The 229,745-nt window shown below is 72.1% G+C and carries 192 protein-coding genes, 1 tRNA gene, 9 pseudogenes and 2 riboswitches (2 of these 204 running past the window's edge); of the genes and pseudogenes, 130 read left to right on the forward strand and 72 right to left on the reverse strand.

The window, feature by feature from the left end:
- The 11 genes from nuoE to ACN28C_RS07595 all read left to right on the forward strand — a co-directional run.
- Positions 1-973, forward strand: the 3' portion of a protein-coding gene (nuoE, locus tag ACN28C_RS07545; RefSeq protein ID WP_422772834.1) for an NADH-quinone oxidoreductase subunit NuoE. Its footprint begins 140 nt before the window's first position; only the last 973 of its 1,113 coding nucleotides appear in the window; its start codon lies beyond the left edge, outside the window; its stop codon occupies positions 971-973.
- Entirely contained in the window at positions 970-2,289 is a 1,320-nt protein-coding gene (nuoF, locus tag ACN28C_RS07550; RefSeq protein WP_422772835.1) for an NADH-quinone oxidoreductase subunit NuoF, read from the forward strand. Before nuoE ends, nuoF begins: the two co-directional genes overlap by 4 nt.
- Before the next feature lies 1 nt (position 2,290).
- Positions 2,291-4,786: an NADH-quinone oxidoreductase subunit G gene (locus ACN28C_RS07555; RefSeq protein ID WP_422772836.1), complete on the forward strand. Its 2,496-nt coding sequence runs from the start codon at positions 2,291-2,293 to the stop codon at positions 4,784-4,786.
- Complete coding sequence (nuoH, locus tag ACN28C_RS07560; protein WP_422772837.1) at positions 4,783-6,186, forward strand: NADH-quinone oxidoreductase subunit NuoH; 1,404 nt, start codon at positions 4,783-4,785, stop codon at positions 6,184-6,186. Before ACN28C_RS07555 ends, nuoH begins: the two co-directional genes overlap by 4 nt.
- Before the next feature lies 1 nt (position 6,187).
- Positions 6,188-6,781, forward strand: coding sequence for an NADH-quinone oxidoreductase subunit NuoI (nuoI, locus tag ACN28C_RS07565; protein ID WP_421495698.1), 594 nt, complete (start codon positions 6,188-6,190; stop codon positions 6,779-6,781).
- Positions 6,778-7,548, forward strand: a complete 771-nt coding sequence (locus ACN28C_RS07570) for an NADH-quinone oxidoreductase subunit J (RefSeq protein ID WP_422772838.1) — start codon at positions 6,778-6,780, stop codon at positions 7,546-7,548. Before nuoI ends, ACN28C_RS07570 begins: the two co-directional genes overlap by 4 nt.
- A gap of 2 nt (positions 7,549-7,550) precedes the next feature.
- Positions 7,551-7,868: an NADH-quinone oxidoreductase subunit NuoK gene (gene nuoK / locus ACN28C_RS07575; RefSeq protein ID WP_203869377.1), complete on the forward strand. Its 318-nt coding sequence runs from the start codon at positions 7,551-7,553 to the stop codon at positions 7,866-7,868.
- A 13-nt stretch (positions 7,869-7,881) separates the two neighbouring features.
- Entirely contained in the window at positions 7,882-9,807 is a 1,926-nt protein-coding gene (nuoL, locus tag ACN28C_RS07580) for an NADH-quinone oxidoreductase subunit L (protein ID WP_422772839.1), read from the forward strand.
- 46 nt (positions 9,808-9,853) lie between these two features.
- On the forward strand, positions 9,854-11,389 hold the full coding sequence (locus ACN28C_RS07585) for an NADH-quinone oxidoreductase subunit M (RefSeq protein ID WP_422772840.1): 1,536 nt from the start codon (positions 9,854-9,856) through the stop codon (positions 11,387-11,389).
- Positions 11,390-11,423: 34 nt separating this feature from the next.
- Positions 11,424-12,983 carry an NADH-quinone oxidoreductase subunit NuoN gene (gene nuoN, locus ACN28C_RS07590; protein WP_422774566.1) on the forward strand — a complete coding sequence of 520 codons (1,560 nt, stop codon included), beginning with the start codon at positions 11,424-11,426 and terminating at the stop codon, positions 12,981-12,983.
- 78 nt (positions 12,984-13,061) lie between these two features.
- A complete protein-coding gene (locus tag ACN28C_RS07595; protein WP_422772841.1) occupies positions 13,062-14,093 on the forward strand; it encodes a polyprenyl synthetase family protein in 1,032 nt (343 codons plus the stop codon).
- Between the two features lie 216 nt (positions 14,094-14,309).
- Here the strand turns inward: ACN28C_RS07595 and ACN28C_RS07600 are convergent, their stop codons facing one another.
- The 3 genes from ACN28C_RS07600 to ACN28C_RS07610 are packed head-to-tail and all read right to left on the reverse strand — an operon-like array spanning position 14,310 to position 15,926.
- A complete protein-coding gene (locus ACN28C_RS07600; RefSeq protein ID WP_422772842.1) occupies positions 14,310-15,173 on the reverse strand; it encodes a hypothetical protein in 864 nt (287 codons plus the stop codon).
- Positions 15,166-15,666 (reverse strand): SigE family RNA polymerase sigma factor, encoded by a 501-nt coding sequence (locus ACN28C_RS07605; protein ID WP_422772843.1) that lies wholly within the window; start codon positions 15,664-15,666, stop codon positions 15,166-15,168. The genes ACN28C_RS07600 and ACN28C_RS07605 overlap by 8 nt, the downstream gene beginning before the upstream one ends.
- Positions 15,667-15,686: 20 nt before the next feature.
- Positions 15,687-15,926, reverse strand: coding sequence for an alpha/beta hydrolase (locus ACN28C_RS07610; protein ID WP_422774567.1), 240 nt, complete (start codon positions 15,924-15,926; stop codon positions 15,687-15,689).
- Positions 15,927-16,060: 134 nt separating this feature from the next.
- Here ACN28C_RS07610 and ACN28C_RS07615 point away from each other — a divergent pair.
- A pseudogene (locus ACN28C_RS07615) lies at positions 16,061-16,594 on the forward strand (flavin reductase family protein); the annotation flags it as partial.
- On the opposite strand, the gene ACN28C_RS07620 reads toward ACN28C_RS07615, so the two are convergent.
- Positions 16,573-17,967: an MFS transporter gene (locus ACN28C_RS07620; RefSeq protein WP_422772844.1), complete on the reverse strand. Its 1,395-nt coding sequence runs from the start codon at positions 17,965-17,967 to the stop codon at positions 16,573-16,575. The pseudogene ACN28C_RS07615 and the gene ACN28C_RS07620 overlap by 22 nt on opposite strands.
- A 151-nt stretch (positions 17,968-18,118) precedes the next feature.
- Between ACN28C_RS07620 and ACN28C_RS07625 the strand changes: the two genes are divergently transcribed.
- Entirely contained in the window at positions 18,119-18,901 is a 783-nt protein-coding gene (locus tag ACN28C_RS07625) for an IclR family transcriptional regulator (RefSeq protein WP_422772845.1), read from the forward strand.
- 105 nt (positions 18,902-19,006) lie between these two features.
- Here ACN28C_RS07625 and ACN28C_RS07630 read toward each other — a convergent pair.
- Positions 19,007-20,803 (reverse strand): annotated as a pseudogene (locus ACN28C_RS07630) (PhoX family protein); the annotation flags it as partial.
- Positions 20,804-20,871: 68 nt separating this feature from the next.
- Positions 20,872-21,139 (reverse strand): annotated as a pseudogene (locus ACN28C_RS07635) (phosphatase); the annotation flags it as partial.
- 372 nt (positions 21,140-21,511) lie between these two features.
- On the opposite strand from ACN28C_RS07635, the gene ACN28C_RS07640 reads away from it, so the two are divergent.
- The 3 genes from ACN28C_RS07640 (at position 21,512) to ACN28C_RS07650 (ending at position 23,463) form a co-directional block, all read left to right on the forward strand.
- Positions 21,512-22,027 (forward strand): sigma-70 family RNA polymerase sigma factor, encoded by a 516-nt coding sequence (locus ACN28C_RS07640; RefSeq protein WP_422774568.1) that lies wholly within the window; start codon positions 21,512-21,514, stop codon positions 22,025-22,027.
- Positions 22,024-22,719: an anti-sigma factor family protein gene (locus ACN28C_RS07645; RefSeq protein ID WP_422772846.1), complete on the forward strand. Its 696-nt coding sequence runs from the start codon at positions 22,024-22,026 to the stop codon at positions 22,717-22,719. The genes ACN28C_RS07640 and ACN28C_RS07645 overlap by 4 nt, the downstream gene beginning before the upstream one ends.
- Positions 22,720-22,872: 153 nt before the next feature.
- On the forward strand, positions 22,873-23,463 hold the full coding sequence (locus ACN28C_RS07650; protein WP_422772847.1) for a hypothetical protein: 591 nt from the start codon (positions 22,873-22,875) through the stop codon (positions 23,461-23,463).
- Positions 23,464-23,721: 258 nt separating this feature from the next.
- Here ACN28C_RS07650 and ACN28C_RS07655 read toward each other — a convergent pair whose 3' ends face one another.
- Entirely contained in the window at positions 23,722-25,320 is a 1,599-nt protein-coding gene (locus tag ACN28C_RS07655) for a glycosyltransferase family 2 protein (RefSeq protein ID WP_422772848.1), read from the reverse strand.
- Between the two features lie 234 nt (positions 25,321-25,554).
- Here ACN28C_RS07655 and ACN28C_RS07660 point away from each other — a divergent pair, with 234 nt between their 5' ends.
- Positions 25,555-26,607, forward strand: a complete 1,053-nt coding sequence (locus tag ACN28C_RS07660; protein WP_422772849.1) for a glycosyltransferase family 2 protein — start codon at positions 25,555-25,557, stop codon at positions 26,605-26,607.
- A complete protein-coding gene (locus ACN28C_RS07665) occupies positions 26,604-27,794 on the forward strand; it encodes a glycosyltransferase (protein ID WP_422772850.1) in 1,191 nt (396 codons plus the stop codon). Before ACN28C_RS07660 ends, ACN28C_RS07665 begins: the two co-directional genes overlap by 4 nt.
- A gap of 169 nt (positions 27,795-27,963) precedes the next feature.
- Here the strand turns inward: ACN28C_RS07665 and rarD are convergent, their stop codons facing one another.
- The 4 genes from rarD to eccE form a co-directional block, all read right to left on the reverse strand.
- Entirely contained in the window at positions 27,964-28,899 is a 936-nt protein-coding gene (gene rarD / locus ACN28C_RS07670) for an EamA family transporter RarD (protein WP_422774569.1), read from the reverse strand.
- 36 nt (positions 28,900-28,935) lie between these two features.
- Positions 28,936-29,445: a GNAT family N-acetyltransferase gene (locus tag ACN28C_RS07675; RefSeq protein WP_422772851.1), complete on the reverse strand. Its 510-nt coding sequence runs from the start codon at positions 29,443-29,445 to the stop codon at positions 28,936-28,938.
- A 141-nt stretch (positions 29,446-29,586) separates the two neighbouring features.
- Entirely contained in the window at positions 29,587-29,973 is a 387-nt protein-coding gene (locus ACN28C_RS07680) for a phage holin family protein (RefSeq protein ID WP_421495680.1), read from the reverse strand.
- 63 nt (positions 29,974-30,036) lie between these two features.
- Positions 30,037-31,911 (reverse strand): type VII secretion protein EccE, encoded by a 1,875-nt coding sequence (gene eccE, locus ACN28C_RS07685; protein ID WP_422772852.1) that lies wholly within the window; start codon positions 31,909-31,911, stop codon positions 30,037-30,039.
- A 99-nt stretch (positions 31,912-32,010) separates the two neighbouring features.
- Between eccE and eccB the strand changes: the two genes are divergently transcribed.
- The 3 genes from eccB to ACN28C_RS07700 all read left to right on the forward strand — a co-directional run bounded on the left by eccB (position 32,011) and on the right by ACN28C_RS07700 (position 34,316).
- A complete protein-coding gene (eccB, locus tag ACN28C_RS07690) occupies positions 32,011-33,417 on the forward strand; it encodes a type VII secretion protein EccB (RefSeq protein WP_422772853.1) in 1,407 nt (468 codons plus the stop codon).
- 260 nt (positions 33,418-33,677) lie between these two features.
- Positions 33,678-33,998 carry a WXG100 family type VII secretion target gene (locus ACN28C_RS07695; RefSeq protein ID WP_421495677.1) on the forward strand — a complete coding sequence of 107 codons (321 nt, stop codon included), beginning with the start codon at positions 33,678-33,680 and terminating at the stop codon, positions 33,996-33,998.
- 24 nt (positions 33,999-34,022) lie between these two features.
- Positions 34,023-34,316 (forward strand): WXG100 family type VII secretion target, encoded by a 294-nt coding sequence (locus ACN28C_RS07700; protein WP_421495676.1) that lies wholly within the window; start codon positions 34,023-34,025, stop codon positions 34,314-34,316.
- Between the two features lie 148 nt (positions 34,317-34,464).
- Here ACN28C_RS07700 and mycP read toward each other — a convergent pair whose 3' ends face one another.
- Positions 34,465-35,724, reverse strand: coding sequence for a type VII secretion-associated serine protease mycosin (gene mycP, locus ACN28C_RS07705; RefSeq protein ID WP_422772854.1), 1,260 nt, complete (start codon positions 35,722-35,724; stop codon positions 34,465-34,467).
- Positions 35,725-35,922: 198 nt separating this feature from the next.
- Here mycP and ACN28C_RS07710 point away from each other — a divergent pair, with 198 nt between their 5' ends.
- Both ACN28C_RS07710 and ACN28C_RS07715 read left to right on the forward strand, forming a co-directional pair.
- Complete coding sequence (locus ACN28C_RS07710) at positions 35,923-38,736, forward strand: SseB family protein (RefSeq protein ID WP_422772855.1); 2,814 nt, start codon at positions 35,923-35,925, stop codon at positions 38,734-38,736.
- Entirely contained in the window at positions 38,733-39,098 is a 366-nt protein-coding gene (locus ACN28C_RS07715) for a hypothetical protein (protein WP_422774570.1), read from the forward strand. The genes ACN28C_RS07710 and ACN28C_RS07715 overlap by 4 nt, the downstream gene beginning before the upstream one ends.
- 39 nt (positions 39,099-39,137) lie before the next feature.
- Here the strand turns inward: ACN28C_RS07715 and ACN28C_RS07720 are convergent, their stop codons facing one another.
- A complete protein-coding gene (locus ACN28C_RS07720; RefSeq protein WP_422772856.1) occupies positions 39,138-40,079 on the reverse strand; it encodes an alpha/beta fold hydrolase in 942 nt (313 codons plus the stop codon).
- Positions 40,080-40,375: 296 nt separating this feature from the next.
- Between ACN28C_RS07720 and ACN28C_RS07725 the strand changes: the two genes are divergently transcribed.
- A complete protein-coding gene (locus tag ACN28C_RS07725; RefSeq protein WP_422772857.1) occupies positions 40,376-41,608 on the forward strand; it encodes a C45 family autoproteolytic acyltransferase/hydolase in 1,233 nt (410 codons plus the stop codon).
- Between the two features lie 90 nt (positions 41,609-41,698).
- On the opposite strand, the gene ACN28C_RS07730 is transcribed toward ACN28C_RS07725, so the two are convergent.
- Positions 41,699-44,011, reverse strand: a complete 2,313-nt coding sequence (locus ACN28C_RS07730) for an immune inhibitor A domain-containing protein (RefSeq protein ID WP_422772858.1) — start codon at positions 44,009-44,011, stop codon at positions 41,699-41,701.
- Between the two features lie 337 nt (positions 44,012-44,348).
- A complete protein-coding gene (acs, locus tag ACN28C_RS07735) occupies positions 44,349-46,316 on the reverse strand; it encodes an acetate--CoA ligase (RefSeq protein ID WP_422772859.1) in 1,968 nt (655 codons plus the stop codon).
- A gap of 236 nt (positions 46,317-46,552) precedes the next feature.
- Here acs and ACN28C_RS07740 point away from each other — a divergent pair, with 236 nt between their 5' ends.
- Positions 46,553-47,371, forward strand: a complete 819-nt coding sequence (locus ACN28C_RS07740; protein ID WP_422774571.1) for an oxidoreductase — start codon at positions 46,553-46,555, stop codon at positions 47,369-47,371.
- Between the two features lie 115 nt (positions 47,372-47,486).
- On the opposite strand, the gene ACN28C_RS07745 is transcribed toward ACN28C_RS07740, so the two are convergent.
- On the reverse strand, positions 47,487-48,293 hold the full coding sequence (locus tag ACN28C_RS07745; RefSeq protein WP_422772860.1) for an HAD family hydrolase: 807 nt from the start codon (positions 48,291-48,293) through the stop codon (positions 47,487-47,489).
- 590 nt (positions 48,294-48,883) lie between these two features.
- Here ACN28C_RS07745 and ACN28C_RS07750 point away from each other — a divergent pair.
- From ACN28C_RS07750 to ACN28C_RS07785, 8 genes are all read left to right on the forward strand, one after another.
- Complete coding sequence (locus tag ACN28C_RS07750) at positions 48,884-49,882, forward strand: hypothetical protein (protein ID WP_422772861.1); 999 nt, start codon at positions 48,884-48,886, stop codon at positions 49,880-49,882.
- A 625-nt stretch (positions 49,883-50,507) separates the two neighbouring features.
- Entirely contained in the window at positions 50,508-51,620 is a 1,113-nt protein-coding gene (ssd, locus tag ACN28C_RS07755; protein ID WP_422772862.1) for a septum site-determining protein Ssd, read from the forward strand.
- Positions 51,621-51,666: 46 nt separating this feature from the next.
- Positions 51,667-52,896, forward strand: coding sequence for a TadA family conjugal transfer-associated ATPase (locus tag ACN28C_RS07760; protein WP_422772863.1), 1,230 nt, complete (start codon positions 51,667-51,669; stop codon positions 52,894-52,896).
- Positions 52,893-53,822, forward strand: coding sequence for a type II secretion system F family protein (locus tag ACN28C_RS07765; protein ID WP_422772864.1), 930 nt, complete (start codon positions 52,893-52,895; stop codon positions 53,820-53,822). Before ACN28C_RS07760 ends, ACN28C_RS07765 begins: the two co-directional genes overlap by 4 nt.
- A gap of 203 nt (positions 53,823-54,025) precedes the next feature.
- Positions 54,026-54,649 (forward strand): type II secretion system F family protein, encoded by a 624-nt coding sequence (locus tag ACN28C_RS07770; protein ID WP_422774572.1) that lies wholly within the window; start codon positions 54,026-54,028, stop codon positions 54,647-54,649.
- Between the two features lie 21 nt (positions 54,650-54,670).
- Positions 54,671-54,841 (forward strand): DUF4244 domain-containing protein, encoded by a 171-nt coding sequence (locus ACN28C_RS07775; protein WP_422772865.1) that lies wholly within the window; start codon positions 54,671-54,673, stop codon positions 54,839-54,841.
- On the forward strand, positions 54,838-55,206 hold the full coding sequence (locus ACN28C_RS07780; protein WP_422772866.1) for a TadE family type IV pilus minor pilin: 369 nt from the start codon (positions 54,838-54,840) through the stop codon (positions 55,204-55,206). Before ACN28C_RS07775 ends, ACN28C_RS07780 begins: the two co-directional genes overlap by 4 nt.
- A 347-nt stretch (positions 55,207-55,553) precedes the next feature.
- Positions 55,554-55,892, forward strand: a complete 339-nt coding sequence (locus ACN28C_RS07785; protein WP_422774573.1) for an Rv3654c family TadE-like protein — start codon at positions 55,554-55,556, stop codon at positions 55,890-55,892.
- Positions 55,893-56,047: 155 nt separating this feature from the next.
- Here ACN28C_RS07785 and ACN28C_RS07790 read toward each other — a convergent pair whose 3' ends face one another.
- On the reverse strand, positions 56,048-56,257 hold the full coding sequence (locus tag ACN28C_RS07790; protein ID WP_101368442.1) for a hypothetical protein: 210 nt from the start codon (positions 56,255-56,257) through the stop codon (positions 56,048-56,050).
- An 80-nt stretch (positions 56,258-56,337) separates the two neighbouring features.
- Entirely contained in the window at positions 56,338-58,824 is a 2,487-nt protein-coding gene (locus ACN28C_RS07795; RefSeq protein ID WP_422774574.1) for a DEAD/DEAH box helicase, read from the reverse strand.
- A 239-nt stretch (positions 58,825-59,063) separates the two neighbouring features.
- On the opposite strand from ACN28C_RS07795, the gene ACN28C_RS07800 reads away from it, so the two are divergent.
- The 6 genes from ACN28C_RS07800 to topA all read left to right on the forward strand — a co-directional run bounded on the left by ACN28C_RS07800 (position 59,064) and on the right by topA (position 67,341).
- Positions 59,064-59,420 (forward strand): STAS domain-containing protein, encoded by a 357-nt coding sequence (locus ACN28C_RS07800; protein WP_422772867.1) that lies wholly within the window; start codon positions 59,064-59,066, stop codon positions 59,418-59,420.
- Between the two features lie 37 nt (positions 59,421-59,457).
- Complete coding sequence (locus ACN28C_RS07805; protein ID WP_422772868.1) at positions 59,458-59,895, forward strand: ATP-binding protein; 438 nt, start codon at positions 59,458-59,460, stop codon at positions 59,893-59,895.
- A 344-nt stretch (positions 59,896-60,239) separates the two neighbouring features.
- A complete protein-coding gene (locus ACN28C_RS07810; RefSeq protein WP_422772869.1) occupies positions 60,240-62,624 on the forward strand; it encodes a sodium-translocating pyrophosphatase in 2,385 nt (794 codons plus the stop codon).
- A gap of 107 nt (positions 62,625-62,731) precedes the next feature.
- On the forward strand, positions 62,732-63,274 hold the full coding sequence (locus ACN28C_RS07815; RefSeq protein ID WP_422772870.1) for a hypothetical protein: 543 nt from the start codon (positions 62,732-62,734) through the stop codon (positions 63,272-63,274).
- 59 nt (positions 63,275-63,333) lie between these two features.
- Positions 63,334-64,083 carry a hypothetical protein gene (locus ACN28C_RS07820; RefSeq protein ID WP_422774575.1) on the forward strand — a complete coding sequence of 250 codons (750 nt, stop codon included), beginning with the start codon at positions 63,334-63,336 and terminating at the stop codon, positions 64,081-64,083.
- Between the two features lie 354 nt (positions 64,084-64,437).
- Entirely contained in the window at positions 64,438-67,341 is a 2,904-nt protein-coding gene (topA, locus tag ACN28C_RS07825; protein WP_422774576.1) for a type I DNA topoisomerase, read from the forward strand.
- A gap of 85 nt (positions 67,342-67,426) precedes the next feature.
- On the opposite strand, the gene ACN28C_RS07830 is transcribed toward topA, so the two are convergent.
- Together ACN28C_RS07830 and ACN28C_RS07835 are read right to left on the reverse strand one after the other, a co-directional pair.
- Positions 67,427-68,359, reverse strand: a complete 933-nt coding sequence (locus ACN28C_RS07830) for a GNAT family N-acetyltransferase (RefSeq protein ID WP_422772871.1) — start codon at positions 68,357-68,359, stop codon at positions 67,427-67,429.
- Positions 68,360-68,457: 98 nt separating this feature from the next.
- Positions 68,458-69,780, reverse strand: coding sequence for a D-arabinono-1,4-lactone oxidase (locus ACN28C_RS07835; RefSeq protein ID WP_422772872.1), 1,323 nt, complete (start codon positions 69,778-69,780; stop codon positions 68,458-68,460).
- Between the two features lie 274 nt (positions 69,781-70,054).
- On the opposite strand from ACN28C_RS07835, the gene ACN28C_RS07840 reads away from it, so the two are divergent.
- On the forward strand, positions 70,055-70,621 hold the full coding sequence (locus tag ACN28C_RS07840; RefSeq protein ID WP_422774577.1) for a TetR/AcrR family transcriptional regulator: 567 nt from the start codon (positions 70,055-70,057) through the stop codon (positions 70,619-70,621).
- Positions 70,622-70,711: 90 nt separating this feature from the next.
- On the opposite strand, the gene ACN28C_RS07845 is transcribed toward ACN28C_RS07840, so the two are convergent.
- Positions 70,712-71,935, reverse strand: coding sequence for an amino acid deaminase/aldolase (locus tag ACN28C_RS07845; RefSeq protein WP_422772873.1), 1,224 nt, complete (start codon positions 71,933-71,935; stop codon positions 70,712-70,714).
- A gap of 325 nt (positions 71,936-72,260) precedes the next feature.
- On the opposite strand from ACN28C_RS07845, the gene tmk reads away from it, so the two are divergent.
- The 6 genes and pseudogenes from tmk (at position 72,261) to ACN28C_RS07875 (ending at position 78,114) form a co-directional block, all read left to right on the forward strand.
- Complete coding sequence (gene tmk, locus ACN28C_RS07850; protein WP_422774578.1) at positions 72,261-74,519, forward strand: dTMP kinase; 2,259 nt, start codon at positions 72,261-72,263, stop codon at positions 74,517-74,519.
- A 65-nt stretch (positions 74,520-74,584) separates the two neighbouring features.
- Positions 74,585-75,763: pseudogene (locus tag ACN28C_RS07855) on the forward strand (DNA polymerase III subunit delta'); the annotation flags it as partial.
- Between the two features lie 201 nt (positions 75,764-75,964).
- Positions 75,965-76,291 carry a YbaB/EbfC family nucleoid-associated protein gene (locus ACN28C_RS07860; protein ID WP_422772874.1) on the forward strand — a complete coding sequence of 109 codons (327 nt, stop codon included), beginning with the start codon at positions 75,965-75,967 and terminating at the stop codon, positions 76,289-76,291.
- The gene (locus ACN28C_RS07865; RefSeq protein ID WP_422772875.1) at positions 76,292-76,597 is read left to right on the forward strand and encodes a hypothetical protein; all 306 of its coding nucleotides are present in this window, start codon (positions 76,292-76,294) and stop codon (positions 76,595-76,597) included. It begins immediately after the preceding gene.
- A complete protein-coding gene (locus ACN28C_RS07870) occupies positions 76,597-77,250 on the forward strand; it encodes a hypothetical protein (RefSeq protein WP_422772876.1) in 654 nt (217 codons plus the stop codon). The genes ACN28C_RS07865 and ACN28C_RS07870 overlap by 1 nt, the downstream gene beginning before the upstream one ends.
- A 27-nt stretch (positions 77,251-77,277) precedes the next feature.
- Positions 77,278-78,114 carry a PSP1 domain-containing protein gene (locus ACN28C_RS07875; RefSeq protein WP_422772877.1) on the forward strand — a complete coding sequence of 279 codons (837 nt, stop codon included), beginning with the start codon at positions 77,278-77,280 and terminating at the stop codon, positions 78,112-78,114.
- A gap of 67 nt (positions 78,115-78,181) precedes the next feature.
- Here ACN28C_RS07875 and ACN28C_RS07880 read toward each other — a convergent pair whose 3' ends face one another.
- The gene (locus tag ACN28C_RS07880; protein ID WP_422772878.1) at positions 78,182-79,906 is read right to left on the reverse strand and encodes a metallophosphoesterase family protein; all 1,725 of its coding nucleotides are present in this window, start codon (positions 79,904-79,906) and stop codon (positions 78,182-78,184) included.
- A 170-nt stretch (positions 79,907-80,076) separates the two neighbouring features.
- Here ACN28C_RS07880 and ACN28C_RS07885 point away from each other — a divergent pair.
- Positions 80,077-80,150: transfer RNA gene (locus ACN28C_RS07885), tRNA-Thr, on the forward strand.
- Between the two features lie 283 nt (positions 80,151-80,433).
- Positions 80,434-81,927: a fibronectin type III domain-containing protein gene (locus tag ACN28C_RS07890; RefSeq protein WP_422772879.1), complete on the forward strand. Its 1,494-nt coding sequence runs from the start codon at positions 80,434-80,436 to the stop codon at positions 81,925-81,927.
- A 463-nt stretch (positions 81,928-82,390) separates the two neighbouring features.
- Here ACN28C_RS07890 and ACN28C_RS07895 read toward each other — a convergent pair whose 3' ends face one another.
- From ACN28C_RS07895 to ACN28C_RS07905, 3 genes are read right to left on the reverse strand one after another with little or no spacing between them, the layout of a single operon-like run.
- Positions 82,391-83,470 (reverse strand): LLM class flavin-dependent oxidoreductase, encoded by a 1,080-nt coding sequence (locus ACN28C_RS07895; protein ID WP_422772880.1) that lies wholly within the window; start codon positions 83,468-83,470, stop codon positions 82,391-82,393.
- A 45-nt stretch (positions 83,471-83,515) separates the two neighbouring features.
- Positions 83,516-84,415, reverse strand: a complete 900-nt coding sequence (locus ACN28C_RS07900) for an LLM class flavin-dependent oxidoreductase (protein WP_422772881.1) — start codon at positions 84,413-84,415, stop codon at positions 83,516-83,518.
- A complete protein-coding gene (locus tag ACN28C_RS07905) occupies positions 84,412-86,271 on the reverse strand; it encodes an FAD-binding oxidoreductase (RefSeq protein WP_422772882.1) in 1,860 nt (619 codons plus the stop codon). Before ACN28C_RS07905 ends, ACN28C_RS07900 begins: the two co-directional genes overlap by 4 nt.
- A 79-nt stretch (positions 86,272-86,350) precedes the next feature.
- On the opposite strand from ACN28C_RS07905, the gene ACN28C_RS07910 reads away from it, so the two are divergent.
- From ACN28C_RS07910 to ACN28C_RS07940, 7 genes are all read left to right on the forward strand, one after another.
- Positions 86,351-87,028 (forward strand): NADPH-dependent F420 reductase, encoded by a 678-nt coding sequence (locus ACN28C_RS07910; RefSeq protein WP_422772883.1) that lies wholly within the window; start codon positions 86,351-86,353, stop codon positions 87,026-87,028.
- A gap of 91 nt (positions 87,029-87,119) precedes the next feature.
- Entirely contained in the window at positions 87,120-87,662 is a 543-nt protein-coding gene (locus ACN28C_RS07915; protein WP_422772884.1) for a MarR family winged helix-turn-helix transcriptional regulator, read from the forward strand.
- 560 nt (positions 87,663-88,222) lie between these two features.
- Entirely contained in the window at positions 88,223-91,138 is a 2,916-nt protein-coding gene (locus tag ACN28C_RS07920) for an AfsR/SARP family transcriptional regulator (RefSeq protein WP_422772885.1), read from the forward strand.
- 193 nt (positions 91,139-91,331) lie between these two features.
- Complete coding sequence (locus ACN28C_RS07925) at positions 91,332-92,063, forward strand: DUF2625 family protein (protein ID WP_422772886.1); 732 nt, start codon at positions 91,332-91,334, stop codon at positions 92,061-92,063.
- A gap of 162 nt (positions 92,064-92,225) precedes the next feature.
- Entirely contained in the window at positions 92,226-92,933 is a 708-nt protein-coding gene (locus ACN28C_RS07930) for an alpha/beta fold hydrolase (protein WP_422772887.1), read from the forward strand.
- A 41-nt stretch (positions 92,934-92,974) separates the two neighbouring features.
- A complete protein-coding gene (locus ACN28C_RS07935; protein WP_422772888.1) occupies positions 92,975-93,130 on the forward strand; it encodes a hypothetical protein in 156 nt (51 codons plus the stop codon).
- A 38-nt stretch (positions 93,131-93,168) separates the two neighbouring features.
- Positions 93,169-94,389, forward strand: coding sequence for a M20 metallopeptidase family protein (locus tag ACN28C_RS07940; RefSeq protein WP_422772889.1), 1,221 nt, complete (start codon positions 93,169-93,171; stop codon positions 94,387-94,389).
- Between the two features lie 159 nt (positions 94,390-94,548).
- Here the strand turns inward: ACN28C_RS07940 and ACN28C_RS07945 are convergent, their stop codons facing one another.
- A complete protein-coding gene (locus ACN28C_RS07945; RefSeq protein WP_422772890.1) occupies positions 94,549-95,034 on the reverse strand; it encodes a sigma-70 family RNA polymerase sigma factor in 486 nt (161 codons plus the stop codon).
- A 335-nt stretch (positions 95,035-95,369) separates the two neighbouring features.
- Between ACN28C_RS07945 and ACN28C_RS07950 the strand changes: the two genes are divergently transcribed.
- From ACN28C_RS07950 to ACN28C_RS07965, 4 genes are all read left to right on the forward strand, one after another.
- Positions 95,370-97,595: an AAA family ATPase gene (locus ACN28C_RS07950; protein ID WP_422772891.1), complete on the forward strand. Its 2,226-nt coding sequence runs from the start codon at positions 95,370-95,372 to the stop codon at positions 97,593-97,595.
- Between the two features lie 47 nt (positions 97,596-97,642).
- Positions 97,643-98,383, forward strand: coding sequence for an alpha/beta fold hydrolase (locus tag ACN28C_RS07955; protein WP_422772892.1), 741 nt, complete (start codon positions 97,643-97,645; stop codon positions 98,381-98,383).
- A gap of 228 nt (positions 98,384-98,611) precedes the next feature.
- On the forward strand, positions 98,612-99,619 hold the full coding sequence (locus ACN28C_RS07960) for a 1-aminocyclopropane-1-carboxylate deaminase (RefSeq protein ID WP_422772893.1): 1,008 nt from the start codon (positions 98,612-98,614) through the stop codon (positions 99,617-99,619).
- A 126-nt stretch (positions 99,620-99,745) separates the two neighbouring features.
- Complete coding sequence (locus ACN28C_RS07965) at positions 99,746-100,762, forward strand: DUF1996 domain-containing protein (RefSeq protein ID WP_422772894.1); 1,017 nt, start codon at positions 99,746-99,748, stop codon at positions 100,760-100,762.
- 26 nt (positions 100,763-100,788) lie between these two features.
- On the opposite strand, the gene ACN28C_RS07970 is transcribed toward ACN28C_RS07965, so the two are convergent.
- Together ACN28C_RS07970 and ACN28C_RS07975 are read right to left on the reverse strand one after the other, a co-directional pair.
- Entirely contained in the window at positions 100,789-101,229 is a 441-nt protein-coding gene (locus ACN28C_RS07970; RefSeq protein ID WP_422772895.1) for a DUF4333 domain-containing protein, read from the reverse strand.
- Positions 101,230-101,245: 16 nt separating this feature from the next.
- Entirely contained in the window at positions 101,246-101,944 is a 699-nt protein-coding gene (locus ACN28C_RS07975; protein ID WP_422772896.1) for a hypothetical protein, read from the reverse strand.
- A 234-nt stretch (positions 101,945-102,178) separates the two neighbouring features.
- Here ACN28C_RS07975 and ACN28C_RS07980 point away from each other — a divergent pair, with 234 nt between their 5' ends.
- A complete protein-coding gene (locus tag ACN28C_RS07980; protein WP_281580755.1) occupies positions 102,179-102,475 on the forward strand; it encodes a WXG100 family type VII secretion target in 297 nt (98 codons plus the stop codon).
- 91 nt (positions 102,476-102,566) lie between these two features.
- On the forward strand, positions 102,567-107,009 hold the full coding sequence (locus ACN28C_RS07985; RefSeq protein ID WP_422772897.1) for an FtsK/SpoIIIE domain-containing protein: 4,443 nt from the start codon (positions 102,567-102,569) through the stop codon (positions 107,007-107,009).
- Here the strand turns inward: ACN28C_RS07985 and ACN28C_RS07990 are convergent.
- The gene (locus tag ACN28C_RS07990) at positions 107,006-107,644 is read right to left on the reverse strand and encodes a hypothetical protein (protein ID WP_422772898.1); all 639 of its coding nucleotides are present in this window, start codon (positions 107,642-107,644) and stop codon (positions 107,006-107,008) included. The genes ACN28C_RS07985 and ACN28C_RS07990 overlap by 4 nt on opposite strands.
- 20 nt (positions 107,645-107,664) lie before the next feature.
- Positions 107,665-107,964, reverse strand: a complete 300-nt coding sequence (locus ACN28C_RS07995; RefSeq protein WP_422772899.1) for a hypothetical protein — start codon at positions 107,962-107,964, stop codon at positions 107,665-107,667.
- 200 nt (positions 107,965-108,164) lie between these two features.
- Between ACN28C_RS07995 and ACN28C_RS08000 the strand changes: the two genes are divergently transcribed.
- The 6 genes from ACN28C_RS08000 to ACN28C_RS08025 all read left to right on the forward strand — a co-directional run bounded on the left by ACN28C_RS08000 (position 108,165) and on the right by ACN28C_RS08025 (position 113,943).
- On the forward strand, positions 108,165-110,030 hold the full coding sequence (locus ACN28C_RS08000) for a hypothetical protein (protein WP_422772900.1): 1,866 nt from the start codon (positions 108,165-108,167) through the stop codon (positions 110,028-110,030).
- On the forward strand, positions 110,030-110,566 hold the full coding sequence (locus ACN28C_RS08005) for a type VII secretion system-associated protein (RefSeq protein WP_422772901.1): 537 nt from the start codon (positions 110,030-110,032) through the stop codon (positions 110,564-110,566). The genes ACN28C_RS08000 and ACN28C_RS08005 overlap by 1 nt, the downstream gene beginning before the upstream one ends.
- 1 nt (position 110,567) lies before the next feature.
- On the forward strand, positions 110,568-111,923 hold the full coding sequence (locus ACN28C_RS08010) for a hypothetical protein (RefSeq protein WP_422772902.1): 1,356 nt from the start codon (positions 110,568-110,570) through the stop codon (positions 111,921-111,923).
- 38 nt (positions 111,924-111,961) lie between these two features.
- On the forward strand, positions 111,962-112,558 hold the full coding sequence (locus ACN28C_RS08015; protein ID WP_422772903.1) for a hypothetical protein: 597 nt from the start codon (positions 111,962-111,964) through the stop codon (positions 112,556-112,558).
- Between the two features lie 114 nt (positions 112,559-112,672).
- Positions 112,673-113,194 (forward strand): sigma-70 family RNA polymerase sigma factor, encoded by a 522-nt coding sequence (locus tag ACN28C_RS08020; RefSeq protein ID WP_422772904.1) that lies wholly within the window; start codon positions 112,673-112,675, stop codon positions 113,192-113,194.
- A 23-nt stretch (positions 113,195-113,217) separates the two neighbouring features.
- Entirely contained in the window at positions 113,218-113,943 is a 726-nt protein-coding gene (locus ACN28C_RS08025) for an anti-sigma factor family protein (protein WP_422772905.1), read from the forward strand.
- A 60-nt stretch (positions 113,944-114,003) separates the two neighbouring features.
- Here the strand turns inward: ACN28C_RS08025 and ACN28C_RS08030 are convergent, their stop codons facing one another.
- Positions 114,004-115,470, reverse strand: a complete 1,467-nt coding sequence (locus tag ACN28C_RS08030) for a neutral zinc metallopeptidase (RefSeq protein WP_422772906.1) — start codon at positions 115,468-115,470, stop codon at positions 114,004-114,006.
- A gap of 141 nt (positions 115,471-115,611) precedes the next feature.
- Positions 115,612-116,535: a hypothetical protein gene (locus tag ACN28C_RS08035; protein WP_422772907.1), complete on the reverse strand. Its 924-nt coding sequence runs from the start codon at positions 116,533-116,535 to the stop codon at positions 115,612-115,614.
- Between the two features lie 201 nt (positions 116,536-116,736).
- Between ACN28C_RS08035 and ACN28C_RS08040 the strand changes: the two genes are divergently transcribed.
- From ACN28C_RS08040 to ACN28C_RS08055, 4 genes are all read left to right on the forward strand, one after another.
- Positions 116,737-117,207 carry a MarR family winged helix-turn-helix transcriptional regulator gene (locus tag ACN28C_RS08040; protein ID WP_422772908.1) on the forward strand — a complete coding sequence of 157 codons (471 nt, stop codon included), beginning with the start codon at positions 116,737-116,739 and terminating at the stop codon, positions 117,205-117,207.
- A 278-nt stretch (positions 117,208-117,485) separates the two neighbouring features.
- A complete protein-coding gene (wrbA, locus tag ACN28C_RS08045) occupies positions 117,486-118,109 on the forward strand; it encodes an NAD(P)H:quinone oxidoreductase (protein ID WP_422772909.1) in 624 nt (207 codons plus the stop codon).
- Between the two features lie 66 nt (positions 118,110-118,175).
- On the forward strand, positions 118,176-119,006 hold the full coding sequence (locus tag ACN28C_RS08050) for an SDR family NAD(P)-dependent oxidoreductase (protein ID WP_422772910.1): 831 nt from the start codon (positions 118,176-118,178) through the stop codon (positions 119,004-119,006).
- 38 nt (positions 119,007-119,044) lie between these two features.
- A complete protein-coding gene (locus ACN28C_RS08055; protein WP_422772911.1) occupies positions 119,045-119,794 on the forward strand; it encodes an SDR family NAD(P)-dependent oxidoreductase in 750 nt (249 codons plus the stop codon).
- Positions 119,795-119,931: 137 nt separating this feature from the next.
- Here ACN28C_RS08055 and ACN28C_RS08060 read toward each other — a convergent pair whose 3' ends face one another.
- The 3 genes from ACN28C_RS08060 to ACN28C_RS08070 all read right to left on the reverse strand — a co-directional run bounded on the left by ACN28C_RS08060 (position 119,932) and on the right by ACN28C_RS08070 (position 122,858).
- Positions 119,932-120,534 carry a response regulator gene (locus ACN28C_RS08060; RefSeq protein ID WP_422772912.1) on the reverse strand — a complete coding sequence of 201 codons (603 nt, stop codon included), beginning with the start codon at positions 120,532-120,534 and terminating at the stop codon, positions 119,932-119,934.
- On the reverse strand, positions 120,531-121,679 hold the full coding sequence (locus ACN28C_RS08065; RefSeq protein WP_422772913.1) for a sensor histidine kinase: 1,149 nt from the start codon (positions 121,677-121,679) through the stop codon (positions 120,531-120,533). The genes ACN28C_RS08060 and ACN28C_RS08065 overlap by 4 nt, the downstream gene beginning before the upstream one ends.
- Positions 121,680-121,847: 168 nt before the next feature.
- Positions 121,848-122,858: a sigma-70 family RNA polymerase sigma factor gene (locus tag ACN28C_RS08070; RefSeq protein ID WP_422774579.1), complete on the reverse strand. Its 1,011-nt coding sequence runs from the start codon at positions 122,856-122,858 to the stop codon at positions 121,848-121,850.
- 241 nt (positions 122,859-123,099) lie between these two features.
- Between ACN28C_RS08070 and ACN28C_RS08075 the strand changes: the two genes are divergently transcribed.
- The 4 genes from ACN28C_RS08075 (at position 123,100) to ACN28C_RS08090 (ending at position 126,315) form a co-directional block, all read left to right on the forward strand.
- Positions 123,100-123,759, forward strand: a complete 660-nt coding sequence (locus ACN28C_RS08075) for a maleylpyruvate isomerase family mycothiol-dependent enzyme (protein WP_422772914.1) — start codon at positions 123,100-123,102, stop codon at positions 123,757-123,759.
- A gap of 192 nt (positions 123,760-123,951) precedes the next feature.
- Positions 123,952-124,467, forward strand: coding sequence for a DUF2231 domain-containing protein (locus ACN28C_RS08080; protein ID WP_422774580.1), 516 nt, complete (start codon positions 123,952-123,954; stop codon positions 124,465-124,467).
- Between the two features lie 74 nt (positions 124,468-124,541).
- The gene (locus tag ACN28C_RS08085; protein WP_422772915.1) at positions 124,542-125,189 is read left to right on the forward strand and encodes an Hsp20/alpha crystallin family protein; all 648 of its coding nucleotides are present in this window, start codon (positions 124,542-124,544) and stop codon (positions 125,187-125,189) included.
- Between the two features lie 25 nt (positions 125,190-125,214).
- A complete protein-coding gene (locus tag ACN28C_RS08090) occupies positions 125,215-126,315 on the forward strand; it encodes a glycosyltransferase family 9 protein (RefSeq protein ID WP_422772916.1) in 1,101 nt (366 codons plus the stop codon).
- On the opposite strand, the gene ACN28C_RS08095 is transcribed toward ACN28C_RS08090, so the two are convergent.
- The 3 genes and pseudogenes from ACN28C_RS08095 to ACN28C_RS08105 all read right to left on the reverse strand — a co-directional run.
- The gene (locus tag ACN28C_RS08095; protein WP_422772917.1) at positions 126,257-127,258 is read right to left on the reverse strand and encodes a glycosyltransferase family 2 protein; all 1,002 of its coding nucleotides are present in this window, start codon (positions 127,256-127,258) and stop codon (positions 126,257-126,259) included. The genes ACN28C_RS08090 and ACN28C_RS08095 overlap by 59 nt on opposite strands.
- Before the next feature lie 131 nt (positions 127,259-127,389).
- Positions 127,390-127,809: pseudogene (gene rfaE2, locus ACN28C_RS08100) on the reverse strand (D-glycero-beta-D-manno-heptose 1-phosphate adenylyltransferase); the annotation flags it as partial.
- A 68-nt stretch (positions 127,810-127,877) separates the two neighbouring features.
- A pseudogene (locus ACN28C_RS08105) lies at positions 127,878-129,240 on the reverse strand (PfkB family carbohydrate kinase); the annotation flags it as partial.
- Positions 129,241-129,426: 186 nt separating this feature from the next.
- On the opposite strand from ACN28C_RS08105, the gene ACN28C_RS08110 reads away from it, so the two are divergent.
- On the forward strand, positions 129,427-129,975 hold the full coding sequence (locus tag ACN28C_RS08110) for a type 1 glutamine amidotransferase domain-containing protein (RefSeq protein WP_422772918.1): 549 nt from the start codon (positions 129,427-129,429) through the stop codon (positions 129,973-129,975).
- 159 nt (positions 129,976-130,134) lie between these two features.
- Positions 130,135-131,763: an MDR family MFS transporter gene (locus ACN28C_RS08115; protein WP_422772919.1), complete on the forward strand. Its 1,629-nt coding sequence runs from the start codon at positions 130,135-130,137 to the stop codon at positions 131,761-131,763.
- A 75-nt stretch (positions 131,764-131,838) separates the two neighbouring features.
- On the opposite strand, the gene ACN28C_RS08120 is transcribed toward ACN28C_RS08115, so the two are convergent.
- From ACN28C_RS08120 to ACN28C_RS08130, 3 genes are all read right to left on the reverse strand, one after another.
- On the reverse strand, positions 131,839-132,018 hold the full coding sequence (locus tag ACN28C_RS08120; RefSeq protein WP_421495577.1) for a DUF397 domain-containing protein: 180 nt from the start codon (positions 132,016-132,018) through the stop codon (positions 131,839-131,841).
- Entirely contained in the window at positions 132,015-132,800 is a 786-nt protein-coding gene (locus ACN28C_RS08125) for a helix-turn-helix domain-containing protein (protein ID WP_421495576.1), read from the reverse strand. Before ACN28C_RS08125 ends, ACN28C_RS08120 begins: the two co-directional genes overlap by 4 nt.
- 138 nt (positions 132,801-132,938) lie before the next feature.
- The gene (locus tag ACN28C_RS08130) at positions 132,939-133,433 is read right to left on the reverse strand and encodes an NUDIX domain-containing protein (RefSeq protein ID WP_422772920.1); all 495 of its coding nucleotides are present in this window, start codon (positions 133,431-133,433) and stop codon (positions 132,939-132,941) included.
- Positions 133,434-133,486: 53 nt separating this feature from the next.
- Between ACN28C_RS08130 and ACN28C_RS08135 the strand changes: the two genes are divergently transcribed.
- Together ACN28C_RS08135 and ACN28C_RS08140 are read left to right on the forward strand one after the other, a co-directional pair.
- Positions 133,487-135,133: a long-chain fatty acid--CoA ligase gene (locus ACN28C_RS08135; RefSeq protein ID WP_422772921.1), complete on the forward strand. Its 1,647-nt coding sequence runs from the start codon at positions 133,487-133,489 to the stop codon at positions 135,131-135,133.
- A gap of 81 nt (positions 135,134-135,214) precedes the next feature.
- A complete protein-coding gene (locus ACN28C_RS08140; RefSeq protein ID WP_422772922.1) occupies positions 135,215-136,129 on the forward strand; it encodes an NADP-dependent oxidoreductase in 915 nt (304 codons plus the stop codon).
- A 61-nt stretch (positions 136,130-136,190) separates the two neighbouring features.
- On the opposite strand, the gene ACN28C_RS08145 is transcribed toward ACN28C_RS08140, so the two are convergent.
- Entirely contained in the window at positions 136,191-137,216 is a 1,026-nt protein-coding gene (locus ACN28C_RS08145; RefSeq protein ID WP_422774581.1) for an NADPH:quinone reductase, read from the reverse strand.
- Between the two features lie 355 nt (positions 137,217-137,571).
- Between ACN28C_RS08145 and ACN28C_RS08150 the strand changes: the two genes are divergently transcribed.
- A complete protein-coding gene (locus ACN28C_RS08150; protein WP_422772923.1) occupies positions 137,572-139,371 on the forward strand; it encodes an acyltransferase family protein in 1,800 nt (599 codons plus the stop codon).
- Positions 139,372-139,514: 143 nt separating this feature from the next.
- On the opposite strand, the gene ACN28C_RS08155 is transcribed toward ACN28C_RS08150, so the two are convergent.
- Positions 139,515-140,342, reverse strand: a complete 828-nt coding sequence (locus ACN28C_RS08155) for an FkbM family methyltransferase (RefSeq protein ID WP_422772924.1) — start codon at positions 140,340-140,342, stop codon at positions 139,515-139,517.
- 407 nt (positions 140,343-140,749) lie between these two features.
- Here ACN28C_RS08155 and ACN28C_RS08160 point away from each other — a divergent pair, with 407 nt between their 5' ends.
- Positions 140,750-141,529, forward strand: coding sequence for a methylenetetrahydrofolate reductase (locus ACN28C_RS08160; RefSeq protein ID WP_422772925.1), 780 nt, complete (start codon positions 140,750-140,752; stop codon positions 141,527-141,529).
- A 7-nt stretch (positions 141,530-141,536) separates the two neighbouring features.
- On the opposite strand, the gene ACN28C_RS08165 is transcribed toward ACN28C_RS08160, so the two are convergent.
- Together ACN28C_RS08165 and ACN28C_RS08170 are read right to left on the reverse strand one after the other, a co-directional pair.
- Complete coding sequence (locus ACN28C_RS08165) at positions 141,537-141,908, reverse strand: Mth938-like domain-containing protein (protein WP_422774582.1); 372 nt, start codon at positions 141,906-141,908, stop codon at positions 141,537-141,539.
- Positions 141,885-142,541: pseudogene (locus ACN28C_RS08170) on the reverse strand (HAD family hydrolase); the annotation flags it as partial. The gene ACN28C_RS08165 and the pseudogene ACN28C_RS08170, both read right to left, overlap by 24 nt.
- Before the next feature lie 146 nt (positions 142,542-142,687).
- Here ACN28C_RS08170 and ACN28C_RS08175 point away from each other — a divergent pair.
- Positions 142,688-144,931 (forward strand): discoidin domain-containing protein, encoded by a 2,244-nt coding sequence (locus ACN28C_RS08175; RefSeq protein ID WP_422772926.1) that lies wholly within the window; start codon positions 142,688-142,690, stop codon positions 144,929-144,931.
- On the opposite strand, the gene ACN28C_RS08180 is transcribed toward ACN28C_RS08175, so the two are convergent.
- On the reverse strand, positions 144,861-145,163 hold the full coding sequence (locus tag ACN28C_RS08180) for a hypothetical protein (RefSeq protein ID WP_422772927.1): 303 nt from the start codon (positions 145,161-145,163) through the stop codon (positions 144,861-144,863). The two genes, ACN28C_RS08175 and ACN28C_RS08180, sit on opposite strands and share 71 nt — an antisense overlap.
- 212 nt (positions 145,164-145,375) lie before the next feature.
- On the opposite strand from ACN28C_RS08180, the gene ACN28C_RS08185 reads away from it, so the two are divergent.
- A complete protein-coding gene (locus ACN28C_RS08185; RefSeq protein ID WP_422772928.1) occupies positions 145,376-146,293 on the forward strand; it encodes a DUF5995 family protein in 918 nt (305 codons plus the stop codon).
- A 63-nt stretch (positions 146,294-146,356) separates the two neighbouring features.
- Here the strand turns inward: ACN28C_RS08185 and ACN28C_RS08190 are convergent, their stop codons facing one another.
- A complete protein-coding gene (locus ACN28C_RS08190) occupies positions 146,357-147,358 on the reverse strand; it encodes a Ku protein (RefSeq protein ID WP_422772929.1) in 1,002 nt (333 codons plus the stop codon).
- A gap of 167 nt (positions 147,359-147,525) precedes the next feature.
- On the opposite strand from ACN28C_RS08190, the gene ligD (ACN28C_RS08195) reads away from it, so the two are divergent.
- The 5 genes from ligD (ACN28C_RS08195) (at position 147,526) to ACN28C_RS08215 (ending at position 151,131) form a co-directional block, all read left to right on the forward strand.
- The gene (gene ligD, locus ACN28C_RS08195) at positions 147,526-148,494 is read left to right on the forward strand and encodes a non-homologous end-joining DNA ligase (protein ID WP_422772930.1); all 969 of its coding nucleotides are present in this window, start codon (positions 147,526-147,528) and stop codon (positions 148,492-148,494) included.
- Between the two features lie 72 nt (positions 148,495-148,566).
- The gene (gene ligD / locus ACN28C_RS08200) at positions 148,567-149,484 is read left to right on the forward strand and encodes a non-homologous end-joining DNA ligase (protein WP_422772931.1); all 918 of its coding nucleotides are present in this window, start codon (positions 148,567-148,569) and stop codon (positions 149,482-149,484) included.
- A 95-nt stretch (positions 149,485-149,579) separates the two neighbouring features.
- Positions 149,580-149,882 carry a type VII secretion target gene (locus tag ACN28C_RS08205; RefSeq protein ID WP_422772932.1) on the forward strand — a complete coding sequence of 101 codons (303 nt, stop codon included), beginning with the start codon at positions 149,580-149,582 and terminating at the stop codon, positions 149,880-149,882.
- 22 nt (positions 149,883-149,904) lie between these two features.
- The gene (locus ACN28C_RS08210; protein ID WP_422772933.1) at positions 149,905-150,660 is read left to right on the forward strand and encodes a WXG100 family type VII secretion target; all 756 of its coding nucleotides are present in this window, start codon (positions 149,905-149,907) and stop codon (positions 150,658-150,660) included.
- 18 nt (positions 150,661-150,678) lie between these two features.
- Positions 150,679-151,131, forward strand: coding sequence for a hypothetical protein (locus tag ACN28C_RS08215; protein WP_422772934.1), 453 nt, complete (start codon positions 150,679-150,681; stop codon positions 151,129-151,131).
- 227 nt (positions 151,132-151,358) lie between these two features.
- On the opposite strand, the gene ACN28C_RS08220 is transcribed toward ACN28C_RS08215, so the two are convergent.
- The 3 genes from ACN28C_RS08220 to ACN28C_RS08230 form a co-directional block, all read right to left on the reverse strand.
- Positions 151,359-153,476, reverse strand: a complete 2,118-nt coding sequence (locus ACN28C_RS08220; protein WP_422774583.1) for an endo-1,4-beta-xylanase — start codon at positions 153,474-153,476, stop codon at positions 151,359-151,361.
- 407 nt (positions 153,477-153,883) lie between these two features.
- On the reverse strand, positions 153,884-154,195 hold the full coding sequence (locus ACN28C_RS08225) for an ATP-binding protein (RefSeq protein ID WP_422772935.1): 312 nt from the start codon (positions 154,193-154,195) through the stop codon (positions 153,884-153,886).
- Between the two features lie 384 nt (positions 154,196-154,579).
- Positions 154,580-155,206 (reverse strand): TetR/AcrR family transcriptional regulator, encoded by a 627-nt coding sequence (locus ACN28C_RS08230; protein WP_422772936.1) that lies wholly within the window; start codon positions 155,204-155,206, stop codon positions 154,580-154,582.
- 177 nt (positions 155,207-155,383) lie between these two features.
- Here ACN28C_RS08230 and ACN28C_RS08235 point away from each other — a divergent pair, with 177 nt between their 5' ends.
- Entirely contained in the window at positions 155,384-155,854 is a 471-nt protein-coding gene (locus tag ACN28C_RS08235; protein WP_422772937.1) for an ester cyclase, read from the forward strand.
- Between the two features lie 23 nt (positions 155,855-155,877).
- On the opposite strand, the gene ACN28C_RS08240 is transcribed toward ACN28C_RS08235, so the two are convergent.
- Both ACN28C_RS08240 and ACN28C_RS08245 read right to left on the reverse strand, forming a co-directional pair.
- Complete coding sequence (locus ACN28C_RS08240; RefSeq protein ID WP_422772938.1) at positions 155,878-156,198, reverse strand: hypothetical protein; 321 nt, start codon at positions 156,196-156,198, stop codon at positions 155,878-155,880.
- A gap of 73 nt (positions 156,199-156,271) precedes the next feature.
- Positions 156,272-157,951 (reverse strand): DNA repair helicase XPB, encoded by a 1,680-nt coding sequence (locus ACN28C_RS08245; RefSeq protein WP_422772939.1) that lies wholly within the window; start codon positions 157,949-157,951, stop codon positions 156,272-156,274.
- Positions 157,952-158,107: 156 nt separating this feature from the next.
- Here ACN28C_RS08245 and ACN28C_RS08250 point away from each other — a divergent pair, with 156 nt between their 5' ends.
- Both ACN28C_RS08250 and ACN28C_RS08255 read left to right on the forward strand, forming a co-directional pair.
- On the forward strand, positions 158,108-159,001 hold the full coding sequence (locus ACN28C_RS08250; protein WP_422772940.1) for a L,D-transpeptidase family protein: 894 nt from the start codon (positions 158,108-158,110) through the stop codon (positions 158,999-159,001).
- A gap of 121 nt (positions 159,002-159,122) precedes the next feature.
- Positions 159,123-159,389: a hypothetical protein gene (locus ACN28C_RS08255; protein WP_422772941.1), complete on the forward strand. Its 267-nt coding sequence runs from the start codon at positions 159,123-159,125 to the stop codon at positions 159,387-159,389.
- Between the two features lie 20 nt (positions 159,390-159,409).
- Here ACN28C_RS08255 and ACN28C_RS08260 read toward each other — a convergent pair whose 3' ends face one another.
- Positions 159,410-161,947 carry a helicase-associated domain-containing protein gene (locus tag ACN28C_RS08260; RefSeq protein WP_422772942.1) on the reverse strand — a complete coding sequence of 846 codons (2,538 nt, stop codon included), beginning with the start codon at positions 161,945-161,947 and terminating at the stop codon, positions 159,410-159,412.
- 134 nt (positions 161,948-162,081) lie between these two features.
- On the opposite strand from ACN28C_RS08260, the gene ACN28C_RS08265 reads away from it, so the two are divergent.
- Both ACN28C_RS08265 and ACN28C_RS08270 read left to right on the forward strand, forming a co-directional pair.
- Entirely contained in the window at positions 162,082-162,699 is a 618-nt protein-coding gene (locus ACN28C_RS08265) for an HAD family hydrolase (protein ID WP_422772943.1), read from the forward strand.
- A 34-nt stretch (positions 162,700-162,733) separates the two neighbouring features.
- Positions 162,734-163,120, forward strand: coding sequence for a cold-shock protein (locus ACN28C_RS08270; RefSeq protein WP_101368382.1), 387 nt, complete (start codon positions 162,734-162,736; stop codon positions 163,118-163,120).
- Here the strand turns inward: ACN28C_RS08270 and ACN28C_RS08275 are convergent.
- The 3 genes from ACN28C_RS08275 to ACN28C_RS08285 all read right to left on the reverse strand — a co-directional run bounded on the left by ACN28C_RS08275 (position 163,081) and on the right by ACN28C_RS08285 (position 166,337).
- Positions 163,081-163,920 (reverse strand): 1,4-dihydroxy-6-naphthoate synthase, encoded by an 840-nt coding sequence (locus tag ACN28C_RS08275; protein ID WP_422772944.1) that lies wholly within the window; start codon positions 163,918-163,920, stop codon positions 163,081-163,083. The two genes, ACN28C_RS08270 and ACN28C_RS08275, sit on opposite strands and share 40 nt — an antisense overlap.
- Positions 163,921-164,031: 111 nt before the next feature.
- Positions 164,032-164,676 carry a futalosine hydrolase gene (locus ACN28C_RS08280; RefSeq protein ID WP_422772945.1) on the reverse strand — a complete coding sequence of 215 codons (645 nt, stop codon included), beginning with the start codon at positions 164,674-164,676 and terminating at the stop codon, positions 164,032-164,034.
- Complete coding sequence (locus ACN28C_RS08285; protein WP_422772946.1) at positions 164,676-166,337, reverse strand: MFS transporter; 1,662 nt, start codon at positions 166,335-166,337, stop codon at positions 164,676-164,678. The genes ACN28C_RS08280 and ACN28C_RS08285 overlap by 1 nt, the downstream gene beginning before the upstream one ends.
- 100 nt (positions 166,338-166,437) lie before the next feature.
- Between ACN28C_RS08285 and ACN28C_RS08290 the strand changes: the two genes are divergently transcribed.
- Positions 166,438-167,277: a DUF3027 domain-containing protein gene (locus ACN28C_RS08290; protein ID WP_422774584.1), complete on the forward strand. Its 840-nt coding sequence runs from the start codon at positions 166,438-166,440 to the stop codon at positions 167,275-167,277.
- A 13-nt stretch (positions 167,278-167,290) separates the two neighbouring features.
- On the opposite strand, the gene ACN28C_RS08295 is transcribed toward ACN28C_RS08290, so the two are convergent.
- Positions 167,291-167,494 carry a DUF2530 domain-containing protein gene (locus ACN28C_RS08295; protein ID WP_422774585.1) on the reverse strand — a complete coding sequence of 68 codons (204 nt, stop codon included), beginning with the start codon at positions 167,492-167,494 and terminating at the stop codon, positions 167,291-167,293.
- Between the two features lie 114 nt (positions 167,495-167,608).
- On the opposite strand from ACN28C_RS08295, the gene ACN28C_RS08300 reads away from it, so the two are divergent.
- The 6 genes from ACN28C_RS08300 to ACN28C_RS08325 all read left to right on the forward strand — a co-directional run bounded on the left by ACN28C_RS08300 (position 167,609) and on the right by ACN28C_RS08325 (position 173,236).
- Entirely contained in the window at positions 167,609-169,078 is a 1,470-nt protein-coding gene (locus tag ACN28C_RS08300; protein WP_422772947.1) for an NCS2 family permease, read from the forward strand.
- A 114-nt stretch (positions 169,079-169,192) separates the two neighbouring features.
- Positions 169,193-169,642, forward strand: coding sequence for a MarR family winged helix-turn-helix transcriptional regulator (locus ACN28C_RS08305; protein WP_421495537.1), 450 nt, complete (start codon positions 169,193-169,195; stop codon positions 169,640-169,642).
- 105 nt (positions 169,643-169,747) lie between these two features.
- Complete coding sequence (locus ACN28C_RS08310) at positions 169,748-171,034, forward strand: MFS transporter (protein WP_422772948.1); 1,287 nt, start codon at positions 169,748-169,750, stop codon at positions 171,032-171,034.
- Between the two features lie 104 nt (positions 171,035-171,138).
- Complete coding sequence (locus tag ACN28C_RS08315) at positions 171,139-171,972, forward strand: maleylpyruvate isomerase N-terminal domain-containing protein (RefSeq protein WP_422772949.1); 834 nt, start codon at positions 171,139-171,141, stop codon at positions 171,970-171,972.
- A gap of 60 nt (positions 171,973-172,032) precedes the next feature.
- A complete protein-coding gene (locus ACN28C_RS08320; RefSeq protein ID WP_422772950.1) occupies positions 172,033-172,542 on the forward strand; it encodes a hypothetical protein in 510 nt (169 codons plus the stop codon).
- 91 nt (positions 172,543-172,633) lie between these two features.
- Entirely contained in the window at positions 172,634-173,236 is a 603-nt protein-coding gene (locus tag ACN28C_RS08325; protein ID WP_422774586.1) for a 2'-5' RNA ligase family protein, read from the forward strand.
- A gap of 267 nt (positions 173,237-173,503) precedes the next feature.
- Here the strand turns inward: ACN28C_RS08325 and sepH are convergent, their stop codons facing one another.
- The 3 genes from sepH to ACN28C_RS08340 form a co-directional block, all read right to left on the reverse strand.
- Positions 173,504-174,574 carry a septation protein SepH gene (gene sepH, locus ACN28C_RS08330; protein WP_422772951.1) on the reverse strand — a complete coding sequence of 357 codons (1,071 nt, stop codon included), beginning with the start codon at positions 174,572-174,574 and terminating at the stop codon, positions 173,504-173,506.
- A gap of 188 nt (positions 174,575-174,762) precedes the next feature.
- Positions 174,763-175,890: a phosphoserine transaminase gene (gene serC / locus ACN28C_RS08335; protein ID WP_422772952.1), complete on the reverse strand. Its 1,128-nt coding sequence runs from the start codon at positions 175,888-175,890 to the stop codon at positions 174,763-174,765.
- 211 nt (positions 175,891-176,101) lie between these two features.
- Positions 176,102-177,208 (reverse strand): citrate synthase 2, encoded by a 1,107-nt coding sequence (locus tag ACN28C_RS08340; RefSeq protein WP_422772953.1) that lies wholly within the window; start codon positions 177,206-177,208, stop codon positions 176,102-176,104.
- A gap of 263 nt (positions 177,209-177,471) precedes the next feature.
- Here ACN28C_RS08340 and pdxH point away from each other — a divergent pair, with 263 nt between their 5' ends.
- The 6 genes and pseudogenes from pdxH to ACN28C_RS08370 all read left to right on the forward strand — a co-directional run bounded on the left by pdxH (position 177,472) and on the right by ACN28C_RS08370 (position 183,113).
- A complete protein-coding gene (gene pdxH / locus ACN28C_RS08345; protein ID WP_422772954.1) occupies positions 177,472-178,125 on the forward strand; it encodes a pyridoxamine 5'-phosphate oxidase in 654 nt (217 codons plus the stop codon).
- Positions 178,126-178,220: 95 nt separating this feature from the next.
- A pseudogene (locus ACN28C_RS08350) lies at positions 178,221-179,453 on the forward strand (MFS transporter); the annotation flags it as partial.
- Positions 179,454-179,775: 322 nt separating this feature from the next.
- Positions 179,776-180,717 (forward strand): aldose 1-epimerase family protein, encoded by a 942-nt coding sequence (locus ACN28C_RS08355; protein ID WP_422772955.1) that lies wholly within the window; start codon positions 179,776-179,778, stop codon positions 180,715-180,717.
- A 17-nt stretch (positions 180,718-180,734) separates the two neighbouring features.
- On the forward strand, positions 180,735-181,388 hold the full coding sequence (locus ACN28C_RS08360; protein ID WP_422772956.1) for a nitroreductase family protein: 654 nt from the start codon (positions 180,735-180,737) through the stop codon (positions 181,386-181,388).
- 194 nt (positions 181,389-181,582) lie between these two features.
- Positions 181,583-181,882 (forward strand): type II toxin-antitoxin system VapB family antitoxin, encoded by a 300-nt coding sequence (locus ACN28C_RS08365; protein WP_130461735.1) that lies wholly within the window; start codon positions 181,583-181,585, stop codon positions 181,880-181,882.
- Between the two features lie 40 nt (positions 181,883-181,922).
- Positions 181,923-183,113 carry an acyl-CoA dehydrogenase family protein gene (locus ACN28C_RS08370; RefSeq protein WP_422772957.1) on the forward strand — a complete coding sequence of 397 codons (1,191 nt, stop codon included), beginning with the start codon at positions 181,923-181,925 and terminating at the stop codon, positions 183,111-183,113.
- Positions 183,114-183,119: 6 nt separating this feature from the next.
- Here ACN28C_RS08370 and ACN28C_RS08375 read toward each other — a convergent pair whose 3' ends face one another.
- Complete coding sequence (locus tag ACN28C_RS08375) at positions 183,120-184,145, reverse strand: ABC transporter substrate-binding protein (RefSeq protein ID WP_422772958.1); 1,026 nt, start codon at positions 184,143-184,145, stop codon at positions 183,120-183,122.
- Positions 184,146-184,304: 159 nt separating this feature from the next.
- On the opposite strand from ACN28C_RS08375, the gene ACN28C_RS08380 reads away from it, so the two are divergent.
- The 3 genes from ACN28C_RS08380 to ACN28C_RS08390 are packed head-to-tail and all read left to right on the forward strand — an operon-like array spanning position 184,305 to position 187,695.
- A complete protein-coding gene (locus ACN28C_RS08380) occupies positions 184,305-186,107 on the forward strand; it encodes a glycoside hydrolase family 15 protein (protein ID WP_422772959.1) in 1,803 nt (600 codons plus the stop codon).
- Positions 186,107-186,886: a glucose 1-dehydrogenase gene (locus ACN28C_RS08385; protein WP_422772960.1), complete on the forward strand. Its 780-nt coding sequence runs from the start codon at positions 186,107-186,109 to the stop codon at positions 186,884-186,886. Before ACN28C_RS08380 ends, ACN28C_RS08385 begins: the two co-directional genes overlap by 1 nt.
- A 2-nt stretch (positions 186,887-186,888) precedes the next feature.
- The gene (locus ACN28C_RS08390) at positions 186,889-187,695 is read left to right on the forward strand and encodes a DUF427 domain-containing protein (RefSeq protein ID WP_422772961.1); all 807 of its coding nucleotides are present in this window, start codon (positions 186,889-186,891) and stop codon (positions 187,693-187,695) included.
- Positions 187,696-187,839: 144 nt separating this feature from the next.
- Here the strand turns inward: ACN28C_RS08390 and ACN28C_RS08395 are convergent, their stop codons facing one another.
- The 4 genes from ACN28C_RS08395 to ACN28C_RS08410 all read right to left on the reverse strand — a co-directional run bounded on the left by ACN28C_RS08395 (position 187,840) and on the right by ACN28C_RS08410 (position 192,200).
- Positions 187,840-189,006: an endo-1,4-beta-xylanase gene (locus ACN28C_RS08395; RefSeq protein WP_422772962.1), complete on the reverse strand. Its 1,167-nt coding sequence runs from the start codon at positions 189,004-189,006 to the stop codon at positions 187,840-187,842.
- Between the two features lie 204 nt (positions 189,007-189,210).
- Complete coding sequence (locus ACN28C_RS08400; protein ID WP_422772963.1) at positions 189,211-190,668, reverse strand: ABC transporter substrate-binding protein; 1,458 nt, start codon at positions 190,666-190,668, stop codon at positions 189,211-189,213.
- Positions 190,661-191,170, reverse strand: coding sequence for an RNA polymerase sigma factor (locus ACN28C_RS08405; protein WP_421495518.1), 510 nt, complete (start codon positions 191,168-191,170; stop codon positions 190,661-190,663). Before ACN28C_RS08405 ends, ACN28C_RS08400 begins: the two co-directional genes overlap by 8 nt.
- Before the next feature lie 97 nt (positions 191,171-191,267).
- The gene (locus ACN28C_RS08410) at positions 191,268-192,200 is read right to left on the reverse strand and encodes a bifunctional 5,10-methylenetetrahydrofolate dehydrogenase/5,10-methenyltetrahydrofolate cyclohydrolase (protein WP_422772964.1); all 933 of its coding nucleotides are present in this window, start codon (positions 192,198-192,200) and stop codon (positions 191,268-191,270) included.
- Positions 192,201-192,227: 27 nt separating this feature from the next.
- A riboswitch (ZMP/ZTP riboswitch) is annotated at positions 192,228-192,315 on the reverse strand.
- A 95-nt stretch (positions 192,316-192,410) separates the two neighbouring features.
- Here ACN28C_RS08410 and ACN28C_RS08415 point away from each other — a divergent pair.
- On the forward strand, positions 192,411-193,247 hold the full coding sequence (locus ACN28C_RS08415; protein ID WP_422772965.1) for a DUF4230 domain-containing protein: 837 nt from the start codon (positions 192,411-192,413) through the stop codon (positions 193,245-193,247).
- A 97-nt stretch (positions 193,248-193,344) separates the two neighbouring features.
- Here the strand turns inward: ACN28C_RS08415 and ACN28C_RS08420 are convergent, their stop codons facing one another.
- On the reverse strand, positions 193,345-193,551 hold the full coding sequence (locus ACN28C_RS08420; protein ID WP_422772966.1) for a PspC domain-containing protein: 207 nt from the start codon (positions 193,549-193,551) through the stop codon (positions 193,345-193,347).
- A gap of 300 nt (positions 193,552-193,851) precedes the next feature.
- On the opposite strand from ACN28C_RS08420, the gene ACN28C_RS08425 reads away from it, so the two are divergent.
- From ACN28C_RS08425 to ACN28C_RS08445, 5 genes and pseudogenes are all read left to right on the forward strand, one after another.
- The gene (locus ACN28C_RS08425; RefSeq protein ID WP_422772967.1) at positions 193,852-195,222 is read left to right on the forward strand and encodes an L-serine ammonia-lyase; all 1,371 of its coding nucleotides are present in this window, start codon (positions 193,852-193,854) and stop codon (positions 195,220-195,222) included.
- Positions 195,223-195,436: 214 nt separating this feature from the next.
- A complete protein-coding gene (locus ACN28C_RS08430; protein WP_422772968.1) occupies positions 195,437-196,264 on the forward strand; it encodes an ABC transporter permease in 828 nt (275 codons plus the stop codon).
- Positions 196,265-196,344: 80 nt separating this feature from the next.
- A complete protein-coding gene (locus ACN28C_RS08435) occupies positions 196,345-197,010 on the forward strand; it encodes an ABC transporter ATP-binding protein (protein ID WP_422774587.1) in 666 nt (221 codons plus the stop codon).
- Positions 197,010-199,202, forward strand: a pseudogene (locus tag ACN28C_RS08440) (DUF5941 domain-containing protein); the annotation flags it as partial. The gene ACN28C_RS08435 and the pseudogene ACN28C_RS08440, both read left to right, overlap by 1 nt.
- 161 nt (positions 199,203-199,363) lie before the next feature.
- A complete protein-coding gene (locus ACN28C_RS08445; RefSeq protein ID WP_422772969.1) occupies positions 199,364-201,691 on the forward strand; it encodes a bifunctional glycosyltransferase/CDP-glycerol:glycerophosphate glycerophosphotransferase in 2,328 nt (775 codons plus the stop codon).
- A 232-nt stretch (positions 201,692-201,923) separates the two neighbouring features.
- Here the strand turns inward: ACN28C_RS08445 and ACN28C_RS08450 are convergent, their stop codons facing one another.
- From ACN28C_RS08450 to ACN28C_RS08460, 3 genes are all read right to left on the reverse strand, one after another.
- Entirely contained in the window at positions 201,924-202,412 is a 489-nt protein-coding gene (locus ACN28C_RS08450) for a MarR family transcriptional regulator (protein WP_422772970.1), read from the reverse strand.
- Between the two features lie 8 nt (positions 202,413-202,420).
- Positions 202,421-203,668 (reverse strand): FAD-dependent oxidoreductase, encoded by a 1,248-nt coding sequence (locus tag ACN28C_RS08455; RefSeq protein WP_422772971.1) that lies wholly within the window; start codon positions 203,666-203,668, stop codon positions 202,421-202,423.
- 164 nt (positions 203,669-203,832) lie between these two features.
- The gene (locus ACN28C_RS08460; RefSeq protein ID WP_422772972.1) at positions 203,833-205,488 is read right to left on the reverse strand and encodes a glycosyltransferase; all 1,656 of its coding nucleotides are present in this window, start codon (positions 205,486-205,488) and stop codon (positions 203,833-203,835) included.
- Positions 205,489-205,874: 386 nt separating this feature from the next.
- On the opposite strand from ACN28C_RS08460, the gene ACN28C_RS08465 reads away from it, so the two are divergent.
- From ACN28C_RS08465 to ACN28C_RS08490, 6 genes are all read left to right on the forward strand, one after another.
- Positions 205,875-207,731, forward strand: a complete 1,857-nt coding sequence (locus ACN28C_RS08465) for a glycosyltransferase (protein WP_422772973.1) — start codon at positions 205,875-205,877, stop codon at positions 207,729-207,731.
- Positions 207,732-207,836: 105 nt separating this feature from the next.
- Positions 207,837-209,144, forward strand: coding sequence for an ABC transporter ATP-binding protein (locus ACN28C_RS08470; RefSeq protein ID WP_422774588.1), 1,308 nt, complete (start codon positions 207,837-207,839; stop codon positions 209,142-209,144).
- A gap of 60 nt (positions 209,145-209,204) precedes the next feature.
- Positions 209,205-209,669, forward strand: a complete 465-nt coding sequence (locus ACN28C_RS08475) for a DUF4442 domain-containing protein (RefSeq protein ID WP_422772974.1) — start codon at positions 209,205-209,207, stop codon at positions 209,667-209,669.
- Positions 209,670-209,894: 225 nt separating this feature from the next.
- Complete coding sequence (locus tag ACN28C_RS08480) at positions 209,895-211,442, forward strand: multicopper oxidase family protein (RefSeq protein ID WP_422772975.1); 1,548 nt, start codon at positions 209,895-209,897, stop codon at positions 211,440-211,442.
- 90 nt (positions 211,443-211,532) lie between these two features.
- Positions 211,533-212,300: an HAD family hydrolase gene (locus ACN28C_RS08485; RefSeq protein ID WP_422772976.1), complete on the forward strand. Its 768-nt coding sequence runs from the start codon at positions 211,533-211,535 to the stop codon at positions 212,298-212,300.
- An 88-nt stretch (positions 212,301-212,388) separates the two neighbouring features.
- A complete protein-coding gene (locus ACN28C_RS08490; protein WP_422772977.1) occupies positions 212,389-214,764 on the forward strand; it encodes a glycoside hydrolase family 65 protein in 2,376 nt (791 codons plus the stop codon).
- 76 nt (positions 214,765-214,840) lie between these two features.
- On the opposite strand, the gene ACN28C_RS08495 is transcribed toward ACN28C_RS08490, so the two are convergent.
- Entirely contained in the window at positions 214,841-215,869 is a 1,029-nt protein-coding gene (locus ACN28C_RS08495; RefSeq protein WP_422772978.1) for a coiled-coil domain-containing protein, read from the reverse strand.
- A gap of 3 nt (positions 215,870-215,872) precedes the next feature.
- Positions 215,873-216,007, reverse strand: a riboswitch (cyclic di-AMP (ydaO/yuaA leader).
- 342 nt (positions 216,008-216,349) lie between these two features.
- Here ACN28C_RS08495 and ACN28C_RS08500 point away from each other — a divergent pair.
- The 8 genes from ACN28C_RS08500 to ACN28C_RS08535 all read left to right on the forward strand — a co-directional run bounded on the left by ACN28C_RS08500 (position 216,350) and on the right by ACN28C_RS08535 (position 226,598).
- Positions 216,350-216,568, forward strand: a complete 219-nt coding sequence (locus ACN28C_RS08500) for a hypothetical protein (protein WP_422772979.1) — start codon at positions 216,350-216,352, stop codon at positions 216,566-216,568.
- Between the two features lie 72 nt (positions 216,569-216,640).
- On the forward strand, positions 216,641-217,600 hold the full coding sequence (locus ACN28C_RS08505; protein WP_422772980.1) for a hypothetical protein: 960 nt from the start codon (positions 216,641-216,643) through the stop codon (positions 217,598-217,600).
- Positions 217,597-220,329 carry a thiopeptide-type bacteriocin biosynthesis protein gene (locus tag ACN28C_RS08510; RefSeq protein WP_422772981.1) on the forward strand — a complete coding sequence of 911 codons (2,733 nt, stop codon included), beginning with the start codon at positions 217,597-217,599 and terminating at the stop codon, positions 220,327-220,329. The genes ACN28C_RS08505 and ACN28C_RS08510 overlap by 4 nt, the downstream gene beginning before the upstream one ends.
- Entirely contained in the window at positions 220,322-221,389 is a 1,068-nt protein-coding gene (locus ACN28C_RS08515; RefSeq protein WP_422772982.1) for a hypothetical protein, read from the forward strand. Before ACN28C_RS08510 ends, ACN28C_RS08515 begins: the two co-directional genes overlap by 8 nt.
- On the forward strand, positions 221,386-223,473 hold the full coding sequence (locus tag ACN28C_RS08520; protein WP_422772983.1) for an ATP-binding cassette domain-containing protein: 2,088 nt from the start codon (positions 221,386-221,388) through the stop codon (positions 223,471-223,473). The genes ACN28C_RS08515 and ACN28C_RS08520 overlap by 4 nt, the downstream gene beginning before the upstream one ends.
- Before the next feature lie 13 nt (positions 223,474-223,486).
- Positions 223,487-224,305: a hypothetical protein gene (locus tag ACN28C_RS08525; RefSeq protein WP_422772984.1), complete on the forward strand. Its 819-nt coding sequence runs from the start codon at positions 223,487-223,489 to the stop codon at positions 224,303-224,305.
- Positions 224,302-225,564, forward strand: coding sequence for an FAD-binding oxidoreductase (locus tag ACN28C_RS08530; RefSeq protein WP_422772985.1), 1,263 nt, complete (start codon positions 224,302-224,304; stop codon positions 225,562-225,564). Before ACN28C_RS08525 ends, ACN28C_RS08530 begins: the two co-directional genes overlap by 4 nt.
- Complete coding sequence (locus tag ACN28C_RS08535; protein ID WP_422772986.1) at positions 225,561-226,598, forward strand: glycosyltransferase; 1,038 nt, start codon at positions 225,561-225,563, stop codon at positions 226,596-226,598. The genes ACN28C_RS08530 and ACN28C_RS08535 overlap by 4 nt, the downstream gene beginning before the upstream one ends.
- Here ACN28C_RS08535 and ACN28C_RS08540 read toward each other — a convergent pair.
- Positions 226,520-228,742 (reverse strand): BTAD domain-containing putative transcriptional regulator, encoded by a 2,223-nt coding sequence (locus tag ACN28C_RS08540; protein ID WP_422772987.1) that lies wholly within the window; start codon positions 228,740-228,742, stop codon positions 226,520-226,522. The genes ACN28C_RS08535 and ACN28C_RS08540 overlap by 79 nt on opposite strands.
- Before the next feature lie 430 nt (positions 228,743-229,172).
- The gene (locus ACN28C_RS08545; RefSeq protein WP_422772988.1) at positions 229,173-229,376 is read right to left on the reverse strand and encodes a hypothetical protein; all 204 of its coding nucleotides are present in this window, start codon (positions 229,374-229,376) and stop codon (positions 229,173-229,175) included.
- Between the two features lie 281 nt (positions 229,377-229,657).
- Between ACN28C_RS08545 and ACN28C_RS08550 the strand changes: the two genes are divergently transcribed.
- Positions 229,658-229,745 carry the 5' portion of a dienelactone hydrolase family protein gene (locus ACN28C_RS08550; protein ID WP_422772989.1) on the forward strand. 566 nt of this gene lie beyond the right edge of the window, so 88 of the gene's 654 nt are visible here — the first part of the coding sequence; its start codon is at positions 229,658-229,660; the stop codon falls past the right edge of the window.

Below are 229,745 nucleotides of genomic sequence, written 5' to 3' on the forward strand. Positions count from 1 at the left end.
CGTCGCCCGCTACCCGGCCGACCGGTCCCGCTCGGCACTGCTGCCGCTGCTGCACCTGGTGCAGTCCGAGGAGGGCTACGTCTCCCCGGCCGGCGTCGAGTTCTGCGCCGACGTGCTCGGGCTCAACAAGGCACAGGTCGGCGCGGTCGCCACCTTCTACACGATGTACAAGCGGCGGCCCACCGGCGACTGGCTGGTCAGCGTCTGCACCAACACCATGTGCAACGTGCTCGGCGGCCAGGAGGTCTACGACGCGCTCACCGAACACCTCGGGGTCGGGCACGACGAGACCACCGCCGACGGCGCGATCACCCTCGAGCACGCCGAGTGCCTCGCGGCCTGCGACTACGGCCCGGTGATGACCGTCAACTACGACTTCTTCGACAAGGTCGACCCGGACGCCGCCGTCGCGGTCGTCAACGAGCTGCGCGCCGGCGGCCGTCCGCAGCCCAGCCGCGGTGCCCGGCTCTGCACACTCAAGGAGATGTCGCGGCAGCTCGCCGGCTACCCCGACCCGCGCGCCGAGGCGGTGGCCGACGGGCTGGCCGGCGACCCGACGCTGGCCGGGCTCCGGCTGGCCCAGCAGCACGGCATCTCGGTGGCCGGCTACGACCCGAACACCCCGATCAAGGGCAGCCAGACCGGCGACAAACCGGCCCCGGCAACCACCCGGCCGGCCGCCGCCACCGGCAGTACCGCCCCGGACCCGAAGGCACCGGACGACAAGTCGCCACAGATCCGTACCGCCGAGACCCGCAACCCGGACGCGAAGACCGCCGTCCCGGACGCGCCCGGCACGACGCCGCCGGTCGACGGCGTGCCGGCCGGGCCGGCCGACGCGAGGGCCGCCGAGCAGGCCGGCGCCGCCGCCAACACGCCGGCCGGTGACGCGAAGCCGGCCGGCGACGGGGGTACGGACGCCCAGGAACGCTCGCTGCGGTCGGCGGCGGGCGAAGAGGAGGGTCAAAAGTGACCACGACGCCTCGGCGGGAGACGCTGGAGAAGCTGACCCCGGTGCTCACCAAGCGCTGGCTGTCGCCGGACGCCTGGCGGCTCGACGTCTACGAGCGGCTCGACGGCTACGCGGCGCTGCGCAAGGCGCTCGGCGCGCACCCGGACGACCTGATCCAGCTCGTCAAGGACTCCGGCCTGCGCGGCCGGGGCGGTGCCGGCTTCCCGACCGGTCTCAAGTGGGGCTTCATCCCGCAGGGCGACGGCAAGCCGCACTACCTGGTGGTCAACGCCGACGAGGGCGAGCCGGGCACCTGCAAGGACCTGCCGCTGATGACCCACGACCCGCACTCACTGGTCGAGGGCGTGATCATCGCCTCGTACGCGATCCGGGCCAACCGCGCCTACATCTACATCCGGGGTGAGGCGGTGCACGCGGCCCGGCGGCTGCGCAACGCCGTGCAGGAGGCATACCGGGCCGGGTACCTCGGCGAGAACATCCTCGGCAGCGGCTTCGACCTGGACCTGGTGGTGCACAGCGGGGCCGGGGCCTACATCTGCGGCGAGGAGACGGCGCTGCTGGACTCGCTGGAGGGGTTCCGGGGCCAGCCCCGGCTCCGGCCGCCCTTCCCGGCCACGCACGGCCTCTACGCCTGCCCGACCGTGGTCAACAACGTCGGCACCATCGCCAGCGTGCCGTACATCGTGCTGGGCGGGGCCGCCTGGTGGAAGAGCATGGGCACCGAGAAGTCCTCCGGGCCGATGATCTATTCCCTCTCCGGCCGGATCAACAACCCCGGGCAGTACGAGGCGGGGCTCGGTATCACGCTGCGCGAGCTGATCGAGCTGGCCGGCGGCATGCAGCCCGGCCACGAGCTGCGGTTCTGGACCCCGGGCGGCTCGTCGACCCCGCTGCTCACCGCCGAGCACCTGGACGTGCCGCTGGACTTCGAGGGGGTGGCGGCGGCCGGCTCGATCCTCGGCACCACCGCGACCCAGATCTTCTCCGACCAGGACTGCCCGGTCTACGCGACCTTCCGGTGGCTGGAGTTCTATCACCACGAGTCGTGCGGAAAGTGCACGCCGTGCCGGGAGGGCAACTACTGGATGGTCCGGACCTACCGGCGGATCCTGGCCGGGCAGGGCACCCACGAGGATCTCGACACCCTGTTGGACACCTGCGACAACATCCTCGGCCGCTCCTTCTGCGGCCTCGGTGACGGCGCGACCAGCCCGGTGACCTCCTCGCTGAAGTACTTCAAGCAGGACTACCTCGACTACATCGAGGGCCGGACGGCTCCCAAGCTGTCGGAGAAGACCCTGGTAGGAGCCCACTGACATGACAGATGTGGCGAAGCAGACCGAGACTGTCACGCTCACCATCGACGGCATCGAGGTGACGGCGCCGAAGGGTGCGCTGCTGATCCGGGTCGCCGAGCAGCTCGGCATCGAGATCCCCCGGTTCTGCGACCACCCGCTGCTCGCCCCGGCCGGCGCCTGCCGGCAGTGCCTGGTCGACGTGGAGGGGCAGCGCAAGCCGGTCGCCTCCTGCACCCAGACCGTCGCCGACGGCATGGTGGTCCGCACCCAGCTCACCTCCCCGGTCGCCAAGAAGGCGCAGGAGGGGATCATGGAGCTGCTCCTGGTCAACCACCCGCTCGACTGCCCGATGTGCGACAAGGGCGGCGAGTGCCCACTACAGAACCAGGCGATGTCGACCGGTCGCGCCGAGACCCGCTTCCACGAGCAGAAGCGCGAGTACCCGAAGCCGATCAACATCTCCAGCCAGGTCCTGCTGGACCGGGAGCGCTGCGTACTCTGCCAGCGCTGCACGCGCTTCTCCGAGGAGATCGCCGGGGACAAGTTCATCGACCTGATGGGCCGGTCCAGCGCCGAGGAGATCAACGTCTACCGGGACGAGTACTACGGCGAGGAGGGTGAGGAGGGCGACGTCCCGTTCAACTCCTACTTCTCCGGCAACACGGTGCAGATCTGCCCGGTCGGCGCGCTGACCGGTGCCCAGTACCGCTTCCGGGCCCGCCCGTTCGACCTGGTCTCCACGCCGAGCGTCTGCGAGCACTGCTCGGCCGGCTGCGCCCAGCGCACCGACCACCGGCGCGGCAAGGTGATGCGCCGGCTGGCCGGCGACGACCCGGCGGTGAACGAGGAGTGGAACTGCGACAAGGGCCGGTGGGGCTTCCAGTACGCCACCGCCACCGAGCGGATCACCTCGCCGCTGGTCCGGGACGCGAAAACCGGTGAGCTGCGCGAGGCGTCCTGGAGCGAGGCGTTCGCCGTCGCCGCCGACGGGCTGCGCGAGGCCCGGGACTCGGCCCGCGGTGTCGGGGTGCTGACCGGCGGCCGGCTCACCGTCGAGGACGCGTACGCGTACGCCAAGTTCGCCCGGGTGGCGTTGCAGAGCAACGACATCGACTTCCGGGCCCGGCCGCTCTCGGCCGAGGAGGCCCAGTTCCTGGCCAGCTCGGTGGCGGGGATCACCGAGGTGACCTACGCCGACGTCGAGCGGGCCCCGACCGTGGTGGTCGCCGGGCTGGAGCCGGAGGAGGAGTGCCCGATCCTCTTCCTGCGGCTGCGCAAGGCATACAACAAGCGCGGGCTGAAGGTGCTGGCGCTGGCCCCGTACCTGACCCGGGGGTTGGCCAAGATCGGCGCGACGGTGCTGGCCGCCGCCCCCGGCGACGAGGCACGGCTGCTCGCCGGGCACGCCTCGGTCGCCGAGGCGCTGCGCCAGCCCGGCGCGGTGCTGCTGGTCGGCGAGCGGCTGGCGACGGTGCCGGGCGGGCTCTCCGCCGCCGCCGAGCTGGCCGAGCGTACCGGTGCCAGGCTGGCCTGGGTGCCGCGGCGGGCCGGGGACCGGGGCGCGGTCGACGCCGGCTGCCTGCCGAACCTGCTGCCCGGCGGGCGTCCGGTCACCGACGCGGCCGGCCGGGCCGAGCTGGGCGGCGTCTGGGACCTGGCCGCCGGGGTCATCCCGAGCCAGCCGGGCCGGGACACCGACGGGATTCTGGCGGCGGCGGCCGGGGGTTCGCTCGGCGCGCTGGTGGTGGCCGGGGTCGACCCGGCCGACCTGGCCGACCCGAGGCTGGCCGGCGAGGCGCTGGAGAAGGTGCCCTTCCTGGTCAGCCTGGAGCTGCGGCACAGCGCGGTGACCCGCCGCGCCGACGTGGTCTTCCCGGTCGCCCCGGCGGTGGAGAAGGCCGGCAGTTTCCTCGACTGGGAGGGCCGGCTGCGCACCTTCGACGCGGTGCTGAACACGGCCGCGATGACCGACGCCCGGGTGCTGGACGCGATCGCCGCGCAGCTCGACGTGCGGCTCGGCACCGGCGACGTGAACGCCGTCCGCCGTGAGCTGGGCGCGCTGCCGGCGACCGGGGCCAACCGTGCCGCCGCCCCGGCCGTCGCGCCGGCCGGGCCGGTCCGGCCCGGTCCGGGCGAGGCGGTGCTCGCCACCTGGCACCAGCTCATCGATGACGGCACCCTGACCGAGGGCGACCCGCTGCTGCGCGGCACCGCCCGGCCGCCGGTGGTGCGGCTCGGCAAGGGCGCCGCCGAGGCGCTGGGGGTGGCCGAGGGCGAGGCGGTGACCGTCGGCACCGACCGGGGTGCCCTGACCCTGCCGGCGGCAATCACCGACCTGCCCGACGACGTGGTCTGGCTGCCCACCAACTCGCCCGGTGCGGGCGTCCGGCGCAGCCTCGGCGTCACGTCCGGCGCGATCGTCCGGCTCACCGCCGGCCCGGCCACCCCGGTCGCCGCCGACGAGGCCGGCCGGCCGGGACCGCTGTTGAACAGCGCTGGAGGGGGTACCCGATGACGTTCGCCTACCTTGCCCAGGATCCGACGCTGGCGGACTTCGGCAAGGATCCGTGGTGGCTCGTCCTGATCAAGATCGTGGCGGCGTTCGTCTTCGCGGTTCTCGCCACCCTGCTGGGTGTCTGGTTCGAGCGCCGGGTGGTGGCCCGGATGGCCCAGCGGCCCGGCCTGAACCAGATCGGCCCGTTCGGTCTGCTCCAGACCCTCGCCGACGGTCTCAAGATGGCCTTCAAGGAGGACATCCTGCCGAAGTCGGCGGACAAGGTCGTCTACTTCTTCGCACCGACCATCTCGGTGATCAGCGCGGTCACCGCGCTCTCGGTGGTGCCGTTCGGCCCGATGGTGAGCATCTTCGGCGAGCGGACCCCGCTCCAGGTCACCGACGTCTCGGTGGCCGTACTCGTGCTGCTGGCCTGCTCCTCGATGGGCGTCTACGGCATCGTGCTCGGCGGCTGGGCCTCCGGCTCGACCTACCCGCTCCTCGGCGGCCTGCGCTCCAGCGCCCAGATGATCTCCTACGAGGTGGCGCTCGGCCTGAGCATCGTCGCGGTCTTCATGACCGCCGGCACGATGTCGACGAGCGGCATCGTCGCCGCCCAGGGCGAGGGCACCCGGTTCAACCTCTTCGGCCTGGTCGACCTGCCCGCCCCGGGCTGGTACGCGATCCTGCTGCTGCCGAGCTTCGTCATCTTCTTCATCTCCACGGTCGGTGAGACCAACCGGGCGCCGTTCGACCTGCCCGAGGCGGAGTCGGAGCTGGTCGCCGGCTTCATGACGGAGTACAGCTCGCTCAAGTTCGCGCTCTTCATGCTCAGCGAGTACGTCGCCATGGTGACGATGTCGGCGGTCACCACGACGCTCTTCCTCGGCGGTTGGCGGGCGCCCTGGCCGATCACGTTCTGGGAGGGCGCCAACTCGGGCTGGTGGCCGCTGCTCTGGTTCATGGCCAAGGTGATCGGCCTGGTCTTCGTCTTCATCTGGCTGCGCGGCACGCTGCCCCGGCTCCGTTATGACCAGTTCATGCGGCTCGGCTGGAAAGTGCTGCTGCCGATCAACCTGGTCTGGATCATGGTCCTGGCCGGCATCCGTACCCTCCAGAAGGAGGACGTGCCGGACTCCTACCGCTACACGATCATCGCCGGCGCGGTCCTGGTCGTCCTGCTGTTGACGCTGCTCTGGCCGAGCAAGAAGCGGCCGCCGCAGCGGACCCTCCAGGAAAAGGTCAACCGGCGACCCTCCGGCAGCTTCCCGCTGCCGCCGATGGATCTGGCGGTGCCGCCGAGTCCACGGATGAAGCGAGCGGTCGCCGAGCGGGAACCGGCGAACGTGGGCGCCGGACAACCGGCCGGAGCCGGACAGCCGGGCGGAACCGGCGCCGGTCACGACGAGAAGGAGGTGTGACGTGGGCGCGATCACCGGATCGTTCAAGGGTTTCGGGGTCACCTTCTCGCACATGTTCAGGAAGGTCGTCACCACCGACTACCCGTTCAAGCCGCCGGTCTCCGCGCCGCGCTACCACGGGCGGCACATCCTCAACCGGCACCCGGACGGGCTGGAGAAGTGCATCGGCTGCGAGCTCTGCGCCTGGGCCTGCCCGGCCGACGCGATCTACGTCGAGGGTGGCGACAACACCGAGGACCAGCGCTTCTCCCCGGGTGAGCGGTACGCCAGCACGTACCAGATCAACTACGCCCGCTGCATCTTCTGCGGGCTCTGCATCGAGGCCTGCCCGACCCGTTCGCTGACCATGAGCAACGAGTACGAGCTGGCCCGGGACAACCGGCAGGACCTGATCTTCACCAAGGAACAGTTGCTGGCGCCGCTGCTGCCCGGCATGGAGCAGCCGCCGCACCCGATGCGGCTCGGCGACACCGAGAAGGACTACTACGTCGGCGCGCTGACCAACCCCGGCACCTCGGCCGGTGCCGAGCGGGCGCCCTGGTCCGAGACCGGCACGGTGGACGGCTCCGGTACGACGGGAGAGACGGCGTCATGACCGGAGAAGCGGTGCTCGCCGCCGCCGGCGGGGTGACCGGCGGGGAACAGGTGGTCTTCTGGGTCCTGGCCCCGCTGGCGCTGCTCGGCGCGATCGGCATGGTCTGGGCCCGCAACGCGGTGCACTCCGCGCTCTGGCTGGTGCTGACCATGCTCTGCCTGGGCGTCTTCTACGTGATCCAGGCGGGGCCGTTCATCGGCCTGGTGCAGATCATCGTCTACACCGGCGCGATCATGATGCTCTTCCTCTTCGTGCTGATGCTGGTCGGCCGGGACGCCTCCGACTCGCTGATCGAGACCCTGCGCGGCCAGCGGATCGCTGCGATCCTGCTCGGGCTCGGCTTCGGCGCGCTGCTCGCCACCGGGCTGTGGCGGGCGCTCGGCCAGGCCGACGCGGTCGGCCTGGAGCAGGCCAACGCGAACGGGAACGTGCAGGGCATCGCCGCGCTCCTCTTCACCAGGTACGTCTTCGCCTTCGAGGTCACCTCGGCGCTGCTGATCACGGCGGCGGTCGGTGCGATGGTCCTGGCCCACGTGGAGCGGCGCCGGCAGGACCGGATGGACCAGGTCGCGACGATGCGGGCCCGGTTCCGGCCCGGCAACTACCCGGGACCGAAGCCCGGCCCCGGCGTCTACGCCACCTCCTCGTCGGTCGCCACTCCGGCCCGGCTCCCGGACGGCGGTCTGACGGAGCGGAGCGTGCCGCAGATCCTGCCGCAGCGGGAGCTGACGGCGGAGGAGACGGCGCTGAAGGGGACGGAGCGATAGGCATGTCGAACTTCTTCTCGGTGTCGCCGAACCACTACCTGATCCTTGCCTGCCTGCTCTTCACGGTCGGCGCGGTCGGGGTGCTGATCCGGCGCAACGCCATCGTCCTCTTCATGTGCATCGAGCTGATGCTCAACGCGGCCAACCTCGCGCTTGTCACGTTCAGCCGGATCAACGGCGACCTGAACGGTCAGATCATGGCGTTCTTCGTCATGGTGGTGGCCGCTGCCGAGGTCGTGGTCGGACTGGCCATCATCATGACGATCTTCCGGACTCGGCGCTCGGCGAGCGTCGACGACGCCAACCTGCTGAAGTACTAAGAGGGGCCCACCAGTGGAACATTCTGTGGAGTACGCCCACGCCACGGGGTTGCTGGGCAGCGTGTGGCTGCTGGTGGCGATCCCGCTGGTCAGCGCGGCGATCCTCCTGCTGCTCGGCCGGCGGGCCGACCGGTGGGGGCACTGGCTCGGCGTGGCCAGCGTCGGCGTCGCCTTCGTGCTCGGCCTGAGCTACTTCCTCTCGCTGCGCAACCTGGAGAACCGCTCGGTCGAGCTGAGCCTCTGGGACTTCATCGCGGTCGGCGACCTGCACGTCGACTTCGGGCTCCTCTTCGACCCGCTCGCCGCGGTCTTCGTCCTGCTGATCACCGGCGTGGGCTTCCTGATCCACGTGTACGCGGTCGGCTACATGTCGCACGACGCCGGCCGGCGGAAGTTCTTCGGGTTCTTCAACCTCTTCGTCGCGGCGATGCTGCTGCTGGTGCTCGGCAACAACTACGTGATGCTCTACGTCGGCTGGGAGGGCGTCGGTCTGGCGTCGTACCTGCTGATCTCCTTCTGGCAGGACCGGCCGAGCGCGGCCACCGCCGGAAAGAAGGCGTTCCTGATGAACCGGGTCGGTGACGCCGGCCTGGCCATCGCGATCTTCATCATGTTCGCCACCCTCGGCAGCACCCAGTACGCCGACGTCTTCAACGGCGCCGAGGCGCTCGCCGGCGGTACGGTGCTGGCGCTCGGCCTGCTCCTGCTGCTCGGCGCGGCCGGCAAGTCCGGCCAGTTCCCGCTCCAGGCCTGGCTGCCGGACGCGATGGAGGGCCCCACCCCGGTCTCCGCGCTGATCCACGCCGCCACCATGGTGACCGCCGGCGTCTACCTGATCGCCCGCTCCAACCCGATCTTCTCGCTCGACCCGACGCTGCAGACGATCGTGGTCAGCGTCGGCGCGCTCACCCTGCTGATGGGCTGCGTCATCGGCGCGGCCAAGGACGACATCAAGCGGGTCCTCGCCTGGTCGACGGTGAGCCAGATCGGCTACATGTTCCTCGGCGTCGGGCTCGGCGGCGGCGCGTATGCGCTGGCCATCATCCACCTGCTGGCGCACGGTTTCTTCAAGGCCAACATGTTCCTCGGGGCCGGCTCGGTGATGCACGGCATGAACGACCAGGTGGACATCCGGCGGTTCGGGGCGCTGTCGCGGTACATGCGGATCACCTGGGCCACCTTCGGGCTCGGCTGGCTGGCGATCATCGGCATGTGGCCCTTCTCCGGCTTCTTCACCAAGGAGCCGATCATCGTCGCCGCCTTCGAGCGGGAGGACTGGACCGCCTGGCTCTACGGCGGCGCCGCGCTGCTCGGCGCCGGGCTGACCGCCTTCTACATGACCCGGCTCTTCGTGCTCACCTTCCACGGCCCGAAGCGGTGGACCGAGGACATCGCGCACCCGCACGAGTCGCCGCCGATCATGACCGTGCCGCTGATCCTGCTCGGCCTCGGCTCGGTGGTGGCCGGCGGCCTGATGGCCAGCCCGGTCGCCGACTGGCTGAACCCGGTGCTCGGCGGGCACGCCGAGGGCGCGCACCACGAGCCGGTGCTTTCGCACACCGTGATCACGATCCTCTCGCTCGGCCTGACCGTGCTCGGCGCGGCCCTGGCCTGGCTGCTGTTCCGCAACGGCACCGCCCTGACCGAGCAGCCGGCCGGCCCGGTGGTCCGGGCGGCCCGGCGCAACCTCTACACCGACGCGTTCAACGAGGCGGTCTTCGAGAAGCCGGGGGTCTTCCTCACCCGGGCGCTCGTCTACCTCGACAACCGGGGCATCGACGGGCTGGTCAACGCGCTCGCCGCCGCGGTCGGCGGTGGGTCGGGCCGGTTGCGGCGGCTGCAGACCGGCTTCGTCCGGTCGTACGCGATGTCCATGCTGACCGGCGCCGTGCTGGTGGTGGCGGCGTTCCTGGCAGTCCAACTGGGGTGGTTGGCGTGACCGACCGACACCGATCGGGCACTGACGACGGAGGTAAGGCCGAATAATGTCCGACTTCCCCTTCCTCTCGGTGCTCACCGTCGCGCCGCTGGTCGGCGCGCTCGTGGTGATCTTCCTGCCGGCGAGCCGGGGCGAGCTGGCCAAGCGGATCGCGCTGGGCTGGTCGCTGGCCGTGCTGGTGCTCAGCGTCTTCATGTGGATCGCCTTCGAGGCCGGCGGCGACCGGCTTCAACTCCGCGAGTCGTACGCCTGGATTCCGCGCTGGGGGGTGAACTTCACCTTCGCCGCCGACGGCATCGCGCTGGTCATGCTGATGCTGATCGCCCTGCTGGTGCCGCTGGTGATCCTCGCCTCCTGGCACGACGCGGAGAAGTCCAAGCGCTCGGTCCCGGTCTACTTCGGGCTGCTGCTACTCCTCGAGTGCACGATGATCGGCGTCTTCGCCGCCGCCGACGTCTTCCTCTTCTACGTCTTCTTCGAGGTCATGCTCGTCCCGATGTACTTCCTGATCGGCAGCTACGGCGGCCACCAGCGGCAGTACGCGGCGGTGAAGTTCTTCCTCTACTCGCTGGTCGGCGGCCTCTTCATGCTGGCCGCCGTGATCGGGCTCTGGGTGGTCGGCGGCAAGACCTTCGACTGGCAGGCACTGACCCAGATCGACATCTCCACCGGCACCGAGCGCTGGCTCTTCCTCGGCTTCTTCCTCGCCTTCGCGATCAAGGCGCCGTTCTTCCCCTTCCACACCTGGCTGCCGGACGCCGGTGGGGCGGCCCCGGCCGGCGCCGCCGCGCTGCTGGTCGGCGTGCTCGACAAGGTCGGCACCTTCGGCATCCTCCGCTACTGCCTGCCGCTCTTTCCGGAGGCGTCGAAGTGGTTCGCCCCGTGGGCGATCGCGCTGGCGCTGGTCGGCATCATCTACGCGGCGCTGCTGGCGGTGGGGCAGAACGACCTCAAGCGGCTGGTCTCCTACACCTCGATCGCGCACTTCGGTTTCATCGGGGTCGGCATCTTCGCCTTCACCACCCAGGCCGGCAGCGGCGCGGTCCTATACATGGTCAACCACGGGCTCGCCACCGGCCTGCTCTTCCTGGTCGTCGGGATGCTCGTCGCCCGGCGCGGCTCCGCGCTGATCACCGACTTCGGCGGTGCCGGCAAGCTGGTGCCACTGCTGGCCGGGGTGCTCTTCTTCGCCGGTCTCGCCTCGCTGGCGCTGCCCGGTACGGCGCCGTTCGTCTCCGAGTTCCTGGTGCTGATCGGGACGTACACGGTGAACAAGCCGGTCGCGATCGTCGCCACCGCCGGCATCATCCTGGCCGCCGCGTACGTGCTCTGGATGGTGCAGCGGACCACCCAGGGCACCCTGAATCCGGCGCTCTCCGGCGTCGAGGGCATGCGGCGCGACCTGTCGGTGCGGGAGAAGGTCGTGGTCGCCCCGCTGATCGCCCTGCTGCTGGTGTTCGGCTTCTATCCGAAGCCGCTCACCGACGTCATCAACCCCGCCGTGCAGGCCACCATGGAGCAGGACCTCGGCAGGCAGGATCCGGCGCCGACGGTGGGCACCGTCCAGGAGGCACACCGGTGAGCCGGCTGCCAGTCGCGCACGTAAGGAAGGTCCGATAGTGGATCTCAAGCTACCGCCAATCGACTACGCGGCTCTGGCGCCGATCCTGGTGCTCTTCGGGGCCGCCTGTCTCGGCATCCTGGTCGAGGCGATCCTGCCCCGGGCGCGCCGGCACCTGACCCAGCTCATCCTCGGCCTGTTGGCCGTGACCGGCGCCCTGGTCGCGGTGGTGCTGAACGCGAACGACCGGTTGATCACCGCCGGTTCTGCGGTCGCGGTCGACGGCCCGACGCTCTTCCTCCAGGGCGCGATCCTGGTGCTGGGCGGGATGGGGCTGATGCTGATCGGCGAGCGCTCGGTGCAGCGCGGCGGTGCCTTCGTGGCGCACGCGGCGGTCACCGTCGGGTCGCCGGAGGACCAGCGGCAGGCCGCCGACGAGGGCGGGGCGACCGAGGTCTACCCGCTGACCCTCTTCGCCATCTCCGGCATGCTGCTCTTCGTCGCCGCGAACGACCTGCTGACGATGTTCATCGCCCTGGAGGTCTTCTCGCTGCCGCTCTACCTGCTCTGCGCGCTGGCCCGCCGCCGGCGGCTGCTGAGCCAGGAGGCGTCCCTCAAGTACTTCCTGCTCGGCGCGTACGCCTCGGCGTTCTTCCTCTTCGGCATGGCGCTGATCTACGGCTTCACGGTCGGCGCCGGTGGCAGCGGCGCCGGCGGCGGGGTCGACTTCGCCACCATCCGCGCCGCGGTCACCGACTCGGCCGCCAGTGAGGTGCTGCTCTTCGCCGGCCTGGCGCTGCTCTCCATCGGCCTGCTGTTCAAGATCGCCGCTGCGCCGTTCCACGTCTGGACCCCGGACGTCTACCAGGGCGCGCCGACCCCGATCACCGGCTTCATGGCCGCGTGCACCAAGGTCGCCGCGTTCGGCGGTCTGCTCCGGGTGCTGCACGTGGCCTTCTCCGGGGCGAGCTGGGACTTCACCCCGGTGCTCGGTGCCGTCGCGGTGCTGACCATGGTGGTCGGGGCGGTCCTGGCGGTCACCCAGACCGACATCAAGCGGCTGCTGGCGTACTCGTCGGTGGCGAACGCCGGCTACCTGCTGGTCGGCGCCCTGGCGCTCTCCAGGGACGGCCTCTCCGGCACGATGTTCTACCTCGTCGCGTACGGCTTCACGGTGCTCGCCGCGTTCGGCGTGGTGACCCTGGTCCGGGACGCGGAGGGAGAGGCGACCCACCTGTCCCGGTGGGCCGGGCTCGGCCGCCGCTCGCCGCTCTACGCGGGCCTCTTCACCTTCCTGTTGCTGGCCTTCGCCGGTATCCCGATGACCAGCGGCTTCACCAGCAAGTTCGCGGTCTTCGGGGCGGCCCTGGACGCCGGGCAGTCCTGGCTGGTGATCGCGGGCGTGCTGACCAGCATGATCCTCGCCTTCCCATACCTGCGGGTCGTGGTGATGATGTGGCTCTCCGAGCCGGGCGAGTCCACCCCGACGGTGTCGCTGCCGGGTGGGCTGACCGCGGCGGCGCTGATGATCGGTGTCGTCGCCACGCTGGTGCTCGGGGTGGCCCCGGCGCCGCTGCTGGACCTCGCCAACGGCGCCGCCGAATTCGTCCGATGACCGGGCTCCCGCTGGCCCGGACCGGGGCCGACCGCCCCCGACCAGGGGTGGGCCGGCGGATGTGGCATGGTTGAGGGCATGGGGGGAACGGCTGAGGGTCTGGCGGCGCTCGGGCTCGACACGATCGGGCTCGACTTCGCCGACGCCCGCGTGGAGACCTCGGTGGCCACCATGCTGGCCAGCGTGGAGACGGAGCTGCGCCGCAACGTCGAGAGCGCCGACCCGCTGGTCGCCGAGGCGGCCCTGCATCTGACCCAGGCGGGCGGCAAGCGGTTCCGGCCGCTGCTGGTCGCGCTCGGCGCCCAGTTCGGCGACCCGACCGCGCCGGAGGTGGTGTCGGCGGCGCTGGTGGTGGAGCTGACCCACCTCGCCACGCTCTACCACGACGACGTGATGGACGAGGCTCCGGTGCGCCGGGGAGCGCAGAGCGCCAACTCGCGCTGGGGCAACTCGGTGGCGATCCTGGTCGGCGACTTCCTCTTCGCCCGGGCCGCCGACATCGCCGCCGAGCTCGGCCCCGAGGCGGTCCGGCTGCAGGCCCGGACGTTCGCCCGGCTGGTGCACGGGCAGATCGCCGAGACCGTCGGCCCGCGCGGCGCCGACCCGGTCCGGCACTACCTGCACGTGATCGCCGAGAAGACCGGCTCCCTGATCGCCACCTCGGCCCGGTTCGGCGGGCTGTTCGGCGGCGCCCCGGCCCGGCATGTCGAGGCGCTGGCCGGCTACGGCGAGACCATCGGGGTCGCCTTCCAGCTCTCCGACGATCTGCTCGACATCGCCTCCGAGTCGGTGCAGTCCGGCAAGACCCCGGGCACCGACCTGCGGGAGGGCGTGCCGACCCTTCCAGTCCTCTACGCGCTCGCCTCCGAGGACGGCGACGCGTCCTCGGCCCGGCTGCGCGAGATTCTCACCCTCGGTCCGGTCACCGACGACGCACTGCACGCCGAGGCGCTCGGCCTGCTCCGCGAGTCACCGGCGCTGAAGCGGGCCCGGGAGACGGTGCGTAGCTATGCCGAGGAGGCCCGCACCTGCCTCGCCCCGCTGCCCGACACCGCCCCCCGACAGGCCCTGGAGTCGCTCTGCGACTTCATCGCCGACCGCACCGGCTGAGGTTGCCGACCGCACCGGCTGAGGCCACCGACCCGCCGGACCGGACGCTGCCGCCGCGCGCCCATTGTTGTCGACCCCGCCGGCTCGAACAGTGTCGCCGCTTCGACTCCTACGGAGACTGGACCGGGATGCGCCGGCGGCGGACCGGCGTTGGTCCGCCGGCCCGCCGCGGCAGCTCCGCTCGGCCTGGACACTTCGGCACGGCCGGTTCGCGGGTCAGCAGGCGTCGGTGCCGGCACAGAGGCGTGTGGCGGCCCGTCCGGCGAGCCGGCGCACCTGTGCGCCGTCCGAGGTGACGTCGACCGCGATCTCGGTCACCAGGTCGCCCCGGCGGACGATGATCCAGCCGTGCGCGTCGTCAAGGACCACGAACATCGAGTCGTCGCCCGCGAAATCCTCGTCGGCGATCTCGAGCCCGGCCTCGGGGCAGCCCCGCACGCTGGCCCGGAGGCGCGATATGTACTCCGACGCGGCCGTCTGGCCATGCCGTTCCGTCCGCTGCTGCATCCCGAGCGGCGCGGAGCGGAAGTAGCGCTCCCGGTACGCCAGCGCCGGCCCGTTGGCAGACCAGTCGTCGCAGAGGAAGGAGAAGAAGTTCAGCTGCCAGTCGCCTTCGAACTCCGGAACGTAGACGCGGTACCCGGGGGGCAGGTCGGACACCTGGAGCATCACGGCACCCGGGACCCGCACCCCGCCCTCCGTGCCGCCGCCGGTGCGGTCGGCGTCCGAAGGCGTTCCCGACCCGCCGGACGGGGCCGTCGACGAATTCCTGCCAGCGGTGGTCGACGGTCCGGCGGACGGCGTACCGGAGGGCGGAGCGGCCGACGGTGACGGCGTGGCGGGTGATGTCGTGCTCGGTGGGGTCGCCACCACGTCCGACCGATCGGGCGGCGTAGCCGAACCGGCCAGCGCGGTCACCACACCGGCACTACCGGCGATCACCAGCGCGATCACCACCACCACCCCGGTCACGGCCTGCCGCCGGGCCCGCTTCCGGCCCCGCTCCCGCACCTGGTCGGCCGTTGCCCACCGCAGCCCCTCGGTGTCACGGTAGAGATTCTGGAAGAGGTGGTCAGGCATGGGTGCTCTCCTCGGTGAGTTCGGCCCCGACCAGGTGCGCCAGGGTCCGCCGGCCGCGGGCGAGACGGGCCTTGACGGTGTTGGCCGGCACCCCGAGTTGGGTGGCCACCGCCGCCACCGGCAGGTCGAGCAGGTGATGCAGCACGATCGCCTCGCGCTGCCCGGTGGGAAGCTGGCGCAGCGCCGTCACCAACGCCGTGGTGTTCTCCGAGGGTGGATCCACCGCCGGCTGTGGACCGTGCCGGCGGTATGCGGTGAGGCCGTTGCGCAGTTTCCGCCAGCGGTTGACCTGGATGCGGCGCGCCACGGTCCGGACCCATGCCTCCGGGTCGTCGTAACCGCTCACCTTCGACCAGCGCTGCCAGGCCCGCGCATACGCCTCCTGGGCGGCGTCCTGGGCGTCCGCCAGGTTGCCGTTGAGGGCATAGAGCATCGTCACAAGTCGATGCCGCGTGTTCTGGTAGAACTCCTCGAAGTCGCTGCCCTGCACCATCGCGCCTCCCGTCGGGATCCCTACCGGTAACACACCCGGGGCCAACCATCGGTTTCCCTCCCGCCCGTCCGGCTCGCCGGGTGTGGCACGGCTGCGCTTCGTGTCGCACCGTGTCCGATGTCGTCGGGTGACGGACCGGGGCAGCGGCGGTGCCGGTCGGGGAGCCGGCCCGTGGTGAGGAAGGTGGTGGCGATCTCCGCGGCGCACGGGCCGGAGCGGATGCCGTACACCCCGTGTCCTCCCGCGTCCTGGGTGACCATCGTGGCCCGCCCGCCCAGGGCGGCGCGTAGCCCGAGCGCGGAGTGCCAGCCGGTCGCCGGCCACGTCACGGGCGTACCGGTCGAGGTCGCGCGGCCACGCGACGTCGTCGCACAATGGTGCGGTGAACCGAGCCGAGCCGGGCGGGCAGATCCACCACACCGATCCGTTCGCCACACCGGAGCAGGAGCGCTCACCGGTGCGCCGGCTGCGCGGCCGATTGCCGGCGGGGGTGACGCTCTGGACGGCGTACGCACCGGCGGGTGACCCGGCCGGGCTGACGGTCTCCTCGACCCTGGTCGCCGAAGGTGATCCAGGTCGACTGCTCGGCCTGGTCGACGAGGAGGCGGAGTTCTGGGCGGCGGCCTCCGGAAGCGGGCGGTTCGCCGTCACGTTGCTCGGTCCCGCGCACCGCCAGCTCGCTGACCGGTTCGCCGGCCTCTTTCCGGCCCCGGGCGGCCTCTTCGCCGCCGGGGATTGGGAGTGGACGCCGTACGGGCCGGTGCCGGGCGGGACCGGGACCGGCGGTTGGGCCGGCTGCGTCTTGGACGGCGCCCGGGAGTACGGGTGGGCACTGCTGGTCGAGGCGACGGTCGAGACGGTCGAGCTGACCGATCCGGCCGCTCCGCTGCTGCACCATCGGGGGCGCTACCGCGAACTGGCGAACTGACCGCCGCAGCAGCCGCGCCACTCCGGGCGCTCGCCGGAGACCGCCGCGACGGCACCGTCGCCCGTTCCGGTGGCGCAGCCGCCCGTCCCGCTGCCCTGCTGCTGTCGCGGCGGCACCGTGCCGGGTCGGCGGGGTCGGGGTACCCGGGGCGTCCCCGCCGGCACCGCGGTGGCGCCGTCGCCGCTCCGGCGGCGCAGTGCGCGGAGCAGCATCCGCCGCCCCGCCAGCATCAGGCCGGCGGCGAGTAGCATCGTCACCGCCGCGACCAGCCACATTGCCGGGTACCCGAGATGGTGGGCGAGGGTGCCGAGGCCGAGCGGGCCGAGGCAGCCGCCCGCGTACACCCCGGTCTGGGTGATCGAGGTGGCGGCGGTCGGCGCCTGCGGATGCAGCCGGACCACCGCGAAGTTGAGCAGTCCCGGCCAGGCCCAGCCGAGCCCGAAGCCGAGCACCACGCCGGCCAGCAACGCCACCGGGCCGGCCAGGTGCAGCAGGCCCAGCCCGCCGGCACCGGCGACCAGCATCGCGGCGATGGCGTTGAGGTGGCCGCCGGAGCGGCGGTCCGCCAGCCAGCCGACCGTGATCCGGGCGACCAGGCAGACCGCGCCGCCGAGGGTCAGCAGCAGCCCGGCAAAGGCCGGGGAGAGCCCCCGGGCCGCCGCCGAGTCGACGAGAAAGGTGCCGAGGGCGTTCGCGGATCCGGCGGCCAGGGTCCCGGCGACGCCGAGGGCGGCCAGCGCCCCGGTCGCCCGTTCGCCGCGCCGCCGCGCCGGGTCCGCGTTCCTGGCCGAACCGGGAGGTACGGCGGGCAGGACGGCCAGCGCCAGCCCGGCGGCGGCGACGAACGCCCAGCGCCAGCCGACGGTCAGCGCCACCGCCGGCACGGCAACCCCGGCCAGCAGGGTGCCGGCCGGGATGGCGGCCTGCTTGATCCCGAAGGAGAGGCCCTGCCGGCCGGGCGGCACCCGGTGTGCCAGCGTGGCGTTGCTGGCGAGCTGGCCGAGCGGGTTGGCAACGGCGACCACGGCCAGCAGGCCGAGCAGCACCGGATAGGAGCGGGCCAGGGCGGCGATCGCCAGCATGGTGCCGGCGACCAGCAGCAGGCTGGCCCGGGCGACGGCGGTCGGACCGTACCGCTCGACGAGCGCCCCGGTCGGGATCGAGGCGACCGCGCTGACGCCGAAGTAGACGGAGACCGCGAGGCCCAGCCCGGCGGGGGAGAAGGCAAGCTCGGCGCCGAGCTGCACGGCGAGCCCGCCGACGAGGAAGACCGGCAGCACACCGGCGACCGTGATCATGGTGGCGGCGAGGATGGTACGGGTCGGCCGGGCGGAGGTTACGGCCAGCGGCGTGTTCTCGGTTACATCGGCCATTTGGGACGAGTCTACGCGAGCCGCCCGTATGAACCGATCGTGTCGATGGGTGTACACACGGTCGCCGTAGATCTGGCATCCTCAATCCGATCGGGCATTTCGCTGGCGCCCGGTTTTTCATATTCTGTAAGCCCCGGCGGCGGAGGTGGTTGTGCGCGACCCCTTGGCGGAACCTTCGGACCTGATCCGCAGCGTGTCGCGTGCCCTGCGCGTGCTCGAAGCGGTCGGACGGGCACCGAGGGGCCTGACCGTGAAACAGATTGCCCGGCGTTGCGAGTTGACTGTGGCCACCACTTACCACCTGGTGCGCACGCTCGCCTACGAGGGTTACGTGATCAGGCGCGAAGACGGCACCTACATCGTGGGGCTGGAGGTGGCGGACCGCTACCGCGAACTGGTCACCGCGTTCCGCGGGCCGCCCGCGGTGGGTGAGTCGCTGCGCCGGGCCGCCACGGACACCGGGTACAGCCACTACCTCGGCCGGTTCGTCGGTGCGCAGGTGGCGATCACGGCAGTGGCCGAGGGACCCCGGTCGCCGTACCTGGAGGACCTGGTGCCCGGCTTCGACGAGGGCGCCCACGCCACCGCGCTGGGCAAGGCGCTGCTGGCCACCCTCACCCCCGAACAGCGCTTCCGCTACCTGCGCGAGTACGGCATGCGCCCGTTCACCTCGGCAACCCTGGTCGCCGCCGACGCGTTCGAGGCGGACCTGACCGCTGGCGACCGGCGCGGGATGCACCTGGAGCTGGGTCAGTTCCGGCACGGGGTGGCGTGTGCGGCCGTACTGGTCACGCCGGACAAGGACATGGAGCGGCGGACGGTGCTCGCCTGCGCACTGCCGGCGGCCGAGATGATGACCTCGGCACGGGTGGTCCGGGCCAAACTGCTGGCGGCGGCCCGCGCCATCGCCGACGGCCTCGCCACCGAGACCTGACCGGAAAGCGGCGTGGTCTCCTGCCAGCCGTTGCGGCGCTGGCAGGAGACCACTGAGCAGGCGGTGCTCGGACCGGCGCGGGTCACCCGCCGGTCGGGCAGTGGATCAGGCGCCGATCTCGTCGCCGTCGAGGCGCCAGGTGACCACCACGCCCGGCTTGGCGAAGTCGCCGTCCGGCCAGTTGGACGCCGGGTTCTCCAGCGAGGCGCCGCTGATCTCACCCGGGTGCTGGACGGCGACGAAGACGGACCGGTTGTCCGTGCTGATGAACGGCCCGCAGGTCTCGGCGCCCACCGGCACGGTCAGGAACTGCTTCAGGTGACCCCGCTCGGGTCCCTCGATGGCGGTGGCGAAGAGCCCGTCGTTGCTGCCCAGTGCGTTGCCGTCGGTGGAGATCCAGAGGTTGCCGGAACCGTCGAAGGCGACGTTGTCCGGGCAGGAGATCGGCGACACCTTCGTCTTGTCGTAGCCGGCGAAGAACGTCGACGGGTCGGTCGGGTCGCCGCAGACGATCGGTACCGACCAGCCGAAGGTCTCCGAGGTGTTGTCAGCCCGGTCCTCGACCAGCTCCAGCACGTGCCCGTGCTTGTTGTTGGTCCGCGGGTTCGCCTCGTCGGCGGGCGGGTTGGTCCCGACGCCCCGGTTGGTGTTGTTGGTCAGCGCCACGTAGACCTTGCCGGTGAGCAGGCTCGGCTCCACATCCTCCGGCCGGTCCATCTTGGTGGCACCCACCGCGTCACCGGCGAGCCGGGTGAAGGTGAGCACGTCGGCCGCGGTCATCCCCGGGACGTACGACGTGTTGCCCCGGACCAGCTTGATCCACTTGCCCCGGCCGTTGAACGCACCGTCCGTGGGAAGCTTGCCCGAGCCGTCGATCTCGCTGGCGCTGGTGTAGTCGAGCTTCGCCACGTACAGGGTGCCGGACTCCAGCAGCGTCAGGTTGTGCTCCCGGGCGACCCAGGAGTTGCCCTTCTTGAACTTCTTGTCCGAGACGAACTTGTAGAGGTAGTCGAAGCGCTCGTCGTCGCCCATGTAGGCCACGACCCGGCCGTCCTTGGCCACGATGACGTTCGCGCCCTCGTGCTTGAACCGGCCCAGCGCGGTGTGCTTGCGCGGCTTCGACTCCGGGTCGAGCGGGTCGACCTCGACGACCCAGCCGAACCGGTGCGCCTCGTGGGGGTGCTTGGCCAGGTCGAACCGCTCGTCGGCACGCTCCCACTTGCGGCTGTCCGAGGGGTAGCGGGCGGTGGTGCTGATGCCGTAGCGGGCGAGCTTCGGCTTCAGCGTCTCCGGCACGCCGTCGCCGCCGACGAAGTACTGGTTGAAGTTCTCCTCGCCGGAGAGCACGGTGCCCCACGGGGTGACGCCGCCGGCGCAGTTGTTCAGGGTGCCGATCGCGGTCCGGCCCTTCGGGTCCGCCGCGGTCTTCAGCCAGGCCGAGCCGACGGCCGGGCCGGTGAACTCGAACTTCGTCTGGTGCGCGGTGATCCGGCGGTTGTACTTCAGCTTGCCCTTGCGGACCGGCTTCCACTCGCCGGTCTCGCCGACCCGCTCCAGCTCCACCACGGAGAGCCCGTGCGCGGCCATCGCCACGCGGATCTGCTCCACGCTCATCGCGTCGAAGGTGGTGAAGTTCGGGAACATCAGGTTCTCGTTGGTGTACTCGTGGTTCACCACCAGCAGCGCCCGCTCGCCCTTGCGGTCCAGCGGGATGACGCCGACGAAGTCGTTGTTGTAGCCGAACTGCTGCGACTGCCGGGCCGCGGTCTGCTTGTGCACGTCCAGTTCGGGCGCGCCGGGCAGCACCGGGTCGCCCCAGCGGATCACCACGGAGTGGTCGTACCCGTTCGGCACCACCAGGGTGTCGAGCTTGTTCGGCGGGATCGGCTTGAAGGTGAGCCCGTTGCGGGCCGGCGCACGCCGGGTCGGCACGAAGCTGTCCACGTCCGGCAGCGCCGGGCCGCCGGCGCCGGCCGGTGCGGCCATCGCCGGGGAGCCGGCGAGCGCACCGGCCGCCGCGCCGCCGAAGCCGAGCACCAGCGCGCCGACCGCTCCGGCCCGGACGACGCCGCGCCGGGTCACCTCGGCGCTGACGACGTCGCCGAAGTACGGGTTGTCGGACTCGTTGGGCACCGGGTGGGCGCAGGCGTTGCCGCAGCGGTATATGCAGGTCATGGCGTCCCGCCCGCCGTGGCCCGCCGGGCCGAGCAGGGGGAGCAGCCGGGGTCGCTCGGTCATGGAGATGGAGCCTCCTCGGAAATATCGGATGCCCGCCCGGCGCCAGAATCCGGCGCAGCCGGGCGCATGCCTGCCGGACGCTAGGAGCGCGCCGTGAGCGGCGACCAGCGGTCCGATGAACCGGGGATGAACACCTGCAGGAAGCGGTCGGTTCCGGATGTCCGGCACCCGGGCGGCCGAGGCGGGGATGCCCGGTCCGCCGACGGGGGCGGCCGGTAGGCCGATGGCGCGACCACCCCGAGTTGAACCGTCCGGCCACCGCCTACGTGCCACCGGGCAGGCAGCGCGGTGCATCGAGCCAGGCAGCGCGGCGCACAGGCGCCGGTATCCGGGCATAGTGGTGAGCGCGGGCGGACAGGAGGCGAGGAGAGCATCGGCGACCAGGACGCTGAACTACTGCGCGCCATGCACGACGAGCACGGGGACGCGCTGCTCGCGCACGCCCTGCGGCTGACCGGCGGCGACCGGCAGCGGGCCGAGGACCTGGTACAGGAGACGTTGTTGCGGGCGTGGCGGCACCCGGACGCACTCGACCCGCACCGGGGGCCGGTGCGACCCTGGCTCTTCACCATCGCCCGCAACCTCGCCATCGACGCCTGGCGGCGACGCAGCAGCCGGGTCGGCGAGGTGATCACCGACGAGCTGCCGGAACCACCACAGGTGGTCGACGAGGCGGATCGGGCGGTCGAGGCGTGGACGGTCGCGGAGGCGCTCAACCGGCTCTCGCCATCGCACCGCGAGGTGCTGGTCGAGTGCTTCTACGAGGGCCGGTCGGTCGCGGAGGCGGCCGCCCGGCTGGGCGTACCGCCCGGGACGGTGAAGTCGCGGACGCACTACGCGCTGCGGTCGCTGCGGCTGGTCCTGGCGGAGATGGGGGTGACAGGGTGACGAATTGCGAGTACGCCCACGACGATGGCGCGTACGTGCTGGGTGCTCTGTCTCCCGCCGAGCGGGCCGCGTACGAGCGGCACCTGGCCGGCTGTCCGGCCTGCCGGGAGGCGGTCGCCGAGATCGCCGTCCTGCCGGGGCTGCTGGGCCGGCTCGACCCGGCCGGGCTGGAGCGGATCTCGACATCCCCGAGCAGTGCCGAGCGGCTGCCGAAGCTGCTCGACGAGGCGCGGGCCAGCCGTCGCCGGGAGAGACGGCAGTCCAGGCTCCGCTCCGGCGGGCTGGCGTTGGTCGCTGCCGCCCTGGCCGCCGTGCTTGGATTCGGGGTGGCGGTGCCGGTGGTGGGTGGAGAGTCCGGCGGCACCGACGTCGAGGTCCGGATGGTCGCGATGCAACCGGTCCGGGGCAGCGTGCCGGTCAGCGCCGAGATCGGCTTCGACGGTACGCGGTGGGGCACGGTGGTCACCATGCGCTGCCAGTACGCCAAGACCAGGGACTACACGAAGGCGTACACGTTCCGGCTGGTGGCGCACGGGCCGAACGGCCAGACGGAGCAGGTGGGCTCCTGGCTCGCCGCCCCCGGCGACGACGCGACCTTCACCGGGGTCACCCGGTTCACCCGCTCCGAGCTGATCCGGCTGGAACTCCTCCGGTACGACAACACCCCGCTGCTCGCCTACGACGTGCCGTAACCGGGGCGCCTGGCGTTTGGTTTCGGCCTGGCGTTGGTCCCGGCTCGGGTCGGGACCTTGGGCCCGGGCAGGGGGGTGCTCGGACCCGGGTGCAGCGCGGCGGTGCGGAGCACAGTGAGGGATGTCAGGACAACGGTGACCCCGGAGGACACGATGACCACCCGCCATTCCATCCGCCCGGTGACAACGCCGCTGGAGCGGGCCGACGCACCCGGCGCGATGTTGACCAAGACCGGCGCCAAGGCTCTGGCCGTGCTGCGGATCTCGACCGGCTTCGTGTTCCTCTGGGCCTTCCTGGACAAGACGTTCGGCCTCGGCTACTCGACGCCGGGCGCCAGGGCCTGGATCAACGGCGGCTCACCGACCGAGGGATTCCTCTCGCACGTCTCGGTGGGCCCGTTCGAGTCGGTCGCGCACAGCATCGCCGGCACCTGGTGGGCCGACTGGCTCTTCATGCTCGGCATGCTCGGCGTCGGTGTCGCGCTGATCGCCGGTGTCGGCCTGCGGGTCGCCGCCGCCTCGGGTGCGCTGATCATGGTGCTGATGTGGTTCGCGGAGTTCCCGCTCGCGCGGCAGACCAGCGCCGGTGAGCCGACCGGCTCCACCAACCCGTTCATGGACTACCACCTCATCTACGCCGCGGTGCTGATCGTGCTGGCCGCGACGTACGCCGGCCACACCTGGGGACTGGGTCGAGTGTGGGCGCGGCTGCCCTTCGTGCAGCGGCACCGCTGGATGATCTGACCAGCCATCCCGGGGTCGCCCAGCGGCGGCCCACGGCTCCCCGGCCGTCTCGCGGACCGTACCCCCCACGGTCCGCGAGACTGTTCCATCCCATGATTCCGCGAGACCGTTCCAGCCCATGATCCTGTAGCGGTTGACCGGTTCCGACGAGCCGGACGCTACCGGATCATCTGTCGCCGGGCCGGCGGCTTCGGCTGCCGAGGCCGGACGTTGGTCGGGGACGGGCGGGGAGGGACGGGAGACCCGGGGGGAGGACGGTCAGCGGCGGCGGAGCTTCTGGCGGAGCCGGGCGGTGACCCGGCCGGGGGTGATCGGCACGACGGAGATCATCAGCCGACCCGACTCGTCCCGGACCGGGGTGAGCAGGTAGAGCCGGGCGCCACGGCGGCGGAGCAGCGGCACCGCCCCGGTAAGGTGAGGTGCCCGCAGCGGCGCCGCGCCGGCCGCCCCGGTCGCGTTCCTCGCGCCGGTCGCGCGGTCCGGGTCGAAGGGGCCGATCTGGGCCGAGACGGCCCGGCGCCGGCCGGTGACGCCGGTGCCGGCGAGCAGGTCGGCGGCGCGGAACCTGATCCGCAGTACGCTGCCGGTCGCCCCCCGGGCGGTGACCAGGGTCTCGGCCGGGATCTCCTCGGCGCTCACCGCCAGCGGGTCGGCGCCGTGCGCCGCCAGGTCGTCGATCGGCGTGAACGCGGTGACGGTCAGCACCCGGTCACCCCGCTCGTCGTCCTCCCAGACCAGGCCGGTGGCGTCGAGCTTGGCCGGCCACTCCGGCACCGACGTGACGTCGAAACAGCTGTCCGGCACGCCGCGCGCCGGGTCCCGGAACCCGGGGTACGCCGCGTACCGCCGGCCGCCCTCGGCCACCGTCGCCGGCACACCCACCTCGGCGTCCTGGCGGATCACCGCGAGCAGGTCGTCGAGGCTGCCGTCCCGGGCCAGCGCGAACCTGATCCGGGTCTCGGCACCCAACTGGGCGGCGATCTCGTCGGTGAGGTGTTCCGCGACCAGCGCGCCGACGCCGTCGTGCACCGCCTGCTGGGTCTGCCGGTCGAGCCGGAGCAGGTCGTCCTCGACGAGCTTGGCGACCTCGTGGTCGAAGCGGCGCACCAGCACCGCGTCGCGGCGCTTGCCCGGCTCGATCAGCTCGGCGACGAACCGCACGTTCGCCTCGACCGTACGCAGCCGCTCCAGGTGCCGGCTCAGATAGGTGATGTTGGTGGCGCTGTGCCGGCGTACGGCGTAGTAGAACTCGTAGTCGGCCAGCACCGAGATGCGTCGCGCCCGGTAGCAGGCCTCCAGGGTGAACGGCAGGTCGCTGGCGATCCGCAGCTCCTCGCGGTAACGGATGCCGTGCCGGTCGAGCAGTTCCCTGCGGAAGAGCTTGGTGTTGGCGAGCGAGCGCGGCAGGGGCGAGTCGAAGAGGTCGACGTCGACGGCGTTGCGGGCGAAGATGTCCTGGTAGATGTGCCGGCTGTTCAGCCCGACCACCTTGCCGAGCACCACGTCCGAATCCCACTCGTCGGCGGCGGTGACCAGCCGCTCCAGCGCCTCCGTGCCGAGGTGGTCGTCGGCGCCGAGGAAGAAGACGTACCGGCCGGTGGCGGCGTCCAGGCCCCGGTTGAAGGGTCGGGCCGGACCGCCCGAGTTCGCCTGGTGGATGACGGTGAAGAGGCCCGGGTGTCGGGCCGCGTAGCGGTCCAGTTCCGCGCCGCTGCGGTCGGTCGAGCCGTCGTCGACCGCGACGACCTGCATCCGGTGCGCCCCGATGCTCTGCTCGACCAGCGAGTCCAGGCACCGGGTCAGGTAGGGCATGGTGTTGTAGACCGGCACCACCACGCTGACGTCCGGCGCGTTCATCGGGTGTCGCCCTCCATTTGCCCTGCGTTCACCTGCCCGATTCCCCGAATCAACTAATTGACGTCCCGGGCTGCCGACCGAATCGACGGCGAGTGTACGTCACCCCGCAGACCGCTGCCGACTCGCCAAAGTACGGCTATTCGCCGCCCCGAATTAACCTTCGGTTCTCCGTCGGGCCAATAGTCTTGCCAACCGGCATTTCCCGAGATTCCCTCGACGAGTTAGCGGGCCCTCATGTCCTCCACCGCACCTGACGTCAGCGTCGTGATCCCCACCCGGGGCCGACCCGATCTGGTGACCCGGGCGGTCCGCAGCGTACTGGCGCAGACCGCGACCGATCTCGAGGTGATCGTCGTGGTCGACGGGCCGGACGAGCAGACCGGGGAGGCCCTGGCGGCGATCGGCGACGACCGGCTCCGGGTCGTGGAGCTGCCCGAGTCCGGTGGGGCGCCGAACGCCCGCAACGTCGGCGTCCAGGCGGCGCGGGCACCGTGGACCGCCCTGCTCGACGACGACGACGAGTGGCTGCCGGAGAAGCTCGCCGTGCAGCGCGAACTGGCCCGCAACGCCCGGGCGCCGATGCCGATCGTGGCCTGTCGGCTGCTGAACCGGACGCCCCGGGCCGAGTTCGTGATGCCGCGCCGGCTGCCGGCCGCCGGCGAGCCGCTGACCGAGTACCTCACGCTGCGGCGCGGGCTCTTCCACGGCGACGGCTTCATCCAGACCTCGACGATCCTGGCCCCGACCGAGCTGCTGCGCCGGGTCCCGTTCACCGTCGGGCTGCGCCGGCTCCAGGAGCTCGACTGGACCTTCCGGGCGCTCGACCACGCCGACGTGGACCTCGTCTACGCCGCCGAGCCGCTGGTGATCTGGCACCAGGACGAGGACCGCCCCCGGATCACCTTCGACACTGTCTGGGAGGAGCAGCTCGCCTGGCTCCAGCGCAGCCGGCCGCTGCTCACCCGCCGGGCGTACGCCGCGGTGACGATGAGCGTGATCAGTTCGATGGCGGCGCCGACCCGCAGTGCGGCGGCGTTCCGCACCCTGCTGCGCGAGGCGCGCCGGCACGGGCAACCGGGGATCTTCGACTACCTGGCGTTCGCGCAGATCTGGCTGATCCCGCCGCAGGTGCGGCGTACCCTCCGGGACGGGATCCTGAAGCGGCTCCGCGGCCGGCGGTCCGCCGCCCCGGCGCCCCGGTCCGCCGCCGACCCCGACTCGGCGCGCCCGCTCACACCGGCCGGCCGGACCCCCGGCGAACCCGGTCATGGTGAGATCGGCAGGTGAGCACCCCACCCTCGCCCGGCACCGCCGGCGCCGCACCCACCGTGGTGATCTTTCGCAGCGGCCTGCTCGCCGGATCGGAGACCTTCATCCGTAACCAGGGCACCGCGCTGCCCCGCTGGCGGCCGAGGTTCCTCGGCGCCACCCGGATCGACTCGCCGCTGGCCGCCGAGACCGACGTGATCGCCTATCCGGACGGCCGGCGGGACCGGCGGGCCTTCCTGCGGCTGCGGCTGACCGGCGAGTCGCCGAGGCTGCGCCGGCTGCTGGCCGGACTGCGGCCGGCGGTGGTGCACGCGCACTTCGGCAACGACGCCTGGTTGATCAGTCGCACGGCAGCCCGGCTCGGGGTGCCGCTGGTGGTGACCGTGCACGGCTACGACGTGACGCGGCAGCCGCACGCCCCGGGCCTGCACGGCATCCGCTACCGGCGCAACCTGCGCCAGGCGTTCGACCGGGCGGCGCTGATCCTGGCGGTCTCCGGGTACATCCGGGACCGGGCGATCGAGGCCGGGGCGGATCCGGCGAAGGTCCGGGTCCACCACACCGGAGTGCCGATCCCGGAGACCGTGCCGCAGGTGCCGAAGCGCTGGGACGCCGTCTTCGTGGGCCGCTTCGTGGAGAAGAAGGGAGTCGACGACCTCGTCGAGGCGCTCGGTACGCTCCGCGACCGGCGGCCCCGGGTGTTGCTGATCGGCTCCGGGCCGCTGGAGTGGCCGATCCGGCAGCGGGCCGCCGCGCTCGGGCTGGACGCGACGTTCCTGGGCGCCCAGGAGCCGTCGGCGGTCGCCCGGCACCTGGCGGAGTCGAAGGTCTTCGTCTCGCCGTCGAAGACCGCGTCGGACGGGGACGCCGAAGGGCTGCCGACGACGATCCTGGAGGCGGCCAGCCTCGCGCTGCCGACCGTCTCGACTTACCACAGCGGGATTCCCGAGGCGGTGCTGCCGGGCGAGACGGGCCTGCTCGGCGCCGAGGGCGACCGGGTGGCGCTCGCCGGCAACCTCCGGCAACTGCTCGCCGACGACGAGCTGCGGACCCGGCTGGGTCGGCAGGCCCGGCGGCACGTGGCCGAGTACTTCGACCTGCACCGGCAGACCCGGCTGCTCGAAGAGCTCTACGAGTCGGTGGCTGCCGGCCGCACCGGCGACCTGCCCGCCCGGACCGGCCCGGCGCCGCACGGCCCGGCCTGAGCGGGGGCAGTGCCGCGCGACCGGGCTTGAGCGGGGGCAGTGCCGCGCGACCGGGCTTGAGCGGGGGCAGTGCCGCGCGACCGGGCTTGAGCAGGGTGGTGCCGCGCGACCTGGCCGGGCCGGCGCGGCTCCGCGTGAGCCGGTCCGACCGGCCGGCCGGGTCCGGGGCTCAGCGGACGGCGGTCGCGGCCGCCGGCTCGGGGGTGGCGGCGAGGAGGGCGGCAGCGCGGGAGCGCCGGACGTTGCGGATCCCGTCCACCGTGAAGACCACCAGCGCCAGCCAGACCAGCGCGAAGCCGGCCAGCCGGGCCGGCGGCATCGGCTCGTGGAAGACGAGTACGCCGAAGCCGAGCTGGAGGATCGGGGCGAGGTACTGCAACATGCCCAGGGCGGTCAGCGGGAGCCGGTTGGCCGCACCCGCGAACATCAGCAGCGGGGTGGCGGTGGCCGCCCCGGCCAGCATCAGCAGCACGGTGTGCCCCACCGACACCTGGCCGAAGGTCGACTCCGCATGCCAGGTGAGCCAGCCGAGATAGCCGAGCGCCGGCAGGGCGAGCGCAGCCGACTCGACGAACATCCCCCCGGCGGCGGGCAGTCCGAGACGCTTCTTGACCAGGCTGTACCCGCCGAAGCTCGCCGCCAGGGTGAGCGCGATGTACGGCAGCCGCCCGTAGTCGACGGTCAGCACTCCCACCGCTAACCCGCCGATCCCGAGCGCCACCCACTGGCCCACGCGCAGCCGCTCCCGCAGCACGGCGACCCCGAGCAGGACGACGAAGAGCGGGTTGATGAAGTAGCCCAGCGCCGTCTCGACGACCCGCTCCGAGTTGACGCCGTAGATGTAGGTGCCCCAGTTGACGGCGATCAGCGCGGCGGCGATCCCCGTCCCGGCGAGCTTGCCTGGACGGCGTCGCAGCTCCCCCAGGAAACGCCAGTTGCGCAGCACCGCGAGCAGCAGCGCGACGAAGAGCACCGACCAGATCACCCGGTGCGCCAGGATCTCGATCGGCCCGGCCGGTCTCAGCAGCCGGAGATAGAGCGGAAAGAACCCCCAGAGGGTGTAGGCGGCGATTCCGTAGAGATATCCGCGCCGCACCTGGTTCATCACGCCCCCGCTTCCGCCCCGACCCCCGTCATCGCTCTACGGTAAGGGGCAGGGCGGAGCTACCTCCTTTCCAGTGATCGGTGTCACCGGATCCGTACCCGTCCTATCGGGTATCTCGCGCAGGATCAATTCCATCCACTGACCCGGGTTGGTCAGCGCCGTGAAGCCAACCTCGGCGTAGACGCCGTGCGCGTCCCAGGTGGTGAGGAGGATCCGGCGTACCCCGAGCCGGTCCAGTCGGTCACGGACGACACCGACGAGCCAACGGGCCAGCCCTCGGCCCCGGGCAGCCGGCTGGACGTAGACGTCGCAGAGCCAGCCGAAGGTCGCCCCGTCGGTCACCACCCGGGCGAACGCCACCTGCTCGCCGTCCGGGGCGTACACCCCGTAGGCCGTGGAGCCGTCGATCGCCCTGAGCAGTAGCTCCCGGGGACGGCCGAGCGCCCAGTACGCGTCGGTGGAGAGCCAGCGGTGCACCCGGTCCACGTCGAGCCGGCCGGGATCGTCGGAGAGTTGGTATCCGTCGTCGCGGATCAGATTCAGCACCCCGTGACGGTATCCCCGGGCCGGTCAGCCGCCCCCGGCCAATTCCCGCCCAGTGGTCGCCCCGCGCCCGCCCGAGGCGTTAGGAAGGGCCCCCGCTACAACAGAAAACGATAAGCGGGGGCCCTTCCTTTCGCGCGAGCGTCAGTCGCGGTCGAGGATCAGGCCCAGGAGCCAGGTGACCACGCCGACGAGGAGGGCGCCGAGCACCGCCGCCGGCCAGAAGCCGTCCACCTCGAACGGCAGGTCGAGCTGGCCGGCGATGAAACCGGTGAGCTGGAAGAGCAGGGCGTTCACCACGAGCGCGATCAGGCCGAGGGTGAGCACGTAGAGGCCGCAGCCGAGAGTCTTGATGATCGGCTGGAGTATGCCGTTGACCAGTCCGAAGATGACCGCCACCAGGATCAGCGTGAGCACCGCTTCGCCGATCGAACCGGTGTCGAGGCTGATCCCGGGAATCAGCACCGTTGCGAGCCAGAAGGCGAAGGCCGTGCTGCCGAGCCGGACGAGGAAGCCTTTCAGGAAATCCATCCGGGGATCCTGCCACGCGGCGGAAGACTGCCCAAGGGGGCTCTTGCCGGAAATCCGTTGCCGCTACCGGGCCGGCGAGCCGATGAGCTGGGACTCGATCGGGGTGGCCGAGAGCAGGGCCCAGCGCAGCACCCGCCGGTTGATCACCCCGACCATGTCGGCCCGGATCCGGGTCAGCCAGTCCGCCGAGTCGCCGAGCCCGAGCGCCAGGCCGGCGAGCTGCGCCTCGTGCGGGCGGAGCGGCTGCAACACCACGAGGTCGGCCCGGGAGACGGCGTCGACGTCGACCGGTGCCAGCTCGTCGCGGACGACCAGGCTGGTCTGCCAGCCCGGTCCCGGCTGCGAGTCACCCGCCACCGGGCCGACGTCCACCACCACCAGCAGTGGCTGCAGCTGGGTGCCGGCGGGGCCACCGACCGGCCGGCCCGGCGGGATCAGCGCGATCGGCGAGCCCGGCCCGCTGGCGCCGCGGACGAACGGCTCCCAGACGCGTGGCCGGGCCGTCTGCACCACGATCCGGGCTCCGAGCGCCATCGCCCGGAGCGCGACGAGCTGCGCGGCGCGTACGCCACCGATCAGCACCACCCGGGTGGTCTCGGCGCGGAACAGTCGGGCGACCACCGCGGCGCCGTGCCGGTTGGCGCCGAGCATCAGCCCGGCCATGCCGATCGGCAGGTCGAGAGCGTCCACGGAGGAGGACGGCAGGGTGCTGGCCGGTGCCGGTGCGGTCGGGCCGGAGCCCAGCACCCCGAGCGGCAGGGTCGCGGCGACACCGTCGAGCTGTTCACCGTCGAGCCGCCGGGCGACGGCGTGCTCGGCGGAGAGCAGCCGGCGCAGCGCCTGGACGGCGGTGCCGAGCGCCTGCGGGCTGCCGGCGGCGAGTCGTACCGTCACGTCGACCCGGACGTGGTCGGTGCCGCCGCCGACCCACGGACCGGCACTCACCGACACCGTGGTCGCGGTCGCCGGCAGCGCCAGCAGCCGGGGCACGAGCCGGCGCCCGGCCTCGGTGCGCAGGTCCGGCCAGCGGCGCAGTCGGAAGGTGGTCTGCACCAGGCCGCCCAGGCCGACTCCCTGCCAGTTCTCCCGGGCCGGTTGCACGCCGTCGTGGTGCGCCGTCTCGGCGAGTACGCCGAGTGCGGCGCGTTCCCCGAGCACCCGCGTCGGCACCGGGGCGAGCCGGCGGCGCACCTTGCGTACCGCGCTGGAGAGCGCCCGGCGCAGATCCTCGTCGGACCAGCCGTCGGCGCGCAGCACCCGGACGGCGAGCAGGGCGCGCTCGTGCCCGAGGAGCCGCCCGTCGGTGAGCTGCCGGTACGACGTCGCCGGGGTGCCGCCGCCCGCGGCGAGCGTCGGCGCCGGTGCGCCGGTGAGCACCAGTTGCACCCGCATCGGCGGGGTCTCGGCGCTCGCCGCCGGCAGCAGGCCGGCCGGGGAGAGCAGCGACTGCGGGGCGTCGGCGAGCAGGCCGACCTGGTCGCCGAGCTCGAGCACGGCGGTGAGGCCGTAGGCGTCGCTGACCATGCAGGCGGCGTCGCCGGCCAGGTCGACCGGAACCACGGTGGCGCCGGAGTTGACCAGGTCCAGCAGGGCCTCCGGCGGTGCGGCCTGCGGCAGCGCCCGTTGCCGGGTGGAGTAGCGCAGCCCGATGGCGATCCACTCGAAGAGCCAGCGACGGCGCAGCCGGAGCCAGGTCAGCAGCACCAGGGCGGCGGCGAGCAGCACGGCTCCGGCGAGCAGCAGCGGACCCTTGCCTGCGGCGGCGAGGACCAGGGCCACGGCCACCTGGAGCGCCACGATCTGCCCGGCCCGTACGCCGAAGAGGCCGGACCGGGTCGGAGTGGACGCTGCCGGCAGCGGGGCCGGCACCGACCGGTCGATCCGGCTTCCCGAGCCCCCGGCGGGCCGGGTCCGGTTGTCCGCCGCAGTTACCGTCACCGCGATAGCCTCCCCTGGACGGGCATCGGCCGTGGGCCGCCCCCCGCGATTCGCTCAGGGGCCTATCGTATGGGCGGACCGACCGGAGAGGGGGCCCGCATGCCGTCGCGACAGGACCAGTTGCATTCCTACCAGTTCATGGTCCAGCGGGTGGTGGGCGCGCTGGTGATGCGGGAGACCGATCCCGCGCAGTCGCCGTTCCGGCGTGCGGCCGGCGCCACCCTGGCCAGCGTGGCGCTCGCGCTGATCGGGATCGGCGGTTCACTGGTATACGGGGTCTTCGTCGGCGGCGGCGCGACGAAGTGGCAGAACCCCGCGGTGGTGATCGTCGAGAAGGAGTCCGGCGCCCAGTACGTCTACTACGAGAACACGCTGCACCCGGTGCTCAACTACGCCTCGGCGCTGCTCATCGTGGGCCAGTCCGCGCCGAAGACGGTGTCGGTGTCGCGCAAGTCGCTGGAGGGCGAGCCGCGCGGGGTGACCCTCGGCATCCGTGACCTGCCCGAGTCGCTGGCCCCGAGCAACCGGTTGGTCTCCGGTGGCTGGACGATCTGCTCCGAGCCGCGCACCGGTGGCGGCAGCGGTGACGGGCAGCCACAGTCGACACTGCTGATCGGCCGGGCGGCGCCGGGTGGGCACGAGCTCGGCGACGAGGGACTGCTCGCCGTCCACCCCAACGGTCAGCTCTTCCTGATCTGGCACAACCGCCGGCACCTGATCCGGGATCCCGACCTGGTGATCGACGCCCTCACCTGGGGCAGCCAGCGGAAGGTGCCGGTGGCGCCGGCGCTGCTGAACGCGCTGCCCGCCGGGGCGGACCTGGACAGGATCCGTATTCCCGGGGCGGGCGAACCCTCCGACGCGGTGGAGGGCGCGGAGATCGGTGAGGTCTTCCTGGTCGAGCGGCAGGGTGGCGGCGGACAGTACGCGGTGGCCAAGCGCGACGGCCTCTACAACATCACCGAGTTGCAGGCCAACATTCTGATCACCACCTACGGCGGCGGCCAGAAGGACGCCACCCCGCTCTCCCAGGGCGAGTACGGCGCGATGCCGAAAAAGGGGGACCTGGTGCCCGGTAACGACGCGGCCGCACCGGCGACCACGCCCGAGATGGCGACGGCGGAGGGGGGCGTGGTCTGCGGCGACGTGCCGGACGACCGTGGCGTGCAGGGCATCCGGCTCGGCGCCGACCTCTCCGGCATCGCCGACCCGCCCGCCACCTCGGCGCGGTCGGCCGCGGGTGGAACCCTCGCCGACCAGGTGGTACTCGAACCCGGCCGGGGTGTGGTGGTGGAGTCCGCCGCCGCGCCCGGTGCCACCGGCGGTGCCATCTCGGTCGTCACGGACCAGGGCCGGCGGCATGCGGTGACCAGCGGTGAGGTGCTGGGCAACCTCGGCTACGGCGCCACCGCACGGGTGCGGATGCCGACCAGCCTGGTGACGCTGATTCCCAGCGGGCCGGCGCTGGATCCCGCGAAGGCCCGGGACCGGGCCGCCGTCGAATAGCCGGCCGATCGGTTCGACGTCCTGGGTGGAGAGAAGCCATCGGTGACCGTCGGTAGCTGGCGCCCGAGCCGTCGGGGCCCGGGTTCGTCCACAGGGTGGCCGGAAGGGGTACCCAAGAATCGCTCCGGCCCGCTACCGTCGGCTACGGACGTTAATCGCCGAATTCTGCCGCGACCCACTCGGGGAGCGGCGACGAGCCCGGAGTCCACAGTGGGCGTCCCGGGGTGACGACGAGTTAAGGGAGCGGGGTGACTTCGGGGGTGTCCCAGACGCAGGCAGAAGCCGCGGTGATGGAACAGACCGCCACGAAGTTCGAGCACGTCGACCAGTCGCTGCAGAGCATGCTGAGCAGCCTGTTGGGTGAGCTCGAGGTGTTGCAGACCGCGTGGCGCGGCGCGGGTGGCCGCTCGTTCGAGCAGGTCAAGCAGCAGTGGGCGCAGAACCAGGAGCAGATTCACCGGGCCCTGCGCGAGACCGCCACTGCGGTCCGCAGCTCCGGCCAGCAGTACGACGCCTCCGACACCGAGGCGTCGAGCCGGATGAACGCCACCAACGCCGGCGGCATCACGCTGCCGCTCTGACGTGACCGGGGAGGGGAAGATCCGATGAGTGACGGCCTTCTTGTCGTCAATTTTGCCGCGTTGCAGCAGGCCAGCGCGGACATCCAGAAGGCGTTGAACACGCTCGGCTCACAGCTCGACCAGCTGGAGTCCGACGCCGCGCCGCTCGTCAACAGCTGGGAGGGCGAGGCCAAGGAGGCGTACGCCGTCCGCCAGGCCAGGTGGCGTCAGGGTGCGCACGACCTGTCCAACATGCTGCGTGACATCAAGATGGCGCTGGACGAGTCCGCCGCCGACTATCTCAGCACCGAGAAGAAGAACACCGGCATGTTCCAGTAGGACCGCACCGACCGGCCAGACCGCCCCGGGCTGCCGCGCACACCGCGCCGCACCCGGGGCGTCTGCTACGGTGCCCGCGATCGGCGCGTCGAAGAGGCTGACGTCGGGCTGCTCGGCGCTGCGGGCCGACCACGGTGCCGTGGAACGACTACGGCGGCGGGCCGGCGGGACGCCATCCCCGGCGCATGCCCCGGGGCATCACCACGGCGAGCAGCAGCGCCAGCAGCGCCACGGTGCCGGCCAGCCCGGCCACCCACAGCGCCCGCTCCTGGGCCGCCGCACGCCGTTCGGCCCGTGCCACCTCCACCGGGTCGACCTCGTGCGCCGGCAGGCCGCCGGCCTCCTGGCGCCGGCCCGGTGCCGCCGTGTCGGTGACCGCCCGGTAGGGGTTGAGCATCCCGGCCCCGTAGGCGTCCCGGCTCGACCCCGGGACCGGATCGGCGCTCGCGACCAGGCGCTGCGCCACCTGCCGCGCGTTCAGTTCCGGCCAGTACTGCCGGATCAGCGCCACGGTGGCCGTCACGAAGGGGGTGGCGAAGCTGGTGCCGTTCTCCACCACGTGGCCGCGCTCCGGCACCGCAACCGTCACCTTGCCGCCCGGCGCGACGAGGTCGACGTACCCGCCGCGCTGGGAGAAGGGGGAGACGACGCCGTCCTCGCCGACCGAGCCGACCCCGATCACGCCGTCGTAGGAAGCCGGGTACGGCGTCCGGTTCCCCTCCGCGTACTGGTTACCGGCGGCGGCGACGATCACGACATCCTTCTCCAGCGCGTACTCCACCGCCCGCTCGATCGTCGGGTCGTCGTCGTAGAGGACCACGGACAGGTTGATCACCTCTGCTCCGTTGTCCACCGCCCACCGGATCGACTGGGCGAATGTTCCGACATCGGCGGGATCGCCCGATGTCTTGCCTTCGATTACTTTTTGCTCGGTCAGCCGTACCGGCAGGATCTTGACGCCCGGCGCGACGCCGCGGAAGGCGACACCGTCGCGGGGTGTCGCCGCGATGATGCTGGCGACGCCGGTGCCGTGCCGGGCACAGTCCCGGGTGCCGTCCAGGCCCGGCTCCAGGAAGTCCCGCCCGCGCAGGACCCGCCCCTTCAACTGCGGGTGCGTGTCGTCGACGCCGGAGTCGATCACCGCGACGGTCACGCCGGCGCCGGTCGCCAGCGGTGTCAGCCGCTCCGGAGCGTAGCGCTGTTGTGCCCATGGCGGGGTGGTGATGGGCTGGGCGGGCGGGGTGTCGTCGTCGCAACCGGGCAGGGCGCGCTGGGCGATGGGCGGCGCCACATGCTGGGCGATGGGCGGCGCCAGCGGCGCGGCGGGGGCGGGGCCGGCGCCCACCGGTGGGGCCAGCAGTGCGGCGAGGGCGGCCACCAGCGTGAGTCGTATTCCCCGGCCAGGCATCGGGCGCCTCCGAAATCGGTTCGGTCCGCATCGGGCCGGATCGTCCTCGGTATCGTCGCCGGTTCGCAACCCGCCCACCGGATGCTATCGGTGGATCGCTGGCGGCGGCATCCACCGCCAGCCAACCATTGTGATCCGGTCCCCACCTTGTAGGTTGTACGCGATGCTTGTGGCCCGTTCGGCGAAGAGGAGGTGGCCGTGACCGAATGGGAGCCGGCCACTGAGACCGAGGCCGCGATGCGGGACGCACTGCGCGGTGGTGACCAGGAACTTTATTTCCGCATTCTCGCCCGTGCGGATCTACTGCTACCGGTCTCCGCCGAGGCACTCGCCGGCCGTGCACCGATGGGCTGGGGCACCTGGAGCACCGGGGGCCGGACCCACGTACTCGCATTCACGTCCACCGCCGCGCTGCGCGTGTGTCTCGCCGAGAACGCCGGTTCAACCCGGCGGGCATCTTATCCCGACCTGGCCGCCGGGTGGCCGAACCCGGAGTGGTGGCTCGCCGTGAATCCGGGGCTGCCGATCGAGGGATATCTGCCCGCCTGGTTCGTCTCGCAACTCTCCCGGGGCGACGTGCGGCTGCCCGGCCGCAGCATGGGCGCCCGGGCGCGGTTGGAGCAGGTCGAACAGGCCGCCCGGGCCCGCGCCACGGCCGCGGTGCCCCGCCGGCAGCCGGTCGATCCGCCTCTCCCGGAGCCGGAGGTGACGGCGTCGTTCCGGCCGGAGCCGGAACCAACCGCGCTCTTCCGCCCGGAGCCGGAGGGGACAGCGCCGTTCCGGCCCGAGCCGGAACCAACCGCGCTCTTCCGGTCGGAGCGCGGGGCGAACGGGCCGTTCCGTCCGGAGCCGGAGCCCGCCGGGCCGTTCCGGCCGGTGGAAGCGGAGTCGTCGGGGTTGCCGCTGCGATCGCCCGGCGCGTCGCGGGAGTCGACGCCATTCCGGTCGACGGATGCAGAGTCGACGCCGTTCCGGTCGACGGAGCCAGGGCCGACGCCGTTCCGGGCGGCAGAGGATCTTGATGATCCGTTCCGGATCGTAAGGCACGTCGAGGATGTGGAGCCGGCGGTCTCGCCGTCGGGTGCCGATCCGGACCCGTTCCCTCCCCCGGGCGAGCCGAGGCCGGCCCCGTCGGGCGGTAACCCGGCCACGGTGCCGGTGATCGCGCCGACGCCGGCCGGCAGTGGGCTGGGCGGTGACTTCGGCAGCCAGATCTCGGACGACACCTCGGCGGGCTGGATGACCCCGGCTGGGCCGCCCCGGACAGCCACGGCGAACGCGGCGAACGGCAGCTCACCGGTTGCGGCGGGTACTGCCGCCACCTCTACACCGTCGGACGGCGATCCGGGCGGGCCGCCACCGGCCTGGTACGGCTCCGCCGGCCGGCAGCCTGACGAGGCCACCCCGCCGGCCGGCATCCGCCTCCCCGAAGAGCGGCCCGCCGGACCAGGGTCCCCCGAGCCGCCACCGCCGGAGATGCCGGCGCCGGAGGCGTGGGCACCAGGCGCCGCGCCCGCCGCGCCTTCGCTGTTCACGCCGGCCCCTCGCCGCTCAGCCGGCGGGTCGTGGTCCGAGCCCGGCGAGTCGTCGTCCGACCCGGGCGAATCGCGGCCCGATGGCGGTGAATCGTCATCCGGCTCCGCCGGGCGGACCTTCAGCGGCTCCGCCGTCGCCCAGGCGATCTCCGGCCGGTCGATGGCTGCCGAGTCCTTCGAGATGGGCTCGATGCCCACGGAGAGGCTCGCCGCCCGCGTAACCGAGCCGTTCACTGCCGGCCTTTCGGTCACCGAGCGCTTCTCCGCCGGCGCGTCTGCACCCGAGCCGTTCGCTGCCGGCCTTTCGGTCACCGAGCAGTCCGATACACGGCCGGCGGCGGTGCCGGCCGAGCGGGCGCCGGCCGGCCCCGACAACCATCGGCCGGAGGGCAGAGGTCAACCAGAGGGCGGCGGTCAGCCGGAGAGCAGCGGTCGGGACGTGCCCGGGCCGGTTGCCACCACCCCGGAGGGCGGTGCCGGGCCGGTGGCCGGCCAGCGGCTGCCGGCGGACTTCGTGCCCGCCAACGAGGTCGAGCGGAGTCTGCTCGACGCAGCCGGTGACGGCAGTACCGACACGTTCCTCTCCACGCTGCTGCTCGCCACGGTGCTGCTGCCGGTGGCGTACAACTCGGCCCGGGGTGCCCGGCCCGGCGACGACGGCTTCGAGTGGCGTACCGAGTTGCTGGACGGAGAGCGGTACGTCGTCGTGTTCACCTCGCCGGAGCGGCTCGGCGACCACCTGCCGGAGACCGTCGACACGGTCGAGGTCAAGTTCGCCCGGCTGATCCGGCGGTGGCCCGACGACACCTGGTCGTTCGCGGTCAACCCGGGCACGCCGGTCGGCGCGAAACTGCCGGGCGGGCAGATCGTCGCGCTGGCGAACTGGGCCGCCGAGGTGGGCCTCGGGGACGACAGCGGCGAGCCGGTGCCGCAGGCTCCGGCCGAGGAGGAGGCGCCGCGGTCGACGTACGCGCCGGCCCGGGAGGACCCGGGGCAGCCGACGATGATGCAGAAGAGCGTCGCCCCGAGCCAGCTCCCCTACTACCTCGACCGGGGCTACGACCGGGTGTCGGGCTTCGTACACCGGGCCTCCGAGGTCGCCCACCTGCGTACGCCGGCCAAGCTCTACGCCGCGCTCGGCCTCAACCACCCGGGCTCGCCGTTCGAACGCGACGCCGAGGAGATCTACGTCCTTCGCTGGCCGGCCTACCGACCCAGCCTCTATCGCATCCCCTACGGCGGGCAGACCGAGGCCGCCATGCGGGCGATGGAGGGCTGGGTGATCGAGCGGCCACCCTTCCGGGGCAACGGCTTCGCGCCGGGCGAGAGCAGCGACGTGGTGGCCGAGTTCAAGGTGGACAGTGTTCGGCTGCCGCACGGCGCGCAACTGCACCGGATCGGGGCCGACGGCATGGAGCGGCTCGTGGCGACGCTCGACTGTGACGTGCCGGTCTGGCGCCGGGCCGGGGAGGACTGATGCGCGACGGTTACGTCGCCCAGTGGCGCGGCCGGGAATACGACGCCAGCCCGGCCGGTGACGAGGTACGGCTCTACCAGACGGAGCCGGGTGAGGGCTTCGAGGAGGTCCGGCCCGGGCGGTACGTCCGGGTGGTGGCCGCCGCCGAGGTCGCCGAGCTCGTCTACGTACGCACGAGGTGCTCGTGGCAGGGCCAGCCCTTCATCGTGCTCGCCCAGCACGACAACTGGCTTCGGCTCGAATACACCGGCGGGCGCTGGCCGGTCGCCGAGGCGATGGGGCTGGAGGCGTTCGACTTCGGCGTCTACCAGGGGTGGGCGCCGACGGCCGAGGTCACCGACCTCCGCGAGAACCGCGCCTGAGCGACGGACCCGGCGGGCGGCCCGGGCGGGCGGAGGCGGTCACGACTTGGCCCAGCGCAGCACCTCGCCCAACACCAGGTCGGTCGCCTCGACGTGCGGGAAGTGGCCGACACCGTCGAGCAGCCGCCACTCGTACGGGGCAACCACGTAGCGGCTCGACCCCTGTGCCGTACGCGGCAGCGACGCCCTGTCCAGCGCGCCGTGCAGTTGTAGGGTCGGCGTGACCAGCGGCCTCTGCATCAGCTTGACGAACCGGTAGCCGTGCAGCCTCAGCACCGAGCGGAACGCCCACCGGTAGCCCTCCATCGCGCAGAAGGCGGCCTGCGGGATCCGTATCGCCTGCCGGCAGCGGGCCGCGTAGTCGGCGAAGCCGGCGCTGCCGACCCAGTCGGGTCCGCCCCAGCGCTGGAGGAAGTAGCCGACCAGCGCGGCGTCGTCGCGGGTCAGCACGTGTTCGTACCGGGGGATCTGGAACTTCAGGGTCGGGGTGGCCGCCGCGAACTGGCCGCGCGGATCGGCGAAGATGCCGGCGCGCAGCCGCAGCGGATGTGGTGCGGCGAGCACCACCAGGCGGCGGACCAGGCTCGGATGGAAGGAGGCGGCGGTCCAGCCGATCATGCCGCCGGCTCCCGAGCCGACCAGCACCGCCGAGCGCTCGCCGAGAGCCCGGATCAGTCCGGCCACGTCCGCGGCGAGGGTGTAGCCGTCGTACCCCCGGGGTGGCTTGTCGCTCGCGCCGTAACCGCGCAGGTCGACCGCGACCGCCCGGTAGCCGGCGTCGGCGACCGCCGGCAGCATCTCGTGCCAGGCCCACCAGAACTCCGGAAAGCCGTGCAGGAACAGGACGAGCGGGCCGCTGCCCGCCTCGACGACGTGGAACCGGCTGCCGTTGGCACCGACGAAGCGGTGCGTCCACGGCCCGTCCACCAGTACGCAGGACTCGTCGACGACGGGTCTCCGGCCGCCGTCGCGCTCGCTCATCTCGACTCCCCGTGCCACCCGCCGGTGCCACGGGCCCGACGACCAGGTCGGCCGGTGAGCTCGTTCGGCCGCTCCTCGCTGACCTGGCCGATGCGCTTCCTCATGAGGGACAGCCTAGGGCCATCGGCGGCGGACGGAACCGGCGCGACCGACGGATCAGGGGATCATCCGGGATTTCACCGAGTTCGTCCCCGCCGGTGACGCCGTTCCCGGCGCGTCCGAGCGGGCAACCTTGACCAGAGGATCAGGAAGGAACGCCGGTGACGCCGACCGGACGGTGCGGTTAGCGTGCTGCCATGACTTCCGCCCGTCGGCTCGACCACTCCGACCTGCCCGTGCCGTTGATCCGGGTGCAGGGCACGCCGGCCGAGTGCGGCACCGGCTACGGTGCCGGTGCCCGTGACATGATCCACGTCAACCTGGGCTTCTACCTGCACCGGTTCCGGGACGAGGCGGGGCTCGACGAGGCGGCGGTGGCCGGCGCCGGGCGTGGCTTCCAGGAGGCGACCCGGCGGCATCATCCCCGGGTCGCGGAGCTGCTGGACGGGGTCGCCGAGGGGGCGGAGCTGCGGCCCGAGCTGATCTACGCATTGAACGCCCGCACCGAGCTGATCTACGGCCGGCCGTCGGACATCGGGACTGATGCGCGCGGCGGGACCGAAGCGCGCGGCAGGACCGCCGGGTCGGCTGTGTCGCCGGCCGTGTCGCCGGACGCCGGTGTCGGCGGCTGTACGGCGGTCGGCGTGCTCGGCACCCACACCGGCAACGGGCACCTGCTGCTGGGACAGAACTGGGACTGGCGTCCCGACCAGCGTGAGGTGATGCTGCTGCTCGCCACCAGGGACGAACGCGGGCTGACCGTGCTGACCCTGACCGAGGCGGGCATGGTCGCCAAGACGGGGCTGAACTCGGCGGGGCTCGGCGTCTGCGTGAACATGCTCGGCTGCGACCGGGACGGGCTGCCCGCTTCCGGCGTCGAGCCGGGTGTGCCGTACCACGTGCTGCTCCGGGCGGCGCTGGAGGCGGAGAACCTGGGCGAGGCGCTGAAGGTTGTCTGCCGGGGCAGCCGGAACAGCTCGATCAACATGCTGCTCGGCCAGGCGGCGGAGGCGGGCGGCGAGCTGATCGACCTGGAGCTGGTGCCCGGTGACATCGGCTGGCTGCACCCGGTGGACGGATATCTCACCCACGCCAACCACCTGGAGACGGCGCTGCCGGTCTACGACACCATCAAGGACTGGGGCGGGGCGTCGCTGTTCCGGTCCGCGCGGGCGCGGCGACTGCTGGCGCCGAAGGCGGCGGTCGGCACAGTCGGCGAGGGCGACCTCGCGGCGCTCTTCCGTGACCACGCCAGCTTTCCGCAGAGCATCTGCCGGCACGTCGACGAGCGGATGCCGCTGGCCGAGCATTCCGAGACGGTCTACTCGGTGCTGATCGATCTCGACGACCGGCGGCTGGGCATCGCCGCCGGTCCGCCCTGCGAGCACCGGTACGGCTGGCTGGACCTGACCGGCCGGCGGGGAGCCTGACGCCTCCCTCGCATCCGGCCGGAAACGGAGCGGGGCCGGAGGCGACGTGCGCCTCCGGCCCCGACCGTGGTACGCGGGACTACCCGGTGATCAGTTGCTGATCTTGATGATCGCCAGATCGGAGATCAGGCGGTTCTCCAGCAGCAGCTCGATCTTGGTGCCGGTGCCGGCGACCTTGACCGAGTTCATCGGGTTCTGTGCCGACCAGTACCGGTTCGGGTCCGAGTCGTTGAAGACCGTCACCGGGTTCAGCTTCGGCACCGTGGTGGCCACGCCGTTGAGGTGGAACGTCTGGGCGGGCTTGGTGAACCGGCTGAAGGTGGCGTCGTAGGTGCTCCGCCGGTTGGTGATGTTGCCGACCCCCGGCACCGTGATCGGACCCGGCCGGACGTCGACCGGCAGGTTCAGCCCGAAGCCCGGGTGGGTGATCGTGTTGTTGTCGTTGTAGGCGTGGTTCACGTACCAGACCAACAGGCCCTGGTGGTTGGAGAACCGCTCCACGAAGTCCGGCTTGCTGTTCTGCCAGCCGAAGTTGTACGGACCGGTCTTCAGGACCTTGTCGTAGCCGTAGTAGGTCCGGTATTCCGCGATGTAGTAGTGCGGAACCACCTCGACGGTGCTACCGGTGAACCGGCTGAACCCGCGCGCGGTCCACGCCGGGTCGACCGTCTCGGCACCGTCGGTCCAGACCGCCGCCCCGTTGACGACCAGCGAGACGTTGTCCAGGAACGCGCCGTCGAAGAAGACCCCGCCGTCGCTCTGGAAACGGTAACGGAACTGCACGGTCTGCCCGGCGTACGCGGACAGGTCGTAGGTCAGGTCGATCCACTCGCCGCCGGTCGAACCGTCGATGCCGGTCTCGCCGGCCTCGATCAGCTCGTTGGTCAGCGGCGTCCAGGTCGAGCCGTTGTTCGTCGACACCTCCGCGTAGAGGTAGTCGTAGTCCTCCTCGATCTCGTACTGGGCCTTCGCCGTGATGGCCGCGGTGCTGGCCCCGGTGAGGTCGAGGGTTCGGGTGAGGGTGTTGTTGAGGTCGTCACCGGTGCCGGACCACCACTCGTACTCGCCCGAGAACGGGGTGTTGTACTCGGTGCTGACCTCCTGGTCGGGCAGGTTCACCACGATCGCCTGGGCGAGACCGTCGGTCTTGCCGGCCGCCCCGAGGGTGGCGAAGGTGGTGCCGCTGTCCCACTCCACGGTGGAGTAGTTCAGCCAGCCCAGGAAGAGCTTCGACCACGGGTCCATGTAACCCGGGGTGGAGCCGATGTCCTGCTTGCCGTGGTTCAGCCAGGAACCGGAGGCCATCAGGCTCCAGAACCCGACCCCGTTGTCGCCGCCCTGGGTGTCGTACAGGTCCGGCAGGCCGAGGTCGTGGCCGTACTCGTGGGCGAAGACGCCCAGGCCGCCGTTCTCCGGCTCCGTGGTGTAGTCACGGATCCAGAGGCCGGTGTCGCCGATCTGCACGCCGCCGGCCTTGTTGTTGTCCGGCCCCGCGCTGCCCTGCAGGTTCGGGAAGGCTGCCCAGCGGTGCGACCAGATCGCGTCCGCGCCCTGGGCACCCCCGCCGGCCTCCTCGCCCTCACCGGCGTGCACCGCCTGGAAATGGTCGACGTAGCCGTCCGGCTCGTTGAAGTCGCCGTCGCCGTCGTAGTCGTACCGGTCCCAGACGTCGAACTGGGCGAGGTACGACTTGATCTGCTCGGTGGTCTTGCCGGCAGCGACCTGCGAGTCGTACCAGGAGGTCGCGGTGTCCTTGACGAAGTTCCAGTAGCCGTCGGACTCCGGGATGTTGTTGCTGCCGTACCGGGCCTCGTTGAACGGCACCTTGACCCAGTCGCTGACGTCGCCGCCGACCGTGTAGCGGCCACCCGACTGCTTCAGGTAGAAGTCGGCCATCGACTCCTTGCCCTTGGCGTACATCAGGTCGACGTACGACTGGCGGTTGAAGTCGGGCTTCCAGATGGTGCTGTTGTCGTCGGTCGCGCTGCCGTCGTAGACCCGGTCACGCGCCGGGATCTCGTTGTGCAGCGGACCGTCGGTGCCGCCGGTGCGCGGGTCCTTCTGGTTTCCGAATTCCACCAGGATCGTGAAGATCGGGTCGGTCTTCGGAGGCTGCTGGTACTCGACGAACCGGTCGGCCTTGATCTGGATGACCTTCGACCCGTTTCGGGTTTGCAGCTTGGCCTTGCCGGACAGCAGCGCGGCGATCGCCTCCTGGCGGACCTGCTGGTGCTGCTCGGCGAGCGGGTCGGGCAGGTTGTCGGCCCGGTGGGCCGCCCCCTTGGGCTCCCGATCCACCGGGGCTGGCGCCGACGGAGCGGCGTACGCCGGCGCGGAGATCGCGCTGGCGGCCAACAGCGCGGCCGTGGCACCCGCCAGGCCCGCCGTGACTCGTCTCCTCAAAGGTCCTCCTCCTTTGTGGAAGTGTTACAAGACAGGCCGGCTCTTGGCGGGCACTGTCATCAGACGCGACCATCACCCTTGCAGATCGATGGAACCCTGTCACGGGTTGAGAGCGGCTGATCCGGGTGGTCAGATCTACGTCTAATCAGGGCGAAAGCCTTCTAAGGGTGGCCCATTTCCGGACATTCGAATGTCACGATTCGGCTACAGCCGGAACCCCGGTAGGTGGTTCCACGTCCGCCTGCCGGCAACCCAGACGGCGATGGGCGGACCCGTGGCGGGCCCGCCCATCGCCGGAGCAGAGCTGATCGGTGTTCTTCCGGTCGGCTGCCGGCCGTCAGTCCTCGTCGGACCTGCCGGAACGCATTCCGGTGGAGATCAGATCCATCACCGAGGAGTCCTGCAACGTGGTGACGTCACCCAGGGAACGGTTCTCGGCCACGTCGCGGAGCAGCCGGCGCATGATCTTGCCGGAGCGGGTCTTCGGCAGCTCCGGCACCAGCATGATCTGCCGGGGCTTCGCGATCGGGCCGAGGGTCTTCGAGACGTGCTCCCGCAGCTCGGCGATGAGTGCCTCACCGGCGTCGCCCTCGGTGTCGACCGAGCCGCGCGGGATGGTGAAGGCGACGATCCCCTGCCCGGTGGTCGGGTCGGTGGCGCCGACCACCGCCGCCTCGGCGACCGACGGGTGCGAGACCAGCGCCGACTCCACCTCCGTGGTGGAGATGTTGTGCCCGGAGACCAGCATCACGTCGTCGACCCGGCCGAGCAGCCACAGGTCGCCGTCGTCGTCCTTCTTCGCACCGTCGCCGGCGAAGTAGAGCCCCTCGAAACGGGACCAGTAGGTGTCGACGAAGCGCTGGTCGTCACCCCAGATGGTGCGCAGCATCGACGGCCACGGCTCGCGCAGCACCAGGAAGCCGCCCCCGCCGTCCGGCACCGACCGCGCCTGGTCGTCCACCACGTCGGCGCTGATCCCCGGAAGCGGCCGCATCGCGCTGCCCGGCTTGGTCGCGGTCACCCCGGGCAGCGGGGAGATCATGATGGCCCCGGTCTCCGTCTGCCACCAGGTGTCGACGACCGGGCACTCGCCCCCGCCGATGTTCTGCCGGTACCAGATCCACGCCTCCGGGTTGATCGGCTCGCCGACGCTGCCGAGCAGGCGCAGCGAGGAGAGGTCGTAGCCCTTCGGGATGTCGTCGCCCCACTTCATCATGGTGCGGATCAGGGTCGGCGCGGTGTAGAGGATCGTCACCCTGTACTTCTGCACCAGGTCCCAGAACCGTCCCCGGTGCGGGGTGTCCGGGGTGCCCTCGTACATGACCTGGGTGGCGCCGTTGGCCAGCGGGCCGTACACGATGTAGGAGTGCCCGGTCACCCAGCCGATGTCGGCGGTGCACCAGTAGACATCGGTGTCCGGCTTGAGGTCGAAGACCGCATGGTGGGTGTAGGCGGCCTGGGTCAGGTAGCCGCCCGAGGTGTGCAGGATGCCCTTCGGCTTCGCCGTCGTGCCGCTGGTGTAGAGGATGAAGAGCGGATGCTCGGCGTCGAACGCCTCGGCGGTGTGCTCGGTCGGGGCCGTCTCCACCGTCTCGTGCCACCACACGTCCTTGTCGCCGTTCCAGGCCACGTCCTGCCCGGTCCGCCGCACCACCAGCACGTGCTCGACCGACGGGCACTTCGCGACCGCCTCGTCGACGGTCGGCTTCAGCGCCGACGGCTTGCCCCGCCGGTAGCCGCCGTCGGCGGTGATCACCAGCTTGGCGCTGGCATCCTGGATCCGGTTGCTCAGCGAGTCGGCGGAGAAGCCGCCGAAGACCACGCTGTGGGTGGCGCCGATCCGGGCACAGGCGAGCATCGCGACCGCCGCCTCCGGGATCATCGGCAGGTAGATCGCCACCCGGTCACCGGCGGTGACCCCGAGCGCGGTCAGCGCGTTCGCCGCCTGGCTGGTCATGGCCAGCAACTCGGCGTAGGTGATGGTGCGGGTGTCGCCGGGCTCGCCCTCCCAGTGGATCGCGACCCGGTCGCCGTGCCCGGCGGCGACGTGCCGGTCCAGGCAGTTGTGGGCGACGTTGAGCCGGCCGCCGACGAACCACTTGGCGAACGGCGGGTTCGACCAGTCGAGGATCTGGTCCCACTCCTTCGACCAGTCCAGCCGGCCGGCCTGGCGCGCCCAGAACGCCAACCGGTCCTCGGCGGCGGCGTCGTACGCCTCCGAGGTGACGTTGGCGGCGGCGGCGAGATCGGCCGGCGGCGGGAACTGCCGGGTCTCCTGCAACAGGTTTGCCAGAGTCTCGCTCATGGTGGATGGCTCCTCAGACGTCGCGTTAAGGTCGTTCGCTAGGAGGTTAATCGGGGCAGGTAGCCGGGGCGAGAGATCCGTACCGCTCGCGGGACGGGACGCGCCGAATGGCCCCGTACCGGCGCTCGCCGGTCAACCCGCAGCCCGGCACCTCCGGTTTCCGGTCCCGCCTGGGTGTTCCCGGGCCGGTGGCCCGGTCGGCGGTGCCCCGACCGGCCGGCAACTACCGTGACAGGGTGGCCACCGATCCGCTCGCCCCACTACTCGACCTCGCCGACGTCGCGCCCGCCGTCGACCGGGCCCGCGACCGTGTCGACCAGGCACTGCGGCACCGCGCGTTGCGCCGGCACGGCGGCCAGGTCGCGGCCGAGGTCAGCCTGCGGTCAGCGGTGGCCAGCGCCGCCCTGGAGGGGTACGCCCATGAGCGCGAGGCGGTCCGGGCCGGCACGGTGACCGACCCGGTGCTGCAGGGGGCGCTGCGGGTCGCCGGGGCGCTGCCCGGACTGGCCGACCGGTGGCCGAAGGCTCCCCGCCAGGTGCTCGCCCGGCTGCACACCCTGGCCGCGCGGGGCACGGTCCCGGAGGCGGCACTCGGCCGCCCCACCACCCCCGGGTACGCCGCCGGCAACGGCGCCGCGGCAGCCGGAGGCGCTCCGGCCGGCAGCTCTTCGACGGAGCAGCCGGTGGCGGTACCGTCCGCGCTCGGCGCCCGGCTCGACGGGCTGGCCGGACTGGTCGCCGGCGGGACATCGGTGTCACCGGCGGTGCTGGCCGCCGTCGTGCACGGAGAACTACTCGTGTTGCGACCCTTCGCCGGCCCCTCGGGGGTGGTCGCCCGGGCCGCCGCCCGGCTCACCCTGGTCTCCACCGGCTTCGACCCGCGCGGCCTGGTCGCCGTCGACCTCGGCCACCTGGAACGCGAACCGGAGTACGTCGGCGCGGCCGGCGCCTTCGCCACCGGCACCGAGGACGGGCTCCGCTCCTGGCTCCGGCACTACACCACCGCCCTGGAGATCGCCGCGGCCCACCTCACCACCATCGCCGACGAGGTGTAAGGAGAGGTGTAAGGAAGGGCCCCCTCTTATCGCATTCTGTAGAAGAAGGGCCCCCGCCTAACATCCGGGCCCAGTCCGGCTGGCGGCGGGAGGATGGGTGTGCCGGTCGGCGTGGTCAGGCGGTGGAGGCGCGGGCCCTGCGATTGCGGTGCCGGCCGTACCAGGCGATGCCAATGGCGACGCCGACGCCGACCCCGATCGCTGCCGCCGCGACCGGCACCGCGGGACGCTCCCGGAGCCGGCGGCCGAGTGGCACCGGGTGCCGGAACTCCAGCACCGGCCAGCCGTTCTCGGTGGCGAGCTTGCGCAGCGCCCGGTCGGGGTTGACCACGCTCGGGTGGCCGACGCACTCGAGCAGCGGGCGATCGCTTACCGAGTCGGAGTAGGCGTACGACTCGGCGAGGTCGTAGCCCCGCTCCTTGGCCAGCTCGCCGACCGCGTCCACCTTGCTCGGGCCGGCCGCGTAGAACTCGACCTCGCCGCTGTAGCGCCCGTCGACCACCGTCATCCGGGTGGCGATCACGTCGGCGACACCGAGCAGTTCACCGATCGGCCGGACCATTTCCTCGCCGGAGGCGGAGACGAGTACGACGTCCCGGCCGGCCCGCTGGTGCTCCTCGATCAGGGCGGCGGCTTCGGCGTACACGTAGGGGTTGATCAGCTCGTGCAGCGTTTCGGCGACGATCTGCCGGACCTGCTCCACCGGCCAGCCCTTGCAGAGCGTCGCCAGATAGTCGCGGGTACGCGCCATCGTCTGCTCGTCGGTGCCGCCCAACCTGAACATGAGCTGGGCGTACGCGGACTTGACCACGTCGCGGCGGGTGATCAGCCCGTCCCGGTAGAACGGCCGACCGAACGCCAACGCGCTCGACTTGGCGATGACGGTCTTGTCCAGATCGAAGAAAGCGGCGCTTCGGCCCACGGCGCGAAAGTCTATCCGGATGGTCTATGGTCAGCGGGTGCCCGGGGTCGGCTTTCGCACCTGCCGACCGGTTATCCCCTGATCGACCGATCAGCCGGTCGGTGATCACCGTCACAGGGTGAGGGCTGACTTTCGCAGGGAGTGGAAGTTAACGCCACTCGACGTATACGGGTCGACTCAGGCATGCTTGTAGTTACGACACACTTTCATATCCTCTGTGTTCGTAGACCTCGGCGGTTGCACCCCCCGTGACCGCCGGGTGGGTTCGGCTCGACCCCCCCGGAGCCGAACCCCAGACGACCCCCGTCTCCCCCCGACGGGGGTCGTCGCCTTTCCGGGTGAAGCGCATTCACGCTGGTCACGGATCGATTCCAGGATGGACATCGGCGCTCCGACTCGGGCGCGTGTTCGGCTCGGGCGCGTGTTCGGCTCGGGCGCGTTCTCGGGAGGCACGGTCGTGCCAACGGGCGGTGTTGCCGGGGTGGCCCGTTCGAGGGCGGAGCCGGGATGGCGCTGCGGCAGGTCGGACTGGCACCATGAGCGCCGGTCGCGGTGGATAGCCCACCGCCGATGGACAACGGGGGAAGTGCATGCGCAGACACACGTCGATCGTGTTGACCGGAGCGCTGGGGATGGCCGGTGCGCTGTCGATCGCGACGTCGACCGCCACGGCCGCACCACCGGAGGCCGCCGCGTCGACCGCGAACGTCGCCGTGGCCGCCGCGTCGACCGCGAACGTCGCCGTGGCCGCCGCGTCGACCGCGAACGTCGCCGACCGGCTGGTCCTCGAGCCGACCAACTTCGGCTATCGCGGGAGCCTGCAGGCCGAGCTGACCTACCGGGGCTCGGAACCGGGCCGCGCCACCTACGTGATCACCGAGCCGGTTCCCGGTTCCTACCAGAATCTCGAGTGGGGAATCAGCTGCTACAGCGGCGGCGAGTACCTGCCGGACGGGCGGGTCAGGGTCGAGTGCGACGTACCGGGCGGCAACCTCCAGCCCGGAGAGCAGCGGACCTTCAGCGTCGACTTCGAGGTGCTGACCGCGGTCCGGCCGTTCGCCATGAAGGCCGGCAACGGGCGGCTGGCCGTCGAGGTGGGCGGCGAGGTGGTCACCGACGAGACCTTCCGGACCCGGTTCCGGTCTTCGACCGGCTCGCTCGAGGACCCGCAGCCGTACGTGCGGGACGAGCAGCCGGAGGCCGGCATTACCGCCGGTGACCTGACGCTGGTCCGTCAGCCGGACGGCACCTTCGAGGGCCGCCTGCCGCTGACGGTGCGGTACGACGGCGACGCCCCGCACACCGGGCTCTTCCTGCTCACCAGCAACCTGCCGGCGGGAGTCTTCGAGACGTACACCGAGCCGAACGACGGCTGCGCGCACTTCTGTGTGCCGGGCGGCCAGTTCATGGAGGGCGAGGTGCGCAGCTTCGACCTCGTCTTCGCGGCGTCGGCGCAGACGCCCCTGGGTGACCTGGGTGAGGCAGGCATCGAGGTTACGACCGAGACCCGTCAGTGGCCTCCGGTGCCGGACGCCGACCCGTCCGACAACCTCACCACCTTCTTTGTGACGGCGGTCGAAGCCGCCTGACCTGCTATCGGACAGCGCGGGCCTCCGGTCGTACCGTGGCCGGAGGCCCGCGCTGTCGTCTGCAGGTCCTACTGCTGGCCTGCCCGTTCCACTGGTGATGCAGGGCCCGGCCCGGCCCGGGGCGGTGGCGGCCTGTGCGGTGACCGCCCGTGCCGCCTGGGTGCGAGCGAGCGGGTCCGAGCATCGCCATGTCGTGGATGATGCCTGGTAGCGCATCTGGACCAGCGGTACGCCGTCCTGGCGCAGCTTCGCCGCATACGCCTCGCCCTCGCCGCATACGCCTCGCCCTCGCCGCGCACGCCTCGCCCTCGCGCCGCACACGCCTCGCCTCCGTCGCGCAAACCTCATCTCCGTCGCGCAGCGCATCGGCCTCGTCGGTGTTGACCGGCGTCGGTGGCATGCTCCTGAGCTGGTCCGGGTGGGCCCGTCCCGAATCTGGGCCGGCCCATCGCCGGTGAATGTCCCGATCCGCATAGCAGATCCACCGGTCGACCGCAGGTTTTCCACACCCCGGTCAGTTATCCACAGCGCAGAGCTTCCTGCCCTCGGAGCGGTGGTTCGGCCCGCCATGGTGTGCCGGTAACCCGGACACCCTTGGAGCCGGATCACACCGCTGGAGGACGTGATGCCGTCGCGTACCCCGGTCCGTCCCGGACCGCGCCTGCCCCTGGTCGTCACCTCGGACAACGAGCTGCTCGATGAGCTGCTCCGGCTCTCGGCGGCCGGTGGCGCCGAGGTCGAGGTCGCCGCCGACCCGGCCTCGGCCCGGCCCCGGTGGGCCGCCGCGCCGCTGGTGATGGTCGGCGCCGACCAGGCCCAGGCCTGCCTCCGGGCGAGGTTGCCCCGCCGGCCCCGGGTGGTCCTGGTCGGCCGCTCCGGGGAAGGGGACGGCGGCTGGGAGGTGGCCGAGTTGCTCGGTGCCGAGCATGTCGCCGTGCTGCCGGCGGCTGAACCCTGGCTGGTCGACCGGCTCGGTGAAAGCCTCTCCGGTCGGAGCGCGGTGGGCGGCCCGGCCCGGATAGTCGCGGTGATCGGTGGTCGCGGCGGGGCGGGTGCGAGCGTGCTGGCCGGCGGACTGGCGATCACGGCGGCCCGGTGTGGCCTGCGTACGCTCCTGGTTGACGCCGACCCGCTCGGCGGCGGACTCGACCTGGTGCTCGGCTGGGAGCAGATCGAGGGCCTGCGCTGGCCGGCGCTGACCGAAGCGGACGGCCGGGTCGACGCACCCGCGCTGGTCCGGGCGCTGCCCAGCCGGGGCGACCTGGTGATGCTCTCCTGGGATCGCGGCGACCTGCTGGCCCTGCCGGTCGAGGCGATGGCGGCCACCATGGACGCTGGCCGGCGTGGCCGGGACATCGTCGTGGTGGACCTGCCCCGGCAGCTCGACGACGCGGCCGTCGTCGCGCTCCAGGCGGCCGACCAGGCGTTCGTGCTGGTCCCCGCCGAGTTGCGGGCCACGGCCGCCGCGGCCCGGGTGGCGGCGGTCGCCGGCATGCACTGCACCAACCTCTCGGTCATCGTGCGCGGCCCGGCACCGGGCCGGCTCAAGGCCCGCGAGGTGGCCCGCGCTCTCGACCTGCCGTTGGCCGGCACGCTGCGTCCCGAACCGGCGCTCTGCCGCAACCTCGAACGCGGTGAAGCCCCGGCGGCGGCCGGACGCGGCCCCCTGGCAGCCCTGTGCCAGCGCATCGTCACCGACCTCACCGGTGCGGTCGGCGTTCCGGCCGAGACCCGATGACCGCCCCTGCACCAGGAGCCCTGGACGTGCCGGAGGTACACACACCATGAGGAGTGATCTCGCTGCCCGGGTCCGGCGCCGGTTCGCCGCCGACGGGACGAGGGTCACCCCGGCCGCTGTCGTCGCCGCCGTACGCGCCGAGCCGGGCGCTGCCGTTCTGGGCGACACCACGGTGCTGCGGATGGCCACCAGGGTTCACCACGATCTGGTCGGCGCCGGTCCGCTCACCCCGCTGCTGGCCGACGACGAGGTCACCGACGTGCTGGTGAACGGTGCCAAGGTCTGGGTCGACCGGGGTAGCGGGCTCTCCCCGGAGCCGGTCCCCCTCGGTGGCCCGGACGAGGTACGCCGGCTCGCCCAGCGCCTCGCCGCCGCGTGTGGCCGGCGACTCGACGAGGGCAGTCCGTACGTCGACGCGCGGCTGCCGGACGGCACCCGGCTGCACGCCGTCCTGCCACCGGTGGCGACCTCAGGGCCGTACCTGTCGCTGCGGACCTTCCGCCAGCGCCCCTTCACCCTCGACGACCTGGTACGCCACAACACCCTGACCCGGGCCACCGCCATGCTGCTCGCCGCGGTGGTCGCCGCCCGGCTCGCCTATCTCGTCGTCGGTGGCACCGGATCCGGCAAGACGACGCTGCTGAACACGCTGCTCGGGCAGGTGCCGCCCAGCGAGCGGATCGTACTGGTCGAGGACGCCGCCGAGCTGCGACCGCTCCATCCACACGTGGTCGGCCTGCAGGCACGGACCTCCAACGTGGAGGGCGCTGGGTCGGTGGGCCTGAGTGACCTGGTCCGGCAGGCGCTGCGGATGCGCCCCGACCGCCTGGTGGTGGGCGAGTGCCGGGGTGCGGAGGTGGTCGACCTGCTCGCCGCGCTCAACACGGGGCACGAAGGTGGGGCGGGCACCCTGCACGCCAACACCCCTGGCGACGTGCCGGCCCGGTTGGAAGCGCTGGGTTTGCTCGGCGGGCTGTCCCGGCCGGCGCTGCACGCCCAGGTGGTCGCCGCCCTACAGGTGTTGCTCCAGGTCCGGCGCACCGCATCGGGGCGGGTACTGGAGGCGGTCTGCCTGCTGCTGCCGGCGGGGCCGGAGCGGCTGGTCACCGCCGTACCGGCCTGGCGGCGAGACCGGGGTGTCGGGCCGGCCGCCCCGGCACTGGCCGCGCTGCTCGCCGAACGGGACGTGCCCGTGCCTCCGCTGCTCGACCCCGGGGCCCGGCCGTGGTCGCCTGCCCCGCACAGGCGGGAGATAACCCCGGGCACTACGCCGTGACCGCCTGGTGGTTGGCGGCCGCCTGCCTGGCCGGCGCGGCGATTCTGCTCGGCTGGCCGGCCCGGCGCATCCGGAGTCGGCGCCGCGCGGTGATTGGCGGCCGGCGCACCATCGTCGCCGTCCGGGTTCCGGTGCGGCAGGGCGGTTCGACAACGGCGTGGTCCGGCTCACGGCTGCCCTGGCCGGCCACGCGGGACCGCCTGCTGGCCCGCCGGATGCCGCCCTGGCGGGCCGTACTCGTCGGTGTGGCCCTGGGCGGCGTCGGCGGAGAACTTGCCGGCGGCCCCGTCGCAGCCTTCATCGCCGCCGCCTACACCGGCCTGGCAGTACGCAGGCTGCTCCGCCGTCACGCCGATCGTTCCGCCGAGCGGACGCACCGACAGCAGCTCGACGACCTCTGTGCGCTCGCCGCCGACCTGCGCGCCGGCCTGCCGCCGGTCAACGCGGTACGGGTGACCGAGCGGCCGGCAGGGGCGACCGCTCTGGTCCGTGCGGCCGTAGGCCTCGCCGAGCAGACCGGTGCGCCCCTGGCCGACCTCGTGGAGCGGATCGAGGCGGACGCGCGGGCAATGGAGCGAGGGCTGGCTGCCGCCGAGGCACAGGCGGCCGGTGCCCGGGCCACCGCGTGGCTGCTCGCCGCCCTGCCGGCCGGCGGCATCGCCCTCGGCTACGGCATCGGCGTCGATCCTCTGGACATCCTGCTGCACACCCCGCTCGGGGCCGGCTGCGCGATCGGTGCCGTCACCCTGCAACTGGCCGGCCTGCTCTGGGCGGCTCGGCTCGGCGCCGCTGGTCGCACCGCCGCAGGTGGGGCCGCCGCCCGTACCGCCGTCGGCGGTGCCGGGCTTGTCGTCGGCGACGCCGCCCGTACCGCCCCAGGTGGCCGGGCCGGCGGGTTCGGTCGTGCCGCTGCGGTGGGGCGCTGATTCCGGTGCGGATCGCGACGGTGCCGTGGATCCTGGCGGGCCTGGCACTACTGCTGGCGCTGACCGGCGGCGGGCGGGCCCGACGGTCGCCTCGACGGCGGTTGTCCGTGCTCGGGCTGGAGGGCGTGCGGTCGCGCCGTGCGGCCGGGAAGCGGCTCGACCGGCTCACCTACCCGGGCGCGGTCCCCACCCCCGGGCAGGGGATGAGGCGGGACCCGTCGGGGCGCTCGGGCCGGTTCGACATGGTCCGGCTCGGTGCCGGGCTGGCCGGGCTGGCGATCGGCGTGCTGCTGGGTGGCTGGCAGGGCGTGCTGCTCGGGGTGGCGATTGCGGGGCTTCTCGACCGCCTGCTGCGCCGGCTCGAACCGGCGGCGGTCCGGCGGCGCCGACTGCGGGAGGCCGCCGACCTGCCGCTCGCGGCCGACCTGCTCGCCGCGGCGCTACGGGCCGGCGCTCCGGTCGACGGTGCCGTCTGTGCCGTCGCGGAAGCGCTCGCCGGACCACTCGGTGAACGCCTCACCGAGGTCGGCCGGACACTCCGGCTCGGCGGTACGCCGGAGGAGGCATGGGGGCGACTCGGCCCGGTACCGGGCGCTGAGCGGCTGGCAGCGGCGGCGATCCGCTCCTCGGCGAGCGGGGCGGCTCTTGCCGGGGCGCTGACCCGGCTCGCCGACGACCTGCGCGCGGATCGGCTGACCGCTGCCGAGGCGGCGGCGCGGCGGGCCGGCGTGCTGATCGTCTTGCCACTCGGCCTGTGTTTCCTGCCCGCCTTCATTCTCGCCGGCCTGGTGCCGGTGATCGTCGCCGTGCTCGGCGACGTGCTGTGACCGATTCGAGAGAGGAATTCCATGCTGCGCAAGCTGCGTGCCCGGCTCCGAGGCGATGCCGGGATGAACACCGCCGAGTATGCCGTCGGCACCCTTGCCGCCGTCGCCTTTGCCGGGATCCTGTTGAAGGTACTGACCTCCGGCCGCGTCCAGACCGCGCTGGCCGGGGTGATCGACCGGGCTCTGTCGTGACTCGGCGCTGGCCGGCCGGCCGCGACCGGGGCTCGTTCACCGCCGAGTTGGCGGCCGGCCTGCCGGCGCTGCTGCTGTTGGTGCTCGCCGGGCTCACCGCGGTCAACGCGGTGATCGTCAAGGGTCAGTGTGTGGACGCGGCGCGGGAGGCGGCGCTGGCCGCCTCCCGCGGTGCCCCCGGTGTTCAGGCCGGCATCCGGGCCGCGCCGCCCGGTGCGGTGGTGTCGGTCGCGGTGGACGGTGACCGGGTGGTGGCCACCGTACGAGCACCGGTGCGTGCCCTCGGTGCACGGTTGCCACGCCTGACCGTGAGTGCGACCGCGATCGCGGCGGTCGAGCCCGGCGCACCGGAGCCGGCAACATGAGCACCGGCTTCACCACGGGGGCCGGCTTCACCACGGGGGCCGACTCCACCACGGGGGCCGGCTTCACCATGGGGGCCGATTCGACCATGGGGGCCGACTCGACCATGGGGGCCGACTCCACCATGGGCGCTGAACTCAGCACGGCGGCCGACCCCGGCGTGATCCGGACTCGTTTCCTCGTCGGCGCGACCCGTCCCGGCCCCTGCCGGCCCCCGCCGACACCGGCTGGGCGGGAGTGGGCTCCGCGCCGACGACCAGGACATCGTCGGGATCCGGGGGAAGGAGCATGGCGGCGAGGTCCTGCGCATCACCGTGCCGGCGGCGAACCGGACCGGGGGAGTGCGAGCCTGTGGCTGCTGGCCGTGGGACTCGCCCTGGTCGTGTTCAGTCTCGGCGGGGCGGCGGTCGAAGCAGCTCGGGTGGCCCGTCATCAGGCCCGGATCGCGGCCGATCTCGGCGCGCTCGCCGGAGCCGCCCGCGCGCTCGACGGCGCGGATCGGGCGTGTGCTCGGGCCGCCGCCATCGCGGCCGCGAACAGCGCGCGGATCACCGGCTGCACGCTGGACGGGCTCGACCTCCAGATCACCGCCGAGGTGACGGTCGAACCGCTGCCCGGGTTGACCCGGACCGCACTGGCAACCAGCCGAGCCGGCCCTGTCCGAGGCAGCTCGACGGCGCCACGGTAGGCAGGCGAGAGTTGGCCGGCGGCCGGGGACTTCGTCACCAACAGCTTCTCGGTCACCGGCTGAGTCGCGTCGGGACAGGCTGGGAAGGGCCCCTGTGCCCGCGGAACGATGGGCGGGGCCCTTCCTGTCACATCCCAAGCCCGGTGGCCGCATCGTCAGCGGAGGCTGCCCTCCGTGGCGCGGCGTACCACCCAGCTGTTGAGCACCTGATGGATGCTGTGCAGCATCTGGTGGATCTGGTCCAGGCGTTCGGCCTGGGCCAGTGCCGCATACGCCTGGGAGAGCGCGATCTGCTGATCGACGGTGAGATGTGCCTGGTCGATGGTGTACAGCAGTTCGACGGTCTCGGCGATGGTGTCGGCCACGACGTCCTCCTCAGGATCCGTGGAAGCGCTCCCAGCGTAACTTAACCGGATAGCCATAGATCCATGCGTGCGAATACCGACTATCCGCGATCAGGTTTGCCCGGCTCCGCCGGACCGGCCGTCGCCAGGTTGGCCAGCACCACGTCGAGGACGCGCACGGCCTCCTCCTTGGCCAGCGGGTTGTTGCCGTTTCCGCACTTCGGGGACTGGACGCAGGAGGGACAGCCGGCCTCGCAGCCGCACTCGGCGATCGCGTCCCGGGTCGCGGTCAGCCACGCCGGCGCCGCCCGGTACGCCCGCTCGGCGAAGCCGGCACCCCCCGGGTGCCCGTCGTAGACGAAGACCGTCGGCGCCTCGGTGTCCGGATGGCAGGCGGTGGAGAGCCCGCCGATGTCCCAGCGGTCACAGGTGGCGACCAGCGGCAGCAGTCCGATCGCGGCGTGCTCGGCGGCGTGCAACGCGCCCGGCACGTCGGCCGGCTCGACCCCGGCGGCGGCCAGCGACTCCGGCGAGACGGTGAACCAGACCGCGACCGTACGCAGTTCCCGGGCTGGCAGCTCCAGCGGCAGTGTGGCCAGCACCTCGCCGGAGGCGAGTCGGCGACGCTGGTAGGAGACCACCTGGCTGGTCACGTCGACCTCGCCGAGGAACATCCCGACCGGGCCGGCGTCCAGGTAGGAGCGGACCGAGACGACCGAGAGCGAGGTGACGTCGCGGGGGTGGGTGGACCAGTCCGGCTCCTCGGCGTGCACCAGCGCGCAGCCGTCGTCGAGATCGAGGTCGTCCACCACGTACGACGCGCCCTGGTGCAGGTAGACCGCGCCGGGGTGGACCTGGAAGTGCGACGATGCCGGGTCGACGGTGCCGAGCAGCCGGCCGGTGGCGGACTCGACCACGTCCACCGGTGCGCCGCCGGTGCCGCGCAGGTCCACCTCGGGCCGGCGGACGTGCCGCCAGTACCACCCGGTCGGGCGGTGCCGCAGCGCGCCACCGGCCACCAGGGACTCGACCGCCTCCTTCGCCCCCTCGCCGAAGAGTTCCAGGTCGGCCGGGGTCAGCGGAGACTCCGCCGCCGCGCAGGCCAGTTGGGGCCCGAGCACGTACGGATTGGCCGGGTCGAGCACGGTCGCCTCGACGGGACGGCCGAAGAGCGCCTCCGGATGGTGCACCAGATAGCTGTCCAGCGGGTCGTCCCGGGCGACCAGCACGGCGAGCGCCTCCCGGCCGGAGCGTCCGGCCCGGCCGGCCTGCTGCCAGAGCGAGGCCCGGGTGCCGGGATAGCCGCAGATCAGCACCGCGTCGAGGCCGACCAGGTCGACGCCGAGTTCCAGGGCGCTGGTGGAGGCGAGCCCGAGCAGCTCACCGCCGAGCAGCGCCTGCTCCAGCGACCGGCGCTCCTCCCGCAGGTAGCCGGAGCGGTAGGCGGCGACCCGGGCGCCGAGGCCGGGGACGGCCTCGTCCAGTGCGCGCCGGGCGGTGGTGGCGATCACCTCGGCGCCGCGCCGGGAACGGACGAAGGCCAGGGTCCGGACTCCGGCCGCGACGGTGTCGCTGAGCAGATCGGCGGTCTCCCGCAGCGCGGACCGGCGCACCGGAGCGGCGTCGGAGGCAACGGCCGCGATCGCCTCGGCCCGCTCGGCCCGCTCAGTCGCCTCGGCCGGTTCAGTCGCCTCGGCCGGTTCAGTCGCCTCGGCCGGTGCCGGGGCGTTCGCGGCGGGCGGGGGCAGCAGCGGCGGTTCCCAGAGCGCGAAGGTCAGGCCGCCGCGCGGCGCGGTGTCCGCGGTGACTGCGGTGACCGGCAGGCCGGTCAGCCGCTCGGCGGCGACCGCCGGGTCGCCCGAGGTGGCCGACGCCAGCACGAAGACCGGCCCGGCCACCGCGACGCCGGGTGGGCCGGCCGGGCCGCCCCGCTGGCCCGGCACGGGCTGTCCGGGGGTACGCGGATGGCGCGCCGCCTGGCGCCGGAGCCGGCGCAGCACGTGTGCCACGTGCGACCCGAAGACGCCCCGGTAGGTGTGGCACTCGTCGACCACCACGAACGCCAGCCGGCGCAGGAAGGCGGACCACTTCGCGTGTCCGGGCAGGATGCCGTGGTGCAGCATGTCGGGGTTGGTCAGTACGAACCGTGAGTGCGCCCGGATCCAGTCCCGCTCGGCGCGCGGGGTGTCGCCGTCGTAGCAGGACGGACGTACCCCGTCGAGACCGAGCGCGGCGACGGCCCGGAGCTGGTCGGCGGCGAGTGCCTTGGTCGGGGCCAGGTAGAGCACGGTGGCCCGGGGGTCCGCGAGCAGGGTCGCCAGCGCCGGGAGCTGGTACGCGAGGGACTTTCCGGAGGCGGTGCCGGTGGCGATCACCACGTGACAACCGGCGTACGCCTGCATGGCAGCCTCCACCTGGTGCCGCCACGGCGCGACCACGCCCTGGCCGGCCAGTGCCGCGCGCAGTTCTGCCGGCACCCACTCCGGCCACTCGGCCACGGTGCCCGGGCGGGCGGGGATCTGTTCGACGTGCGTGACCGGGCCGGCGACCGCTCCGCCGGAGGCCCGGGCCCGCAGCCGGTCCAGCAGCTCGCCCGCGCCGGGGCGACCGGCCGGGTGGGAGTCTCCGGCTCCGGTACCGGCCGATACTGTTGCTGGAAACGTCACGCCCTGCACTCTCGCACTCTCGTACGTGCGTCGGAAGACCGGGTGGCGGTCCGCCCGACCAGGGGCCGTGGATCGGCCCGTGGTCGGTCCGCCGTCGCTGCGCGGTCCGCTGGTCGATGGTTAGATGCGCAGGAGCGTTCCTGGCGGTCAGAGGAGGACTGATGGATCTGTCGCTGACGACCCGCACCATCGGTGAGCACACCGTGTTGGAGGTCGGCGGCGAGGTGGACGTCTACACCGCCCCCCGACTCCGCGAGCGCCTGGTCGAGCTGATCGACGGCGGCGCCCGGGCGATCGTCGTGGACCTGGGCCGGGTGGACTTCCTCGACTCGACCGGCCTCGGCGTGCTGGTCGGGGCGCTCAAGCGGCTCCGTCCGGTCGGTGGCAGCTTCCGGCTGGTCTGCGACAAGGAGCCGCTGCTCAAGATTTTCCGGATCACCGCCCTCGACCAGGTCTTCCCGATCGTCGCCACGGTGGACGCCGCGATCGGGGCCGACTCCTCCGGCGCCGATGCCTGATGTCGATGTCCCGGTGCCTGATGTCGACGGTCGAGGCGTGATGTCGAGGGTCAGGCTCTCCTTCAGCCCGGCTCCGGTCCACGTCCGCACCGCCCGGCTGGTCGGGGTCGCGGTGGCGCGGCGGGCCGGCGTGCCCGAGGAACTTCTCGACGAGGTGCGGCTGGCGATCGGCGAAGCCTGTGCCCGGGCGGTCGCCCTGCACCGCCAGTACGGGCTGGCCGATCTGGTGCTGGTGGAGATGACGGACGGGTCGACGTACACGGTCCGGGTGATCGACCGGGCGCCGATCGAGGCCGGGTTGGGGCTGGCGGCACTGCCGCCGGACGAGTTGGCCGACGAGTCGCTGACCGACGAGGCGCTGACGGTGGGTGTCGGGTTTGCCCTGCTCGCAGGCTTTGTCGAGGATCTCCAGGTGCGTCCGGTGGACGAGGGTATCGGTACCGAGGTCCGGATGGCCTGGCCGCTCGGTCGCTGACCGCGACAGGCGCGGGCGCGGGCGCGGGCGAGTGAGCGTACCGGGCGGCGTGGGGGAGCGCGGCGGGCGGGTGCGGGAGTGCCTTAGCAGACTCCCGTGGGTAGCACAGCGACGAAGATCATCGCGTTTGCCCGGGTCCTGGTTGTGACCCTCAACACGACGGCCCGCTAGAGTACCCGGGGTTATCAGCAAGTGTGCTGGTCCCGCTCCTGTGGGTGGAGGGCATCGCCGACCGCCGGGGTGGCGGGCCGGCGGAACGCTTGCGAATCGTCGCTCCACGCGTGGAGACGCCTGACCGGTTCGTCCGCCGGTCGGGCACGAGTGTTCGGTACAGGAGGACATAGATGTCCGTAGATATGGCCGCCGACAGTGGCGGGCTGTCCCTCGGCGGCGAGAATTTGACGTACGTCGTCGTCGCGGCGGTTATCGCCCTCGTCGCGCTCGGCTTCGCGGGTGCACTGACCCGGGCCGTGCTCTCGACCGGCAGGGGCACCGACAAGATGCAGGAGATCGCCGGGGCTGTGCAGGAGGGGGCCTCGGCCTACCTGCTCCGTCAGTTCCGGACCCTTGGCATCTTCGTCGTGGTCGCCGTGATCCTGCTCTTCCTGCTGCCGGTGCACGACACCGACGGCAGCGAGACGCTGGTCAAAATCGGCCGCTCGGGCTTCTTCGTGGTCGGCGCCCTGTTCAGCGCCTTCATCGGCGGCGCCGGCATGGCCCTGGCCACCCGGGCCAACCTGCGGGTCGCGGCCGCAGCCCGGGAGCACCAGGGCGGCCGGGAGGCCGCGATGCAGATCGCGTTCCGCACCGGTGGCGTCGTCGGCTTCCTCACCGTCGGCCTCGGCCTGGTGGGCGCGGCGGCGGTCGTCCTGATCTACCGGGGTGACGCGCCGACCGTGCTGGAGGGCTTCGGCTTCGGCGCCGCGCTTCTCGCGATGTTCATGCGGGTCGGCGGCGGCATCTTCACCAAGGCCGCCGACGTCGGCGCCGACCTGGTCGGCAAGGTCGAGCAGGGCATCCCGGAGGACGACCCGCGCAACGCGGCGACGATCGCCGACAACGTGGGCGACAACGTCGGTGACTGCGCCGGCATGGCAGCGGACCTCTTCGAGTCGTACGCCGTGACGCTGGTCGCCGCGCTGATTCTCGGCCGCGCCGCCTTCGGCGAGCAGGGGCTGGTCTTCCCGCTGATCGTCTCCACCATCGGCGTGCTCATCGCGATCCTCGGTGTCTTCATCACCCGGCTGCGTGCCGGCGACCGCTCCGGGCTCACCGCGATCAACCGGGCGTTCTACGCCTCCGCGGTGGTCTCGGCGATCCTGGTCGCGGTGATGTCCTTCGTCTACCTGCCGGCCACCTGGGCCGAGCTGCTCGGTGCCGACTGGCGGACCAGGCTCGGCCTCGCCGAGGGCGCCTCCGACCCGATCGACCCGCGGATCCTCGCCATCGGCGCCGTCGTGATCGGCATCGTGCTGGCCGCCGCCATCCAGGCGCTGACCGGCTACTTCACCGAGACCAACCGGCGCCCGGTGCAGGACATCGGCAAGTCGTCGCTGACCGGCCCGGCCACGGTGGTGCTGGCCGGGATCAGCGTCGGCCTGGAGTCGGCGGTCTACTCCGCGCTGCTGATCGCCGCCGGGGTCTTCGGGGCGTTCCTGCTCGGCGGCGGCTCGCTCACCCTCTCGCTCTTCGCGGTGGCGCTGGCCGGTACCGGCCTGCTCACCACGGTCGGCGTGATCGTGGCGATGGACACCTTCGGGCCGATCTCCGACAACGCGCAGGGCATCGCCGAGATGTCCGGCGACATCGACGAGCAGGGCGCACGTACGCTCACCGAGCTCGACGCGGTCGGCAACACCACCAAGGCGATCACCAAGGGCATCGCGATCGCCACGGCGGTGCTCGCGGCCACCGCACTCTTCGGGTCGTACACGGACACGCTGGGCGTGGCACTGCGGGACGCGGGCTCCGACCTGTCGATCGACGGTCTGCTCAACGTCGCCAACCCGCGCAACCTGGTGGGTCTGATCGTCGGTGCCGCGGTGGTCTTCCTCTTCTCGGGCCTGGCCATCAACGCGGTCTCCCGCTCGGCCGGTGCCGTGGTGATGGAGGTACGCCGGCAGTTCCGTGAGCTGCCCGGGATCATGGATTACAGCCAGCGGCCGGAGTACGGCAAGGTGGTCGACATCTGCACCCGGGACGCGCAGCGCGAGCTGATGACCCCGGGGCTGCTCGCCATCATGGCGCCGATCGCGGTCGGCTTCGGGCTCGGCCCGGGTGCGCTGGCCGCGTACCTGGCCGGTGCCATCGGGGCCGGCACGCTGATGGCGGTCTTCCTGGCCAACTCGGGCGGTGCCTGGGACAACGGCAAGAAGCTCGTCGAGGACGGCGCGTTCGGCGGCAAGGGCTCGGACGCGCACGCGGCCACGGTCATCGGCGACACCGTCGGTGACCCGTTCAAGGACACCGCCGGGCCGGCGATCAACCCGCTGATCAAGGTGATGAACCTGGTCTCGCTGCTGATCGCCCCGGCCGTGGTGGCGTGGAGCGTCGGCGAGGACGCCAACACCGGGCTGCGGATCGGGGTGGCGGTCGTCGCCGCGCTGGTCATCGTGGTGGCGGTGCTGATCAGCAAGCGCAAGCCGGTGGCCATGTCGGACTCCGACCCGGACACCGGCGGTGCCGGCAGCGGCAGCTCCGACCAGCAACCGCAGACCGTCAACGCCTGAGACAGCAGGCAGGCCGGCCCGGGCCCGTCGCGTATCGCGGCGGGCCCGGGCCGTTCCACGGGATTACCCCCGTCGCGAAGTCGGGTCCAACCCGTACGCTGCAACGCATGCGAACCCCCCGCACGGCATCCGCCGGAAGACTCACGGCGGCCCTGTGCACGATCGCCCTGCTCATCGGGGGCTGTGCCGGGGGGCCCACCCCGCGGGCCTGGGCCGCCGCCGTCTGCGCGGCACTGGCGCCGTGGCGGGCCGAGATCGGGGCACTGACCCGGAGCACCCAGCAGCAGATGACCGCGCAGACCAGCCCGGCGCAGGCCAAGGAAAACCTGGTACGGCTGCTCCGGGGCGCCGAGCAGGCCAGCGAGACCGCCCGGCAGAAGGTGGCGGCGGCCGGCGTGCCGGACACGGACAAGGGCGACGCGATCTCCAGGGGCTTCGTCTCCTCGCTGGCCTCGATGCGGGACGCCTACGGCCGGGCCGGTGAGTCGATCGAGGCACTCGGCACCGGGCGGCCCGCCGAGTTCTACGACGGGGTCAAGGCCGCGGTCGACACCCTCAATAAGGAGTACGACGCCAGCTCGCTCGACACCAGCGAACTGGACTCGGTGGAGTTGAAGCAGGCCTTCGACGAGGTTCCGGAGTGTCGCTGACCCCGCCCGACCAGCCCGTGCCGCCGGCTGACGCGCCCGCGCCGCCGGCTGACGCGCTCGTGCCGCCGGCTGACGCGCTCGTGCCCGTGGAGGCGCTCGTGCCGGCGGAGCCGGGCGGAGGCGGTGAGTCGGCCGAGTCGGCCGGGTCGCCTCCGGAACCAGCCGCCGGGCGGCCGGGGCGTCCCGAGTCGCCGCCGGATCCGGTCCGGCAGCTCTCGCTCTTCGGCGTCGAGGCCGCCGATCCCTCCGTCGGTGACCTCGCCGGGCTGCTTGCCGGTCCCGGGGAGCTGGTCCGGATGGGTGGCACCGCCCGGATCACGATCATGGTGGACGACGCCTGGCGGGTACACGTGCTCGTCGCCGAGCTGGCCCGCCGGGGACTGACCGCCAGCTGGCTGGGGCGGACGCAGGCGGCGGAGCGGCACGGGGTGCAGACGTCGTACAGCACGCTGCTCGCTCCGCTCGGTGCGGCCTGGCTGCGCGAGACGGTGAAGCTGCCGCCGGCGAACTTCTTCCTGACCGGCCCGCGGCTCCGGCTCTGGGCGGCGGCGGCCGGCGCTCCCGAGCCGCTCGGTTTCCTGCTCCGGCTCGGCGCCGCCGACGAGGCGTGCTGGGAGCCGGTCGGTGCGGCGCTGGCCGCGATCGGCCTGCCGGCGGTGCTGCTCGACACCGGGGCGGGCGGCCCGGCGTACCGAATCACCGGCCGGCGCCGGCTGGCCCGACTCGCGGAGCTGGTGGGCGACCGGCCACCGGCGGCGCCGCCGGGTCAGTGGCCAGGAGGCGCGGCGCCGGTACCCTCGATCGGGTAAACACCCCTGCGCGGACGGATGGATCGACAACTGTCGCATCCCGGACAGCTGAGCGCCGGTTTTGTGTGATTGTTCCGGTTAACAGCCCAGTAGGTGAGACGAGATCCGTCCGGTTGGTCCCGCACCGATCGTCCGTGGGTGTACCGTGTCGCCGTCCGGCATGACCGCCCGTCCCGCGTTGTTGCACCCGGTGTCACCGCAGCGTAGCGGTGCTCTTCTCGGCCCGTGCAACTCCGGGGTCCGAGAGCGCGTTACGTTGGACGTCCAGCCACCGGGCGGTCGATCCGTCCCCGGCCGGGTGGCGCGGACAGGGCGGTCCGCAGGGGGAAGATCGTGAGTGAGGTCAGGAGAGACGTGCCGAGCAACGCCAGGAGCACCCGTCTGGTCATCGTCGAGTCACCGGCGAAGGCCAAGACGATCTCGGGCTATCTCGGCCCGGGATATGTCGTCGAGGCCAGCCTCGGTCACGTCCGTGACCTGCCGCGCAACGCCGACGACGTGCCCGCCAGATACAAGGGCGAGTCCTGGGCCCGGCTCGGCGTCGACGTCGACAACGGATTCGCCGCGCTCTACGTCGTCTCGCCCGACCGCAAGCAGCAGATCAGCAAGCTGAGCCGGCTGGCCAAGGAGGTCGACGAGGTCTTCCTCGCCACCGACGAGGACCGCGAGGGCGAGGCGATCGCCTGGCACCTGGTCGAGACGCTCAAGCCCAAGGTCCCGGTCAAGCGGATGGTCTTCCACGAGATCACCCGGCAGGCCATCGAGGCCGCGGTGGCGAACCCGCGCGAGATCGACCGCGACCTGGTCGACGCCCAGGAGGCCCGGCGGATCCTGGACCGGCTCTACGGCTACGAGGTCTCCCCGGTGCTGTGGCGCAAGGTCCGCTCCGGGCTTTCCGCCGGCCGGGTCCAGTCGGTGGCCACCCGGATCGTGGTCGAGCGCGAACGGCAGCGGATGGCCTTCCGCAGCGCGGAATACTGGGACATCCTGGCCACCCTCGCCGTGCCGGGCGCCGGCGACGGGCCGCGCAGCTTCTCCGCCACCCTCGTCGCGCTCGACGGCGACCGGATCGCCACCGGTAAGGACTTCGAGCCGACCACCGGCCGGGTGAAGCCGGGCGCCGGGGTGATGCACCTCGATGCGGACGGCGCCCGTGGCCTGGCCGCCCGCCTCGACGGGCGGCCTTTCACTGTCACCCGGGTCGACGAGAAGCCCTACCGTCGCCGCCCGTACGCGCCGTTCATCACCTCGACACTCCAGCAGGAGGCGGCCCGGAAGCTGCGCTTCTCCTCGCAGCAGACGATGCGCACCGCCCAGCGGCTCTACGAGAACGGCTACATCACCTATATGCGTACCGACTCGGTGAACCTGTCGGAGACGGCCATCGCGGCCGCCCGTCGGCAGATCGCCGAGCTCTACGGCGAGCGGAACGTGCCGCCGGAGCCGCGCCGCTACACCGGCAAGGTGAAGAACGCCCAGGAGGCGCACGAGGCGATCCGCCCCGCCGGGGACACCTTCCGCACCCCGGGCGAGCTGGCCAACGAGCTCTCCGCCGAGGAGTTCCGGCTCTACGAGTTGATCTGGCGCCGGACCATCGCCTCGCAGATGACCGACGCGGTCGGTTCCAGCGTCTCGGTGCGGATCCGGGCGGTCTCCAGCGCGGGCGAGGAGGCCGACTTCGGCGCGACCGGCAAGACCATCACCGAGCCGGGCTTCCTGCGGGCGTACGTCGAGTCCTCCGACGACGAGAACGCCGAGGCCGAGGATGCCGAGCGGCGCCTGCCCAACCTGGTCAAGGACCAGCCGCTCACCGCCGACGAACTGGCTGCGACCGGGCACCACACCCAGCCGCCGTCCCGCTACACCGAGGCGTCGCTGGTCAAGTCGCTGGAGGAGCTGGGCATCGGCCGCCCCTCCACGTACGCGTCGATCATGGCGACCATCCAGGACCGGGGGTACGTCTTCAAGCGCGGCCAGGCGCTGATCCCGTCGTTCCTGGCGTTCGCGGTCGTCGGCCTGCTGGAGCGGCACTACCCTCGGCTGGTCGACTACAACTTCACCGCCGCCATGGAGAACGAACTGGACGAGATCGCCGGCGGTGACCACGCCGCGGTCGACTTCCTCACCTCGTTCTACTTCGGCAGCGACATGGGCGGTGACAAGTCGGTGGCCCGCTCCGGCGGGCTGAAGAAGATGGTCACCGAGAACCTCAGCGAGATCGACGCGCGCAGCGTCAACTCGATCCCACTCTTCCGGGACGACGAGGGGCGCGACGTCGTGGTCCGGGTCGGCCGCTACGGTCCGTACCTGCAGCGGAACCTGCCCGGCGCGGAGCCGGCCGCCCAGGCTCCCCGGGACACCGGCGACGGCGGCCCGCCCGAGGAGACGGCCGCGGCCGGCGACCGGGCGCCGATCCCGGAGGGGCTGGCTCCGGACGAGCTGACCCCGGAGAAGGTGCACGAGCTCTTCCTCGGCGGTGGCGGGGAGCGCAAGCTCGGCGAGCATCCGGAGACCGGCGAGCCGATCGTGCTCCGCTCCGGCCGCTTCGGCCCGTACGTCACCAGCGGCGAACGCAAGGCCTCGCTGCTGCGCTCGCAGTCCCCGGACTCGCTGTCGATGGCGGAGGCGCTGCGGCTGCTCACCCTGCCCCGGCGGGTCGGGGTGGATCCGGACGGTGCCGAGGTGCTGGCCGCGAACGGCCGCTACGGCCCGTACGTGAAGCGCGGTGACGACTACCGGTCGCTGGAGTCGGAGGAGCAGCTCTTCACGGTCACCCTGGAGCAGGCGTTGGCGCTGCTGGCGGCGCCGAAGACCCGGCAGCGCCGGGCGGCGGCCCCACCGCTGCGCGAGATGGGCGCGGACCCGCTCACCGAGAAGCCGCTGGTGATCAAGGACGGCCGGTTCGGGCCGTACGTCACCGACGGCGAGACCAACGCGTCGCTGCGGCGCGGCCAGACTCCGGAGGCACTGACCCTGGAGGAGGCCTCGGAGATGCTCGCCGAGAAGCGGGCCAAGGGCCCGTCGCCGCGCAAGCGGGCGGCGAAGAAGGCGACGGCGAAGAAGGCGGCGACCAAGGCCACCACCGGCGAGGGGGCGGCAAAGAAGGCGACCGCCAAGAAGGCGACCGCGAAGAAGACCGCCGCCAAGAAGGCGACCGCGAAGAAGGCGACCGCTGTCAAGGCGACGGCGGCGAAGAAGGCCGCCCCGACGAAGGCCGCCCCGAGCAGGGCGACGGCCTCCGCCGAGCCGACCGACTGATCACGAGACCGCGCGCCGAGCCGTGCCCCGGCGAGGATCCCGTCCGGCCCGTGATCGGTCGGCCGTCGCCGGGCAGGCCGCGCCGTCAGGCTGACGGCGGGTCTGGTCGGGGGCGGCGGAAGCCGTACGTCCGGTGTTCGCGGCGGAAGCCGAGCCCGGCGTAGAGGGCCCGCGCCGGCGCGTTCTCCGCGTTGTAGTTGACCGTCACCCTCGCCATGCCGGCCGCCCGCATCCGGTGCATCGCGGTCAGCATCACCGCCCGGGCCAGCCCGCGCCGGTGGAAGTCCCGGTGCGTGCCGACCGGTTCGAGGTGGCCGACCCGGTTGCGTGCGTCGAGCCAGTAGACGGTGAAGGCCGCGATCCGCCCGTCCCGCGACTCGGCGACGATCTCCCGCTCGGCCGAGTAGCCGGGCCGGTTCATCACCGCCGACCGGTACAGCTCGCCGGTCCAGTCCGCGTCGAACGCGGAGTTGCGCGCCTGCGCAAGCTGCTCGGCGTCGCCCGGCCGGGCGGTACGCAGCACGAATCCCTCCGGTGTGACCGGCTCGGCGACCGGCGCGGCGAGGTCCCGCACGGTTACGTCCGAGGTGCGGAACCTGCTGAACTTGAGTCCGAGGAGTAGCCGGATCCGGGTGGTGTCGCAGTCGAAGACGTCGGTGAGCACGTACGGCTCGGGACTTCCGGTCGCGTCCATCCACGCGGCCGTGGTCTCGTACGCCACCCGGAGCATCTCGGCCTCGGCGGCGCCGCCGCGCAGCGCGGGGGCGGCGAAGACGTCGAAGGCGGCGCCGAAGCGCAGGTTGACGGCGAGCCCGACGATCTCGCCGCCGGCCTCCCAGAGCTGGACCAGCTCCTGCACCGGCCGGCCTCGCAGGTTCTCGTAGATCCGGTGCGGCACCTCGCCGACGTGGTCGTAGCCGCACCGGCCGGCCTCGGCGATCCAGGCCGCGAAGGTCCGCGACAGGCGGGGCAGGTCGGCGTCCGAGTACGGGCGTATCCGGGGCGTCGGACCGGTCATCGGGCCTGTATACGGCATCGTCCGCCCCGGCCCGACCGATTTCCCGCCGCCGGTCGCCTGCCGGGGCGGCTGGGGCGGAGTTACGAACCCAGCACGTGTTACGAACCCAGCACCTGCTCGGTGTAGGAGTTGGCGAAGATCCGGTCCGGGTCGAGCCGGTCCCGCACTGCCAGGAAGTCGGCGAATCGCGGGTACGCCGGACGCAGCGACTCCGCGTCCCGGTAGTGCAGCTTGCCCCAGTGCGGCCGGCCGCCCAGCGCCGTGGCGACCCGCTCGAAGGCCCGGAAGTACGGCTCGGCGGGCATCCCGGCGTACTGGTGGATGGCGACGTACGCCGACTCGCGGCCGTAGCCGTGCGAGAGCCAGATGTCGTCCGGGGCGGTGAACCGGACCTCGACCGGAAAGAGCACCCGGAACGGCAGCTCGTCGACGATGCGGCGGAGCCCGGCCAGTGCCTCCGGCAGGGCCGCCCGGGGCAGCGCATACTCCATCTCCTCGAAGCGGACCCGGCGCGGGGTGCAGAAGACCCGGTCGGAGCGGGCCGTGTAGCTGCGCGCGGTGAGCGCACGGGCGGAGACGGCGGAGATGGTAGGTACCAGCGCCGGGGCGGCCCGGCCCAGCCGGCAGGCACCGGCGAATACGGAGTTGGCCAGGAAGTCGTCGTCCAGCCAGCTCCGGAACCTGGGCAGCGGCCTGTCGTCGACGGGCACCCGATTGTTGATCTTCACCTGGACCCGGTCGGTGTACGGGAACCAGTAGAACTCGAAGTGGTCGTTTGCGTCGACCAGGGCGGGCAGGTCGGCGAGCACCTCGGCGAGGGGGGCCGGGCGTTCGTCGGCGTGCAGTACGAAGGCGTCCACGCAGCTCAGGGTCACCTCGACGATGACCCCGAGGGCGCCGAGCCCGACCCGGGCCGCCGCGAAGACCTCGGGGTGCCGGTCGGCGGAGCACTCCAGTAGCTCTCCGGTGCCGGTCACCAGGGTCAGCCCGGCGACGAAGGTGGAGAGGCAGCCGTATCCGGCGCCGGTGCCGTGGGTGCCGGTGGAGATCGCCCCGGCCACGGTCTGCTCGTCGATGTCGCCGAGGTTTGCCAGCGCCAGCCGGTGACCGGCGAGTAACTCGTTGAGTGCGTGCAGCGTGGTCCCGGCCGGTACCGTGATCAGCCGACGCTCGGAATCGACCCGGACCGGTCCGCTCAGCGCGGTGAGATCGACCCGCTGGTCCTCGGCCCGGGCGATCGCGGTGAAGGAGTGGCCGCTGCCGACCGGCTTGACGTGCCGGCGGGCGGCCCGCGCGGCGGTGACCGTGGCGACGATCTCGTCCACGGTCGATGGTCGCAGTGCGTCGCCGCTGACCCGCTGGTTACCGGCCCAGTTGCGCCAGGAGGAGGTGGCTCCGGGTGGTGCGGTACGCCCGCTCATCGTGACCTCCCCGGCTCTGACCAGGCGAGCAATAGATGAACACGAATTATACTCACGTAAAACGCGTGCCAGGGCGAGTAAATCAGGATCGTCACGGCGAGTAAATACCGATATCCGTTCGGCTCGTTAGTACGGTTAGCGTCCTCGAATCGTGACGCCTAGTAACCTTCACCCCGTCGAAAGGGAGTGGCGACGAGTGTCCACGTCAACCGCCACATCCGGTCCACTGCGCCGCGTACCGGTGCAGGGCCGCAGCGTCGCCCGGGTCCAGCGCATGCTCGACGCCTGTGCCGAGATAGTCGACGAGGTCGGCTACGAGGGACTGACCACCACCCTGCTCGCCGAGCGGGCCGGAGTGGCCATCGGGTCGGTGTACCAGTTCTTCCCCGACAAGCGCGCGATCGTGCAGGCGCTGACCCTGCGCAACATGGAGGCATACCTGGAGCGGCTCAGCGAGCGCTTCTCCCGGGGCGACCTGACCCACTGGTGGGACGGGGTCGATGCCGCCATCGACGAGTACATCACCATGCACCGGCAGGTGCCCGGCTTCCGTACCCTGCACTTCGGCGACGTCGTCGACCTGCACCTGCTCGACGAGGAGCGGGACAACAACGGGGTCATCGCCGAGCAGCTGGCCCGGGTCCTGGTCGAGCAGTTCGGCACCACCGACGCGCCCCGGCTGCGATTCGCCCTGGAGATCGCGGTCGAAGCCGCCGACGCGCTCATCAAGCTCGCCTTCCGGCGTGATCCCGAGGGCGACGAGAACGTGCTGGCCGAGGCGACCGCGCTGATCCGCGAGTACCTGCACCGGCACGTCGACGCCGCATCCTCCGCCGGCTGACCAGCCGCGTTGGCTGACCGGCCGCGTTGGCTGACCGGCCGCGCGCTGGCCGACCGGCCGTGAGTCCGGGCGTGTCGGGCCGATCCTCGATCAGAGGAAGGCCCGGCCCTCGCCCCGGTAGGTCGGAACGGTACCCACGACCCGGCCCGACTCCACCAGGTGCAACTCCCCGACATGTTCCGCCAGCTCGCCCGCCTTGGCGTGCCGGAACCAGACCCGGTCACCGATCCGCAGTGATCCGGCGGCGGTGCCGGTCAGCGGAGTCTGCACCTCGCCGGCCCCCTCCAGGCGGGTCAGCCGTAGACCCGGCGGAAGCCACGGGGTGGGCAGTCGGCCCCGGGAGGCCGGTCCGGAGGCGACCCAGCCACCACCGAGGAGGGTCGCCATCCGCGCGGTGGGACGGCGCACGACGGGCAGTGCGAAGAACGCCGCCGGCCGGGGTCGCCAGCTCCGGTACGCGTCGAAGAGCGTCGGTCCGTACAGGCCGGACCCGGCGGTGACCTCGGTTATCGCCGGGTCCGCCGCGGTCAGCGCGATACTGCCGGTACCGCCGCCGTTGACGAATTCCAGGTCGGCGTGGTCGCGCACCACGGCCACCGCCGCCGCGCGCCGGTGTGCCAGCTCCCGGTACGAGCGCCGTTGCAGCAGTCGGATGGTGGCACCGCGTACGGACTGCCGGGGCGGTGCGTCGCCGAGCCCCGCGATCTGTGCCTCGTACGACATCAGGCCCACCAGCCGGAATCCCGGCCGCTGCGCGATCGCGGCGGCCAGCGCGCCGGCCTCGGCGGGTGAGTGCAGCGGCGAGCGGCGCGTGCCGATGTGCAACCGGCCGCCGAAGGTGCCGGAGAGCGGGCGCCAGGAGGCGTCCAGGTCGAGACAGGTCCGGATCTCCTCCGCCCTGGAGCCTGCCGGGGCGACCGCGTCGATCAGGTCGAGGTGGGCGGTGCTGTCGACCATCAGACAGATCGCGGCGGCCAGTTCGGGCTCCGCCGCCAGTTGGGCCAGCGCCTGCCGGTCGGCGGTGGGGTAGCCGACCAGGGCGTCGTCGGTCACGCCGCCGCGGACCAGCCAGATCGCCTCGGCCAGCGTGTAGGTCATCACTCCCTGCCAGCCGGGTCGGGCCAGGGCCCGGTCGAGCAGGGCGCGGCAGCGCAGGGACTTGCTGGCGATCCGGACCGGCTTCCCACCGGCCCGACCCACCAGGGCGGTGGCGTTGGCGTCGAACGCGTCGAGGTCGACCACGGCGAGGGGAGGGTCGAGGTGCGCGGTCGCCCGATCCAGGCATCGGTGCAGGTGGTCGCGTTCGGTGGCCATTCGTGCACGCTAACCTCTGGGGCTGAAATGCGAAACCGTCTCGCGTATCCGGTCGGCCGTCCGGGAGGTCCCCGGGGCTCCGGCTCCGGGGAATGTCGGGGTCGGGGCGGATCCGTACCGCGATTAGAGTGTGGTCGGGGGAGCCCAGCCATGGGCCGGGGCGTGGAGGGGTGCGGCCATCGACGACAACGACAGGAGCGCGGGGCGCACGACGCCGCCGCCCGGCACATCCGCGCCCGTGCCCACCGCCGGTCCGGTCGACCGGACCGGCTACCAGGCGCTCCGCTCGGTGCTGCGGATCCGTCCGTTCCGCCGGCTGTGGCTGGTGCTGGGTGCCGCCTCCTTCGGTGACTGGCTCGGCCTCCTCGCCACCTCCGTCTTCGCCTCCAGCCAGGTCACCGGCGACACGGCGAAAGGGCTCGCCTTCGGCGCCGTGATCGCGGTCCGGTTGCTTCCGGCCCTGGTGCTCGGCCCGGTCGCCGGGGTGCTGGCCGACCGGTTCGACCGCCGTATCACGATGGTCGTCTGCGACCTGCTCCGGTTCGTGCTCTTCGCCTCGATCCCGCTCGCCGCCCTGCTGGACGTCGGTGGCGGCCTGGTGGTCGGCTGGGCGGCGGTCGCCACCTTCCTGATCGAGGCGATCACGCTGATCTGGATTCCGGCCAAGGAGGCTGCGGTCCCGAACCTGATCCCCCGGACCCGGCTGGAGGTGGCCAACCAGCTCACGCTGATCACCACCTACGGACTCACCCCGGTGCTGGCCGCGGTGAGCATCGCCGTGCTGGACCGGAGCATCCGGGCGGCCTCCGCCGGTCCGCCGCCCGGCTGGGCCGACCCGACCCAGCTGGCGCTCTACTTCAACTCGCTGAGCCGGCTGGCGACCGCGCTGGTGGTCTTCTTCGGCATCCGGGAGATCAGCGGTCGCGGTGGTCACCGCGAGAACACCGGCAGGGCCGAACAGGGCGTGCTGCGCCAGTTTGTCGACGGCTGGCGGTTCATCGGCAAGACCCCGCTGGTCCGGGGCCTGGTGCTCGGCATCTTCGGCGCCTTCGCCGGCGGCGGCGTCGTGATCGGTACGGCGAACTTCTTCACCAAGTCGCTGGCCGCCGGTGACGCGGCGTTCTACCTGCTCTTCGGTGCGATCTTCCTCGGCCTCTCGGCCGGCATCGGGCTGGGGCCGATGATCGTCCGGGAGATGTCCCGGCGGCGCTGGTTCGGCATGAGCATCGTGCTGGCCAGCGCCTCGGTGCTGGTGCTGGCCGGCTCGATCCACCTCTCCATGGCGATCCTCGGTGCGGTCCTGGTCGGCGCCGGCGCCGGGATGGCCTTCCTGGCCGGCATCACCCTGCTCGGCGGCGAGATCGCCGACGAGGTACGCGGCCGGGTCTTCGCCGTGGTGCAGACCGGCACCCGGCTGGTGCTGATCCTGGCGATCTCGGTCAGCAGCCTGCTGGTCGGCGTCGGTGGCTCCTGGCGGCTGCGCATCGCCGACCTGGGCGTCTCGGTCTCCTCGACCCGGCTGCTGCTGTTGATCGCCGGCGCGGTCGGGATCTTCACCGGGATCAAGGCGTTCCGCCAGATGGACGACAAGCCGGGCGTGCCGGTGCTACCCGACCTCTGGGGCTCGATCCGGGGCCGGCCGCTCTTCCCGGCCGAGCCGTTCGCCTCGACCGGCGCCTTCATCGTCTTCGAGGGCGGTGAGGGCGCGGGCAAGTCGACGCAGGTGAGCAGGCTGGCGGAGACGCTGCGCCGGCAGCACCACGAGGTGGTGGTGACCCGGGAGCCGGGGGCGACCGGCATCGGCGAGCAGATTCGCAGCCTGGTGCTGGGCCGCACGGCCGGCCCCGAGGCCGTCGCACCCCGGGCGGAGGCGTTGCTCTACGCGGCCGACCGGGCTCATCACGTCGCCAGCGTGGTCCGCCCCGCACTTGCCCGGGGCGCGGTGGTGATCAGCGACCGTTACGTCGACTCGTCGCTCGCCTACCAGGGCGCCGGCCGGACCCTGCCGGTCGAGGAGATTTCCTGGCTCTCCTCCTGGGCCACCGGCGGGCTCAAGCCCGACCTGGTGGTCCTCCTCGACATCGAGCCCCGGGCCGGTCTGTCCCGGGTGGGTGCCCGGGGTGGCGACCCGGACCGGCTGGAAGCCGAGTCGCTCGACTTCCACGACCGGGTCAGGTATGCCTTCCTCGACCTGGCGGCCGTCGACCCGAAGCGCTACCTGGTGCTCGACGCCGCCCGGCCCGCCGACGAACTCGCGGCGGCGGTGGCCGAGCGGGTCACCGGGATGCTCGCCGACCCGGACCTGGCCGCTCATCCGGAGCTGGCGAGCCCGCCGGACACCTCGGCCCGACCGGAGTTATCCGAAGCCGAGCTGCGTGCCGAGGCGGAACTGCGTGCCGAAGCCGAGGCGGAGGCACGCGCCGAGGCCGAGCCACCGGTTGGGGCCGAGCCGCCTGCCGGAGCGGCGGAGCGGGGTGCCGGGGTGCAACGGGGTGCCGGTGGTGCGGAGGCGCGCCACAGTGGTGGTGCGGCGGACCGTGTCGGTGGTGGGCAGGGCGGCTTCGAACTCGAACGGCGGCCCTGATGCCCGAGGTCTTCGCCGACCTGGTGGGGCAGCCGGAGGCGGTCGGCACCCTTCGCCGGGCGGCCGCCGCGGCGGAGGCGATCCGGGCGGCCGCCGCGGCGGAGACCGTCCCGGCCGCCGACAGCACCGGAACCGCCTCGGTCGAGGTGGCCACCGCCGGAAGCGCGATGACGCACGCCTGGATCTTCACCGGCCCCCCCGGCTCCGGGCGTTCGGTCGCGGCCCGGGCGTTCGCGGCAGCCCTGCAGTGCCTCCGGGGCACCGGCTGCGGCGAGTGCGCCGGCTGCCACACGACCCTCGCCGGGACGCATGCCGACGTCCGGTTCGTGGTGCCCGAAGGGCTCTCCATCGGGGTGAGCGAGATGCGGGCGCTCGTGCTGCGGGCGGCCAGCACCCCGAGCGGAGGACGCTGGCAGGTGCTCGTCATCACCGACGCCGACCGGCTCACCGAGGCGGCCGGCAACGCGCTGCTCAAGGCGATCGAGGAGCCGTCGCCACGTACCGTCTTCCTGCTCTGCACCCCGTCGACGCATCCGGACGACATCTCGGTGACCATCCGTTCCCGCTGCCGGGTGGTGGCGCTGCGCCAGCCACCGGCCGAGGCGGTGGCGGCGGTGCTCCGGGACCGCGACGGCATCGGGCCGGATGTGGCCGCCTGGGCGGCCGCGGCCGCCCAGGGGCACGTCGGCCGGGCACGCCGGCTCGCCCGCGACCCGGACGCGCGCAGGCGACGGGAGGCGGTGCTGGCCCTGCCGCGCAGGCTGACCGGTGTCGGCGCCTGCTTCGACGCCGCCTCCGCACTGATCGACGCGGCCGAGGCCGAGGCGGCGGCGGCCGTGGCCGAGACCGACGCGGCCGAGCGGGCCGCCCTGGAGACCGCGCTCGGCGCCGGTGGTACCGGCCGGGGCGCGACCAGCGCGATCCGGGGCGCGGCCGGGCAACTCAAGGACCTCGAACGCCGGCAGAAGTCGCGGGCCACCCGGGCCCAGCGGGACGCGCTGGACCGGGCCCTGGTCGACCTGGCCGGCTTCTACCGGGACGTGCTGACCGTCTCGTTGCGGGCACCGGTCGAGCCGGTGCACACCGATGTCGCCGGGATGGCGACCACCGCGGCCGGAAGGTGGACCCCCGAAGGCACACTGCGCCGGCTGGAGGCGGTGCTCGGCTGCCGGGCGGCGATCGAGACCAACGTCAAGCCGCGGATCGCCGTCGAGGCGATGATGCTTGCCCTCTGGCGGGGCTGAACACCGCTGCCCGAGGGTGACCGGCACCGATCGGAGCAGCTGGGCTGGCCGGATCCGGGAGATCGGTCCTGATCGGGTAGATCTTGGGCGAAGGGTTCCCTTCGGGTGGTCCGCCCGGTACGGTTCGGTGCCGTAACGCAGCGAGGGTGACACATTCGGTGAGCGACGCGCTCGGTTTCACCACAGCGGGAGGGCCTGCCGGTGACGCGGGAGATCGACCAGTCGTGGGTCGAGGAAGCGATCGAGCGGTATCGGCGCATCGAGGCGCTGCAGGCCGAGTTCGACGAGGCGATCCGCCGGGTCGAGGTCACCGTCCGCTCGCCGGACGGACTGGTCGAACTGGTCGTCAGCGCCGCCGGGTCGGTCAACGACGTACGGTTCCTCGGGCCGTTGCACACCCGTACCGGATCGGAGGTGGCCCGATCGGTCCGGACCGCCATCACCGCGGCCGACGACGCCGCCCGGTGGGCCCGGGAGAAGCTCCACACCGAGACGTTCGGCGGGTACCGCCGACTGACGGAGGCATGAGTGGAGGCCCTGCGGGAGCTCGCCGGCCGGCTCGACGCCGCTTCCGGCACCCTCGCCGATCTCGCCCGCCGGCTGCCGTACGCCGGGCCGGACGGTGGCGCAGTCGTCGCCGACGGACCGGGGCGGCTCGGAGAGGTCGGCGCGAGCCTGCACCGGCAGTGGGTGGCCGCGCTCGACGCCCGGGGGCGGGAGCTGTTGGCAACGGCCGAGACGCTGACCGACACCGGTGCCGCGCTGCGGATCGCCGGCATCGGCTACGCGGAGAGCGACGCGGCGGCGCAGCGACGGTACGCGGAGGAGGCGTGATGGACGATGTCCTCGATCAGCTCGCCGAGCCGGCCGTCGAGCTGTCCGGGCGGGTCGACGACGTCCTCGCCGCCGCCGGTGCGCCGGCCGGGCACCGGATCTGGCCGCTGCTCCGCCGGCTCCGGGTGCTGCCCGGCGACGCCGTGCAGGCGGTGATCGAGCTGCGCCCCGGTGCGATGGCCGGCGCCGAGCAGGTGACCGGGGACCTGCGCCGGGCCTACGAGGAGGTCCGGGCAACGCTGGCCGAGGGCGGTTCGTGGCAGGGTCCGGCCGCCGAGGCGTACGCGGCACACCGCAGTGCCCTGACGGAGCACGTGGCCGGGTTGACCGGTCGGGTCGACGCCACGGCCGCGTACGCCGAGGCGGTCGCCTACTGGATTGCCGACACCCGCCGGGCGCTGGCCCGTACGGTCGGCGACGTGCTCGGCTCGGCGGAGGCGGTCGCCGTGGTGACGGCCGCCCGGGCCGGCGTCGGTCCGTCGGTCGTACCGGCCGCCGCCGAGATCGGCGCCCGGATCCTGGCCACGGTCGCCGAGGCGTACGACCGGGCGGAGGTGCTGCCGCAGCGGTGGGTGGCGGAGCTGGAGGTCCTGGCCCACCGGCCGCCGGACGCCCCGGCGATGGGCCCCGGCGGCGGCCGGATCGTCCTGTGACCGTGCGGCCGTCGTAGGGTGAAGCACATGGGCATGCTGTGCGCGGTCAGTTTCAACCGTTACGGCCGCCTCTACTACCTCGATCCCGGGGAGCTGCGGCCGGCGGTCGGCGACCGGGTGCTGGTCCCGACCGACGAGGGCACCGAGGTGGCGGAGTGCGTCTGGGCCGCGCAGTGGGTGTCGGAGGACACCAGCGGCTTCCCCCGGCTGGCGGGCCTGGCCGGCGAGGAGGACCTGCGCCGCGACGAGATGCTGCGCAAGCGCAAGGCGGAGGCGAAGGTGGCCGCGAAGCGGCTGATCCGGGAGCACGGGCTGCCGATGAAGGTGGTTGCCGTCGACCACGTCGTCGAGTCGGCTCCGAACGGGTCGTCGAGCGGATCGCGGACCACCATCTACTTCACCGCGCCGCACCGGGTCGACTTCCGTTCCCTGGTCCGCGATCTCGGCGCCACCCTGCACTGCCGGGTCGAGCTGCGGCAGCTCTCGGCACGCGACTCCGCGCGGGTGCAGGGCGGCATCGGCTCCTGCGGGCGCGACCTGTGCTGCGCCACCTTCCTGACCGACTTCGAGCCGGTGACCATCCGGATGGCCAAGGATCAGGATCTGCCGCTCAACCCGCTGCGCATCTCCGGTGCCTGCGGCCGGCTGATGTGCTGCCTGAAATACGAGCACCCGCTCTATGCGGAGAGCGGCAGCTATCCGAGCCCCGGCCAGCGGGTGGAAACACCGGACGGGCAGGCGAAGGTGGTCTCCAGGCACCCGCCGAGCGAGACGGTGACCGTCCGACAGCTCTCCGACGGCAGCGTGCGCCGGTGTGCCCTGTCGGAGGTCTGCGGATCCCGCCGCGCCTACGAAGAGCGCTGACCGCCGGAGACGGCCGCCGTCCGGCGGGCCCCGGCCGCCCGCCGACGCCCGGGGCGGCGGAGAGCGGTCAGCGGAGCGTGAACGGCGGTTCGGCGAGACGGAGTGGTAGTGGCTGGGTGGGCGTCAGCCAGGCGGCGTCCGGAGCGCCGTCGGGCTCGGCCTGCCAGCGCCGGCAGATCCGGTCGACCGCGACCGGATAGCCGGTCAGGGTGCCGTCGGCGGCGATGTGCAGTCGGAGGAAGCTCTTGGCGTCCTCGATCCCCTGCCCGGCGAAGAGTTCGTTGAGGTTGACCCCGAACGAACCGGCGACCAGCAGGTAGAGCGCGGTGAGCTGGCTGGCGACCAGACCCGCGACCGGCCCGTAGACCACCGCCGCGGCGACCACCGACATCGGCCACGGCCAGGTGTGGAAGAAGAGCTGCAGCCAGATCCAGGTGCCGGCGGCGGCCAGCCCGACATGGGCGAAGCCGTGGCAGAGCCCGAGGATCCAGTGCCGGGCGTGGCGCTTCCCGCTGGCGCTGGGCGGCTTGGCGAAGAAGACCGCGCCGAGCAGCGTGACGACCAGCATGGCGGCGAGCGGGATGCTGAAGAGCCGCTGCGCCGCCGCCTCGGAGCGCGGCGCCACCACTCCGGCCATGGCGAGCATCAGCAGGGTGTGCAGCCCACCGAGCAGCGTGGCGAAGCCCGGGTTGCGCAGCGGAAGCCGGCCGAAGATGCCCCAGCCGTACCGCCGGGACCGGCCCGGTTCCGGATAGCGGGCGGCCAACTCGTACGACTCGCTGGTGCTGGCCCGCCGGACCAGAGTGTCCTTCGGCGGTACCTCGATGCGGACGGGCAGCTTGTGGGTGGGGTAGAGGTAGGCCCCGCCGCCACCGCAGGTGACCAGCTCGCGGTCCGGACCGGTGTAGCGGGCGTAGTGGTGCAGGTCGCCGGAGAGCAGCAGCCGCACCCGGGCGCCGGTCGGCGCGACGATGGTACGGATGAAGTAGTCGATGGTGTCGTACTCGCCCGGCTTGTCGACGGCCTTGAGCCAGGCCGGCTCCGGCACGGCGATGATCACCCGTGACTCGGCGGTGAGCTGCTGCGCCGCCTCCTCGAAGTAGCGCAGTTGCGGGTCGTCGAGGTAGGAACCGGCCTGCGAGTCCAGCCCGAAGAGCCACCAGCCGGCCGGCAGCTCGACGGCGAAGTAGGAGCGGCTCTGCGGCGTACGCCAGCCGCCCACGTTGTCGTCCCGGGAGCGGACGAAGAGCCGGAGGAAGGCGGTGAGGCCGTCGTACCAGTCGTGGTTGCCGGGGAGGGCGTAGAGCACCGGCTGCGGGCCGTCGGCCGGCGGCTGCGGCAGCGCCGCCTGGTAGGGGCCCTTGGACCGGTTCTCGTACGCCTCGCCGCTCGCGGTCGGATAGACCTGGTCACCGCCCATCAGCAGCATCTGGCCGCGCGGAAGCTGGTGCCCGTCGGTGGTGAGTTCGGGGCGGGAGAGGAGGTAGGCGACCGAGTAGGTGGCGTCGAAACCGTCACCGAGGTCGGCGACGTAGTCCAGCCACAGGTCGCCGTCCGGGCCGACCTGCCGGGTCACCTCGCTCGGCAGCGAGTTCTGTAGCTCGCGCTTGTCGAGGTAGGCGCCGAAGAGGAACGCCAGCAGCGTACGCAGCCCGGTGCTGATCAGCAGCAGCGGCGCGAGCCACGGCACCGGGCGCTGTGGGGTGAAACCGAGCTCACGGGGATCGAGGCTGCCGGGACGGGGTGGGGCCGCGGGTTGCACCGGGATCGGCGGTGCCTGGTGATCGGTCATCGGTGGCAGCGTAGTCCGGCGGGGCCCGGACGACTGTCCGCGTACCGACCGTTGTCTGCTCCGCGGAGCGGCCGTCCTCCGCTGCGCCGGGCTGCCGGCCGGCGGGCCGGCGCGCTCGTCGGAAACCCGTGGCACGGGCCGGCGACGGGTGTCGTAGACTGGCCGGCGTCGCCGCCTTAGCTCAGTCGGTCAGAGCGACGCACTCGTAATGCGTAGGTCGACGGTTCGATTCCGTCAGGCGGCTCAGGGAGAGGCCCTGACCAGCGGTTTCGCTGGTCAGGGCCTCATTTCATCGATGTAGTTTTGAATCGCCCCCCGAAAACCACCAGCACGGAGGCTTGCGGGGCTGCACGAGCTGAGCGCCGGGTTCGGGTCTACCCGGCACGACCAGTGTGTCCCCACTTGGTCAAGATGCAGCGATGTCCGCCAGTGCGGTCAACCCGCGCTTGACATGGCGTCGATGCGCCAGTTTCCTGGATTTGATTGATTGCAGTCGATAAATGGTCGGTGTCAATGAAGGGACAGCCGTGCGTACCCCATCCCACTGCCGCGGCGCCGCCGCGCGGACCAGCGCCGCACTCATCGCCGTCATTCTGCTCGGCGCATCCCCCGCCGCCGCGCGGTACGGCGGACCGACCGGCCCAACGACCCCGACCGCGCTCTGGGCCAGCACCAACGGCACCGCGATCAGCCTGACCTGGCAGCAACCGCCCAGCGGGCCACGGGTCCACTCCTTCCGGGTGTACGAGGGCGGAGAAGTGGTCGCCCGCACCACCACCACGTCGGCGACGATGAACGTGCCCTTCGGCTCGTCGCACGCGTACACCGTCACCGCTGTCGACCGGAACGGGCGGGAGTCGGCGCCGACCGACCCGGTGACCGGCCGGTCCTGGCTCTCCGGGGTCAACCCGGAGTGCCTGCCGACCCCGACCCTGCCGATCACCGTCACCGCCGTCACCGCGTCGGCGGTCTCGCTCTCCTGGCCCCGGCACCCGCTCGGCGGTGAGTTGGAACTGCGGGTGGACGGCGTCAGCCTGGGCTGGACATCGCTGACCAGCGCCCGGGTGGGCGGTCTGGCGCCCGCCACCGATCACCAGATCCGGCTCTACCGGCTCGACCAATGCGGTCCCGGACCGACCGAACCGGTCGGCTCGACCAGCGCCACGACCGCCGCCGGTGATTCCGCGCGGCCCGCCCCGCCTGCCGGGCTCACCGTCACCGGGCGTACCGACACCACAATCAGCCTGGCCTGGACGGCGCCGGACGGACCGCCGCCGGACCGGTACGCGGTCTACGAGGGCGGCACCCGGGTCGCCGTCACAGTCGGCACCACGGCCACCGTTCAACGGCTCTTCCACGCCACCTGGCACCGCTTCACCATCGCCGCGCTCGATTCCGCCGGCAACGAGTCGACGCACAGCCCAGCGGTGTCGGCCGGTACCGAGACCTGCCTGAGCAGCCCGCCCCAGCCGGTCGGGCTGACGGCGACCGCGCTCTCCCCGTCGTCGGTGCGGCTCGGCTGGACCTTCGACGCCACCGCCACCTCGTACACCATCTGGGACGGTGACACGGCTGTCGCCACCTCCCGCTACCCGGAGACGGTCGTCTCCGGTCTGCCGTCCGCGTCCCGACACGTCTATCGGGTCAGCGCGACCCTTCCCCAGTCCTGTGGCGAGACCCCACGCTCCGCCCAGGCGCGGGTCACCACCACACCCGGTCCCGCCGCCCGGCCAGCGGCACCGGCGTCGCTCGAGGTCACCGGCAACGCCCCCGGCAACTGGCCCACCGACGCTCGGCTCACCCTGGCGTGGTCTGCCTCCACCGGAGGCGAGCCCGCTATCAGCTACCGGGTGTACGAGGGCGCGACCGTCGCCGGAACGGCCGACGGGACCCAGCTGACGTTGGCGGTGGGCGGGGCGACGTGGCACACGTACACGGTGGTCGCCGTCGATGCCGCCGGCAACGAGTCGGCGGCTAGTCCGCCGGTGACCGCGCAGGGCAGGTTCTTTCCGCCGCCGTAGGGCAGACGACGCCGCCCAAAGGGTTCCGGCCGGGTCCGTCCGTAGGGCCGGTGACGGCCGGACACAGCCGGGACAGATGATGAAGGCCGCTGACTGGGCTTGCCCTGGTCAGCGGCCTTGTCGTGCAGGTCAGGACGAGTGCCCGGCGGGATGCCAACCTGCGCAAGCCCCAGCGGCAGCGATGCGCCCCGCCAGGTTGCCGCCCCGCTCACCCCCCCGAAAACCCCTGCCGACGGTCGACCAGTGGCGACAAACAATGATCATCTTGCCCGGTCGTTTGTGCAGGTCAGCGCCAAACACTGACAGTCGATGACGACGTCAAGATCCCAGGGTTCGACGAGCGTAGGTCGACGGTTCGATTCCGTCAGGCGGCTCAGGGTAGCTGAGGCGGTGGTCTTCACCAGCAGGTACGTGCTGCCGATGGAGCCGACCGGCCCGGAGATCTGCCGGCGCGGGCCGGGACTCAGGGGACGCCTGCGGCCGTGCGTCCCCTGAGCTCATCGACGCTCGCGGTGCCGAGCTCAGCCTGAACGGCTGGACGCACGACCGTGCCGTACAGCTCGATCGTCCTGAGGACCTCTCGTTGTGGTACGGCACCGGTGTCGATGTGGATGTAGGAGCGCACCTGGCCCCAGTGCTCGTGCATGAGCAGGATGCGCTCGATGATCTCCTCCGGTGAGCCGATCAGCAGACCGCCCTGCGCTCCGGTGTCCTGGTCGTACCGTTCGCGGGTAGGTGGGAGGAAGCCGCGCTGCTCGCCGACGACCTTCATGAACTGGTGCCAGTGCGGCCAGAAGGTGTCGCGGGCCTTCCTTCCGTCCTCCATCAGGAACCCGGGCGAGCCGAGCATGAGGAGGGTCTGCTGCGGGGTGTTTCCGAACTTCTCGGCGGCGCGCCGGTACAAATCGGCGATGCCGGCGTTGCGGATGGCGTTTCCGCCCAGAACGCCGGTGGCCATCGGAAGCCCCAGCCGCGCGGCGCGAACCACGGAGCCGGGGTTGCCTCCGACACCGAGCCAGATGGGGATCGGGCCGTGCTCGGCGCGCGGCGGAATGTACTCGCCGTTGAGGTCCGGGCGGGTCCTGCCCCGCCAGACGACCCGCTCATGCTGGTTGATTTTCATGAGTAGATCGAGCTTCTCGGCGAACAGTTCGTCGTAGTCCTTCAGGTCGTACCCGAAGAGGGGAAACGATTCGATCGAGGAGCCGCGGCCGGGGATCAGTTCGACGCGCCCGTTCGAGATCGCGTCGACCGTCGAATACTGCTCATACACGCGGACCGGGTCGTCCGTGCTGAGCACAGTTACCGCGGTGGAGAGCTTGATCCGGCTGGTCTGCGCGGCGATCGCCGCGAGGACCGGCGCGGCGGCCGACCCCGGGAACTCCGGAGTGTGGTGCTCACCAACACCGAACCAGTCCAGGCCGACCTGCTCGGCCAGCACACCGGACTCCACAATGTTGCGGATGGCCTGCGCCTCCGGGATGCGCTTACCCGTCTCGGGGTCCCAGTTCGCGTCGCCGAACGCGCCGATGCCCAATTCCATTACTGCCTACTCTCTATCTCGCTTGAACTCATACGCCGCAGCCGGTCAGCGACGGGCTTGCGCGACGTTCTCGCGGACAGCGGGGGCGACCTCGGCGCCGAAGCGCGCGAGGGTGCTGGGGTCGTCGCCGCCGATGATGAAGGCGCTGATGCCGTGGTCGAGCGCGAGCAAGGTAAGCCGGTCGATCCACAACCGCGCAGGGCCGTCGAGGAAGCCCTGCCCGGTGGAGGTGAGATCGGCGCGCATGAAGTTCATCAGGCGCCGGATCTCAGCGGGCTCACGTCCGGCTTCGCGGGCGGCGTCGTCGATGCGGTCGTTGGCGTCGGCGAGACCTTGGAGGCCACCGTCGATGTATTCGATGCTGGGCAGCCACCCGTCGGCGAGGGCGCCGGTGAGGGCGAGCATGCGCGGCTTGTAGGAGCCGACCCAGATCGGGATCGGATGGTGTGCGTAGGGGGCGCGGTCGCCGTCGATGACTCGGTAGAAGGGGCCGTCGTGGTTCAACGGAGCCTGCTCGCTGGGGTCCCAGGCGTCGCGGATGATCCCGATCGCCTCCTTCAGGGCGGAGATGCCCTGCCCGGTGGTCAGCCGGCGCACACCCAGGCGGGCGATGCCGTCCCAGAACGCGCCGGCACCGATGCCGAGCCGAAATCGGCCGCCGGAGAGCCGGTCGACGGTCGCCGCGGCACGGGCCAGACCTAGCGGGGGCCGCAGCGGCAGGCTGGTCACGTTGGCGCTGACCGCGATCTTCTTCGTCTGTGCGGCGACGTAGGTGAGCAGGGTCGAGGTGTCGTGGAAGGAGGACTGGTAGGGGTGATCCTGGAACGTCACCAGGTCCAGGCCCGCTTGCTCGGAGACGACCGCGAGGTCGACGCCGTGCCGTGCGGGCTGCGCGACGGGGGTGACGAAGCTGCCGAACAGCAGGTCGTGGCCGTAATCAGTCATGCCGCTCTCTCCGTCTCGGCCGTACTGCCGCCGGTCATGGCGCTGACCGGAGGCTCGGTGGGCGGGATGTTGAAGTTGTCGCGGAACAGGTTGGTGGGGTCGTACCGGGCCTTGAGGTCCCGCAACCGCGCGAGCACGGGGGCGGGAAAGGCATCCAGGAGGCGTTCGGGGCGCTGGTCGGTCTCGAAGCTGAGGTAGAGGCCGTCGAAGTGCGGTCGCAGCCGGACCCACTCGGCCGCCAGACGGTCGTCACTGGAGCTCATCGCGGTCAGCTGGAACTGCGGGGATCGGTGGCTGAACGCCATCGCGTCCGGCGGCACCTCGGTGATGGCGCCGCCCATCGCGCGCAGCTCAAGGAAGTAGACCAGATCGGTGCTCAACAGTTCGGCCACATCGTGCGCGAACTGGCGGGTCAGCCCGGGGAGGAACGCCGAGCGGGAGACCGGCTCGCCGAAGCCCTGCTGGCCCGCGGGTCCGATGTCGGCGGCATTGCCCATCACCCCGGAGTAGTCGGTCATGACTACGTGCTGGCGGGCGAGTTGACCGAGATCCAGGAACGGGGTCAGCCGCTCGATGACAATGTCCGGGTCGGGGTTGTCGACCACCGCGTAAAGGGAGACCACCCACTGACCCTGGCGTTCCCGACCCGTGACGAGGAACACGGTCGTGTCCCGCGGCGCCTGGCTCGCCAGTTGCCCGTAGCGGTAGAGAGATTTCTCGATGTCGGAGGAGACGAGGGTGAGCTGTGCCCAGCCGACCTGGCCGACCACGGAGGTCTCGAACTCGAACGCGGTCGCGATGCCGAAGTTCGCTCCCGCTCCGCGCACGGCCCAGAACAGGTCGGGGTTCTCCGTGTCGGACGCGCGGACGGGCGTGCCGTCGGCCAGCACCAGCTCCACCGCCCGCAGGTGATCGATCGTGAGACCGTGCTTGCGGGACAGCAGCCCGATGCCACCGGCTGTGGCCAGCCCGCCGACGCCCACACCGCCGTAGTCCCCGGAGCCGAGAGCCCACCCGTGGGCGACCAGAGACTGGGCCACCCGCTTCCAGGTGCGGCCCGGCCCGATACGCACCAGCCGGCGCGACTCGTCGAGCACCTCGAGGTGGTCCATCGCCCCGACGCTGATCACCAGCCCGCCCCGGTTGGTGGAACGGCCGCTGATGCCGTGACCGGCGCTCCGCACCCCGAACGGGACGTCCCGATGGTCGTGGGCGAACGCGATCGCATCGGCGACCTGCGCCACGGTCTGCGGGCGCAGCACGAGACCCGGGGCGCCGCCACGAAGGTAGGTCGACGAAACAGCACGATGCTCGGGGTCGCCGGGCTCGATCGCCCGCGCCGTCAAGCTCGTCGGCACCGCGTCGTAGTCGATGCCCGCCACCCGCTGGGCCAGTGCGAGTGCGGAGCGTTGCGGGCGCCCAGCCGGGGCCTGCGGCTCAGGGGCCGCCGCCAGCGGTGCGAGACGAGTCACATCGTCAACGGTGCGGACGGGCACGACGGGGATGCCGGCACCGGCGGCATCACGAATCGCGTCGGCATCGGCACCCGCATCCACGGCCGTCCAGCGGATTCCGGGCGGTAGGGTGCGCTCCGGGGCGAGTGTGGTGAGCGTCGCCACTGCCTTCTCCGCAACCGCAGACACCACCGAGTCAGCGTCCGTGGGGTCGTACGGCTCTTCACGGGGGCAGATGCCGACGCGGATGTGGTCGGCGACCCCAGCGATCCACGTCGCCACTGTCCAGGTATCCGCGTGCCGGCGCCCGGTCACCAGGGCCATTCCAATCCCGTTCGCCTCCGCGGCCTGCGCGAGAGCGACCAGCTCGTCCGCTCCGCTGCTGTCCGCGTCCAGCAGCACACCGATCTCCACTCGACACCTTCTTCTGTCTGTCTCACAACTAGTATGTCTGCCAAACGATAGCGTAGGAGGATGCGAAATGATTCCCGACCAGGCGGCTGAGCGTGCGGTGGGCCAGGGTGCGCGTACCACGGTGGGCGTCATCGGCTTCGGCAAGGTCGGCACGGTGCTTGCGCGTCTCGCCCACGTCGCCGGCTACCGCGTCCTGGCTGCGGGGTCGGGCGATCCTGCCGCCATCTCGCTCAGCGCCGAAGTCCTCACGCCGGGCGTGGAGACCGGCTGGGCGCAGGAGGTTGCCGAGACCGCCGACATCGTGATCCTCGCTGTCCCGCTGCGTGCGTGCCGGGATCTTCCCGCCGCACAGCTATCGGGAAAGATAGTCGTCGATGCCATCAACCACTGGCTCGAGACCGACGGCCCTCGCGCGGACTGGCTCGACGCGGACGAGACTTCCAGCGAGCGCCTCCAGCGTGCGCTGCCCGGGGCCCGACTCGTGAAGGGCTTCAACCATCTCGGCTATCACGACCTCGATGAGCGATCCCGGCCGCACGGAACATCACACCGGGTTGCTGTCGGGCTGGCCTCCGACGACGCCGATGCCCTCAGCCAGGTGGCAGCTCTCGTGGACACCCTGGGATTCGACCCCGTGCCTGTCGGCCCGCTGCGCAGCGGGCGTGTGCTTGAACCGGGAGGGCCGATCTTCGGCGACGTCCTCGGCGCCGAGGCACTCCAGGTACGGCTCAGGCGCGCGGCCTGACCGACTCGCAGCGGGCCTGTGCGATGACCCTTTTGCGTCACCGAGATCACCGCACTGTTTGTTTCACATCCGATCGACGTACCCTCGACATGTGGACGCGTGCAACCCGGAGGCAGGCATGAGTTCCCCGACGGTCGGCATCCCGGGTTCGGACCTGGGCTGGTATCTCGGGGTGATCCTGCGCAGTTGGCACGAGCGTGTCGAGCAGGCCGTCGAAGGCGTGCCGCATGGAACGCGCGGGTATCAGATCCTCTCGGTCGTCGGGCACAACAACCCCCCCACACAGAGCGGGCTTGCCAAGCACTTGCGGATCGACAAGACGGTGATGCCTTACGTCATCGACGCGCTCGAGAATGCGGGTCTGGTGGAGCGGAAGACCGATCCTGCCGATCGTCGGGTGCGGCGGATCGCGATCACAGCGGATGGCGCGGCGAGGCTGACGGAGCTGGAGGCCAAGGTCCGGGCTGCCGAGGATGCGGTGTTCGAGGGCGTGCCGGCTCCGCTGCGGCGCGTGTTCGTCGACAACGCGGCGCAGCTCGCCGTCTCCATCCACAACAATCAGCCCGCACTTGATCCCTGTGTAGCGGTGCTGGACGCCCTGGTCGACCCCGCACTGGGGTCGGTACAGCCTTAGCGGTGCCCACGTCGGCCTCGACTCGGAGCCGGACGCCTGTGGAGCACCCGCAAGCCGTCGAGGTCGGCGAGGGTCGCTGCGTGCTGTCTCGCGACCGAAGAACTGCTCCATGACTCGGGTCGCGCTGGAGCTGACGGTGTCGGCGTGCGGGGCCGGAGTTGCCAAGGGTGGGCGAGAGGATCGGTGCGTGGCCTACGCGGCCCGGCAGTACCTCGGGTGATGTGACCCAGCCCACGAACGGCCCGTTCGCTCTCCGGTTACGCCTTCCGGGCATGACGTTTCAATCCGCGCCGAAGCGTAGGCCGGCACCTCACCCGCCGCGCCGACCGCGCCGCTCGGGCTATCCGTCGAATGACCTGACCGAGCCGGGTATGGGGCGCTAGGTGATTCGGTACGCCGTCCGGGAGCCGAGGCCGGGTCCATCAGCGGCCCGCCGGTCGGGCCGCCACCATCCCCGAATCGAGCAGCAGTGCGCCCGGTACGCCGGCTCCCACAGCCGTCGGCGTGCCGGGCGGACCCGACAGAATCCCACGACAGCCTCCCGGAGGAGGGTCGGGATCGTGTCCGTCACCCCTGACGACGAGACGCCCCTGTGTTTCGGTGTGCTCGGGCCCGTGCGGGTCTGGCGTGCGGGCGTGGGGGTGGACCTCGGCCCTCGCCAGCAACGACTCATCCTGGGGCTGCTGCTGACCCACGCGGGTCAGCCCGTCAGCGTCGGCGAGATCGTCGGGGTGTTGTGGGACCAGCGGCCACCGCAGAGCGCCGTGAACGTCGTGCACCGCTACGTCGGCGCGCTGCGGCGTCTGTTCGAGCCCGGCCTGCCGGCCAGATCCGCCGGACGTTGGCTGCTGGGCGACGCCGCCGGGTACCGGATGCGGGTCGACGCCGACAACCTGGACCTGCTGAGGCTGCGCGCTCTTGCCGAACAGGCCAGGTCGGACGAGAGCGCCGGGCGGCTCGCCGAGGCGATGTCGGCCTACGAGGAGGCACTCGGCCTGTGGCGTGGCCCCTGCGGCGGGGCCTCGAAGCTTGGTGCGAACGATGACCTGGCGTTCAGTGTCATCGACCACGAATGCGCCGACCTGGCCCGCGAGGCCACCTCGTTGGCGTTGCGCCTGGAGCGCGCCCGGATCGTCCTCCCGGTGCTGCGCTGCGTGGCGGAGCAGCGCCCGTGGGACGAGGCGTTGCAGGCCCGGCTGCTGCTGGCGTTGTCCGCCGACGGTCAGCAGGCCGAGGCCATCGCGCGGTACCAGAGCGTCCGTCGCCGGCTCGCCGACGAGTTGGGTGTGGACCCGGGTGAGGAGTTCCGCGAGGCGTACCAGACGGTGCTGCGGCAGGACGCGGCCGGGCCGGCGGAGCCGGGTGCCGACGGGGCTCCGGTCCCGGGCGTGCCCCCGGGCCGGATACGGATCGCCCGGGCGCCGTCGCGTACCGAGGTGCTGCCCGCACAGTTACCGGCCGACCTTCCGGATTTCACCGGTCGCGACGACGCCCAGCGCCGGATGCTCAGCCTGGTCAACGGGCACGTGTTGACACAGGTGTCGATGCCGGTGCTCGCCATCGACGGCATCCCCGGCATCGGAAAGACGTCGCTCGCCATCCACCTCGCCCACCAGTTGGCCGACGCGTATCCCGACGGGCAGCTCTACGTCGACCTGCAGGGTTTCGACCCCGAGCAGTCCCTGCTGCACCCCGCCGAAGCGCTGCAGGGGTTCCTCAACGCCCTCGGCGTTCCGGACACCGACATGCCGGCGAGCCAGCACGCCCGGTCCGGCCTGTACCGCAGTGTCCTGGCCGGCCGTCGCATCCTGGTCGTGCTGGACAATGCCCACAGCGTCGAGCAGGTCCGGTCCCTGCTGCCCGGTGCGCCCGGCTGCCTGGTGCTGGTCACCAGCCGCAAGCGCCTCACCGGGCTGGCCACGGCGCACGGCGCCCACCTGATGACGCTCGACGTCCTGTCTCCGCAGGACGCGCGCCGCTTCCTGACCGCGCGGATCGGGCCGGCGCGTACCGGCGCCGCCCCGGCGGCCCTCGACGAGATCATCGAACGGTGCGGTCGCCTTCCGCTGGCGCTGGCCGTGGTCGCCAGCCGGGCCCTGTCCCATCCGGACCACTCGCTGACCGCCATCGCCCGGGAACTAGGGGACGCCCAGGGCAGCCTGGACGGCTTTTCCGACGTGGGCAACGACATCCGGGCGCTCTTCTCCTGGTCGTACCGGATGCTCGGCACCGGGGCGGCGCGCATGTTCCGGCTGCTGTCGCTGCGCCCCGGCCCGGACCTCACCCTCCCCGCGATGGCCAGCCTCGCCGGTGTACCCCTGGTGGAGGCGCGGCTGCTGGCCGGCGAGCTGGTCGGCACCGGGCTGATCGCCGAACACACGCCGGGTCGCTTCAGCACGCACGACCTCATCTGGGCCTACGCCCGGGAGTTGGCCGACCTGCACGAGGACCACGAGGCCAGGGAGCAGGCATTCCACCGGCTCGTTGAGCACTACCAGCACACGGCGTACGCGGCCAGTCTGCTGCTGGGCCCCGAGTCGACGCTGGACGCGCCGGCGGTGACGGACGCGGTTGTCGTCGGCCGCCCGGGCGACGTGCAGGAAGCCACCGCGTGGCTCACCGCTGACCGGGACGTCCTCAAGGCCGTGATCCACAGTCAGGTCGACGGTGGGAACGCGGCGGCGGCGTGGCGCCTGGCGCTGAGCCTGTGGCCGTTCTACCAGCGCGAGGGCTGGTGGCACGACTGGGCGACGGTGTCCCGGGTCTGCCTCCGGGCGGCCACCGCCGCCGGTGACGACATCGGCCGCGCCCACATGCTGCGCAGCCTGGCCGGCGCGGAGTACGCGCTGGGGGACAACGACGCTGCCGCGCGCCTCCTGCGTCAGGCGCTCGACCTCGTCAACGGGCTGGGGCACCGGCTGGAGCAGGCACTGGTGTACCGCGATCTCGGGCAGGTCAGCTTCGCGCGGGAGGACTACCTCGGCGCCGTGGCCTACCAGCAGCGCGCGCTTCGCCTCGTCGAGTCGCTCGACGATCTGCCCAACCAGGTGTCGGTCCTGTCTCGGCTCGCCACCGCGTACGCCGGTCTCGGGCGACCCGACGCCGGCGCGGCCCTGGTCGACCGGGCCCTGGTGATCGCCGAGGCAAGCGGTGATCTCGATGGGCAGGGGCTGTGTCACGAGGCCCTGGCCCATGGCCATCGGGCTCGCGGGGACCTGTACGCCTCGCTGGCGGACTTCCGGCGGGCGGCCGACACGTACCGGCGGGCCGGGTCGCGCATGAACACGGTGCGGTGCCTGTTGCGCCTCGGCGACAGCGCGCTGGCCCTGGGCGATCGGGCCGGCGCCCGCGACGCGTGGCAGGAGGCACTGGATCTGGTCGGTCACCTCCGGGTACCGCAGGTGACCGAGCTTCAGGACCGGCTGACCCGCCTCGTCGAGGCGACGCCCGCCTCAGCTCAGGGCCGTCCTGGCTGAACTTCCCGACGGCCGTTCCGTCGTTCGGGGTATGGCGATACGCGAATTCCGCGTCGGGCCGGGACCGGGCGCTGGAATCCGCTGTCGGAGCCACCATCGGTTACGTCGCCGCTGTCCTCTTCTGGCCGCCACGCGACCTGATGAGCGAATGCGGGGCGTGCCGTCGCGGCCCTGGAAGGGGGGTGACCCGGTAATGCTCGACCTTGACGATCTCGACAACCTCGTGGACGACGCGACCTCGTGGGACGACCTGCTGGATGTCCTGTTGCGCAGCTTCGCCGCGCCGCGGGTCCTGCCGGCGGACCGGGTCCGGGCACGCGCCAGTCTGCGGCAGTTGCACCTGCCGGCGAACTCCCCGCTCGGCGCCATAGCGTTGAACTGCGGCGGCATCCTGCTGTACGACGGATGGCTGCGCATCTTCGGTGGATCACCGTCCGCCGAGATCGGCCTTCCCAGCATCGGTCAGGTGAACGCCTTCCCGGCCGACGTGGACCGGGCGTGGACACCGACCGAGGGTCTGATCGTGGCGAACGACGTCCTCGGTGGCGTCTTCTTCCTCAACGGCCTGCGGCCCGCCGCGGGGCGGCCCGGCGTGCCCGGCGAGGTCATCTACTTCGACCCACGATTCCTGGATTGGACGCGGACGGAGATGGCGCACGGCGAGTGGCTGACGTGGTGTGTGTCCGGTGAGCTGTCGCACTTCTACGCGGGCCTGCTGTGGCCCCGGTGGCGCGAGGACGTGGCCGGACTCCGTTCCGACCAGGGCATCGCCACACTCCCGTCGCTCTGGAACGGCCCGGCGCCGGCGGCCGGGGCGACCCGGTCGGTCGTTCCCATGGCCGACCTCCTGAACCGTCAGTTCGACGCCGCCCGGCGACGGGGGCGCAGCGTCGCCGACGCGTTTGGCCGCTGTCCACTCGGTTAAGTGCTCTGCGCCGCCAGCGCGGAGTCGCTGGTCACACGGCACGCGGACGCGTTGCTGCAATATCCGACATGCAATATGCTGCACACCAGGAAGAGTGCGCTGGTGGTTCACCGAGGTACCCCGCCCGGGGAAACCAGCGCGGCGACGGAAGGAAGAAGCCCCATGAGCACCAACGGTCGAGAGATCAAGAATGTCGTGCTCGTGCACGGCGCGTTCGCTGACGGTTCGGGCTGGCGCGGCGTCTACGACAAGCTGACGACCCAGGGCTACCGGGTCGCGATCGTGCAGAACCCGCTCACCTCACTCGAGGACGATGTCGCGGCGACCACGAGGGTCCTCGACAAGCAGGACGGCCCGACGATCCTCGTCGGCCACTCCTGGGCCGGCACGGTCATCACCGAGGCGGGTGTGCACCCGAACGTCGCCGGGCTGGTCTACGTGTCGGCGCTGGCGCCGGACGCGGGCGAAACCACCGCCCAGCAGTACGAGGGGTTCGGCCCCACACCCGACTTCGTCATCGACGTCACCGAGGACGGGTACGGCTTCCTCAACCCAGACACCTTCAAGGCCGGGTTCGCCGCGGACACCAGCGACGCCGACGCCGCCTTCCTGCGCGACTCGCAGGTACCGGTGAACATGTCGGCGTTCTCGACGCCGGTGAAGAACGCCGCCTGGCGCGACAAGCCGAGCTGGGCGGTCATCGCGACCGAGGACAGGGCCTTCGACCAGGCGATGCTGCAGCACATGGCCAAGCGCATCGGCGCGAAGATCACCAACGTCTCGGCCAGCCACGCCCTCTTCACGACCCAGCCCGGCGTCGTCGCCGACGTTATCGTCACCGCCGCGCAGAACGCCGGCAACGGCCGCTGACACTCACCACCCGACCCCGGCTTGCCGGGAGCGTGACCCGCATGTCCAGCACGACGTTCCAGGTGGCGCTCTGGCTCGCACGTCTCGCCGCCGGGCTGCTCAACCAGCCACCCGTGGTGATCTGCTTCCCCGAGCAACGTGCGGTACGCCCCCGACGTCCGTTGGTCCCTCAGGCCGTGAAGACGGCCGTCGAGTGACCGCCCCACCAGAAAACCGACCAGGAGACCAAGGCGCTGTGGCAAACCACGATCACGTCACCGTCCTGCGCGAGACCGCGCACCGGCTCCAGCCGGAGCTGGTCCGGCTGCGCCGGGACCTGCACGCGCACCCGGAGACGGGCCTCGACCTGCCGCGTACCCAGGCGGCCGTCATCGAGTCGATCGACGGTCTGGGGCTGGAGGTGTCACGCGGTGCCGGGCTGACCTCGGTGACAGCGGTGCTGCGTGGCGGACGACCGGGTCCGGCGGTCCTGCTGCGCGCGGACATGGATGCGCTGCCGCAGACCGAGGCGACCGGCCTGGACTACGCCAGCCGCACGCCCGGGGCGATGCACGCGTGCGGGCACGACCTGCACACCGCCGCCCTGGTCGGCGCGGCCCACACCCTCGCCGAGCACCGCGACCTGCTGGCCGGCGACGTCGTCTTCATGTTCCAGCCCGGCGAGGAGGGGTGGGACGGCGCCGCCCGGATGATCGAGGAGGGTGTGCTCGACGCCGCAGGCTCCCGGGTGCGGGCGGCGTACGGACTGCACGTGCGCTCCTACGGGACGGCCCGGGGCGTCTTCCGCAGCCGGCCGGGGGCGCTCATGGCAGGCGTCGACGCGTTCACCGTGACGGTGCACGGCATGGGCGGCCACGCGTCGATGCCGCACCTGGCCGACGACCCGATCCCGGTGGCGGCGCAGATCATCACGTCCATCCCCCCGATGCTCATCCGCCGGTTCGACGCGCTCGACCCGGTCGTCGTCACCGTCACGTCCGTGCGGGCCGGAAGCGGGGCGAACATCATTCCCGAGCACGCCGAGCTGACCGGCACGATCCGTACGTTCTCGGAGGCGAACCGCCCGCGGGTCAGGGCAGAACTCACCAGTTTGTGCGAGTCGGTAGCCCTGGCGTCCGGGACGACAGCCGAGGTCACCTACACGGATGGTTACCCGGTGACCGTCAACGACCCGGACGAGTACGAGTTCGCCGCGGCAGTGGTGCGGGACGCGTTGGGCCCGGACCGGTTCGAGCCGATGGCCACGCCGATCACCGCCGCGGAGGACTTCTCCCGGGTGCTCGACCAGGTGCCGGGCTGCTACCTGCACCTGGGGGCGAGCGCCGCCGACGACCCGGCGACCGCCGCGACCAACCACAGCCCGCACGCCGTCTTCGACGACTCGGTCCTCGCCGACGCGTCGTTCGTCCTCGCCGAACTCGCCAGGCGTGCACTCGATCGCCTGGCGGCGTCCTGACCGGCGACGCTGCTTCGGATGCTGTGGCGGATGGGACGCGGCCCCAGCTGGGACGCGGCCCCAGCTACACCCGGTAACCGGTCGTCGGCCCTGTTGCTGATGGCTACGCGCGTCCCGCCGGCTCGTCAGGGTGGCATCACCGCCCACTGGCTGGCCGGCTCAGTCGTTGATCAACGCGTTGCGTAGGGACTGCGTGGCGTAGTGCGCGCGGGACTTGACGGTGCCGGCCGGGACGCCGAGCCGAGCCGCGGTCTGGTCGATGGTGTGCCCCTTGACGAACAACTCCGTCAGCACTTGGCGGTGGGCGGGGCTGAGCCGACCGATGGCGCCGCGCATCGTGACCGTTGCGATGGCGGTGCTCGCCGCCTCGCTTCCGGATCCGGCGGCCGGGTCGGAGTCGGGCAGGCTCACCTCGACGGGCCGGGACTGCCGCTTGCGGTGCTCGTCGATGGCCAGCCGGCGGGCCACGGCGAACAGCCAGCGCCGCTGCGACTCGGGCTCGGTCGGCATCGTGTCGAGTTTGCGCCAGGCCCGCAGCATGGTCTCCTGAAGCAGGTCCTCGGCGGTGTGGCTGACGCCCGGGGAAACGAAGTTGCGCAGAAAATAGAGCAGCGCTCCGCCGTTCTTGCGGTGAATGTCGCGCATCTGGTCCTCGGCCCGGTGGGATGGGCTGTGGGTGGCGGATTCACCGGACCCGCGAAGGTCGGAATCGATAGTGCTGGCCGCTCTGGTCATGGCTCTTCCCGGTAGTATTCAGCAGGTCATGACCAAGCTACGAGGGGGAAGTGGAAACCTAGTTCATTGCTAGTTACATGGTGTCGAAAATTGCGACCGGCGATATCCAGGAAAGCATTCTCGGTGAGCAGGCGCACGATTCATGCCCCGTTCGCGGGACGGCCGGTGTTCCGCCCGCCTCCGGCCGACGCTGACTCGGGACGAGTCGACGGGGCATGCGCGGAGGCAGCGCCTACGCTCGACTCATGATCGGACGTCGTCGTGAGCGTGCCGCCGTCCAACGACTCCTGGACCGCGCCGTCGCCGGCGTGGGCGGCTGCCTGATCGTGGTGGGACCTGCCGGGTCGGGGAAGACCACGCTCGGCGACGTGGCGGCCGACCTCGCCCGGCAGCGTGGCCTGCCGGTGAACCGTACGGCGACGGCCGACGGGACGGGCCCCCAGTTGGTGCTCCTGGACGATCTCGACCGGACCGCGCCGACCGTGGACCTCGACTCGTTGGTACGCGGCGGCGCGGCGGTCGTGGCCACCACGGCCGAGGCGAGGCCATCCGGCCAGCACCTCTATCTCACCCCGCTGACCGAGGCCGAACTGGCCGCCCTGCTGCCGGACACGCCGAGCGGCGCGGTGCGCGCGATCTGGCTGCTCACCGCCGGGTGGCCCGGTCCGGCTCTCGACCTCGCGGCGAGCGTCCCGACCGGGGCCGACGAGGACGCGGTCGTCGAGGCAGCCCTCACCTCGCCCTCGCGAGGTCAGTTCCTCGTCCTCGACATGGGGCTGATCCGCCTGCTGGAGGACGCCGCGTCCCGCGCGCTACCGCCGGCCCTCCGCGCCCGGGTGCTGGTGCGGCTGGCCGCGGAGATGTTGGGCGATCCGTCCGCCTCCGCCCGGCGACGGGAACTCGTCGACGAGGCCGTCCGGCTCGCCCGGGACTCCGGGGACCCGGGCACGCTCGCCGAGGTGCTGGACGGGCGGCTGCACGCGGTGTGGGATCCCGGCGCCGCCGACGAACGGTTGACCAGGGCATCCGAGATCATCGACCTGTCCCGTCGGGCTGGGGACGCCCTCCTCGAGCGGCGCGGACTCTTCTGGCGGTTCACCGCGCTCGCCGAACTCGGCGACCTCGACGCCGCCGAAGCCGCCCTGGTGGCGTACGCCCGGGCGGGGGAGCGGGACAGCGATCCCGAGGCGGCCGTCGTCGCCCTCTCCCGGCAGGCGGTGTTGGCGCTGGTCCGGGGTCGGCTCGGGCTCGCGGAGGCGCTCGCCGCCGAGGTGGAGGAGACCGGACGCCGGGTCGGTCTGGCGGACACCGCCCGGCTGACCGCGTCGCTGCGCGGGCGGATGGCCCTGCTGCGCGGCGAGGCGGCGGGCGAGGTGCAGACGTTGCGCGCGCTCGCCCGGCGGCTGCCCGGTCAGTTCTTCGAGGTGACCGCAGCCCGGGCGTTGGCCGAGTCGGGTCAGGTCACCGAGGCGCTGCTGGAGGTGGACCGCCTGCTGCCGTCGGTGCTGGCCGGGGCCGGACCCCGCTGGCTCGGCGCAGTGGCCGACCTGGCCTTCGTCGCATCGTTCGGTGCCGCACCGGATGCCGCGCAGGCCCTCTACGACGCTCTGCTCCCGTACGCGGGACGCCTGGTCGTCTGGGGTGGGGCGAACACGATCGCCGGCCCGGTCGACGACTATCTGGGGCGTCTGGCCGCGCGGCTGGGCCGGTCCGACGAGGCGTCCGCACACTTCGATCGAGCGGTCGCCCAGGAGGAGCGGCTCGGCGCCCTGCCGTGGCTGGCGGCCACCCTCGCGGCTCGTGGCGACCGGACGCAGGCGGCATCCATCGCCGAAGGGCTGGGCCTGCCGGTGCCCGTCGGACCGCCCCTGCCGACCGAGCCCTCGCCGGCGGGGGTCGGCCCGTCGGGAGCCCACCGCGAACCGGGTGCCGACGTGTGGAAACTGGGACGTGACGGCGACGACTGGATCATCGACGCCGGCCCGGAGCACGCCCGCCTCCGGGACGTCCGCGGAATGCACTTCCTGCGTACCCTCCTGGCCGCACCCGGTCAGGAGATCGCCGCACTGGATCTCGTCGCCGGTGGCGTCGGCCTGGTGGCGCCCACGCCCGAACCGGTGCTCGACACCGCCGCTCGGGCGGCGTACCGCAGGCGGCTCGACGACCTCGCCCAACAGTTGGACACGGCGGACCGCACCGGCGACGTCGCACGCGCCGCGAGGTTCACCGCCGAGCGCAGCGCCCTGCTGGCCGAGCTACGCCGGGCCACCGGCCTCAGCGGTCGGGCCCGGATGCAGAGCGCCGAGGCGGAACGGGCCCGGGTGAACGCGACGCGCGCCCTGCGGATGGTGCTCACCAGGCTCGAGCCGGTCGCTCCCATCGTCGCGGCGCACCTGCGGGCGTCGATGCACACGGGCGGTTTCTTCCGCTACCAGCCGGCAGCCGGTGGGCCGGCACGCTGGCAGGTGTGACCCGGGCCACGTACGGATCGTTCAGTGTCCGGTTACGCCCACCGGGTATGTCGTCTCCCATCGTCCTGCTGCACGGACTCACCTTCGACCGACGCCACTGGCGGCCCCTGCAACGCGAACTCGCGGTGCTGGAGCCGAACCGCAGGGTCCTCGCCCTGGACCTGCCGGGTCACGGTGACGCGCGGCCCCGCGCCTCGTACCACCTGGGCGAGGTCGCCGAGGTCATCCACGGCCAGATCACCGCGGCGGGCCTGGCCGGGCCGCCGACCGTGGTGGGTCACTCGGTGGGCGGGGTGATCGCCACCATCTACGCCGCGCGCTACCCCACCAGTGCCGTCGTCAACCTGGACCAGTTCCTGCTGCCCGGCCCGTTCGGCGCCGTCGTGCGTGCGGCGGAGCCGGATCTGCACGGGCCGGGCTGGCGCGCGGTCTGGGAGCGCATGGTTGCCGGCATGGGGATCGAGTCGTTGCGCGGCGAGGCGCGACACCTTGCGGAGACCGCCACTGATCCCCAGCGCGACCTGCTGCTGGGCTACTGGGACGAACTGCTGCGCGACAACGACGCGCAGCTCGCCGCCGACCGTGCGGCGGACCTGCGGGCGATCGGTGAGCGGGGCATCGACTACCGGTGGGTGACCGGCGCGCAGCCACCCGCTCCCTACGTCGAGTGGCTGACCTCGGCCCTGCCGACCGCAGTCGTCACCGTGCTGCCCGGGGGTCACCTGCCGCACCTGGAACACCCGGCCCACCTCGCCCGGCTGCTCTACCGCAACGACGACGACTCGTGAGCGCTCGGTCGAGCACCGTCTCGCGCAGCGACCGGACCGCGAGGTGCGGCCGTACCGTGCCGAGGGGCACGCCGAGACGTACGGCGACCTCGGCGCGGCCCGGTTCTCGAGGAGAGCCTCGACGAGGACCTCGTGGTGCAGCTCCTTGACAGGCTCACCTTGGTGACATGCAGTATGTTGCATGCTGAAGCCGGGGTGGTGGGACCACCCCCGACCAAGGAGCCGCCCATGCCCCTCGACGCGTTCGACCGTTACCCGTTGCTGTTCGGCCCCAGCCCGATCCACCCGCTGGACCGGCTGAGCGACCACCTCGGCGGCGCCCGGATCTGGGCCAAGCGGGAGGACTGCAACAGCGGCCTGGCCTTCGGCGGCAACAAGACCCGCAAGCTTGAGTACCTGCTGCCGGACGCGCTGAGGCAGGGCGCCGACACGTTGGTCAGCATCGGTGGTGTCCAGTCGAACCACACCCGGCAGGTGGCCGCGGTCGCCGCCCGGGTCGGTCTCAAGGCGGTCCTCGTGCAGGAGAGCTGGGTGGACTGGCCGGACCCGGTCAACGACCAGGTCGGCAACATCCTGCTGTCGCGGATCATGGGTGCGGACGTACGCCTGGTGCGGGAGGGTTTCGGCATCGGCTTCAAACAGAGTTGGCACCAGGCGATCGAGGATGTCCGCGCCCGCGGCGGTACGCCGTACGCGATCCCGGCCGGTGCTTCCGACCACCCGCTGGGCGGCCTCGGCTTCGCGAACTGGGCCTACGAGGTGCAGCGGCAGGAGCGGGAGCTGGGCGTCTTCTTCGACACCATCATCGTGTGCAGTGTGACCGGCAGCACCCACGCCGGCATGATCGCCGGGTTCGCCGGCCAGGACCGCCCGAGGCGGGTGCTCGGCATCGACGCCTCCGCCACGGTCGACGCGACCCGGAGCCAGGTGGCGAAGATCGCCCACCAGACCGCCAAGCTGATCGGGCTCGGCCGTGACCTGCGCGACGACGAGATCACCGTGCTGGACGGTTGGGCCGGTGACCGCTACGGCGTACCCGTGGCGTCCACGATCGACGCCATCCGACTCACCGGCCGACTCGAAGGCATGATCATCGACCCGGTCTACGAGGGCAAGTCGATGGCCGCGCTGATCGATCTGGTGCGTACCGCCGACATCCCCCGCGACTCGAACGTCCTCTACGCCCACCTCGGCGGTCAACCGGCCATCAACGCCTACAGCGGCGTGTTCGAGTAGCGCCCGACCGGCTCTGGCCATGCCCGGTGTGCCCTGCGCCTCGGGGAGCTGTCGTCGGGCCGGCGGGACGAGACGACCGACCAACCTGACGACAGCCCACGCCGGTGGGCGACGGGAGTGTGAGACGTGCCGCATGACGTTCGAGCGGCGAGCCACCGCGGGACGGCGCGACGGCGCGCCCTCTCCGTCACGCTGGCCCTGGAACTGATGCTCGTCGTGCTCGGCGGCGCGCTGGTGTGGCAGAGCGACGCCGGCGACGAGCGGCCCAGGGTGACGAACCTGGTCGACATGAACCTTGCCCCGGCCGCCCCGGCCGCCCCGGCCGTGCCGGGCGCGGCGACCGGCACCTACACCTGGGACTGTGGCCGTAACAAGAACGGTCACCGCAACACCGCCAACATCGTGATGGCGCCCGGCTCCCCCGGGCAGCCGCACCACGTGCACGACTACGTCGGCAACGTCTCCACCGCCGTCGGCTCGACGCCGCAGACCCTTGCCGGCGCGCGTACGACCTGCCGCAACGGCGACCTGTCGACGTACTTCTGGCCGGTGCTGCGCACCCTCGACCCCGCCACCACCGGCGACCACACCGACCACACCGACCACACCGGCCACGACGGCCACGACGGCCAGATCCAGGTGCCGGTCGAGGTGAGGCTCACCTTCTCCGGCAACCCCCGGGGAAACGTCGTCCCGATGCCGCCGCTGCTCGCCGGTACGGTCGGGGACGCCGTGGCCGTCACCAACGGCGGCCGGAACGTGGCGGCGACCTGGACCTGCTCAGGCACCACGGACGGGCGCACCACGGCGTACCCCCGCTGCCCGGCCGGCGAGCAGGTGCAGCGGGTGTACGACTTCCCGAGCTGTTGGGACGGCCGGCGGGCGGACAGCAAGAGCCACCGCGCACACCTGGCCTTCCCGTCCCCGGACGGCTCGTGCCCGCGCAGCACCTTCCCGGTGCCGCGACTGCGGCTGACCCTCGGGTACGACCTCCCGCCGGCCGCCGCGTTCCAGATCGACGCCTTCGACGGCCAACGCAACAGCCCGCTTACCGATCACGCGTTCTTCGTCAACCTGATGCCGCAGCCGCTGATGGCGACTGTCGTCGACTGTCTGAACAGTGGACGGACCTGCCGGGACTGATCCGGACGCCGGGCCCGGGGGCAACCTCACTGCGGACGACCAACCTCGAACCGGCCGTCGGAGGACACCACCGTCACGCTCACCGTCTTCGGCACCCCTCCGACCTGCGCGGAGCAGGAGAAGCGGCTGCCCACCGTCACCGACTGGCCCGGCGGGCAGGCCACCAGGTCCGCGTCGAGCTGGTAGTCGTCGCGCAGCACCGACAGCACCCCCTGCTGCACCTCCGCCGTGTCGAACACCCGCGTGACGAAGAACCCGGGCCAGACCAGTCCGAGCACCGCCACCAGCGCCACCGCGGCCACCACCGGCGCGACGATGGCGATCGCGAGTCTGCGGGAGAGGCGTCGCCGACGCTCGACCGGCGGGTGCGACCCGGTGGAGTCGGGCCCCCACTGCGCCGGCGGTGCCGGCGTCCACCGGGGGGCGGGAGGCGGGGAGCCGTCGGCTCCCGGGTACGGGGTGGTCATCGTCGTCTCCGCGGGGTCAGCTGGCGGCCGTGGTGGGCGTACCGCCCAGCGGACGGGTGCGCTCACCGGTCGGGCCGATCGCGAACCAGGTGCCGCCGACGCCCTGACCGTTGAGGTCGCCCGGCGCGGTGTCCTTGGCGAACAGGTAGACCGGCCAGCCGTCGATGGTCACCTGGCAGGTGCCGTCGGCCCGCTCCACGTACCCGACGAGCTTCGGGTTGATCCCGCTCGGGTAGATCCGCCCCGGCGACTTGACGAGCAGCGGGGGCCACATGGCGGCGCAGTCGCCGTTGCAGTTCGACTTCGACGGCTTGGCCCGGTCCTTGTCGAACCGGTAGAGCGTCCGGCCCTGCCCGTCGGCGACGTACGTGCCGATCGCGGTGGACGCGGTCCCGTTGAGCTGGATGACGGTGCTGCCCCGCCCGGTGTCCGGCGCGGGCGTCAGCTCGACGTCGGACGGGCCGCTGTAGATCCGGACGCGACCCTGGGTCTTCGCCACCGTCGGCGCGGCCACCGGCGTCGCCGGCTCCTCGATCACCTCCGGTGGGGCGCCGGCGTCGGCCGTCGGGCTCGGCGTCGCGGCCGTGGGGGCCACCGTCGGGGCGGCCGCCGTGGCGGGCGCGGCCGGCCCGGTCACCTCGTTGCCGCACGCGGCCAGGGCCGCCAGGCTGGCCAGTGCGATCGCGGTCGGCGCGACCCGGCTGTGCACACGCATCTCTGCTCCACCTCGTGGTCGGGGAGGACCGCGCCCATCCGCGTGGTCCGGCATCCACACGGTCCGGTCGGCGAACTGGTTCACCGACACGTCGTCGGAGGTGCGTCACGACGTCAGGTCCTGCGCTGAACCGTTTGCGGCGACCGTCCGTGTGGGTGGCGGCGACGGCGGAAGGCGACCCAGGAGAGGACGCCCCCCGGAGTCGGCAGGACCGACGACACGAAGGAGCGGAACGTGGCCACCTACCACATCGTCAGCGAGGACATGCAGGAGTCCGCGACCTGGCTGAAGCAGAACATGCAGACGCTGCTGGACGGGATGAACCAGGCCAAGAGCAAGATCGACACCCTGATCCAGGGTGGCTACAACACCCCGGCCGCCCAGCAGAAGTTCGGCCCGTACTTCGACGAGTACAAGGGCAGCGTCGACCAGACCCTCAACGGCATGGAGGGCATCAGCCAGTACCTCTCGCAGGTCAGCGACGCCTTCTCCGAGACGGACAACCAGACCGGGGCCAGCCTCGGCCGCTGAACGACCGGACCGGCCCGGGGCCGCGTGGTGAGCGAATCACCACGCGGCCCCGACCGTCTTTCCCGACGGACCACCCGACCAGGAGACCCTCGTGCGCCTGCAACTCACCGTTGCGGATCCGTCCACCGCCGTCATCGAATACCAGGTCGAGGCGGCCCCCGAGAACACCGTGGGGGAACTCGCCGAGGCGCTCGCCGCGCGTCGGCCAGAGCCCACCGGCACACCACCGGCGATCTTCGTCGCCGGGGCGCCACTGGACCCGCGACTCACCCTCGCCGAATCCCCGTTGCGCCAGGGCACGGTGCTCGGCCTGGACCGCCCGGTGCCGGAGCCGCCGGCACCGCCGCCGGGACTGGTGCAGGTGCGGGTCGTCAGCGGCACCGACGCCGGTGCCACATACCAGCTCGACCTCGGTGAGCACACCATCGGCACCGGAAGCGTCAGCCGGGTCCGCCTCACCGACCCCTCGCTCGCCCCCGTGACGGCCTCGGTCCGGGTCCTCCCGGACGGCACATGCCGGTTACGGCCGGAGCAGCCCGACCTCCTGCTCGATCGGGTCGAACTCGAACTCGACGGGGAACAGGTGTGGGCCCCTGGAGGACAACTCGCGGTCGGCTCGTCCCTGCTGGAACTGCGCATCCCGGTCCGGGCCGAGGCGGCGCTACAGGTCTCCGAGGACCGCACCGGGCTGGACTACAACCGTCCGCCACGGCTGCTGCCGGAGGTCCGCCCGACCCAGTTCACCCTTCCCGCGCCGCCGTCACCGCCGGAACGGCGACCGTTCGTGCTGATCACCGTGCTGGCCCCGCTGGTGGTCTCCGGAGCCGCGTACCTCATCACCGGCAACCCGCTGACCCTGCTCTTCGCCATCCTGTCGCCCGTGGCGCTGATCGCCGGTCAGATCAGCGCCCGACGCCAGGGAAAGGCCAGCCACCGCACCCGGCTCGCCGAGTACGAGGCGAAGAGGGCGCGGATCAGCGCCGAGGCGCAGGCGGCACTGACCGCCGAGCGGCTGGCCCGACGGGACAACTTCCCCGACCCCGCCGCCGTACGGTTGATAGCTGTCGGACCGGAGCGCCGCCTCTGGGAACGACGCCGCACCGACCCCGACTTTCTCGAACTGCGCGCCGGCAGCGCCGACCTGCCGTCCGAGGTGGTGCTGCGGGATCCGGGCCAGGACGAGCACCGCCGGGAGGTCCGGTGGAGCGCCCTGGACGTGCCGGCGACCGTGCCGGTGCGCAAACACGGGGTGGTCGGCATCGCCGGTGCCACCGTCGCCCGGGTCACGGCCCGCTGGATGGTCGCCCAGGCCGCCACCCTGCACAGCCCCGAGGATCTCCAGATCTACCTGCTCGCCGGTGCCGGCGACGAGGATGGCTGGTCGTGGGTCGGCTGGCTGCCGCACGTGGCGCCGCGTGACGGCCAGGACACCCTCGCCACCGTCGGTACCGACACCCAGACCACGGCCCGACGCGTGGCCGAACTGAGCGCCGTGATCGCGGCCCGCTCCGCCGAGCGGACCGACGGGGCGTTCCGCGACATCCTCGTGGTGCTCGACGGGGCACGCCGGCTGCGGTCCCTGCCCGGGGTGACGCAGATCCTGCGGGAGGGGCCCGCGGTCGGGGTGTACGCGATCTGTGTCGACGCCGAGGAGAAGCTGCTGCCGGAGGAGTGCCAGGCCGTCGTCGCCGAGCAGGCCGACGGATCGCTGCTGGTGACCCGGACGCTCGCCGCGCCGATCCGGGCGGTGCATCCGGACCTGCTCTCGACGCAGTGGCTGCGTACGGTGGCCCGCGCCCTCGCGCCGTTGCGCGACACCGGTGGCGCCGACGACGGTGCCGCCCTGCCGGACGCCAGTCGGCTGCTCGACGTGCTCGGCATGGAACCGCCGGAGCCCGACGCGGTGGCCGCCCGATGGGCCACCGGAGGCCGGACCACCGAGGCGGTGCTCGGCGTCTCGCTGGACGGGCCGTTCGCCCTGGACCTCAAGCGCGACGGACCGCACGCCCTGGTCGCCGGCACCACCGGCTCCGGCAAGTCGGAGCTGTTGCAGACCCTGGTCGCCTCGCTCGCCGTCGCCAACCGGCCGGACGCGATGACGTTCGTGCTGGTGGACTACAAGGGTGGCAGCGCGTTCAAGGACTGCGTCCTGCTGCCGCACACCGTCGGCATGGTCACCGACCTCGACACCCACCTGGTGAGCCGGGCGCTGACCTCGCTCACCGCCGAGCTGAAGCGGCGCGAGCACATCCTCGCCGAGGCGGGGGCGAAGGACATCGACGACTACGTCGACCTGTTGCGCCGCGAGCCGACCCGGACGTCGATGCCCCGACTGTTGATCGTCATCGACGAGTTCGCGTCGATGATCCGCGACCTGCCGGACTTCGTGACCGGTCTGGTGAACATCGCACAGCGGGGACGGTCGCTCGGCATCCACCTGGTGCTGGCCACCCAACGTCCCGGCGGGGTGGTGTCACCCGAGATCCGGGCGAACACCAACCTGCGCATCGCCCTGCGGGTGACCGACACCAGCGAGAGCCAGGACGTGCTCAACGCCCCGGACGCCGCCGCCATCCTGAAGTCGACACCGGGCCGGGCCTTCGTCCGCCTCGCCCAGTCCTCGCTCGTGCCGTTCCAGGCCGGGCGGGTCGGCGGTTTCCGACCGGGCGCCCGCGCCGAGGTCCGGCAGGCACCCTGGCTCACCCCCGTCTCCTGGAAGGATCTGGGTCGGCCGCGCCCCAGCCGACCCGGGGTCAAGGCCGCGCCGTCGGGCGAACTCACCGACCTCGCCGTGCTGGTGGAGGCCATCAAGGGCGCCAGCGAGCAGCTCGCCATCGAGCGGCCGCACAGCCCGTGGCTGCCGGCGATCCCGGACATGCTGACCGTGGCCGAGCTTCCCGCGCCGCGCGGCAACGGCTACCACCTGCCCTCGGTGGCGTACGGCCTGGTCGACCTGCCGGCCGAGCAGGAGCAGGCGCCGTTGGAGCTGGACCTGGGAACGCTGGGGCACCTGCACGTCATCGGCTCGTCGCGCAGCGGCCGGTCCCAGGCGTTGCGGACGATCGCCGGCACCGTCGCCCGCGCCCACTCCACCCGCGACGTTCACCTCTACGGCGTCGACTGCGGCAACGGAGCCCTGCTCGCCCTCACCGAACTGCCGCACTGCGGCGCGGTGGTGCAGCGGACCGAGGCCGAACGGCTCGGCCGCCTGTTCACCCGCCTCGTCGCGGAGCTGGGACGCCGCCAGCAGCTGCTCGCATCCACCGGCTCGGCCGGGCTGGTGGAGTACCGGGCCGGGGCGGCTGAGGCCGACCGCCCACCGCACATCCTGGTGCTGCTCGACCGGTTCGAGGTCTTCGACAAGACGTTCGCCGACTACGACAACGGCAGTGTCATGGCGGCCCTGCTCACCCTGCTGCGCGAGGGTGCCGGGGCCGGAATCCACGTGGTGATGGCCGGCGACCGGAGCATGTTCAGCACCCGGATCTCGTCGACGACCGACGACAAGCTGGTCCTCCGCCTGACCGAACGCAGCGACTACAGTTTGGTCGGCATCAACTACCGCCAGCTGCCCGACGAGATCGGCACCGGCCGGGCGATCCGGGCGGTCGACGGCGCGGAGGCGCAGATCGCCCTCCTCGCCGACGACAGCTCCGGGCAGGGCCAGGCCCGCGCGCTCGCCGCCATCGCCGAGGCGGCCCGGCGTCGGGACGCCTCGGTCGGCGCCGCCGGCCGCCCGTTCCGGATCGACGTGCTGCCCGACGAGCTGACCCTGGCGCAGGCGAGCACCCTGCCCCGGCCGAGCGGTCCGCTCTGGACGATGCTGGGGGTCGGCGGGGACGAACTCTCCGCCATCGGCCCGGACCTCGGCACCAACCCCTCCTTCCTGCTGGCCGGACCGCCCCGGTCCGGGCGGAGCACGACCCTGCTGACGATGGTCGCCGGTCTGCTGGAGCGGGGGACGTCCGTGGTGATCGCGGCGCCGCGCCGATCCCCGCTGCGGGAGCTGGCCGGGGTGCCCGGGATCCTCGACCTGGTGACGAGCGAGAACTTCACCTCCGCCGGGCTCGCGGCGGCCCTCGACCGGCGCACCGGACCGGCCGTGGTCGTGCTGGACGACGCCGAGCAACTGCTCAGGTGTGACGCCGGCAGCGACCTCGGCGAGATCGCCCGGGCCGGGACGGAGCAGGGTCTCGGGCTGATCATGGGTGGTTCGATCGACGGTCTCTCCGGCGGCTTCGGCGGCTGGCACGTCGACGCCCGCCGCAACCGGCAGGGTGCGTTGCTCAGCCCGCAGGGCCTCGGCGACGGTGAGCTGATCGGCGTGAAGCTGTCCCGCAGCCAGCTCGGCGGGGGGCGGCCGGGCCGGGTGCACGCCCACTTCGGGGACGGCCGGCTGCACCTGGTGCAGGTGCCCCGGACCGAGCCGGACGCCCTGCGGGAGCTACTGACCGGGGTCGGCGGCGCCACCGAAACCACGTTGGGGGGACACCTGCAGGTGTCCCCCCAACGTCGGTCGGCAGCTACCCCCTAGCCGCCGACCTCCCCCGAGGAGGCCGCCGGCGGCGTGGACGCGGCGGCCTCCCCCTGATACGTGAAGGTCAGGGTCGCGGTGATCGTGGCGAAGAGTTCGAAGATCTCCTCCGCCTCGGCGAGATTCGGGCTCGAACCGGTGACCAACAGCACGTTCACGGTTCCGGGCAGTGGCACGACGGTGTGCATGACCGCGCAGCGCATGGTGGCACCGTCCTGGGTGACGTTCTGGATGCCGTGCACCCGGCCCACGGTGCCGATCGCGGGGATCTGGGTGGTGCTCACCCGACGCCAGGTGCCGTCGGTGTGGGCGGGCTGCGCCACCGCGGTCAACGCCCCGATGATGTCGCCCGTGGCGGGCGGGGTGACCACCGAGACCAGCACCGTGGCGATGAGCGCGCCGTCCTCGTACACCTGGAACGTGCCTGCGGCGTGCACCGCACCAGCGGTGCGGGCATGCCGCACCGACCGGCGGAGCTGCTCGGCGTACTGTCCCGCCTGCTCCTCGGTGAACCCACCCTCGCGGGCCCGGGTCCACACCTCGTCCGCGACGCGGTTCTCGCTCGCCTCGTCGGCGATCGAGAAGTCGACCCAGTCCTGCGGCGTCCGCAGCTCGAATCCGATCGGGACCGCCACCGCGGTACCTCCTCCGCCGGTCAACTCGTCGCCCCGTCCGACCCGAGCGAGGCTGCCGTCTGGTCGTCGGTCTCCCGGAACGCGTCGGCCACCGCCTTCGCGGCGTCGCGGACCCCTTCGAGGTCCTTGGCCACGACGTACCGTCCGTCACCCCAGCGCTTCTCGAACTCGCGTGCGGCGGCCTCCAACTCGCGCTGCCCCAGCGTGTCGACGACCGGACCCATCGACCTGATCGATGAGCTGTCCATCAGTTCCTTGGTGCGCTGCAACAGGTCATGCACCCGCTCCAGCTCCGCCCCGGGTACGTCGATCACACTCATGCCGCCACCCCGGCGCCGAGCCTGCCCCGCTTGCCCATCCCCGCTCTCCTCCCGGTCCGGCCAATGACTCCGCGCCGTACACGGACGGCCGATCGGATCGGTTCAGTCCCGCTGAACCGATCGGTCGCCGGCTACGTGTGCGAGTCGGCTCTCGGCGTTGGTCGGAGCGGGGAGCGGTCGGTGCGATGGGGAGGTTGGTCATGACGCGTCCGGGAGACGCCGAGTGGTCGGTGTTGCAGGTGGACTCCGACCCGGTACCCGGTGATCCGGAGTCCTTCGACGAGATCACTCGGGCCTACCAGGAGCTTTCCAGGACCACCCGGGAGGCGCACGACCTGCTCGCCTCCGGCGGTCAGGTCCAACTCGGTCAGGGCAAGGCGATGGAGGCGTTCCGTGACCTGATCGGCAAGCTGCCCGGACGGCTGGATCGAATGGCCAACTCGTACGCCGCGGCGGCTGACGCCTACCTGCGGTACCTGCCGTCGCTGGAGGAGGCGCAGGCGATGTCGCTGCGCGCCCTCGACCAGGCCCGGCAGGCATCCGGCGACCAGGTTGCGGCGCAGGCGGCCCTCGCCCTGGCGCAGGCGACGGTCACCGCGCTGGGTGCCGACCCGGCGGCGGACCAGGCCGCGAAGGACAGGGCCAGTGACGACGACGCCGCCGCGCAGAGCCGCGCGTCAGACGCCCAGCAGGCGCTCGACCAGGCGAAGGCGTTGCTGGGTCAGGCGACGGCGTTGCGTGATCAGGCTGCCCGGACGGCGGCGCAGACGCTGCGGGGGTTGGCGAAGGACGCGCCGCAGCGCTCGCTGTGGGAGAAGATCGTCGAGGCGTTCCAGGCGTTCATCGACTTCCTCCGCAGCACGGTCGTGCAGTGGATCACCGCGATCCTGGACGCGCTGTCGGTGATCGCCTCGTTCATCTTCCCGCCGCTCGGCCAGGCGATCGGCTTCCTCTCCGGTGCGATCGACCTCGCGGCGGCGGCAGTCTCCGGAGACCCCGCCGCGATCGGGTTGGCCGCCGGAGGTCTGGTGCTCGGTCTGGTGCCGGGCGGGCGGCTCGTCAGTCGCATCGTCAAGGCCGCCGGCAGTGTCGGCAACAAGCTGCCCGGTACCGTCTCGGACGGGATCAGGAACAGCATCAAGGGGCTCGGCGGCTCGCCGGGTGGCGCCAGTGCCCGGAACGTGGGCAAGGCCCCCACGCCGGGGGCGGGGATCGACACCACCGTCACCACGCTCGGCCTCGGCAAGACCATCAAGGGCGTGTTCACGTCGATCGGCAACAAGATCGAGGATCTGCGCTTCGCGCGCGACCTCAGGATCTCCAACGAGAGGCGCGCCAACGACCCCCGGCTCCTGGCAGGGATGGACCAGAAGGGCCGCCTGAGGACGTTCAGTATCGACGACGTCCAGTCGGTCCCCCTGAAGGACAGCAACGGCAGGCAGATCGGGGTCATCTTTCCCAGCAGATCGACCGATGTCGCGAACTTCACCGACTGGGGGGCGCAGAAGGCCAACCTCGCCGCGGGCAAGAACCTGGGCGGCTCGATGGACGTCGGGGGTCTGAAGATCATCCGACAACTACCCGGCAAGGAGCCCACCCTCGTCGGCAACGAGTTCCTGGCGGCTCCCTGGAGCAGGCTGAAGAGCGACCCGATGTTCATCTTCGCCCACGGCAGCCCGGACAGTGCCGCCGTGACCCTCACGAACGGCAGGGTGGTCAACGTCCCGGGCGCCAGCATGGCCAAGATCCTCAACGAGGACCCCAACTTCAGGGCGCTCGCGGAGGCCAACCCGAAGGCCGCGATCGCCATGATCTCCTGCAACTTCGGCAACAGTGCGGGCGACGCCGGCCAGCAGTTCGCGGACGTCATGCGCGACCTCGGCAACAAGCGACCGATCTTCGCGGCGAACAACACCGTGCACGCGACCCAGGGCCAGGATCTCGACGGCCTGTTCACCAACCCCGGTGAGACCATCGCGACCCTGGCCGTGGAGAGCACGAACGACGAGAACGACGGCAAGGGCGAATTCCGAAAGATCACTCCGACGCCGAGGGGAAGGGCCTGATGAACGAGTCCGACGAGACGGACGTGCGGCGCGACTGGATGCTGCTGCTGGACAGCGACGAACCCGACGAGGCCCCGACGCAGCCCCCTGCGGTGGAGACGATCGTCGGCGGCTGGCTGGTCGAGGACGACGGAACCATCGGGCGGTTCGAGAGCAACCCGCTGTACCAGCCGCGTAACGCCGACTCACCCACCAGCGCGGTGGACGCGGCGGTGAAGCTGGTCGCCACCGACCGGGCCGACGTCGGTCTGGTGCTGCGGACGCTGCGCGACAGCCTGGTCATGGTCGCGCTCGACGAGACGGGCGAGGTGGCCGTGGCATCCGCCCCGGACGGGGTGGCCTGCGTGGTGGTCGCCTCCGGCGCTCTCGACCAGGCGCGGGTCGACGCGGCACAGTGGCGGCAGGTCGATCTGACCGAGCTGGTGCGGCTGCTCCCGGACGGCCTCGACGTGCTGGTCAACCCGGGCGGCCCTCGGTCCATGCGCTTGCTGGCGGACGTCCTGCGCGAGTCGGTCGACGCGGACGGAGCCGAGTGAGATGTCCGTGACCAGGGTGTACGCCGGACGCCGGAAGACAGCCACGGGAGTGCTGCTGGCCGTGGTGGCCGCCCTGGTCCTGTCGGCCCCCGTCCGGGCCGGCGCCGTCGAGCCGCCGGTGCCGTACTGGGTGGTGCCCGGCCAACCTGGCGCGGAGAGTGAGCTGACGCTGCCGGGCGTCGCCGACCGGGTGCTCGGCGACAGCCGGCGCTGGCCGGAGATCTTCGAGCTGAACCAGGGGCGTACCCAACCGGACGGCCGCACGTTGACGGACCCGGCGCAGCCGATCCGCGCCGGCTGGGTATTCGTCCTGCCGGAGGGCGCGACCTCCGGCGAGATCCGCGTCGGTCCGCCACCGTCGGCCCTGCCGGACCCGGGTCAGCGGCCGGGGGCTCCGCCGGCCGAAGGACCGGGGCCCGGGGTGCCGGGGGCGCCGGTGACGGTGCCCCCGGCCGCCCCGGCCGACGACGGCCAGCCGCGCGTGCTCGGGCTCCGACCGGTCACGGCGGCGCTGCTCGGCGTCGGCGCGGTGCTGCTGGCGATCGTCGTAGCGGTGCTGATCCGGCTGGTCCGGCGCCGTCGCCCGACCGAGCCGGCGCGACCGGCGCCGGGCTCACGGCAGGTGTTGGACCGTGCCCTGCGGCAGCTCGCCGCGCAGGCGTCACCACCCCAGGTGTACGCGGCGATGGTCGGTGCGGACCGGGTGTCGCTGCGGCTGGCGCCGGCACTGCCGGACGCCCCGCCCCCGTGGCGGACGCGGCAGCAGGGTGCGATCTGGGAGGCGCCGAGCTGGGAGGTCGAGCAGGACAGCACCGGCGTCGGCGGCGGGTTGCCGCTGCTCGCCACCGTCGGCACCGTCGGCGGTGAGCTGACGGTCGTCAACCTGGGACGCGCGCCCGGCATCGTCGCGCTCACCGGGGATACGGCGGCGGCGCAGCGCCTGGCCGGCAACCTGCTGCACGAGATCAGTCGCCACGCCTCGGCGTCGGTGGCGATCAGCGTCGTCGGCCCACCACCCCCACCCTGGCCGATCCCGGAGCGGGTCCGGGTCGCCGTCGACGTGCGGACGGTGCTCACGCTGCCCGAGGAGAACGCGGGGGACGGCCACCGGTCCACAGTGCTCCGGAACCACCTGGTCGTGGTCACCACCGGGCTGCCGCCAGACGAGGTGGAGCGGCTCGGCGCGGTGGCGGCGGCCTCCGACGGCACGGCGGCCGTGGTGGTCGTCGGCGACGCGCCGAACACCGTCTGGCGGTTCGAGGTCGACGCCAACGGCGCGCTCGACGTCGGGGTGCTCGGCCTGCACCTGGACCGTCCCACTCCGCGCGGTCGGCTCATCCCGGTCCTCGGCGGTTGACCCTCCTGCCCGAACCCGGCAAAAGGATTGGTGTGGCGATGACGGCACCTGTTCCCCATCGACTGTTCGGCGCCCTGACACTGGGCGCGGCGCTGCTCGTCAGCGGGTGCACCACCACGGTGGGCGACCCGGTGGCATTGCCCGCCCCCGACGCCGCCACCACCTCGACCGGTGCCCCGCCACAGCCGGGTGCCGCCAACCCGGCCACCGACCTGGGGCAGCGCAGCCCGGACGGGGGTTACTGGCCGGCGTCGGTCCAACTTGGCGACCACCCCGAACTCGGCCCGGTGGTGCTCGACGGACAGGGCTTCACGCTCTACCGCTTCGACGGGGACAGCGCCGCGCCGTCGCAGTCGAACTGCGTCGGACAGTGTCTGGCCGCGTGGTTGCCGGTGTTGGCGAACGACAGGGTGCGTTTCAAGGATCTCGACCCCGCCCGGCTCGGTGCGGTGGCCCGCGCCGACGGAACCCAGCAGGTCACCGTGGGCGGGTGGCCGGTCTACCGCTTCGTGGACGACCGGGTGCCCGGTCAGGCCGCCGGGCAGGGCGCCGACGGGCAGTGGTTCGTGGTCGCTCCGGACGGGGGCAAGGCCGCCGCGCCGATCGGCCGAAAGCCCGAAAGTTCACCGACGTGAGCCTACAAACACATTCGTTCCGCATTGCCGGTATTTCCCGGTGTGACAGGCATCCTGGTTACCCGGACGCGCCGGTGACGACCGCCGGGGCGGGGGCAACGGAGGATGGTAGTCATGGCGGGTTTGCGGCCCGATCGTCGGCGAGACGTAGCGGACGAGGCCCTGATCCGATCCCTGTACGAGGAACACGGCCGCGCGATGCTCGCGTACGCGACGCAGCTGACCCGCGACCGGGCCACCGCCGAGGACATCGTCCAGGAGGCGCTGGTGCGCGCCTGGCGCCACCCCGACAGCCTGGTCAACGGCAAGGGATCGGTACGGGGGTGGCTGCTCACCGTGGTCCGTAACCTCATCACCGACGCGGTGCGCGCCCGCATGGCGCGACCTCCCGAGGTGCCGGAGAGCCCGACGGACGTCGCGGTCGAGCGCGACCACGCCGACCAGGTGGTCACCTCGATGGTGGTGGTGGATGCCCTCCACCGCCTCTCGAAGGAGCACCGCGAGGTCCTTGAGCAGGTCTATCTACTCGGGAGTACAGTCGCGGAAGCCGCGAAAGCGTTGGGTATCCCACCGGGAACGGTCAAGTCACGCTCCTACTACGCACTCCGGGCGCTACGCGACATCGCGGCGCACTGAACCGGGTGGAACGGGTCTGCCTCATGAAATCGGACAGCTCGACGCCGGCCGGTGACCACGTGGACATCGGCGGCTACCTGATGGGCGAACTCGACCAGGAGCAGCTCACGCAGGTGGAGCAGCACCTGGCAGGCTGTGCGGAGTGCCGCACCGAGGTCGAGTCGCTCGAGGAGTGGAAGAACGCCCTCGAAGCCGTACCCGAGGCGATGTTGCTCGACGGCCCGCCGGAGGGCGGCGACCTGCTGCTGCAGCGCACCCTGCGCCAGGTCCGCAGCGAGTCCTCCGGGCGTCGCCAACGCCGTCGGCTGCTGCTGAGCGCCGCCGCGGTGGTGGCCCTCGCCGCCGCGGCCTCCGGCGGTGTCCTGCTCGGTCGCACCACCGGCGACACACCTGACACATCCGCCCTACCGGCCCCGTCCACCACGGTGGCCGCCACCGGCCTGGCCACCCGCTACGCCAGCACGACCGACCTGGGCACGGGCGCCCGGCTCACCGTCGCGGTGGCCCCGGCGCCGGGCTGGGTACGGGTCAACGCGGCGGTGTCCGGGATCCCGCGGGGGGAACGCTGCCACCTGCTCGTCGTCGGCCAGGACGGCCAAGCCGTCCTGGCTGGCAGTTGGCTGGTGTCCGAGGACGGCGCGGCCGACGGCACCACGCTCGACGGCAGCGCGCTGATCGAGCCCGCCGAGGTCGGCGAGGTCCGCGTGGAGAACACCGACGGCAAGGTGTACGTCGTCGCGAAGCTGTGAGGGCGCCACGATGTTGCCGGGCCTCGCCGTACCGACCGTTGCGGTCGCTGCGGCGAGGCTCTAGCGGTACCTGCTCAGGCAGAGGGCTGCCGTGTCGGCGGTGAAGCCGTCCCGGAACGCCTCGACGCGGGCGAACCCGGAGGGGACACCGGCGCCGTTGACGTCGGCGGCGATGAGGCTGCGCGGTGCCAGCATCTCGGCGACGGCCTCGTCCAGATCACCGGGGGAGAGCTGCAGGGCCGCGCCCCGACCGGCCCGCACGGTCGCCGCCCAGACCCCGGTGAGGCACGCCGTACGCTGTGCCGTGGCCAGCCCGGTCAGCGGAAACCCGGCCCCGTGCTGCATCGCGAGCGCGTACCGGGAGGCGACCTCCGCGAAGGCGCCGAAGTCACCGATGCCGCCCTGTCCCTGCTCCGGTGAGGTCCCGAGGCGGGCCAGCGCGGCCAGGTCGAGCCCGACGGTGGTGGTGGCCGGGCAGTAGGTGGCGGGTGTGGTGACCTTCGCCTCCGGACAGGCCTGCGGGGACGGGCTGATCGTGGGCCCGGTGACGCCGTCCCGGTCGAAGGCCGCGCGCAGTGTCTCCTGGAGCGCGGACAGGGAAGCCCGGTCGATCGCCGGGACGGTGCCGGTCGCCTCGCCGGGCGTGGTCAGTCGGTCCCCGGCCGGCTGCGTGATCCGCCGTCGCACCTCGGTCTCGTCGATGCGGGCGCACCGGGCCGGGCCGTCGCCGAAGCCGAACTGGAACGCGGACACCCGGTCGAACGCGCTGCCGTGCGCCCCCTCGGCCTCGAAGCCGGTCTCCGTGCCGTCGCGGATGAAGAACAGTGTGGCAAGGATCTGGTTGAGGCCCGAGCCGGTGGACAGCTGGAAGTGTGGGGCGTTGCCCTCGGCCACCCACCGGATGAACGCGCCCGCGAAGCAGTCGGCCTGCTGCTCCTTGACGATCGAGCTGGTGCGTCCGTCGACAGTGCGCAGGCGGAACTGCACGGCGTGGCCCACCTCGTGGGCGAGGACCGCCACCACCGCCATCGGCCCGAACGAGTCGTCGAGCATGGGGAGCAGTTGCCCCCGGTCCCAGGCGACGGTGTCGTCGGACGGGCAGTAGAAGGCGTTCACCGCCCCTTGCGTGTCGGTGCCGCAGACGATGCGACCCGGGCCGGTGGAGTCGTACGAGAGGAGCCGTGCGACCGGCGCGAACCGGCGACCGAAGGTGACCGGCAGCTCCCGCGACCAGTACGCCTGCACGTCGTCGACGGCGTTGCGGGCGAGCCGGTCGGCCTCGCCGCCGTCGCTGCCGACAACGGCCAGTCGTGCGTCGACCACCCCGGGCCGGGGACCACTCGCTCCGGTGGTGATCTCCAGACCGGCGATCCGGGTGGCGCTCCAGCGTTCGGCGGTGCCGACACCCTCGACCGGCCGGACGCAGCCGGCGAGCAGTGCCGCCGCCACCCCGAGGGTCGCCATGCCTCGGGTCAGCGTCCGTCCGCGCCGTGCCGCCGGTGAGTCGTGCATCATCGTCTTCGTCACCTTCACTGCGTCTAGGCACCGACGGCGGCACCCCGATCGGCGTAGGCCGACCCGGGGACGTGCCGGGCCGCGGCTCGGCCGATACGACGACGGGTGTGCCGGTTCGGCAGAGCCGGACCGGCATACCCGGGGGTCGGACGGTCAGTTGAAGCGGACCGAGGCGACGGCGTTGTCGAAGCCGATCGTCCCGAGGTCGGCCACGTCACCGTTGATGGTCTGCACCCGGCCGGTGCAGTTGGGGCCGGCCCAGATCTTCAGCGAGCCGGGGGCGGCGACCGAGGAGGGGGCACCCGGGCGGGGCAGGTTCTGGCATCCGCTGCCGGACACACCCTGGGAGGCGCCGTTGTCGCTGAAGTTGGCCTCGTCGAAGAAGACGGCACTGGTGGCGGGCGGCGCGATCGCGTCACCGGTGTCCGGGTTGTCGTCCTGACCGCCCTGGGGCGCGCCGGCCTTGCCACCGGTCGGGGTCACCCCGAACCACGTACCGCCGACACCCTGACCGAGGGTGTCACCCCGCTTGGTGTCCTTGGCGAAGCGGTACACCGGCCAGCCGCCGATGGTGACCTGGAGGGTGCCGTCGGCCCGCTTGACCGTGCCGACCGCCGACTTCTTGACGCCCGCGATGAAGATCTTGCCGCGCGGCGCGACAGTGACCGCCGGCCAGGTCCGTGCGCACTCGCCGTCGCAGGTCGAGGTGGGCGGGTTGTTGCTGTCCTGGTCGAAGCGGTAGAGCGTCAGCCCCGCACCGTTGACGACCACGGGGTCGAGGCCGCCGGCCCGGCTCGCGGTCAACTGGACCCACCGCTGCGACGACTGACGGGCCGCCCCGGACGCGACGCCGCCGTTCGGCACCGCCCAGTCACCGGTGTTGGCCTCCGACTTGTTCGACTTCGCGGTGCCCGAGAGCAGCGCGAGGTCGCCGCCGTCCGTGGGCGCGGTGGCCTCGCCACCGGCCGGGGCGGACGCCCGCGCCGGGGCGGGTGCCTCCGAGGTCGAACCGCACGCGGTCAACGCCACCGCGCTGGCAGTCATCAGTGCGACGAAGGGCACTACGTACTTGCGCATCATCTCGGGATCTCCCAGTTCCTGTCCCGGCTCCCCCGGGTCCGGAAGCCGTTCGGCATCCACACGGGTCCGACCCGGGATCGGTTCAGCCGACTTCGGCCCGCCGCCGGGGGTTGGCGCCGCCGCCTCCCGCCGTCGTCACTGGCGTGCCACCTGCTCGGCTCGATCGTCCGTACCGGGCCGAGCGGTAGCGTGGGGGAGATGAGTGAGTCTGAGCGGCTGAATGACCGCGAGCGTCGTGCGTGGTTCGCGTTTCTGACCATGCAGGAGGACCTCCGGCGACACCTGAACCGTCAGTTGCTCCACGACGCGGAGATCTCCCTGGCCGACTTCGCCGTGCTGAGCACCCTGCGCTTGGCTCAGCACGGCCCGATGCGCGTGTTCGAGCTGCGGGACGCCCTCAGGTGGGAGAAGACCCGGGTGATCCACCAGGTCTCGCGCATGATCCGACGAGGGTTGTTGGAGCGGCAGACCTGCGTCGAGGACCGACGTGGCACGCGCATCGCCCTCACCGACGAGGGGCGCGCGGTGATCGACAAGGCGACGCCACTGCACCTGCGGTACGTGCGTCAGATCTTCCTCGACGTGCTCAGCCCCCGTCAGCTCGACACCCTTGCGGCCGTTTCGGAGACCGTGCTGGAGAACCTCGAGGACGAACTCTTCGAGGATTGAGCAGCTCCGCGTACGCGTTAGGTGACACGTCATCGCCTGATTCTGCAAGTGCGGTCCCTGGATGCCCGACAGGATGATGTATCACCCGTGTGAATGGTTGCTGTCATCGTCATAGCGGGACAGTAGGGCGGATTTGCCGACGCACAGAGGTGATGTGTCATCTGCCACTATCAGGTGACGAGTCACCAACTTTGCCCTACGTTTGGCCTCGGCAAGGCACCTCGTACCGACAGCCGGGAGGCACCGAGCCCCCGCTCGCAGAGAGAAGCACCGACACCATGTCCCACAACGTCAAGCTCGCCGTCATCTACTACTCGTCGACCGGCACGGGCACCGAGATCGCCAACACCATGGCGGACACGGCGCAGGCCGCCGGCGCACAGGTGCGAGTCCGCAAGGTCGCCGAGCTGGCGCCGCAGGCCGCGATCGAGGCGAACCCGGTCTGGGCCGCCCACCACGCGGCAACCGCGGAGGTGCCAACCCCGACCCCCGAGGACCTCACCTGGGCGGACGCGGTCATCTTCGGATCGCCGACCCGCTTCGGCAACATCGCCGCCCAGTTGAAGCAGTTCTTCGACACCCTGTCGCCGCTGTGGCAGACGGGTGCGCTGGCCGACAAGGTCTACAGCGGCTTCACCTCGACCGGCACCCGACACGGTGGGCACGAGTCGACCCTGCTCGCCATGTACAACAGCATCCACCACTTCGGCGGCATCATCGTGCCGCCCGGCTACACCGACGCGGTCAAGTTCGTCGACGGCAACCCGTACGGCACCTCGCACCACGCGGTGTTCGGTCCCGACCTCGGCTCCATCGACGACGACACCCGCAACTCGGCGCGGCACCAGGCCGAGCGTGTGGTGCGCATCGCGGGGGCCCTCAAGGTGGGAAGCGTCGCCTGATCGAGCGGCGTTCAGCTGACTCCCGCCCGCACCGTGCGGTCGGGACTTCGGAAAGGATCAATCGCCATGGAACGCATCTGGTTGGTCACCGGCGCCGGCTCCGGCCTGGGTCGGGAGATCGCCCGGGCGGCGCTCGCCGCAGGGGACACGGTCGTGCTGAGCGATCGGCGTACGGCGGGGGCCGAGGAGGTCGTCAGCGCCTACCCGGAGCGCTCCCGCACGCTGGAACTCGACGTCACCGACCGGGCCGGCGTCAGCGAGGCCGTCAAGGAGGTCGTCGGCCAGTACGGCCGGATAGACGTACTCGTCAACGCCGCCGGGCGGGGTCACATCGGTGCGGTCGAGGAAACCACCGACGACGAGATCCGGGCCCTCATGGAACTGATCTTCTTCGGTCCCGTGGCCCTCACCCGGGCGGTCCTGCCTCACATGCGCGAGCAGGGCGGCGGCGCGATCGTGCAGGTCAGCAGCCTCGGCGGTCAGCTGTCCGTGCCCGGGATGTCCGCGTACTCGGCGGGCAAGTTCGCGCTGGAGGGCTTCTCCGTCGCGCTCGCCCAGGAGGTCAACCCGCTTGGCATCAAGGTGCTCATCCCGCAGCCGGGTCCGATGCGCACCAACTTCGCCGGTGCCGCGATCAGCGAGTCGCCGCACATCGCGGCGTACGACGGCACGGTCCGCAAGCTGCGCGAGCACGTCAACGAGGTGGGCGGCAAGGAGGCGGGTGACCCGGTGAAGATCGCGAAGGCGATCCTGACCGCGCTGGCCGCCGAGGACACCCCGCTGCGGCTGCCGATGGGCAACGAGACCCTCGACCGCCTCAACGCCGCCGCGAAGCAGACCCAGGACGAGCGGACCGCCTGGGAAGCCGTCAGCCGGGGAACCGACTTCGCCGCATGAGATCCCCGCACCTCTGGTGCGGGAGAGGGGAACGTGTCATGACACGGCTACAGGGAAAGACGGCGGTCGTCACCGGCGGCGCGATGGGCATGGGCGCCGCCACCGTCCGCCAGTTCGTGACCGAGGGCGCGAACGTGGTCATCGCCGACGTGAACATCACGGCGGCGGAGGAGCTCGCCCGCGGACTCGGACCACAGGCGGTCGCCGAGCAGCTCGACGTCCGGTCGGTGGACGAGTGGGCCGCCCTCGTCGGGCGAACCGAGGAGCGCTTCGGCGCCGTCGACGTCCTGGTCAACAACGCGGGCATCGCCGACCCGGCTCCGTTGGAGCAGTGGGACACCGCCCGGTTCCAGCGCACGCTGGACGTGAACCTGATCGGAGTGTTCAACGGTATCCAGGCTGTGGTGCCGGCGATGAAGCGGTCCGGCGGCGGGTCGATCGTCAACATCGGCTCCGTCGGCGCTCTCCAGGGCGTACCGAGGATGTCCGGCTACGTGGTGTCGAAGTGGGGGGTACGCGGCCTGACCAAGACCTCCGCGCTGGAGCTGGGCGTACACGGGATCCGGGTGAACGCCGTTCACCCCGGTCAGATCCGGACGCCCATGACCGATGGCGTCACCTTCGACACGAGCAACGTCGCGCTCGGTCGGGTGGGGGAGCCGGACGACATCGCCCGGATCGTCCTCTTCTTCGCCAGCGACGACTCGCGGTTCGTCACCGGCAGCGAGGTCGCCGGTGACGGCGGGCAGATCGCCGGGCCCGCCGACTACCAAGGTCTGCCGCAGTAACGAGCACACCACGAGCGACGGTGGCCACCGCGCGATCCCCGGCCAGGCCGCAGAGGACGGGGACCGCGCGGCCCGTCGTCGCACGGCCGACAGCCGACCGGCAAGGCGACCATGAACCGCGACATCTGCGCGACCTCTTACAGCCAGTCGTGCTCGCGGGCGTAGCGCGCCGCCTCGTGGCGGGTCTGGGTCTGGGTCTTCTGCATGGCGTTGGAGAGGTAGTTGCGTACGGTGCCCTGTGCAAGGTGGAGTCGGGCGGCGATGTCGGCGACGGAGTAGCCCTCGCTGGTCACCCGCAGCACGTCGAGTTCGCGGTCGGTGAGGGGACAGTCGTCGACGATGGCGAGCGCGGAGACATCCGGGTCGATCCAGCGCTTGCCTTCGTGCAGGGTGCCGATGACCGAGGTGATGTGTGCCGGTTCGGCGGATTTGCTGACGAAGCCCTGGACGCCCAGCCGCAGCGCCTTGCGCAGCACGCCGGGCCGGGCGTGCCGGGTCAGCATCAGGATCACCTGCTCCGGCCGGACACGGCGGATCTGCGTGATCGCGCCCAGGCCGTCGACGCCCGGCATCTCGAGGTCGATGACCAGCACGTCGGGCCGGTACCGCAGGGTGGCCTCGACGGCCGTCCCGCCGTCCTCCGCCTCGGCGAGGACGGTGATGTCGCCTTCGAGCGGGAGCAGCGCGGCGAGGGCCCTGCGGAGCAGGGCCTCGTCGTCGGCGAGCACGACGGTGGTCATCGGGCCTCCTCCGGCGGATATGACGAGGTTGTCACGGATCGCGCGAAGGAGGCGCTCGTGGTGAACTCCCCGTTCTCCTGCTCGACCACCAGATCACCGCCGCCGTCCGCCACCCGCTGCCTGAGGGCGGCAAGTCCCTTCATCTCGGGTGGCGCGTCGCCCGGTACGCCGTCGTTGACGATCGCGATGCCGGAGGCGGAGAGTGTGATCCGTACCTGGGTGGCCTGTGCGTGCCGCAGAACGTTGGTGGTCGTCTCGCGGAGGACCAGGCCGAGCAGTTCGCTGACCCGGGTTTCGACCTCGGCCTCCCGCGTCACCCGTACGCGAATGCCGGCCGCCTCGAAGAGGTTTTTCGCGTTCTCGAGCTCCGCGGAGAGGTTGAGCCGTCGTTGGGCGTACGCGAGTTCTCTGGTCTGCGTGATGGTGTCGCTGACCAGGGCGTAGGTCTCGTGCAGTTCCCTCTTCGCCCGCTCGGCGTCGCCGGACACCAGCTTCTGCGCCAGCGCGAGCTTCAGCTTGACCACGTGCAGCGTGTGGCCCTGGATGTCGTGCAGATCGTTGGCGAACCGGACGCGTTCGCGGATGACGGCCAGCTCCGCTTCGCGCTTCCGGGACTGTTCGAGCTCCCGCACGATGTCGTAGAACCGCTCGCCGAGCAACGTCAGGACGGTCACGACCACGGTGACAGCCGTCGGGACGAGGAGGTAGGTGATCAGGACCTCGCTCACGTCGTCCTGGTCGACGAGCAGCCGTGCCGCGCCCACCGCGGCGACGTAGGAGAAGAGTGCGGCTGCCATCAGGCGGCGACGCCGCAGCGGCCGGGTGAGGGCGAGAGATCCGACGGTGCAGATCCCCCAGTAGGCGTTGGGGCTGGCGGTCACCAGCGCCCCGACCGGCCACACGGCCCCCGCCACGATGCTGCAGGGCAGGGCGACCCGCATGACGTCGTCCGCCGTCCACCGTTCGAAGATCACCAGGGCCGCCAGGACGCCCGGAGCCAGGATGACGGCGTGCCACCAGGTGTGCGCGTCGACGGCGACGATGAAGGCCGCCGCGATCACGAGTGGCGGAAGTGTCGTCATGAGGTTGAGCCGGCGCAGCCGTCCCTGCGTCGCCTCGGTGATGCGCAGGGATCTTGCCGTCACCAGCCCAGTATGCTTCCGGCCCCGACCGGTCGTCAGTGACACCACGTCACCTCGTTGTCGTGACACGCCGCCACTGCCGGGTAGCCGTGTTCGCTGGTGTCATTGGTGGCATGTCCACCACACCAGATGTCGACGTCGACGCACGGTCCTTCCGGTCCGGGCCGCCGGTCACGGCAGGACGCGGGGCAGGCCGAACGGCCCGAAGCGGTCGGCGTCGAGGAACGAGGTGAGGGCCGCGATCCGCGCGCCGCGCAGGGTCAGCACGGTGATCGACCAGGCGGCGTGTGGCGCGGCGGGTTCGGGTCCGAGATAACAGGCCACCGCCGGCTGCCCGTTCGCGCCGACCAGTCGGGTACGCCAGCTCGGACACCGGCCCAACGGGACCTGTCGGGCGAAGTCGGCGACGGCCTCGGCTCCCGAGTACCAGTGCGGCAGCGGCGGCATCGACCAGGTGACGTCCTCGGTCAGCAGCGCGATCAGCGCATCGACGTCGCGGCGTTCCAGGGCGTCGGCATAGCTGCGGGCGACCTGCCATGTCCGGTCGTCGCCGAGCCTGCGCAGGGTCTGTTGCTGGCTGGGAGCGGGAACCCGCTCGGTGACGAGCCGGCGGGCCCGGGCCAGGGCCGAGTGCACCGACGTCACGGAGGTGCCGAGGATGCCGGCGATCTCGGCGGCGGGGAAGCCGAGGACGTCCGCGAGCAGCAGTACGGCCCGCTGGTTGCCGGGTAGGTGCTGCAGGGTCGCGACGAACGCGAGTTCGACGGCCTCGCGCCGCTCGTAGCGGGCGTGCGGGCTGGCCGGCCCGTTCGCCACCCGGGCGTCCGGATAGGGGCCGAGCCAGCTGCCCTCGCGCGCCGGCCCGGCACCGTCCGGCACCACCTGGTCGCTGGCCGGGCCGAGGTCCACCGGGAGCGCCCGACGGCCGCGAGCCTTGACGATGTCCAGGCACGCCCGGGTGGCCACGGTGTATAGCCACGACCGCAGCGAGCCCCGGCCCGCGAAGCCGGCCAGCCCTCGCCAGGCCCGGAGCAGGGCGTCCTGCACGGCGTCGTCGGCGTCGTGGGTCGACCCCAGCATCCGGTAGCAGTGTGCGTGCAACTCGGGACGGAGCGGCGCCACCAGGCGGCCGAACGCCGCGTCGTCGCCGTCCCGGGCCGCATCGAGCAGATCATCGCTCACCGCAGCACCGGCGGTGAGGCTGGCCGGGGTCGCCGGAAAAACTTCGCTCACGAGCGACGATTCTCCGCCACGCCGGCAGTCCTTCTTCCCGGGCTGCCGGGCCGCCCCGCCCGTCGGCCACCGCCCCCACCGCACCACGAGCCCTCACCAGCACCACCAGCCCCACAGCCCTCACCAGCACCACGGACCCTCAAACGCACCACGAGTTCTCCATCCACCACGAGCCAGGAGGCTGCCTGAGATGACCGCATCGACACCGGCATCGCCCGACCGTACCGACCTCTGGCCGCTGGTCCACGCCGAGCGCGAGGCGCTGGCGGCCGACCTTGCGGAACTGCCCGACGAACGGTGGGCGACCCCGTCGCTCTGCGCGGGCCTCTCGGTGCGGGAGGTGCTGGCGCACCTGACCGCAGCCGCCAGCCTCACCCCGCTGCGCTGGCTGGCCGGAGTGCTCCGCTGCCGGTTCGACTTCGACCGGCAGGTCGCGATGCGGCTGGCCGAGCAGGTGGGCGCCACCCCAGCGGAGACGCTCGACCGGTTCCGCCGGGTGGCCGGCAGCACCACCAAACCGCCGCTGCCGACGATCGCGATGCTCGGGGAGACGATCGTGCACGGCGAGGACATCCGGCGGCCGCTGGGCATCCGGTACGACTACCCGGTCGCCACCGTGACCAGGGTGGCCGAGTACTACCGGGGCTCGGACATGGTCGTACTCGCCAAGGGTCGGATCGGCGGCCTCCGGCTCGCCGCGACCGACGGGCCGTTCGCCACCGGCGCCGGACCGGTGGTCTCCGGCCGCACAGTGGCGCTGGTGATGGCGATGACCGGGCGGGCCAGCCACTGCGACGAGCTGACCGGGGAGGGCGTCCCCGTCCTCCGCGACCGCTGCGCCACGGCCTGACCTCAACCCGCTCCGGCCAGCACCGTCGCCGCGACAGTGCCCGTCGCCACGACAGTGCCGACGCCGGTACGGAGGGTTTGCCGGCGGACAATTCGGGTACAGCCTCAGCAGCGTCGACGTCCGTCGACGGGTGCACGGCTAGTGCGACGGCCCGGCGCGCCGGCATCCGGATGAGCCTGGGAGGCGACGATGATGGAGAGCCGACTCAAGGTGCTGGGGCACCCCGTCCATCCGATGCTGGTGATGTTCCCGATCGCCCTCTTCGTGGCGGCCACCATCTTCGACGTCATCGACGTGGCCGGCGGTCCCGGCTTCCTCGGCGAACTGGCGTACTGGAACATCCTGGTCGGCCTGATCGGCGGGGTGCTGGCGCTGATGGCCGGCGTGGTGGACCTGCTCGCCGTGCCGGGCGGCACCCGTGCCAAGCGGGTGGGTGTGGCGCACGCCGCGACCAACATCGCCGTACTGCTGCTCTTCGCGGCGGTCTGGGCGGTGCGGCTGGCGGCGGAGACCCGCGCGGCCGGCGGCGCGCTGGTGGCGATCGAGGTGGTGGCGGTGGCGGGGGCCGGCGTCGGCGCCTGGCTCGGCGGGGAACTGGTGGACCGGCTCGGGGTCGGGGTGGACCCGGAGGCCGGCCTGAACGCGCCGAGTTCGCTGCGTCCCCGGACCGTCGCCGCAGCCTCCGCCGACCACCACGAGGAGCGGTGAACCCACGGCGAGGAGCGGTGAACCCACCGTGAGGAGCGGTGGCGAAGAGTGACGACGGGAGGGAACACGGCGGCATGGGCGAGCCAGGACGTGGTGCGGAATACCGGCGGGGTGCGGAAGACCGACGGGGTACGGGAGACCGAGGCGGCACGGGCGACCGACGGGGCACGGGCGACCGGGGTTGGGACCCGTTCGGCGAGTTGCAGGCGCTCCGCGCGGAGCTGGGCCGGGTGGTCGGCTCCGCGCTGGTCGGCGGCCGGAGCGGGCGGCCCGATGTCGAGTTGACGCCGGCCGAGGACGGCTGGACCGTCACCGCCCGGCTGCCCGGGGTGGCCCCGGAGGAGGTGGCACTCGAACTCGACGACCGCGAGCTCTGCATCCGGGACCGCTCCGAGGCCGAGGTGAACGCCGACCACGGGATGGCGGGAAGCGGATCGCAGAGCCGTGCCTTCGAGCACCGGGTGCACCTGCCGGCTCCGGTCGACCCGGACCGGATCGACGCCGTGATGGACCACGGCCTGCTCACCGTGCGGCTGCCGAAGGCGCCCCGGCCGGGACGGCGGACCATCACCATCGGTGGCCGGCGGCACGACCCGGGCCAGCCCGCCGGGGGTACGACCACGGCCGGCGGCCGGCCGGAGAACGTGGACCCCGCCGCCGACCGGGAACTGCACCGGCCGGACACCGCCGCCGGCACCCCGGCCCCGCGGTACGACGGTTGACCCGGCGCCGGCGGACCCGCAGCCGATGATCGGCAAGGTGCGCGACCTGGTCGCCGATGTCGAGCGGATCGCCGTACTCCGGGCCAACGCTCTCGGCGACTTCATTTTCGCGCTTCCGGCGCTCGACGCGCTGCGGGCCGGCTATCCGGCCGCCGAGCTGGTGCTGATCGGGGCACCCTGGCACGAGCGGCTGCTCCGGGACCGGCCCGGCCCGGTCGACCGGGTGCTGGTGGTGCCGCCCGCGCACGGCATCCGGCCCGCCGGGTCCGGCGAGCCGGAGCCGGCGCCGGAGTCGATGGCCCGGTTTCTCGACGCCGCCCGCCGGGAGCGGTTCGACCTCGTCCTGCAGATGCACGGGGGCGGGGCCAACTCCAACCCGCTCGTGGCCGGGCTCGGCGCCCGGGTGAGCGCGGGGTTGCGCGCCGAGGACGCGCCGCCGCTGGACCGGTGGCTGCGCTACGTCTACTACCAGCCGGAGGTCGTCCGCTATCTGGAGGTGGCCGGGCTGGTCGGGGCCACCCCGACCGGGCTGGTGCCCCGGCTGGCCGCGACCGGGGCGGACCTGGCCGAGGCGTACGCGGTGCTGGGCGAGCCGGAGCGGCCGAGGATCGCCCTGCACCCGGGCGCGAGCGATCCGCGCCGGCGCTGGCCGGCGGACCGGTTCGCCGCCGTCGCCGACGAGCTGGTCGCCGAGGGGTACGAGGTGCTGCTGACCGGTACGCCTGAGGAGCGGGCCCTCGTCGCGCAGGTGGTGGCGGCGGCCCGGCATCCGGTCCGGTCGCTGGTCGGCGAGCTTTCCCTGGGCGGCCTGATCGGCTGCTATGCCGGTTGCGAGGTGGTGGTGGCCAACGACACCGGGCCGGTGCACGTCGCCGCCGCGCTCGGCACCCCGACCGTCGGCATCTTCTGGGTCGGCAACATGATCAACTGTGCGGTGCCGTTGCGTGCCCGGCACCGGCCGATCGCCTCGTGGACCCTCAACTGCCCGGTCTGCGGGCAGGACTGCAGCCGGGAGCTCTATCCGGCCCGGGGCGGCGGGCCGGGCTGCCCGCACCGGGTCTCCTTCGTCACCGACGTACCGGTGGTGGAGGTGCTGGAGGCGGTGGCCGACCTGACCCGGCGGTGACCTCCCAGGCCTCCTGGCTCCGCTCGGTCACCGTGGTCGGCGCCTCCAGGTGGTACGCGCCGCTGGGCAGGACGCCGGCACCGGCGTACCGGGCCATCACGGCGAGCTGGGCGGCCGCGTCCTCGCCCTGGTGGCCGGGATCGAGCCGGGTCCAGAAGTCGAACCCCCCGGCCGCGCGGAGCCGGGCCCGGTCGTAGAGCACGCACCCGCCGATCCAGGAGACCTTGTACGCCCGCCACTGCCCCGGCGGCAGCCCCCGGGCCGAGGTGACGTGCAGCAGGTTGGCGGCCGAGTGGATCCGGGCCCGGTCCCACTCGGGCGAGCCGGGGTCCAGCCGTTCCGGTGCCGGTGGCCCGTCCCACTCGCAGTAGTGCCGATGGGTCTCCGGCCGTACGTCGTCCAGATAGGACAGACCGTGCACGGCGTTGCCGACGAAGCCGCAGCCGAGTCGCCGGATCGCGGTGAGCAGTCGGTCGATGGTGCCGGGTTCGAGCCAGACGTCGTCGTCGAGGTAGAGCACGTACCGGGCGGCCGAGGCGTCCAGCAGGTAGGCGCGGTGCTCGGCCAGGCCGCGCCGGGGCAGCCGGCGGGTGAGCAGCACCGGATGGCCCCGGTGCCGCAGTACCCGCACCATCGCCGCTGCCGCCGGTTGGGCCCAACCCGGCTCCCCGTCGGACTGGTCGCTGACCACCACCCCGAAAACCGTCGCACCCCTGGGGTCTGCTCCGGCCACCGCAGCCTCCGGGTCCGCTCCGGTCGCCGGGCGGTCCGGAGCGGCCTCCGTCTGCTGCGCGGCCAGCCCGGCCAGGGTGACCGCCAGTTCGGCGGGGCGGTTCCGGGTCGGGATCAGCACGTCCAGCAGCCGGGGGGCCCGGAAATCGGTCGGCCTGCCCGGGTCGAGTGGCCGCCGGCCAGCCGGGTCGGGACACGGCGCGCCGGTCACACCCGGTGGCTCGGCCCGGACGCGGTACCGCCCGCGTCGGCCGGCGCGGGAACCGGCTCGACACCACTGTCGGGGGCCTGGCGCACGCCGGTGCCGCCGTCGTGGGTGAGCTGCCGGCTCCGGTCGTCGGCGTGCGAACGGATCCGGTCGATCACCGCCGAGGTGGACCGGTCGGGTACGTAGCCGAGGGTGCGGACCTGGCCGCCGAGCCGGCGTACCAGGGGTGCCTCCGGAACCATCTCGGGCGGGTAGTCGCCGCCCTTGACGTACACGTCGGGGCGGACGGCCTCGATCAGCGCGGCGGGCGAGTCCTCCTCGAAGACCACGACGTGGTCCACACAGGAGAGTGCGGCGAGCAGGGCGACCCGGTCCTCCACCGGGTTCACCGGCCGGTCCGCGCCCTTGAGCCGCCGTACGCTCTCGTCCGAGTTGACCGCCACCACCAGCAGGTCGCCGAGTTCACGGGCCTGGTCGAGATAGCGCACGTGTCCCCGGTGCAGCACGTCGAAGCAGCCGTTGGTGAAGACGAGCGTCCGGCCCTCGGCCCGGTGCTGCCCGACGAGATCGAGCAGGGCGTCCCGGTCCAGCACGATCCGGGCCGGCTCCTCGTCGGCCGAGCCGAGCGCGGCGAGCAGGTCCTCGCGGAGGCAGACACAGGTGCCGGTGTCCGAGACGGTGGTGGTCGCGGCGAGCTGGGCGAGTTGGGCGGCGGTCGGCAGTGGTGCTCCGGCGGCGAGTGCCAGGGTCATCGCCGCCAGGTAGGCGTCACCGGCACCGACCGCGTAACTCGCCGGGACCGGGGTGGCGTGGCTGCGCCGGGACCGACCGTCGGCGCCGCCGACCACGGCCCCCTCGGCGTCCAGGGTGACCGCCACGACGTCGGCTCCGGTGCGTTCCCGCAGCTCGGCGAGGCGGGCCTGGGCAACCAGCGCCCGGCTGGCCCCGTCGGCCGCGACGGGTCGGCCACCGCCGGTGCTCGCCCGCTCGTCGCCGGCCACCACGATGTCGTCGCCGGAGACCCCGATCTCGTCGCTGGTCACCGTGATGCCGTCGCCGCCGACCGGTGCGGCGCCGTCACCGCCACCCGGCGGGGCTCCCTCCGGCGCGCCGGACCCGTCACCGTCCCGGCCGTCGTCCGTGCCACCGCCGCCGGCTGACGGGCCGCCGCCGGCTGACGGGCCGCCGCCGGCTGACGGGCCGCCGGCTGCTGCGCCGGTGGCCACGGCGGTACCGTCCTCGGCGAGGCTGACCCGGGTGCCGGCCACCGGAGACGTCGGGCTGGGCGGTGCGGCGGAGACCGCCTCGTCGAGCAGCCGGGTCGCCTCGGCGAAGCTCGGTGTCACCACGGTCGGGGCGAGCCCGCGCCAGTAGGCCAGGTCGTGGGCGTCCAGCGCGACCGTGGCGAAGTGGTCGCGGTGCCGGACCAGCCAGCTGCGTACCGGCTCGGGCAGCGCACCCAGGCCGTAGTCGCAGACCACCAGGGTCGGCGGCTGGCCGTCCCGGTCGGCCCGCAACTCCTCGGTGGCTCGGGCCAGGGCGTTCACCATCCGGTGTACGCCCTCCTCCGGCAGGGTCTCGTCGGCGTCGCCCTCGTCTTCCCGGAGCAGTATCTGGTCGGCGGCGAGCAGTCGCCGTTTCACCGGGGTGGGGCGGCCGGGCTGGCTGATGGTCCGGTCCCAGACGCCGGCCCGGTCCAGACAGTCGTGCAGCTCGTCACCTGCCACGTCGGCGCCGACCGGGGCGACCAGCGCCGCCCGACCCCCCAGAGCGGTCAGGTTCACGGCGGTGTTCGCGGCGCCACCGGCGGCGGTGAGCCGGCGGCGCAGGGTCAACACCGGGGCCGGTGCCTCCCGGCAGAGCCGGTCGGACTCGGCGAACCGCCACTCGTCCAGCATGGCGTCGCCGACCACCAGCACGCCCCTGCCGAGCCAGCTCTCCACCACCGAGGCCAACCGGCGCTGTTCCGCTGCGTCTGTCGCCATGTGGCTGCGGGTCCCCGGTGTCCGGCCGGGCAAACCTGGACCCGCCGAACCCCGCCCCGAGTCGGCCGCTGCGGCGTACGGTGCGGGGTTTGGCTGCTGCCGTACCGGGAACGTCTCTTATCGGGACGCGAGCGAAGAGTTCGTCGCCGCACATCCCCCGTTTCCACCCCGGAAAGGAGAACCGAGATGACTGCGACCTTGCAGGGCAAGCGGATCGCGTTTCTGGCCACCGACGGAGTGGAGGAGGTCGAGTACACCAAGCCCCGGGCGGCGGTCGAGGCCGCAGGTGGCCGGGCGGAGCTGGTCTCCCTCGACGGCGGCCAGATTCGGGCCTTCAACCATCTGGACAAGGCGGGGACGTACGACGTCGACACGACAGTGGCCCAGGCGGACCCGGCGGTCTACGACGGCCTGGTGCTGCCCGGCGGGGTGGCCAACCCGGACGCCCTGCGGGCCAACCCGGACGCGGTCCGGTTCGTCCGGGCCTTCTTCGACGCCGGCAAGCCGGTCGGGGCGATCTGTCACGCCCCCTGGACGATGATCGAGGCCGACGTGGTGAAGGGGCGGACGCTGACCTCCTGGCCCAGCCTGCGGACGGATCTGTCGAACGCGGGCGCGCACTGGGTCGACGAGGAGTGCCACGTCGACAACGGCCTGGTGACCAGCCGCAAGCCGGACGACCTGCCGGCGTTCTGCGCGAAGCTCGTGGAGGAACTCGCCGAGGGCATCCACTGAGCACCGCACCACTGACCTGATCAGCGGTGGGTTCGTTCCGGGCGGTCCGGCATGGCGCCGGGCCGCCCGGAGTGCGTCCGCCGCCGGTCCGGGCGCGACGGTAGGTAGACGGTAGGCAGACGGTAGGCATTTTCCGGGCCGACGGGGGGAGAAGGCACCATGACCACCGCTGCCGACCCCCGCCCCGCCCTGAGCCGTCGTCAGATCCTGCTCCTGATGGGCGGTCTGATGACCGGGATGCTGCTCGCCGCCCTGGACCAGACCATCGTCGGGACGGCGCTGCCGACGATCGTCGGTGAGCTGGGCGGGATCAACCACTACTCGTGGGTGGTCACCGCCTATCTGCTGGCGGCGACCGCCTCCACCCCGCTCTACGGGAAGACGGCCGACCTGTTCGGTCGCCGCCCCGTCTTCCTCTTCTCCATCGGGACGTTCCTGGTCGGCTCGCTCGCCGCCGGCTTCTCCCAGGACATGACCCAATTGATCATCACGCGCGGGGTGCAGGGGCTCGGTGCCGGCGGGCTGATGACGCTCGCCTTCACCATCATCTCCGACGTGGTCTCGCCCCGGGAGCGTGGCCGTTACCAGGGCCTCTTCGGGGCGGTCTTCGGGGTCTCCTCGGTGGCCGGACCGCTGGTCGGCGGCTATTTCGCCGAGCACGACTGGCGGTGGATCTTCTTCCTGAACGTGCCCCTGGCGGTCGTCGCCATCATCGTCTGCTACCACGTGATGCGGCTGATCCCGTTTCAGCGGCGGCAGCACGCGATCGACTGGCTCGGTGCCGGCCTGCTGGTGGCCGGGGTGAGCGCCCTGCTGCTCGCCCTGAGCTGGGGCGGCAACGAGTACGCCTGGGGCTCCGCCGTCATCCTCGGGCTCTTCGTGGCCGGCGCGGTGTGCGGTTTCCTCTTCCTCCGCCAGGAGGCCCGGGTGGCCGAGCCGATCCTGCCGCTGCGCCTCTTCCGCCGGTCCACCTTCGCGCTGGCGAACGCCGCCGGCTTCATCCTCGGTCTGGTGATGTTCGGGTCGATCATCTTCATCCCGCTCTATCTCCAGATCGTCAAGGGCGCCTCGCCGACCGACAGCGGCCTGCTGATGCTGCCGATGATGATCGGCGTGATCGTCACCTCGGTCCTGTCGGGCCAGGCGATCAGCCGGATCGGCCGGTACAAGTGGTTTCCGGTGGCCGGGGCGATCGTGCTGGTCGCCGGCATGCTGCTCTTCACCCGGTTGCAGGTCGACACCCCGCTCTGGAACGCCTTCGTCTACATGGTGATCATCGGTGTCGGGCTGGGCCTCTGCATGCAGTCGCTGATCCTCGCCGCACAGAACGCGGTGGCGGTCCGCGACCTCGGCGCCGGCACCTCGGCCGCCACCTTCTTCCGGTCGCTTGGCGGCTCCTTCGGGGTGGCGATTCTCGGCGCGCTGCTCTCCGCCGGGATCTCCGCCGGGCTCTCCGACCGGCTGCCCGGCGCGATCGCCCAGCTCCCGCCGGAGCAGCGGGCGCAGTTCGCCGGCGCCACCACGGAGTTCTCGGTCAACGAGCCGTCCCGGATCCTGGCGCTGCCGGATCCGATCCGGGCCGCCGTGCAGGAGTCGTTCGTCGGCGCACTGCACACCGTCTTCCTGGTCGCCGGGCTGATCGCCCTGCTGGCGGTGGCGATCACCCTGGCGATGCCGAACGACGAACTGCGCGGCGGCCCACCGGCCGGCTCCGGCGAGGGGCTGGCCGGGGAGCGGAAGGGGGACGCCGCCACCGAGATGGAGGCGAACGCCCAGACGATGATCTGAGGCCGCCGGTCGTGATGCTTTCGAGGCCGCCCCCGGCGCCGCGGGCGCGGCAGCGGGGGCGTCCGGCTCGGGCTGTCAGCGCGCGGCGACGCCGTGCAGGAAGTGCCGCCAGGCGGTCGGGCCGAAGGTCAGGGCCGGCCCGTGCGGGTCCTTGCTGTCCCGGACGAGCACGCGGCCGGGAAGGTTGTCGGCGACCTCGACGCAGGCGCCGCCGTTCGCGTTGCTGCGGGTCGACTTCCGCCAGGTGGGAGTCATAGCTCGTCCGCCATCCTCACGATCAGGTCCCGGGACATGTCTCGGGGGAGTGCCACCGAGCGTATCGCGTCCCAGGCCCGCGCCATCGCGGCGACCTGGTCCGGCTCGGCCAGCACCCGTCCCCCCGCCTGGTCTTCGAGGAACGCCGCGTCGCTCCCGCCGGGCAGGGAGGCCAGGATCAGCGGGCCCATCTGCCCGACATAGAGCCCGGCGGATCGCGGCACGACGTGGATGAAGATCTTCGGCCGGGTCGACATCTCGACCAGGTGCGCCAACTGTTCCTTCAGCATCGACCGGGGCTCGCCGCGCAGCAGCGCCAGCTCGTCGACGATGAAGGTGCAGACCGGCATCCTCTCGCGGCCGAACACGGCCGCCTGGCGCTCCATCCGGAGCGCCACCTGCGCCTCGACCTCGTCGGCGTCGAGCAGACCGGAGGTCAGCACCGCCCGGGCGTACGCCTCGGTCTGGAGCAGGCCGGGCACGTAGTTCGCCTCGTGCCACCGGATGGCGACCGCCTCGCGCTCCATGTCGGGCCACTGGCGGAACCACTCCTGCGGGGTCGTCCTCCGGGCGGCGGCCGAGGTGCTCTGGACCAGATCGCCGCTGCCGAACAGCTCGTCCAACAGTTTCGCGGTGTCCGGCATGGGCACCAGCCGGCCCGTCTCGAATTTGGCGATCAGGGACGTGGAGACATTCAGCCGTCCGGCGACCTGTTCCTGCGTCATACCGCCGTTGAGGGAGCGCAGGAACTTCAGGATCTGCGGAACACCACTGTGACTCATTTATTCTCGAACTTTCTCGCGGCGGCTCGGAGCCGGGATGGAAATGCTGACCGCCGCCAATTTTCCGCCGAGTTCGGGCAATGGTCCAGGGTGGATATAAAGGAATCCGGTCGTCTTGTCGCTTGCGCTCAACCCTCGCTATTTCAGGACGACGTGGCCGGTCTGCTCGAAGACGGTCAGGTCGTCCAGGGTCTCCAGCACGGTGGCGGAGACCGGCGCCGGCAGGGCCCGGGGTGCGAAGAAGCCGGCGTTCGTGGTCTCGTCGGTCGCGGTGACAAGCGTCCCGGACCAGGCGTCGACCCGGAAGGCGACCACGAAAAGCTGGTAGGTGTCGCCATACATGTTGGTGAAGGTGCGGTCCGGGCCGGTGTACATGGCGAACGGGGTGACCCCGGTGGCGGTCAGCCCGGTCTCCTCCCAGACCTCGCGCATCGCGCACTGGGCGATCGACTCGCCGAGTTCCATCGCGCCGGCCGGCATCGCCCAGTGACCGTTGTCGGAACGTTGGATCAGCAGCACCTGGCCGGCCGCGTCGCGTACCACTCCCCGGGCACCGACGAACATCAGCGTGCGGTCACCGGCGAGCGCGCGGAGCTGGCCGAGGTAGGACTCGGCCCACGGGATGCTGCTCATCTGCCTGCCTTCCGGGTGGTCAAGATGTGAGCTGCGCCACTAGGTTGTTGCCCATGCGTAGCACGATGATGGACGCGCCCCTGCTGGTTTCCCGAATCCTCGAGCACGGCAGCACGGTGCACGGCGCCGCCGAGGTGGCGACCTGGACCGGCGACGGTTCCCGCCGGGCGACGTACGCCGAGGTCGGTGCGGCGGCCGCCCGGCTCGCGCACGCGCTCCACGACGACCTCGGGGTCACCGGAGACCAGCGGGTCGGCACCTTCATGTGGAACAACACCGAGCACCTGGTCGCCTACTTCGCGGTGCCGAGCATGGGCGCGGTGCTGCACACCCTGAACATACGGCTCTTTCCCGACCAGGTGGCCTACATCGCCAACCACGCCGAGGACCGGGTGGTGCTCGTCGACTCGACGCTGATCCCGCTGCTGGCCAGGGCGTTGCCCGAGATGTCCACCGTGGAGCACGTGGTGGTGGTCGGTGCCGGTGACCCGGCTCCGCTGCTCGCCGCCGGGGGCGGTCGGGTCGCCGTACACCGCTGGGACGACCTGCTGCGGGACAGGCCCGACCGGTACGACTGGCCGGAGCTGGACGAGCGCGACGCCGCCGCCCTCTGCTACACCTCCGGCACCACCGGCAACCCGAAGGGCGTCGCCTACTCGCACCGCTCGATCTGGCTGCACTCGGTGCAGATCTGCCTGCCGGAGTCCTTCGGGTTCGGCCCGACCACCCGGGAACTCGCGATCGTGCCGATGTTCCACGCCATGTCCTGGGGCATCCCCTACGCGGCCTTCCTCTCCGGCGCCTCGCTGGTCATGCCGGACCGGTTCCTCCAGGGTGCGCCGATCGCCGCGATGATCGAGGCGGAACGACCGACCCTGGCCGGCGCGGTGCCGAGCATCTGGACGGACCTGCTCAACCACCTGGACGCCCACCAGGTCGACACCTCCTCGCTGACCGAGGTCATCGTCGGCGGCTCGGCCTGCCCGCCCGCGCTGATGCACGCCTTCGCGGAACGGCACGGCATCGACGTCATCCACGCCTGGGGGATGACCGAGATGTCCCCGCTCGGCTCGGTGGCCCGGCCGCCGGCCGGGGCGACCGGCGAGGACGCCTGGCGCTACCGCTACACCCAGGGCCGGGTGCCGGCCGGGGTCGCCGCCCGGATCGTCGGCCCGGACGGTCGGCACCTGCCCGCCGACGGCGAGGCCGTCGGAGAGCTGGAGGTCCGTGGGCCGTGGGTCACCGGCCGGTACGTCGGCGACGACGCACCCGACCCGGAGAAGTTCCGGGACGGCTGGCTGCGCACCGGTGACGTCGGCACGCTCTCGGCGGACGGCTTCATCACCCTCACCGACCGGGCCAAGGACGTGATCAAGTCGGGTGGGGAGTGGATCTCCTCGGTCGAGCTGGAGAACGCGCTGATGGCGCATCCGTCGGTGCTGGAGGCGTGCGTAATCGGCGTACCCGACCCACGCTGGGACGAGCGTCCACTCGCGACGGTGGTGCGCCGGGAGGGTGCCACGGTGGACGCCGAGGAGCTGCGGGGATTCCTCGCCGACCGGGTGGCCGGGTGGCAGCTCCCCGAACGGTGGGCCTTCGTCGAAACCGTACCGAAGACCTCGGTGGGCAAGTTCGACAAGAAGCGGGTACGCGCCGACTACGCCGCCGGCAGCCTGGACGTGACCGAGCTGGCCGACTGACCCGGCGGGCGGCATGGCGCGAACCGTTGCCAACCTGATGTTGGGCCGGGAAGGATGTCGGGCACGCGGAAGGGGCGTGCGATGCGAGCGGTGGCGGTGACGGCACTGGGCGGTCCCGGTGTGCTTGAGGTGGTCGAGCGACCGGACCCGGTCGCCGGCCCCGGTGAGATCCTCGTCCGGGTACGCGCGGCGGCGGTGCATCCCGCCGACGTGGCCGCGCGGATCGGGCCGATCCCCGGTGGGCCGGTCGAGCCACCCTTCCTGCTCGGCTGGGACTTCGCCGGTGACGTGGCGGCGGTCGGCGACGGTGTCCCCGGCCACCGACCCGGCGACCGGGTCGCCGGGATGGTGCCGTGGTATCAGACCCGGGGCAGCGTCGGCGCGTACGCCGAGTTTCTGGTGGCCCGGCCCGACTGGCTGGTCGGCGTGCCGGACGGCCTGGACGCGGCGGAGGCGGCGACCGTGGGGCTGAACGCGCTGACCGCCCGGCGGGCACTGGAGATGATGTCGCCGGCTCCCGGCTCGGCCCTGCTGGTCACCGGCGCCAGCGGTGGGGTGGGCGGCTTCGCGGCCCAGTTGGCGGCGCGGGCCGGGCTCCGGGTGATCGCGCTGGCCAGCACCGACGACGAGGAGTGGGTCGGCAGCCTCGGCGTCGCCGAGGTGGTGCCGCGCTCCGCCGGGCTGGCCGGGGTCGGGCCGGTGCCGGCGGTGCTCGACGCGGTGCCGCTCGGGCCGGAGGCCGCCGCCGCGGTCGCCGACGGCGGCACGCTGGTGTCGACCCGGCCGGTCCCGCCGGTCGACCCGGAGCGCGGGGTACGGCAGGAGATCGTGCTGATCCGGCTCGACCGGCCGATGCTGGCCGAGCTGATGGCGGAGGTCGCCGACGGGCGGCTGCGCACCCGGGTCGCGGCCACGCTGCCGCTGGCGGAGGCGGCCCACGCACACCGGCTGGTCGAGGCGGGACGGCTGCGCGGAAAGATCGTCCTCGTCCCGTAGCGGCGGCGGGCGGCGCCCCGGTGATCTGCGGCGGGCGGCGCCCCGGTGATCTGCGCGGTACTCAGGACTCGCTGGTCACCACCAGCACCTTGCCCACCGCCGAGTCCTGCACGGCCTGGTGCGCCCGGGCCACCTCGTCCAACGGGTAGTAGTGCAGCGGCAGGCCCACCTCGGCGCCGACCCGGAGCACCCCGGAGGACGCGGCGGCGGCCACGTCGGTCACGGCGTGCGCCTTGGCCACCGCCGGCAGGGTGTAGACGAGGACGAACTGCCAGCGGACGTTCGGCACCATCAGCGGGCGGACCGGCAGGGTGAGCGCCGCCCCGCCGTCGTCGGCGTAGACCGCGACCGCGCCGTTGGCGCCGATCACCTGGCTGTCGGTCTCGGCGTTGCTGGCGGCGGCGACCTCGACGATGGCGTCCACCCCGTCGGGAACGATCTTCCGGACCTCGGCCACCACGTCCTCGTCGCGGTAGTTGATCACGTGTGACGCGCCTGCGGCGACCGCGAGCTGTGCCTTCTCGGCGCTGCTGACCGTGGCGATGACGGTGGCGTCGGCCCAGCGGGCGAGCTGGACGGCGGCGTTGCCGACCGCACCCGCCCCGCCCTGGACCAGCACGGTGCGCCCGCTGAGCGCGCCGACGTCGAGCCGGTCCGGCATCGTCTCGCCGACCGTGAGGCAGCGGTGCGCGGTCAGGAACGGGATGCCGAGGCTGGCGCCGAGGTCGAAGGAGGCCGATCCGAGCCGGACGACCTGCCGGACCGGCACCACCGTGTACTCCGCCGCAGTGCCCCACGGCCGCTGCCAGGCCGCTTCCCAGATCCAGACCCGTTCGCCGGTCAGTTTCGCGTCCACCCCGGTGCCGACCGACTCGATGATCCCCGCACCGTCCTGGTGGGGGATCTGCCAGCCGTGCCGGGGCGGCGCCCCGGACCCGTCGCCCCGCCGCGACTTCCAGTCGGTCGGATTGACCCCGGAGACCGCCACCCGGACCAGCACCTCACCCGGGCCCGGCTCCGGCACCGGCCGGTCGACCACATCGAGGACGGACGGGTCGCCGGTGCGCTGGTAGACGGCTGCCTTCATCGTTGACCTCTCCGGTGCTGCCACCCACGATCACCTCTCGGTCTCGACCTCGGTCGGCGCGGTCGGCTCCGCGCGCTCGCCGGCCATCCACCCATCTTGCTGCCCGATCGGGTGGAGCGCCGGAGTTTCGCCGCGCCGTGGCGGGTGTGGGACCTCACACCCCCGCTCGCCACCCGCCTGCACCCGAAGGAGGGACATGCGCCGACCTGCGCCGACCCCGGTCAGGAATCGTTCAGGTTTGTCGGGTAGGACTGTTGGGCAACGTCCGTCTGTCGAAGCGCCTGCCCGTCTGGGCGGTTCTGGGCGGTGGGCGGGGGCCGCCGGGCGCGGTCCGACCGGAGACGTGGAGACGCCGATGACTTCGTCAACCGAGCCGACGGTGACGGCTGCCGTCGTACCGGCGGAGGATCGGCCTGCCGTGGCGGCGGAGGATCGGCCGGGCGTGGCGGCGGAGGGCCGGGACCGGTACCTCGACCTGTGGCGGGCGGCGGCACTGGTCCGGGTGGTGACCTACCACGTGCTCGGCTGGATCTGGCTGACCGTGCTCTTCCCGGCGATGGGGCTGATGTTCGCGCTCGCCGGATCGCTGATGGCCGGCTCGCTGGACCGCGCCGGGCACCGTGCGGTCGGCCGCCGGCTGCGCCGGCTGCTGCCACCCCTGTGGGGCTTCGGAGCGGTAACGGTCACGCTGTTGCTGGTGACCGGCTGGCGGACGGAGCCGGAGGCCCGGCTCGGCTGGGGCGAGCTGGCCTGGTGGGTCTTTCCGGCCCGCACGCCGCCGGTCGGCGACCAGCCGTGGGCCTGGGCCTACAACGTCGTGCTCTGGTACATCGTCACCTACCTGTGGCTGGTGCTGCTCTCGCCGGTGCTGCTCGCCGCCTTCCGGCGCTGGCCCTGGCAGAGCCTGGCGCTGGCGGTCGCGCTGCCGATCGCCTTCCGGTTCGACGTGGTGACCGTCGGTGGGTACTTCAACGAGCAGGCCACCAACGTCAGCACCTACCTCGCCTGCTGGCTGCTGGGGTTCGCGCACCACGACGGGCTGCTGCGCCGGATCCCCGCCCGGCGGTACGCGCTCGCCGTCGCCGCGCTCGCCGTGACCGGAGCCGCCTGGGTGCTCGTGGTGGGCTGGTCGACCGGGAACTACGACCTGAACCGGATCGCGGGCGGCAACACCCTGTGGTCGATGGCCTTCGTCGCCACGGTGCTCCGGTTCCGTCCGCGACTCGACTGGCTGGCCCGGATCCGCCCGCTCGACCGTCTCGTGGAGTTGCTGAACGCCCGGGCGGTCACCATCTACCTGTGGCACCTGCCGGCCGGGGTGCTGGCCGGGGCGCTGATCGCCCCGGTGGCCGTCTCCGGCTGGGTGCAGACCGTCGCGCTCCGGCTCGCCGCCGTCTGGCTGCTGGTCGCCGTGGTGGTGGCGCTCGTCGGCTGGATCGAGGATCTGGCCGCCCGGCGCCGGCCGGCGGTGATCCCGCCTTCCGTCCGTCCACGCCCGGCCGTCGGTGCCGGGCCGCCCGCCGGGCCGGCGGTGCGACCGGCCGCCGTACCGGTGGTGGCCGCCGTACCGGTGGCGGTGGCCGCCGTACCGCTGACGGCTGGCGCGGCCCGGCGCTGGCACCGGGCGATGACCGCGACGGTCGCGGTCATCGCCGTCGGCCTGGGGTTCGTGGCGCTCAACCTGTGGCCGGGCGTGACGACCCGCAGCCCGGCCCAGGTGGCTCGGGCCGAGGTCACCTACCGCCTCTCCGACCTGCCCATCCTGGTGGAGGGCAGCGCCGTGGACGGAGGTACGGCGCGGCGGTCACCGCCGCCGGCCGCAGGGCCGAGCCCCGGCTCGGTCACCGTGCACGGCCAGGTCTATCCACGCGCGGTGCTCACCGCGGCGCCGAGCCGGCTCCGGGTGCAACCACCGCTCGGCTGCGAGCGGCTCCGGGCCGTGATCGATGTCGGTGACGACGATGTCGAGGTGGTCTTCGCGGTACGCGCGGACGACGTCACCGTCTTCGAGTCGGGTGTGCGGAGCCGGGCGGACAGCGCCGAGCAGATCGACGTGCAGATCCCGAGGGCCAGCTTCGTCGACCTGGTGACCAGCAGTCCCTCCGGCGGTGCGGTCGGCGTCTGGGCGGATCCGCAGTTCGTCTGTGCCGCCTAGCCCGGCCGGGCCTGACGCCGCCACCACCCGGCCGGCCTACGGTCGCCACCGTCCGGCCTGCTGCGGCCGCCACCGCCCGGCCGGCCTACGGTCGCCACCGCCCGGCGGTCGCCACCGCCCGGCCTGCCTGCGGCTGCCGCCGGTCAGCGGGACCGGAGCACCACGTCCTTGCTGAGATCACCCCAGCCGCTCTCCCTGGCCCGGGCGACGGTGGCACGCAACTGCGCCTCGTCCACCGGCTCTTCCCGGTCGGCCCGCTGGAGAGTGACGGCGAAGTTGGCGCAGAGGTATTCCAGCAGAGCGTCGTCGGCGTGCAACACCTCGCAGATGCCGGCGACCCGCCGATGGCGGAGGAGCCCGGCCATGCCCTCCAGGGCAGCCTGCTCGTGACCCTCGACGTCGATTTTGAAGAGCAGCGAGTCGTCGTCGTGCAGGTGGATCCGCTCGTCCAGCCGGAAGCACTCCACCTCGACGCCCCGGTCGTTCTGTACCCGCAGCGACGCGACGCCGGTGTGCTGGTGCAGATAGAGCCGGGCGGTGCCGGACCGGTCGCTGGCGGCACCCGCGTGCAGCACGGTGCCGGGATAGTCGGCGGTGGCCGCCGCGATCGTCTTGCCCAGCCAGGGGAGCACCGCCGGGTTCGGCTCGACGAGATGCAGTTCCCGGAGCCCGTAGTAGCAGGTGGAAAAGGCCACCTCGCCGTAGTTGGCGCCGACGTCCACGGCCACGGTGGGCCGGATCTCGGCGACCAGGCGCCGCCAGGCGGCCACCGCCTTCCGGTCGAGGTTTCCCTTGTAGACGGCGAGTTCGGTGCCGCGGATGTCGGTGTGGTCGGCGTGCAGTATCACGCCGATCTCGTTGCGGAACGCCCCTGCCCGGGTCCGGAGGGCGATCCGGTGGGCGGCCCGACGGACGTGGTGTGCGCCGGACTGGTGAAAGGCGCGGCGCAGCGTCGATCGAAAAGTTGGCATACCGTTGACCGTTCTCGCTGATCGTTGGGGGATGTCGCATCGGGGTCTGCTCCTCGGGCATGGTACGCAGACAATCACGTTCAGCAACAGAGCAGCCACGAAGCGGAGTTATACGTGGAATGCTTTCGTATTTGTGCTGGTCATGGCCGGAGCGAGGGGCGATGCGGTCGGAGCCGGGCGTACTCCGCAGAAACGCCGTTGTCCGGCGCTGTTTCGCCGCCTCCGTGATCTCGTCATCGGCACCGGTGCCGCGCCCCGATCCGCCCCGGCCTGGTCCCTGCGCCTGCGCCGTCCTGACGTAAAGCCGACACCCGGCCAGCCGGCGGGCGCTGGGCCGACCGCACTGCCGGCCGCCTCGACCGCGTGGCGCCGGGCCCGGCCGGACCCGCGCCGCCTACGCTGCTCACATGGACTCGCCGAGCTTCGAGCTGATCTGCGAGATCGAGCCGCCGACCCGTCCCGACCTGCGGCACGTCCGCCACCAGATTGGGGTGCTGGCTCCGGTGGCCTCCTCGTTCCTGGTTCCCGACAACCACATCGGCCGGGCCACCGTGTCGAGCATCGCGGTCGCGCACGAGGTGGCCGCGATGGGCGGCCGGAGCATCGCCTGCCTGAACTCGCGGGACCGCAACCGGCTCGGGTTCCAGCGGGACATGCTGACCGCCGCCGCGTACGGGGTGCGGGAGTTCCTCTTCGTCTACGGCGACAAGCCGGCGGTCGGCGACCGGAGCGGCGAGCTCACCGTACGCGCGATGATCGACGAGGCCCGCGCGGCCGGCGAGGGACCGGTCTTCGCCGGGTTGCCGCCGTTCCGGGTGGGTGTGGCCGCCGGCCTGCGCCGGCTGCCGAGCTGGAAGCGTGCCGCCGACTTCGTCTTCGCGCAGGTCAGCTTCTCGGTCGACGCCCTGCTGCGCTGGCGCGAGTCCGTCGCGCTCGACGTGCCGGTCTACGCCGGGGTGATGGTGCTGGCGAGCCCGGCGATGGCGCAGCGGCTCGCGGCGACAATTCCGGACATCGAGATCCCGGCGGACCTGGTCGACCGGGTGGGGCAGGATCGGCGGGCCGGCGTGGACGCGGCCTGCGAGCAGATCGAGCGGCTGCGGGACAGCGGCGCGTTCGACGGCGTACACCTGGTGCCGGTGGCGCGCTACCGCGAGCTGGCTCTGCGGCTGGAGGGCCGGGGATAGTGCCAGGTCAGCAGGTGGAGTGGAAGAGGCCGCCGACCGGCTCCCGCGCGGCGAGGCTGTTGTAGAGGTCGACGGCCTCGCCGGTCCGGGCCACCTGGATCTCGACGCCCCGCTCCTGGAGGAACCGCAGGGTGGCCGGGTCGACCCGCAGCCGCCCGTCGAAACCCTCGGAGAGCACCACCCGGGTCGCCCCGTTGGCGAGAAGTTCCTCGACGTCGGCCGGCTGGATCCCCGGCTCGTGCCGGGTGCCGGTCTCGGACCAGTCCCACGGCCGGCCGCCGCCCGGATAGAGCTTGAAGTCCTTGCCGTCGCCGAGCCCGTCGACGCTCATGCTGCCCCAGGAGATCTGCAGGATCCGGGGTGACCGGGCCGGCGGCACGGACTCCTCGGTGAGGTCGGTCAGTCGCGGCAGGATCAGCGCGGCGAGCTGTTCGGCGTCCGGGTCGAGCGGGTACGCCCCGTGCGGGACCGCCACCACCCGCATGCCGGCGGCGGCGGCCGATCGTACGCCGTTGCTGGAATCCTCGATCGCGACGCAACGGCCGGCCGGCACGCCCAGGCGCTCCGCCACGGTCAGGTAGGCGTCCGGGGCCGGCTTGCCCCGGGCCACCTCCTCGGTGGAGAGGGTCACCCGGAACTCCTCGGCCAGGCCGGTGGCGGACAGCGCCACGTCGATCAGCCGGCGCGGGGACGAGCTGGCCAGCCCGAGCGGCCAGTGCCGGCCGAGCCGCCGGACCACCTCGGGCGCGTCGTCGATGACCGGCAACTGTGCCCGGTACTCCTCGGCCATCGCATCGATCACCTCGGTCGCGATCTGCTCGGTGCTGCCGGGGACGCCGAGCTCGCCGAGGTAGCTGGCCCACTCCCCGGTGCTCATCCCCATCAGTCGGCGCTGGGTGTCGGGCTGCCACCGGCCGCCGCGGGCGTCGACGTAGCGCCGGCGGACCCGCTCCCAGACCGGTTCCGAGTCCACAAGTACGCCGTCGAGGTCGAAGATCACAGCGTCCACCACGGCTTCCATCCTGCCTCACCCGGAAGATCCGGTCTCACGCCGGCGGCCAGCTGGTAGGTATTGACATCTGCCCATGTGGGTCAGTAGGTTCGGTTGACGACGTTGAAACGATTCATGAGTTCGGCGAGTCGAACCGGAGGTCGTCCATGTCCCGGAAGCCGTCGAGTCGGCACCTCCGCCTGCCGGGTGCCGGAGCGGTGCTCGCCCTGCTGGTCGCACTCGCCGGGGTGGCACCCACCACCCCGGCCGGCGCGGCACAGATCGAACCGACCGTGGTCACCAGCTTCGACACCAGTGCCGCCGGAGGTGGCGCCCGGCCGCTCCTCGGCGACGTCACCGGGGACGGCCGGTTGGACGTGGTGATGATGCAGCCGCACTACACCGCCGACGACCGCTACGAGGGCGCACTGGTCGCCGCGCTGACCGCGTACGACCTGGACGGGCGGCTGCTCTGGCAGGCCGGGGCGGTCGATCCGCGCGGGCGCAACAACGGCAGCGACATCCCGGCCCAGGTGCACGATGTGGACGGCGACGGGGACAACGAGGTCGTCGCGGTCATGCACCCCGGTGGCGACACCACGGCCGAGGGCCGGTTCATGATCTTCGACGGCCGGACCGGTCAGCTCGTCCGGGACTTCGCCCTGCCGGACCGGCTGGCGCACGACGCGATCATCTTCGCCAACCTCAGCGGCGGGAACACCGCCCGGGAGATCGTGCTGAAGGACCGCTACGAGACGGCCTGGGCGCTGGACAACCAGGGAAACCTGCTCTGGACCCACCGTGGCAACACGGGCCACTACCCCTGGCCGTACGACTTCACGGGTGACGGGCGCCAGGAGATCATGATCGGCTACGACATGCTGAGCCCGGACGGTGAACTGCTCTGGCAGCACCAGGGCGGCGGGCACGCCGACACGATGTGGATGGCCGACATCACCGGCAACGAGGAACTGGAGCTGATCCTCGGCGGGGACGCGGCAGTGGCGCACGACGGGCGTACCGGTGCGGAGATCTGGCGCAACGCCGACATCGTCGAGACCCAGAACATCATGACCGGCGACTACCTGCCCGACCTGCCCGGCCTGGAGTCCCTCGGCCTGGACCGGATCGACCGGAGCGCCCAGGGCTACGACGGGCTCTTCCTGCTCGACGTCGACGGCCGGCACGTCTGGCGGGAGGCGCGGGAAACCCGGGGCTGCTGGGGCTCCATTCCCGAGCCGATCCACAACTGGACCGGCGACTACAGCGATCTGATCATGGTGTGGAACCGGGGCTGCGGCGAGCCGACCACCATCATGAACGGTGCCGGGGAGGTGATCAGCACCCTCGATCCGGCGGCCCGGCTCTGGCACGCCGACTTCTGTGGCGACGACCGGGAAGAGGTCATCGAGTACATCCAGGGCCGGTCCGTGACGATCAAGAGCAACGGCCCGTGCGACCTCGCCGCCAAGGTGACCGGGCATCCGCTGCCGCAGGCCAAACGGCTCCACAACTACACCCGCTACACCGCCGGGGACAGCCCGGTGACGCTCTCCGCGGGCCGCCCCACCGCCACCAGCAGCGCGCTGCCCGACCAGCCCGGTGCGCTCGCCGTCGACGGCGACCCGGGCACCGCCTGGCGGGCCGCTGCCACCGGCACCGGGCAGACGTGGCAGGTCGACCTGGGTCGCTGGTACACGCTGACCGGCATCCAGCTCACCTTCCCCGCCACCGACCTGCGGGCGGCCTGCACGCGTACCGTGACAGGCCGGCACACCGGGCCGCTGACCGTACCCGCCGGGGTGACCTGTCTGGCCGCCGGTGCGACCGTGACCGGCCCGGTCACCGTGCTGCCGGGCGCCTCGCTGGCCGCCACCGACGCGACCGTGACCGGCCCGGTCTCGGCGCTCCGCGCCCGGTCCGTGCAGCTCACCGGCGTGCGCGTCACCGGCCCGCTGTCGGTGGTCGGCACGACCGGCCGGGTGGTGCTCACCGGCAACCAGGTGACCGGGCCGGTGAGCCTGGTCGGCAACCGGACCGGCGCGACCCCGCTGGTGGTCTCCGGCAACGGCGTGCGGGGCGGGCTGGCCTGCACCGGCAACCAGCCGGCACCGGTGCGCGACGGTGAGCCGAACAGCGTCGCCGGGCCGGCGGCCGGACAGTGTGCCGACGTCCCGGCCGGTGACCCGCACGGCGCCGAGTTCGGGTACGGCTACCTGGTGGAGACCTCCACCGATGCCCAGCACTGGGTGCCGGTGCTGGACCGCACCGACAACGCGCTGACCACCTCGACCCAGCGGGGACTCTTCACCGGGCTCGGCCGGTACGTCCGGGTCACCGTCACCGACCTGCCCGAGCTGCCGTACGCCCGGGCCGGGCTGGCCGAGGTGACGGTGCTCGGCAACCGCTGACGGCTGCGCGGTGACCGCTGGCGGTTGCGCGGTGACCGCTGGCGGTTGCGCGGTGACCGCTGGCGGTTGCGCGGTGACCGCTGACGGCTGCGCGGTGACCGCTGACGGCTGCGCGGTGACCGCTGACGGCTGCGCGGTGACCGCTGACGGCTGCGCGGTGACCGCTGACGGCTGCGCGGTGACCGCTGGCGGCTGCCGGCGGAATGCCCCGGCCGGTCCGCTCCGCCCGCAACCGGCGGACCGGCCGGGAGTCTCGGCACGGCGCGGTGTCGCCGGGTGTGACGACCGCTGCCGCGACCGGCCGTCAGGATAACTGCCGATCCCACCCTTTCTGCTGGTCGAGTCGGGTATCAGACCAACCTTTCTGACTGGTGACTCAGATTCGGAATGATGTTCTGAGATCGATGTCGATCACGATCTGAGGGGGCGGACATGGGACGGCGGATGGCACGGCGTGTCCTGCTGGCAGCCACGCTGGGCGTGACGGTGGCTGTTCCGGGCGCCCCACCGGCATCCGCGTCACCGACCGGATCGGCGCGGGCAGCGGCGGCGCGGGTTGAGGTGCCGGACAGCTGCCCGGACGGCGGTGCCGGATGCGTGGACGGCACCATCGCCGAACTCCGGGAGCGCTTCGCCGCGCTCGGGCAGTCCTGCGCCCACCACACCACCTTCGTTCTCGCCTACCTGCGGACCACCCAGGGCTTCAAGTGGGGACGGGACCAGGACGAATACTTCGCCGACAACGTCTGGGTCAACCGGGAGGGTGCGCTCTTCGCCGAGTACTACTACCGGGCGTACGACGACTGGGCGGCCGGGCGCCGCTCCGCCGTACCCGGTGCCTGGCTGGCCGCCCTGGACGCGGCGCGGTCCCGCCGGCTCACCGGAGCCGGTGACCTGATGCTCGGCATGAACGCGCACATCAACCGCGACCTGCCGTACGTGCTCGAACGGGTCGGGCTGACCACCCCGGACGGCAGCAGCCGCAAGCCCGACCACGACAAGGTCAACGAGATCCTCGAAGCGGTGATGAATCCGCTGCTGGCCGAGCTCATCGCCCGCTTCGACGCGCAGGGCTTCGACGTCGGCATCTCCACCGGCACCGTCCTGGCCCTGATCATCAGTTGGCGGGAGCAGGCGTGGCGCAACGCCGTCCGGCTGGCCGGCGCCCGTACGCCCTTTGCCCGTGCCGTGGTCGAGTTCGACATCGAGTCCAGCGCCGTGGCGATCGCCGCCGGACTGGCCGTGCTGACCAGCTATGTCCCGCCGTTCACCGGGCCCGGCCCCCGGGCGGCGTACTGTGCCGCCCACAATGCCGACGCGCCGCCGCAGGCGTATCCGTTCGGCACGCCGCCGGCATACTGAGCCCTGGTTAGGCGGGGGCCCTTCTACAACAGAAAACGATAAGCGGGGGCCCTTCCTTACACCTCAGGCGGACTTGCGCGGAGTTTTCTTCGCGGGGGTCTTCTTGGCGGCGGGGGTCTTCTTCGCGGTCTTCTTGGTCGCGGTGGACTTCTCCGCCGTCTTCTTGGCGGCCTTGTCGCTGGCCTTCTTCGCGGCCGGGGTGGCCTTCTTCGCCGCTGCCGCCTTCGCGGACTTGGCGGCGGAGATCGGGGTGGGCTGGCCGGCGCCGGCCCCGGCCGGCTCCTCGCCCCGGGCGGCCCGGGCCCGGTCCACCGACGCGCGCAGCGCCGCCATCAGGTCGACCGCCGCCGCCGGGGCCTCCTCGACCTCCTCCGGCTGCACCACCTCCCGGCCCTCCACCTTGGCGTCGATCACCTCCTGGAGCGCGGTCCGGTAGTCGTCGGTGAAGACGTCCGGCTCGAACTCGCCGGCCATCGAGTCGATGAGCGAGCTCGCCATCGCCAGCTCCGGCGGGCGTACCGTGATGTCCTCGTCGAGGAAGCCGAAGTCGGGGCGGCGGATCTCGTCCGGCCAGAGCATGGTGTTGAGCAGCAGCACGCCCTCCCGGACCCGCAGCGTGGCGAGCTGTTCCCGCTGCCGCAGCGCCACCTTGACGATGGCCACCCGTTCCGAGTCGGTCAGCGCGTCCCGGAGCAGCACGTACGGTTTCATCGCCGCGTTGTCCGGCTCCAGGAAGTAGGCCTTGTTGTAGAGGATCGGGTCGACCTGCTCGGCCGGGACGAACTCCAGCACGTCGATCGCGTGCGAGGTGCTCAGCGGCAGCTCGGCGAAGTCCTCGTCGCTGAGGATGACCATCTCGCCGCCGCCGATGTCGTACCCCTTGGCGATGTCGTCGTAGCTGACCTCCTCGCCGTCGATGGAGCAGACGCGCTTGTAGCGGATCCGGCCACCGTCGGTGCGGTGCACCTGGTGGAACCGGATATCCTTCTCCTCGGTCGCCGAGTAGACCCGCACACCGATCGAGACCAGCCCGAAGGAGACGGCGCCCCGCCAGATAGCCCGCATGATCCCGTACCTTCCCCTCTCCGGGTGGATATTCACCCGGTCGGGCGAGAAAGTCCCCCTGAGCAGCCGGTATCCCGCAGTTTGCCGGTGCGGGCGACCGGTTCGATCCAGGATCGCACCGGATCGAACCGGGCGCGAGTGTTTCGGGGCGGCCCTAGAGTGAGATCGTGCCCGGCACCCCGGTCAAGCCGATGCTCGCGGTCACCGGGGAGCTGCCCGCAGGCCCCGGCTGGGTGCATGAGTTCAAGTGGGACGGGGTACGCGCGCTCGGCGACTTCGCCGGTGGCGGCCTGCGGCTCTACGCCCGCTCCGGGGTGGAGATCACCGCCGCCTATCCGGAACTCACCGCGCTCGGGGCACAGTTGCGTGAACGGGAGCTGACCGACGCGGTGCTCGACGGCGAGGTGGTGGTGCTGACCGAGGGGGGCCAGCCGTCCTTCACCGCGCTCGCCGAGCGGATGCACGTCCGGGAGCGGAACCGGGCCGCCCGGCTCGCGGCGAGCCTGCCGGTGACGTACATGATCTTCGACCTGCTGCGGTGGGACGGGACGGACCTGACCGGCTGGCCCTACCTGCGCCGCCGGGAGGCGCTGGAGGCGCTCGGCCTGGCCGGGCCGCGCTGGGCGGTGCCGCCGGTCTTCCCGGACGGCGTCGCCACCTATCAGGCGGCCGGCGAGCACGGGCTGGAGGGCGTGGTCTCGAAGCGGGTCGACGCGGTCTACCGGCCCGGGGTCCGCTCGCCGGACTGGGTCAAGGTGAAGCTGGAGGTCACCGACGACTTCGTGGTCGGCGGCTGGCGGCCCGGCGTACGCCGGCTCGGTGGGCTGCTGGTCGGGGTGCCGGCGTCGGGCGGCGGGCTGGTCTACCGGGGCCGGGTCGGCGGTGGGATCGGCGCGGCGATCGAGCGGGAGCTGCTGGCGGTGCTGGAGCCGCTGCGCGCAGGCGGGTCGCCGTTCGTCACCCCGGTGCCCCGGGAGGATGCCCGGGGTGCGATCTGGGTACGTCCGGAGATCGTGGTGGAGGTGAAGTACGGCCAGCGGACGCCGGACGGCCGACTGCGGTTCCCCCGGATCCGCCGGCTGCGCCCGGACAAGGCGGTAACGGACGTGACCGACGTGGGCGACGTGGGGGAGTGACCGACGTGGGAAATGTGACCGACGTGGGAAATGTGACCGACGTGGGGAATGTGACCGACGTGGCGGACGTCGATGGCACGTGAACAGCGGATCCGGGTCGAGGTCGAGGGCCGGAGCCTTGAGCTCTCCAATCTGGACAAGGTTCTCTATCCGGCCTCCGGCTTCACCAAGGGCGAGGTGATCGACTACTACACGCGGGTCTCGGACGCGCTCCTGCCGCACCTGCGGAACCGCCCGTTGACCCGAATCCGCTACCCGAACGGCGTCGACGGCGCCTTTTTCTTCGAGAAGAACGCCCCGGCCAGCACCCCCGACTGGGTACGCCTGGAGCGGCTGCCGTCCCCCGGCTCCTCCCGGGACCGGGAGGAGCTGGACTACGTGGTCTGTGACGACCTGCCGACCCTGGTCTGGCTCGCCAACCTCGCCGCGCTGGAGCTGCACACCCCACAGTGGAAGGTCGGCGCCGACCCCGACCTGATGGTGATGGACCTGGACCCGGGCGCCCCGGCAGGGCTCGCCGAGTGCTGTGGGGTCGCCCTGCTGCTCCGGGAACGCCTCGCCGCCGACGGGGTGGGGAGCTATCCGAAGACCTCCGGGCGCAAGGGCATGCAACTGCTCTGCCCGATCTCGGGCCGGCAGTCCGCCGACACCGTCTCGGCGTACGCCCGGCGGGTCGCCGAGGAGCTGGCCCGGGAGGCGCCGAAGTCGATTACCGCCCAGATGGCGAAGCGGCTCCGCCCCGGCAAGGTCTTCATCGACTGGAGCCAGAACAACGCGGCGAAGACGACGGTGACGCCGTACTCGCTGCGGGCCCAGCCCACCCCGACCGCCTCTGCCCCGCTGACCTGGTCCGAGGTCGAGACGGCCGCCGAGGGGGAGCCGGGAGCCGTCCGCCAGCTGCCCGCCGCCGAGGTGCTGGACCGGATCGAGGAGTACGGCGACCTGCTGATCGAGCTGCTCGACGGCGGCCCGGAGCTGCCGGTCCGGTGACCGGTGCCGCACGGATACCGGGGGTGAAACCGATCTGAAGCCGCCGGTTGTCATCCTCGACGCCGTCGTGTCCTGAGGACGTATGGGGAGAACGCGTGCCGTACTTCAAGGCGGAACCGGCGATCATCCGCGAGTTCGGCGCCGAGATCGCCGGGCTGGTCGACGATGCCGAGGCCGCACAGCGCTACACCGAGCGGTGGTTGGAGATCAGCGGCGACCGGGGACCGCTCTATCAGACGGCCTTCGACGCCGTCGCCCGGATCAGGGGGACGCTGACGCTCTCGTATGCCCAGTTGGCGAACGTGCTGACCCTCTCCGCCCAGGAGGTGGACCGGGCCGCGGACTACTACCAGTCCACGGACGCCCGGTCGGCCGAGACGTTCGACCGCACGTACTGAGCGGGCCGGAGACGACGACGGCATGGCCGCACCCATCGACGATCTGGTCGAGCCGAAGGCGGCGGACCCGATGCCGGACAGCCTCGAGAACATACTCGGGCTGCCGCAGTACATCAGCCCGTCGTACTGGTTGGGCCGGGCGGCCGAGCTGGTCTGCGGCACCAACCCGTGGCAGTGGCTCGCCGGGGAGCTGACCGGTGACTGGCAGGCGCTGCAGACCGCCGGCGCGGCGGTGCAGAACCTGGCCGGGTTCAACGACGCCTGCGCGAGCGTCATCAACTCCGCCGTCGCGACCGTCGGGTACGGCTGGGAGGGCAACGCCTCAGACGCCGCCGACGAGTATTTCAGCGGGATCTCACAGGTGCTCAGGGGGCAGATCAGCGCCCTCGTCTCGCTCGGGCATCAACTGGAGACGACGGCGTTCAGCGTCTACGAGACGGCCGGCGCCCTCAAGGGCCTGCTGGAGGGACTGACCGATCTGCTGATCGCGATCGGCATCGAGATGGCGGCGACGGCCGCCTCGGCAGCCACCGTCATCGGCCCGCTGCTCGGCGGGGCCAGCATCGCGTTCACCGCCGCGCAGGCGACCGCGAGGTGGCAGCAGATTCTCAGCGTGCAGAACCACATCTGGAACATCGTGCAGGCGTTCACCGGAGTGGTCGCCGGGCTGCTCGGCGAGGTGGAGAACGCGAGCCTGCCGTACCTGCCCTCCCGGGAGTACGACCATCCGGCGGTGCGGCCGCCCAGGGAAACGCCCGTCTCCCACCACCGGGGCTGAAACGGAGTCGACGACACCATGACCCGAGCGGACGACACCCGAGGAAACGACGACGAACCGCTGCCCGACGAGGAACCGCTGCCCGACGAGGAACCGCTGCCCGACGAGGAACCGCTGCTCGACGAACCGCTGCTCAACGTCGCCGGTGGCGACCCGGCACTCTCCCGGCACCTGCGCGAGTCGCTGAGGACGCTCGGGGAGCGTACCGACGACCCGGACTTCCGCCGGCTGGTGGGCGAGGTGCTCGACGGCCGGCGCGGACTGCGCGAGGCGGCCACCTCCCCGGTCTTCGCCTCCGCGCTGGACACCCGGGTGGACCAGTTCATGCGGCGCTGGGAAGAGATCCCCGAGTCGGAGCGGGCCGAGTTGGCCGCCCGGGGCGAGCGGGAGTTCGCCGAACTACGCGAGCGGCTGGCTCGGGAGCGCCGGGACCGGGACCGCTGGCGACGCGACCACCCCGACGAGTGGTGAAGGTCAGCGTGGCAGGCGGCTGGTGTACGCGATAGGTCGTAGCGGGGAGATCCCGGGGTACGGCTCGGACGATTACGAGGCGGTCAACCGGGTGCTTGCGGCGCACAACAACTTGGCGATGTACATTCGCCGAGTGTGCTGATCCAAGCAGGCACCACCCGACGAATCCGATGGTGCCTGCTTTGCCCGCTCGACGCAGGACGTCGCGCTTGGTGACTGCCTATAGATCAGCGTGTGTAGGTTCCGAGATCGCCAAGGTCGATCTGATAGCCGTCCTGGATCTTCTCGTATTCGCCTTCAAAGTAGTCGTCTAGATATGAATGGCCAAGAATGAACCTGTCCGGATTCATGGCGCCGTAGTAGCCGGCATTGGCATTGTCCTCACTGTTGAACAGCACATAGCTTCCCTGCCATCCTGAACCGGATACGCCCCAGCTGATGATGTGATCGATGTACGGGGCGAACTTGGTGAACAGTTTGTACATCAGCGCGTACTCGTACCCAAGGGCGTCGGACTGCCTGACATTGAGCACTGCCGGAGCGATCGCGCCGCCGCCGGGGGCGCTGGTCGGCATCTTCAAGTCAAACTCGGAGTAGGAAATACCGGAAACAAGGCCCTGGTCAACGAGAGTGGCATAGAGGGCCATGGCGTATTGGTTATCGCTGGCCAGGGTCTTTCCAACTGAATCGTGTCCCTGGATACCGATGTCCTCGATAAGTGGTCTTCCGTCGTACAGCGGATCCGAGAGCCATGCGGTGTTCAATTCGCGGACCATATTGTATACGGTCCTCGCTTTGCTGCGGGTAGCAATACCGTAATCGTTGTATGTCAGCTTGGGAGGATTGTCAACAACATAGGCGTCGATGCTGCCGCCACTGTCGTGTCCGTCGAGCTTCATGTACTCGGGAAGATCGGCGTAGTTGGCTTTGTAGGCCGACGCCATCTCGGCGTTGGGGGCCGCGATGTGCGCGTACTTGAAGAGCAGGTAGATGTAATGCTCTTCGAGGTCGCCGCCAATTAGATCGTCCGACATCGCGACAAGCCAGTTGGTGTGTTTGAGGCTGGTTCTCCAGTTGTTCGGGTCCTGGGGGATGAGTTCGCTGTGACGGCTTTCGTGGACCTCTTCGTTGAGTACGTCCCACGAATTGAATGGGATTACTCCGCGGGATGTGCTTGAGCCGTACTTCGTATCCGTGGTCAAGAAGTGCCGCATCACGTACATTGCGTGATTGAACTGCACCCTTCTGGACATTTCTTTGCCTACCGGAACCGTCGTTGTAACGCCGTTGCCCAATCCGTAGAAATTGGTTGTGCCGTTATATCCGGAGGGAAGGGTCGCGGGAATAATCTGTCTCATCCATGTGGGGGCCTGGTTGTACCATGCCAGGACATGGGCGTGAGACTTGTACTCTCCGGGAACTCCGGAATCCCTGATCGCTTGATAGGCGTCGGTCGGGAAAGTATATTCACCTAGGCCAGGCGTGGTGTCCGCGCCGCTCAATGCCTCGCCAGTAACGCTCTTCAGCCAGCTTGGGCCGGTGGGATGCGTGCTCTCGGCCTTGAGATTGTTGCCGTCGACAAAGATCTCATAGTGCCGGGCTCTGGTTCCGGTTACTGGTCCGGTTCCGATCGCGCCAACCATGAACCGGCCATTTCCCCTGTTGTAAACACTCTTCAAAGGCGCTACGACACTCTGATTTTCCCTGTCGACCACGTCGGGAAGCGCAACGCCGTTGGGATCGGGTGCGGTTATCTTGATATCGGCGACAAGAAGCGTGCCAGTTTCTGCGGGACGACTTGTCTCGCCATGGAGCTCAAGAACGAAGTTCGAGGACATGCCCACCGAGGCGGTAACGCTGTGGTGTGCCCGCAACCAGCTTTCGCCGTCGTGGCTACCGACCCAGTCAGGGTTGAGATTGTTGTACTCGTAATCTCTGAGGTAGCTGTCGAGGTTGGAGTCGGCGTTTCTTATTCTCCACCTCATGTACTTGCCCTGCGCGCTCTTGGGATAGTACACATCAAACTCAATGGTTGAGCCTTCTGGGACATCTACCGTGGGAGACAACGGAGATTGAACGGTGATTCCGCCAAACGTGCTCGTCCCGTTATGGGCATAATTGATCTTGAGCACATCAGCTTTGCCTTCGGAATCCGCAAAAGGATACGGGATCATTTCGAATGTGCCACCAGCAAAGTCGGCGGGGACACGGCTGTCGAGGGGGGTTCTTGCGGTCCAGGCATTGGTGGGCGCGGAAACCTCTATAGCTATTTTGCCGGGGCCCGGATCAAGGCGAAAATACGGATCCGAACCGTCCGCTTTGATCTTGCCTGCGAAATTTTCCATTGCACTTTCAAGCCAGGCTATGGCTTCGTCGGCCCAGAAAACTGGTGCCCTGCGGGCGAACCAGAGTGCAAGATCAAGACCTTTGGTTTCATGGGAGTACACCCAGGGGAAGGCCTTGTTTACGTCGGATCCGCCGCGCGCACGGGAGATCTGGAGCGGGAATTCCGCGTTGCCGGTCCTCAGAGCTTCGGCTTGTGTGATGAGATTGTTCAGTTCATCTACAACTCCGGAATGTCGGGCGCCCTCAAGGTCCACGGCTTGAACTTTGTCGGCGTCGGCCGCAGCGGCCGGGACGGGGGCAACCGCGAACACGGAGAACAGTATCATGACTGCGAGACAGCGGTAGGCCCTGATCAACGGTCTATCACTCTTCATTTTTCAGTTGCTCCCTTTCTTGAGGCAACTTGCTAAAGGTTCTGGCCATGGGTGGCTATTCGGCGGGCGAGGCTGGCGTTGCGTCCGGCACCTCGTTCCTGTGGCTGGCGGTAGCTCTGACCGCAGATGGCCATGATGTGACCGTGGTGCGTCAGGCGGTCCAGGGCCGCATTGGCGACCAACCGTTGCCGAACACATCGCCCATTCCCCGGGGGACGCGGGCCCTGTCGGAAAGATCTGTTCGCCCGAGTGGGCGGCAGCCGCTTCGCTGCCAACTCTCCGGAGTTCGGCACCCTACCCTGCTGGCGGTGCGGCGCGGCCAGCCCGAAACTTTCGGTCTCCATCCGATACTTACGAGAAACCTAAGAGTCCGAGCATGGGCGTGTCAAGGTTCGCCTATGCGGGTGAAGTGGCCCGACCAGGTGGCCGCAGTGGGGGTCAGACACCAGGCGATCTCGCGCTTGCCGCGCCGGGCTGGTCCCTAGGCAAGATCCACATCTGGTATCGCCTTGCGACGCGGGGCGCGAGGGCGTCCACCTCGTGCTGGACTCCGTCCACGTGCGGGAGTGCCTGCGGAGGCGGCGTGGGCGTCTTCTGACTTCGTTACGGTGTCCAGTCTGTACTTCTACGCACCTAATCTCGCAACTTTCGGGGAGAGCGCCATGAGCTCGGCCGCGATGCGGACCTGCTGAAGAAGACTCGCCGTGGCAATGGCCGGACGCCGGCAGTCATTCCCGCACCGACGGGCGATCACCGGCCTCGTCCAGTCGCTGGCCGTGGAGCACGCGAAGCGCGTCGAGTGCGACCGCGGTGAGAACGCCGCGGCCGACACCGGCGCGGCCGAGCAACTCCATCCCTCGAGTGATGGCGACGAAGTAAACGGCCAGCGATTGCACGTTAGCGTCCTCTGGGATTTCCCCGCTCTCCCGCGCATGTTCCAGGCATTGAGCGTAGACACCGGCGAGCTGTTCGATGCCATCCTTCGCGGCCGTCGAGAGCGGATCCTCCTCACCGGTCGATTCGACCAGCGCACGCGTGGTAAGCGAGACCCGCCGATCGCTGCTACTGAACTCGATCGCCATCACGAGCATGTGACCACGAATGCGTTCCAGCGGCGAAGCGTCATCGTGTCCGAGCGCTTCCGAGACGGCGCGCGTCGCCTCGTCCCGATCCTCGGAGAGCGCCCGGAAAAATAATTCCCGCTTCCCGCCGAACGCATTGTACAAGCTCTGCTTCCCCAGGCCGGTCGCCCGTACAAGATCATCCAGTGTCGCAGCGGCAAGGCCGTGCACGGCGAACACCTCACTAGCGCTGCTGACGACATCGCTCTCGAGGAACTTGCGGGGACGAGGCATGTGAGCAAGCTTACGTTATTGACCATACGGTCAAAAACCTGCTAGCTTGGTTGGGCGCGCATCGGTGAAGCCACGACGGAGGCGTCGTCGACCTGGGAGACGGCGTCGTCACTCGACTCCTGTCGGACGGCAGAAACTCATGTCCTTCAGACACCAAGCATCAAGGGAAGAGCACAAGTGATAAGTAACGAAGAGGTTGTTCGTGAGGCATACCGGCTCTCGGAAGGGAACGTCCTCGATGGAGACGGTTTTCGCGCCCTGTTCAGCGAGGACGGGACGTTCAATGACGTGCCGAATTCGCTAACCTTCCGCGGGGACCAAATTCCTCAGGCGCTGACGGGCTTCGCAAGCGTTTTTCCCGACGTCCACCGTGAGCTTCTCGAAGTGCATGCGCTCGGTGACGTCGTTGCCGTCAAACTCCGAATTCAGGGCACGCATCTCGGCGGGTTCCCGACCCCGATCGGCGAAATCCCGCCGACCGGTAACCGGATCGACGTGCCGACGGCGGATCTCTGGTATCTCCGTGACGGAAAGATCGAAAGGTTCGACTGTTACAACGCAGCGAATGTGCTGCTCGCTCAGATCGGGGCCAGCCCCGATTTCAACTCGGCAATCGAGGCCGCCAAGACAGCCGCCACAGGGGCGTAAGTCTACGCGCGTCGCCGAGTACGCTACAGAATCCCCGAAGTGGCCGGCCGCACCACCAGGTGGCCACCGCCGCAGCCACCTTGGTGGTGCTCGTCGGGTGGCCTTCCCTCGACGTGGAAATTGGCGTACCGACCAACTGCAGGCTCACTGCGGCCGCCGGCGCCACAAACCCCGGGCTGATGAACGCGCCCTGCACGGAACTGCGACAGCATCATTCGTTCTGCGGGCAGTGCTGGAGGCCCAGCTTGTTGTGGCAGGAACGGCGGCGCCCGCCAGGCGGTGCCAGCGTTGCGCAGCTGGTCGACCTTCATGAAGGTGCCCAGGTTGGTCAGCAGGGTGGGCAACGACGACACGCTGGCACCGGGCTGTCCACCGTCGATCAGACAGCATGTGGACGTCTGCTGGCCGGGTGACAGCTCAGTCCACGCTGGGCAGCGGCGGGCCGAGCACGTCGTCGGCGTCGACGATCGTGTACGCGTACCCCTGCTCGGCGAGGAAGCGCTGCCGGTGTGCCGCGTATTCCGTGTCGATGGTGTCCCGGGAGACGACCGTGTAGAAGTGCGCCTGCCGACGGTCCGCCTTGGGCCGGAGCACCCGACCGAGCCGCTGCGCCTCCTCCTGCCGGGAGCCGAAGGTGCCGGAGACCTGGATCGCCACCGCCGCCTCCGGCAGGTCGATGGAGAAGTTGCCGACCTTGGAGATGACCAGGGTGGAGATCTCGCCGGCCCGGAAGGCGTCGAAGAGCCGCTCCCGTTCCCTGTTGGTGGTCGAGCCCTGCACGATCGGCACGCCCAGCGTCTCGCCCAGCTCGTGAAGCTGGTCGATGTAGGCGCCGATCACCAGCACCTGGTCGTTCGCGTGCCGCTGCACCAGCGCCTTCACCACCGGCAGCTTGGTCCGGGCGGTCGCCGCCACCCGGTAGCGCTCCTCCGGCTCCGCGATCGCGTACGTCATCCGCTCGGCGTCGGTGAGCGTGACGCGTACCTCGGTGCAGTCGGCCGGGGCGATCCAGCCCTGCGCCTCGATGTCCTTCCACGGCGCGTCGTACCGCTTCGGGCCGATCAGCGAGAAGACGTCGCCCTCCCGGCCGTCCTCCCGGACCAGGGTGGCGGTCAGGCCGAGCCGGCGCCGGGCCTGGAGGTCGGCGGTGAACCGGAAGATCGGCGCGGGCAGCAGGTGCACCTCGTCGTAGATCACCAGGCCCCAGTCGCGGGCGCCGAAGAGGTCCAGGTGGGTGAAGGCGCCGCCGCGCCGCGAGGTCAGCACCTGGTACGTCGCGATGGTGACCGGGCGGATCTCCTTGCGCTCACCGGAGTATTCCCCGATCTCCTCCTCGGTCAGCGAGGTGCGGGCGACCAGCTCCCGCTTCCACTGCCGGCCGGCGACGGTGTTGGTGACCAGGATCAGCGTGGTCGCCTTCGCCTCGGCCATCGCGGCGGCCCCGACCAGGGTCTTGCCGGCGCCGCAGGGCAGCACCACCACCCCCGACCCGCCGGCCCAGAACTGCTGCACCGCCTCCCGCTGGTACGACCGCAGCTCCCAGCCGGGCTTTCCGTCGGCGCCCTCGGTGGCCAGCTCGATCGGGTGCGCCTCGCCGTCGACGTAGCCGGCCAGGTCCTCGGCCGGCCAGCCGAGCTTGAGCAGCGCCTGCTTGAGCCGGCCCCGCTCCGACGGGTGCACGACCATCGTGTCGTCGTCGACCTTCGCGCCGAGCATCCCGGCCAGCTTCTTGCTCTTGGCGACCTCGATCAGCACCATCCGGTCCACGGCCCGCAGCACCAGGCCGTGCGTGGGGTGCGCGACGAGTTGCAGCCGGCCGTACCGGTCCATCGTCTCGGCGACGTCGACCAGCAGGGCGTGCGGCACCGGATAGCGGGAGAAGCGTAGCAGCGCGTCGACCACGCCCTCGGCGTCGTGCCCGGCCGCGCGGGCGTTCCACAGCCCCAGCGGGGTCAGCCGGTAGGTGTGCACGTGCTCCGGTGAGCGTTCCAACTCGGCGAAGGGAGCGATCGCCATCCGGCAGGCCAGCGCGTCCGGATGGTCGACCTCCAGCAGCAGGGTCTTGTCCGACTGCACGATCAGTGGTCCGCCGCTCACGCTCACGCCTTCCCGTCCGAGGGTCGGACCGCCTCCGGGCCGACCCTCCAGTCTTGCACGATGGATAACGAACCGGAAAAATTCTTCATCTGGTGCAACCGAAGTGGCACTCCCATGCGTCTAGCTGACGACGGCTTCTGGGGAGGGGCAGAGCAGATGGTACTGGCGCGTCTCGGCACCGGTCTGATCACTCTAGCGGCGGTCGCCCTGTTCGGCGCCGGTGCGTGCGCGTTTGATCCGCAGTCCGACGGTTCGGGAGCCGGGGGCCCCGCGCCGGTCGGGGCGGCGGAGGACGCAACGGGGGCGAGCGCGCCGCCCGCGCCGGACGAGGAGGCAGCGTCCGACGAGGCCGCCGAGCCGAGTCCGACCCCGCGCCGGAGCACGCCGACGACCAGGCCGCCGAGTCGGAAGCCGACGCCGAAGCCGACCACCGACTCACCGGAGCCGAAGCCGGCGGCCGGCTGCCCGCAGGGGGAGCGGCAGCGCGAGGTCGAGACCTACCTGGCCCGGTTGGGCGGGTTCGGCAAGGTCACCGTGGACGGCCGGCAGTCGGCCGCCGACTGCGCCGCCATCAAGAAGTTCCAGCGCCGCTACGACATCCGGCCGCCGGAGGGTCGGGCCGGACCGCTCACCGCCGACGTCGCGCGGCGGCTGGCCCGCACCGACACGGACCGGTGCAAGGCCGGCAGCGGCACCACCTTCTGCATCGACCTGACCCAGCAGACCGTCTGGGCGATGCGCGGCGGCACCGTGGTGATGCCGCCCACCGTCACCCGGACCGGCATGCCGGGGTACGCCACCCCGGCCGGCACCTACAAAATCAACTTCCGGAACACAAAGGAGTGGTCCGACCCGTACGAGGTCTGGTTGCCGTACTGGCAGCGGTTCGTCGGCGGGATCGGCTTCCACGAGACGACCACCTACCTGCACAACAAGTCGATCGGCTCGCACGGCTGCGTCAACCTGCTGCCGAGCGACGCCCGCCGGATGTGGCAGCTCGGCAAGGTCGGCACCCGGGTGCACGTGATGGGCCGCCGCCCGGGGACCTGACGCGGCCTCGGGGCGCCGCCGGAGGACGAGGACCCGACGCGACTTCGGGTCGTCGGACCTGTCATATCCGCCGGCCGGATGCGAGTCTTGAAACCCGGAGCAGACGCCCGTGGAGGTTCGCATGACGGTCGACCGCGAGGTGAGGTCAGAGACAGACCCTCCGACCGGCCCGGATCCCGCCTCGGAGCCCGCCCCGCCACCCGTCTCCCGGGCCACCCTGCTGGCCTACGCCGTGGTGGCGGCGCTGCTGGTCGGCTGGGTGCTCTTCGGGTGGCTGGTGCAGCGGCAGGGCTTCGTCAACTCCCTCGGCGAGGGGCTCGGTGCCGCCTTCACCCTGCTGCTCATCGTCTCCGTCGTCGGCTCCGTCCGCCGCCACCGCCGCGACTGAACCGGCTTCTCCTTCTTCGCCTACCCGGCCTCGTGGAGGACGGCGGCGGTGATCCGGTGCAGGGCGAAGGTGTGCAGCGTCTCGGTGCGCTCGTCCTCGGCCCGTAGGTAACCGGCCCCGATCGAGACCGGACGTACCAGCCGGGACGCGGTGGCGCCGTGCGCGTCGACGTACCCGACCCAGACCAGCGCCCTGTCCCGGACCGCCTGCTGGAGCACGGCGAGCGCCTGGGTGTGCGCGTGGGCGGTCGCCACTCCCGGGGCGGCGCCACCCGGCCGGCCGGCGTCGCGGACCGTGCTCGGTGCCCGGCGGGCGGCCCGGGCCGCCGCGTCGCCCCGGCGGATCTGCTCCACGATTCCGAGCAGCCGGGGCGTGGTCAGCCTGGGGGTGGCGAGCGGATCGGTGACCCGGTTGGCGATCGAGCCACGGGCGGGGGCCCGGCGCATCTTCGGCCGGGTCAGCACCGTTGCCCCGCTGGCATCCTCGGAGACCGGCGCATAGCCGGCGTCGCGCAGCGCGGTGAGCAGCCGCCCCACCAGGTGCGGCGTGACCAGCACCGTCGGGGCGAGGCGGCGCAGCGACATCGGGGCGAGCCGGCGGTCGGCGAGCACCTCGGCCAGCAGCGCCTCGTCGTCACTGCGCAGGTACGACCCGGCCGAGCCGGCCCGGAGCCCGCCGTGCTTGCGGGCCACGTCGTCGACGAGATAGGTCAGGCTCTGCGGGACCGGGGTACGGGACCGGCGTTTGAAGAGTGTGTGCAGGTCCTCGGCCGCGTACCCGGCGTCCAGGGCCCGCCGCACGCTCCCCGCGGTGACCCGGTGCACGCTGGCCCCGCCCGCCGACTCCTGCTCGGCCACGGTCGCCAGTTCGGCGGCGAGCGTCGGCTCGGGCGGTCCGGGCACCACCACGGTCAGGTCGGCCTGCACCAGGAAGTGGTCGACGGGTGCCGGCAGCAGCGCGTCCAGCGCCCGCACCGCGGCGGAGCCGCCGCCGGCCGCACCGGCCGCGTCCGGCCGGACGCCGAGCGGGTCGTCGCCGGGCTCGCCGAGCCGGCTGTCCCCGCCGCTCCACCGCGCCAGCAGCAGCCGGCCGTAGGTGGTGAGCGCGCCGAGCCCGGTGACGCCGAGCAGGGCAGCCTCGGCCAGCACCTCCCGCTGGCCGGTCTCCCGGCCGAGACTGCGCCGGGGCGCCCGCCAGGCGAGCAGGTCGACCACCTCGTCCGGGCCGGGCGCGGTGCCCGGTTCGAGACCGGCGAGTACGTCGAGGACGGCCTGCCGCACCGCCGGCACCCCGGCCCGCTCCGCCTCGGCGGAGAGTACGGTGATCGGCCGGTCCCGCTCGTCGCGCTGGCCGACCAGCCCCACCTGCCGGGTCATGGTGAGCCAGGCCCGAGCCAGGTGCTCCCAGCGGTGCGCCAGCGAGGCGTCCCGCCAGCCCTCGTAGCCGGCGGCCGGCAGCATCTGCTGGTCCGCGCCGTTGCGGGTGGTGGCCGCCCCGGGCAGGTCGAGCTCGCCGGCCAGGCCCGCCGCGTATGCCACCTCCAGCAGCAGCGCGGCGGTCGACTCGTCCAGCCCGGTGGCCTTGGCCAGTCGGCGCAGGTCGCGTACGCCGAGCCCGCCGGAGCGGAGTACCGGGGCGGGTTCGGCGGCGAGCTGGTCGAGCAGCGCCTCGGTGTTCCGTACCGCCTCCATGGCCTGCCCGGCCCCGGCCGAGTCGGCGGCCTTCGGCTCCCGGGCGGCGCCGGCCACCGCCGGCGGCTGCGGGCGCAGCGGACCGAGCGGTCCGGTGTCGCGGCGCAACAGCAGGCCGACCTCCCGGGGCAGCTCCACGGCGGCCGGTGCGGCGGCTCCGCCGGCGGTCTCGGGGACCGGCACCAGCAGGCGGTTCTCCACCAGCCAGGAGACGGGCGCCGCCGCGCTGCCCGCTCCGGGTGCGGCTGGGCCGCCCTCTGCGGCTGGGGCGCCCTCTGCGGGCGGGGCGGCGGCCGGCGCCGGCAGAGTGCCGACCGGCGGCCCCGCAGCGAGCCGGTCCAGGATCGCCCGGGCCGGCGGCGGGGCGGCCAGCAGGGTACGGCGCAGCCGGGCCGGGTCCGCGACCAGCGCGGCCGCTTCCGGGTCCAGCTCCGCCGCCGGCCGGCCCAGCCCCGCCGGGTACGGCGGGCAGACCTCGTCGACCGCCGGCACGACCCGCAGGGCGTCCACCGGCCCGTAGAGCAGGAAGAGCGCCCGGAGCCGGTCGACGGCGGCCCGGACCGCGGCCCGGTCCACCCGGCGGCCGGTCCCGGCGGCCAGGGCGAGGATCGCCTCCGCCGACGTCTCGGCGCGACCTCCCGCCCCGGCATGATCTGTGTCACGGGTCAGCCGGGCCGCGTCCATGATCCGCAGGGTGAATTCGTCGAGCCCGTCCAGCGCCCGCGCCACCGACACCCGGGACTGGGCGCGGATCGCCAGGGCGGACAGATCGGTCGGTACCGGCACGACGAGATCGGGACGCAGCCGGAAAAGGGCGGCCAGCGCCTCGTCGGGCAGCGCCCGCAGGTGGTCGGCGAGTGTGCTCATCGTCGTTCCACGCTATCCGGCCGGGCCCCGGTCGTGCGCGTCGGACGCCGACGCGGCTGCCGGCCGTCGCACCCGCCGTGCGCGTTGGTCGCCGCCGCGCCGGGCCGTCGCACCTGGCGTGCGATCATGGCGGCGTGGCTGCCCCAGCGGTCGGGTTCGACCTCGACATGACCCTGATCGACACCCGGCCGGGGATCGCCGCCGCCTACCGGGCGCTCACCGCCGCTACCGGGGTGTACGTCGACGCGGACCTCGTGGTGAGCCGGCTCGGCCCGAAGCTCCGCACCGAGCTGCGGAACTGGTTCCCGCCGGAGCGGCTGGACGAGGCGGTCGAGATCTACCGGTCGCTCTATCCCGAGTACGCGATCACGCGGTCCCGCCCGCTGCCCGGCGCGGCCGAGGCACTGGCCGACGTCCGGGCGCGGGGGCTGCGGGTGGTGGTCGTCACCGGGAAGTACGGTCCGCTGGCCCGGCTGCACCTGGACCACCTCGGTCTGCCGGTCGACGACCTGGTCGGCGAACTCTTCGCGGCGGAGAAGGCGACCGCGCTGACCACGCACGGCGCGGAGCTCTACGTCGGTGACCACGTCGCCGACATGCAGGCGGCGCAGGCTGCGGGCATACCCGGGCTCGGCGTCACCACCGGGTCGCACGACGGTGACGAGCTGCGCGCGGCCGGCGCCGACCTGGTCCTGGCGGACCTTACCGGATTCCCGCAGGCGCTTGCGCGGGTGATGCGGCTAGCCTTGTGAGGACAGCAATCTCATCAGGGGAGTCGAGGTTCAGGTGCCGACGGGTCGAGTGAAGTGGTACGACGCGGCCAAGGGATACGGATTCGTCACCAGTGACGAGGGTGGCGACGTGTTCCTGCCGAAGGGCGCGCTGCCGGCTGGTGTCACCGACCTGAAGGGCGGCCAGCGGGTCGAGTTCGGCGTCGTGGACAGCCGCCGGGGCGCGCAGGCGCTCGGGGTGAAGCTGCTGGACGCGCCACCGTCCATGGCGGAGCTTCGCCGCCGGCCGGCCGAGGAGCTGCACGGCCTGGTCGAAGACATGATCAAGGTGTTGGAGGCGAAGGTCCAGCCGGACCTGCGCCGGGGCCGGTTCCCCGACCGGAAGACCGCGCAGACCGTGGCTCAGCTCGTCCACGCGGTCGCCCGCGAACTGGAGATCTGAGGGGTCAGCCCGGCCGTCGCCGCCCGACCGAGCAGGGCGTCGACCGCGGCCCGCCCCTCGTCGCCCAGCTCGGCGGTGAACTCGTTGACGTAGAGCGCGATGTGTCGGTCGACCACGTCGCGCTCCATCTCCTGGGCGTGCGCGAGCACGTACTCCTCGGTGCTGGCCGGGTCGGCCCAGGCCCGGCGTACCGAGTCGCGGATCCAACCGGCCGCCTCGACCGGGTCGACGCCGCCCCGGCGGGCCAGGATGGCGCCGAGCGGGATCGGCAGGCCGGTCTCGCCCTCCCACCATTCGCCGAGGTCGACCAGGGCGGTCAGGCCGTGTCGGGGATAGGTGAACCGGGCCTCGTGGATGACCAGCCCGGCGTCGTACCGGCCGGCCGCCACCGCCGGCATGATCTCGTGGAACGGGACCACCTCGATCCGGGCCGGGGGCCGCCGCGCCGACCAGAGCCGGAACAGCAGGTACGCCGTGGTCCGGTCGCCGGGCACCGCCACGGTCGCCCCGGTCAGGTCGGCGTCGCCGGCCCGGTCCGGCCGGGTCAGCACCAGCGGCCCGCAGCCCCGGCCGAGCGCCCCGCCGCAGGGCAGCAGGTGGTAGTCGTCGAGCAGCCAGGGCAGCGCCGCGTAGCTCACCTTCACCAGGTCGTACGCCCCCCGCTGCGCGGCGGTGTTGGTGACGTCCACGTCGGCGTAGGTCACCTCCATCGGCGGGGCACCGGGGACGAGCCCGTGCACCAGGGAGTGGAACACGAAGGTGTCGTTGGGGCAGGGCGAGATCGCCAGCGAGAGCGCCACGCCGCCCACCGTAACCCCACCCGCTCCGGCCGCCACCCGGATGGGCACCGCCGGTCGGCCAGATCACGTCCGCCCCCGAGTGTCGCGGGTTGGGTATCGGGCGCCGGCGGCTCAGAGCTGCTGACCGACCAGCCCGAAGGCGGCGGTGAGGGCCGCGAAGGCGGCACCGATCTGCCACGCCGAGCGGTCGCGCGGCCCGATCGGGTTGGAGATCGTACGCAGCTCGGCGAAGGGCAGGCCGGCGTCGGCGGCTGCGGTCGCCACCCCGTACCCCTCCATGGCCTCGGCCACCGCGTCCGGGTGCCGGGCCAGCAGGCCGGTGCTGGTTGCGGCCGTGCCGGTCACCGTGCTCAGGGTGAGGACGGCGCCGGTGACCGCCTGCGGTAGCCCGGCCCGCAACACGTCGAGCAGTGCCGGGTCGGCGGGCAGCGCCGTGACGCCGAAGCCCAACTCGTCGAGGGGGAGGAAGCCGCCCGGCGATTCGGCGCCGAGGTCGGCCGCGATGCTGCGGGTGGCGACGACGGTGCCGCCCACCGCGACCCGGCCCGGGAATCCGCCGCCGATGCCGACGCTGAGCACCCCCCGGTACGACCGGCCGGCCGCCTCGGCGAGTGCGATCAGCCGGGCGGTGCCGGCGGCGGCCGCGGCCGGGCCGACCCCGACGGGGGCGACGGTCACCCCGTCGCCGACCAGGCCGGCGCGTACCGCCTCGGCCTCGGCCGGGACGGCGGTGACCACCAGCAGCGTCCCACCCACTACGTCCCCCGCGATTCCTGGCGGGAGCCGTCGTCGCCCGGTCCCGATCCGGGTACGGCGGACGACGGCCGGTAGATGTGGTAGCCGGGGGGCGCCAGTCCCGGATCATCCTCGGCCTTCTCCACCGGTACGTCTTCGGCAGCGGGCACATCGGCGGAGGGCCCACCGCCGGAGGCGGGTGCGGCGGCGCCGGAGGCGGGTGCGGCGCCGCCGGCCGGTGCGGCGCGACCGCCGGCCGGCGCGGGGGAGGTCGGTGCCGTGACCTCGGCCGCCGCCCGGCCGGAGAGCCGCTCGCCCCGGAGCCGACTGGCGGAGACGACCGCCCAGACGGTCCCGGCGGCGGCGAGGGCGGTGAGTATCCCGATCCCGATCCGCCCCTCCACGGGCACCAGCCCGAGCCCGCCGCCGGCCACGAAGGCGAGCATCAGCACCGTCTCGGAGTGCGCGAACGCGGTCGCCCGGAGCCGCTCCGGCACGCGCTCCTGGATCGAGGCGTCCACGGCGAGCTTGGCGACGCCGCTGATCACGGCGGTGACCAGGCAGAGCAGCGCGACCAGCAGCAGCGAGAAGTGGAGCGTGGCCAGCACCCCGACCGCGGTCACCAGCACCAGGCCGGTGGCCTGGAGCACCACCGGGCGGTGGATCCGCAGCCGGGTGCCGAGGGCGGTGGCCAGAAACGTCCCGATGCCGAGCCCGGCCCCGATCACCCCGAGGGCGACCTCGGCGCCGTGTTGCCGGCCGAAGAGCTCGGTCTCCAGGTCGCCGGCCTTTATCGCGAAGGCGAGGAAGAGCAGCAGGAAGCCGTAGCCGCCGCGCAGCGCGGCGCTGCCGACCAGGGCGGCGACCACCAGCCGGCCGCCCGGGCCGCTGCGGCTGAGCGCACGCTCCCGCCCGTTGCGGCCTGGGCGGAGCGCGCGGAACGCCCTCGGCACGGTCTCCGGGGGATCCGAGTCGGCCCGGGGCGGCAGGCGGAGCGCGATCACCATGCCGACCAGGAAGATCACCGAGGCGACCCGGAGTGGCCACTGCGGGCCGAACCAGAACGCTGCCACCCCGATCGGCACGACCAGTCCGCCGGCGATCGAACCGTAGACGCTGGCCCGGGCGCCGGCCTGGGAGAGCCCGATCCCGTCCGGGAGCAGCCGGGGGACCGCCGCCGACCGGGCCACCCCGTAGGCGCGGGAGAGCGCCAGCACGCCGAAGGCGGCCGGATAGAGCCCGAAGCCGTGGATGTAGTCGGAGATCAGCCAGGCCAGGAAGGCCCGGCCCAGCATGGTGGCGGCGAGCGCGTACCGGCGGCCGTGCCGGAAGTGGTCGAGCAGCGGCCCGACCACCGGGGCGAGCAGCGCGAACGGCACCATGGTGACCAGCAGGTAGAGCGCGACCTTGCTCCGCGCCTCGCCGAGCGGGGCGTTGAAGAAGATCGTCCCGGCCAGGCCGATCGTGATCAGGGTGTCGCCGGCGCAGGAGGCGGCGTGCAGGTCGAAGAGGCGCACCATCCCGACCTCGCCGCCGGCACCCCTGGTGCGTACCCGGGCCACCCGGCGCGTCGTCCAGCGGGCGCTGCCGAGCGAACCTCGGAAGAGCAGCCTGACGGCACGGAACGCCGTACCGACGACGCGTCCGGGTATCGATCGCCCAGAGCGGCTGAACAGCGGCATGAGGACCATCCTCGCCCATCTGGTCGGTGACCGTCGGATCTGTGCCGAGATATGTCTGCGGTGAAAACAGCCGGGGAGTGCCGCCGACCCGCCGTCAAGGATAGGCAAGAATGGGTGGGTGACCAGGAGCAGCACCTCGCGCACGGCCCGCCTCGACCAGGTCTGCGCCACCGCCGTGGACGTGGCGCGGGCCGGGATCACCGAGGTCGACCCGGCGGAGGTCGGCGACCACCAGGGCGTCATCGCCGAGGCCGACCGGCTCGTGACGCACTTCTTCGAGTGCCGGCTCGCCGGCTACCGGGGGTGGCGCTGGGCCGTCACGGTGACCCGGGTGCCGCGCAGCCGGCACGTCACGGTCTGCGAGACCACCCTGCTGCCCGGCCCGGACGCGCTGCTGGCGCCGAGCTGGCTGCCGTGGCAGGAACGGCTCCAGCCGGGTGATCTCGGTGTCGGCGACCTGCTGCCCACTCCGGCCGACGACGAGCGGCTCGCCCCCGGCTACCTGCTCTCCGACGATCCCGCGGTGGAGGAGACGGCCTGGGAGCTGGGGCTCGGGCGGGCCCGGGTGATGTCCAGGGAGGGGCGCTCCGACACCGCCCAGCGGTGGTATGACGGCGACCACGGCCCGGCCGCCCCGATCGCGGTCGCCGCACCGCGCAGTGCCCGCTGTGGCACCTGCGGCTTCTATCTCCCGCTGGCCGGTGCGCTGCGCCAGTCCTTCGGGGTCTGCGGAAACTTCTACGCCCCGGACGACGGCCGGGCGGTCAGCGCCGACCACGGCTGCGGCGCGCACTCCGAGGCGTTGGTCGAGGCGGCCGAGGTGCCGGTCGAGGAGTTGCCGACCATCTACGACGACAGCGAGGTCGAGGCGGTCGCGGTGGGTCGGGCGTCCGGCCCGGCCGAGACCGGCGAACCGTCCGAGCCGTACGGGCAGGGCTGAGGTCGGAACCCGCTCACCTGCCGCTGCGGCGGCGACGGCGGTTGGCGTCGTGCCGGATCATCACGGCCAGCCCGGGAAACCCGACCACGACACCGGCGAGGCAGATCCAGAGCCAGTTCTCCCGGCCGGTGTCGGCGAGCCAGCCCCGGAAGAAGATCAGCAGCACCAGCCCGACGGCCGCCCAGACGACGATCCCGGCCACGGCGAACGGCACCATCGGTGGATCGAGTGGCTCGATCGGCGGTTCCTCGGACACCGTTCCAGCGTACGGCCGTACTGGTAGGGGTTGGTAACGAGGCGGGCCTTTGCCGGTAACGGTTGATCTGGGACGATGCCCCGATCACACTCGTACACCCCCTGCGAGGACGCGATGAACAACGCCTTCGACCGGTATTTCGAGATCACGGCGCGCGGCTCGACCCCGGGCCGGGAGGTGCGCGGTGGGCTCGCCACGTTCTTCACGATGGCCTACATCGTGGTGCTCAACCCGCTGATCCTGGGCAACGCGGTCGACGGGGACGGTGCGCAGCTGGCCATTCCGGCGCTGGCGGCGGCGACCGCCCTGGTGGCCGGGGTGATGACCATCCTGATGGGTGTGGTCGCCCGGTTCCCGCTGGCGCTGGCCGCCGGGCTTGGCGTCAACGCGTTGGTGGCGTACGAGATCGCGCCGCAGATGACCTGGGCCGACGCGATGGGCCTGGTGGTGATCGAGGGTGTGATCATCGCCGTCCTGGTGCTCACCGGGCTGCGTACCGCCGTGTTCCGGTCGGTGCCGACGCAGCTCAAGACCGCGATCGGGGTCGGCATCGGGCTCTTCCTGACCATCATCGGGCTGGTCGACGCCGGCTTCGTCCGCCGGATCCCGGACGCCGCCGGCACCACCGTCCCGGTCGGGCTCGGCATCGGCGGCAAACTGGTGACCTGGCCCGCCCTGGTCTTCGTCCTCGGGCTGCTGCTCACGCTTGTGCTGGTGGTGCGCCGGGTCAGGGGCGCGATCCTGATCGGCATCCTCGCCTCGACCGTGCTGGCGATCGTGGTGGAGGCGATCGTCAAGGTCGGGCCGTCGTTCGTGGACGGGCAGCCCAACCCGTCCGGTTGGTCGCTCAACGTGCCGAGGCTGCCGGAGACCGTGGTGGACACCCCGGACCTCTCCCTGCTGGGCCACTTCGACCTGCTCGGTTCCTGGCAGCGGGCCGGCGTGCTCGTCGCGATCATGTTCGTCTTCACCCTGCTGATCACCGACTTCTTCGACACCATGGGCACGATGGTGGCGGTCGGGCAGGAGGGCGGGCTGCTGGACGAGCAGAAGATGCCGCCGCGTACCCGGGAGATCCTGCTGGTGGACTCGATCGCCGCCGCGGCCGGCGGTGCGGCGAGCACGTCGAGCAACACCTCGTACATCGAGAGTGCGGCCGGGGTCGCGGAGGGGGCCAGGACCGGGGTGGCCAACCTGGTCACCGGCGGGCTCTTCCTGCTGGCCATGTTCCTGGCCCCGCTGGTCGTGGTGGTGCCCTTCGAGGCGGCCTCGACCGCGCTGGTGGTGGTCGGCTTCCTGATGATGACCGCGGTCCGGACCATCGACTGGACCGACTACGAGATCGCCATCCCGGCGTTCCTCACCATCGTGCTGATGCCGTTCACCTACTCGATCTCGAACGGCATCGGGGCCGGGGTGATCAGCTACGTGCTGCTGAAGGTGGCCCGGGGCAGGGCCCGGGAGGTGCATCCGCTGCTCTACGGGGTGGCCGTGCTCTTCGTGCTCTACTTCCTGCGTGGCCCGCTCGAGACCGTGCTGTTCTAGCCTGTGGCACACCACTCGCCGTCCGTCGGCACCGTGCCGACCGGGCGCCGAGTCCCGGTGACCGTGGTCATAATCGGTGGTCGTTAGCCTGGCTTATTAGTTAGGCTAACGACTGTGACGGAGTGGACGGTGATGGCGAAACGCATGTCCCCCGCGCAGCTTGCGACGGTGCTGCGGGACGCGATCACCCGACTCAACCGACGGGTACGGCAGACCCGGCCGGTCGGCGACCTCACCGGGACCCAGCTCTCCGCGCTGACCAGCCTGGAGCTGGCCGGTGCGCTGACCCCCCGCGAGCTGGCCGACACCGAGCGGGTGCAGCCGCCGACCATGACCAAGATCGTTGCGAAGCTGGAGGAGCGCGGCCTCGTGCAGCGCACCCCCCATCCGACCGACGGCCGGCAGGTCATCCTGGCGACCACCGACACCGGCCGCGCGATGCTCGCCCAGTTCGACCGGGCCCGCAACGAGTGGCTGGCGGGTCGGCTCGCCGAGCTGACCCCGGAGGAACGCGACGCGCTCCAGCGCGCCGCGGAGATCCTGCAGAAGGTGGCGCGCGACTGACCGCCGCCGGGGATCGGGTCCGCTTCGTCCGCGAGGACCTTCAGGCCGCAACGTCGAGGCCGAGGGTCGAGGATGACGCGTACGACCCGAGGAGGCGCACCCCGAGTGCGGGCAAAGCTGAGCACCATGTTCCAGTCCCTGACGGTCCGCAACTACCGGCTCTTCGCCACCGGTCAGCTGACCAAGCTGATCGGCGTGTGGATGATGTTCACCACCCAGGACTGGCTCGTCCTGAACCTCTCGGACGACTCGGCGTCCGCGCTCGGCGTGGTCATCGCGTTACAGTTCACCCCGGTGCTCCTGCTCACCCTCCTCTCCGGCCGGCTGGCCGACCGCTACGACAAGCGGCTGCTGCTCTTTCTCGCCAACACCACCTGGAGCGTGCTGGCGCTCGGGATGAGCGTGCTGGTGCTCACCGGCATCGTCCAGCTGTGGCACGTCTTCGTCTTCGCCGGCCTGCTCGGCGTGGCGAACGCGGTCGAGACGCCGGTGCGGCAGTCCTTCGTCTCCGAACTCGTCGGCACCCCGCTGCTGCCGAACGCGCTGGCGCTCTCCGCCGCCACCTTCAACTCCGCCCGGATCATCGGCCCGGCGGTGGCCGGGTTGGGGATCGCCCTCTTCGATGTCGGCCCGGTCTTCCTGGTCAGCGCGCTCAGCTCGATCGCCCCGGTGGTCTGCGTGGTGCTGATGCGCCCGGCCGAGCTGCACCGTGAGAAGCTTCCGCCGCTCGGCGAGCGCGGGTCCGCCCGGGTGATCGACGGCCTCCGGTACGTCGCCCGCCGCTCCGACCTGGTGCTGCCGATGGTGCTGATGTCGGTGCTGGGGTTGTCGCTCTTCAACTTCCAGCTCACCCTCTCGGCGCTCGCCAAGACCACCTTCAACACCGGAGCCGCCTCGTTCGGCCTCTTCACCACCGCCCTCGCGGTCGGTGCGCTGGTCGGGGCGCTCGCCGGCAGTGGCCGGCGCAGCCGCCCCTCGGTCTGGGTGGTGCTCGGCGCTGCCGTCGCCACCGGGCTCTGCGGCACGCTGGTCGGGCTCGCACCGACGTACTGGCTGGTGGTGGCGCTGCTGCCGCTGACCGGTTTCTTCATGGTCTTCTTCGCCCAGGCATCCAACCAGCGGGTGCAGCTCGGCGTCGACGCGGCGTTCCGGGGGCGGGTGATGTCGCTCTGGGTGCTGGTCTTCCTCGGTAGCAATCCGGTCGGCGCACCGATCATCGGCTGGATCGCCGAACGCTTCGGCGCCGGGGCGAGCATCTGGATCGGCGGCCTGATCTCGCTGACCGTCGCCGGTGCGGCGCTGGTCTGGCAGTTGCATCGCACCGGCACCCGGCTCCGGCTGCGCATCCTGCCGCTGCCCCGCTTCTACGTCGTGCACCCGGCGGACACCTGAAAGGGTAGTCCCCGCAGCTCGCAGCCTGCCTGCGGCGGCTGCCGGCGATCCGGTGACCGGCTCGGCGACCTGCGGGCGTCGGGCCCCTCTGGTTAGCTGGCCACATGCTGCGCGTGCGACTCCTGGAGTGCCTGGCCGCCGACCAGGCCCGGCTGCGGCAGGTCGCCTCCGCCGATCTGGCCGCCCCCGTGCCGGGCTGCCCGGGCTGGACGGTGGCCGACCTGGTCCGGCACCTCGCCCTGGTCTATCTGCACAAGGTGGAGTGCATGCGGGCCGGGCGGATGCCCGCGGCGTGGCCGCCGGACGTCTCCGGGGTGGAGCCGTTGGCCCTGCTCGACCGGGCCTGTCTCGCGCTCCGCGCCGAGTTCGACGCCCGGGACTCGGCCGCGCTGGCCCCCACCTGGTATGACCCGGACCAGACGGTCGGCTTCTGGCTCCGGCGGATGGCACAGGAGACGGTCGTCCACCGGGTCGACACCGAGCTGGCGACTGTCCAGCCGGTGACGGAGATCCCCGACGACCTCGCCACCGACGGCATCGACGAGGTGTTACGGATCTTCCTCGGCTACGGCACCCGGCGGTGGCCGGAGGAGTTCGCCGCCGTACTGCCTGACGCGGCGGTCCAGCTCGTCGCCACCGCCGGGCCGACAAGCTGGCTGGTCCGGCTCGGCCCCGAGGGCGCGACGGTGGTCTCCGACCCGGCCGATCCCGTCACCCGGGCCGACTCCGTCACCCGGGCCGACTCCGTCACCCGGGCCGAGCCCGTCACCCGGGTCGAAGGGCCGGCGGCTGGCGGGGCAACCGCGACCATCAGCGCCGCGCCCGAGGAGTTGCTGCTCTGGCTCTGGCGGCGCTCCGCCGACGACGCCGTCGGCTGGGCGGGCGACCGGGCGGCCGTCGACCGGTTGCGCCTGGCTCTCGCCCCGGCGACCAGGTGAATATTCGTTCACCGCAAAACCGGTGGCGGGGCGGGTTGCCGCCGGTTAGCGTCCGAGGATGTGGCCATCGTGCATGCTCTCGCGCTGCCGCTGGCACTTCTTGCCGTAGCCTGCCTGCCGGCCCTGGTGGCCGCGCTGGTCTTCGCGGACGAGCTGCTCGACCGGTGCGCCGGCTGGCTCGCCGACCGCCGGGACAGCCGGCGGTCGCGTCGCACCATAGACCGGCTCGACCGGACGTTCGAAGTGGATGTGCTGACCCGACAGGTCGACCCCACCCAGCTCGACCGGGTGGAGCATCCGGCGATCGAGCGCATCGCCGCCGACCTGCGCCGGCTGGGCGACCAGCGGCGCAGCGTCGCCGGGCGGTCCCGGCTCTGGCAGGATGCGGTGCTGGAGGCGTACGACGACCGGCTGCGCCTGGCCAGCCGGTGCCTGGGCGTGGCGGAGCACCTCGGCGACCTCGACGGGGTCGACCGGGAGATCGAGCGGGTACGCGTCGAGGGCGAGTTGCAGGCGGCCGGCCTGGTCCTTGCCTCTCCGCAGACCGGCCCGCGCCAGGGTGGCAGTTGAGTCACCGGCCACCGCCCCGCCCGCCGGAAAGAATTCCCCGGTGCGGCTCTTCGTAGCCATCTACCCGCCGCCGGAGGCGCTGGACGACGTCATGGCGCAGGTGCGCCGGCTCCGGACCGGCGCGGCGGCCGACGCCGGGATCAACGTCCGGCCGGCCGCCCGGTCGAACCTGCACGTGACCGTGGCGTTCCTCGGCGAGGTGCCGGACGACCGGTTGGGCACGGTGCAGGAGGCGCTCTCCCGAGCCGTCGAGCTGTGGCACCGGCCACCTCTCCGCCGCCGTCGCTCCCGCTCCGGCGAGGAGACCTCGGCCGCTGCCGAGCATCCGGGCTCGTCCGGCCGGCCACCTCCCCGGTTGCGGCTCGGCGGTGGTGGACGGTTCGGCCGGGGGCGGTTCACGGTGCTCTGGGTGGGGCTGCTCGGCGAGGTCGATGCCCTGCACAGGCTGGCCGAGACGATCCGGCGGGAGTTGCGCCGATCCAGGATCCCGTTCGACTGGAGGCCGCTGCGACCGCACCTCACCCTGGCCCGTCCCGGCGACCGGCTGGACCGGGCGAGCATCGACGAGGACCTGAGTGTCCTCGACAGCTACCTCGGGCCCTGCTGGCCGGCCACCGAGCTGGTGCTGGTCCGCAGCCACCTCGGCCCCCGGCCGACGTACGACCGGCTGGCGGCCTGGCCGCTCGGTAGCTGACCTCCGCCGCCGGGCCAGGATCCCTCGCGGCCGGCGGTCGGCGTCAGAAGGCCTCCCCTGCGGCGGCGGCCCACCGGGGACCTGCGGCGGTGGTCGCCGTCAGGAGGTTTCGCGTGCGGCGGCGGCCCACCGGGGACCTGCGGCGGTGGTCGCCGTCAGGAGGTTTCGCGTGCGGCGGCGGCCCACCGGGGACCTGCGGCGGTGGTCGCCGTCAGGAGGTTTCGCGTGCGGCGGCGGCCCACCGGGGACCTGCGGCGGTGGTCGCCGTCAGGAGGTTTCGCGTGCGGCGGGGCCGCTGCCGAAGAGCACGTCGTCCCAGCTCGGGAGGCGCTTGCGCGGCTTGCCCGAGGCGTCACCGGCCTCGCCGGAGCCTGCGGCGGCGGCGCGGCGCGGCCGTAGCACCGCCAGCGAGGGCACCGCCGGGACCTCCTTCGGCGCGTCGGCGTCGTCGTCGAAGGCGGAACCGGAGCCACCACCGAGCAGTGCGGCGGCACCGCCCGAAACCGGCCGCTGCCGGGGCGCGTCCGGCGACGCCATCGACGCGGCCGGGTCGAGGCCGCGCCCTGCGGACGAGCCGAGCGGGCGGTCGAGCCCGGCGAGCAGCGCGTCGCGGCCGGCCCGGATCGGGTCCCGACCGGAACGGGTGTGCTCGCCGGCCGGTGCCGGCAGCCCGTGACCGCCGCGGCTCGGCTCCACCCGGGACGGGCCGGGCAGGGCGTGACCGCCGCGTTCCGGCGCGGGCTCCTGACCGAGCAGCGGTGCCGGCCGCTCGGCGCAGAGGTACTGCGCCATGTCGTCGTGTGGCGTCACCGCCTGGCGCGCCTTGTCGAGATCCCAGATCGCCTGCGCGGTCGCCTTCCCTGACGGCCAGGTCGCGATGATCCGCCAGGTGCCGTCGTCGCGCCGGTAGGCGTCCCAGGAGATTTTCTCGGTGTCGATGCCGTGCTGGGAGAGCCGGCCGTCGACGATCTCGGCTAGCGGCGCCTGGTTTTCCGCGTTCCTGAGCCGGGTGCGTCGGGCGTGCTGAGCGAGCATCGCCCGCTCCTGGAGCACCGGCCCGGCGTAGCGCAGCACCCGGTCGACCGGAACCCCGGCAATCCGCGCCACGTCCTCGGCCGACTCGCCGGAGCGGATCCGGGCCTGGATGTCCCGCGGCGACAGTGAAGGGGCAGGCTCGGTGACGCCGCCGACCGCGGCCAGTGGGGCGCTGCCGGGCTCGTGGTGCAGGACGGTCGCGACCCGCTCGTCGATCGGCAGCGCGAGAAGTCGGCCCACCTCGTCGGTGAGCACCATAGCTTGGCCGTCCTCGGAGAGGGCGACGAAGCGTACTGGCCGCATCGCGTTGCCTCCGTCCCGCCTCGCTGGCCCCACGCCACAGGTCAGCCACCCGGGCGTCCTCCCACACGGTACGCCGGTCCGTCACTCCTTGGGGAGAGGCGCGCCCGCATGTCGCGGGTGAGCTGGGTAGATTGATCACTCGGGCCGGGTGGTTTGTCCGACCGGCCCGACCCGAGCGGCGAATCGGCTCAGAGCCGGTCGACCACGTAGTCGACGCAGGTGGTCAGGGCTTCCACGTCGCTGGGCTCGACGGCCGGGAAGAGCGCGATCCGGAGCTGGTTGCGGCCCAGCTTCCGGTACGGCTCGGTGTCGAGGATCCCGTTCGCCCGCAGCACCTTGGCGATCGCCGTGGCGTCGACGCCCTCGGCGAAGTCGACCGTGGCCACCACATTGGAGCGCAGTGCCGGGTCGGTCACGAAGGGTGTCGTCACGGCGGAGCGCTCGGCCCAGCCGTACACGATCGAGGCGCTCTCGGCGGTGCGCTTGGTCGCCCAGGCCAGCCCGCCCTGCGCGTTCATCCAGTCGGTCTGCTCGGCCGCGAGGAAGACGGTGGCCAGCGCCGGGGTGTTGTAGGTCTGCTCCAGCCGGGAGTTGTCGATCGCGGTGACCAGGTCGAGGAAGGCCGGGACGTAGCGGCCGGACGACTTGATCTCGGTGGCCCGGGCCAGCGCGGCCGGCGACATCAGCGCCAGCCAGATCCCGCCGTCGGAGCCGAAGCACTTCTGCGGGGCGAAGTAGTAGACGTCGGTCTCCCGGACATCCACCTCCAGGCCGCCCGCGCCGGAGGTGGCGTCCACCAGCAGCAGCGCGTCGTCGTCGGCGCCGGCCACCCGGCGGATCGGCACCGCGACGCCGGTCGAGGTCTCGTTCTGCGGCGTGCCGTAGACGTCGACCCCGGCCTCGGCGACCAGCGCCGGGGCGCTGCCCGGGTCGGACCTGTGGACGGTCGGCTCGCCGAGGAACGGCGCATCCTTCACCGACTTCGCGAACTTGGCGCCGAACTCGCCGAAGCTGGCGAACTGGGCCCGGTCCCGGACCAGCCCGAAGGTGGCGACCTCCCAGAAGGCGGTGGTGCCGCCGTTGCCGAGGACCACCTCGTAGCCCTCAGGCAGGGAGAAGAACTCGGCGATGCCGCGGCGCAGCCGGGCGACCTGGTCGCGTACGGTCTTCTGCCGGTGCGAGGTGCCGAGGTAGGTCGTGGCGACGTCGGCCAGCGCGGAGACCGCCGCGGGACGCACCTTGGACGGGCCGCAGCCGAACCGGCCGTCAGCGGGTTTGATCTCGTCAGGGATCCGAATGGTCGAAACGTCAGCCACGGTTAGAAGATCCTTCCGGTGGGCCGGGTGGCCCGTGAGCCGAGCGGTTGATCCGGCGACGCTGCCGCCCGCCCATCCTCGCACCCGCACCCCAGGACCCGCCCGGCGATCCCACCGCACCGGCTGAGTTCTCCCCCACACTCCCGCCGTGGGTGCAAGGAAGGGCCCCCGCTACAACAGAAAACGATAAGCGGGGGCCCTTCCTTGCACCTCAGACGTCGTGGGGGACGGCGTCCCAGCCTTCGACCTCGGTGGGCTTGCGGGGGCCGGGGCCGGTGTAGCGGGCGGCGGGTCGGACCAGCCGCTTCAGCTTCTTCTGCTCCAGGATGTGCGCGCTCCAACCGCCCATCCGGGCACAGGTGAACATGGAGGTGAACATGTGTGCCGGTACCTCGGCGAAGTCGAGGACCACGGCCGACCAGAACTCGACGTTGGTGGCGAGCACCCGGTCGGGCTTACGGGCGTGCAACTCCTCCAGAGCGGCCTTCTCCAGCGCCTCGGCGATCTCGAAGCGGGGCGCGCCGAGCTCCTTGGCGGTGCGCCGGAGCACCCGGGCGCGCGGGTCCTCGGCCCGGTAGATCCGGTGTCCGAAGCCCATCAACCGCTCGCCCCGGTCGAGGACGCCCTTGACGTACCCCTCGGCGTCGCCGCTGCGCTCGACGGCCTCGATCATGTGCAGTACCCGGGAGGGCGCGCCGCCGTGCAGCGGGCCGGAGAGCGCGCCGATCCCGGACGAGATGCAGGCGGCGGCGTCCGCACCGGTCGAGGCGACGATCCGGGCGGTGAAGGTGGAGGCGTTCAGACCGTGTTCGGCGGCGGAGATGAAGTACGCGTCCACGGCCTTGACGTGCCGGGGGTCGGGCTCGCCACGCCAGCGCTTCATGAAGCGCTCGACGATGGTCTCCGCCTTGTCGATCTCCTTCTGCGGCACGGCCGGCAGACCCAGACCGCGCGCCGACTGGGCGACGAAGGAGAGCGCGGTCACGGAGACCCGGGCCAGATCCTCCCGGGCCTGCTCGTCGGAGATGTCGAGGAACTGCGACAGCCCCCAGTACGGGGCGAGCATCGCCACCGCGGACTGCACGTCGACCCGGATGTCGCCGGAGTGCACCGGCACCGGGAACGGTTCGGCCGGAGGCAGGCCGGGACCGAACCGGCCGTCTACGAGCAGCGCCCAGACGTTGCCGAAGGAGACCTGGCCGATGAGGTCCTCGATGTCGACCCCTCGATAGCGCAGCGCGCCTCCTTCCTTGTCGGGCTCGGCGATGGCGGTCTCGAAGGCGATCACGCCTTCGAGCCCCGGTTTGAAGTCGGACATGCGCGCTCCTGGATCGGTCGTCCGTGCAATCGAGGGCCCACCCGGCGGTGCCCGGCGTGAGCCCTCGGCCAACTCAGCTAGGTATTCGTGCCATCTTGCCTGCTGGGTAACTAACTTTGCGAGAGGTCACGGTTGTGCTACGCGCGACACGGCACGGTAAGCGGACACGGCACGGTAAGCGCAAGTCTCGCCGGGCCGGTGCCGGCCGCTGCCCGGCCGGCCCGGACCGGCCCGCTTTCGATAGACGACGAGGATGTGACGTGATGCGGGACACACCACCGGCCGACCTGCGCCGGGAGTACTCCGCGGTGGAGGGGCTGGTCGAGGCCGATCTGGCGGCCCGATGGTGGACCCAGTTCCACCACTGGTTCCTCGACGCGGTCGCGGCCGGGCTGCCCGAGCCGAACGCGATGGTGGTGGCCACCGCCGACGCGCAGGGGCGGCCCAGCACCCGGACGGTCCTGCTCAAGGGGTACGACGAACGCGGCCTGGTCTTCTACACCAACTACGAGTCGCGCAAGGGTGTCGAGGCGCTGGCGAACCCGCATGCCAGCCTCCTGCTGCCGTGGTTTCCGATGCAGCGGCAGGTGGTGATCTGCGGCACGATCGGGCCGGTCGACCGGGCCGAGACGGAGGCGTACTTCGCCGGCCGCCCGCGCGGCTCCCAACTCGGCGCCTGGGCGAGCCCGCAGTCCCGGGTGCTCGCCGACCGGAGCGTGCTGGATGCCCGGTTCCGGGACGCCGTCGAGCGGTTCGCCGGCGACGTGCCGGTGCCGGCGCCCCCGCACTGGGGCGGCCTGCGCGTGGTCCCGGAGACTGTGGAGTTCTGGCAGGGCCGGGCGAGCCGGCTGCACGATCGGCTGCGCTACCGTCGGACCGGTGCGGACGAGTGGATCATTGAGCGGCTGGCGCCTTGACCGGCGCTGACGCGTCGACCGGCCCTGACGATGTGATCGGCGCCGACAACGGCGTTCCCGGGGCGCGCTCCGGAGGCCGGTTCGCCCGATGGGCGATGGACGTACGTCCGCTGCGTGTGCCGGCGTACCGGCGGCTCTGGGTCGGCAACGGCGTCTCGATGTTCGGCTTCCAGCTCACCGCGGTCGCCGTGCCGGTGGAGATGTTCGCGCTGACCCGGGAGTCGTTCTGGGTCGGCCTGCTGGGCATCGCCGGCTTCGTTCCGCTGCTGGTCTTCGGGCTCTGGGGCGGTGCCGTGGCGGACACGGTGGACCGACGCCGGCTGCTGCTCGCCAGTTCGCTGCTGATGTGGCTCTCCACCCTCGGGCTGCTGCTCCAGGCGCTCTTCCGGGTCGGCAGCCCGGTGCTGCTGCTGCTCCTGGTCGCGGTGCAGACGGTCGCCTTCGCGGTCAGCTCGCCGGCCCGGCAGGCGATCATCGCCCGGCTGGTGCCCACCACGTTGGTGCCGGCGGCGAACACGCTCGGCTACACCACCTCGACCGCCGGTGGCGTACTCGGGCCGCTCGCCGCCGGTCTGGTCTTCTCGGCCGGCCCGGTCGAGGCGGTGCTGCCGGTGGCGTACGGGGTGGACGCGCTGCTCTTCACCGTCTCGCTCTGGGCCACCTACCGGTTGCCCGCGATGCCGCCGCTGGATGACGGCAACGGCGGGGCACCCCGGCGGGCCGGCCTGACCAGCGTGGTGGACGGGTTCCGCTACCTGGCCACCACGCCGGTACTGCTGCTCTCCTTCGCCGTCGACATCATCGCGATGGTGCTGGCCATGCCCCGGGCGCTCTTTCCCGAGGTCGCGCAGGAGCGGTTCGGCGGCGGTTCGGCCGTCGGCTGGCTCTTCAGCGCGATCGCGATCGGATCGGTGCTCGGCGGGCTCACCTCGGGCTGGATCAGCCGGGTCCGCCGGCAGGGGCTGGCCCTGGTCTGCGCCGTCGTCGGCTGGGGCGTGGCGATCGCCGCCGCCGGACTGGCCCGGCAGCTCTGGCTGGCGGTCGGGCTGCTCGCGCTCGCCGGCGCGGCCGACCTGGTCAGCGCGGTCTTCCGGCAGTCGATGTTGCAGGTCTACGCCCCGGACCGGCTGCGTGGCCGGTTGCAGGGCGTCAACATCACGGTGGTCGCCGGTGGGCCGCGCCTGGGCGACCTGCGCGCCGGCACCATGGCCGCCGGTTTCGGGGTCGGCATCGCCTGGGTGGGCGGCGGCGTGGCCGCGGCGGTACTCGCACTGCTGCTCGGACTCGCCTTCCCGGCACTGGTTCGCTACCGCGCGCCCACCGCTGCCGACGGCCCGGCTGCTGCCGACGGGCCGGCTGCTGCCGACGGGCCGGCTGCTGCCGACGGGCCGGCTGCTGCCGACGGGCCGGCTGCTGCCGACGGGCCGGCTGCTGCCGACGGGCCGGCTGCTGCCGACGGGCCAGCCGCCCCGACCACGGCTGGCGACGAACCGTCCGGCTCAGCGACGGCTGCCGGCCCGTCCGGTTCGGCTACGGCTGTCGGCCTGCCCGGCCCGTCCGGTTCGGCTACGGTCGCCGGCGGCGGGCCGGGCAGCGGCGCGGCGGGCGGGCAGCCGGGCGCCACCGCCGGGTAACCGCTATCGTCCCGGCATGGACAACGTCACAACCGCGATCCGGCCGCTCTCCGGTGCACAGTGGACCATTTCCGCCGCAGGCCAGGAGGCCGTGGTGGTCGAGATCGGTGGAGGGCTGCGGGCGTACCGGGCGAACGGCGTCGACTATGTCGACAGGTACGCGGAGGACGAGCTGCCGCCCGGCTGCGCGGGCCAGGTCCTGGCGCCGTGGCCGAACCGGATCCGCGACGGCCAGTACACCTTCGCCGGCCAGGAGTTGCAGCTCTCGCTGACCGAGCCGCAGCGGCACACCGCGATCCACGGCCTGGTCAACTGGCTGCCCTGGCGGCTGGTCGAGCAGCGGCCGGACGCGGTGGTGGTCGCCTGTGACCTGCCGGCCCAGGTCGGCTATCCGTGGCCGCTGGCGCTGCGGGCCGAGTGGCGGATCGGCGCGGACGGTCTGCGGGTACGGCACGAGGCGACCAACGTCGGTCGGGAAGCTTGCCCCTTCGGCTTCTCGGTACACCCGTACCTGCAACTGCCCGGGGTGGCCGTCGACGACCTGCTGCTGCGGGTGCCGGGGCGCAGCCGGCTGCTGCTGGACGGCCGGCTGCTGCCGATCGGGGCGGCGAAGGTGACCGGTGGCGAGTACGACTTCACCGAGCCGCGCCGGATCGGTCCGGCCGTCCTCGACCTGGCCTTCGGCGACCTCGACCCGGCGCTGGTGGACGACCGGGGTTCCCACGTCACGCTCTCCAGCCCGGACTCGGACGCTGCGGTCAGCATCTGGGCCGATCCGTCGTTCCGATGGTGGCAGGTCTTCACCGGGGACACCCTGGTCGGGGAGCGCCACCGGCGGTCGGTGGCGGTCGAGCCGATGACCTGCCCGCCGGACGCGTTCCGTTCCGGCCGGGACGTGATCGTGCTCGAACCGGGCCAGACCTGGCAGGGAAGCTGGGGCATCCGGCCCGGCACCTGAGCGGGAGGGCAGGCGCGATGGAGTTCTCGGCGGTCGTCCGGCGGCGGCGGATGGTGCGCAACTACGACCCGGAGCGGCCGGTGCCGCCGGAGCTGGTCGACCGGTTGCTGGAGCACGCCGTCCGAGCGCCGTCGGCCGGGTTCTCCCAGGGCTGGGCCTTCCTGGTGCTCACCGAGCCCACCGACCGCGAACTCTTCTGGACGGCGACCGCCCCCGCGCGGCCCGAGGTGTTAGGAAGGGGCCCTTCTACAACAGAAAACGATAAGCGGGGGCCCTTCCTTACACGGTGGCTGGCGGGGATGCGGCGGGCGCCGCTGATCGTCGTACCGCTCGCCGACCGTTCCGCCTATCTGGAGCGGTACGCCGAGCCGGACAAGGGATGGGTCGAGCACGACGAGCGCCGCTGGCCGGTGCCGTACTGGTTTGTCGACACCGGCTTCGCGGCGCTGCTGATGCTGTTGACGGCGGTGGACGAGGGTCTGGGGGCGTGCTTCTTCGGCATTCCGGGGGAGCGGGTCGGGTCGTTCCGGGAGGCGTTCGGGGTGCCCGGGTCGTTCACCCCGATCGGGGCGGTCAGCGTCGGTTACCCGGCGCCGGACCATCGGCCGTCATCGTTGCGGCGCGGCCGGCGCCCGATGACGCAGGTGGTGCACCGGGGACGGTGGGGCTGACATCCTGACCGAAGTCGGTCAGGATGTCACCGAAGGTAGTAACGAAACTGACATCGACGGACAAACCCCGGGCTCGCCGGAGGTCGCTAGGCTGGCGGGCGTCATTGACGCGGTGCGGCCGCTCACAGCAGGCCGCCGGAGCCGGGAAGCAAGGGGTCGGGCCAGCACGGCCATGGGGAGGGGAGCGTGCCGTCGTGATCTTCAAGGCGGTTCGGGACGGGCGACCGTACCCGGACCACGGGCTCACGTTGAAGCAGTGGGCAGAGATCCCGCCACGCCCGCTGCGCCTCGACCAGCTCATCACGACCAAGCGGGAGCTCGCGCTGGACAAGCTTCTCGCCGAGGACTCCACCTTCTACGGCGACCTCTTCCCGCACGTCGTGCAGTGGGGCGGCGGCCTCTATCTGGAGGACGGGCTGCACCGGGCGCTGCGCGCCGCCCTCCAGCAGCGCAACCAGATCCACGCCCGGGTGCTGGTGCTGCCGGCCAGCTGAGCCGCCGCTCCGCCGCTGACCGGTCGTTAGGGTGGCGGTCATGACCGAGGCAACCGACGTCCGGACGACGTCCCCGCTGGACCTGCTCGACCTGGACGGCTCGCTCACCGGGGAGGACCGCCAGATCCGGTCCGTCGTGGCCCAGCTCGTGACCGACCGGGTACGCCCGCACGTCGCCGGCTGGTACGAGGCAGGCCGGGCCCCGGTCCGGGAACTGGCCCTCGAGTTCGGCAGGGTCGGCCTGCTCGGCATGCACCTGTCCGGGTACGGCTGCGCCGGCGCCTCGGCTGTCGCGTACGGGCTGGCCTGCCTGGAGTTGGAGGCGGCGGACTCCGGCGTGCGCTCCCTGGTCTCGGTGCAGGGTTCGCTTGCCATGTACGCCATCTGGCGCTACGGCTCCGAGGAGCAGAAGCAGCGGTGGCTCCCCGCGATGGCGGCCGGCGAGGTGATCGGCTGCTTCGGGTTGACCGAGCCCGACCACGGCTCCGATCCGGCCTCGATGGCGACCCGGGCCCGGCGGGACGGCTCCGACTGGCTGCTCGGCGGCGGCAAGATGTGGATCACCAATGCGCCGGTCGCCGACGTCGCGGTGGTCTGGGCGAGAACGGACGAGGGGGTGCGGGGCTTCGTCGTACCGCTGCCGACGCCCGGGGTGACGGTGCGGGAGATCCGGCACAAGATGTCGCTGCGCGCCTCCTCGACCGGGGAGATCGTGCTCGACGAGGTCCGGCTGCCGGCAGACGCCCTGCTGCCGGCGGCGGCTGGCCTGCGGGCCCCGCTGGGCTGCCTGACCGAGGCGCGGTACGGCATCGTCTGGGGTGCGCTCGGCGCCGCCCGGGACTGCCTGCGCGTCGCACTCGACTACGCCGGCGGCCGGGAGCAGTTCGGCCGGCCGATCGCCGGCTTCCAGCTCACCCAGGCCAAGTTCGCCGACATGGCGGTGGAGTTGCAGAAGGGCTACCTGTTGGCGCTGCACCTGGGCCGGCTCGCCGACGCCGGCCGGCTGCGGCCGGAACAGGTGAGCGTCGGCAAGCTGAACAACGTCCGGGAGGCGCTGGCGATCGCCCGGCAGTGCCGGACGATCCTCGGCGCGAACGGCATCAGCGGGGAGTATCCGGTGCTCCGGCACGCCAACAACCTGGAGAGCGTGCTGACCTACGAGGGGACGTCGGAGATCCACCAGTTGGTGATCGGGCAGCGGCTCACCGGACTCTCCGCGTTCGGCGGCTGACTCGGGTCAGCCCAGCTTGCGGGCGGAGCGGAGCGCGGTGGCGAGGGTCTCCAGGGCGGCGGCGCTGCCCGCGTACGAGAAGCGGGGTTCGCTGTTCCAGCCGACGATCTGGTTGGCCTTGACCGCGGGCAGTTGCGCCCAGGTCGGCTTCCCGGTCAGGTCCTTGGGCTGCAGTGTGGAGCTGCGGTTGTCCAGCAGCAACACGTCGGCCGGGTACTTGTCGGCGTTCTCCCAGCTCAGGCTCTCGAAATAGCCGAGGTCGTCGAGCTTGTCCGGCACGATGACCTCCACACCCAGGGACTTGTAGTAGAGGATGTCGGAGTTGACGCCCGGGTTGGAGGCGTAGAAGAGGTCGGGCGAGGCCGAGCAGGCGAGGACCCGGATCCCCCTGTTCGCCGCGACGGCCTGCCGGATGCTCTCGGCGGCGGCCTCGAACCGTGCCTTCGCGTCGGTCACCTTCGGCGCGTCCAGGTCGGCGCCGAGCGAGGCGGCGAGTTCGGCGTGCCGGCCGATCACCTTGTCCAGCGGGGCCTTGGAGGCGGCCAGGGCCACGGTCGGGGCCAACGGGACGATCTGGTCCTTGCTCTCGTCCGGCACGTACCAGAGGGAGCCCTTCTCGTATTCGTGCGTGACCAGCAGTTCCGGCTTGACCGAGGCGTACGTCTCGATGTTGAACTCGCCCCAGGTGTTGCCGATGACGGTCAGCCGCGACACGTCCAGGTCGCCGGCCTGCACGTCGGGGCTGCCGTCGGCGCGCTTCGTCGGACCGAAGACCCCGACGAGCTGGTCGGTGACGCCGAAGTCGTGCAGCGCGGCGGCGGCGCCGACGAAGGCGACGACGCGCTGCGGCCGGCCGGCGGCGGAGGCGGTCTCGCCCCGGTCGTCGGTGAAGCTCCACGCACCGCCGCCGTCACCGGTCCCGGCGCCGGAGTCGTCGCCGTCCTGGCCGCAGGCGCCGAGCAGTGCGGTGAGGCCGAGCGCGCCGGCAGCGCCGAGCAGGTCGCGGCGGGTGAACTGGCGGGACTGTGACATGGCGTGGCGCTCCTTGGTCGGTGCGGGCGAGGGCGCGACGGCTGGACCACGGGGACCGGCGCCGCACCGGCGCTAGGTTAGCCTGCCCTAACTTCTGGTTGTCAAGTCGCTGGTCAGGGGCGCACGGATTAGAGCCGGCGGCCGAGGGTAGGCCGTCGCGTGGTGACCGGAGGACTCGCGGGGCACGGGCTACTGGCCGACGGGCGCAGCGCCGCCCTGGTCGACCTCGCCGGCTCGGTCAACTGGTGGTGCCCGGAGCGGTTCGACGCACCCTCGGTCTTCTGCCGGCTGCTGGACGCCTCCGGCGGGCACTGGTGGATCCGGCCGTCCGGACACTTCGAGGTGCACCGGGACTACCTACCCGACACCCTGGTGCTGCGTACGGTGTTCCGGACCGAACACGGTGCGGTCTCCGTCACCGACGGCCTGCTGCTGGCGGGGGGTGCCCGGGGGCACGACATCGGACTGCGCTCGCCCGGCATCCTGGCCCGGGTGGTGGAGGGGATCTCCGGCACGGTTCCGATGGAGATGTCCTACTGCCCCCGCTTCGAGTACGGCCGGCGCAGCGCCTACCTGGTCTGGCGGGACGGGAAACTGGTGGCGACGTCCGGGCCGACGACGGTGACGATGACCGCCCCGATGCCGTTGAGCTGCGACGGGTCCGAGGCGAGCGCCCGGTTCGTCGTCGGGCCCGGGCAGCGGGAGACGTTCGTGCTGGCGTACCGGCCGACGTACCACGAGCCGGAGCCGGATCCGACCGGTGGTGGCGGCGACGCGCTCGCCGACACGGTCGCGGGCTGGCGGTCCTGGGCGGCGCACCACGACTACCAGGGCCGCTATCCGGAGCAGGTCCGGCGCAGCGCCCTGGTGCTGCAGGGGCTCACCTACGCGCCCAGTGGTGCGGTGGTGGCCGCCGCGACCACCTCGCTGCCGGAGAAACTCGGCGGCGACCGCAACTACGACTACCGGTACGCCTGGCTGCGCGACTTCAGCCTGACGCTCCGGGCGCTCTGGATCGCCGCCTGCCCGACCGAGGCGAGCCGGCTCTTCGGCTGGGTCGCCTCGGCGGTCGGCCGGATCGACGGGCAGCCGGTGCCGATCATGTTCGGCGTCGAGGGCGAGCGGGACCTGACCGAGCGCCGGATCGAGACGTTGCGCGGCTATGCCGACAGCCGCCCGGTCTGGGTCGGTAACGAGGCCTGGCGGCAGCGCCAACTCGACGTACCGGGCGAGGTGATCGACGCGGCCTGGCGGCTGCGGGAGTACCTCGACCCGCTGACCCCGGAGATCCGTGACCTGTTGCGCAGCCTCGCCGACCAGGCGGTGACGAGCTGGCGGGAGCCGGACGCCGGGATGTGGGAGGCCCGGGACGCGCAGCGGCACTACCTGTCGTCCAAGGTGGGCTGCTGGACGGCGCTGGACCGGGCGGTGCGGTTCGGCGAGCGCCTGGGCGGGGCCGAGGAGCTGGCCCGCTGGTCGGCGGCCCGGGACGAGACCCGGGAGACGATTCTGCGGGAGGGCTGGAACCCGCAGGTCGGTGCCTACACCGGCGCCTTCGGCTCCGACCGGCTCGATGCCAGCGTGCTGCTCATGCCGATCGCCGGATTCCTGCCCGCCACCGACGACCGGATGCGGGCCACGATCCGGCTGATCGAGGAGCGGCTCACCCGGGGCGGCCTGGTACGGCGCTGGGAGGGCGACCCGGGCGCGTTCACCCTCTGCTCCTTCTGGCTGGTGCAGTGCCTCGCGCTCGCCGGAGAGCGGGACCGGGCGGCGGCGATGTTCGACAACGTGGCGGCCGTCGCCAACGACCTCGGGCTGCTCGCCGAGCAGGTGGACCCGTACACCGGAGAGCAGCTCGGCAACTTTCCGCAGGCGTTCTCCCACATCGGACTGATCAGCGCGGCGTGGGAACTCACCGCCGCCTCGACCGGGGCGGCGTCGACAGGGGGAGGAAACTGATGACTGGACGGCTGGCGGGGAGGACGGCACTGATCACCGGCTCCGATTCCGGGATCGGCCAGGCGACCGCGATCGAGTTCGCCCGCGAGGGTGCCGACGTCGTGGTCCACTATTTGCGCGACCACGACGGTGCGGAGCACACCCGGGAGCAGGTGGAACGGGCCGGCCGGCGGGCACACGTCGTGCAGGGTGACATCAGCGACGAGGATCAGGTGGGCGCGATGTTCGACTCGGCCCTGGCGGAGTTCGACGAGCTGAACGTGCTGATCAACGACGCCGGGGTGGACGCCTCCGGCATTCCCGTGATCGACCTGGACACCGAGACCTGGGACCGGGCGATCCGGGTCAACGTCTACGGCGCCTTCTTCTGCTCCCGGCGCTTCGCCCGGCACCGCCGCGACCAGGGTGGCAAGGGAAAGATCATCAATATCACCTCGATCCACCAGGAGGTGGCCCGGGCCGGCGGCTCGGACTACGACGCCAGCAAGGGCGCGCTGCTCAACCTCGCCAAGAGCATGGCGCTGGAACTCGCGCCGATGGGTATCAACGTCAACAACATCGGGCCCGGCATGGTGCTCACCCCGTTCAACCAGCGGGCCATCGACGACCCGAAGTATCTGGAGGAGCAGGTGCAGAGCATCCCGTTCCGGCGCGCCGCGGAGCCGGGCGAGGTCGGCCGGGTGGCGGTCTTTCTGGCCAGCTCCGACGGCGACTACGTCACCGGGTCGACGTACTTCGTCGACGGTGGACTGATGCAGAACCAGGGTCAGGGGGCGTAGGCATGGCGATCGACCAGGCGCGTTGGCAGCAGGAGAATCCCGTCTCCCTCTATCCGCGTCCGATGGTCCCGATCGACCACGTCGAACCCTGTCCCCGGCGGATCCGTGCCCTGCTGAACGGGGAGTGGGTGTTCGACACGAACGCCGCCCGGTATGTCTGGGAGTGGCCGCACTATCCGCACTACTACATCCCGCTCGCCGACATCCGGCAGGAACTGCTTGTCGACGAGCACGACCTGGAGCAGTACAGCGGGGGCACCGCCCGGCAGTACGGGATCCGGGTCGGTGACCGGTACCACCCGGGTTGCGTGCGGGTGCACACCGAGAAGTCCGTCGAAGGGCTGGCGGACATGGTCCGCTTCGACTGGAACGTGCTGGACACCTGGTTCGAGGAGGACGAGGAGGTCTTCGTGCATCCGCGCGATCCGTACACCCGGGTCGACGCACTGCGATCCACCCGGCGGGTCCGGATCGAGCTGGACGGCGAGGTGCTGGCCGAGAGCGGCTCACCGGTGTTGGTCTTCGAGACGGGCCTGCCGACCCGCTACTACCTGAACCGGGCCGAGGTGGCGCTCGGCCGGCTGATCCCGACCGAGACGGTCACCCCCTGCCCCTACAAGGGACGGACCAGCAACTACTGGTCGGTCCAGATCGGGGACACCAGGCACGAGGACATCGCCTGGTCGTACGACTTCCCGACCCACCTGTTGCAGCCGATCGCCGGGATGGTCGCCTTTTTCAACGAGCGGGTCGACATCGTCGTCGACGGCGAGCTGCTGCCCCGGCCGAAGACCCGCTGGTCGAGCTGAGGGTCGCCGGGGCCGGCCTCGGAGACGGCTCCGGCCGGCCCGGCGTGGGGTCCGGACCGGCCGGAGACCGGGTGGTGGTGGGATGGTCGGTGGTGCGGAAGCGGCCGGGAGCGGGTACGGGCCGAGCCCGCCCCCGGCCGCCTCCTAGAAGCCGCGCCTGCCGTTCGGGCCGGTGGCGACGGCGAGTACCTGCTGTAGACCGCGGTAGGCGGCCTTCGGCTGGAAGTTCTCGTCCAGCGGGGTGGCCGAGCCCTGGCCGTCGAAGAAGCCGGGGACCCAGGAGTACTTGTCGGTGAAGCCCCACACGGTGAACATCACGCAGCGCGGGGTGAGCAGGCAGGCCGTGAGCAGGGTGTTGAAGCTGCCCACCTGCCCGGCCTCCTTGTAGGTGTCGACCGGGAGGAAGAACCGCACGTCGACCTCGGTGAAGGCGGTCTCCATGCCGAGCTTGTCGAAGCGCGCCAGGTTCTGCGGGGCGTCGATCGGCAGCGGGTACTGGAGGTCGAGGTGGCCCTGGAAGCCCATGCCGTGCAGCGGCACCCGCTGCCTGCGCAGCTCCCTGGCCAGCTCGTAGTAGGCGGTGCTCTTCGGGTTGACGTTGTCGATCGCGTAGTCGTTGAGGTAGAGCTTGGCCCTCGGGTCGGCGGCGTGCGCCAGGCGCAGCGCGTAGGCGATGTAGTCCGGGCCGAGGTGCTGGCGGAAGATGGTGTCCCGGAGCACCGGGGAGTCGCCGTCGGTGAACGCCTCGTTGACGACGTCCCAGGCCCGGACCTTGCCCCGGTAGCGCTTCACCACCGTGGTGATGTGGTTGCGCACGATGTCGCGCAGCTCGGCCGAGTCGATCGAGCCGTCCGCGACGCCGTCGCTCAACCAGGCGGGAAGCTGGCTGTGCCAGAGCAGCGTGTGCCCGTGCACCTTCTGCCCGTTGCGCCGGGCGAACTCGACCAGCTTGTCGGCCGGGCCCCAGTTGTACTGCCCCCGGGTGGGCTCCAGCTCGGACCACTTCATCACGTTCTCGGCGGTCACCGCCGAGAACTCCTTCGCGGCCCGCTCCCGGTAGGTGGAGTCGTTCGCCAGGGCGTTCATGTCGATCGCCGTGCCGACGCCGAGGCCGTGCGGCCTGGCGAGGACCCGCAGCGGCAGGTCCGTGTTCGGCGTACCGGGGAAGTGCCCGCCGAAGCCGCCCTTCGTCTGCTGCTGCGCGGCCCCGACCGGCACCTGCGTCGGTGCCGCAGTGGCGGTCGACGGTCCGACCGCGTAGAGGGTGCCGGCCGCGAGCACGCCGACCAGAGCTGTCGAAAGCTTCTTCATCGAAACAGGGCCTCCAGGGTGGGGTTCGAGATCAACCGTCGGCCGGAGCCGTCGGGGCCGCGCGCGGGGGGACGGATGCGCGTGGATCCCTACCGGAACGCGAGCCGGACCCTGGATTGCTGCCGGATCCTCTGTCAGAGATCCGACAATTGTCGTGCGTGCCTCTGTCTTCTCAGGAGTCGGACTTTGTGCTAAGGCTGACGTTCAGCTCGCCTCGGTCATCGCGGCCGCGAACTGCTCGGGGCTGAGCTGTCCCCGGAAGAGCCGCCGCAGATTCGTGATGAGCGCGGCGGCGACCTCCGGCTCGACCGCCTGGTCCCAGGCCAGATTCTGCGACGGCGCCCGCACGACCAGCTCGTGCACCGCGGTGGTGAATGCGGCGTGCTCCGTGCCGCGCAACCGTGGCGCCGCATCGGTCACCGGCGGCACCTCCCCGTCCGCCACCACGGCGTCGAGGTGGGCGTCGGCGGTGGCGGCCCGGACGAAATCGAGCGCCGCCTCCCGGTGCCGGCTTCCGGCCGCCACCGAGAAGAAGTTGGTGGGTATCCCCACCAGGTCGGCCGGGTCCCCGACCCCGTCCTCGACCGCCGGGAACGGCACGAAACCGAGCTTGCCACCGGCCACGAACTCGGAGTTCCGGGCGAGCTGGGTCGGGTACTCCCAGGTCCCCATCAGTTGCATCGCGGCCTGACCGCTGGCCAGTCTTCCGGAGGCGTTGCCGTCGTCGTAGCCGACCGAGGCGAAGTCGGTGCCGAAGGCGCCCCGCTCGACCAGCTCCTGCGCGTCCCGCAGCGCCCGCAGCACCGCCGGGTGCGACCAGGCGTCCGGCCGGCCGGCGACGATGCCGGCGGTGGTGGCCGGGCCCCCGATCCGCTCGGCCAGATACATCACCCACATCAGCTCGGTCCAGCCCTGGGCACCACCGAGCGCGATCGGCGTGATCTTCTTGGCCTTGAACGTCTCCACCAGAGAGAGCAGGTCGGCATAGCTGCGCGGCGGCTCCACCCCGGCCCGGGCGAAGACGTCCCGGTGGTAGAAGAGCACCACCGGGTGGGTGCCGTTCATCGGCATCCCGTACTGCCGGCCCTCCACCGCGCCGCCGGCCAGCACCGTGGGCAGGAACCGGTCGCCCACCCCGGGCTCGTCGCGCAGCGGGGTGAGGTCGGCGAGCAGACCGTCCCGGGCCAGCCGGGTCAGGGTCGCCCCACCCCAGCTCGCGAAGACGTCCGGGCCGTCCGGCGAGCCGACCGCCGTACGGAGCTGCTCCTTGTACTCCTCGTTGCCGAAGGTGGTGAGTTCGACGTCGACCTCGGCGCTGCGGTGGTAGCGGTCGACGAGTTGCTGGAGCGCGGAATCGGCGTCCGGCGGCTTGACGGCCCAGACCCGCAGCACCGCCGCGCCCCGCTCGCCGGCCGGCGGCACCGGCGGCACCCCCCGGCCCCGGGTCAGCTCCGCACCGGTCAGGCTCGCCAGCACCACCAGGGCCGCGACCGTCACGCCGGCCAGCCCGGCCCGCAACCGCCGCTGCCGCCGGTAGCGCCGCCGGATCGTCGCGACGGCGCCCGGAGCCGCCGCGGGCAGTGCGTCCTGCGCCTCCGTCAGGGTGGTGCCCAGCTCCTCGGCGAGCCGCCGATCGTCCACCGGGCCGAACTCGTCAACCACGTCCGCTCCGCATCGTCTGTTTCTGCTGGGCGGGAGCCAGGTGCGCCCGTAGGACCCGCTTGGCTCTCGCGTACCGGCTGGAGACCGTGCCCGGCGGCTCGCCGCAGATCGCGGCGATCTCGCTGAACGTGTAGCGGTACAGCACGTGCAGCACCACGACGGTCCGCTCGGCCTTGCCGAGCTGCCGCAACGCGTGCCACAGCGCACTGTTGCCCACCGCCGTCGCCGCCGGGTCGTCGGGCCGGCGGTCGACGTCGTCGGTCGGCACCTCCCGGCGCCACCGGCGCCACCGGCTCACGTTACGGGTCACGATCACCTGCCGGGCGTACGCCTCGGGGTTCTCACCGGCCTTGCGCCAGCGCTGCCAGACCTCGACCACGGCGATCTGGGCCAGGTCGTCCGCCTCGGCCGCACTGCCACTGATCAGGTATGCGAACCGTCGTAGTGCGTCCAGGCGCGCCCGAGCGAACTCCTCGGCGTCGCTGAACGCTGTGCGGGCCATCCAGCTCCTCCTCCGGGCACCACGCCGGTCACCGTCGATGCGCCGTGCCCTTCCGAACCTAGTGGCTGAGGGCTGCACAATCACCTTGGCCGATTGTCTACCGCTCGACCGGCACGACGGCGGCCGCCTGCCGCTCGGCCAGCTCGACGGCGTTGCGGAAGAGCATCGCCACGGTCGTCGGGCCGACCCCGCCGACCCGGGGCGTGACCGCGCCCGCAACCGAGGCGCACGCCTCGTCGAGGTCGGGCAGGAGCCGGCGCCCCGCGTACCGGACCCCGCCGCCGATCGCGACCGCGCCGGGTCGCAGGTGCTCCGGCCGCACGATCCCGGGTACGCCCGCCGCGGCGACCACGATGTCGGCCCGTCGGGTGTGCCGTTCCCATCCGGGTACGCCGCCGTGCACCACCGTCACGGCCGCGTCGGCGGTGCGGCTCTTCCGGCTCAGCAGCAGCGACAGCGGGCGCCCCAGCGTCGTGCCGCGACCGAGGATCACCACGTCCCGGCCGGCGACCGGGATCTCGTGGAAGGCGAGCAGCGCCTCGATCCCGGCCGGCGTGCACGGCACCGGGCCGGGCAGCCCGGCGGCGAGCCGGCCCAGGCTCTCCGGGTGCAGCCCGTCGACATCCTTGGCCGGGTCGACGGCGAGGACGGCGCCGGGATAGTCGAGGTGGGTCGGGAGCGGATGCTGCACCAGGATGGCGTGCACCGTTCGGTCCTCGTTGTACGCCTCGATCGTCCGGACCAGTTCGGCCTGGGTGGCGGTGTCGGGCAGGTGGGTGTGCGGGGAGGCGAAACCGAGTTCGGTGGCCTGCCGCTGCTTCATCCGGATGTAGCCGGCGCTGGCGGAGTCGTCACCGACCAGGATCGTCGCCAGGCTCGGCACGACACCAGCCCGGCGCAGCGCGGCCACCCGGGCGGCGACCTCGACGAGGACCGCCTCGGCGACGGGACCACCCGGCAGCAGCCGGGCGCCGCGGTGCTCGGAGACACGGTGCGGCTCGGGCGTGTGGTGGGGCTCGGACGCGGTCACGGGGCTTCCTTCCGGCGTGGGGAGAAGCCCCGGCACCCAGGCGTACGGCGACGGAGTCGAGCCGGCGGGCCGCTTCCCGGTGGTGCTCCACCCGACGCCAGTCGCGTCCCGCCGGGCCGAGCGTACCTCCGGGGTGGCTCGAGTCGCGGGTGTCGTACCGGGGCCGTACCGTTTTCTCAGGTGCAACTGGAAAGAGGACGGTGAGGGCGGATGTCCCGAGAAGGCGATGTCAACCAGCCCACGGTCGACCAGCCCACGCGTGAATACCCCGGCTACGCCAAGGGGCAGGCCGCGCCACCCGACCCGGCCGACCCCTGGGCCGGCGGCGGGGACGACGGCACCCGGCCGTTCGACACCGACGAGGGCCGACCGACCCAGCCCGACCGGGAGCCGGTCGGCGGCGGTCGCGGGTGGGGTCGGGCGGTCTTCGCCCTGGTCGGCGTCATCGGCGTGATCGCCGTGCTGGTGCTCGGCGTGCAGGTCAGCGGGCTCCTGCCGGACTGGCGCAACCCGTTCGCCAAGGAGGAGACCGACCGCAGCCAGCCACCGCTGCTCAAGTCGATCCAGGATCTCAGCCGCTACGTCGCGGCCGAGGGCAACTTCGAGGTCGTCGTGGACCTGGAGCAGAACCGGAAGTACGTTCCGGACTTCCTGCTCGGCGAGCGCACCCTCTTCGTCGGGGCCGGCACCGTCGACGCGTACGTCGACTTCGGGCAGCTCGGCGAGGACGCGGTGGTCGTCTCCGAGGACCGCAGGTCGGTGGAGGTCAAGCTGCCGGCCCCGCAGCTCGGTGAGGTCAACCTCGATCTGGAGCGCAGCTACGTCTTCGCCGAGGAGCGCGGTGTGCTCAACCGCCTCGGCGAGGTCTTCGGCGGCGACCCGAACCGGCAGCGCGAGACCTACATCCGGGCCGAGCAGAAGATCGCCGAGTCGGCCCGGAGCAGCGGTCTCGGCGAACGCGCCCAGGAGAACACCCGCAAGATGCTGGACCAGATGCTCCGCTCGCTCGGCTACGAGCAGGTCACCATCACCTACGTCCAGCCGTGACCCAGCCGGCTGCGGCCGGCGAGGTGCCGTCCGGACCGGGTACGTGTCCGGACGGCACCGTTCCTTCAGGGGAGTGAAGGAGCCCGGCCAGCGGAGGTCAGTGGGCGCTGGCGTAGTAGCGGTCCTCGTTCGGCATGATGATCCAGAGCGCCAGATAGATCACCACCTGCGGGCCCGGCAGCAGCACGGACAGCACGAAGAGCAGCCGCATCATTCCGGCGGACATGCCGAAGCGGCGGGCCAGGCCGGAGCAGACACCGGCGATCATTCGGTTGTCCCGGGGGCGTACCAGCTTGCGACTCATCGTCGTCTTCTCCTCACTCGGCGGTGGAACTCCGTCGCCTCGCCGGTTCCACGCGCGCCTGTCTCCACGGTAGGAACGCCGTCGGGCGGCGCCCTCGGCCCGGAGGCGGATTCCGGCACCTCGTACCCGTAGGTATGTACCCGGGCGGGTGCGTGACCAACACCGCCGAAGCGGGTAGGGCACAGGATGTGCCCGGGAGCGGGATGCGCCCCGGGAGCGGTTCGGCGATGATGCCGGGGGAGAATTGGCAGGTCACCGGGGTAGCGGGCCGGCAACGGCGCCGGCATGGGAGGAATGTCGATGATCAGCGCTTTCGACCTTTTCACGGTGGGGATCGGGCCGTCCAGCTCGCACACCGTCGGGCCGATGCGGGCCGCCCGGACCTTCGCCGCCGGGCTCAAGGCCGACGGGCTGCTCGCCGGCACCGCACGGGTACGCGCCGAACTCTTCGGCTCGCTCGGTGCCACCGGACACGGGCACGGCAGCGGCCCCGCCGTGCTCCTGGGGCTGCTCGGCGAGGCGCCGGAGACGGTCGACCCGGACCGGGTCGCCGAGACCGTGGCGGGAATCCGTGCCGGCCGCCGGCTGAGCCTGTTGGGGGCGCACGAGGTCGACTTCGACATCGACCGGGATCTGATGCTGCACCGCCGCCGTTCGCTGCCGTTCCACCCGAACGGGATGACCTTCACCGCGTACGACCCGGCGGGTGAACCGCTGCGGACCCGGACCTACTACTCGGTCGGCGGCGGGTTCGTGGTGGACGAGACCGCGACCGGCGCGGACCGGATCAAGCCGGACAGCACCCGGGTCCGTCATCCCTTCAGCACCGGCGCCGAGTTGCTGGCGCTGACCGCCGATACCGGGTTGTCGATCAGCGGGATCATGCTCGCCAACGAGCGCTCCTGGCGCGGCGGGCCGGAGATCCGGGCCGGCCTGCTGGAGATCTGGCGGGTGATGCGGGAGTGCGTCGACCGGGGCAGCCTGCGGGACGGGACGCTGCCGGGTGGGCTGCGGGTCCGGCGCCGCGCCGCCGAGCTGCGCCGGAGCCTGGAGGCGGACCCGGGTTCGGCGGACCCGTTGCGGGTGATGGACTGGGTCACGCTCTTCGCGCTCGCGGTCAACGAGGAGAACGCGGCCGGCGGCCGGGTGGTGACCGCCCCGACCAACGGCGCGGCCGGGATCATCCCGGCGGTGCTGCACTACTACACCCGGTTCGTGCCGGGGGCCTCCGAGGAGGGCGTACTCCGGTTCCTGCTCGCCGCCGCCGCGATCGGCGTGCTCTTCAAGGAGAACGCCTCCATCTCCGGCGCCGAGGTGGGCTGCCAGGGCGAGGTCGGGTCGGCCTGCTCGATGGCGGCGGCCGGGCTGGCCGAGGCGCTCGGCGGTACGCCGGCCCAGGTGGAGAACGCGGCCGAGATCGGCATGGAGCACAACCTGGGGCTGACCTGTGATCCGGTCGGTGGTCTGGTGCAGATTCCCTGCATCGAGCGGAACGCGGTGGCCAGCATCAAGGCGATCACGGCGGCCCGGCTGGCACTGCGCGGCGACGGGGAGCACGCGGTCTCGCTGGACAAGGTGATCAAGACGATGCGGGAGACCGGCGCCGACATGAAGGTCAAGTACAAGGAGACCGCCCGGGGCGGGCTCGCCGTCAACGTCATCGAGTGCTGACCGCCGTCCTGCGGAAGGTGTCCGTCGGGCGTCTGTCGAGTGTCCGGCGGGCGTCCGTCGGGTAGCGTTGGCACGTTTCCCGGGCGAGAGAACTCGGTCCGGTCGATCCTTATTTGAGGCGATTTTTCCGACTGTTACCCTGTGTCGGGCCGACGGTCGGAGCGCCGACGGTCGGTGCCGAGCGGTCGGACCGGTGCGAGCGCAGGAGGCGGCTGTGACGTCTGGCGTGGTGGCGGTGTGGTCGCACCGCAACACGCTCCGGCTGCTCGTCCGGCGGGACCTGGCGGTGAAATACCAGCAGTCGGTGCTGGGCTACCTGTGGTCGCTGATCGAGCCGCTCGGCATGGGCGTCATCTACTTCTTCGTCTTCGGGGTGCTCTACCGGTCGGCCACCGACCGGCATCTCGGGGACGCCGCGGAGTCGTACCCGCTCTTCCTGATCACCGGGATCTTCGCCTGGATGTGGACCAGCGCGGCGATCGGCGAGGCCACGGCGGCGCTCACCGGGCAGGCCCGGCTGATCACCACGATGAACCTGCCCCGCGAGGTCTTCCCGATCGGCCGGGTGGCCAGCCGATTCGCCGAGTACGCCGCCGGGCTGCCGATCCTGGCCGGCGTCGCGATCGTCTACGCCTCGCTCGACAGGATCGGGTTCGGGGTCTCGCTGCTGGCGCTGCCGCTGGCCCTGCTGATCCAGTGGACCCTGCTGATCGGGATCGCGCTGCTGCTCTCCTCGCTCAACGTGCTGATGCGGGACATCGAGCGGCTGATGCGGCTCGTCACCCGGGTGCTCTTCTACGCCACCCCGATCATCTATCCGCTGAGTTTGGTCCGGGACTCCTCGCTGCCTGAATGGATCAAGATCGCGTACGAACTCAATCCGCTGGTCGGGATCTTCCAGCTCCACCACGCGGTCTGGTACCCGGACGAGTTCCCCGGGGCCCGGCTGCTCGCCGTGGCGGCCGGCGGCAGCCTGCTGGTCCTGCTCGCCGGCTGGTGGGTGTTCCGCCGGCTCGAACCGACCGTGCTCAAGGAGCTGTAGTGGGCCGGGCGATGATCGAGGCGGAGAACCTGGGCATCCGGTTCGTCCGTAACCGCCGGCGCAACCTGCGGCTGCGGGAGATGTTCATCCACCGGGGCAGCCGGCAGCCGGCCGCCGGGATCTTCTGGCCGCTGCGCAACGTCTCGTTCTCGGTCGACCCGGGCGACACCGTCGGGATCATCGGTCGCAACGGCACCGGCAAGAGCACCCTGCTCCGGCTGATCGCCGGGGTGCTGATCCCGGACGAGGGCCGGATCCGGGTCGGCGGCCCGGTGGCGCCGCTGCTGGAACTCTCCGCCGGTTTCTCCAACGAGCTGACCGGCCGGGAGAACGTCCATCTGGTCGGCTCGCTGCACGGGCTGCGCCCGAGCTTCCTGCGGCGGCACTTCGACGAGATCATCGATTTCGCCGGAGAGCAGATCGCCAACGCCATCGACACCCCGGTCCGGCACTACTCGTCCGGGATGAAGGTGCGGCTCGGCTTCGCGGTGATCGCCCAGCTCCAGCACCCGGTGCTGCTGATGGACGAGGTGACGGCGGTCGGTGACGCCGACTTCCGGGCGAAGTGCTACGACACGATCGACCGGCTGATCGCCGAGGGTCGTACCGTGATGCTGGTCTCGCACAACGAAAACGATCTCACCCGGTTCTGTAGCCGGGGACTCTACTTCGACGGAGGACGATTGCGGGTGGACGGCACCATACGCGAGGCTCTTGACGCATACCACGACGTGGTCAGGCCCTGATGCTGGCGATCCTGCTCACCCCGACCCGACCGGGCGCCCCGCTGACCCGGCCCGACGACAGGCCGCTCGCCGCGGACCTCCGGGAGCAGTTGCGGGCGGCCGGCGTCCGGGACGTCGTCCTCACCGACGATCCGGCCCAGGTCGCCCTGCTGGCCAGCACCGCCCGGGAGCCGGTGCTGCTCTGCTCGGGCGACCTGGTCGCGCACGCCGCCGTGCTCCGGCACCTGGCCACCAGCCCGATGCCGGGGACCGTCGCCCTGGTGCTGCCCGAGCCCACCGCCGGCCCGCTCGGTGTCGTGGAGGAGCGCAACCAGGTCGTCGCCACCGGCACCTTCGGCGGATCCGGCGCCGTCGGAACGCCGACCGGCGCCGTCGGGACGCTGACGGCAGCCCCGACCGGGGCCTTCGGCGGAGCGGTACGGGTCGCCGTTGCCGACCTGCCCACCCTGGCCACCGTGGCCCGGGCCGTCGCCACCGACGACGGCAGCACCCGCACCACCGCCACGGGCAGCGGCAGCGGCGCAGGGGGTTTCGCCGAGCCGAACCCGGTCCCGCTGCTGGACCGCCTGCTCGCCGGGCTGACAGCCGCCGGACGCGCCGCCGCACCGACCGGGACGGCCTCCGGGAACGGCGGCACGGCCCCGGGCGGGGACGTCACGATCTTCGCCCACCGGGTACGCCTGCTCGTCGCCCGCCGGGTCGCCGACCAGGGCGCGCTGGCCGAGGCCGAGGCGGCGGTGGCGGCGGTCGACTCCGACCGGGCCGAGCTGCGGCTCTCGGTGAAGGAGAAGGACGACTTCTTCACCACGTACTTCGTCAGCACCTGGTCGCCCTGGGTGACCAAGCTCTGCGCCCGGCTCCGGCTGACCCCGACCTGGGTCACCGCGATCTCGGTCGCCTTCGCGGCGGCGGCGGCGGTGCTCTTCGCGCTCGGCGGCCGGCCGGCCCTGGTCGGCGGTGCCGTCCTGCTTTACCTCGGCTTCGTGCTCGACTGCGTGGACGGCCAGCTGGCCCGGTACACCCGGCACTTCAGTCCGTGGGGCGGCTGGCTGGACACCATTGCCGACCGGGCCAAGGAATACCTGGTCTACGCCGGGCTCGGCATCGGGGTCGAGCGGGCCGGCGGCCCCGGCTGGGCGCTGGCGATCGCCGCGATGACCCTGCAGACCGTCCGGCACATGACCGACACCTGGTACGGCGCACTGCACGACGAGGCGGCCAGACGCCCCCGGCCGCCCCGAGCGGCAGGACCCGGCGGGGCAGGGCCCGGTGCCGGTGGCCTCGGCGACCGGCTCAGCCAGGCGTCGAACCGGGTGCAGGCCGACACGGGTTCGCTGACGTACTGGGCGAAACGGACAGTTGTCTTCCCGATCGGCGAGCGGTGGGCACTGATCGCGCTGACCGTGGCGATCTTCAGTCCGCTGGTCAGCCTGGCCGCCGTCCTGACCTGGGCCGGGCTGGCGGCGGTGTACACGCTGGCGCTGCGTACCCTGCGGGCCCGGTCGATGCGGGTGGCGGTGCTGACCGGCGTGGACGCGGCCCTGCACCGGGACGACGGGCCGGTGGCCCGCCGGCTGCCCGTCCTCGGCCGGGCCGCCGGGCTGCCCGGCCCGCTGCCGCTGGCGCTGGTCGGGGTGGTGGCCGGCCTGGCGCTGCTCGGCGCCGGCCTGGCCGGCCTCGGCACCGGCCCGGCGCGCTGGCTGGTGCCGCTCGCCGTGCTGGTGGCGCTCGTCGCCGGGCTGCCCTCCGCGACCCCGCACGGTGGCCCGCTGGACTGGCTGGTGCCGGCCGCCCTCCGGACCACCGAATACCTGCTGGTGATCGGGGCCGGGCTGCTGGTCGGCGCGGACGGCGCGGTGATCTTCGCACTGCTCTTCGTGCTGGCGCTGCGGCACTACGATCTCACCGCCCGGCTGGAGAAGCGGGAACGGGCGCCGCTGCTGCACGCGCTCGGCCTGGGCTGGGACGGCCGGCTGGTCGTGCTCGCCGCCGCCGTGCTGGCCGGCCCGTTCACCGGCCGGGTGGCGCTGCTCGCGCTCGCCGGCTACCTGGCGGCGATTTTCCTGGTGAGCGCGGTCCGTGGCTGGGTACCCAGGACTCCCGCACCACGCCGGCCGGCCGACGCCGGCGGTGGGCCGGCCGGACCGCACGCCGCCCCCGGCACCGTCGCAACCGCCGGGGTGGCGCCGGGGGACGGCCACGCCGGGACACCGGGGCCCGCCGCGATTCCGGGTCAGCCGGACCGGGCCGGTGCGGCACAGCGGGAACGGGACGGATGACGTCGCCAGCGGGATGACCGGGGGCGGCGTGGCGGAAAGGAACCGATGACGCTGCTCGCGGGAGTACGGCGCCGATGCCGCTGATCAGTTTTGTCGTGCCGGTCTACCGGGTGCAGGGCTACCTGCGGGAGTGCCTCGACTCGATCCTGGCGCAGCCGGTACGGAACGTCGAGGTGGTCGCGGTCGACGACTGTTCCCCGGACAGCTGCGGTGAGATCATCGCCGAGTACGCCGCCCGGGACGACCGGGTCCGGGTGGTGACCCTGGACCGCAACGTCGGGCTCGGCGAGGCACGCAACATCGGCCTCGACGCGGCGACCGGCGAGTACGTCTGGTTCCTGGACAGCGACGACTGGCTGGCCGGCGGCTGCCTGCCGGCGGTGGCGGAGCGGCTGTGCCGGGTCGCGCCGGAGGTGCTGGTCGTCGACCACCAGCGGGCATACTGCACCGGCGGGGTGCTCGGTGGCGGTCTGGGCGCGACGGTGCCGGACTCCGGCGACGAGGCGTTCGGGGTCCGGGACCGGCCGGCGGTGCTCGAGGTCCTGCACACCGCCTGGAACAAGGTGGTGTGCCGCCGGTTTCTCATCGACTCCGGGCTGCGCTTCGCCCCCGGCTGGTACGAGGACGTCTCGTTCAGCTATCCGGTGCTGCTTGCCGCCGCCCGGATCAGCGTGCTGGAGGTGGTCTGCGTCAACTACCGGCAGCGGCGCTCCGGCGCCATCACCGGGACCCGGGACGGCCGGCACTTCGAGATCTTCCCGCACTGGCACCGGGTCTTCGCGCTGATGGCCGGCCGGGGACCGGAGTACGACGCACTCCGGCCACTGATCTTCGAGCGGATGATCTGGCACTACCTGATCGTGCTCGGCAACGGGCGGCGGCTCTCGCCGGAGCTGCGCCGCGCCTTCTTCGCCCGGGTGGTGGCGGACTACCGGCGTTGGCTGCCGCCGGGCGGCTACCGGCGACCGGGTGGGGTCGACGGGTTGAAGCACCGGCTGGTGGCCGGCGACCACTGGCGGGCGTACGCGGCACTGCGCGCCGCATACCACATCGGCGGCCGGGTACGGCGGCTCGCCCGGCGGTCGCTGCCGGCGCTGTCCCGCCGGGTGCCGGGGCTCGGCCAGCGGCCGTCCGGAGACCGGCGCGGCTTCCTCCGCCCCGCGCCGAACCGGCCGCCCGGCCCGCCGTTGCTGGACCGGCTGCCCGCCCCGCTGGACCGGGCCGCCCAGCTGGCGCGGGAGGGGCTGCTGCGTGCTTACTACCACGCCGAGCTGCGCCGCCCGCTGGATCCGGCGCTCGCCCTCTATGCGGCCTACTGGTACCGGGGCTACGCCTGCAACCCGGCCGCGATCTACGAGAAGGCCCGCGAGCTGGCACCACAGGTGCGCGGCGTCTGGGTGGTCCGCCGCGACCGGGTGTCGAGCCTGCCACCCGGGGTGCCGTACGTGGTGGCCGGCGGCCGGGCCTACTTCCGGGCGCTGGCCAGGGCGAGCTGGCTGGTCAACAACGTGAACTTTCCGGACTACGTGGTCAAGCGGCCCGGCGCGGTGCACGTGCAGACCCATCACGGCACTCCGGTCAAGGTGATGGGACTTGACCAACAGCGCTATCCGCGCGGCGCGGCCGGGCTGAGTTTTGCCGGACTGCTGCGCCGGATCGACCGCTGGGACTACAGCGTCACCGCCAACAGCTTCTCCACCCAGATGTGGGAGCGGGCCTATCCGGCGGAGTACCAGACCCTGGAGGTCGGCTATCCCCGCAACGACCGGCTGGTGACCGCCGGGCCCGCCGAGGTCGAGGCCGTCCGGCGCCGGCTCGGCATCGGCCCGGACGAGCAGGTGGTGCTGTACGCGCCGACGCACCGTGAGCACCGGCCGGGGTATGCGCCGCCGTTCGACCCCCGGGCCCTGCTGCAGGCGCTCGGCCCGGCGGGCCGGCTGCTCATCCGGGGCCACTACCTGGACCCGGCCGCCCCGGAAGGCCCGGTGGAGCAGACCGGCTGGCCGGATCGGGTGGCGGAGGTGACCGGCCATCCCTCGGTGGAGGATCTCTACCTCGCCGCCGACGTGCTGCTCACCGACTACTCCTCGGCGATGTTCGACTACGGCACACTGGACCGGCCGATCGTCGTCTACGCGCCCGACTGGGCCGAGTACCGCCGGGAGCGCGGCGTCTACCTGGATGTCTTCGCCGAGGGGCCGGGGGTGGCGGTGGCGGACTTCGCGGAGCTGCTTGCCGCGTTCCGCGACGGTGCCGTGGACGGCCCGGCGGCCGGCGAGGCGCGGGAGCGGTTCCGGCGGCGCTTCTGCGCCCTCGACGACGGCCGGGCGGCGGAGCGCGTCGTCCGGCGCATCCTGCCCGGCGCCGTCCCGGCCGGCGAGGCGGCGACCGTCGCCGAGTAGCTTCCCGCCTGGCGGGCTCCGCGAGGATCTGTCTTCGTACACATGTGCCATCCACAGCCTGTGGATGGCACATGTGTACGACTGGCGTTCTCACCGGACCGAGTCCGGCTGCCTCCCTGCGGGATGGGCCGCGCTGAACGCCGCCACGTGGGTCGGCGGATCGGCGCGGCCGGGCGGCGCCAGCGCCACGTCCGGGCGGTGCGCATGCACGTTCGGCCGATGCGACGGCGCCTCACGCAGATCGCTGCGCGGTGGCGCCGCTGCGGAGGCGGTCCAGTTCGGCGAGATACATCGCCTGCATGCGGTCGTGATGCCGGACCAGCAGCATGATCTCCTCGACGCTGTAGCCCTCGATGAGCCGTTCCGCCCGCTCGGCGAACCGCTCGTACGGTCGCTCCAACTCGGCGATCCGCTCCGGCCGCAGGGTGACGATCACCCGCCGCCGGTCCGCCGGATCGCGTTCGGCGGTGATGTAGCCGGCCTGCTGGAGCCGGCGGAGCATGCTGGTCACGGCCCCGGTGGTGAGGTTGGTCCGCTCGGCGACCTGCCCCGCGGTGGCGGGTCCGACATCGGCCAGGAAGTCCAGACACTCCAGGTCGCTCACGGTGAGGCCCAGCCGGTCCGCGATGGCGTACCGGAACACCATGGACAGCCGCGACGTCTCCCGCCCGGCGCGCATGAGGTCGGCGATCGCGGACGCCCGGGCCGGCTCGTGGGACATGCCGGCAATCATGCCTCCGGTACGGTGACCCGGTGCAGCCGCGGTAGCACGCGGGTCAGCACCCAGTGTGGTGCCGCCGCGCCCCCGGTGAGGCGGCGCATCAGCCCGGCGGCGGTGTCGACGGCGCGGAAGGCGTAGGGCACCATCTCGTCCTGGTAACCGGCGATCGCCTTCTCCACCGGCGTGCCGTCCGCCAGGGCCCTGACGAGCCTGCGGGCGAGCAGGGCGGCGTCGCGGAGCGCGGTGTTGCCACCGTGAGCGCCGAACGGCGGCATGACGTGCACGGCGTCGCCCATCATCGTCGCCCGGGGCATCGCCCACTGTCGCGGGCGACGGCCGGTGGCGAAGAGGTTGAGCACCGTGGCGTCCAGCTCGGCCGTGTCGACCAGCCGCCGGATGAGCGGGTGGAAGTCCGTGCTCATCTCGGCGGCCAGCTCCCGCAGCGCCAGCAGGTTTCCGCGGACGCCGATGGGCACCTTCTCCTGCCGGAGCAGCAGACCCCACATGACGTAGTCGTCGCCCGTGGGTGCATAGCTGCCCGGGGCCAGGCGCGCGAACGCCTTCCGTGGGCTTTCGCCGAACCGCATGGAGGTGAAGAAGAAGGCGCGGCCCGGCTGGTCGGCGATGGCCAGGACCCCGCTGGTACGCAGCGGGTCCGGGATGACGCTTCCGCCGTTGCGCCGCAGGGGCGACCGGCCGTAGATCCCCGCCATCGGGGTGTTCGCCGGGGCTGCGCCCGGCATGAGCTGTTCGCGCAGTGCCGAGCCGACGCCGTCCGCGCCCACGACGACGGTCGCCGCGACTGCCCCGCCGTCGGTGAACCGCAGCCGCAGCCCGGTCGGGCCGCCGCTGTCCACCGCGACGGCGGCCTTGCCGTAGTGGATGCGTCCGTCCAGGCCGGACATCAGGATCGACCGCAGGGTCAGCCGGTCGACCTGCCGGGTCGCGTGCGGCTCGTCCTTGAAGGTGATGGTGAAGGCGTCCCGCAGTCGGCTGTCGGTGAAGCGCAGGTGCCCGCCGGGCTCGTCGCCGGTGGCCAGCGCCAGGCGGTACAGCGGGCGGGGCAGGCTCTCGCGCAGCGCCCGCAGCCCGTGCCGGTCGAGAATGATCCGATAGCCCTGCTGCCGAACGAAGGGGCCCGGGTCCCGCTCGTAGACGTGCACGTCGATGCCGGCGCGCATCAGGTACTGGGCGAGGCAGAGGCCGGAGAGGCCGGCGCCGGCGATTGCCACCGAGAAGTTAGTCGATATGCCCATGCAGTTATCTTAATGACTAAGATGATGAGCGCAAGGCTGCCGGCGTGCCGGGAAGTAGCACCTGCCGGCACTCCGCGACGGCCGCGGCCAACTGGTTGGCAACGACGGTCAGGACCGTTACCCACTCCGGGGGATGACCGGGGTCGTGCTCGGGCACACGGAACTCAGTCGGTCGGCGTGGTGGCCGAGCGGCGTACCCGCTGCCGCACCCGGTCGGCGGCGAGCCCGGCGTACCGGCCGGCGACGAAGCGGGTGGCGTGCGCCAGGGACCGGATGCCGCCGACGGGAATCGTCTCCACCCCGGCCAGCGCGGCCCGGCGGGCCCGCCTGTCCGGCCGGACCACCAGCCGGGGCCGGGGCGGCACCCAGCTCTTCTCCGGCAGGGTCCGCAGGTCGACCACCCCGAAGTCGTCGCCGCTGACCCAGCGCCGGCCGGCGACCTCGGCCACCACCTCGTCGAGGGGCTCGTCGGGCCGGCGTACCCGCAACGCCCGGCTGCGTGCCGAGGTGCGCCAGAGCGACAGCCCGCCGTCGGGTGCCGTCGCCCCGACCGGCAGCACCCGGACCAGGCCGACCTGCCACTGGTCGGCGACCGCCACCAGCCGGCGTACGGTGTCGGCGTCAACCCCCAGGTGTGAGCCGAGTTCCAGCAGGTAGGGGGCGGGAAAGGCGCTCCGCGGCGCCTGCCCGGCCAACTCCACCCGGGGCTCGGAGCGGTACGTCGCCGCGAGCAGTCGTCGGTCCAGCAGCGGGTCGGCCAGCACCGACCGCCGCTCGTCGGTCAGCTCCGCCCACGGCGCCACCAGCACCACCCGCAGGTCGGTCTGGTCGCCAGCGAGCAGCCGGTCCACGCAGGTGCGGACCATCTCGTACGGCCCGTCGGCCGGGACCACCGCGACGACCAGCGGCACCGCCCAGTTCCGCTGCGCGGCGGCCCGTAGGTAGCGGGGCAGTGGCATCAGCTCGGCCAGGAACGGCCGGTTGTAGCGGCGCAGCGCCTCCCCCCGGGTCATCATGTGCGACGGGCCGAGGTGCCAGCTCCGGGCTCGGGGCTCCGGCACGAAGACGGCACCCGCCTGGGCCAGCCGGTAGCCGAACTCGGTGTCCTCGCCGAGCCGCAGCTCCGGGTTGAGTCCGCCGGCCTCCCGGTAGAGGCTCCGGGGCAACGCGGCGGTGGCGCCGACGTGGGCCCGGAAGTTGAGGTGGTCACCGGCGCGGAGCTGGTCGGTGTCGTCGATGAGCCGTTCGACGTACTCGTGCGGCTCGGTCCCGTCGAGCCGGAAGAGCCGGTCGGCGCTGCCGGCCGCGCAGCTCTCGGCGACCTGCTCCGGGGTGGGCCACTCGGCGTCCACGAAGCGCTTGTAGCCGAGGGTGACCGCTTCGTCGCTGACGTGCTGCCAGCGGGCCTGCGCCGCCACGTGCTCGGGGAAGACCAGCATGTCGGCGTCGAGCCAGTGCAGGATCTCGCCCTCGCTCCGCTCCGCACCGACGTGCAGTGCCGTGGAGCGGCCCCAGCCGGCGCGGTGGTCGGCGACCCGGAGCAGCCGGCAGTTCTCGGGGCGGATCGCGGGCAGGACCAACGGCGGGTCGCTGCCGTCGTCGACCACCACCACCTCCAGCAACCCCGACGGGTACGTCTGGTGGCGCAGCGCGGCCAGGGTGAGGTCGAGGGAGCGTTGGCAGCCGTGGGCCGGGATGACCAGCGAGACGGACCGCGTCGGTTGCCAGCCGTCCAGCTCGGGTGGGGTGAGCCGGCTCCAGTCGTTGCGGAACAACCGGACCGGGGATTGGGCCCCGGTGGCCCGGGCGCGGCTCGACACGCACCACAGTGTAATCACTCCGTTGCCGAGAGCTGACAACTGCGCGCCGCGTGGCGGGTCTCGAGCGGAATTACCACGGTAGGGACTACTGTAAGTGCCTCCATGACAGCGTCACGTAGGCTCGGTTTCCGTCGGGCTCCGTCTGGTCGGGCCGGACTCCGGCGCCGGCCGGCGAAGGGATCGGCGTGCCAGGTGGGGATGGACTACCCGAGAAGTACCTCCGTTGGCGGATCGTCGCCGGCGAGCCCGACGGCCGGTTGCGGTGGCCGCTGGTCACGCGGGGATCCCGGCTGACCCGGATACCGGGGTCCGAGCCGCCGGCAGACGCAGACATGGTGGAAGGGTCGCCGGCCGGCCCCGCCTGGCCCCGGACCTTTGTCGGCCGGATGGCCGTCGTCGCACGCTCGGTGAGCTGGCTACGGCACCTGCTCGACCACCCGGTCTCGCTGAGCCGGGTACGCCGGATCACCGTTGCCGTGACCGACTGGCAGATCCCGCAGCGTGGCTGGTCCGGCCGGCTCGGACCGGTGCCCCATCTGCTCGCCCAGCGTGTCGCGCTGCCCCGGCAGGACCGGGGCAGGGCGGTGGTCGAGATCGAGCTGCGCTGGTCGGTGCCGCTCCGCTCGGTGCTGGTGGCCGTGCTGCCGCTGCTCACCCCGGTGCGTCCACTGCCGACTCCGGGAAGCCCGGAGGTGACAGCCCAGGACGTCCTCCCCGGCTGGCTGGGTGCGGGACCCACCCTCGCGGTCGCCGCCGGGGAACTGCCCGGCGGCATTGCCGTCCGCCCCTACGACATCGTGTTCCGGCCGGACGGGCGGACCCCGTCGGTCGCCGGCGACGCGGCCGGTACGGCGTACCGGACCCGGTTGGCCGTCGACCGGTTCGGCGTGCCGGATGTCGAACGCGGTGACCTCTGCCGGACGGGGCCCGACGAGCACGTGGACCGGCCAGGTCACGCCGTCCGGTGCGCCGGTCGCGAAGAGGGCGGCGTCCTGCTCGACGCCGAGTACGCCGTACCGATCGGCCGGTACGGCCCGTTCGGCCCCGACACGCCACGAGCGGAGTTGACCTTCTCCTCCGGCCCGGACGGCGGAAGCTGGCGGATCCGGGGGCCGGAGCCACTCGACCGTTCCGGTCGGCTCGACCGGCCGCGGCTGACCGAACGGACCTGGGCGGCGCTGGCCGGGATCGGCGTGCTCGACTGCCCGTCGGTGCCCGGACGGCGGCCCCGGGCCGAGGCTGCCCTGCTGCTGCACCTCGCGCTCGCCGGCGTACTGGTGCGGGCCCCCGGCCTGCCGCCGGCCTGCGCGGCGCACCTTTCCGACGAGGTCGTCGAGCTCCTGCGCGCCCCCCTGCCCGGTCTGGCCGCCGCGCGACCCGATCCGGATCTGGAGTGGGAGGTCCGGGCCGTGCGGCAGCGCCGTGCGGTGCTGCGCCGGCACGCCCGGGGCTTCGCGCTGCCCCGGCTGGCGGCGGCCACCTTCCCCGGCCTCGGCGCGCTGCCGTCGGTCTCGGTGCTGCTGGTGACCCGGCGGTTGGAGCACGTCCTCGACGCGGTCCGTGCCGTCGCGGCACAGACCTATCCGGAGCTGGAGATCGTGCTCTGCCTGCACGGTGTGGGCCTGCCCACCGGGCTGCGCCGCCGGCTCGCCGGGTACGGCCGGCCGGTGGAGGTGGTCGAGGTGCCGGCCGGGCGGAGCTTCGGCGAGGCGTTGGCCGCGGCCACCGCCCGGGCCCGGGGCACCCTGGTGACGAAGTTCGACGACGACGACACGTACGGGCCGGAGCATGTCTGGGACCTCGTCCTGGCCCGGCACCACTCGGGCGCGACAATGGTGGGCAAGGCGGCCGAGTTCGTCCATCTCGGCACGCTGGAGATCACCGTACGGCGGGATGCCGGAGCGCCGGAGAGCTTCGCCCCGATCGTCGCGGGCGGCACGATCCTGATCGGCCGGGGTGACCTGGCCGAGGTCGGTGGCTGGCGCCCGGTGCCGCGCTCGGTCGACCGGGGCCTGATCGACCGGGTCCGCCGGGCCGGTGGTCTGGTCTACCGCACCCATCCGCTCGGGTACGTCTACCAGCGCCGGCCGGCGGGGCACACCTGGGATCCCGGGCTGGAGTACTTCCTCCGGGACGGTGGCGCGCAGTGGACCGGGCTGCCCCGGCACGCCGAGTTCGGCACCTCCGGCCCGGCGGCGACCGGCACGGCCCGGCGGATCCCGAGGCCGCATCGAGTCAGGTAACCGCCATGTCACAACATGAACATGGCACGTTTACCCGATGGGCTTCCGTGATGATCCTCGTCACAGTCATTCCGGGGCCGGCCATTACGCTGCGGGGAGGTGACGGTGACCACCGTCGCGCTCAAAGACGTCACGAAGGTGTTCCCGGATGGGACAGTGGCGGTCGACAACATCAGTCTCGACGTCAACGACGGCGAGTTCATGGTGTTGCTCGGGCCTTCGGGCTGCGGAAAGTCCACCGTGCTCCGGATGGTCGCCGGGCTGGAGGATCCGACCACCGGCGCCGTCATGCTCGATGGTGAACTCGCGAACGACCTGCCTCCGCGAGACCGCGGAATTGCCATGGTCTTCCAGGATTTCGCGCTGTATCCGCATATGTCGGTGGGAGCGAATATTGCCTTCCCGCTGCGGCTCTCCGGGATCGAGGAAGGGCCGCGCGGTGAGCGGGTCGCCGACGTGGCGAGTGCGCTCGGCATCGCCGACGTGTTGGGCCGCAAGCCCAGTCAGCTCTCCGGCGGGCAGCGGCAGCGGGTGGCGATGGGCCGGGCCATCGTGCGCCGGCCCGGGCTGTTCCTGATGGACGAGCCCCTCTCCAACCTGGACAGCGGGCTGCGCGCGGAGCTGCGGGCGGAGATCTCCGGACTGGTCCGGGAGCTCGGGGTGAGCACCGTCTACGTCACCCACGACCAGGCCGAGGCGTTGACCATGGCCGACCGGGTGGCGATCATGCGCAAGGGTGTCCTCCAGGACGTCGGGACGCCGACCCAGGTGTACGGCCGGCCGGCCACCCTCTACGTCGCCGCCTTCCTGGGCAGCCCCCGGATGAACCTGCTGGAGGCGACCGTCTACGTGCACCTCGACCGGTACGTCGCGCTCAACCTCGGTGAGCAGGCGCTCTATCTGCCCTGGGACGACATCCGGGCGCGAGCGGTGGCGCACTACCACGGCGAGCGGATCGTGGTCGGGATGCGGGCCGAGGCGCTGACCCCGGTGGCTCCGGACGCGCCTGGCGACGTGTTGCAGGGGCGGATCCGCTACCTGGAGCACCACGGGCACGAGTCGCTGGCGTTCCTCGACATCGGGGCCACCGCGATCGTCGTCGACGACCTGGGCGGCCCGGTGACCGAGGAGCGTCCCACCGGCGGGGGACGCGGCATCCGCCGGCTCAGCCAGGTCATGCAGCGGCTGACCGGACGGGTCGGTGGGCCGGAGCAGCCGGGCCCGGAGGCCCGGGACTCCCGGGGCAGCGTCCTGGACCCGGGCCGGCACCACCGCCGCCCCGCCGAACTCGCGGTACGGCTGGCGCCGTACCCGGCGGTCACCTCCGGCCACCCGATGGCGGTCTCGGTACGCATGGACGCGGTGCACTTCTTCGACGAGCGCGGTGACCGCATCGACGTGGGGTGGCGCTGACCACTCCTGAGGCTGGCCGAGCCCTTGCCGACGGAAGTTACCAGCAAGTAGCGTACGTTCATGTCTCCCGACGTACACCAGATCGAAGCTGGCCTGCTCCAGGCCGTACCCTTCGCCCGGACCCTCGGCTTCGAGTTGGTGGAGGTGGCGCCGGAGGAGCCCGACGGGATGCGCGCCGTCGTCCGGCTGCCCGACTCGCCGCCGACGCACAACCACGTCGGCGGTCCTCACGCCGGCGCGCTCTTCACGCTCGGCGAGACCGCCTCCGGCGCGGTGGTGCTCGCCGCGTTCGGGCAGCTCCTCGACCGTGCGGTGCCGCTGGCCGTCAGGGCGGAGATCCGCTACCGGCGGCTGGCGATGGGGACGGTGCGGGCCACCGCGCGGCTGGGCCGCCCGGCCGCCGAGGTGACGGCCGAGCTCGAGGCCGGTGAACGGCCGGAGTTTCCGGTGCCGATCGAGATCACCACCGAGGACGGCACGGTGACCACCGAGATGACGGTGCACTGGACCCTGAAGCCACGCTAGTCAGCTCGCCACCCCGGCGCGCCGGCGGGCGTGCTGCTGGCCGGCGGCACCGCGCCGAGCCGGCCGAGCGCCGGTGCGACGGCACCCGCCGCCCGCCGCCCGCCGCCCGGAGGCCGGGTCCGGGTCTCCCTGAATCACCCCTGACTTCCGGCTGCCGGTGTGGACGAGTGCACCTATGCGAAGCGAGGCTACATGTAGCTAGGTCACGCATAGGGAGGTGTCGGGATGACCGACGGGGGAACGCGGCGGATCCGGACGGTGCTGCTCGGGGTCTTATCGGCGATGCTGCTGCTCTGCGGGATCGGCACGGCCGTGGTGACCTGGGTCTGGACCGGCGGGGTCATCGACACCACCGGAAAGGTCGACTTCGTCAACCGGCTCGCCGTACCGCCGCTGGCGCCGTCCCGGATCGACGGGCAGGGGCGAAGGGTCTTCGACCTGCGAGCCCAGCCCGGCCGGCGGGACTTCGGCGCGGGCGGCCCGACCGCGACCTGGGGGTTCGACGGCGACTACCTCGGTCCGACGCTGCGGGCCAGGCGTGGCGAAAAGGTGCTGGTCAACGTCGTCAACGGGCTCGGGGAACCGACAAGCGTGCACTGGCACGGCATGCACCTGCCGGCCGCGATGGATGGCGGTCCGCACCAGATGGTCCGGCCCGGCGCCACGTGGTCACCGCGGTGGACCATCGACCAGCCGGCCGCCACGCTCTGGTACCACCCGCATCCGCACGGTCGGACCGCCGATCACGTCTACCGGGGCCTGGCCGGGATGTTCCTGCTGGACGACGGGGCGTCCGACCGGCTCGCGCTGCCCCGGCGGTACGGGGTCGACGACTTCCCGCTGATCGTCCAGGACCGGAAGTTCGACTCCGGCGGAAGGCTCGACCACGGCCGGGGAGCACTCGGCGGCGTCGGCATCCTCGGTGACACCCTGCTGGTCAACGGCACCGTCGGCCCATACCTCGACGTCTCGACCGAGCGGGTCCGGCTGCGGCTGCTCAACGGCTCCAACGCCCGGACCTACGACTTCGGCTTCGCCGACGGGCGCGGCTTCGCGCTGATCGGCACCGACGGAGGGCTGCTGGCCGCGCCACACCGGACCGGCCGGATCCGGCTCTCGCCCGGCGAACGGGCGGAGGTCGTCGTGTCGATGCGGCCGGGGGAGCGTGCGGTGCTGCGCAGCTTCCCGCCCGAGACCGGCGTCGACTTCTTCAACAGCCGCTTCACCGGCGGTGACGACACCTTCGACGTGCTGGAACTGCGTGCTGCCGGCACCCTCGCCCCGGCACCCGAGGTGCCGACCCGGCTCGTGCCGATCGACCCGCTCGACCCGGCGTCGGCGGTCACGCAGCGGAGGTTCCGGTTGAGCGGGCGGCAGATCAACGGCCGCGCCATGGACCCGGAACGGATCGACTTCGCGGTCACCCGCGACACCACCGAGATCTGGGAACTCGTCAAACAGGACGGTACGCCGCACAGCTTCCACGTGCACGACGTACAGTTCCAGGTGCTCTCGGTCGACGGTGCGCCGCCACCGCCCGAACTCGCGGGCTGGAAGGACACCGTACTGCTGACGGCCGGCCGGCCGATGCGGATCATCGCCCGGTTCACCGACCACGCCGACCCGAACATGCCGTACATGTTCCACTGCCACCTCCTCGACCACGAGGACCGGGGCATGATGGGGCAGTTCGTGGTGGTCGAGCCTGGTCAGCGGCCCGGCCGGCCACCCACCGGGCACGGGCACACCCAGGGCCACGCCGAGCATCCGTGAGTCAACACCGCCGAGGCTCCTCGCTACGCATCCGGCGTGGCCGAAGGCGAAACCGTGCCGGGACGTGGTAACCCGGTTAGGTTGTTAGGCGTGTTGGGCCTACCCGCGCACGTGACCGCGTGTCTCTTCGATCTCGACGGTGTGTTGACCCAGACCGCCCGGGTGCACAATGCCGCCTGGACGGAGACCTTCGACGAGTTTCTCCGGCGAAGAGCCGAGGCGATCGGCGAGCCGTTCCGGCCGTTCGATCCGGGCGACGACTACAACCGGTACGTCGACGGCCGTCCCCGGGCCGACGGCGTGCGGACCTTCCTCGCCTCCCGGCAGATCGTCCTGCCGGAGGGTGACCCGGACGACCCGCCGAGCGCCGACACCGTGCACGGGGTCGGCAACCGCAAGAACGTCCTGCTGCTGCACCGGATCCACACCGACGGTGTGCTGCCCTACCAGGGATCGGTGGACTATCTGCACGCCGCCCGGACGGCCGGACTGCGCCGGGTCGTCGTCTCGGCCAGCGCCAACGCCGGCGACGTCGTCGCGGCGGCGGGCCTCGAACCCCTGGTCGAGGGCCGGATCGACGGAGTGGTGGCCCGGGAGCGCGGGCTGCGCGGCAAGCCTCACCCGGACACCTTCCTGGCCGGGGCGGAGCTGCTCGGAGTCCGTCCCGACCAGGCCGCGGTCTTCGAGGACGCGCTTGCCGGCGTCGCCGCCGGCCGGGCCGGCGACTTCGGCTACGTGATCGGCGTCGACCGGGTGGGGCAGGCGGACGCGCTGCGCGAACACGGCGCCGACGTCGTGGTCAGCGACCTCGCCGAACTGCTCACCGGAGTCGACACCGGTCCGGAGGTGCTCCGGTGACCAGACCGAGCCGCCCGACCGCGAGGAACTGCCCGACTGTGAGGAACTGCCCGACCGCGGAGAACTGCCCGACCGCGAGGAGGGGGCGATGATCCGGGAACGGGCATACCCCGTCGAGCCGTGGCACGTCCGGGAGACCCGGCTCGACCTCGACGTACTCGCCCAGTCCGAATCGGTGTTCGCGCTCTCCAACGGGCACATCGGGCTGCGCGGCAACCTGGACGAGGGCGAGCCGCACGGCCTGCCGGGGACCTACCTGAACTCCTTCTACGAGCTGCGGCCGCTGCCGTACGCCGAGGCCGGCTACGGCTTCCCCGAATCCGGCCAGACCATCGTCAACGTCACGAACGGCAAGCCGATCCGGCTGCTCGTCGACGACGAGCCCTTCGACGTCCGCTACGGCGAACTGCTCAGCCACGAGCGGGTGCTCGACCTGCGCGCCGGCACCCTGCAACGCTCGGTCGAGTGGCGCTCGCCGGCCGGGCGTACGGTGCGGATCTGCAGCACCCGGATGGTCTCCTTCACCCAGCGCTCGGTGGCGGCGATCGAATACCGGGTCGAGCCGGTGGACGGTCCGATGCGGCTGATCATCCAGTCGGAGCTGGTCGCCAACGAGCAGCTTCCGACGCAGAGCCGGGACCCCCGGGTGGCGGCGGTGCTGGAGTCGCCGCTGCAGGCCGAGGAGCACCTGCTGCACGGCGACGGTGCGCTGCTGATCCACCGCACCAAGGCAAGTGGGCTGCGGGTGGCCGTCTCGATGAGCCACGAGGTGCACGGCCCGGAGCGCAAGCTGGTCGGCACCGAGGCGTACGAGGACTGGGCCCGGACCACCGTCACCTCCGTGATCAAGCCGGGCGAGCAGCTCCGGATCGTCAAGTACGTCGCGTACGGCTGGTCGAGCCGCCGCTCCCGCCCGGCCCTGCGCGACCAGGTGGCGGCGGCACTGGCCGGCGCCAAATTCTCCGGCTGGGACGGGCTCTGCGCGGAGCAGCACGGCTATCTCGACACCTTCTGGGACGACTCCGACGTGCAGGTCGAGGGCGACCCCGAGGTGCAGCAGGCGGTCCGGTTCGGCCTCTTCCACGTGCTCCAGGCCGGCGCCCGCGCCGAACTGCGGCCGATCGCGGCAAAGGGGTTGACCGGTCCGGGATACGACGGGCACGCGTTCTGGGACACCGAGACGTTCGTGCTGCCGGTGCTGACCTACACGCTGCCCTCGGCGGTCGCCTCGGCGCTGCGCTGGCGACACTCCACCCTGCACCTCGCCCAGGAGCGGGCCCGGACGCTGGGACTGCGCGGCGCCGCCTTCCCGTGGCGCACCATCCGGGGTCAGGAGACCTCGGCGTACTGGCCGGCCGGCACCGCCGGATTCCACATCGCCGCCGACATCGCCGACGCGGTGCGCCGGTACGTGCAGGCGACCGAGGACGAGCAGTTCGAGCGCGAGATCGGGCTGGAACTGCTGGTCGAGACCGCCCGGCTGTGGCGCTCGCTCGGGCACCACGACCGGCACGGCCGGTTCCACCTGGACGGGGTGACCGGGCCGGACGAGTACACCGCGGTCAAGAACGACAACGTCTACACCAACCTGATGGCCCAGCGGAACCTGCTCGCCGCCGCCGACGCCGCCGCCCGGCACAGCGCCGAGGCGTGGAAGCTCGGCGTCGACGAGGAGGAGATGGCCGCCTGGCGGGACGCCGCGCACGACATGCACATCCCGTACGACGCGGAGCTGGGCGTGCACCCGCAGGTGGAGGGCTTCACCCGCTATCAGGAGTGGGACTTCGCGAACACCCCGCCGGAGCAGTATCCGCTGCTGCTCAACTATCCCTACTTCGACCTCTACCGCAAGCAGGTGCTCAAGCAGGCCGACCTGGTGCTGGCGATGCACTGGCGGGGCGACGCCTTCACCGACGAGGAGAAGGCGGCGAACTTCGCCTACTACGAGCGGCGGACGGTACGCGACTCGTCGCTGTCGGCCTGCACCCAGGCGGTGCTGGCGGCCGAGGTCGGGCACCTCGAGCTCGCGCACGACTATCTGGGCGAGGCGGCCCTGATGGACCTGCACGACCTCAACCAGAACACCCGGGACGGCGTGCACGTCGCCTCGCTGGCCGGCGCCTGGATCGCCCTGGTGGCCGGCTTCGGCGGCATGCGGGACCACACCCCGACGCTCTCCTTCGCACCCCGGCTGCCGAGCCGGATCAACCGGCTGGAGTTCTCGCTCCGCTACCGGGGCGTGCACCTGCGGGTGGACGTCCGGGCCGGCGAGGCGACGTACTCGCTGCGCGACGGCGAGCCGGACGACACCCTGGAGTTGCTGCACCACGGCGAAAAGGTCCAGGTGACCTGCCTGGAGGCGGTCACCCGGCCGATCCCTCCGGTCCGTGCCTCGCGACCGCAGCCGGCCCAGCCGGCGGGTCGGGCCCCGGTCCGGCGTGCCCCGGAGGGCGAGCCGGGCTGACCGGAGCAGCGGAAGCTGACCGGAGCAGCGACAGCTGACCGGAGCAGCGACAGCTGACCGGAGCAGCGACAGCTGACTAGACCAGCGACAGGTGCACGTGGTTGGTGTGGTCGCTGGACGGGTCTCCGTGCGCCCCGCTGTACGACTTCCAGCCCGTCGTCGGAAGCCAGATCTGCCGGTACCAGATCACGTAGAGCACACCGAGCCGGTCGGCGTTGCGGACGAAGAACGCCGCGAGGTTGTTGCCGTAGGTCCGGTTCCCGCCGGTAGCGTCACCCCGGAAGCCACCCGCCTCGGCCGAGAAGTCGCAGGCCCGCCCCTTCGGGTGCTCGTACGGGCCGCCGGGGCGGTAGCAGGAGGTGTAGCGGGTGAACCCGGCGCGCCGTGCCTCCGAGTACGCGTGCAGGGTGCGTGCCGTGACGCAGCCCGAGGTGGTCGGGTCGGGCCTGCCGCACGACTGTGCCGGCCAGCCGCCGTCGGCGCCGCGTGGCGCGGGACGGGCCACCGGTGAGGTCGCCGAGACGAAGCCTCCGGTGGAGGCCCCGCCGACCTGGGCCAGCGCCCGCTCGGCCGCCCGCTTCTGCCGCAGCATGATGGCGAGCTGCCGGCGCTCCTCGGCGACCTCGGCATCCAGCGCCAGCTTCGCCCGCGCGGCCCGCTCCCGGGCCTGGCGCAGTGAGCGGAGCACCTCGTTGTCCCGCAGGGCCACCGCCTCCAGCCCGCGGGCCCGCTCCAGGAACTCGTCCGCCGAGCCGCTGTGCAGCAGCACCATCACCGGCCCGATCCGGCCGGTCCGGTACGCCGCCCGGGCCACCTGCTCGACCCGGGGCCGCAACTCCGTGATCCGCGCCTCGACCCGACGCAGCTCGGCGGCGATCCTCGCCTGCCGGGCCTGGGTGCTGGCCAGCGCGCTCTTGGCCTGCAGGTAGCCGCGACCGGTTGATTCGAGTACGTCGCGTAAGAGCGGCGTGTCGCCCTCGTCGCCGAGCACGGCAGGGCTGTCCGCCTCTGCCGCGCCGGGCTGGAGCGACGCTCCGGCGAGCGCGCCGAACGCGGCGATCAGGGCCAGGGCCAGCGGTATCCGCTGGCGTGTGGATCCCGTCATGCATGTCCCTCCGTCGCCCGCCTACCGGGTTAGCTGACGGGTTCGGGGACGGAACAAGGCCCCTACCGCGGTTGCGGACTCACCCCAACTACCTGGGTCCCCGGCTCACCCGTTCGGGTGACTCGGCGGCGGTGACGCCGGCGCGGAGGGGTGCGCCACCGGGCGAAACCGGGGTCAGACTACCTGATCAACCGGGCCGCTTCCGTGGATTTGGGGTGCTCCGGTGTGGAAATTGTGCCCTTGCGGCGCCGACCGGCACGCCTCGTCCACCGGAGTGGAGCACCGGCACACGTCCCGTCGGCGGGACGGGCCGGGGTCGTCCTGACCAGCCCCCGTGCTGTGGATGAGCGCGCGGCGCCGAGCCGGACAGCGGACGCATAGTCGACGCATAAGCGCCTTGCACATACTGGCCACCAATCAGGGCGTGGCGCGGAACCTCCGCGTGGCAGGAAGCCCTAACGGATCCGAGAAGGGACTGGTATGGCCGACAACAACGCCGCGGCTGTCACCGTGGCTGACCAGGCCGAGTATTTCGTCGACCTCGACGACCTCGACCTGGCCGGGGTTGACGTCGACACCTGGGACAAGACCGCGGGCGGCACCACCGTCGCATGCGTCACCCGCACGATCACGATCGTCACCCGGGCCGTCTGCGGCTCGATCGACTGTGGCCCGCCCCCTCCCGGTGGCAGCTACTGAGTTCCGCAGGTTCGGTTCTACAACGTTCCGTAGGTCTGGTTCACGACGTTCCGTGAGGTTGGTTTACGACCGGTGAAACAGCTCAGCTCTCCGTTGCTGTGGCTGCGGAACGGTCCGGATGAGGTCCAGAGCCTGGCTGCGGGCCTGGACCTCGTTCGGAGCGCCGCGCACAGGGACGCCAGCCACGCGTGGCTCTGCATGATCGCCAACGGCACCGCGCACTACCTGTCCACCTACGCGACGACGGACCTGCTGTCGAGGTGGTACGTGGGCGACAACGAGCTGTACGGCGTGGTCGCCCCGGTCGGGCGGTTGCGGACCGGCACGGATGGCGGGCTGATGCTCGACGGGTGCTGGCGGTTCGGCTCGGGATCTCACCGGGCTGCCGTGATGGCGATGGGGTGCGAGCCCGTGGCGGGCCGGCGCACCACCGTCCTCGTCGACCGGGGCCGGCTCGAGGTGGTGCACCCGTGGGAGGGGCCGGGGTTGCTCGCGACCGCCAGCCACACCCTGCGGGCCAGCGGCGTCCACGTGTCGCCGACGGACGTGGTCGACATGACCGACGTTCCGGCCGGTCGACCGGTCGGCATCTATGCCGATCCGGACCTGTTTCTGGCGAACATGCCCGGGGTGGCGATCGGCCTCGCCGAACGGCTGCTGGCGCTGCTCGGCCCCGGGCCGGTGCCCGGTGCGTGGCAGGCCACCTACGCCGACGCGGTCGCCCGGAACACCCTGGCCCGGCGTGGCCTGACCGGGATGCTGCACAGCTTCGACGCGATGGCCCGGGCAGGGCGACTCGGGCTGTTCTCGCCGGCGTTGCGGCAGGAGTTCCTGCTGATGTTGAGCGCCAGCTACCACATCGGTCTGGATGCCGCGCTCGCGCTGGCCGAGGGCTGCGACTCGACGGATCCGGAGCTGCGGCGGCAGCTGGAGCAGGCGCGCATCGACATCGCGACCATGCGGCCGCACGCGGCGATGCGACCGTCCAGGTTGGTCAACGCAAGGCCGGCCCCGGAAGGGAAGTCCCGATGACCGCGCCGCCGCCGCTGTCGACGCCGGGTTGGTGCCTGCTTCGAATTCCGGTGCTGCCGGCGGCGCCGGATGCCGCCGCGCCCGATGGCCTGGCGCAACAGCTACTGGAGTTGGCCGTCGACTACGCGACCGTGTTCCAGCGCGCGGCGGAGGAGGACCGGGACTGGCAGGACCCGGCGACGCGACTGGCGGTCTACGGCAGCCGGGCCACATACCGGCCCACCCCGTTCGGCGTGTTCAGCTTCAGCCTGCTTGCCGAGATCGACGACGAGGGTGACGGCGCACCGGCCACCCGGCTCGAACTCGGGACCGACGTGCGGCTGCGCCGCCTCGACCTGCCGCGGCAGACCGGCGGATGGTTCGTCAACCCCTCCCTCGCCGCCGAGCACGGTCGGTGGTCGTACCTGCACCCGGAGAAGGGCGGGGTCACCTCGATGTCGGACGCACCGGGCGCGCGTCAGCTCGCGGAGCGTCTCGCCGCACAGCTCGCCGCCGCGCCCCGGTCGGCCGGGGAGTGGGCGGCCGTGCTCGGCGACGAGGCCCAGTTCGACCTCGGCGTACGCCGGGATCTGCTGCTGCCGGAACATGTCCCGCCGGTACTGGTCGATCCGGCCGCGCCGCCCGCCGCGACCGAAGCGGTCAAGGCGGCGCTGACCGCGGAGCGGCCGTTCCGGGACGACCAGTTCGTGGACGCGTTCAGCGAGGTCCGGGCCGGACTGCCCCGCGCGGGCGCGACGGCGCTGCTCGACGGGGCCGCTCAGCTCATGGAGGCACCCTGGCGACCGGGGCGACTCGACGAGGTGCGTGCCCATCTTGCCGGCGGCTACAGCGGCGGGGCGGTGCCACTGGTGTGGCTGCTGACCGCTCCGGTGGACCACCCGCTGGGCAGTTGGCGGCGGCCGGAGGCCGAGGTCGAGAACGCCCACCGCCTGGACCCGGCACGACGACTCTTCGTGCCGCGGGTCCGTCGCGACAGCGGCGCGGTGCGGTGGTGGCAGGAAACGCTCACGCTGGACCAGTGGCGGGCTCGGCGCCCGTCACCGGCCGAGGACGCCACAGTGGTCACCCAACCGCAGTACGGAATGGCCAACGGCGCGCTGTTGGCCGAGCCGGTGGCCGGCGCGGACGCCTGGCTCAAACTGGTTCTGCCGGGCTTCTCGGCTGGGCCCGGCGCCCGGCTCAGTGAGCAGCTGGGAATTCCGGAGCCCGACCTCGGCGCGGCGGTCCCCGGCTGGCTTCCGGTGGAGATCGGGTGGGTCCCGCCGGACCGGCGTGCGCCGCTGGTCCGCCGGCCGGAGAGCGGGCTGCCCCGGCTCAGCCTGAACCTGCCGTACCGTACCGGTGACCTGCGACTGGCGGATCTGGCCGTGACCATGTTGGCGGGGCGGCTCCAGTTGGTTCACCGCTCCGACGGACGCTACGTGCAACTGCGCTGGGACAGCCCGTTGACGTTGAGCAACAGGTTCAACCCGTGGTCGGTGCAACTGCTGGGGCTACTGCTGGACGAGGCTCACGGCCCGGCGCTGGCCGCCGATCCGAGCCTGTGGGCGCCGCCGGGTGGGATGACCCCTCGCATCACCGCCGGCCGCTGCCTGGTGGCCCGGCGCAGCGTGGTCCTGGACGCGCAGCACCGCGCCGATCTCGTGGGGCTGGCCGAGGATCCGGCACAGTTGTGCGACGTGCTGGCGGAGGTGGGGCTCGGACCGCAGCTGGAGGTGAGCGAGGGACCGGACGCCACCATGCGGTTGGATCTCACCGACGCCACCCAGCGGTGGTGGTTCGCCCGGCGGCTGCGTCGCGAGGGCCGGCTGACGCTGCACGAGGCCCTGCCGGTGGCGACGCTTGTCGAGTCGGAGCTGGGCGGGCACATCCATGACGTGTGGGTGCCGTGGTCGCGGCCTGATCCGCAACCGGTGCGGCCGATGTCGCGGACCCGGCTGGTGGACCGGCAGCCGGCCGCGGACCCGACCTGGACCAGCTGGTTCGTCTACGCCCCGGAACGGGTGGTGGAGCTCTGGCTGGCGCGCCCCGAGGCGATGACGCTGATGCGCCGGGCGCAGCTGTTCTACATCCGCTACCACGACGAGCGGCCGCATCTGCGGTTACGCGTACACGACGGCGCCGACGCCGAGACGCTCCTGGCCGACCTGCGCGCCCACCTCGCCGCGATGGTGCCGCAGCAACCCTGCGACGTCGACCTCCGGACCTGGACACCGGAGGACCACCGGTACGGCGGCGCAGCGAGCCGGGCCGACGCCGTACGGCTGTTCTGCGCCGACTCCGCCTGGTGGGCGCAGCGGCTCGCGGCCGGCCCGGACCAGGCCGGCCGGTACGCCTTGGCGGTCACCCGGATCGCCGCCTGGTGTCAGCAGCTCGCGGGCGAGGAGCGGGCCCTGACCCTGCTCTGCGACCTGCGCGGGCTGGACCCCCGGCTACCCAGCTCGCGGGCCCAGCGGGAGTGGATGGCGACCTTCCGGGCTGCCCGGCCGGGCCTGGAGCAGGCCCTCGACGCCGCGCTCGCCGAACAGGAGCCGGCCCTGGGCTATCTGACCGGTCTGGACAGCGATGCCTACGCCACGGCGCTGAGCAGCCTCATCCACATGAGCGTCAACCGTGGGTTGCCGCTCGGGCGGGCGGTGCGCCGCGAGCCGGAAATCGTGCTGGCGGCGGCACGGTTGTTGAAGGGTCGGCAGGCGCGGGCGATCCGAAGCAGACCAGTCGATGGCTGAGGCCGATGCCGCCCGGCGACTGCTGCGCCGACTTGTCGTCGAGCTGCGGCAGCGGGGGCACGCGAGTCCGGAGGCGATGGCCGCCCTCGCCCTGCTCGCATCCCGGCTGGGTCAGCGGGCCCTGGCGGCGTCGCTCACCGAGTTGGCCGTGCGGGGCGGGCAGGTGCCCGACTTCCGGGTCGGCTGGCTGCGCCACCGGCTGGTGGGTGAGTGCCTTCCGCCCGGCCCCGGACACGCCACGTGGTTGGCCGGGACCCGGGCGGAGGCGGTGGAGCTGGGCGATGCCTTCTACCGGTACCACCTCGATGACGGTGACGTCGATCTGATCAACGGCGCGGGTGGGGTCGGGATGGCGCTGTGGGACCTCGCCGACGAGGCGGCCCGTGCCAGCCTGGTGCAGTCCCTGACCCAGGTGGCACTCGCCATCTCGGCGCAGGAGTCGCACGGTCTCTACCACGGCCGCAGCGGCGGCATCCTGCTGCTTCGGATGCTGGGCCGCCGCTACGGCCAGGACCGACCGATGACCGCGGCGGTCGACGCGCTGGTCCGGCATCTGGAGCAGTTGCCCCCCGACGTCCTCGACCGCGGCTGGTTGGGCGTCGGCGGCGTCACCATGTGTTATGGCCAGCCCGGGATGCTCACCGCGCTGGGGCCGGAGGTCGACCCGGGGGTGCTGGCGGGCTTCATCAATGCCTCGATCACCGGTCCCGCCGTCCAGCGGCTGGACGAGCTGCTGGCCGACCCCGGCTCCGACGTCACGGTCTGCCACGGCCTGGCCGGACTGAGCCTGGTCACCAAGCTTGCCCCCGGGTGGCGGGAACTGGTCGGCCCGGACCGCCGGGCGCGGTTGGCAGCCCGGCTCGCCGGTCACCTGGACGAGACCGATGACCGGACGGTCACCGCCGTCTTCGACACGCCGCTCAAGCTGTCGCTGATCGAGGGGACGCTCGGCGTGGCGTTGGCGCTGGCGGAGACCGAGACCACGTCGCGGCCGTGGTGGGGAGTCTGCGTGAGCCTGGGTGACGGGTCCGCCGCAGGGACAATGGGGAGCAGCCGATGACGGCGACGTTACAGATCGAAGACAACGACTGCGGTGTGTGGGCACTGGTCGCCAGCCTGCGCATCCAGGGACATCAGTTCTCCGAGCCGGCGTTGCGGGATGCGCTGGCGACCCGTGGCGCCCTGTCGCTACAGGACCTGCGGGACACCTGCGCCGCGGTGGTGGGCGTGCGGTACCGCGGCCGGCGGGACTTCCCGTTCGCCGAACTCACCCCGGGCACGATCATCCACCTACGCGCCGACCACTTCATCACGGTGGAGCGATGGCGAGGGCGGCGGGTACGGATCTACGATCCCTCGGCCGGATACGGGTGGCTGACCGAGCCGGCCTACCAGGAGCAGGCCAGCGGCTGGGTGCTCTCACCGCCCGTGCGGGAGCAGGAGGCCGGGGCGCCTCGACGTCCCCGGGCGGCGGGTCGGGCCGCCTGGTTGTGGCCGATGGTGCGCTCCGGGCAGGTCAGGTTCCGGCAGGTCGTGCCGATCCTCGCGATGAGCCTGCTGCTCTACACCGGCCTGACCCTGCTCAACATGATCCTGCTGCCGTACCTGAACGAGGTCGCCGTCGGCGGCACGGTTGCCACGGCCACCCTGGTCACCGCGTTGGTGGCGTTCAGCGTCGTGGTCAGCGCGCTGTTCTGGGTCCGACATCGGCAGCTGACCTCGCTCGGACTGTCGTTCGACCGGGCCATGCTCCGCGAGCTGGTCGACCGGTTGACCCGTACGTCGGCGCGGACCGAGATGACCTCGGGTGATGTGCTGCACCGGGTGCAGAGCGCCCGCGCCGTCCGGGAGGCCGGCACCGGCCTGGCGCTGTCGCTCTTCACCGACGCGGTCGCCGTGGTGATCCTGCTGGCGTTCATGGCGACGATGTCGCTGCCGCTGACCGGCGTGGTGGCCGGTGTCGCCGCGCTCCACATCGTCCTCACCGTCCTCGGGCGGATCCCGATCAACCGCCGTTTCGAGGAGCAACTGCGCCTCGACGGCGAGTTCCAGGATCTCCTGATCAGCATCTGTGAGGGGTTGACCACCTATCGGGGGCTCGGGGCGGTCTCACACCTTGAGGCCGAGCACTCCCGGCGGCTGGACCGGCTGCAACGGTCGGTCCGTGGGCTCGAATATCGGCTGGCCTGGGTGTACGGGCCGAGCAACGCCCTGCGGTTCGCCGGCCTGTACGTGATCCTCGTGGTCGGCTCGGTGCTGCTGTCGGCGGGCCTGGTCAGCACCGGAGAGCTCTTCGGGTTCCTCACCCTGGGGGGTACGGTGCTGTTCTCGATCACCGCGATCGCGCAGAGCCTCACCAACGCCGCCTCGCTGGAGCGGCAACTGCGTTACGTGACGAGCCTGTTCACGTTGCCGGTCATGGAACGGGGCGCCCGCACCGAGCCGGTGCCCGGGGCGCCGGCGGTGGTGCTGGAGGGGGTTCGGGTGCATCGCCCGAGGGAGCGCTTCGACCTGCGGCTGGACCTGCGGGTGGAGCGGGGCGAGACGGTGACCGTCAGCGGTGTGAGCGGAGTCGGCAAGTCCACGATGGCCCAGATCGTCAGCGGCCTGGACCCGGTGCCGGCCGGGCAGGCGACCGTCTACGGGGTGCCGCTGGCGGACTGGGACCCGGATCGGCTCCGCCCACTGGTGTGTTACGTCCCGCCCCGGTCCGACTTCCTGCACACGACGATCCGGGACAGCCTCTCCAGTGGGGCGGCCGACGTGACGGACCAGGAGATCCACGACCTGCTCGCCGAGATGGAGCTGACCGAGGTGATGCGTCCGTTGCGGCTCGGGCTGCGTACCAGGATGCGGATCAACGCCTCGACCTTCAGCGCGGGAGAGGTGCAGCGGTTCGCGTTGGCCCGGGCGCTGCTGCGCCGACCGTCGCTGCTGATCCTCGACGAGGCGACCAACTCGCTGGACCGGGACCTGGAGCTGCGGCTGCTCGTCGAGGCGAAGCGGCGGGTGGAGACGCTTCTCGTGATCAGTCATCGCCCGGTCGGTGAGCACCTCGACAGCCGGCACGTGCGGATCGTCCGTGACGATACCGGCGTGTCCCGGCTGGAGCCGACGGTGAGCGCGGCGGTTGTCGGTGGCTGAGGGAGTACGTGGTGTGCACGCCTACTGGCAGCTGCCCGGCACGCTGCCCCGGGCCTACCAGCAGCTGTCCCGGGTGACCTGGCTGCTGAGCGTTCTCTCGTGGCAGCGGTACGCCGGCCCGATCACGCTCTACGCCGACCCGCCCACAATGGAGTGGCTCGACCGGCTCGGCTGGCTCGACCGCTATGACCAGACCGAGACGCTGGACGACCGGGGCCTCGACCGGCGCTACGACCGGGTGGCCTGCTTCGCGTTGCCGAAACTGCTCGCGCTGGACCGGTATCCGGACGCGGTCCTGGTGGACACCGATGCCTACCTGTACACCCGGCTACGTCTGCCGGCCACCGGATCGATCTTCGCGCACCTGGAGCACGGTGACGCCGACTTCTACTCCCGGCTGCGGGAGCTGCGCAACCCCGCCGGGGTGGAGCTGCCCGACTCGCCGTCGACGGTCGGCAACACCTCACTGTTCCGGGCGGCCAGCCCGCACCTGGCGCGTCGGATCAGCCACGCCGGGCTAAGCTTCCTGGCCGGCAATCCGACCACCCCCGGCCGCGACGTGCACCTGCACATGACAGTTGCCGAGCAGGTGCTCGCCACCCATCTGACGACGGTCGCGGGGCAGCGGGTGGTGAACCTGTTCGACGCGCTGTGGTGCCCGCGGACGCTGCGCTGGCTCACCGATCCGCCGCGCTACGGCCACCTGTGGAACCTCAAACGAGGAGCGCCGGCGGAGCACCTGCTCGCCGCATACGTGTCAGTCACCCACACGCTCCGGGACGAGTACGGGGTTGCCCCGGACCGGGTACGCGCACTGCTGGAGCAGACATGATCTCGACCGAGTTGCTCGATCGGCTGGCGAACACGGGTGCCGGGCTGGCCCGCGCCGCCGGATCGACCGTACCCGGTGGGCACGTTCCGGACTGGGTGCTGGAGCCGGAGTCGACGGCCCAGCTCGTCGCGCTGGTCAGGATGCTGCACGACGGCGGCGTCGCCTGGCGGGTGGACGCCCGCGGCCGCAACTGGGGATACGACGACACCCGGGTCGCCGCCCCCGGGCTGATCGTCCGGCTGGCCCGGTTGGACCGGCTGGACCTCGACGTCGAGCTCGGCCTCGCCACGGTGCAGCCCGGGGTGACCTTCGCCCAGCTCGACGAGGCGTTGCGGCGGGCCGGGGCCCGTTTCCATCTGCCCGAGCCGGGCTCCGGCCCGCACACCTCGGTGCTGGGCAACGCCCTGGAGCGTGGCCTGCTGGCCGGCCTGGGCGAGCGGGAACGCCACTGCCGGGACTTTCTCCTGTTGAGCCGCGACGGCGAACTCACGCGTCTGGGCTGGCCGGACGCCTCCGACGAGCGGGTTCGGCGGGCGCTGCCCTACCCACCTGGCCCGCATCTACAGGGGACACTGTTCCAGACGGCCGGGTACGGACCGGTGGTGGTGGAGCTGACGCACGTGCTGCCGGTGGCGGCCGCGCACACGGTCACCCCGGTGCTGCTCGCCGGTGCCGAGCTGACCGAGGAGCTGCTGCGTTGTTGGCGGGACATGCTCCTGGACGAGCTGGTGGCCTCCACCGTCCTCACCTCGCCGGCCCGCCGCCGTGCCCAGGGCGTCACCGGCGGCCACGACGGGCTCGTCCTCGACCTGTACGTCACCGCTGGTTCGCCCGCGATGCTGCGGGCCAAGGCCGCCGACGTGCAGCGGCTGGCCCGCCAGCACGGGCAGCGGCTGGCCGCCCGACTCGGCGGCAACTACGACGACCTGGGCATCCTCGGTGGCAACCGGGACCATCCGGAGGCGGTCGGCCAACTGTCGCAGGGGCTGGAATGGCACACCGCGGCGCTGCCGTTCGCCCCGTCGGTTGTCGCCGCCTTCGCCCGCGCCGTGCGGGCGGACCCGGTGCTGGTGGACGTCCCGTGGAGCCTGCGCCCGCTCGACTCCCGGGCGTTGGTCTGGCTCGCGCCTCTCGTCTACCGCAAGGACGACCCGGACAGCGTCGCGCTGCTGCGGCGCCGGGTGGCAGCCGTCACCCGGCTCCGTGGCGAGTTCGCCCTCCCGGCCTACCGGTCCGGCGCGGTACGGGGCGATCGGTGAGCCATGTCCTGGTCACCAGCGTCCACCGGATCCATGCCGGCCGCTCCGGGGAGGCTGTCCACCTGCGCCAGCTCACCGGGGCGCTGCGGGCCGCCGGCGAGCGGGTGACCGTGCTCGACGGTCCGATGGATCCGGGTGGGGCCGACACCGGCCACGAGGCCGGGCTGCGGTCGCTCGCCGGGCGGCTGGACACCCTGCTGGCCCGGGACCGGCCCGACGCCGCCCTGCTCTGGGGGCATCAGGGCGAGGAGACCGGGCTGGCGCGGCGGCTGGCGGCGGCCCACGTGCCGACCGTGCTGGAGCATCCGGCCGCAGACCTGGTGCCCGTGCCGGAGACACTGCGGCTGGTCGACGAGGTGGTGGTCCCGTCCGAGTTCGCCCGGCGGCTGTTCGTGTCGCAGTCCGGCCGCCCGGCCCGGGCCATCGAGCCGTGCCTGCGTGGCTGCGACTGCTCCGCCGCGCCGCCCCGCGACCCGGAGCGCACCGGGCCGTACCGGCTGACGTTCATCAACCCGGAGCCAGCCAAGGGCCTCGGGGTCGTGCTGCACCTCGTGGCGGCCGCCGGTGCGGCGAAGCTGCCGTTCCGGTTCTGCTTCGTCGAGGGGCGGTGGACCGCGGCCCACCTCGCCCGGCTCGGCATCGACCCGGCGAACCTGCCCGGGGTGGAGATCATCGAATACCGTGCCGACATCTGCGCGCTCTACGCCGAGACGGACCTGCTGCTCGTGCCGAGCCTGTGGCAGGAGAGTTTCGGGATGGTCGCCCGCGAAGCCGTGATCCACGGCGTGCCGGTGGTGGCCACCCGGGTCGGCGGGCTACCGGAGGCGGTCCGTACCGGAGGGGTCTGCCTCGAACCGCCGGAGTGCGGCGACGGCTACCAGGTCCGGATGACCACGGCCGAGGTCAGGACCTGGCTGGCGGCCGTGGTCACCGCACTGCGCGGCACTCGCCGGCCTCAACCGGAGCTGCTCTCCCGGGCCACCTCGGACACTGTCCGGGCGTACCGGGCGGTGCTCGGCTCGTCGCCGGGGTGAGTGCGTCCGGCGGCCCGGACCACGGCACCGACGATCACCGCCGCCGGCCTGGTCCAGCCCCGCTCGTTCGCCGCCGCCACCACCGCCGCCAGGTTCGCCTGCTCCTCGTGGAGCCAGTCACGCGGCGCGGCGAGCAGCCTGTCCAGCTCCGCCGGTGAGAACAGTGGCCGGGACCTGCCGCGCGGTGACGGCTGCCGGGCAGCCATCCGCCGCGCGTGCGACGCCGTCAGCCGGTGCGCGGCCTCCCGCGCCAGGAAACTCCAGCCGTCGACCGCACGCGCCAGCGCCTGGTCGGCGGGGACGACGCCGTGCGGCGGTTGGTCCGCGGCGGTGGTGAGCGCGTAGGTCCGGACCAGGTCGGGGAGCACGTAGCGGTGCGGGCCGAAGCTCTGGCGCGGCACCGGCGTCAGCAGGTGGGAGCCGACCAGCTCGTCCAGGGCCTGCATCGCCTCCCGGGGGGCCAGGCCGGCGCAGACCGTGGGCGTCCAGTCCGGGATGGTGGCGGTCGGGAGGACGGCGACCCGGCGCAGTGCCAGCCTCGCCGCCGCGCTGAGCCTGCGGAACGATGGTGCGAGGGCGTCGCGCATCGAGCCGTCGTCGCTGCCCAGTTCGTCGAGCCGGTGCTGCGGGTCGCGCAGCAGCGCCACCAGGTCGGCGGCCCACCGGCCGCGGTACATCCGGCGGGCGGCGAACCACAGGGCCAGCGGCAGGCCGTCGCAGAGGATGGCGAGCGCCCGGACGGCGGCCGGTTCCGCCGCGAGTCGATCGGGCCCGAGATGACCGGCGAGGATGTCGAAGCCCTGCACGTGCGACACCGGTGCCACCAGGTGCCGGTGTGCCCCGGGGAGGTCGAGCTGCCAGCGGCTGGTGACCAGCACCGTGCAGCCAGCCCCGGCCGGCAGCAGCGGGAGCACCTGGTCGGCCGCGCCGGCGTCGTCCAGCAGCAGCAGGCAGCGCCGGTCCGCGAAGAGGCTGCGCAGGAGCGCGGCCCGTTCGGCCGGCTCGACCGGGACTGCGGCGGCGGCGACGCCCAGCGCACGGAGGATTCCGTCGAGCACCTGGTCCGGATTTCGCGGCTGACCGCTGCCGGCGAGGTCGACGTAGAGCTGGCCGTCGGGATGGGCGACGGCGACGGCGTGGGCGACCTGGAGCGCCAGGGCGGACTTGCCGACCCCGGGCATGCCGTGCAGCAGCGCGACCCGGGGCCCGGCGTCCACGGGGCGGTCCGGGTCGCTGCCAAGGCGCCGGATCAGGCTCGCCAGCTCGGCCTGGCGCCCCGCAAAGAGCGGCGGCGCGGGCGGCAACTGGGCCGGCCGTGGCTGGTCGGCGACGCGTGGGGCCGGCGGCTCGCCGACGGTGAGGTGGTCGGGATCGGGTGCACCGACGACGTCGAGGCTCGGATCCTGCCGGAGCATGGCGTGCTCCAACTCGCGCAGGAACGGACCTGGGTCGAGCCCGTGCTCGTCCACCAGCAACTGGCGGCCGTGCCGGGCCACCCCGAGCGCCTCCGGTTGCCGGTCGCTCCGATAGAGCGCCAGCATGAGCTGGCCGCGTAGTCGTTCCCGAAACGGATGCTCGGCGACGTACTGCGTCAACGCCGAGATGAGGTCGCGGTGCAGACCGAGCTGGAGCTCAATGTCGATCAGCCATTCCAGGTCGGTCAGCCGGGTCTCCTCCAGCCGTGCACGGGCCGGGGCGACGAACGCGGCGACGGCCCCTGCCAGCGCCGGGCCGCCCCAGAGCGCCAGCGCGTCGCGCATGAGTTTTCGGGCGCCCGGAAGCCGGCCGTGATCGCGCTCGGCTCGCGCCAACTCGGCAAGCTCGGTGTAGGTCGCCAGGTCGAGTTCGTCCGAGGAGAGGTTCAACACGTAGCCGCCGGCCCTGGTGAGCAGCGGGAGGGTCGCGTCGCCGGTTCGTTGGAACGTCCAGCGTAGCGCCGAGATCTCGGACTGCACCTGCGCCCGCGCGGTGGCCGGCGGCGTACTCTCCCAGATCGCCGTGGTCAACTGGTCGACCGACACCACACGGTTGGCGTTCAGCAGGAGGTGGGCGAGCACCGCCCGCCGGCGGGGCCGGGCCACACCGACCGGCTCACCGTCCGCGGTCGCGCCGACCGGACCAAGCACTGTGAACCGTATAGTCATGCCGTTACCCGGAGGGATTCGTCGGGTCTACGAAGAAGGTAGGTGCGGGTGGCGCCCGGCAAGCGGGTTGACGTAGGTCAATGCCACTTCGTCCACTGAGAACGCCAGAAGTGCCACGATCGCAAACAGCGCGCCGCGCAGTCCGCGATGTGCGCTAACGGTATGTGCCGTCATCGATAAACCTCAAGTATCCCGCCGACTCGATGTCACCCTGCTCCGAGACGTGTCAGAAGTTCAGGCTCGGGAGTCTCGACGACCCCGACGCTGTTCCATCGATGGTACGACCGACTGCGTATATTCGGCGTACAGGCTGGGCACATGCGGTAATCGTCTGTGCCGTCGCGTCAATGCGCGGCGGATGCCGACGGTGGCGATCAAGCATATGAGCCCGATTAACGGTGACGGTCCGACCGGCCCGGTCGGGGCGCGTTCAGTGGTCGCGTGGGTCTTCGGAGTATCGCTCTCCACTGGACGGCATGCCGACCGCGTCGCGCGGCGGCATCCGGCGCGGGTCGTCGAGCGACCTCGCCTTGGCCGCCTCGTCCGCCCACTCGCTCCGGTCGGGATTCTGCTGTCCCGCGTCGTCGCCCCGGGCCGAGCCGGACTTCGCCTTGCCGGATTTCTGGCGGGCCATAACGTCCCTTCCGTTCGTCTACCGGCCGGCGCGGTGACCGTCCCGGTGCCTGGTCGGATGTTGCGGTGGCCTTCCCCCGCTACGCGCCGGCAAACCCTGGCCGGCCAGGATCAGCGCGGAAGGCGGGCCGACAGGCAGGTGGTTGAGTCCCGTACCGCCGGGTAAGGCCGACAAAGCGGCGCTCGGCGGCATGGACCGGCTGCCGGCCGGCGACAGGCAGGAAGTAGTCAAAGGGAAGTAGTCAAGGGGAGCAGCCAGGACGCAGCCAGGGAGGCAGTCGGATGGATACCCGGAGGACCGAGACCACGATCCCGGCGGGAGGCGGACGACTCGTCGGTGACCTGGTCGTCCCCGCCGGTGCGCGCGGGT

Source organism: Plantactinospora sp. WMMC1484 (assembly GCF_049315195.1).
Taxonomy (GTDB): Bacteria; Actinomycetota; Actinomycetes; order Mycobacteriales; family Micromonosporaceae; genus Plantactinospora.

Excerpts from the sequence above, each read along its gene's own strand:
- ACN28C_RS08425 (WP_422772967.1), top strand. The coding sequence starts at position 193,852 with ATGATCAGCGCTTTCGACCTTTTCACGGTGGGGATCGGGCCGTCCAGC.
- ACN28C_RS08445 (WP_422772969.1), top strand. The coding sequence starts at position 199,364 with ATGCCGCTGATCAGTTTTGTCGTGCCGGTCTACCGGGTGCAGGGCTAC.
- ACN28C_RS07770 (WP_422774572.1), top strand. The coding sequence starts at position 54,026 with ATGAGGCGGGACCCGTCGGGGCGCTCGGGCCGGTTCGACATGGTCCGG.
- ACN28C_RS07870 (WP_422772876.1), top strand. The coding sequence starts at position 76,597 with ATGGACGATGTCCTCGATCAGCTCGCCGAGCCGGCCGTCGAGCTGTCC.
- mycP (WP_422772854.1), bottom strand. The coding sequence starts at position 35,724 with ATGCCTGGCCGGGGAATACGACTCACGCTGGTGGCCGCCCTCGCCGCA.
- rarD (WP_422774569.1), bottom strand. The coding sequence starts at position 28,899 with ATGAACCAGGTGCGGCGCGGATATCTCTACGGAATCGCCGCCTACACC.
- ACN28C_RS08450 (WP_422772970.1), bottom strand. The coding sequence starts at position 202,412 with ATGTCCCACGAGCCGGCCCGGGCGTCCGCGATCGCCGACCTCATGCGC.
- ACN28C_RS08420 (WP_422772966.1), bottom strand. The coding sequence starts at position 193,551 with ATGAGTCGCAAGCTGGTACGCCCCCGGGACAACCGAATGATCGCCGGT.
- ACN28C_RS07725 (WP_422772857.1), top strand. The coding sequence starts at position 40,376 with ATGACTTCCGCCCGTCGGCTCGACCACTCCGACCTGCCCGTGCCGTTG.
- ACN28C_RS07830 (WP_422772871.1), bottom strand. The coding sequence starts at position 68,359 with ATGACCGGTCCGACGCCCCGGATACGCCCGTACTCGGACGCCGACCTG.
- ACN28C_RS08135 (WP_422772921.1), top strand. The coding sequence starts at position 133,487 with ATGCGTAGCACGATGATGGACGCGCCCCTGCTGGTTTCCCGAATCCTC.
- ACN28C_RS08325 (WP_422774586.1), top strand. The coding sequence starts at position 172,634 with ATGGCGCAGGTGCGCCGGCTCCGGACCGGCGCGGCGGCCGACGCCGGG.
- ACN28C_RS08055 (WP_422772911.1), top strand. The coding sequence starts at position 119,045 with ATGACACGGCTACAGGGAAAGACGGCGGTCGTCACCGGCGGCGCGATG.
- ACN28C_RS07620 (WP_422772844.1), bottom strand. The coding sequence starts at position 17,967 with ATGGCCGATGTAACCGAGAACACGCCGCTGGCCGTAACCTCCGCCCGG.
- ACN28C_RS08435 (WP_422774587.1), top strand. The coding sequence starts at position 196,345 with ATGTTCATCCACCGGGGCAGCCGGCAGCCGGCCGCCGGGATCTTCTGG.
- ACN28C_RS08475 (WP_422772974.1), top strand. The coding sequence starts at position 209,205 with ATGTCTCCCGACGTACACCAGATCGAAGCTGGCCTGCTCCAGGCCGTA.
- ACN28C_RS08360 (WP_422772956.1), top strand. The coding sequence starts at position 180,735 with ATGGAGTTCTCGGCGGTCGTCCGGCGGCGGCGGATGGTGCGCAACTAC.
- ACN28C_RS07810 (WP_422772869.1), top strand. The coding sequence starts at position 60,240 with ATGTCCGTAGATATGGCCGCCGACAGTGGCGGGCTGTCCCTCGGCGGC.
- ACN28C_RS07880 (WP_422772878.1), bottom strand. The coding sequence starts at position 79,906 with ATGACCGATCACCAGGCACCGCCGATCCCGGTGCAACCCGCGGCCCCA.
- ACN28C_RS07970 (WP_422772895.1), bottom strand. The coding sequence starts at position 101,229 with ATGACCACCCCGTACCCGGGAGCCGACGGCTCCCCGCCTCCCGCCCCC.
- ACN28C_RS08010 (WP_422772902.1), top strand. The coding sequence starts at position 110,568 with ATGTCCGTGACCAGGGTGTACGCCGGACGCCGGAAGACAGCCACGGGA.
- ACN28C_RS08515 (WP_422772982.1), top strand. The coding sequence starts at position 220,322 with ATGGCTGAGGCCGATGCCGCCCGGCGACTGCTGCGCCGACTTGTCGTC.
- ACN28C_RS08175 (WP_422772926.1), top strand. The coding sequence starts at position 142,688 with ATGTCCCGGAAGCCGTCGAGTCGGCACCTCCGCCTGCCGGGTGCCGGA.
- ACN28C_RS08075 (WP_422772914.1), top strand. The coding sequence starts at position 123,100 with ATGACCGCATCGACACCGGCATCGCCCGACCGTACCGACCTCTGGCCG.
- ACN28C_RS07570 (WP_422772838.1), top strand. The coding sequence starts at position 6,778 with ATGACCGGAGAAGCGGTGCTCGCCGCCGCCGGCGGGGTGACCGGCGGG.
- pdxH (WP_422772954.1), top strand. The coding sequence starts at position 177,472 with ATGCGGGACACACCACCGGCCGACCTGCGCCGGGAGTACTCCGCGGTG.
- ACN28C_RS08050 (WP_422772910.1), top strand. The coding sequence starts at position 118,176 with ATGGAACGCATCTGGTTGGTCACCGGCGCCGGCTCCGGCCTGGGTCGG.
- nuoH (WP_422772837.1), top strand. The coding sequence starts at position 4,783 with ATGACGTTCGCCTACCTTGCCCAGGATCCGACGCTGGCGGACTTCGGC.
- ACN28C_RS08080 (WP_422774580.1), top strand. The coding sequence starts at position 123,952 with ATGGAGAGCCGACTCAAGGTGCTGGGGCACCCCGTCCATCCGATGCTG.
- ACN28C_RS08545 (WP_422772988.1), bottom strand. The coding sequence starts at position 229,376 with ATGGCCCGCCAGAAATCCGGCAAGGCGAAGTCCGGCTCGGCCCGGGGC.
- ACN28C_RS07895 (WP_422772880.1), bottom strand. The coding sequence starts at position 83,470 with ATGGAATTGGGCATCGGCGCGTTCGGCGACGCGAACTGGGACCCCGAG.
- ACN28C_RS07835 (WP_422772872.1), bottom strand. The coding sequence starts at position 69,780 with ATGAGCGGGCGTACCGCACCACCCGGAGCCACCTCCTCCTGGCGCAAC.
- ACN28C_RS07610 (WP_422774567.1), bottom strand. The coding sequence starts at position 15,926 with ATGGTCACCCAGGACGCGGGAGGACACGGGGTGTACGGCATCCGCTCC.
- ACN28C_RS07925 (WP_422772886.1), top strand. The coding sequence starts at position 91,332 with ATGCTCGACCTTGACGATCTCGACAACCTCGTGGACGACGCGACCTCG.
- ACN28C_RS08160 (WP_422772925.1), top strand. The coding sequence starts at position 140,750 with ATGGACTCGCCGAGCTTCGAGCTGATCTGCGAGATCGAGCCGCCGACC.
- ACN28C_RS07900 (WP_422772881.1), bottom strand. The coding sequence starts at position 84,415 with ATGACTGATTACGGCCACGACCTGCTGTTCGGCAGCTTCGTCACCCCC.
- ACN28C_RS07775 (WP_422772865.1), top strand. The coding sequence starts at position 54,671 with ATGCTGCGCAAGCTGCGTGCCCGGCTCCGAGGCGATGCCGGGATGAAC.
- ACN28C_RS08500 (WP_422772979.1), top strand. The coding sequence starts at position 216,350 with ATGGCCGACAACAACGCCGCGGCTGTCACCGTGGCTGACCAGGCCGAG.
- ACN28C_RS08355 (WP_422772955.1), top strand. The coding sequence starts at position 179,776 with ATGGACAACGTCACAACCGCGATCCGGCCGCTCTCCGGTGCACAGTGG.
- ACN28C_RS07595 (WP_422772841.1), top strand. The coding sequence starts at position 13,062 with ATGGGGGGAACGGCTGAGGGTCTGGCGGCGCTCGGGCTCGACACGATC.
- ACN28C_RS08415 (WP_422772965.1), top strand. The coding sequence starts at position 192,411 with ATGTCCCGAGAAGGCGATGTCAACCAGCCCACGGTCGACCAGCCCACG.
- ACN28C_RS08260 (WP_422772942.1), bottom strand. The coding sequence starts at position 161,947 with ATGAGCACACTCGCCGACCACCTGCGGGCGCTGCCCGACGAGGCGCTG.
- ACN28C_RS07680 (WP_421495680.1), bottom strand. The coding sequence starts at position 29,973 with ATGGATTTCCTGAAAGGCTTCCTCGTCCGGCTCGGCAGCACGGCCTTC.
- ACN28C_RS07960 (WP_422772893.1), top strand. The coding sequence starts at position 98,612 with ATGCCCCTCGACGCGTTCGACCGTTACCCGTTGCTGTTCGGCCCCAGC.
- ACN28C_RS08250 (WP_422772940.1), top strand. The coding sequence starts at position 158,108 with ATGGTACTGGCGCGTCTCGGCACCGGTCTGATCACTCTAGCGGCGGTC.
- eccB (WP_422772853.1), top strand. The coding sequence starts at position 32,011 with ATGCCGTCGCGACAGGACCAGTTGCATTCCTACCAGTTCATGGTCCAG.
- ACN28C_RS08020 (WP_422772904.1), top strand. The coding sequence starts at position 112,673 with ATGGCGGGTTTGCGGCCCGATCGTCGGCGAGACGTAGCGGACGAGGCC.
- ACN28C_RS08510 (WP_422772981.1), top strand. The coding sequence starts at position 217,597 with ATGACCGCGCCGCCGCCGCTGTCGACGCCGGGTTGGTGCCTGCTTCGA.
- ACN28C_RS07945 (WP_422772890.1), bottom strand. The coding sequence starts at position 95,034 with ATGCGCGACATTCACCGCAAGAACGGCGGAGCGCTGCTCTATTTTCTG.
- ACN28C_RS08295 (WP_422774585.1), bottom strand. The coding sequence starts at position 167,494 with ATGGTGCCGTTCGCCGTGGCCGGGATCGTCGTCTGGGCGGCCGTCGGG.
- ACN28C_RS08300 (WP_422772947.1), top strand. The coding sequence starts at position 167,609 with ATGCCCCGATCACACTCGTACACCCCCTGCGAGGACGCGATGAACAAC.
- ACN28C_RS08225 (WP_422772935.1), bottom strand. The coding sequence starts at position 154,195 with ATGGAGACCGAAAGTTTCGGGCTGGCCGCGCCGCACCGCCAGCAGGGT.
- ACN28C_RS08000 (WP_422772900.1), top strand. The coding sequence starts at position 108,165 with ATGACGCGTCCGGGAGACGCCGAGTGGTCGGTGTTGCAGGTGGACTCC.
- ACN28C_RS07975 (WP_422772896.1), bottom strand. The coding sequence starts at position 101,944 with ATGCGTGTGCACAGCCGGGTCGCGCCGACCGCGATCGCACTGGCCAGC.
- ACN28C_RS08155 (WP_422772924.1), bottom strand. The coding sequence starts at position 140,342 with ATGCCAACTTTTCGATCGACGCTGCGCCGCGCCTTTCACCAGTCCGGC.
- ACN28C_RS08015 (WP_422772903.1), top strand. The coding sequence starts at position 111,962 with ATGACGGCACCTGTTCCCCATCGACTGTTCGGCGCCCTGACACTGGGC.
- ACN28C_RS07875 (WP_422772877.1), top strand. The coding sequence starts at position 77,278 with ATGGGCATGCTGTGCGCGGTCAGTTTCAACCGTTACGGCCGCCTCTAC.
- ACN28C_RS08255 (WP_422772941.1), top strand. The coding sequence starts at position 159,123 with ATGACGGTCGACCGCGAGGTGAGGTCAGAGACAGACCCTCCGACCGGC.
- ACN28C_RS08340 (WP_422772953.1), bottom strand. The coding sequence starts at position 177,208 with ATGTCCGACTTCAAACCGGGGCTCGAAGGCGTGATCGCCTTCGAGACC.
- ACN28C_RS07700 (WP_421495676.1), top strand. The coding sequence starts at position 34,023 with ATGAGTGACGGCCTTCTTGTCGTCAATTTTGCCGCGTTGCAGCAGGCC.
- ACN28C_RS07845 (WP_422772873.1), bottom strand. The coding sequence starts at position 71,935 with ATGGCCACCGAACGCGACCACCTGCACCGATGCCTGGATCGGGCGACC.
- ACN28C_RS08025 (WP_422772905.1), top strand. The coding sequence starts at position 113,218 with ATGAAATCGGACAGCTCGACGCCGGCCGGTGACCACGTGGACATCGGC.
- ACN28C_RS08130 (WP_422772920.1), bottom strand. The coding sequence starts at position 133,433 with ATGAGCAGCATCCCGTGGGCCGAGTCCTACCTCGGCCAGCTCCGCGCG.
- ACN28C_RS07720 (WP_422772856.1), bottom strand. The coding sequence starts at position 40,079 with ATGAGCGAGCGCGACGGCGGCCGGAGACCCGTCGTCGACGAGTCCTGC.
- ACN28C_RS07585 (WP_422772840.1), top strand. The coding sequence starts at position 9,854 with ATGTCCGACTTCCCCTTCCTCTCGGTGCTCACCGTCGCGCCGCTGGTC.
- ACN28C_RS08040 (WP_422772908.1), top strand. The coding sequence starts at position 116,737 with ATGAGTGAGTCTGAGCGGCTGAATGACCGCGAGCGTCGTGCGTGGTTC.
- ACN28C_RS08285 (WP_422772946.1), bottom strand. The coding sequence starts at position 166,337 with ATGCCGCTGTTCAGCCGCTCTGGGCGATCGATACCCGGACGCGTCGTC.
- ACN28C_RS08480 (WP_422772975.1), top strand. The coding sequence starts at position 209,895 with ATGACCGACGGGGGAACGCGGCGGATCCGGACGGTGCTGCTCGGGGTC.
- ACN28C_RS08215 (WP_422772934.1), top strand. The coding sequence starts at position 150,679 with ATGACCCGAGCGGACGACACCCGAGGAAACGACGACGAACCGCTGCCC.
- ACN28C_RS08185 (WP_422772928.1), top strand. The coding sequence starts at position 145,376 with ATGGCACGGCGTGTCCTGCTGGCAGCCACGCTGGGCGTGACGGTGGCT.
- ACN28C_RS08455 (WP_422772971.1), bottom strand. The coding sequence starts at position 203,668 with ATGGGCATATCGACTAACTTCTCGGTGGCAATCGCCGGCGCCGGCCTC.
- ACN28C_RS08395 (WP_422772962.1), bottom strand. The coding sequence starts at position 189,006 with ATGAAGAAGCTTTCGACAGCTCTGGTCGGCGTGCTCGCGGCCGGCACC.
- ACN28C_RS07955 (WP_422772892.1), top strand. The coding sequence starts at position 97,643 with ATGTCGTCTCCCATCGTCCTGCTGCACGGACTCACCTTCGACCGACGC.
- ACN28C_RS08495 (WP_422772978.1), bottom strand. The coding sequence starts at position 215,869 with ATGACGGGATCCACACGCCAGCGGATACCGCTGGCCCTGGCCCTGATC.
- ACN28C_RS08315 (WP_422772949.1), top strand. The coding sequence starts at position 171,139 with ATGCTGCGCGTGCGACTCCTGGAGTGCCTGGCCGCCGACCAGGCCCGG.
- ACN28C_RS07650 (WP_422772847.1), top strand. The coding sequence starts at position 22,873 with ATGACCACCCGCCATTCCATCCGCCCGGTGACAACGCCGCTGGAGCGG.
- ACN28C_RS08405 (WP_421495518.1), bottom strand. The coding sequence starts at position 191,170 with ATGGCCCGCACAGCGTTCAGCGACGCCGAGGAGTTCGCTCGGGCGCGC.
- ACN28C_RS08465 (WP_422772973.1), top strand. The coding sequence starts at position 205,875 with ATGGCCGTCGTCGCACGCTCGGTGAGCTGGCTACGGCACCTGCTCGAC.
- ACN28C_RS08125 (WP_421495576.1), bottom strand. The coding sequence starts at position 132,800 with ATGAGTCACAGTGGTGTTCCGCAGATCCTGAAGTTCCTGCGCTCCCTC.
- ACN28C_RS08530 (WP_422772985.1), top strand. The coding sequence starts at position 224,302 with ATGATCTCGACCGAGTTGCTCGATCGGCTGGCGAACACGGGTGCCGGG.
- ACN28C_RS08110 (WP_422772918.1), top strand. The coding sequence starts at position 129,427 with ATGACTGCGACCTTGCAGGGCAAGCGGATCGCGTTTCTGGCCACCGAC.
- ACN28C_RS07950 (WP_422772891.1), top strand. The coding sequence starts at position 95,370 with ATGATCGGACGTCGTCGTGAGCGTGCCGCCGTCCAACGACTCCTGGAC.
- ACN28C_RS08385 (WP_422772960.1), top strand. The coding sequence starts at position 186,107 with ATGACTGGACGGCTGGCGGGGAGGACGGCACTGATCACCGGCTCCGAT.
- ACN28C_RS08220 (WP_422774583.1), bottom strand. The coding sequence starts at position 153,476 with ATGGAAAATTTCGCAGGCAAGATCAAAGCGGACGGTTCGGATCCGTAT.
- ACN28C_RS08190 (WP_422772929.1), bottom strand. The coding sequence starts at position 147,358 with ATGCGGGCTATCTGGCGGGGCGCCGTCTCCTTCGGGCTGGTCTCGATC.
- ACN28C_RS07815 (WP_422772870.1), top strand. The coding sequence starts at position 62,732 with ATGCGAACCCCCCGCACGGCATCCGCCGGAAGACTCACGGCGGCCCTG.
- ACN28C_RS08375 (WP_422772958.1), bottom strand. The coding sequence starts at position 184,145 with ATGTCACAGTCCCGCCAGTTCACCCGCCGCGACCTGCTCGGCGCTGCC.
- ACN28C_RS07800 (WP_422772867.1), top strand. The coding sequence starts at position 59,064 with ATGGATCTGTCGCTGACGACCCGCACCATCGGTGAGCACACCGTGTTG.
- ACN28C_RS08390 (WP_422772961.1), top strand. The coding sequence starts at position 186,889 with ATGGCGATCGACCAGGCGCGTTGGCAGCAGGAGAATCCCGTCTCCCTC.
- ACN28C_RS08540 (WP_422772987.1), bottom strand. The coding sequence starts at position 228,742 with ATGACTATACGGTTCACAGTGCTTGGTCCGGTCGGCGCGACCGCGGAC.
- ACN28C_RS08490 (WP_422772977.1), top strand. The coding sequence starts at position 212,389 with ATGATCCGGGAACGGGCATACCCCGTCGAGCCGTGGCACGTCCGGGAG.
- ACN28C_RS07555 (WP_422772836.1), top strand. The coding sequence starts at position 2,291 with ATGACAGATGTGGCGAAGCAGACCGAGACTGTCACGCTCACCATCGAC.
- ACN28C_RS08060 (WP_422772912.1), bottom strand. The coding sequence starts at position 120,534 with ATGACCACCGTCGTGCTCGCCGACGACGAGGCCCTGCTCCGCAGGGCC.
- ACN28C_RS07995 (WP_422772899.1), bottom strand. The coding sequence starts at position 107,964 with ATGAGTGTGATCGACGTACCCGGGGCGGAGCTGGAGCGGGTGCATGAC.
- ACN28C_RS08210 (WP_422772933.1), top strand. The coding sequence starts at position 149,905 with ATGGCCGCACCCATCGACGATCTGGTCGAGCCGAAGGCGGCGGACCCG.
- ACN28C_RS07935 (WP_422772888.1), top strand. The coding sequence starts at position 92,975 with ATGTCCAGCACGACGTTCCAGGTGGCGCTCTGGCTCGCACGTCTCGCC.
- ACN28C_RS07660 (WP_422772849.1), top strand. The coding sequence starts at position 25,555 with ATGTCCTCCACCGCACCTGACGTCAGCGTCGTGATCCCCACCCGGGGC.
- nuoK (WP_203869377.1), top strand. The coding sequence starts at position 7,551 with ATGTCGAACTTCTTCTCGGTGTCGCCGAACCACTACCTGATCCTTGCC.
- ACN28C_RS08145 (WP_422774581.1), bottom strand. The coding sequence starts at position 137,216 with ATGAAGGCAGCCGTCTACCAGCGCACCGGCGACCCGTCCGTCCTCGAT.
- ACN28C_RS08090 (WP_422772916.1), top strand. The coding sequence starts at position 125,215 with ATGATCGGCAAGGTGCGCGACCTGGTCGCCGATGTCGAGCGGATCGCC.
- ACN28C_RS08520 (WP_422772983.1), top strand. The coding sequence starts at position 221,386 with ATGACGGCGACGTTACAGATCGAAGACAACGACTGCGGTGTGTGGGCA.
- ACN28C_RS07930 (WP_422772887.1), top strand. The coding sequence starts at position 92,226 with ATGAGCACCAACGGTCGAGAGATCAAGAATGTCGTGCTCGTGCACGGC.
- ACN28C_RS07910 (WP_422772883.1), top strand. The coding sequence starts at position 86,351 with ATGATTCCCGACCAGGCGGCTGAGCGTGCGGTGGGCCAGGGTGCGCGT.
- ACN28C_RS08035 (WP_422772907.1), bottom strand. The coding sequence starts at position 116,535 with ATGCGCAAGTACGTAGTGCCCTTCGTCGCACTGATGACTGCCAGCGCG.
- ACN28C_RS08230 (WP_422772936.1), bottom strand. The coding sequence starts at position 155,206 with ATGCCTCGTCCCCGCAAGTTCCTCGAGAGCGATGTCGTCAGCAGCGCT.
- ACN28C_RS07655 (WP_422772848.1), bottom strand. The coding sequence starts at position 25,320 with ATGAACGCGCCGGACGTCAGCGTGGTGGTGCCGGTCTACAACACCATG.
- ACN28C_RS08120 (WP_421495577.1), bottom strand. The coding sequence starts at position 132,018 with ATGACTCCCACCTGGCGGAAGTCGACCCGCAGCAACGCGAACGGCGGC.
- ACN28C_RS07840 (WP_422774577.1), top strand. The coding sequence starts at position 70,055 with ATGCTCGACGCCTGTGCCGAGATAGTCGACGAGGTCGGCTACGAGGGA.
- ACN28C_RS08150 (WP_422772923.1), top strand. The coding sequence starts at position 137,572 with ATGACTTCGTCAACCGAGCCGACGGTGACGGCTGCCGTCGTACCGGCG.
- ACN28C_RS08085 (WP_422772915.1), top strand. The coding sequence starts at position 124,542 with ATGGGCGAGCCAGGACGTGGTGCGGAATACCGGCGGGGTGCGGAAGAC.
- ssd (WP_422772862.1), top strand. The coding sequence starts at position 50,508 with ATGCCGTCGCGTACCCCGGTCCGTCCCGGACCGCGCCTGCCCCTGGTC.
- ligD (WP_422772931.1), top strand. The coding sequence starts at position 148,567 with ATGGCACGTGAACAGCGGATCCGGGTCGAGGTCGAGGGCCGGAGCCTT.
- ACN28C_RS07750 (WP_422772861.1), top strand. The coding sequence starts at position 48,884 with ATGCGCAGACACACGTCGATCGTGTTGACCGGAGCGCTGGGGATGGCC.
- ACN28C_RS08140 (WP_422772922.1), top strand. The coding sequence starts at position 135,215 with ATGCGAGCGGTGGCGGTGACGGCACTGGGCGGTCCCGGTGTGCTTGAG.
- ACN28C_RS08370 (WP_422772957.1), top strand. The coding sequence starts at position 181,923 with ATGACCGAGGCAACCGACGTCCGGACGACGTCCCCGCTGGACCTGCTC.
- ACN28C_RS07760 (WP_422772863.1), top strand. The coding sequence starts at position 51,667 with ATGAGGAGTGATCTCGCTGCCCGGGTCCGGCGCCGGTTCGCCGCCGAC.
- acs (WP_422772859.1), bottom strand. The coding sequence starts at position 46,316 with ATGAGCGAGACTCTGGCAAACCTGTTGCAGGAGACCCGGCAGTTCCCG.
- ACN28C_RS08005 (WP_422772901.1), top strand. The coding sequence starts at position 110,030 with ATGAACGAGTCCGACGAGACGGACGTGCGGCGCGACTGGATGCTGCTG.
- wrbA (WP_422772909.1), top strand. The coding sequence starts at position 117,486 with ATGTCCCACAACGTCAAGCTCGCCGTCATCTACTACTCGTCGACCGGC.
- ACN28C_RS07605 (WP_422772843.1), bottom strand. The coding sequence starts at position 15,666 with ATGGTGCAGGGCAGCGACTTCGAGGAGTTCTACCAGAACACGCGGCAT.
- ACN28C_RS07600 (WP_422772842.1), bottom strand. The coding sequence starts at position 15,173 with ATGCCTGACCACCTCTTCCAGAATCTCTACCGTGACACCGAGGGGCTG.
- ACN28C_RS08115 (WP_422772919.1), top strand. The coding sequence starts at position 130,135 with ATGACCACCGCTGCCGACCCCCGCCCCGCCCTGAGCCGTCGTCAGATC.
- sepH (WP_422772951.1), bottom strand. The coding sequence starts at position 174,574 with ATGCGGCCAGTACGCTTCGTCGCCCTCTCCGAGGACGGCCAAGCTATG.